Annotated in this window: 197 protein-coding genes and 4 pseudogenes (1 of these 201 cut by a window edge); 78 read left to right on the top strand and 123 right to left on the bottom strand. The window is 63.5% G+C overall.

Features of this window, described 5'->3' with window-relative positions:
• The 8 genes from GR158_RS10980 to urtE (GR158_RS10945) all read left to right on the top strand — a co-directional run.
• Positions 1-1,319, top strand: the 3' portion of a protein-coding gene (locus tag GR158_RS10980) for an amidase (RefSeq protein WP_160871120.1). The gene continues 229 nt to the left of window position 1, outside the view; 1,319 of the gene's 1,548 nt are visible here — the last part of the coding sequence; its start codon lies off the left edge, out of view; it ends in the stop codon at positions 1,317-1,319.
• A gap of 222 nt (positions 1,320-1,541) precedes the next feature.
• Positions 1,542-2,693 carry a transporter substrate-binding domain-containing protein gene (locus tag GR158_RS10975; protein WP_160871119.1) on the top strand — a complete coding sequence of 384 codons (1,152 nt, stop codon included), beginning with the start codon at positions 1,542-1,544 and terminating at the stop codon, positions 2,691-2,693.
• An 8-nt stretch (positions 2,694-2,701) separates the two neighbouring features.
• Complete coding sequence (locus GR158_RS10970) at positions 2,702-3,310, top strand: ANTAR domain-containing response regulator (protein ID WP_134651076.1); 609 nt, start codon at positions 2,702-2,704, stop codon at positions 3,308-3,310.
• A 248-nt stretch (positions 3,311-3,558) separates the two neighbouring features.
• Positions 3,559-4,806: a transporter substrate-binding domain-containing protein gene (locus tag GR158_RS10965; RefSeq protein WP_160871118.1), complete on the top strand. Its 1,248-nt coding sequence runs from the start codon at positions 3,559-3,561 to the stop codon at positions 4,804-4,806.
• A 67-nt stretch (positions 4,807-4,873) separates the two neighbouring features.
• Positions 4,874-5,767: an urea ABC transporter permease subunit UrtB gene (urtB, locus tag GR158_RS10960; RefSeq protein WP_160871117.1), complete on the top strand. Its 894-nt coding sequence runs from the start codon at positions 4,874-4,876 to the stop codon at positions 5,765-5,767.
• Between the two features lie 4 nt (positions 5,768-5,771).
• Positions 5,772-6,911, top strand: coding sequence for an urea ABC transporter permease subunit UrtC (urtC, locus tag GR158_RS10955; RefSeq protein WP_160871116.1), 1,140 nt, complete (start codon positions 5,772-5,774; stop codon positions 6,909-6,911).
• A gap of 1 nt (position 6,912) precedes the next feature.
• Positions 6,913-7,662 (top strand): urea ABC transporter ATP-binding protein UrtD, encoded by a 750-nt coding sequence (gene urtD / locus GR158_RS10950; protein WP_134651084.1) that lies wholly within the window; start codon positions 6,913-6,915, stop codon positions 7,660-7,662.
• A complete protein-coding gene (urtE, locus tag GR158_RS10945) occupies positions 7,662-8,357 on the top strand; it encodes an urea ABC transporter ATP-binding subunit UrtE (protein ID WP_134651087.1) in 696 nt (231 codons plus the stop codon). The genes urtD (GR158_RS10950) and urtE (GR158_RS10945) overlap by 1 nt, the downstream gene beginning before the upstream one ends.
• 110 nt (positions 8,358-8,467) lie before the next feature.
• On the opposite strand, the gene GR158_RS10940 is transcribed toward urtE (GR158_RS10945), so the two are convergent.
• The 5 genes from GR158_RS10940 to GR158_RS10920 are packed head-to-tail and all read right to left on the bottom strand — an operon-like array spanning position 8,468 to position 13,979.
• Positions 8,468-9,598, bottom strand: coding sequence for a substrate-binding domain-containing protein (locus tag GR158_RS10940; RefSeq protein ID WP_246665617.1), 1,131 nt, complete (start codon positions 9,596-9,598; stop codon positions 8,468-8,470).
• Between the two features lie 52 nt (positions 9,599-9,650).
• Positions 9,651-10,634: an ABC transporter permease gene (locus GR158_RS10935; RefSeq protein ID WP_160871115.1), complete on the bottom strand. Its 984-nt coding sequence runs from the start codon at positions 10,632-10,634 to the stop codon at positions 9,651-9,653.
• Complete coding sequence (locus GR158_RS10930) at positions 10,631-11,608, bottom strand: ABC transporter permease (protein WP_160871114.1); 978 nt, start codon at positions 11,606-11,608, stop codon at positions 10,631-10,633. The genes GR158_RS10935 and GR158_RS10930 overlap by 4 nt, the downstream gene beginning before the upstream one ends.
• Positions 11,605-13,122: a sugar ABC transporter ATP-binding protein gene (locus tag GR158_RS10925; RefSeq protein ID WP_160871113.1), complete on the bottom strand. Its 1,518-nt coding sequence runs from the start codon at positions 13,120-13,122 to the stop codon at positions 11,605-11,607. Before GR158_RS10925 ends, GR158_RS10930 begins: the two co-directional genes overlap by 4 nt.
• On the bottom strand, positions 13,119-13,979 hold the full coding sequence (locus GR158_RS10920) for a sugar phosphate isomerase/epimerase (protein ID WP_160871112.1): 861 nt from the start codon (positions 13,977-13,979) through the stop codon (positions 13,119-13,121). Before GR158_RS10920 ends, GR158_RS10925 begins: the two co-directional genes overlap by 4 nt.
• A 141-nt stretch (positions 13,980-14,120) precedes the next feature.
• On the opposite strand from GR158_RS10920, the gene GR158_RS10915 reads away from it, so the two are divergent.
• Positions 14,121-15,137 (top strand): helix-turn-helix domain-containing protein, encoded by a 1,017-nt coding sequence (locus tag GR158_RS10915; protein WP_134651097.1) that lies wholly within the window; start codon positions 14,121-14,123, stop codon positions 15,135-15,137.
• A gap of 12 nt (positions 15,138-15,149) precedes the next feature.
• On the opposite strand, the gene GR158_RS10910 is transcribed toward GR158_RS10915, so the two are convergent.
• Together GR158_RS10910 and GR158_RS10905 are read right to left on the bottom strand one after the other, a co-directional pair.
• Positions 15,150-15,785 carry an NrsF family protein gene (locus tag GR158_RS10910; protein ID WP_160871111.1) on the bottom strand — a complete coding sequence of 212 codons (636 nt, stop codon included), beginning with the start codon at positions 15,783-15,785 and terminating at the stop codon, positions 15,150-15,152.
• Position 15,786: 1 nt separating this feature from the next.
• Positions 15,787-16,341: a sigma-70 family RNA polymerase sigma factor gene (locus GR158_RS10905; protein WP_134651101.1), complete on the bottom strand. Its 555-nt coding sequence runs from the start codon at positions 16,339-16,341 to the stop codon at positions 15,787-15,789.
• Between the two features lie 201 nt (positions 16,342-16,542).
• On the opposite strand from GR158_RS10905, the gene GR158_RS10900 reads away from it, so the two are divergent.
• From GR158_RS10900 to GR158_RS10885, 4 genes are all read left to right on the top strand, one after another.
• Positions 16,543-16,824 (top strand): DUF2282 domain-containing protein, encoded by a 282-nt coding sequence (locus GR158_RS10900; protein WP_160871110.1) that lies wholly within the window; start codon positions 16,543-16,545, stop codon positions 16,822-16,824.
• Between the two features lie 62 nt (positions 16,825-16,886).
• The gene (locus tag GR158_RS10895; protein ID WP_160871109.1) at positions 16,887-17,741 is read left to right on the top strand and encodes a DUF692 family multinuclear iron-containing protein; all 855 of its coding nucleotides are present in this window, start codon (positions 16,887-16,889) and stop codon (positions 17,739-17,741) included.
• A gap of 2 nt (positions 17,742-17,743) precedes the next feature.
• A complete protein-coding gene (locus tag GR158_RS10890) occupies positions 17,744-18,496 on the top strand; it encodes a DUF2063 domain-containing protein (RefSeq protein WP_160871222.1) in 753 nt (250 codons plus the stop codon).
• 20 nt (positions 18,497-18,516) lie between these two features.
• Positions 18,517-18,984 carry a DoxX family protein gene (locus tag GR158_RS10885; RefSeq protein WP_202402240.1) on the top strand — a complete coding sequence of 156 codons (468 nt, stop codon included), beginning with the start codon at positions 18,517-18,519 and terminating at the stop codon, positions 18,982-18,984.
• Between the two features lie 46 nt (positions 18,985-19,030).
• Here the strand turns inward: GR158_RS10885 and GR158_RS10880 are convergent, their stop codons facing one another.
• From GR158_RS10880 to GR158_RS10845, 8 genes are all read right to left on the bottom strand, one after another.
• Complete coding sequence (locus GR158_RS10880; RefSeq protein WP_160871107.1) at positions 19,031-20,128, bottom strand: ABC transporter ATP-binding protein; 1,098 nt, start codon at positions 20,126-20,128, stop codon at positions 19,031-19,033.
• A 2-nt stretch (positions 20,129-20,130) separates the two neighbouring features.
• On the bottom strand, positions 20,131-21,174 hold the full coding sequence (locus tag GR158_RS10875; protein WP_134651111.1) for an NAD(P)-dependent alcohol dehydrogenase: 1,044 nt from the start codon (positions 21,172-21,174) through the stop codon (positions 20,131-20,133).
• Between the two features lie 17 nt (positions 21,175-21,191).
• A complete protein-coding gene (locus GR158_RS10870) occupies positions 21,192-22,004 on the bottom strand; it encodes a carbohydrate ABC transporter permease (protein WP_160871106.1) in 813 nt (270 codons plus the stop codon).
• On the bottom strand, positions 22,001-22,864 hold the full coding sequence (locus GR158_RS10865) for a carbohydrate ABC transporter permease (protein WP_160871105.1): 864 nt from the start codon (positions 22,862-22,864) through the stop codon (positions 22,001-22,003). Before GR158_RS10865 ends, GR158_RS10870 begins: the two co-directional genes overlap by 4 nt.
• 65 nt (positions 22,865-22,929) lie before the next feature.
• Positions 22,930-24,207, bottom strand: a complete 1,278-nt coding sequence (locus GR158_RS10860) for a sugar ABC transporter substrate-binding protein (protein WP_134651117.1) — start codon at positions 24,205-24,207, stop codon at positions 22,930-22,932.
• A 186-nt stretch (positions 24,208-24,393) separates the two neighbouring features.
• Positions 24,394-25,353, bottom strand: coding sequence for an AraC family transcriptional regulator (locus GR158_RS10855; RefSeq protein ID WP_160871221.1), 960 nt, complete (start codon positions 25,351-25,353; stop codon positions 24,394-24,396).
• Between the two features lie 95 nt (positions 25,354-25,448).
• Complete coding sequence (locus GR158_RS10850) at positions 25,449-26,147, bottom strand: SMC-Scp complex subunit ScpB (protein WP_160871104.1); 699 nt, start codon at positions 26,145-26,147, stop codon at positions 25,449-25,451.
• 2 nt (positions 26,148-26,149) lie between these two features.
• Positions 26,150-27,103: a DUF1403 family protein gene (locus GR158_RS10845; RefSeq protein WP_160871103.1), complete on the bottom strand. Its 954-nt coding sequence runs from the start codon at positions 27,101-27,103 to the stop codon at positions 26,150-26,152.
• 489 nt (positions 27,104-27,592) lie between these two features.
• Here GR158_RS10845 and GR158_RS10840 point away from each other — a divergent pair, with 489 nt between their 5' ends.
• The 3 genes from GR158_RS10840 (at position 27,593) to GR158_RS10830 (ending at position 32,682) form a co-directional block, all read left to right on the top strand.
• A complete protein-coding gene (locus GR158_RS10840; protein WP_202402239.1) occupies positions 27,593-30,055 on the top strand; it encodes a PAS domain-containing protein in 2,463 nt (820 codons plus the stop codon).
• An 87-nt stretch (positions 30,056-30,142) separates the two neighbouring features.
• Positions 30,143-31,396, top strand: a complete 1,254-nt coding sequence (locus GR158_RS10835; protein WP_160871102.1) for an MFS transporter — start codon at positions 30,143-30,145, stop codon at positions 31,394-31,396.
• An 8-nt stretch (positions 31,397-31,404) separates the two neighbouring features.
• Positions 31,405-32,682: an arsenic transporter gene (locus GR158_RS10830; protein ID WP_160871101.1), complete on the top strand. Its 1,278-nt coding sequence runs from the start codon at positions 31,405-31,407 to the stop codon at positions 32,680-32,682.
• A gap of 14 nt (positions 32,683-32,696) precedes the next feature.
• Here the strand turns inward: GR158_RS10830 and GR158_RS10825 are convergent, their stop codons facing one another.
• The 3 genes and pseudogenes from GR158_RS10825 to GR158_RS10815 all read right to left on the bottom strand — a co-directional run.
• Positions 32,697-35,240 carry an HWE histidine kinase domain-containing protein gene (locus tag GR158_RS10825; protein ID WP_371731637.1) on the bottom strand — a complete coding sequence of 848 codons (2,544 nt, stop codon included), beginning with the start codon at positions 35,238-35,240 and terminating at the stop codon, positions 32,697-32,699.
• A complete protein-coding gene (locus GR158_RS10820; RefSeq protein ID WP_210253300.1) occupies positions 35,224-35,811 on the bottom strand; it encodes a biliverdin-producing heme oxygenase in 588 nt (195 codons plus the stop codon). Before GR158_RS10820 ends, GR158_RS10825 begins: the two co-directional genes overlap by 17 nt.
• A gap of 167 nt (positions 35,812-35,978) precedes the next feature.
• Positions 35,979-36,529, bottom strand: a pseudogene (locus tag GR158_RS10815) (hybrid sensor histidine kinase/response regulator); the annotation flags it as partial.
• A 264-nt stretch (positions 36,530-36,793) separates the two neighbouring features.
• Between GR158_RS10815 and GR158_RS10810 the strand changes: the two are divergent.
• Positions 36,794-37,165: a response regulator gene (locus GR158_RS10810; RefSeq protein ID WP_134652646.1), complete on the top strand. Its 372-nt coding sequence runs from the start codon at positions 36,794-36,796 to the stop codon at positions 37,163-37,165.
• Between the two features lie 89 nt (positions 37,166-37,254).
• Here the strand turns inward: GR158_RS10810 and GR158_RS10805 are convergent, their stop codons facing one another.
• The 15 genes from GR158_RS10805 to GR158_RS10735 all read right to left on the bottom strand — a co-directional run bounded on the left by GR158_RS10805 (position 37,255) and on the right by GR158_RS10735 (position 52,971).
• Entirely contained in the window at positions 37,255-38,247 is a 993-nt protein-coding gene (locus tag GR158_RS10805) for a sensor histidine kinase (protein ID WP_246665615.1), read from the bottom strand.
• A gap of 10 nt (positions 38,248-38,257) precedes the next feature.
• Entirely contained in the window at positions 38,258-38,716 is a 459-nt protein-coding gene (locus tag GR158_RS10800; RefSeq protein WP_134652650.1) for a response regulator, read from the bottom strand.
• A gap of 3 nt (positions 38,717-38,719) precedes the next feature.
• Entirely contained in the window at positions 38,720-40,891 is a 2,172-nt protein-coding gene (locus GR158_RS10795) for an ATP-binding protein (RefSeq protein WP_160871097.1), read from the bottom strand.
• Positions 40,892-41,147: 256 nt separating this feature from the next.
• Positions 41,148-42,503: an amidase gene (locus tag GR158_RS10790; RefSeq protein WP_202402238.1), complete on the bottom strand. Its 1,356-nt coding sequence runs from the start codon at positions 42,501-42,503 to the stop codon at positions 41,148-41,150.
• A 2-nt stretch (positions 42,504-42,505) separates the two neighbouring features.
• Complete coding sequence (locus tag GR158_RS10785; protein WP_160871096.1) at positions 42,506-43,738, bottom strand: PotD/PotF family extracellular solute-binding protein; 1,233 nt, start codon at positions 43,736-43,738, stop codon at positions 42,506-42,508.
• An 8-nt stretch (positions 43,739-43,746) separates the two neighbouring features.
• Entirely contained in the window at positions 43,747-44,814 is a 1,068-nt protein-coding gene (locus tag GR158_RS10780) for a GTP-binding protein (protein WP_160871095.1), read from the bottom strand.
• Positions 44,807-45,139 carry a hypothetical protein gene (locus GR158_RS10775; protein ID WP_160871094.1) on the bottom strand — a complete coding sequence of 111 codons (333 nt, stop codon included), beginning with the start codon at positions 45,137-45,139 and terminating at the stop codon, positions 44,807-44,809. The genes GR158_RS10780 and GR158_RS10775 overlap by 8 nt, the downstream gene beginning before the upstream one ends.
• 56 nt (positions 45,140-45,195) lie before the next feature.
• Positions 45,196-46,077, bottom strand: coding sequence for a polysaccharide deacetylase (locus GR158_RS10770; RefSeq protein ID WP_134652662.1), 882 nt, complete (start codon positions 46,075-46,077; stop codon positions 45,196-45,198).
• A 37-nt stretch (positions 46,078-46,114) separates the two neighbouring features.
• A complete protein-coding gene (locus GR158_RS10765) occupies positions 46,115-47,209 on the bottom strand; it encodes an ABC transporter ATP-binding protein (RefSeq protein WP_160871093.1) in 1,095 nt (364 codons plus the stop codon).
• Positions 47,210-47,277: 68 nt separating this feature from the next.
• Positions 47,278-48,510 (bottom strand): PotD/PotF family extracellular solute-binding protein, encoded by a 1,233-nt coding sequence (locus tag GR158_RS10760; protein WP_160871092.1) that lies wholly within the window; start codon positions 48,508-48,510, stop codon positions 47,278-47,280.
• Between the two features lie 72 nt (positions 48,511-48,582).
• Positions 48,583-49,350: an SDR family NAD(P)-dependent oxidoreductase gene (locus tag GR158_RS10755; protein WP_160871091.1), complete on the bottom strand. Its 768-nt coding sequence runs from the start codon at positions 49,348-49,350 to the stop codon at positions 48,583-48,585.
• A gap of 14 nt (positions 49,351-49,364) precedes the next feature.
• Positions 49,365-50,099, bottom strand: a complete 735-nt coding sequence (locus GR158_RS10750) for an SDR family NAD(P)-dependent oxidoreductase (protein WP_160871090.1) — start codon at positions 50,097-50,099, stop codon at positions 49,365-49,367.
• A complete protein-coding gene (locus tag GR158_RS10745) occupies positions 50,099-50,944 on the bottom strand; it encodes an ABC transporter permease (RefSeq protein ID WP_160871089.1) in 846 nt (281 codons plus the stop codon). The genes GR158_RS10750 and GR158_RS10745 overlap by 1 nt, the downstream gene beginning before the upstream one ends.
• A gap of 2 nt (positions 50,945-50,946) precedes the next feature.
• Entirely contained in the window at positions 50,947-51,852 is a 906-nt protein-coding gene (locus GR158_RS10740; RefSeq protein ID WP_160871088.1) for an ABC transporter permease, read from the bottom strand.
• Positions 51,853-51,897: 45 nt separating this feature from the next.
• On the bottom strand, positions 51,898-52,971 hold the full coding sequence (locus GR158_RS10735) for an ABC transporter ATP-binding protein (protein ID WP_160871087.1): 1,074 nt from the start codon (positions 52,969-52,971) through the stop codon (positions 51,898-51,900).
• Positions 52,972-53,496: 525 nt separating this feature from the next.
• On the opposite strand from GR158_RS10735, the gene GR158_RS10730 reads away from it, so the two are divergent.
• Complete coding sequence (locus GR158_RS10730; RefSeq protein ID WP_160871218.1) at positions 53,497-54,504, top strand: GntR family transcriptional regulator; 1,008 nt, start codon at positions 53,497-53,499, stop codon at positions 54,502-54,504.
• Between the two features lie 60 nt (positions 54,505-54,564).
• Here GR158_RS10730 and GR158_RS10725 read toward each other — a convergent pair whose 3' ends face one another.
• The 5 genes from GR158_RS10725 to GR158_RS10705 are packed head-to-tail and all read right to left on the bottom strand — an operon-like array spanning position 54,565 to position 58,823.
• A complete protein-coding gene (locus GR158_RS10725; protein WP_160871086.1) occupies positions 54,565-55,536 on the bottom strand; it encodes a biotin-dependent carboxyltransferase family protein in 972 nt (323 codons plus the stop codon).
• Positions 55,526-56,401 (bottom strand): allophanate hydrolase subunit 1, encoded by an 876-nt coding sequence (locus tag GR158_RS10720; RefSeq protein ID WP_160871085.1) that lies wholly within the window; start codon positions 56,399-56,401, stop codon positions 55,526-55,528. The genes GR158_RS10725 and GR158_RS10720 overlap by 11 nt, the downstream gene beginning before the upstream one ends.
• Positions 56,401-57,786 carry an acetyl-CoA carboxylase biotin carboxylase subunit gene (locus GR158_RS10715; protein WP_160871084.1) on the bottom strand — a complete coding sequence of 462 codons (1,386 nt, stop codon included), beginning with the start codon at positions 57,784-57,786 and terminating at the stop codon, positions 56,401-56,403. The genes GR158_RS10720 and GR158_RS10715 overlap by 1 nt, the downstream gene beginning before the upstream one ends.
• Entirely contained in the window at positions 57,783-58,025 is a 243-nt protein-coding gene (locus GR158_RS10710; protein WP_160871083.1) for an acetyl-CoA carboxylase, read from the bottom strand. Before GR158_RS10710 ends, GR158_RS10715 begins: the two co-directional genes overlap by 4 nt.
• Before the next feature lie 21 nt (positions 58,026-58,046).
• A complete protein-coding gene (locus tag GR158_RS10705; protein ID WP_160871082.1) occupies positions 58,047-58,823 on the bottom strand; it encodes a 5-oxoprolinase subunit PxpA in 777 nt (258 codons plus the stop codon).
• A 254-nt stretch (positions 58,824-59,077) separates the two neighbouring features.
• On the opposite strand from GR158_RS10705, the gene GR158_RS10700 reads away from it, so the two are divergent.
• Positions 59,078-59,980 carry a LysR family transcriptional regulator gene (locus GR158_RS10700; RefSeq protein ID WP_160871081.1) on the top strand — a complete coding sequence of 301 codons (903 nt, stop codon included), beginning with the start codon at positions 59,078-59,080 and terminating at the stop codon, positions 59,978-59,980.
• A 101-nt stretch (positions 59,981-60,081) separates the two neighbouring features.
• Here GR158_RS10700 and GR158_RS10695 read toward each other — a convergent pair whose 3' ends face one another.
• The gene (locus GR158_RS10695) at positions 60,082-62,163 is read right to left on the bottom strand and encodes a hydantoinase/oxoprolinase family protein (RefSeq protein WP_160871080.1); all 2,082 of its coding nucleotides are present in this window, start codon (positions 62,161-62,163) and stop codon (positions 60,082-60,084) included.
• A gap of 11 nt (positions 62,164-62,174) precedes the next feature.
• Positions 62,175-63,935 (bottom strand): hydantoinase B/oxoprolinase family protein, encoded by a 1,761-nt coding sequence (locus GR158_RS10690; protein ID WP_134652338.1) that lies wholly within the window; start codon positions 63,933-63,935, stop codon positions 62,175-62,177.
• 241 nt (positions 63,936-64,176) lie between these two features.
• Between GR158_RS10690 and GR158_RS10685 the strand changes: the two genes are divergently transcribed.
• Entirely contained in the window at positions 64,177-65,142 is a 966-nt protein-coding gene (locus GR158_RS10685) for a helix-turn-helix domain-containing protein (protein ID WP_160871079.1), read from the top strand.
• A 29-nt stretch (positions 65,143-65,171) separates the two neighbouring features.
• Here GR158_RS10685 and GR158_RS10680 read toward each other — a convergent pair whose 3' ends face one another.
• Positions 65,172-66,086, bottom strand: coding sequence for a response regulator (locus GR158_RS10680; protein ID WP_160871078.1), 915 nt, complete (start codon positions 66,084-66,086; stop codon positions 65,172-65,174).
• Positions 66,079-69,453, bottom strand: a complete 3,375-nt coding sequence (locus tag GR158_RS10675) for an ATP-binding protein (RefSeq protein WP_160871077.1) — start codon at positions 69,451-69,453, stop codon at positions 66,079-66,081. The genes GR158_RS10680 and GR158_RS10675 overlap by 8 nt, the downstream gene beginning before the upstream one ends.
• 229 nt (positions 69,454-69,682) lie before the next feature.
• On the opposite strand from GR158_RS10675, the gene urtA reads away from it, so the two are divergent.
• The 13 genes from urtA to dhaL (GR158_RS10610) all read left to right on the top strand — a co-directional run bounded on the left by urtA (position 69,683) and on the right by dhaL (GR158_RS10610) (position 85,011).
• Positions 69,683-70,975, top strand: coding sequence for an urea ABC transporter substrate-binding protein (urtA, locus tag GR158_RS10670; protein WP_134652330.1), 1,293 nt, complete (start codon positions 69,683-69,685; stop codon positions 70,973-70,975).
• A gap of 259 nt (positions 70,976-71,234) precedes the next feature.
• Positions 71,235-72,866, top strand: a complete 1,632-nt coding sequence (urtB, locus tag GR158_RS10665; protein ID WP_160871076.1) for an urea ABC transporter permease subunit UrtB — start codon at positions 71,235-71,237, stop codon at positions 72,864-72,866.
• Complete coding sequence (gene urtC, locus GR158_RS10660; protein WP_160871075.1) at positions 72,863-74,023, top strand: urea ABC transporter permease subunit UrtC; 1,161 nt, start codon at positions 72,863-72,865, stop codon at positions 74,021-74,023. Before urtB (GR158_RS10665) ends, urtC (GR158_RS10660) begins: the two co-directional genes overlap by 4 nt.
• 5 nt (positions 74,024-74,028) lie before the next feature.
• The gene (gene urtD, locus GR158_RS10655) at positions 74,029-74,793 is read left to right on the top strand and encodes an urea ABC transporter ATP-binding protein UrtD (RefSeq protein WP_134652323.1); all 765 of its coding nucleotides are present in this window, start codon (positions 74,029-74,031) and stop codon (positions 74,791-74,793) included.
• Positions 74,794-75,079: 286 nt separating this feature from the next.
• Complete coding sequence (gene urtE, locus GR158_RS10650) at positions 75,080-75,775, top strand: urea ABC transporter ATP-binding subunit UrtE (protein ID WP_160871074.1); 696 nt, start codon at positions 75,080-75,082, stop codon at positions 75,773-75,775.
• A 222-nt stretch (positions 75,776-75,997) separates the two neighbouring features.
• Positions 75,998-77,476, top strand: a complete 1,479-nt coding sequence (locus tag GR158_RS10645; RefSeq protein WP_160871073.1) for a sugar ABC transporter ATP-binding protein — start codon at positions 75,998-76,000, stop codon at positions 77,474-77,476.
• Between the two features lie 46 nt (positions 77,477-77,522).
• Entirely contained in the window at positions 77,523-78,527 is a 1,005-nt protein-coding gene (locus GR158_RS10640) for an ABC transporter permease (RefSeq protein ID WP_134650191.1), read from the top strand.
• Between the two features lie 80 nt (positions 78,528-78,607).
• Positions 78,608-79,594 (top strand): substrate-binding domain-containing protein, encoded by a 987-nt coding sequence (locus tag GR158_RS10635; protein WP_134650190.1) that lies wholly within the window; start codon positions 78,608-78,610, stop codon positions 79,592-79,594.
• A 61-nt stretch (positions 79,595-79,655) separates the two neighbouring features.
• On the top strand, positions 79,656-80,429 hold the full coding sequence (locus GR158_RS10630) for an SDR family oxidoreductase (RefSeq protein ID WP_134650189.1): 774 nt from the start codon (positions 79,656-79,658) through the stop codon (positions 80,427-80,429).
• A gap of 11 nt (positions 80,430-80,440) precedes the next feature.
• Entirely contained in the window at positions 80,441-81,433 is a 993-nt protein-coding gene (locus GR158_RS10625) for a dihydroxyacetone kinase subunit DhaK (protein WP_160871072.1), read from the top strand.
• 12 nt (positions 81,434-81,445) lie between these two features.
• Positions 81,446-82,087: a dihydroxyacetone kinase subunit DhaL gene (gene dhaL, locus GR158_RS10620; protein WP_160871071.1), complete on the top strand. Its 642-nt coding sequence runs from the start codon at positions 81,446-81,448 to the stop codon at positions 82,085-82,087.
• Between the two features lie 139 nt (positions 82,088-82,226).
• On the top strand, positions 82,227-84,344 hold the full coding sequence (locus tag GR158_RS10615; RefSeq protein WP_160871070.1) for a bifunctional sugar-binding transcriptional regulator/dihydroxyacetone kinase subunit DhaK: 2,118 nt from the start codon (positions 82,227-82,229) through the stop codon (positions 84,342-84,344).
• Positions 84,345-84,372: 28 nt separating this feature from the next.
• Positions 84,373-85,011: a dihydroxyacetone kinase subunit DhaL gene (gene dhaL / locus GR158_RS10610; protein WP_160871069.1), complete on the top strand. Its 639-nt coding sequence runs from the start codon at positions 84,373-84,375 to the stop codon at positions 85,009-85,011.
• A gap of 230 nt (positions 85,012-85,241) precedes the next feature.
• On the opposite strand, the gene GR158_RS10605 is transcribed toward dhaL (GR158_RS10610), so the two are convergent.
• The 4 genes from GR158_RS10605 to GR158_RS10590 form a co-directional block, all read right to left on the bottom strand.
• Positions 85,242-86,066 carry a sugar phosphate isomerase/epimerase gene (locus tag GR158_RS10605; protein WP_134650183.1) on the bottom strand — a complete coding sequence of 275 codons (825 nt, stop codon included), beginning with the start codon at positions 86,064-86,066 and terminating at the stop codon, positions 85,242-85,244.
• Positions 86,067-86,119: 53 nt separating this feature from the next.
• Positions 86,120-86,878: an SDR family NAD(P)-dependent oxidoreductase gene (locus tag GR158_RS10600; RefSeq protein ID WP_160871068.1), complete on the bottom strand. Its 759-nt coding sequence runs from the start codon at positions 86,876-86,878 to the stop codon at positions 86,120-86,122.
• A 63-nt stretch (positions 86,879-86,941) separates the two neighbouring features.
• On the bottom strand, positions 86,942-87,988 hold the full coding sequence (locus GR158_RS10595) for a transketolase family protein (RefSeq protein WP_160871067.1): 1,047 nt from the start codon (positions 87,986-87,988) through the stop codon (positions 86,942-86,944).
• A 14-nt stretch (positions 87,989-88,002) separates the two neighbouring features.
• Entirely contained in the window at positions 88,003-88,857 is an 855-nt protein-coding gene (locus GR158_RS10590) for a transketolase (RefSeq protein ID WP_160871066.1), read from the bottom strand.
• A gap of 285 nt (positions 88,858-89,142) precedes the next feature.
• Between GR158_RS10590 and GR158_RS10585 the strand changes: the two genes are divergently transcribed.
• The 5 genes from GR158_RS10585 (at position 89,143) to GR158_RS10565 (ending at position 93,883) form a co-directional block, all read left to right on the top strand.
• Positions 89,143-90,117, top strand: coding sequence for a TRAP transporter substrate-binding protein (locus GR158_RS10585; RefSeq protein ID WP_160871065.1), 975 nt, complete (start codon positions 89,143-89,145; stop codon positions 90,115-90,117).
• On the top strand, positions 90,117-90,683 hold the full coding sequence (locus GR158_RS10580; protein WP_160871064.1) for a TRAP transporter small permease: 567 nt from the start codon (positions 90,117-90,119) through the stop codon (positions 90,681-90,683). The genes GR158_RS10585 and GR158_RS10580 overlap by 1 nt, the downstream gene beginning before the upstream one ends.
• Positions 90,680-91,939, top strand: coding sequence for a TRAP transporter large permease (locus GR158_RS10575; protein ID WP_160871063.1), 1,260 nt, complete (start codon positions 90,680-90,682; stop codon positions 91,937-91,939). Before GR158_RS10580 ends, GR158_RS10575 begins: the two co-directional genes overlap by 4 nt.
• A 7-nt stretch (positions 91,940-91,946) precedes the next feature.
• Positions 91,947-92,828 carry an NAD(P)-dependent oxidoreductase gene (locus tag GR158_RS10570; RefSeq protein WP_160871062.1) on the top strand — a complete coding sequence of 294 codons (882 nt, stop codon included), beginning with the start codon at positions 91,947-91,949 and terminating at the stop codon, positions 92,826-92,828.
• Positions 92,829-92,908: 80 nt separating this feature from the next.
• Positions 92,909-93,883: a LysR substrate-binding domain-containing protein gene (locus tag GR158_RS10565; protein ID WP_134650175.1), complete on the top strand. Its 975-nt coding sequence runs from the start codon at positions 92,909-92,911 to the stop codon at positions 93,881-93,883.
• Between the two features lie 46 nt (positions 93,884-93,929).
• Here the strand turns inward: GR158_RS10565 and GR158_RS10560 are convergent, their stop codons facing one another.
• The 6 genes from GR158_RS10560 to GR158_RS10535 form a co-directional block, all read right to left on the bottom strand.
• A complete protein-coding gene (locus GR158_RS10560) occupies positions 93,930-95,189 on the bottom strand; it encodes a TRAP transporter large permease (RefSeq protein ID WP_134650174.1) in 1,260 nt (419 codons plus the stop codon).
• A complete protein-coding gene (locus GR158_RS10555; RefSeq protein ID WP_160871061.1) occupies positions 95,186-95,752 on the bottom strand; it encodes a TRAP transporter small permease in 567 nt (188 codons plus the stop codon). Before GR158_RS10555 ends, GR158_RS10560 begins: the two co-directional genes overlap by 4 nt.
• Positions 95,752-96,729 carry a TRAP transporter substrate-binding protein gene (locus tag GR158_RS10550; protein WP_160871060.1) on the bottom strand — a complete coding sequence of 326 codons (978 nt, stop codon included), beginning with the start codon at positions 96,727-96,729 and terminating at the stop codon, positions 95,752-95,754. Before GR158_RS10550 ends, GR158_RS10555 begins: the two co-directional genes overlap by 1 nt.
• A gap of 302 nt (positions 96,730-97,031) precedes the next feature.
• A complete protein-coding gene (locus GR158_RS10545) occupies positions 97,032-97,691 on the bottom strand; it encodes a GntR family transcriptional regulator (protein ID WP_134650171.1) in 660 nt (219 codons plus the stop codon).
• Positions 97,692-97,721: 30 nt separating this feature from the next.
• Positions 97,722-98,831, bottom strand: coding sequence for an iron-containing alcohol dehydrogenase (locus GR158_RS10540; RefSeq protein WP_160871059.1), 1,110 nt, complete (start codon positions 98,829-98,831; stop codon positions 97,722-97,724).
• A gap of 6 nt (positions 98,832-98,837) precedes the next feature.
• A complete protein-coding gene (locus tag GR158_RS10535; RefSeq protein ID WP_160871058.1) occupies positions 98,838-100,256 on the bottom strand; it encodes an aldehyde dehydrogenase family protein in 1,419 nt (472 codons plus the stop codon).
• 193 nt (positions 100,257-100,449) lie between these two features.
• Between GR158_RS10535 and GR158_RS10530 the strand changes: the two genes are divergently transcribed.
• A complete protein-coding gene (locus GR158_RS10530) occupies positions 100,450-101,364 on the top strand; it encodes a hydroxymethylglutaryl-CoA lyase (protein WP_160871057.1) in 915 nt (304 codons plus the stop codon).
• Positions 101,365-101,375: 11 nt separating this feature from the next.
• Here the strand turns inward: GR158_RS10530 and GR158_RS10525 are convergent, their stop codons facing one another.
• The 7 genes from GR158_RS10525 to GR158_RS10495 form a co-directional block, all read right to left on the bottom strand.
• Positions 101,376-102,155 (bottom strand): SDR family oxidoreductase, encoded by a 780-nt coding sequence (locus tag GR158_RS10525; RefSeq protein ID WP_160871056.1) that lies wholly within the window; start codon positions 102,153-102,155, stop codon positions 101,376-101,378.
• Between the two features lie 9 nt (positions 102,156-102,164).
• A complete protein-coding gene (gene dgoD, locus GR158_RS10520; RefSeq protein WP_160871055.1) occupies positions 102,165-103,313 on the bottom strand; it encodes a galactonate dehydratase in 1,149 nt (382 codons plus the stop codon).
• 19 nt (positions 103,314-103,332) lie between these two features.
• Positions 103,333-104,970: a GMC family oxidoreductase gene (locus GR158_RS10515; RefSeq protein WP_160871054.1), complete on the bottom strand. Its 1,638-nt coding sequence runs from the start codon at positions 104,968-104,970 to the stop codon at positions 103,333-103,335.
• Positions 104,971-105,012: 42 nt separating this feature from the next.
• Entirely contained in the window at positions 105,013-105,909 is an 897-nt protein-coding gene (locus tag GR158_RS10510; RefSeq protein WP_160871053.1) for an aldose 1-epimerase, read from the bottom strand.
• Positions 105,910-105,917: 8 nt separating this feature from the next.
• The gene (locus tag GR158_RS10505; RefSeq protein ID WP_134650163.1) at positions 105,918-106,919 is read right to left on the bottom strand and encodes an ABC transporter permease; all 1,002 of its coding nucleotides are present in this window, start codon (positions 106,917-106,919) and stop codon (positions 105,918-105,920) included.
• 11 nt (positions 106,920-106,930) lie between these two features.
• On the bottom strand, positions 106,931-108,463 hold the full coding sequence (locus GR158_RS10500) for a sugar ABC transporter ATP-binding protein (protein ID WP_160871052.1): 1,533 nt from the start codon (positions 108,461-108,463) through the stop codon (positions 106,931-106,933).
• 114 nt (positions 108,464-108,577) lie between these two features.
• Positions 108,578-109,549 carry a substrate-binding domain-containing protein gene (locus tag GR158_RS10495; protein ID WP_160871051.1) on the bottom strand — a complete coding sequence of 324 codons (972 nt, stop codon included), beginning with the start codon at positions 109,547-109,549 and terminating at the stop codon, positions 108,578-108,580.
• Positions 109,550-109,817: 268 nt separating this feature from the next.
• Between GR158_RS10495 and GR158_RS10490 the strand changes: the two genes are divergently transcribed.
• From GR158_RS10490 to GR158_RS10455, 7 genes and pseudogenes are all read left to right on the top strand, one after another.
• The gene (locus GR158_RS10490; RefSeq protein ID WP_230640229.1) at positions 109,818-110,609 is read left to right on the top strand and encodes a FadR/GntR family transcriptional regulator; all 792 of its coding nucleotides are present in this window, start codon (positions 109,818-109,820) and stop codon (positions 110,607-110,609) included.
• A gap of 128 nt (positions 110,610-110,737) precedes the next feature.
• Positions 110,738-111,514, top strand: a complete 777-nt coding sequence (locus GR158_RS10485; protein WP_371731636.1) for a GntR family transcriptional regulator — start codon at positions 110,738-110,740, stop codon at positions 111,512-111,514.
• 52 nt (positions 111,515-111,566) lie between these two features.
• Positions 111,567-113,131 (top strand): annotated as a pseudogene (locus tag GR158_RS25605) (putative N-acetylmannosamine-6-phosphate 2-epimerase).
• A 19-nt stretch (positions 113,132-113,150) separates the two neighbouring features.
• Positions 113,151-114,479 carry an extracellular solute-binding protein gene (locus GR158_RS10470; protein WP_160871047.1) on the top strand — a complete coding sequence of 443 codons (1,329 nt, stop codon included), beginning with the start codon at positions 113,151-113,153 and terminating at the stop codon, positions 114,477-114,479.
• A gap of 100 nt (positions 114,480-114,579) precedes the next feature.
• Positions 114,580-115,467 carry a carbohydrate ABC transporter permease gene (locus GR158_RS10465; RefSeq protein ID WP_160871046.1) on the top strand — a complete coding sequence of 296 codons (888 nt, stop codon included), beginning with the start codon at positions 114,580-114,582 and terminating at the stop codon, positions 115,465-115,467.
• A complete protein-coding gene (locus tag GR158_RS10460; RefSeq protein WP_134650155.1) occupies positions 115,464-116,285 on the top strand; it encodes a carbohydrate ABC transporter permease in 822 nt (273 codons plus the stop codon). Before GR158_RS10465 ends, GR158_RS10460 begins: the two co-directional genes overlap by 4 nt.
• 23 nt (positions 116,286-116,308) lie before the next feature.
• Positions 116,309-117,373: an ABC transporter ATP-binding protein gene (locus GR158_RS10455; protein WP_160871045.1), complete on the top strand. Its 1,065-nt coding sequence runs from the start codon at positions 116,309-116,311 to the stop codon at positions 117,371-117,373.
• Between the two features lie 9 nt (positions 117,374-117,382).
• Here GR158_RS10455 and GR158_RS10450 read toward each other — a convergent pair whose 3' ends face one another.
• The 7 genes from GR158_RS10450 to GR158_RS10420 form a co-directional block, all read right to left on the bottom strand.
• On the bottom strand, positions 117,383-118,321 hold the full coding sequence (locus GR158_RS10450; protein WP_160871044.1) for a cyclase family protein: 939 nt from the start codon (positions 118,319-118,321) through the stop codon (positions 117,383-117,385).
• 10 nt (positions 118,322-118,331) lie between these two features.
• Positions 118,332-119,294: an ABC transporter permease gene (locus GR158_RS10445; protein WP_160871043.1), complete on the bottom strand. Its 963-nt coding sequence runs from the start codon at positions 119,292-119,294 to the stop codon at positions 118,332-118,334.
• 1 nt (position 119,295) lies between these two features.
• Complete coding sequence (locus GR158_RS10440) at positions 119,296-120,252, bottom strand: ABC transporter permease (RefSeq protein ID WP_160871042.1); 957 nt, start codon at positions 120,250-120,252, stop codon at positions 119,296-119,298.
• A 23-nt stretch (positions 120,253-120,275) separates the two neighbouring features.
• Positions 120,276-121,760 (bottom strand): sugar ABC transporter ATP-binding protein, encoded by a 1,485-nt coding sequence (locus tag GR158_RS10435; protein WP_160871041.1) that lies wholly within the window; start codon positions 121,758-121,760, stop codon positions 120,276-120,278.
• A 51-nt stretch (positions 121,761-121,811) separates the two neighbouring features.
• Entirely contained in the window at positions 121,812-122,864 is a 1,053-nt protein-coding gene (locus tag GR158_RS10430) for a sugar ABC transporter substrate-binding protein (protein WP_160871040.1), read from the bottom strand.
• Positions 122,865-122,976: 112 nt separating this feature from the next.
• Positions 122,977-123,858: a shikimate dehydrogenase gene (locus GR158_RS10425; RefSeq protein ID WP_160871039.1), complete on the bottom strand. Its 882-nt coding sequence runs from the start codon at positions 123,856-123,858 to the stop codon at positions 122,977-122,979.
• A 195-nt stretch (positions 123,859-124,053) separates the two neighbouring features.
• Positions 124,054-124,695 (bottom strand): TetR/AcrR family transcriptional regulator, encoded by a 642-nt coding sequence (locus tag GR158_RS10420; RefSeq protein WP_370340751.1) that lies wholly within the window; start codon positions 124,693-124,695, stop codon positions 124,054-124,056.
• A 228-nt stretch (positions 124,696-124,923) separates the two neighbouring features.
• On the opposite strand from GR158_RS10420, the gene GR158_RS10415 reads away from it, so the two are divergent.
• Positions 124,924-128,064 (top strand): CHAT domain-containing tetratricopeptide repeat protein, encoded by a 3,141-nt coding sequence (locus GR158_RS10415; RefSeq protein ID WP_160871038.1) that lies wholly within the window; start codon positions 124,924-124,926, stop codon positions 128,062-128,064.
• 22 nt (positions 128,065-128,086) lie between these two features.
• On the opposite strand, the gene GR158_RS10410 is transcribed toward GR158_RS10415, so the two are convergent.
• The 8 genes from GR158_RS10410 to GR158_RS10375 all read right to left on the bottom strand — a co-directional run bounded on the left by GR158_RS10410 (position 128,087) and on the right by GR158_RS10375 (position 135,934).
• A complete protein-coding gene (locus GR158_RS10410; protein WP_160871037.1) occupies positions 128,087-129,148 on the bottom strand; it encodes a DUF1963 domain-containing protein in 1,062 nt (353 codons plus the stop codon).
• Between the two features lie 184 nt (positions 129,149-129,332).
• Positions 129,333-130,526 (bottom strand): alpha-hydroxy acid oxidase, encoded by a 1,194-nt coding sequence (locus GR158_RS10405; RefSeq protein WP_160871036.1) that lies wholly within the window; start codon positions 130,524-130,526, stop codon positions 129,333-129,335.
• Between the two features lie 60 nt (positions 130,527-130,586).
• Positions 130,587-131,960: an FAD-binding oxidoreductase gene (locus GR158_RS10400; RefSeq protein WP_160871035.1), complete on the bottom strand. Its 1,374-nt coding sequence runs from the start codon at positions 131,958-131,960 to the stop codon at positions 130,587-130,589.
• On the bottom strand, positions 131,957-132,745 hold the full coding sequence (locus GR158_RS10395) for an HpcH/HpaI aldolase/citrate lyase family protein (RefSeq protein WP_160871034.1): 789 nt from the start codon (positions 132,743-132,745) through the stop codon (positions 131,957-131,959). Before GR158_RS10395 ends, GR158_RS10400 begins: the two co-directional genes overlap by 4 nt.
• A gap of 17 nt (positions 132,746-132,762) precedes the next feature.
• A complete protein-coding gene (locus GR158_RS10390) occupies positions 132,763-133,593 on the bottom strand; it encodes an ABC transporter permease (RefSeq protein ID WP_160871033.1) in 831 nt (276 codons plus the stop codon).
• Entirely contained in the window at positions 133,586-134,242 is a 657-nt protein-coding gene (locus GR158_RS10385; RefSeq protein WP_371731638.1) for an ABC transporter permease, read from the bottom strand. The genes GR158_RS10390 and GR158_RS10385 overlap by 8 nt, the downstream gene beginning before the upstream one ends.
• Before the next feature lie 128 nt (positions 134,243-134,370).
• The gene (locus GR158_RS10380; RefSeq protein ID WP_160871031.1) at positions 134,371-135,150 is read right to left on the bottom strand and encodes a transporter substrate-binding domain-containing protein; all 780 of its coding nucleotides are present in this window, start codon (positions 135,148-135,150) and stop codon (positions 134,371-134,373) included.
• Positions 135,151-135,172: 22 nt separating this feature from the next.
• On the bottom strand, positions 135,173-135,934 hold the full coding sequence (locus GR158_RS10375; RefSeq protein WP_305851971.1) for an ABC transporter ATP-binding protein: 762 nt from the start codon (positions 135,932-135,934) through the stop codon (positions 135,173-135,175).
• A 121-nt stretch (positions 135,935-136,055) separates the two neighbouring features.
• On the opposite strand from GR158_RS10375, the gene GR158_RS10370 reads away from it, so the two are divergent.
• Complete coding sequence (locus tag GR158_RS10370) at positions 136,056-136,967, top strand: LysR substrate-binding domain-containing protein (RefSeq protein WP_134650138.1); 912 nt, start codon at positions 136,056-136,058, stop codon at positions 136,965-136,967.
• A 12-nt stretch (positions 136,968-136,979) separates the two neighbouring features.
• Here GR158_RS10370 and GR158_RS10365 read toward each other — a convergent pair whose 3' ends face one another.
• The 8 genes from GR158_RS10365 to GR158_RS10330 all read right to left on the bottom strand — a co-directional run bounded on the left by GR158_RS10365 (position 136,980) and on the right by GR158_RS10330 (position 145,109).
• Positions 136,980-137,660: a DUF2161 domain-containing phosphodiesterase gene (locus GR158_RS10365; protein ID WP_160871030.1), complete on the bottom strand. Its 681-nt coding sequence runs from the start codon at positions 137,658-137,660 to the stop codon at positions 136,980-136,982.
• A gap of 99 nt (positions 137,661-137,759) precedes the next feature.
• Positions 137,760-139,310 (bottom strand): hydantoinase/oxoprolinase N-terminal domain-containing protein, encoded by a 1,551-nt coding sequence (locus GR158_RS10360; RefSeq protein WP_160871029.1) that lies wholly within the window; start codon positions 139,308-139,310, stop codon positions 137,760-137,762.
• Positions 139,307-140,389, bottom strand: a complete 1,083-nt coding sequence (locus tag GR158_RS10355; protein ID WP_160871028.1) for a DUF917 domain-containing protein — start codon at positions 140,387-140,389, stop codon at positions 139,307-139,309. Before GR158_RS10355 ends, GR158_RS10360 begins: the two co-directional genes overlap by 4 nt.
• 29 nt (positions 140,390-140,418) lie before the next feature.
• Positions 140,419-141,498 (bottom strand): ABC transporter ATP-binding protein, encoded by a 1,080-nt coding sequence (locus GR158_RS10350; protein ID WP_160871027.1) that lies wholly within the window; start codon positions 141,496-141,498, stop codon positions 140,419-140,421.
• On the bottom strand, positions 141,495-142,322 hold the full coding sequence (locus GR158_RS10345; RefSeq protein WP_160871026.1) for an ABC transporter permease: 828 nt from the start codon (positions 142,320-142,322) through the stop codon (positions 141,495-141,497). Before GR158_RS10345 ends, GR158_RS10350 begins: the two co-directional genes overlap by 4 nt.
• Positions 142,319-143,221: an ABC transporter permease gene (locus GR158_RS10340; protein ID WP_160871025.1), complete on the bottom strand. Its 903-nt coding sequence runs from the start codon at positions 143,219-143,221 to the stop codon at positions 142,319-142,321. The genes GR158_RS10345 and GR158_RS10340 overlap by 4 nt, the downstream gene beginning before the upstream one ends.
• The gene (locus GR158_RS10335) at positions 143,221-143,952 is read right to left on the bottom strand and encodes an aspartate/glutamate racemase family protein (RefSeq protein WP_160871024.1); all 732 of its coding nucleotides are present in this window, start codon (positions 143,950-143,952) and stop codon (positions 143,221-143,223) included. The genes GR158_RS10340 and GR158_RS10335 overlap by 1 nt, the downstream gene beginning before the upstream one ends.
• Positions 143,953-143,978: 26 nt before the next feature.
• Positions 143,979-145,109: a PotD/PotF family extracellular solute-binding protein gene (locus GR158_RS10330; protein ID WP_160871023.1), complete on the bottom strand. Its 1,131-nt coding sequence runs from the start codon at positions 145,107-145,109 to the stop codon at positions 143,979-143,981.
• 146 nt (positions 145,110-145,255) lie between these two features.
• Between GR158_RS10330 and GR158_RS25315 the strand changes: the two genes are divergently transcribed.
• From GR158_RS25315 to GR158_RS10315, 3 genes are all read left to right on the top strand, one after another.
• Positions 145,256-146,332, top strand: coding sequence for a LuxR C-terminal-related transcriptional regulator (locus GR158_RS25315; RefSeq protein ID WP_246665613.1), 1,077 nt, complete (start codon positions 145,256-145,258; stop codon positions 146,330-146,332).
• A 109-nt stretch (positions 146,333-146,441) separates the two neighbouring features.
• On the top strand, positions 146,442-147,764 hold the full coding sequence (locus GR158_RS10320) for an amidase (RefSeq protein ID WP_160871022.1): 1,323 nt from the start codon (positions 146,442-146,444) through the stop codon (positions 147,762-147,764).
• Positions 147,765-147,888: 124 nt separating this feature from the next.
• Positions 147,889-150,870: an autotransporter domain-containing protein gene (locus GR158_RS10315; RefSeq protein ID WP_160871021.1), complete on the top strand. Its 2,982-nt coding sequence runs from the start codon at positions 147,889-147,891 to the stop codon at positions 150,868-150,870.
• A 53-nt stretch (positions 150,871-150,923) separates the two neighbouring features.
• Here GR158_RS10315 and GR158_RS10310 read toward each other — a convergent pair whose 3' ends face one another.
• Positions 150,924-151,823, bottom strand: coding sequence for an SDR family oxidoreductase (locus GR158_RS10310; protein WP_160871020.1), 900 nt, complete (start codon positions 151,821-151,823; stop codon positions 150,924-150,926).
• Positions 151,824-151,918: 95 nt separating this feature from the next.
• Between GR158_RS10310 and GR158_RS10305 the strand changes: the two genes are divergently transcribed.
• On the top strand, positions 151,919-152,752 hold the full coding sequence (locus tag GR158_RS10305) for a helix-turn-helix transcriptional regulator (protein WP_160871019.1): 834 nt from the start codon (positions 151,919-151,921) through the stop codon (positions 152,750-152,752).
• On the opposite strand, the gene GR158_RS10300 is transcribed toward GR158_RS10305, so the two are convergent.
• The 7 genes from GR158_RS10300 to GR158_RS10270 all read right to left on the bottom strand — a co-directional run bounded on the left by GR158_RS10300 (position 152,749) and on the right by GR158_RS10270 (position 159,883).
• The gene (locus tag GR158_RS10300) at positions 152,749-154,104 is read right to left on the bottom strand and encodes an FGGY-family carbohydrate kinase (RefSeq protein ID WP_160871018.1); all 1,356 of its coding nucleotides are present in this window, start codon (positions 154,102-154,104) and stop codon (positions 152,749-152,751) included. The two genes, GR158_RS10305 and GR158_RS10300, sit on opposite strands and share 4 nt — an antisense overlap.
• 11 nt (positions 154,105-154,115) lie before the next feature.
• Positions 154,116-154,445, bottom strand: a complete 330-nt coding sequence (rhaM, locus tag GR158_RS10295; RefSeq protein ID WP_160871017.1) for an L-rhamnose mutarotase — start codon at positions 154,443-154,445, stop codon at positions 154,116-154,118.
• The gene (locus GR158_RS10290; protein WP_160871016.1) at positions 154,442-155,443 is read right to left on the bottom strand and encodes an ABC transporter permease; all 1,002 of its coding nucleotides are present in this window, start codon (positions 155,441-155,443) and stop codon (positions 154,442-154,444) included. Before GR158_RS10290 ends, rhaM begins: the two co-directional genes overlap by 4 nt.
• Positions 155,440-156,420 (bottom strand): ABC transporter permease, encoded by a 981-nt coding sequence (locus tag GR158_RS10285; RefSeq protein WP_160871015.1) that lies wholly within the window; start codon positions 156,418-156,420, stop codon positions 155,440-155,442. The genes GR158_RS10290 and GR158_RS10285 overlap by 4 nt, the downstream gene beginning before the upstream one ends.
• On the bottom strand, positions 156,417-157,931 hold the full coding sequence (locus tag GR158_RS10280; RefSeq protein ID WP_160871014.1) for a sugar ABC transporter ATP-binding protein: 1,515 nt from the start codon (positions 157,929-157,931) through the stop codon (positions 156,417-156,419). Before GR158_RS10280 ends, GR158_RS10285 begins: the two co-directional genes overlap by 4 nt.
• A gap of 123 nt (positions 157,932-158,054) precedes the next feature.
• On the bottom strand, positions 158,055-159,044 hold the full coding sequence (rhaS, locus tag GR158_RS10275; RefSeq protein ID WP_160871013.1) for a rhamnose ABC transporter substrate-binding protein: 990 nt from the start codon (positions 159,042-159,044) through the stop codon (positions 158,055-158,057).
• A gap of 35 nt (positions 159,045-159,079) precedes the next feature.
• A complete protein-coding gene (locus GR158_RS10270) occupies positions 159,080-159,883 on the bottom strand; it encodes a DeoR/GlpR family DNA-binding transcription regulator (protein ID WP_160871012.1) in 804 nt (267 codons plus the stop codon).
• Positions 159,884-160,061: 178 nt separating this feature from the next.
• On the opposite strand from GR158_RS10270, the gene GR158_RS10265 reads away from it, so the two are divergent.
• Together GR158_RS10265 and rhaI are read left to right on the top strand one after the other, a co-directional pair.
• The gene (locus GR158_RS10265) at positions 160,062-162,164 is read left to right on the top strand and encodes a bifunctional rhamnulose-1-phosphate aldolase/short-chain dehydrogenase (RefSeq protein ID WP_160871011.1); all 2,103 of its coding nucleotides are present in this window, start codon (positions 160,062-160,064) and stop codon (positions 162,162-162,164) included.
• Positions 162,165-162,186: 22 nt separating this feature from the next.
• Entirely contained in the window at positions 162,187-163,476 is a 1,290-nt protein-coding gene (gene rhaI / locus GR158_RS10260) for an L-rhamnose catabolism isomerase (RefSeq protein WP_160871010.1), read from the top strand.
• Positions 163,477-163,527: 51 nt separating this feature from the next.
• Here the strand turns inward: rhaI and GR158_RS10255 are convergent, their stop codons facing one another.
• The 6 genes from GR158_RS10255 to GR158_RS10230 form a co-directional block, all read right to left on the bottom strand.
• Positions 163,528-164,424, bottom strand: a complete 897-nt coding sequence (locus GR158_RS10255) for a sugar phosphate isomerase/epimerase (RefSeq protein ID WP_160871009.1) — start codon at positions 164,422-164,424, stop codon at positions 163,528-163,530.
• Between the two features lie 92 nt (positions 164,425-164,516).
• On the bottom strand, positions 164,517-165,455 hold the full coding sequence (locus GR158_RS10250; RefSeq protein ID WP_134650116.1) for an ABC transporter substrate-binding protein: 939 nt from the start codon (positions 165,453-165,455) through the stop codon (positions 164,517-164,519).
• A 68-nt stretch (positions 165,456-165,523) separates the two neighbouring features.
• Entirely contained in the window at positions 165,524-166,507 is a 984-nt protein-coding gene (locus GR158_RS10245) for a ribose ABC transporter permease (protein WP_134650115.1), read from the bottom strand.
• Between the two features lie 37 nt (positions 166,508-166,544).
• Positions 166,545-168,074, bottom strand: a complete 1,530-nt coding sequence (locus GR158_RS10240) for a sugar ABC transporter ATP-binding protein (protein WP_160871008.1) — start codon at positions 168,072-168,074, stop codon at positions 166,545-166,547.
• Positions 168,071-169,474, bottom strand: coding sequence for an FGGY-family carbohydrate kinase (locus GR158_RS10235; protein ID WP_160871007.1), 1,404 nt, complete (start codon positions 169,472-169,474; stop codon positions 168,071-168,073). The genes GR158_RS10240 and GR158_RS10235 overlap by 4 nt, the downstream gene beginning before the upstream one ends.
• Entirely contained in the window at positions 169,471-170,250 is a 780-nt protein-coding gene (locus GR158_RS10230; protein ID WP_160871006.1) for a DeoR/GlpR family DNA-binding transcription regulator, read from the bottom strand. Before GR158_RS10230 ends, GR158_RS10235 begins: the two co-directional genes overlap by 4 nt.
• Before the next feature lie 198 nt (positions 170,251-170,448).
• On the opposite strand from GR158_RS10230, the gene GR158_RS10225 reads away from it, so the two are divergent.
• The 5 genes from GR158_RS10225 (at position 170,449) to GR158_RS25120 (ending at position 175,020) form a co-directional block, all read left to right on the top strand.
• Positions 170,449-171,531 carry a class II aldolase/adducin family protein gene (locus GR158_RS10225; protein ID WP_160871005.1) on the top strand — a complete coding sequence of 361 codons (1,083 nt, stop codon included), beginning with the start codon at positions 170,449-170,451 and terminating at the stop codon, positions 171,529-171,531.
• Positions 171,528-172,805: an FGGY-family carbohydrate kinase gene (locus GR158_RS10220; protein WP_160871004.1), complete on the top strand. Its 1,278-nt coding sequence runs from the start codon at positions 171,528-171,530 to the stop codon at positions 172,803-172,805. Before GR158_RS10225 ends, GR158_RS10220 begins: the two co-directional genes overlap by 4 nt.
• Entirely contained in the window at positions 172,802-173,644 is an 843-nt protein-coding gene (locus GR158_RS10215; RefSeq protein WP_160871003.1) for a TIGR01459 family HAD-type hydrolase, read from the top strand. The genes GR158_RS10220 and GR158_RS10215 overlap by 4 nt, the downstream gene beginning before the upstream one ends.
• A 129-nt stretch (positions 173,645-173,773) precedes the next feature.
• Positions 173,774-174,442 (top strand): YoaK family protein, encoded by a 669-nt coding sequence (locus tag GR158_RS10210; protein ID WP_160871002.1) that lies wholly within the window; start codon positions 173,774-173,776, stop codon positions 174,440-174,442.
• A gap of 80 nt (positions 174,443-174,522) precedes the next feature.
• Positions 174,523-175,020, top strand: coding sequence for a hypothetical protein (locus tag GR158_RS25120; RefSeq protein WP_202402236.1), 498 nt, complete (start codon positions 174,523-174,525; stop codon positions 175,018-175,020).
• Between the two features lie 61 nt (positions 175,021-175,081).
• Here GR158_RS25120 and GR158_RS10205 read toward each other — a convergent pair whose 3' ends face one another.
• The 6 genes from GR158_RS10205 to GR158_RS10180 all read right to left on the bottom strand — a co-directional run bounded on the left by GR158_RS10205 (position 175,082) and on the right by GR158_RS10180 (position 181,314).
• Positions 175,082-177,262 carry a bifunctional diguanylate cyclase/phosphodiesterase gene (locus GR158_RS10205; RefSeq protein WP_160871001.1) on the bottom strand — a complete coding sequence of 727 codons (2,181 nt, stop codon included), beginning with the start codon at positions 177,260-177,262 and terminating at the stop codon, positions 175,082-175,084.
• A 245-nt stretch (positions 177,263-177,507) separates the two neighbouring features.
• Positions 177,508-178,509, bottom strand: coding sequence for a sensor histidine kinase (locus GR158_RS10200; protein ID WP_160871000.1), 1,002 nt, complete (start codon positions 178,507-178,509; stop codon positions 177,508-177,510).
• A gap of 85 nt (positions 178,510-178,594) precedes the next feature.
• Complete coding sequence (locus GR158_RS10195) at positions 178,595-179,236, bottom strand: amino acid ABC transporter permease (RefSeq protein ID WP_134650104.1); 642 nt, start codon at positions 179,234-179,236, stop codon at positions 178,595-178,597.
• An 11-nt stretch (positions 179,237-179,247) separates the two neighbouring features.
• Positions 179,248-179,916 (bottom strand): amino acid ABC transporter permease, encoded by a 669-nt coding sequence (locus GR158_RS10190; protein WP_160870999.1) that lies wholly within the window; start codon positions 179,914-179,916, stop codon positions 179,248-179,250.
• Between the two features lie 22 nt (positions 179,917-179,938).
• A complete protein-coding gene (gene aroQ / locus GR158_RS10185; RefSeq protein ID WP_134650102.1) occupies positions 179,939-180,382 on the bottom strand; it encodes a type II 3-dehydroquinate dehydratase in 444 nt (147 codons plus the stop codon).
• Between the two features lie 101 nt (positions 180,383-180,483).
• Positions 180,484-181,314, bottom strand: coding sequence for a transporter substrate-binding domain-containing protein (locus tag GR158_RS10180; RefSeq protein ID WP_134650101.1), 831 nt, complete (start codon positions 181,312-181,314; stop codon positions 180,484-180,486).
• Between the two features lie 416 nt (positions 181,315-181,730).
• Here GR158_RS10180 and GR158_RS10175 point away from each other — a divergent pair, with 416 nt between their 5' ends.
• The 3 genes and pseudogenes from GR158_RS10175 to GR158_RS10165 form a co-directional block, all read left to right on the top strand.
• The gene (locus tag GR158_RS10175; protein ID WP_134650100.1) at positions 181,731-182,405 is read left to right on the top strand and encodes a GntR family transcriptional regulator; all 675 of its coding nucleotides are present in this window, start codon (positions 181,731-181,733) and stop codon (positions 182,403-182,405) included.
• Between the two features lie 2 nt (positions 182,406-182,407).
• On the top strand, positions 182,408-183,109 hold the full coding sequence (locus GR158_RS10170) for a GntR family transcriptional regulator (protein WP_160870998.1): 702 nt from the start codon (positions 182,408-182,410) through the stop codon (positions 183,107-183,109).
• A 359-nt stretch (positions 183,110-183,468) separates the two neighbouring features.
• Positions 183,469-183,643: pseudogene (locus tag GR158_RS10165) on the top strand (DUF305 domain-containing protein); the annotation flags it as partial.
• Positions 183,644-183,778: 135 nt separating this feature from the next.
• Here the strand turns inward: GR158_RS10165 and treZ are convergent.
• Together treZ and GR158_RS10155 are read right to left on the bottom strand one after the other, a co-directional pair.
• Complete coding sequence (gene treZ, locus GR158_RS10160; protein WP_160870997.1) at positions 183,779-185,803, bottom strand: malto-oligosyltrehalose trehalohydrolase; 2,025 nt, start codon at positions 185,801-185,803, stop codon at positions 183,779-183,781.
• 200 nt (positions 185,804-186,003) lie between these two features.
• The gene (locus tag GR158_RS10155; RefSeq protein ID WP_160870996.1) at positions 186,004-186,705 is read right to left on the bottom strand and encodes a GntR family transcriptional regulator; all 702 of its coding nucleotides are present in this window, start codon (positions 186,703-186,705) and stop codon (positions 186,004-186,006) included.
• Positions 186,706-186,829: 124 nt separating this feature from the next.
• Here GR158_RS10155 and GR158_RS10150 point away from each other — a divergent pair, with 124 nt between their 5' ends.
• The 7 genes from GR158_RS10150 (at position 186,830) to GR158_RS10120 (ending at position 193,199) form a co-directional block, all read left to right on the top strand.
• On the top strand, positions 186,830-188,344 hold the full coding sequence (locus GR158_RS10150) for an aldehyde dehydrogenase family protein (RefSeq protein WP_160870995.1): 1,515 nt from the start codon (positions 186,830-186,832) through the stop codon (positions 188,342-188,344).
• 123 nt (positions 188,345-188,467) lie between these two features.
• Positions 188,468-189,418: a substrate-binding domain-containing protein gene (locus GR158_RS10145; protein WP_160870994.1), complete on the top strand. Its 951-nt coding sequence runs from the start codon at positions 188,468-188,470 to the stop codon at positions 189,416-189,418.
• Positions 189,419-189,486: 68 nt separating this feature from the next.
• The gene (locus GR158_RS10140) at positions 189,487-190,506 is read left to right on the top strand and encodes an ABC transporter permease (protein WP_134650094.1); all 1,020 of its coding nucleotides are present in this window, start codon (positions 189,487-189,489) and stop codon (positions 190,504-190,506) included.
• Complete coding sequence (locus GR158_RS10135) at positions 190,506-191,237, top strand: ATP-binding cassette domain-containing protein (RefSeq protein WP_160870993.1); 732 nt, start codon at positions 190,506-190,508, stop codon at positions 191,235-191,237. The genes GR158_RS10140 and GR158_RS10135 overlap by 1 nt, the downstream gene beginning before the upstream one ends.
• Positions 191,238-191,268: 31 nt before the next feature.
• Positions 191,269-192,111, top strand: coding sequence for a 5-dehydro-4-deoxy-D-glucuronate isomerase (kduI, locus tag GR158_RS10130; protein WP_160870992.1), 843 nt, complete (start codon positions 191,269-191,271; stop codon positions 192,109-192,111).
• The gene (gene kduD, locus GR158_RS10125) at positions 192,108-192,863 is read left to right on the top strand and encodes a 2-dehydro-3-deoxy-D-gluconate 5-dehydrogenase KduD (protein ID WP_160870991.1); all 756 of its coding nucleotides are present in this window, start codon (positions 192,108-192,110) and stop codon (positions 192,861-192,863) included. The genes kduI and kduD overlap by 4 nt, the downstream gene beginning before the upstream one ends.
• Before the next feature lie 9 nt (positions 192,864-192,872).
• The gene (locus GR158_RS10120; protein WP_160870990.1) at positions 192,873-193,199 is read left to right on the top strand and encodes a cupin domain-containing protein; all 327 of its coding nucleotides are present in this window, start codon (positions 192,873-192,875) and stop codon (positions 193,197-193,199) included.
• A gap of 51 nt (positions 193,200-193,250) precedes the next feature.
• Here the strand turns inward: GR158_RS10120 and GR158_RS10115 are convergent, their stop codons facing one another.
• Positions 193,251-194,075 carry an alpha/beta fold hydrolase gene (locus GR158_RS10115; RefSeq protein WP_160870989.1) on the bottom strand — a complete coding sequence of 275 codons (825 nt, stop codon included), beginning with the start codon at positions 194,073-194,075 and terminating at the stop codon, positions 193,251-193,253.
• Between the two features lie 104 nt (positions 194,076-194,179).
• Complete coding sequence (locus tag GR158_RS10110) at positions 194,180-195,868, bottom strand: GMC family oxidoreductase (protein WP_160870988.1); 1,689 nt, start codon at positions 195,866-195,868, stop codon at positions 194,180-194,182.
• Between the two features lie 160 nt (positions 195,869-196,028).
• Here GR158_RS10110 and GR158_RS10105 point away from each other — a divergent pair, with 160 nt between their 5' ends.
• The 3 genes from GR158_RS10105 (at position 196,029) to ggt (ending at position 199,525) form a co-directional block, all read left to right on the top strand.
• Positions 196,029-196,955, top strand: coding sequence for a LysR family transcriptional regulator (locus GR158_RS10105; RefSeq protein ID WP_160870987.1), 927 nt, complete (start codon positions 196,029-196,031; stop codon positions 196,953-196,955).
• A 216-nt stretch (positions 196,956-197,171) separates the two neighbouring features.
• Positions 197,172-197,846 (top strand): GntR family transcriptional regulator, encoded by a 675-nt coding sequence (locus tag GR158_RS10100; RefSeq protein WP_160870986.1) that lies wholly within the window; start codon positions 197,172-197,174, stop codon positions 197,844-197,846.
• A gap of 86 nt (positions 197,847-197,932) precedes the next feature.
• The gene (gene ggt / locus GR158_RS10095; RefSeq protein ID WP_160870985.1) at positions 197,933-199,525 is read left to right on the top strand and encodes a gamma-glutamyltransferase; all 1,593 of its coding nucleotides are present in this window, start codon (positions 197,933-197,935) and stop codon (positions 199,523-199,525) included.
• A gap of 94 nt (positions 199,526-199,619) precedes the next feature.
• Here ggt and GR158_RS10090 read toward each other — a convergent pair whose 3' ends face one another.
• Complete coding sequence (locus GR158_RS10090) at positions 199,620-200,558, bottom strand: AraC family transcriptional regulator (protein WP_134650084.1); 939 nt, start codon at positions 200,556-200,558, stop codon at positions 199,620-199,622.
• A gap of 107 nt (positions 200,559-200,665) precedes the next feature.
• Here GR158_RS10090 and GR158_RS10085 point away from each other — a divergent pair, with 107 nt between their 5' ends.
• A complete protein-coding gene (locus tag GR158_RS10085; protein ID WP_160870984.1) occupies positions 200,666-201,862 on the top strand; it encodes an MFS transporter in 1,197 nt (398 codons plus the stop codon).
• 105 nt (positions 201,863-201,967) lie between these two features.
• Here GR158_RS10085 and GR158_RS10080 read toward each other — a convergent pair whose 3' ends face one another.
• From GR158_RS10080 to alr, 3 genes are all read right to left on the bottom strand, one after another.
• Entirely contained in the window at positions 201,968-202,393 is a 426-nt protein-coding gene (locus tag GR158_RS10080; protein ID WP_134650082.1) for a hypothetical protein, read from the bottom strand.
• A 155-nt stretch (positions 202,394-202,548) separates the two neighbouring features.
• Complete coding sequence (locus tag GR158_RS10075; protein WP_160870983.1) at positions 202,549-203,799, bottom strand: D-amino acid dehydrogenase; 1,251 nt, start codon at positions 203,797-203,799, stop codon at positions 202,549-202,551.
• A gap of 26 nt (positions 203,800-203,825) precedes the next feature.
• Positions 203,826-204,950 (bottom strand): alanine racemase, encoded by a 1,125-nt coding sequence (alr, locus tag GR158_RS10070; protein ID WP_160870982.1) that lies wholly within the window; start codon positions 204,948-204,950, stop codon positions 203,826-203,828.
• A gap of 126 nt (positions 204,951-205,076) precedes the next feature.
• Here alr and GR158_RS10065 point away from each other — a divergent pair, with 126 nt between their 5' ends.
• A complete protein-coding gene (locus tag GR158_RS10065) occupies positions 205,077-205,541 on the top strand; it encodes an Lrp/AsnC family transcriptional regulator (protein ID WP_134650079.1) in 465 nt (154 codons plus the stop codon).
• A 46-nt stretch (positions 205,542-205,587) separates the two neighbouring features.
• Here GR158_RS10065 and GR158_RS10060 read toward each other — a convergent pair whose 3' ends face one another.
• A complete protein-coding gene (locus tag GR158_RS10060; protein ID WP_134650078.1) occupies positions 205,588-206,172 on the bottom strand; it encodes a tyrosine phosphatase family protein in 585 nt (194 codons plus the stop codon).
• A gap of 219 nt (positions 206,173-206,391) precedes the next feature.
• Between GR158_RS10060 and GR158_RS10055 the strand changes: the two genes are divergently transcribed.
• Complete coding sequence (locus GR158_RS10055; RefSeq protein WP_160870981.1) at positions 206,392-207,003, top strand: TerC family protein; 612 nt, start codon at positions 206,392-206,394, stop codon at positions 207,001-207,003.
• Positions 207,004-207,049: 46 nt separating this feature from the next.
• Here the strand turns inward: GR158_RS10055 and GR158_RS10050 are convergent, their stop codons facing one another.
• The 3 genes from GR158_RS10050 to GR158_RS10040 all read right to left on the bottom strand — a co-directional run bounded on the left by GR158_RS10050 (position 207,050) and on the right by GR158_RS10040 (position 212,401).
• The gene (locus GR158_RS10050) at positions 207,050-210,250 is read right to left on the bottom strand and encodes an efflux RND transporter permease subunit (protein WP_160870980.1); all 3,201 of its coding nucleotides are present in this window, start codon (positions 210,248-210,250) and stop codon (positions 207,050-207,052) included.
• Between the two features lie 121 nt (positions 210,251-210,371).
• On the bottom strand, positions 210,372-211,562 hold the full coding sequence (locus tag GR158_RS10045) for an efflux RND transporter periplasmic adaptor subunit (protein WP_134652516.1): 1,191 nt from the start codon (positions 211,560-211,562) through the stop codon (positions 210,372-210,374).
• Between the two features lie 47 nt (positions 211,563-211,609).
• A complete protein-coding gene (locus GR158_RS10040) occupies positions 211,610-212,401 on the bottom strand; it encodes an alpha/beta hydrolase fold domain-containing protein (RefSeq protein WP_160870979.1) in 792 nt (263 codons plus the stop codon).
• Between the two features lie 143 nt (positions 212,402-212,544).
• Between GR158_RS10040 and GR158_RS10035 the strand changes: the two genes are divergently transcribed.
• Positions 212,545-213,459, top strand: a complete 915-nt coding sequence (locus GR158_RS10035) for a LysR family transcriptional regulator (RefSeq protein ID WP_160870978.1) — start codon at positions 212,545-212,547, stop codon at positions 213,457-213,459.
• A gap of 25 nt (positions 213,460-213,484) precedes the next feature.
• On the opposite strand, the gene GR158_RS10030 is transcribed toward GR158_RS10035, so the two are convergent.
• From GR158_RS10030 to GR158_RS10015, 4 genes are all read right to left on the bottom strand, one after another.
• The gene (locus GR158_RS10030; RefSeq protein WP_160870977.1) at positions 213,485-213,931 is read right to left on the bottom strand and encodes a VOC family protein; all 447 of its coding nucleotides are present in this window, start codon (positions 213,929-213,931) and stop codon (positions 213,485-213,487) included.
• Positions 213,932-214,032: 101 nt separating this feature from the next.
• Entirely contained in the window at positions 214,033-215,397 is a 1,365-nt protein-coding gene (locus GR158_RS10025; RefSeq protein ID WP_160870976.1) for a virulence factor family protein, read from the bottom strand.
• The gene (gene mprF, locus GR158_RS10020) at positions 215,394-217,991 is read right to left on the bottom strand and encodes a bifunctional lysylphosphatidylglycerol flippase/synthetase MprF (protein ID WP_160870975.1); all 2,598 of its coding nucleotides are present in this window, start codon (positions 217,989-217,991) and stop codon (positions 215,394-215,396) included. The genes GR158_RS10025 and mprF overlap by 4 nt, the downstream gene beginning before the upstream one ends.
• A 974-nt stretch (positions 217,992-218,965) precedes the next feature.
• Positions 218,966-219,628, bottom strand: a complete 663-nt coding sequence (locus GR158_RS10015; protein ID WP_160870974.1) for a metal-binding protein ZinT — start codon at positions 219,626-219,628, stop codon at positions 218,966-218,968.
• Between the two features lie 229 nt (positions 219,629-219,857).
• On the opposite strand from GR158_RS10015, the gene GR158_RS10010 reads away from it, so the two are divergent.
• Positions 219,858-220,166, top strand: a complete 309-nt coding sequence (locus GR158_RS10010; protein ID WP_134652502.1) for a hypothetical protein — start codon at positions 219,858-219,860, stop codon at positions 220,164-220,166.
• Positions 220,167-220,326: 160 nt separating this feature from the next.
• Entirely contained in the window at positions 220,327-221,349 is a 1,023-nt protein-coding gene (locus GR158_RS10005) for an LLM class flavin-dependent oxidoreductase (RefSeq protein ID WP_160870973.1), read from the top strand.
• Positions 221,350-221,418: 69 nt separating this feature from the next.
• On the opposite strand, the gene repC is transcribed toward GR158_RS10005, so the two are convergent.
• From repC to GR158_RS09980, 5 genes and pseudogenes are all read right to left on the bottom strand, one after another.
• Entirely contained in the window at positions 221,419-222,630 is a 1,212-nt protein-coding gene (gene repC, locus GR158_RS10000) for a plasmid replication protein RepC (RefSeq protein WP_246665624.1), read from the bottom strand.
• Positions 222,631-222,939: 309 nt separating this feature from the next.
• Positions 222,940-224,025 carry a plasmid partitioning protein RepB gene (gene repB, locus GR158_RS09995; protein ID WP_160870971.1) on the bottom strand — a complete coding sequence of 362 codons (1,086 nt, stop codon included), beginning with the start codon at positions 224,023-224,025 and terminating at the stop codon, positions 222,940-222,942.
• Entirely contained in the window at positions 224,025-225,254 is a 1,230-nt protein-coding gene (repA, locus tag GR158_RS09990) for a plasmid partitioning protein RepA (protein ID WP_230640225.1), read from the bottom strand. The genes repB and repA overlap by 1 nt, the downstream gene beginning before the upstream one ends.
• Positions 225,255-226,575: 1,321 nt before the next feature.
• Entirely contained in the window at positions 226,576-228,408 is a 1,833-nt protein-coding gene (locus tag GR158_RS09985) for a methyl-accepting chemotaxis protein (protein WP_160870970.1), read from the bottom strand.
• A 1,146-nt stretch (positions 228,409-229,554) separates the two neighbouring features.
• Positions 229,555-230,469 (bottom strand): annotated as a pseudogene (locus tag GR158_RS09980) (integrase); the annotation flags it as partial.
• Between the last annotated feature and the right edge of the window lie 217 nt (positions 230,470-230,686).

Raw genomic sequence — 230,686 nt, 5'->3', positions numbered from 1 at the left:
AAGCGCTCGGGCCGCTGGCCGGCATCCCCGTCGTCATCAAGGATACGGTCGACATGGTGGGCTATCCGACCACGGCAGGCTGGCGCCTGCTCTATTCGGGCACCGGCGGCATCGATCTCTTCCCCGAGCGGGATGCCCCGGTGGCGGCCCGCATGAAGGCCGCGGGCGCCGTGATCCTCGGCAAGACGAATGTGCCGATCCTGAGCTGGACCGGCACCCACGCCAATGACAGCTGGGCGGGACCGACGATCAACGTCGCCATCGAGGACCGCGCGCCGGGCGGCTCCAGCGCGGGCACGGCAAGTGCTGTCGCCGCGCATATGTGCCTTGTCGGCCTTGCCGAGGAAACCGGCGGCTCGATCCAGAACCCCGCCTCCGCACAGGGTCTCGTCGGCATCAAGCCGACCATCGGCATGGTGCCGAATGCCGGCGTCGTTCCGCTTTCGAGCAATCGCGATGTCGTCGGGCCGATCGCCCGCACGGTCGCAGACGCCGCCCTCTGCCTCGACGCTATCGCCGGCTTCACCTGCGAGGACCCCAAGACGCTCGCATCCATCGGTCACATTCCGCCGGGCGGCTTTGCCGCCAATCTCTCGCGCGACGCCCTCAAGGGCAAGCGGATCGGCCTTTACGGTCCGGGTTGGCGCAAGGACAAGCTTTCCGACGAGACGGCGGCACTTTACCAGCGCGCCAAGGGCGAACTGGCCGCTGCCGGCGCCATCCTCGTCGACGATCCCTTTGCCGGCACGGATTTCAACACCCACCGGCAGATCACGCCCGGCACGCCGTTCTTCGACGGGCGCGGACTGGAATCCCTGCCCTACGACATCACCTGCTATCTGCGCCGCCTCGGTCCCGAGGCGGCTCTGAAGAGCTGGGAGGAGTTTGCCGCTGCGACGAGCGCGGAAAATCCGCTCGCCCCCGGTGCCATCCTCGGCTACCTCAACGAGCTGCCGGACTTCCTGGAAGCCGTGAAGGCGCCGGCCGTGCCGCCGGCCATGCCGGAATTCGCGGCCCTCAAGGAAACCTATCTCAGGCTGCTCGACACGGTGTTCGCGCACCACCAGCTCGACGCGCTCGCCTATCCGCAGATGCTTGGCGAACTGCCCGGCCTGCATTCCGGCGATGCGATCAAGGAAACCACGGTGGGTGAGCTCAACATTGCCGGCATTCCAGGCATCACCGTGCCCGCCGGATACTACGCTTCGGGCGCGCCGTTCGAACTCATCTTCCTCGCGCGGCAGTGGGATGACGCCAAGATCATCAACTTCGCCTACGCCTATGAGCAGGCCACGCTGCATCGCAAGCCGGCGGTCTGACCGCTGCGCTAAAGCCGGGCCGGCATGTCGTGCCGGCCCGGTTCGTCTCGAACGGTCGTGTGACGGCACGGCGACGCTCACTCTTATGCGCGGCGTGGCAATGTCGCCCTTGCCAGATTGCCGGCGGCCTGACATGATCCGGGCTATTGGTATTTCAGGATCCTTGAGCGGGGTGGCTCTCGACCGGCAACGGGCGGGAGCTTTTTTGTTTTGGCGGTAGGCATGCGGAATGATGATTGGCGCGTTGGCGTCCTTTTTTCGGAAACCGGGGTGACCGGCGCGGTGGAGCGCACACAGCGCGCCGCGACATTCCTCGCGATAAACGAGATCAATCGCGCCGGCGGGGTGCGGGGGCGGCCCATCGTGCCGATCGCCTACAACCCCGCGTCCATCCCCGCGAACTATCGTGACATGGCCTTGAAGCTCGTCGACCAGGACCGGGTCGACGTCGTCTTCGGCTGCCACATGTCCAGCACACGCAAGGCCGCACTGCCGGTGATCGAGGCGCGCGGCGCGCTTCTGTTCTATCCCACCCTCTACGAGGGCTTCGAATATTCGCGCAACTGCATCTATACGGGCGCGGCGCCGAACCAGAATTCCGTGCAGCTCGTCCAGTTCCTCACGCAGAACTACGGCAACCGGGTGTTTCTCGTCGGCTCGAACTATGTCTATCCCTATGAATCGAACCGCACCATCGCCGATCTCTTCCTGCGCGGCGGCGGCCAGGTGGTGGACGAGATGTATGTTCCGCTCGCCCTTGATGACGCCAGCATCGCAACGATCATCGAGCGCATCCGTCGCACGAAGCCCGACGTCATCTATTCCACGGTCGTGGGAGACGGCATCGTTCCCTTCTTCAAGGCCTTCAAAGCGGCGGGCTTCGATTCCAAACACATGCCCATCGCCAGCCAATCGACCAGCGAGGCCGACTTCCGGCAGCTGGCGCCCAGCGTCGCCGAGGGTCACGTCACCGCAGCGCCGTTCTTCTCCACGATCGACCGCCCCCAGGCGCGGGAATTCGTCGCAAGCTACCACAAGGCATTCGGTGACGACGTCCTTCCGACTGCACCGGCCGAGGCGGCCTATTTCCAGGTCCACCTCTTCGCCCAGGCCCTCGAACGGACAGGCAGCATGGCGCTCGGTGATCTGCTGCCGGCCCTTGCGGGCGTCGAATACGATGCACCGCAGGGGCTGGTGAAGATAGACGGCGCCACCAATCACACCCATTTGTGGCCGCGGGTGGCGAAGGTGAACGCAAACGGCGAATACGACATCGTCTACGATCCCTCCGTCCGCGTCGCGCCCGATCCGTTCATGCTGGAATACAGACCGGAGTCGGCGATGTCGGCGACCCGCGATGCCGTCGGTCTTTAGGAGGCAGGATGTCATTTGCGCTTCTACGAGATCTCCGGGACCTCAAGGTGCTCGTGCTCCATCCCAACAACGCCGAGGGCCAGTCGCTGACCGAGCATCTAAGGCGTATCGGCTGCACTCCCACCCAGATCTGGCCCGTTCCACCGGAGCTGCCCCTCGGCACCGACGTGGTCTTCCTGGCGATCGAGGACGACGCCCGTCCCGAGATCGAGCGGTTCATCAAGAACCAGCCCAAACCCGGCCCGACCATGCTGGCGATCGTCGGTTACGAGAACCCGTCGACACTCCAGATCGTGCTGGAGAGCGGAGCCCAGGCCGTGGTCGAGCGGCCGATAAAACCTTTCGGCCTGCTGACCAATCTCGCCATTGCCAGAAACCTCTGGCTGGAGCAGCAGCGCCTCCTCAAGGAGGCACGCAAGTACCGCAGGAAAGCCATGGGCGACCAGCAGCTCGCCCGCGCCAAGGCCATTCTCATGGCCCACAATGGGGCGACGGAAAACGAAGCATATCAAGATCTTAGGCGACAGGCGATGGAGCGCCGCGTTTCCATCGAGGAGGTGGCGAAGTCCATCGTTCTGTCCGAGGAGCACTTGCGCGCCTCTCCGAAACGTGCTTAGTTCGTCCCTGTCCTGAGGGACACAATATATCCATGGGTCCCCGTGCAACGTCATGGCCATTCATGGAAGCGGCACAGAGGAAAGTGCCAACGGCAAGGTAGCCCGCAGGTTCGAAAGAGCCTCGCGGGTTTTTTATTGTCGCCTGACAAGGTCGTCAGTCCCACCAAAGCGAAAATCAGCACCGGAATGCCGTTCTACGGCGTCCGGAGGCGTCGCGGCATGCAACGTTCATCAACAAGGGGAACACAATGTTGAACAGACGCAATTTCCTGAAGACCACAGCGGCCGCATCGGTCGTCCTTTCGGCGCCGACGCTCATCGGCCGCGCCTTTGCCGCCGACCCGATCCGCGTCGGCGCGCTCTATTCCCAGACCGGTGGTTTGTCGGTCGTCGAAAAGCTTCTTGCCAATGCAGTGCAGATGGCCGCAAGCGAGATCAACGCCACAGGCGGCGTGCTCGGCCGGCCAATCGAGGTCGTCGTGGAAGACGGCGCCTCCGATCCGAAGACCTTCAGCGAGAAGGCCTCGTCCCTCATCCTCAAGAACAAGATCGATACCGTGTTCGGCTGCCACACCTCGGCGAGCCGCAAGGCCGTCTTGCCGATCTTCGAGCGCCGCAACGCCACGCTGTTCTACCAGACCCACTACGAAGGCTTCGAGTGCTCGCGAAACGTGGTCTATTCCGGCGCGGTGCCCAACCAGCAGCTCGGCAAGTACATTCCCTGGATCGTGGAGACGCTCGGCAAGAAGAAGTTCTTCATCGTCGGCTCGAACTACGTCTATCCGCGCGAGATGGCGAAGGTCTCCAAGAAGCTCATCGAGGCCAGCGGCGCCGAATGGGTGGCGGACGAGTATCTGGAACTCGGCCATTCCGAATGGGCGGTCATGGTCAACAAGATCAAGGAATCGGGCGCCGACGTCGTGCTCTCCAACGTGGTCGGCGACAGCATCATCGCCTTCTATCGCGAGTTCAAGAACCAGGGTCTTTCCCATGAGACCATCCCGATCTGCGCGACGGTGACCTCGGAAATCGAGATCGCCGCGATGGGCGCGGAATATGCGGCCGGCAGCTACATGTCGGTGCCTTACTTCATGTCGATCGATACGCCTGCGAACCACACCTTCATCGACAATTTCCGCAAGTTCACCAACGATCCGAAGGCCGTTACCTATCACTCGCTCGAAGCGGCCTATTTCCAGGTCTTCCTCTGGAAACAGGCGGTCGAGAAGGCTGGCAATCTGGATCCGCAGGGTGTGCGCGACGCCATTCGCGGCCAGAGCTACGATGCGCCCGGCGGCAAGGTGACGATCGACGCCGACAACCTGCATTGCTGGATGACGCCGCGCATCGGCCAGTGGCAGGCCGACGGCCAGAGCAAGATCGTCCGCGAGGAGCCGGCCCCGGTGAAGCCGCTGCCCTATTCCGCTTATGGCGAGACCGAAGACAACCTGTTCTGCACCGCCAAGGGCCTCGATCAGGCAAAGCTCAAGGGCTAAGGCGGCGAACAGCGCCCGCCGGGTCCTTGCGGCCCGGCGGCTTTCGCTGACCGGAAGGAACAGCTCAATGTTTGATGTGATTTTCATTGGCCTCAGCCTCAGCTCGATCCTGCTGCTGGTGGCGCTGGGGCTTGCCATCACCTATGGCGCCATGGGCGTCATCAACATGGCGCATGGCGAAATGGTGATGATCGGCGCCTATGTCGCCGTGCTGTCGAGCATCTGGCTCGGCGCCAATTTCCTGCTCGCCATCCCCATCGCTTTCGTGGTGACCGCCCTGCTCGGGCTTCTCATCGAGCGCCTCGTGGTGCGTCGCCTCTATGGCCGCCTTCTCGATACGCTTCTGGCCACCTGGGGGATTTCCATCCTCATCCAGCAGGCCGTGCGTCTCGAATTCGGCCTCACCTTCTTCGGCATCCATATCGACGGGCTCGGCCCGGGTCTTCAGAACGTGACCGTGCCGGCCTATCTGCAGGGTACGGTCTCCGTCGCCGGGCTGGAATTCAACGGCTACCGCGCCTTCATCATCGGCGTGACGCTCGCGCTGACGGCGCTGACCTGGCTCATCCTCTACCGCACATCGGCCGGCGTGCAGGTGCGCGCGATCATCCGCAATCCGAAGATGGCCGCCGCCTGCGGCATCGACGTCAAGCGCGTCAACGCGCTGACCTTCGCCTTCGGTTCGGGGCTCGCAGGCGTTGCCGGCGTCATGATGTCGGGCTTCAAGACCGTGTTTCCCGATATGGGCGCGACCATGGTGGTCGATGGCTTCATGGTCGTCGTCACCGGCGGCGTCGGCAGTATTTTCGGCACGATCCTGTCCTCGGGCCTTCTCGGTGAGATCAATGCGCTCGTCGCAATCGGCACGAACGACATCATCGCGCGCGCGGTGGTTTTCGGGGTCGTGATCGGCGTGATCCTGTTCAGGCCCAACGGGCTCTTCTCATACAAAGGACGCTGACCCCATGGCGCTCGAACGCAAGATCCAGCTCGCGGCCTATGGACTGTTCATTGCCGCGCTCTTCCTCGCTCCGGCTTTCGGCGACGAGTTCTGGCTGAACCGCATCGCGAAATATCTCGTCTACGGCATGCTCGGGGTCGCCATCGCGCTGACATGGGGCTATGCCGGCATTCTCAACTTGGGACAGGGCCTGTTCTTCGGCATGGGGGCCTATATGCTCGCCATGTCGCTGAAGCTTTCCAGTCCCACAAGCCTGGCGCAGGGCTCGGACACGCCAGTGCCGGATTTCATGCTGTGGAACGCAGAGCCCGGAGCGCCGACGGACCTGTGCTGCATCAACAAGGGATCCTTCCTCTGGTTGCCCTTCCAGCACCAGTGGTTCGGCCTTGCCATGGGTATCGTCCTGCCGGTCGTCATCGCAGGCGTGCTCGGCGCCATCATCTTCCGCAAACGCATCTCCGGCGTCTTCGTGTCGATCATCACATTGGCGCTCGTGCTTCTCGTGCGGCTCGTCCTGGTCGACGCGCAACCCATAACCAACGGCTTCAACGGCCTGACGGACCTCGGCTGGCTGACGATCGGCGGCATCGAATTCGATCCCTACAGCCGGGCCACCTACTATCTTTGCGCGGCATCGCTTTCGCTCACCTTGATTGCAGCACGGCTGCTCGCCGACACACGGGCGAGCCTCATCCTCCAGGCGATCCGCGACGACCAGCTGCGCGCCCGCTACCTCGGCTTCGACGTGCCCGTCTACCAGACGTTCTTCTTCGTCGTGTCGGCGGCCATCGCCGGATATGCCGGCATGCTCTACGTGGTCGTCACCGAATTCGCCTCGCCGACCTTCATGGACCTCTCCTTCTCGGTGACGATGGTGGTGTGGGCGGCCGTCGGCGGGCGCTCGTCGCTGCTCGGCGCCTGCATCGGCGCCATCCTGATCAACATGATCGAAGCGCAAGTCAGCGAGACCGAGGCGCTTGTCGAAGCGTGGAAGGCGATTATCGGGCTCATCTTCGTGCTCGTCGTGCTCTTCATGCCGCGCGGCCTGGGCGGGCTCGCCCATTCGCTTGTCGCCCGCTTCCAACGGGATGAACAGCCTTCGGTCTCCGCGACCGCAGGCGCTGCACGATCGGAGACCGCGTGACATGAACCAGGCACTCGCACTCAACGGCCTGAGCGTTGCCTTTGGCGGCTTCAAGGCGATCAAGAATGTCAGCCTGAGCGTCGCGAGCGGCGAGCTCAGGGTCCTCCTCGGCGCCAATGGCGCGGGCAAGACCACGCTGATGGATCTCATCAGCGGCAAGATCCGCAGCACCGACGGCAGCGTGCGCGTCTTCGGCCATGACATCACGAACTGGCCGGAGCACCGCATCGCCCGAGCCGGGATCGGCCGAAAGTTCCAGATCCCGAGCGTGTTTCGCGATCTCACCGTCGAGCAGAACATTCAGGTGGCCTGCTGCAACAAGCATCCGTCTGTTTTCGCAAATCTTCGCTTCGGTGTTTCGGCCGAGCAGCGGCGCCGCATCGCCGAGATACTGGACCTGACAGGCCTGGTTGCGGTCGCGCGCAAGACGGCGGCGTTCCTCAGCCACGGGCAAACCCAATGGCTGGAGCTCGGCATGCTGATGGCGCAGGACCCGAAGGTCATTCTGCTCGATGAGCCGACGGCCGGCATGACCCATGCCGAGACGTCCAAGACCGCCGATATCATCAACCGCCTCAAGGGTCGCCACACCCTGCTCGTCGTCGAGCATGACATGGGGTTCGTGCGTGAAATCGCCCAGCACATTACCGTCCTGCATCTCGGCGAGGTGCTGGCGGAAGGCAGCGTGGCGGAGATCGAGACCGATGCGCGGGTGCGCGCGGCCTATCTCGGTTCGAAGGGAATATCCTGATGCTCTCGATCAAGAACCTGAACAGCTATTACGGCCGCAGTCATGTTCTGCAAGGCATATCGCTGGAAGTGCCCGCCGGCAGGATTACAAGCGTTCTCGGTCGAAACGGCACCGGCAAGACGACGTTCCTCAAGACCCTGATGGCACTGACGGACCGCAGCACCGGCGCCTTGGTGCTGGATGGCCAGGATATCTCATCTGCGCAGACCCACCAACGCGCGCGCGCCGGCATCGCCTATGTGCCGCAGGGCCGCGAGATCATTCCCGATTTCACCGTGCGGGAAAACATCCTCATGGGCTCGTTCGCACGTGCCGACCGCAAGCATGTCGTGCCTGAACTGGTCGGGGAGCTCTTTCCCTATCTGGTCGAGAATTTCGACCGTCAGGGCGGCCTCCTGTCGGGCGGGCAGCAGCAGCAGCTGGCCATTGCAAGGGCGCTCGCCACAGGCCCCAAGCTTCTGCTGCTCGACGAGCCCAACGAAGGCATCCAGCCCTCCATCGTCGAGGAAATCGAGCGTGCCATCGTGCGTCTCAACCGTGAACTCGGCATGACGGTGATCCTCGTGGAGCAGAACATCGCCTTTGCGCGCGAGGCCTCGGATCATTTCGCCATGATGGAAAAGGGCAGCATCGTCGCGCAAGGCCCGGTTTCCGCGCTGACGGATGACCTCGTGCATCGCCATATGACGGTTTAGTCCGTGCGGAAAGCAGGGAGGGCCGGAGACAGGGCGGGCCGAGAGAGCCGGCCCGCCGCTCCACGCGACGAGGGGGCGAAACCGCCCCCTCCCCTGGCTTTTCCGTTCCCTTACTTCTTGCCGCCCCAGCGCTCGGGATAGCCCGGCAAATCCTGGCAGCCGCACAGGCTGTAGTGCAGCGGCGGCATCCGCTCGTCGACATAGTCGGCCAGCACGTCCTGCGTGATCGCCGGCTGCGGAAGCACCCATTCCGGTCCGGGCACCTGCTTGCCGTCAAGCACATCCAGCGCGGCGATAACGGCCGTGCGCCACTGATAAGTCGGATAGGATGGACCGATAGCCGTCAGCTTGTCCGACTGCCACTTGCGCAGGAAGTCCTGCTGGTCCTCGCCGCTGATGACGGGATAGGGCAGGCCCGCATCCTCGAAGGCTTCCAGCGCAGCCGTCGCCGTATCCCCGGCATCCATCCACACCGCGTCGATCTTGACCCCGCGATTGATGTAGTCTTCCACGACGGACTTTGTCTTCGCCCGGTCGCTGCCGGTAAATTCAGAGCCGATCACGTTGATGCCGGCTTCGTCGAAGATGTTCTTCGCCGCCGAGTAGCGCGTCTCCAGCACGTCGACGCCGGGCATGATGCGCAACGCCAGCACGTTGTCGCCCTTCTTCAGCTTGCCGGCTATGAACTCGCCCGACGTAATCCCGAAGCCGTAGCCGCCGACCGGATGGATATAGGTGACCGGGCAGGACGTGTTGACGCCGCGGTCGAAGACGATGACCGGGAGCTTGCCGCAGGCCGCCTCGACAGCCGGGGTAAGCGCCGCCGTCGTGTTCGGCGACACGATCAGCGCATCACACTTGCCGCCGCTGACCAGCGCCTCGATATCGGAAATCTGCTTGTCGTCCTTGCCTTCCGCGTCCACGACGATCAGCTCCTTGAGGCGATCCTTGTGCAGGTCAGCCTCGGCATTGAGGTTGTTGAGGCCCACCACGCGCCATGGGTTGAAGACGCCGGCATTGGAGAAGCAGAGCGTGACCTGACCGTCCTTCTTGTACTTCACCGTATCGACCATTCCCTCGCCGAGATGCTGCGCCCAGGGCTGGCCTTCCGGGCCCTGAGGCGTCATCGCCAACTGCTCGCGCTGCTTCTTGAACTCGGCTGGATCGTTGAAATCCTGCGCCAGCGCCTGGCTGGCGAATGTGAGCGCCACCGTGGTCGCCATAAGTGTCCTGAATGTCATGTCTTCCTCCTCCAGAATGCCGGCTTTGCCGGCGGTTGATGTCGAGTTCCCCCTAGGCCCTCCGGCGGCCACGCCAGACGGTTGCGCCCACGGCGGCAATCAGGATCGCGCCCTGGATGCTGTCGCGCAGCGCCTGTGGCAGGCCAAGCAGATTGAGCAGGGTGAAAAGGGCAAAGAGGCTGAGGGCGCCGAACACCGCGCTCCACACCGAGCCCCGCCCGCCGAGCAGCTGCGCGCCGCCGATGACGCAGGCGGCAATGGCCTGCAGTTCCAGCCCCTCTCCGGCATTCACCGAAACGCCGGAGAAGCCGCCAAGCAGGATGCCCGCCGTCACCGCCGACACGGCCGAGACGACAAAAGCGAGGATGCGCGTGGCGGCGACCGGCGTGCCGGCCAGTTCCGCCGCGCGCGGGTTGTCGCCGACCACAAGAGCGCGCTTGCCATAGACCGTACCGTTCAGCCCCCACCAGGCGATCGCGACGAAGCCCAAGAGGACGATCACCGCCAGTGGAAGCGTGCCAACGAACGGCACGTCGCGCAGCACGAGCCGACCAAGATTGCGAAAGTTCTCGGGAAGGTCGCCGCGCGCCGCACCCCCCGACCAGGCAAGCGCCAGACCGTTGACGGACAGCATGGCACCGAGCGTCGCGATGATCGATGGCACCTTGAGAAAGGCGACGACGAGGCCGTTTACCAGACCGACGGCGATACCCATGACATAGAGTGCGCCGATCACGGCCCAGGTCGTCTCCGGATCACCGTTGATGAGGATCGATGCCGCCAGAACGACGAGCGTCGCGACGGCGCCCATGGACAGGTCGAAGCCGCCGGTCAGGATGACGTAAAGCTGGCCGCAGGCGAGAATGACGAGCGGTGCCGCGCGGCGCAGGAAGTTCATGAACAGCCCCGGCTCCAGATAGTTCGGCTGGAGGAAGGCGATGGCGGCATAGAGCACGACGAAGATCACGAGGCCGGCATTGAGCGCGATGCGCGCGGGGCGGCGGGGAAGCGCAGAGGCCTGCGGCGCGGTGGTCATGCGACATGCCCCTTCGTGCGGACGGCGTGGACGGCGACGGCTGCGATCACGATGGCGCCGCGCAGCACCTGTTTCAGGAAGGCATCGATGCCCAGCATGTTGAAGCCCGCATCGAGGCTGGCAAAGAGCAGCACGCCGGCAAGCGTGCCCGCCACCCCGCCCTTGCCGCCGGCCAGGATCGTGCCGCCGATGACCGTGACGGCGATGGATTCGAGATCGTAGATGCCGTCGCGGCCGATCCAGGGCGTGCCCGATTGCAGGCGCGCGGCAAGATAGAGCCCCGACGCACCGGCGAAGAGGCTAGCCACGACATGGGCGGACAGGATCACCTGCTCGGTGCGAATACCGGCAAGCCGCGCGCCGTCCGGATTGCCGCCGACGGCATAGATGCGCGCGCCGAACAGGGTGCGGTCCAGCACGAAGGCGGCGGCCAGCGACAGCGCGGCGAGAAGCACGAGCGAATAGGGCACCCCTAGTAGCCCACCATAGGCCAGGACCTGAAACTCGCGCGCAACCGCCCCCTGCAACATGCCGAAGGATGCCGCCAGAACGCCCTGGATGACGAGCCCCGTGCCGAGCGTGGCGATCAGCGGATTGATCCCGCCATATGCGACCAGCGCGCCGTTGATCAGGCCGACCATGAGGCAGAGACCAAGACAAAGCACGATGGCCGGCAGCATCATGGTCGGATCGCCCTGCATGACGTGCGAGGCGAGAACGGCGACGGCGCTGACGAGTGCCGCGACCGAAAGGTCGATCGAGCCGACGAGGATCACAAAGGTCTGCCCGATGGCCACCAGACCCAGCGCCACCATGCGCTGGAAGAGGCCGAGGATGCCCGATGCGCTCAACTGCGCGGTTTCGCCGGTCGACAGCGCGATGATGATGTAGAAGCCGAGAGACAAGCCCGCGAGCAGTACGGAGACCGGCAGGCGCGGCGCACGCGGCGTGATCCTGGTAATATCCGTCGTCATGGGCTTTCCTCCTTTTCCGGCGCACCGCTGGTGCCGAGCGCGAGGTGCATGACGTCCTCCTCCTGCGCGCCACGCGGTACTGTTCCAGCCATTCGGCCGCGATGCATGACGACGATGCGATCAGCGATGCCGATCAGCTCCGGCATATCTGAAGAGACGACGACGATGCCGCGTCCCAGATCGGCGAAGCGGCGCATGGTCTCGTAGATCGCAGCCTTGGCGGCGATGTCGATGCCGCGTGTCGGCTCCACGAAGACCAGCACGTCGGATTCCTGCGCCAGCCAGCGCGCGATGATCGCCTTCTGCTGGTTGCCGCCCGAGAGCGTGCCGATCTCCTGGCCGAAATCCGCCGCGCGCACATCCATGGCACGCAGTTTCTCGTCGATGGCATCGGGTGCCAGACGGCCATGTTCCGGCCGCGTGAAAAGCCCCGCGATGGCGCGCAGGGCAAGAAGCGCGTTGTCGCGCACGGACTGGCGCAGTGCCAGCCCCTCGCCCTTGCGGTCGCCCGGCAGATAGCCGATGCCTGCTGCCGTCGCCTGGCGGGGTGTTCGAAGCGCCAACGGCTGACCACGCAGGAACACCGTTCCGCTCGTTAACGGCGCGTCGCCGACCAGCGCCTGCGCCAGCGCCGCCTTGCCGGAATCCTCCAGTCCTGCCACGCCGACGATCTCGCCTGTGCGCACCTCGAAGGCGATGTCCCGCATGTAGGCATTCGCACCCTCCTCAACCGCAAGCAGCACAGGGCCGGGCGCGGACGATGGCGGGGCCGGGTAGAAATCCTTGAGGTCACGGCCGACCATCGCCCGCACGATCTCGCCGACCGGCGCCTCTCCGGTGCGTCGCGTCCAGATCCTGCGGCCGTCCTTCAGCACGGTGATGCGGTCGGCGATGGCCGTGACCTCGGGCATGCGATGGGAGATATAGACGATGGATACCCCCTCGCCGCGCAGGGTGCGCACGAGATTAAGAAGCGTGCGGCTGTCGCGCTCGTCGAGGGCCGCCGTCGGCTCGTCCATGACAAGGATGCGCGCGTCGAGAAGCAGCGCCTTGGCGATTTCGACAAGCTGCTGCACGGCGATGGACAACGAGGAGACGAGCGTTTGCGGATCGACATCCGCGCCAACGCGCGCAAGAAGCCCTGCCGCCCTGTCCCGCATGGCTGCCTTGTCGAGCATGCCGCGTTTGGCGATCTCGCGGCCCATGAAGATGTTTTCCGCCACCGTGCGGTGCGGCAGGAGGCTGAGCTCCTGGTGGATGATGGCGATGCCCGCCTCGGCCGCTTGCCGTGGATGCGTGAAATGCACCGCCCTGCCCGCTAGACGAATCTCGCCCGCATCCGGGCGGTAGCTGCCGCCAAGGATCTTCATCAGTGTGGATTTGCCCGCGCCATTCTCGCCGCAGATGGCATGGACCTCGCCCGGCAGGCACTCGAAATCCACCGCGTCGAGTGCACGCACGCCCGGAAAGGCCTTACTGATGCCGGTCATGGCGAGGGCGGGTTCGACCGTCATGCCAGCCGCTCTCCCGCCGCCGCCCATTCGCGCCTGACAAAGGCGACGCTTTCGGCAAAGAGGCTGTCGAGGTCATCGAAAAGATCGCGCCAGACGCGTGTGGCACCGGCAAGCTCCGGCAGGGCACGGCCAAAAGATTCCACCGTCAGCCAGCCATCGTAGCGGCAGCGGCGCAGCGCATCGAAATGCGCGGCGAAGGGCACATGGCCGGAGCCCGGGACGCCCCGATCGTTCTCCGAAACATGAAAATGGTTGATCTCATTATGGTAGCGCTCGTAGGTCGCCGGCGGATCCTTTTCCTCGATATTGGCGTGAAACGTGTCGAACATGTAGCCATAATTCGGGTGATTGACGGCGCGGTAGACGGCCGACGCCTGCGCAACGGTCGACATCATGTAGCATTCGAAACGGTTGACCGCTTCGGCCGAAATGCGAACACCCGCCGGTGCCGCATAGTCCGCCAATGCATGCATCGCCTCCACACAGCGATCGAATTCCTCCGGCGTCGGCCCAAACCCGGTGAAGACACCCACAGGGGAGTGCAGCGGGCCGGCGACAATCTCCCCACCCATGGCTGCGGTGCAGTCGACGATCCAGCGATGGTGATCGCGGGCTTTCGCCCGCACCGACGCGTCTGCGCTGATGGGGTTGGCCTCCGGCGTCGCGACGGCCGCGGCACCGGCGACGAGGCCGATATCGGCAAGAAGCCGGCCGACCGCCGCATAGTGCTGCTCTTTGCCGGAGAAGACGGGAACCTCTACGGCATCGTAGCCGAGCGCCTTCAGCCGCTCGAGCTGGCGCGCGTGCTGCATGCCGATATCCGCACCGATGACCAGCAGGTTGAATGCGACCTTCACTGACGTCCTCCCCTTCGCCGCGATGGCCCTCTCCTCAGGACCACCGTCAACGAGACCCACAATGACAGACTTGACTCGTGCAATCTTGCGGATGACAACAGTGGTAAATTTCTTAAGTCGTTTTGTGTTGGGAGGCGCGAAATGAACAGGCACACGGTGATTTCTCCGGCCGGCTACAGGCCCTCTGTTTTCCGCCAGCCAGACTCGGTCATGTATGCTGACAATTGCAAGGAACTGCAGGCCGCGGCGCGCCGCGGCGAGGTCGAACTGCATGCCTGGACGCGGGGAAATTATCCCGGCATTTCGCTGGATGGGCGACTGTCGGGCATCCGGACCGTCGGTTTCTGGGACGCGCGCCACAGCCAGACCTGGGGGCTCGGCCGGCATTGCAACGAAGGCTTCAAGATAGCCTACCTCGCGCGCGGCAGCCTCGATCTCGTCGTGGACGACACGCCCCATACGCTGAGCCAGGGGCAGTTCATCGTCATTCGCCCATGGCAGCTGCATTCGATCGGCAGCCCGAATGTCGGGCCGAGCCGGCTGCTCTGGATCATCCTCGATGCCGGCCTGCGCCGGCCGAGCGAGACACCGGACTGGCCGGACTGGCTTGTCTTTTCCCGCGCGGAGGCGACCCGTCTCGGCGAAATCCTGACGCAGAACAACCAGCCCGTCTGGGACGGCGGCCTCGAACTGTGCCGGGCCTTCGAGGCGATCCCCTCCATCCTTCTGGAACGCAGCCCCGAGGACGGCGAGACTCGCCTCAAGGTCGCGATCAATGCGATGATGCTGAGCCTCATCGATCGTATGAGCGAGCAGGTGCCGGCACTTGATCCCGACCTTTCCACCTCGCAGCACACGGTCGCGATTTTCCTGCGCCGTCTCGCGCATGCGCTGGACGAGGACTGGACGCTGGAAGGCATGGCGGAGGAATGCGGCCTGTCGCGCACCCGCTTTTCCGATTACTGCAAGAAGCTCACCAACATGGCGCCGCGCCAGTACCTCCAGCACCTGCGGCTGGAGCAAGCCTCACGCCTTCTGCGGGAGCCGCACAATACGAGCGTGACGGAAATCGCGCTCAGCTGCGGCTTCAATTCCAGTCAGTACTTCTCCAACGCCTTCAAGAAGCGCTACGGCCATGCCCCGAGCCACGCGCGCTAGGCGCCTGGCCGGTTACCAGCGCAGCAGCCTGCGGCCGAGAAGCGCCCCGACGGCGGTTACGGCCCCGATGGCGATCGTATACCAGGTCGCAAGGAAGAGCGGGCTGTCATCAGGGCAATGCCATGCATAGATGGCGGCGGCGATTGCACCGGCGGCAAGACCGGCCGCAGCCCCCGCAGATGTCGGGTTTTCCGGCGCGCCATTGCGTAAAATGAAAAGAAGTGCTGCAAGCGGCGCAAGCGACAGCAGCGGCACGAAGAACAGGCAGAACAGAGCATTGCCACCGAGCCAGTTGGCCCGCCAGGAAGCGACCGGCAGCGCCACAAGTTCGGTGAATACCGCTGCCGAAACGGCCATAACGGGCACGACAAGCAGCAAGGCCGGGAGCCGCGTTGCGGCCCCGGGCCGGCCGATGCGCGACACAAGCCGCGCGGCAAGTACGGCGAGCAGTACCGTGACCATGATCTTGAAGAACACCCGCGGCGTCTCGACGACGCTGGCCAGGTTGTGCCGCAGTCCGACGGTGGAAGTCAGCAGCAGAGCCGACAAGACGATGCCCACCCCCAGCGCAAGCATCATCCCGCGGCTGTAACGAAGCCGAACGGGCGCATCTTGCGCCATTAGGGTGATCAGATCGTCTGTCTTCATGTCATTCGCTCCGGTAAAGGGCGGCCAGCGACTTCAGCGCTCGGTGGAGAGCAACGCGCACCGCGACCTCACTCATTTTCAGCCGCGCCGCCGTTTCACGCACGCCCTTCCCTTCCAGAGAGATGGAGCGCACGATATCACGCTGCGGATCCTTCAGACGCGCCAGAACGCTTTCCGTGTCGAGCCGGTCGGCCGCATCGCTGGACACTTCCCCCGCCTCCAGAAAATCCGCGACATCCTCGATCGGAACATGCGCATGACGGCCGCGGCGGCGCAGGCTGTCGACAAGTTTGTTGCGCACGATCGTCGTCAGCCAAGGGCCGAGGGGCCGGGTCGTGTCCCAGGTGGCACGCTTCAGATGAACCGCCAGAAGGACTTCCTGCACCACGTCTTCCGCTTCGCTTGCCGGCGCGCCGTACTGGTCGCAGCGCCGCCGCGCCATGGCGCGCAGGTGCGGCGTCACTGCAATCAGGAAACGGTTATAGGCCTGCGCATCGCCGTTCATGGCAAGGCGCAGCCAGGCCGCCCATTCCTCTTCGCGCGCCGACTGTTTCACGTCTCATGGCCTACGCTGGCAAACACGCGATTGTTACCCGACCCGCAAAAGAAATGCGACCCGCCTCGTAAAAGGCGGCACACGGCACGATGAAACACCGTTGCACGAAAATTCGCTCTCGATCCTGTAACGCCGCCCCGGTGCTCAGCGTAGCCGTTCATGTTCAGTCAATGACGGCTGGGCCGAAAACGGAGATGAAGAATGAAGACCACGATCGCCACCCTCGCTCTTGCAGGATCGCTCGCGTCCGCACTTGCCGCCATCGCCACGCCAGCCGCCGCCGATGACGCCAAGGAGAAGTGCTACGGCATTGCGATGAAGGGCCAGAACGACTGCGCCGCCGGACCCGGAACCACCTGCGCGGGCACTTCCAGGGTCGACTATCAGCAGAACGCCTTCAAGCTGGTCCCGAAAGGCACCTGCGTTTCGATGAAGACCCCGACCGGCCACGGCATGCTGGAACAGGGCCCGGCTCCCGCCTGATCGCCGGATCGCCAACGGACGGCGTCATACGACGCCGTCACCTCCCGTCCGAAAGGTTTGCCATGATTGCGTCCTCCCTTCCCTCGCGCGTGGGCATCGGCTTCAAGCCGGAGCATTTCGCCGACATCCTCGCCGAGCCGCAGCCCGTCGGTTTTTTCGAAGTGCATGCGGAAAACTACATGGGTGACGGTGGGGTACCGCATGCCCAGCTTGCCCGGCTGCGTGAAGACTACGCGCTCTCCATCCACGGTGTCGGCCTTTCCATCGGCTCCATGCAGGCATTGGACCGCCCGCATCTTTCCCGCCTCAAAACGCTTTGCGACCGCTACCAGCCGGAAAGTTTTTCCGAGCACCTCGCCTGGTCCACGCATGACGGCGTCTTCCTCAACGACCTGCTGCCCTTGCCCTATACACGGGAGACGCTCGACCGTGTCTGCGATCATATCGACACGGTACAGGCGGTTCTCGGCCGCCGCATGCTTCTGGAAAATCCTGCGACCTACCTTCTTTTCGCCGAAAGCACGATCGAGGAGACGGCGTTTCTTGCGGAAATCGCGCGGCGAACCGGCTGCGGGCTGCTGCTCGACGTCAACAACGTCTTTGTCGCCGCAACCAACCACAATATCGACCCGCACGACTACATCGCCCGCTTCCCGCTGGAGGCCGTGTGCGAAATCCATCTCGGCGGCCATTCCGAGATCGTCGACGATCTCGGCGCCCCTCTGCTCGTCGACAGCCACGATACGCCAGTGAAGGACCCCGTCTGGGCGCTCTATCGGACGGTTCTTCAAAACACCGGCCCGATCGCAAGTTTGATCGAATGGGACAACGACGTGCCCGCCTGGCCGGTGTTGCGCGAGGAGGCGTCGGCCGCGCAGCGGCTGCTCGACGCGGCCGCACGCAAGAGGGTGGCTTGACCATGTCGCAAACCATGCAATCCGCTTTCGCCGCCGGGCTGTTCGACGCGCACCCGCCACCGCCGGGCCTGGCCGCCTGGAACAAGGCGACGCCTCAGAGGCGCTACGCCGTCTACAGCAACAATGTCGAGACAAGCCTGACCGGGGCGCTCGCCGCTCGCTTTCCGGCAGCCGAACGCATCGTGGGAGCGGATTTCTTCCGCGCCATGGCCGGCGCATTCATCAGGGCCTGCCCACCGCGCTCACCCGTGCTGCTTGCCTATGGCGACGCGTTCCCGGATTTTGCCGCGCGCTTCGAGCCGGCACGAGACGTCGTCTATCTGGCGGATGTGATGCGGCTGGAGTTCGCGCGTGGCCAGGCCTATCACGCGGCCGACGCATCACCGCTCGATCCCGGTAAGCTCGCCGGTATCGATCCGCGCCGGCTCGAGGAGCTGATCTTTGTTCCCCATCCATCCCTATCGATCCTGTCCTCGCTCCATCCGTTTCATACCATCTGGGCGATGAATACCGGCGAGCGGCCGCTCGCCGACTTGGAGCACTGGGATGGAGAGCACGTGCTTGTCGTTCGTCCACGCCTGATCGTCGACGTCATCCCGCTGCCGGGCGATTGCGCGAACTTCCTGCGCAGGCTTGCTGCCGGATCAATGCTCGGCGAAGCGGCAGCACTTGCCGGCGGCGAGGATTTCGATCTTTCGCATGCCCTTGCCATCCTGCTCCGTTCCGGGGCTTTCACGACATTCAGGGAGGGCTAAAGCCAATGAGAACCGACGCGATGACTGATCATGCAACAGGCGTCGCCCGCAGCCTTTCCGAAAGGGTGGTCGCGGCGCTCGAACGCATCCCGAACGGGTTGATCGCGCTGATCGCACGCCTCTCCATCGCAGCCGTCTTCTGGCAGTCGGGCCAGACGAAGGTCAATGGCTGGATGCTGTCCGACAATGCGCTCTACCTTTTCGAGAATGAATACAAGCTCCCCCTTATAGACCCTTGGCTTGCCGCTCATCTCGCAGCTCTGGCAGAGCATATATTTCCTCTTCTGCTGGTCGTCGGCCTGGCGAGCCGCCTGTCCGCGCTGGCGCTCCTCGGCATGACGCTGGTGATCGAGATCTTCGTCTATCCCGGGGCCTGGCCGACTCATGGCACCTGGGCGGCCTGCCTGCTTTTCATCGCAGCCCGGGGACCGGGTCCTTTGTCGCTGGATGCGCTGATCGCGGGTCAAACGAGGCGGCGGGGAAAGTGAGGGGGGCCTCATTCCTAGCCACCGCGTTTGAACGCCTGGGTCTGTCCTAGGCATTACGGCGCAGCACAGACAGGCCTGTCGCACGATCGAACGCGTGCAGGTTTTCGCCGCTGACGGAGAAAGAGACCGGGGCGTCGCGCGTCGGCCGGCTGCCGGCCGGGACGAGGGCGCCGATTTCCTTGCCGCCGACACGGAAGGAGATGAGCGCGCTGTCGCCGTGGAACTCGACGAGATCGGTGACGCCGGCAAGCGTGTTCTCGCCGCCGCGGGCATCCGCCGACGGCGACAGGGCCGAGGGCCGAACGCCGAGCGTCAGCGCCTGGCCTTCGGTGATCTCGAAGCGCTCGCGGCTGACGCGGAACCGTACGCCGTCACCATCCAGCAGCCATGTGCTGCCGTCCGCGCGCGCCGTGACGTCGAGGAAGTTCATGTTCGGCGTGCCGATGAAGCCGGCGACGAACAGGGTTCGGGGCCGCTCGTAGATCTCCGCCGGTGTGCCGACCTGCTCGATGGCGCCGCCTTTCATCAGCACGATGCGGTCGGCGAGCGTCATGGCCTCGAGCTGGTCGTGGGTCACGTAGATCGTGGTGGTCTTCAGGCTCTGATGCAGGCGCGCGATCTCGACGCGCATGTGGTTGCGCAGCTTGGCGTCAAGGTTGGAAAGCGGCTCGTCGAAGAGGAAGACGCGCGGCGTCTTGATCATCGCGCGGGCGATCGCCACGCGCTGCTGCTGGCCGCCCGACAGTTCCGTCGGCTTGCGGGAGAGATACGGCTCCAACCCGAGCGTACCGGCAACCGTCTTGATACGGCTTTCGATTTCCGCCTTGTCGACCTTCATGCGCTTCAAGCCGAAGGCGATGTTGTCGTGGATCGTCATGTGCGGGTAGAGCGCATAGTTCTGGAACACCATGGCGACCCCGCGGTCACGCGGCTCCAGGTCGTTGACCGTGCGCCCGGCAATCGAGACCGTGCCGCCGGAGATTTCCTCCAGCCCGGCGATCATGCGCAAAAGCGTGGATTTTCCGCAGCCGGACGGGCCGAGGAAGACCACGAATTCATGGTCGTCGATTTCGAGGTTGAAGTCTTTGATGACGTTGACGGCACCGTAGGCCTTGTCGACATGGGAACAGACGATATTGGCCATGCTCACCCCTCCTCCGCGACAAGGATCTGCAATTTCACATCGGTCGGCCGCGCCTCCACCGCCCGGTCGAAGGCGGCGATGCTGTCCTTGAAGGCATAGGTGCCGGTGATCAGCGGCTTAAGGTCGACCTTGCCGGACGCGATGAGCTCCAGCGCGCGGTCGAAGACATTGGCGTAGCGGAAAACCGTCTCGATGCGCACCTCGCGCGAGATGGCGCCGGCCACGTCGAAACGCACGGCATCCACCGGCAGGCCGACGAGCACCGCCGCGCCGCCCGGCCGCACCAGATTGAAGAGGCCTTCGAAGGCCTTCGCGCTGCCGCTCGCCTCGAACACCACGTCGGCGCCCCAGCCGCGGGTGGCCGTATCGACGGCGGCGGCGAAGGTGGTTTCCTTGAGGTTGACCGCTTCGATGCCGGGATAGGCGGCGGCGATGGCGAGCTTCTCGGCGGAAAAGTCCGAGATCAGCACCCGGCTGCACCCGCCGGCCAGTGCCGCCAGCGCCACCATGATCCCGATCGGCCCCGCGCCGATGACGGCCGCGACATCGCCCGGCACGATGCGGGCGCGCGTCGCAGCCTGCATACCGATGGCGAAGGGCTCGACCATCGCGCCCTCGGCGAAGGAAACGCTGTCGGGCAGGCGATAGGTGAAGGCGGCGGGATGCACCGCATAGGGCGCGAGAATGCCGTGCACGGGGGGTGTCGCCCAGAAACGGACGGCGGGATCGACATTGTAGAGGCCGAGCTTCGAGGCACGCGAGGAGAGATCGGGAATGCCGGGCTCCATGCACACCCGGTCGCCGACGGCGAGCGAGCGCACATTCTCGCCGACCTCGACGATGGTGCCCGCCGCCTCGTGACCGAGCACCATGGGCGCGCGCAGCACATAGGGGCCGATGGCGCCGTGGGTGTAGTAATGCACGTCGCTGCCGCAGACACCGACCGTGTGGATGGCGATCTTCACATCGTCGGGGCCGACGGTCTGCGGGAGGTCGATGTCGCGAAGGGCAAGCACGCCCTTTTCTTCGAGAACCAAGGCTTGCATGGCTATATGTCCTGTCATCAATTGCTCTTGCGCCGGAAGGCATTGTTGAGAAGGCCGCTCAGAATGCCGATGAGCAGGAGCGGCGGTATGGAAAGCAGAACCACCGAGGCATTGAGGATGCCCCAGGGCACGTCGCGACCGAGCTGCGTGAGTTCCGAGGCGACGATCGGCAGCGTCTTGGCATCCGAGGTCGTCAGCATCAGCGCGATCAGGAACTCGTTCCAGACAAGCACGAAGGCGAAGGCAACGGCGCCGATCAGCGAGCGCGAGGCAATGGGCAATGCGGTCAGGAAGAACACGGCATAGGGCCCGTAGCCATCGACCCTTGCCGCCTCCTCCACTTCCTTCGGCACGCGGGCGAAGGCCGGGACGCCGAGCCAGATGACGGTGGCGAGCGTCAGCAGGGTATAGGTGACGATCAGCGAGAGCCGCGTGTCGTAGAAGCCAAGATCGAGCCAGATCACCATGAGCGGGATCGCCACGGCGACCGGCGGCAGGAACCGCAGGGACAGCACGAAGAACTGGATGTCGGCGGACCAGCGGTTGGGGTAGCGGGCAATCGCATAGGCGGCCGGCAGGCCGAGCAGCGCTCCGATCAGGACGGAACCGCCGGCGGCGATCACCGAATTGACGAGGCCGGCCGCCACGCTGTCGCGCCCCAGCACATAGGCGAAGTTGTCGAGTGTCGGCGTGAAGATGAAGAGCGGCGTCGGCGTCACGATGTCGACGCGGTTCTTGAAGGCGTTGATCGCCGTCCAGACCATCGGGAATATGGCGGAGAAGGCCGCGAGATAAAGCACGGACTTGCCGAGGAAACGTGACAGGCTCATGGCTTCACCCTCTTCCAGATCACCGTGAAGATGACCGTCGTCGCGACCATCATCAGCACCGCCATGCTGGAGGCGTAGGAGATGCGGCCGGATTCGATGAAGCCTTGCGAGAAGGCGTACATATCCAGCGTTTCCGTCACGATGCCGGGCCCGCCGCGGGTCATGACATAGATGAGGTCGAACGCGCGCAGTGACTCGATCATCTTGATGAAGGTGAGCGAGATGAGCGGCGCCTTGAGCATGGGAAGTGCCACATAGAGATAGACTTCCCAGGGGCGCGCGTGATCGAGCCGGGCGGCCTCGAAGGGCTGCGGCGGCAGCGTTTCCAGAAGCTTCAGCACGATGACACCGAAGAACGGCCCCCATTGCCAGACATCGACGAGCGCCACCGTCATCAGCGCCGTTGCCGGGTTCGACAGCAGGTCGAGCGGCTGGCCGGTTATCGCCTTGTAGGGATAGGTGACGATGCCGTAGAGCGGATGGAAGGCGAACTTCCAGACGAAGGCGGCCGAAACGCGCGGCAGGATGACCGGTACGAGGAAGATCAGCGTCAGCACCGCCCGCTGGCGCGCCGAGGCGAATTCGAACATCAGGATGCCGAGCACGATGGCCACCAGCAACGTCAGCGTGACCGTGACCAGCTCCCAGGTCAGCGACACGCCGATGGCATTGATAAAGCGGCGATCCGAAAAGAGATCGATGTAATTGGCAAGGCCGACGAAGCTGCCGTCCGGGCGGCTGAGCTCGCGGTTGCGGAAGGAAATGTAGATCGCATAGGCCGTCGGCACGAAGGCAAGCACCGCCAGGATGAGCAGCGGCGGCGCGAGGAAGACGGCAGGCAGGCGGGTTCTCGATGTCATGGATTTTCCTCGTGATCGCGCGGCCGCCGTCTCGGGAGTGCGGTGGCGGCCGCGCTGCTCAAGGCTTACTGGCTGCGAGCGACGAGCTCCTTGGCGAAGCCTTCGAGTTCGTTCAGGCCGTCCTTGATGTCCGTGCGTGAACCGGCAATCAACTCTTCGAGAATGATGCCCCAGCGGTCGCCGAGATCAGGCCAGAGCGGGCTCTGCCAGAAGTTGACAGCCGTCACCTTGCCGGTGTCGGCAAGCGCCTGGCCGAGGTCAGGCCCGTAGAGCTTGGCGAAGGTGTCGCTGGTCATGATGCTGGTGCGGTTCAGTTCGCTGAACTGGTTGGCCTCCAGGCGGCGCTGCTCGTTCTCCTTGGATGTTGCCCAGGCGATGAACAGGCCCGCGCAGGCCTTCGATGCGTCATCCGCATTGGCCTTGGTACCGATCGCAAGACCATGGCCGTAGCCACCGCCGGTGAGCGGTGTCGGCGGCGGCAGGTAGCCGACCTTGCCGGCGACCTGCGACGACTTCGGATCGATCGCCATGCCGACAAGCGGGGTCGACTCCACCAGCATCGCGACCTGACCGGACGTGAAAGCGCCGACCGATTCATCCCAGCCGCCGGTCTGCGTGCCGGGTGCGGAATACTTGAAGAGTTCGAGATAGGTCTCGGTGGCCTTCACGGCCGCCTCGCTGTTGAACTTCGGCTCGTTGCCGTCGAACCACTCGCCACCGAAGCCCTTGAAATAAGGCATCCAGCGCCAGACATTGGCGCCCGAGCCGCGCTGACCGCGCAACGCGATGCCATAAATGCCCTTGTCCGGCTGATGCAGCTTCTTGACGGCTTCCTTCATCTCGTCGAGCGTCGTCGGTGGCTTGACGCCGGCAGCTTCCAGCAGGTCCTTGCGGTAGACAAGCAGGTCGCCGCCGCCGGTCAGCGGTGCGAACCAGACCTTGCCGTCATAGGTCGCGACCTTCTGGCGGCCGGGATCGAAGTCGGCATAATCATATTCGGCGGGATAATAATCCATCAGCGGCGCGACCCAGCCGGCAGACGCGAACAGCGCCACATTGGCCTCGTCGATGTAATAGACATTGTACTTGCCGATGGTCGACGCATCCGCCTTGGTCTTGGCGCGACGGTCGTTCTCGTTGAGATAGTCGATTTCGAAGGATGCGCCGCCGGAAAGCTTGGCGAACTCGTCCTTGTGGCTTTCCAGAAGCGTCAGGCCGTCGCGCGGCTGGGCCAGCACACGGATGGTACCGGAGCATTCCGCCGCCAGCGCGACCGATGAGACAGAGCTGGCGAGAAGGCATGCATAGGCGATGCTCGAAACGAGCGTTTTCACGGATGTCATGGGTGAACCTCCCTCAAGGTATCGTTGGTCGGCGCGGCACGACCTCCTCGTCGCCTGCGCCAATCGTCCAGCGAATGACTTCGCTAAAATGCATATTATGCCGGGAAATCGCGGAAACTAGCGTGTCTGTTGCAGTGAATCTGTACTTTAATGCGCAATTTCATGCTGCACTGCGAAAAAACAACACTATCCGCGCAAGGTTTCATCGGGGACAGGGACATCGCCCCGCAGGGAGCGGCGTTGCGGCGTGAGCCGGCGATAAGCGGACGGCGTCATGCGATGCTGGCGCAGGAAGGTACGGTTGAAATTGGAAATGTTCATGTAGCCGACCTCGAAACAGATATCGGTGATCGGCATGTCGGTTTCCGCCAAAAGCTTGCAGGCCTGCCAGATGCGCAGCTTGTTGACATGGTCCGTGAAGGTGTTGCCGGTGTTCTTCTTGAAGAAGCGGGAGAAGGCGCTTTCGCTCATGCCAGCGAGATCGGCGACATCAGACAGGCGGATATCTGTCGCGAAGTTGCGGTAGATGAAGACGAGCGCGCGCTGGAGAGCATCGAGGGTTTCGGCGTCGAGCTTTGGCGAATATTCGGGCGATGACAGCACCTCGTATTCCGTCGAGCCGGCAAGCAGATCGAGCAGCTGAAGGAAAAGCACGAGCCGCGCCAAGCCCTTCTGCGTGCCCATGCGCTCGACGAGATCGGCGCCGCGCCCCAGCGTCTCGCCGCTGAAGACGAGGCCTCTTTGAGCACGAGCAAAGAAATCCTCCAGCTGCGCGAATTCCGGCAGCATCCGGGTCGCCCCGCGGATGCGATCAGGATGGAATTGCAAGACGACGTCGCGTCCCTCGATTACCTCGCCGGGTGCGGTCATCGTCACCCAGTCATGCGGCAGGTCACTGCCGATAACGGTCAGATATGTCGCGGAGAACGCGCCGATATAATCGCCGACAAAGGCCACTCCGGTGCCCTTGCGAATGAGATGGATCTCGAATTCCGGATGAAAGTTCCAGACATTGCGCTCCCACGGATAATCGTCGATGCGCCAGAGAAAGCTCTCGTCGATGCCCGTGATGATGTGCTCGAAGGTCGGCGGGCTGGCCGAAAGCGGGCTGAACTTCGGCTCTTGTATACTCCTGCGCTCCCGCATGCTGGTGGGGCTGCTCAATCCGTGCTCCTGCATTGCCACGACATCACAGCGGGCATTTTGACCACAAAACCGCGGCCGGACAACCGCCCCAGCTGCTACGGCTCCTCGCCTTCGGCATCCGTCTCGACGCCGGCCTCCACCGCTTCCGTCTGCACAGCCTGCCGGCTGAGCAGACCCGCATCCTCGAGCGCCTCGATATCGGGCAGGTCGCGCAGCGTCTGCATGCCGAAGGCGGTCAGGAACTGCTTCGTCGTCACATAGGTATAGGGCGCGCCCGGTGTGGGGCTGCGCGGGCCGGAAGCAAGGAAGCCGGCATTGCGTAGGGACGCGATCGTGTCGCGGCTTATCTCCTTGCCGAAAACCCGCGACAGCTCGGCTCGGGTCACCGGCTGGAAATAGGCGATCGCCATCAGCACCATGGCCTCGAAGTCCGATAAGGCAGCGGATGCGCTGCGCGTCGGCGCCTGCGACGCCCGGACCGTCTCCGCGTAACGGGGACGCGTTCGATGCTGCCAACCGCCCGCGACCGACACGATCTCGTAGGGCCGGCCGCGCAGTTCCTCCTGCAGATCGTCGATCAGGAGATCGAGGCTGCAATCCTTGCCGACGACGCGCGACAGCGTCTCGCGGCCGACCGGCGAAGCCGCGGCGAACAGGACTGCCTCGATGCGCAGCATCCACTCGCGCCAGCGCAGCTCGGCGGGCAGGTCGGCAAGCTCCCGGTCGAGCGACTGCTGGTCCTGCGCCCTGGATTTGCGGCCACGCCGTGCCTTCGTGCCGTCAGGTGCGTCCATCGTCACAGCCCGTAAATCCGGAAGGATGCGCGCCCGGAAAGCTCCCGGACGGCGGCGAAACCTTCCAGTCGTTCGAACAGGCGGGTGGCGGCCCAGCGGGACAGGTTGCTGCCGGGCGCCGATGCCGGCACGGCGTCGTCATCGAGCAGCCTTGCGATAACAGGCGCGGCTCCCTTGGTGCGCACCTTCGGCGCGACGGCGAGAAGTGTTTCGGCGCGATGCGCGATTTCGCCGGCAGACCGCAGGGCGGTCGTGGCCCCCTCGGCAAGCGCGACGCAGACGGCGCCGGCAAAAGCGGGTTCGCCGGGTTGCACCCGCCCCCGGCCTGCCGGCGTGCGGAAAGCCGCTCCGTAGCGCTCCGCCATCAGGAGTGGCACCGCGGAAGGCCAGTCGAGCATGCGCGCAATGAGCAGGTCGGCCAGCGCCCAGGCCAGCATCTCGCCATCGGGCCGGTCACGCATGATCGCCGTCAGCAGTGCAACGGCCGCGAAGGGCGGCGCCCGGCCCGATTGCAGCGCTGCATCCGCGTGATCGACCGCCGCCAGCAGCCGCTCGTCCGAGGCGAGGCCAAACAGGTCGGCCAGTTCGCCGACGGCCTTGGAGGAAAAGCCGGGCTTTCGCGCCGCAATCCGCCGGAACGCGACAGACACGCGCCCGGCCGGACCTGGATCGTCGCCCGCCGATGTCAGGAGCACGGCATCGCGCAGCGCCGCTTCGTCTTCGTTGCGTCCCATCAGACGCACGGCGACCCCTGCGCATTTCAAGGCCTGCCGCGCGCGCCAGCAGCCGGCCCAGACGGGCGCTGAACGCACGAGGTCGTCGAGCGCTTTCAGGGCAACGCCGGCGGCGAAAGCGGCATCGCTCTCATTAGGTTCGCCCCCGCGCGAGCGGATCCAGCCCGGCAGCTGCGGTACCGGCGTGGCGGCCGGTCGAGGGGATGAAACGCGCGAATCCATGTCGGTAGCCTACATTCCGCGTGCGGTTCTTGCCAGACGGATCGTGCACAACCGCACATGAAATGCGGCGCGCGGGAACTCGAAGGCCCGTCGCCGCCTCCAGAACAAAAAGGGCGCTCGACCCTTTCGGGGAGCGCCCTTTGGACCCGGACAACTACGAACGCGCGACGAGGGGGTTATCGCTGCAGGCAGTCATCGATGACGGGTTGTGAGCGTTAGATGGGGAGCCTCGCGGAGATATCAAGTCCCCCGCGGCGTCGCTGACCGCGGCGGTGATTTCGGCGATATCGTCGGCAGCTTCGTGCAAGGTCGCGCGGCATCGTGCTGGTCTCACCGCGCCCGGATTTTCAGCGGCCGATGCGGTCTCATTCGCAACGACATCAGCCATTCTTTCGAAACAGATGTAACGGATCGGAAACTCTTGCATATGTGCTTTCCAAACCGGGATCGAAGCCCATATACGTCGAACAAAATATCCGAGATCACCTGATGACGATCCCCGTAGAGCCGACCAGTGAAATGAGCCGACATGTCCAGGCGCTCGATTGGGGCAGCCATGGCTTGGGCAACCCGTCCGAATGGCCATCGGAATTGCGGATGGCGGTCAATCTGTGCCTGAACACATCTCTGCCCACTGCCATCTACTGGGGCGACGAGTTGCGGCTCATCTATAACGATGCCTGGGCTCCCATCGCCGGGGAGAAGCACCCGTGGGCGCTGGGGCGGCCGGCCCGTGAGGTCTGGGCGGACATATGGCATGTGATCCAGCCGCAATTGGCGGCGGTCATGACGACCGGCAAGGGATTTTCCGTCGCCGACCAGATGCTGCCGATGCAGCGTGGCGGCCGCGTGCAGCAGACCCATTGGGACTACAGCTTTGCGCCGATCGTCGATGACAGGGATCGCGTTCTCGGCATCTTCAACCAGGGCAACGAGACGACGGCGCGCCTTTCCGCGGAGCGCGCGCTTCGCGCCAGCGAAGAGCGACTGGAGTTCGCGCTGGGCGCCTCCAACACGGTCGGGACCTGGGATTGGGACGTTCCGAACGACACGATCATCGCGGACGCGCGCTTTGCCAAACTCTATGGTGTTCCGCGGGAGAGAGCCGCCGCGGGCGCGCCGATCGCCGAATTTTTCGCTGGATTGCACCCCGACGACCTGCCAGCGGTCCGAGACGCCATCAACACGGCGATGAAGACCGGAAAAAACTTCTCGCAAGAGTACCGGCTGTTGCAGCCGGATGGTACGAGCCGATGGGTGATCGCCGAAGGAAGGCCGACGCTTGCCCCGGATGGAACCGTCCTGCGCTTTCCCGGCGTCAGCTTCGACATCACCGAGCGAAAGAAGACCGAGGCCGCCCTACGCGACAGCGAGGAGCGGTTTCGTGCCATCACCAACTCGATCGACCAGATGCTCTGGTCGACGCTGCCGGATGGCCATCACGACTATTACAATCAGCGTTGGTACGACTTCACCGGCGTTCCCGTCGGTTCGACGGATGGAGAAGGCTGGAACGGCATGTTCCATCCCGACGACCAGGAGCGCGCCTGGAACGTCTGGCGTCAATGCCTGACGACCGGCGAGCCCTATCACATCGAATACCGCCTCCGGCACAAATCAGGCGCTTACCGCTGGGTGCTCGGCCGCGCGCAGGCGGTGCGCGACAATGCGGGCAACATCACGCGCTGGTTCGGCTCCTGCACGGATATCCAGGACATCGTCGACGCGCGGGAAGTCCTTGCCCGTTCGCGCGAAGAGCTCGAAAAGGCGGTCGAGGAGCGGACCACCAAGCTGATGGAAGCCGAAGCCCAGCTTCGTCACGCGCAGAAGATGGAAGCCGTCGGACAACTGACCGGTGGAGTGGCGCATGACTTCAACAACATGCTTGCGGTTATCCTGGGCGCGATGAACCTTCTGGAACGGCGGCTCGCGCGCGGCGAAACCGATCTCAGCCGCTACATCGAGGCAGCCAAGGACGGCGCGAACCGGGCGGCCGCCCTCACCCAGCGCCTGCTGGCCTTCTCCCGCCGGCAACCGCTCCAGCCCGAGGTGATCGAGCCGAACCGCATGGTTTCGGGCATGACGGAGCTTCTGGCCCGCGCGCTTGGCGAACAGATCCAGGTGGAAACGGTGATGGCGGCCGGGCTGTGGAGGATCAACGCCGATCCGAGCCAGTTGGAAAATGCGATCCTCAATCTCGCCGTCAACGGCCGCGATGCGATGCCCCAGGGCGGCAAGCTCACGGTGGAAACCGCCAACACCTTCATCGCCGAGGATTATGCCAGAGAGCATTCCATGTCCGTCGGTCAATATGTCATGATCGCCGTGACGGACACCGGCGCGGGCATGACGAAAGACACGCTGGCCAAAGCGTTCGATCCGTTTTTCACGACCAAGGAAGTGGGCAAGGGATCCGGCCTCGGCCTCAGCCAGGTTTTCGGTTTCGTCAGGCAATCGGGCGGGCATGTCAGGATCTATTCGGAGCTCGGACACGGCACCAATGTGAAGATCTACCTGCCCCGTCATTACGGCACCGGCGAAACCAAGAACCTCGCGCCGCTCGGCAATGAGCCGGCGCGCGGCAGGCGTGACGAACTTGTTCTCGTGGTGGAGGATGACGAGCGCGTCCGCACCTTCTCGACCGAAGCGCTGCGCGAACTTGGCTATACCGTCGCGGAAGCCGCGAATGGACCTGCGGCCCTGGCGCTCCTCGATGCCGGATTGAAGCCGACCCTTTTGTTTACGGACGTCGTCATGCCGCAGATGAGCGGTCGCGAGCTTGCCGAAATCGCAGCCTCGAAGGTCGCCAATCTCAAGGTGCTTTATACGACCGGCTATACGCGCAATGCCGTGGTCCATAACGGCATCCTCGACCCTGGCACGCACCTGCTCCAGAAGCCATTCAGCCTCGACCAGCTTGCCGAGAAGATCCGCCACGTTTTGGATGGATAGCCATTTTCGGCGGCGTGGAACCTTTTTTCCTTCTGTCCATTTCAGGAGGCTTTTTCCACTCATCTCGCTTGATCGAGGCCGCCGCGCATGCAGTCCACGCCATCGACACCTGCCGGCCGGTCGCTCGTCGCGCTCGCCGTCCTGAACTTCTTTCTGGCCGATGCGCGGGACGGCCTGGGTCCGTTCCTGGATGGCTTTCTCGCCACCCGCGGCTGGTCTTCGATGACGCTTGGGTTCGTCGCAACGCTTGGCGGCGTACTCGGCATGATCGCAACACCGCTCTTCGGCGCATGGGTGGATGCGTCACGGCATAAGCGCGCCTTGATCATCCTTCCCGTGCTGCTCGTCACGGCTGCGGCCCTCTGGACGCTGGCCAGCCCGTCCAACGCGTCCGTCTTCGGCGGCCAGTCGGCGACCGCCATCGTCGGCGCGGTCATCGGCCCGGCCTTGATGGGACTGACGCTCGGTCTTGTCGGCGAACGCCGCTTCTCCGATCAGGTCGCGCGCAACGAGTTCTGGAACCATGCCGGAAACGTGGTCTCGCTGGCGGCGATCTATGTTGCAACCAGCTGTTACGGCGAGATGGGCGTCATCGTGATGATGATCGTGACCGCAGCGGCCACCATCGTCGCCGTCCTTGCCATCGATCCGTCCAAGGTAGACCATGCGGTGGCGCGCGGCCTCGCCCATGACGAAGGCGAGCCGGGACCATCAGGCTTTGCCGTGTTGGTGAGCCGTAAGGGGCTGATCCTTCTCGCGATCACGCTGATGATCTTTCACTTCGGCAACGCCCCCATCAGCCGTCTGATCGCCCAGGATTTTTCCATCCAGCTTGGCACCCCCTTCCGAACGACCGCCATCACCACCGGTGTCGCACAGCTTTCCATGATCGTCATGGCGGTGGCGGCCCCCCTGCTCATCCGCCGGTTCGGCCTGGCAAGCGTCTTTCTCCTGGCGCTTGCCGCACTACCCATCCGCGGGGCCCTTGCCGGCACGTTTTCGAGCTTTGCCTGGATCTACCCCGTGCAGATCCTCGACGGTGTGGGCGCAGGCCTCCTCGGCATTGCCACTCCCATCGCCGCGGAGCACATCCTGGCGGGAACCGGACGCTTTAACGTGGGCCTTGCCGCCGTCATGACGGTGCAGGGGATTGGCGCATCGCTCAGCAATGTGGTAGCGGGATGGCTGACCGATATCGGCGGTTACGGCTTGGCCTACTGGGTCCACGGCGCAGTGTCGATCTTGGCCTTCGTCGTGTTCTGTACCGCGCATCGCCTGATCGCGCCGGCACGGTCGGACGACGAGGGAGACCACCGCAACGCGATGACCGCGCCCTCCTGAGAACGTTTATGAGCACCTTTTCACTGACCTGGATTGTCGCGGGCCTTACGGTGACCGGCGTCGTCCTTCGTCCCTTCGCCTGGCCGGAGGCCGTCTGGGCGCTCGCCGGCGCCACGCTGCTCGTGGTTGTCGGCTCGCTTGCGCCATCCGCAGCGCTGGAGGCCGTAGGGCGAGGTACGGATGTCTACCTCTTCCTCATCGGCATGATGCTGCTGTCGGAGATCGCGCGCCGCGAGCGGCTGTTCGACTGGCTGGCCGCCTTCGCCACATCGCATGCCCGCGGCTCGCCGCGCCGGCTCTTCGTGCTGATATATGGATGCGGCATTCTGGTCACCGCGTTTCTCTCGAACGACGCCACCGCCGTCGTCCTCACACCCGCCGTCTACGCCGCGTGCAAGGCGGCAAAGGTGCGCGATCCCATGCCCTACCTGCTGATCTGCGCGTTCATCGCCAACGCCGCGAGTTTCGTGCTGCCCATTTCCAATCCGGCCAATCTCGTCGTCTTCGGCAACGGCACCATGCCCTCGCTGCTGCACTGGCTGAGCCTGTTTGCGCTTCCCTCCGTTGTCGCCATCCTCGTCACCTTCGCCGCACTCTGGTGGACACAGCGCAAGGCCCTGGCAGAAGACACCGTCTCCACCACGGTCGAAGTCGTTTCACTGACACGCCAGGCGCGGCTTGCCGGCCTGGCGCTTTGCGTCACCGCCGTTCTGCTTGTGGCGGTATCGGCGCTCGGCGGCGATCTCGGCCTGACAACGTTCCTCGCCGGCGCGGTGACGACCGCCCTGATCCTGATCGCCAATCGCGAGGGGCCCGGCGACATCCTCCGTGGCATTTCCTGGACCGCCCTTCTCCTCGTGGCCGGCCTCTTCGTCGTGGTCGAGGCGACGGAGGCCACCGGACTTCATACCCTGATCGGCGGCTGGATCGTGCAGAGCGCAGCGCAGAGCGTCTACGCCACAGCCTTCGCATCGGGCATTGCCGCGGCACTCTTCTCCAATCTTGCGAACAATCTTCCGGTCGGGCTTCTGGCGGCAAGCGCCCTTCACACGGCCGACATGCCACAACTCGTATCGGCGGCCACGATGATCGGCGTCGACCTCGGCCCCAACCTGTCCGTCACCGGATCGCTCGCCACCATCCTGTGGCTGGCGGCGCTGCGCCGGGAAGGGCTGCATATCGGCGCATGGCAATTCCTGAAAATCGGTGCAGTCGTTGCCACACCGGCCGTCATCCTGTCGCTCGCGACGCTCATTATCGTGGGGCCGCTCACATCCCTGCAGTAAGCCGAGGCGTGCCGCTATCGCTTTTGCAGGAGCGACGTCAGCGCCGAAACGATGGTGTTTCGGCTGTAGGGTTTGTGAACGATCGGGACACCCGCAAGCTCTTCCGGGAGCTGTGCATTTTCGCCGTAGCCGGTCGCGAAGACGAACGGGATGGATTTCCGCCGAAGCTCCTCGGCAACCGGGAAGGATGTGGTCTGGCCCAGATTGATGTCCAGGATGGCAAGGTCCGGCGCCTCGGTTTCGATCTGTGCCATTGCCTGCCGGACTGAACTCGTCGTCATCACTCTGGTCAGTCTCTCGTCCGCAAGCATAGCCTCCAGATCCAGTGCAATGAGGATCTGGTCTTCCAGGATCAGAACCGAAGGATCGGCCGCAGCCAACGTGTTTTCCGCTTGCGGCGCGCGCTCGACGGCCCGCTTCGCCGTTTCCACCTTGGACGCTGTCAGCTTCACATGCAGCGGGGGAATGCGGAATTCCGCAACGAGGCCCGACGGGTCGAACTTGATCAGGCTTTCGCCGCCAAGGTCATAGGGCACGCTGCGATCGATAAGGGCACTGCCAAAGCCGCTGCGCGAGGGAATGGTGACGACCGGTCCGCCTTGCTCCCGCCAACGGATTTCGCAGGTTCCCGTCGCCGTCATCTCCCACGTCACAGCGACAGTGCCGGTCGGCACCGAAAGGGCACCATACTTCGCCGCATTGGTGGCAAGTTCGTGAAAGACCAGCGCCATGACGGAAAAAGCGCGGCTGTCCAGCCAGATCGCCGGGCCTTCGAGGACGATCGTCGCCTCCTTGGCCCGGTAGGGCCGGAGTTCGGCATCGAGAAGCTCGGCGAGTATGCCGCCCCCATCGCCGCGTACGACCTGGTCATGTGCGATGGCCAATGCCTCGATCCGTCCTTGCAACGTCGCGACATATTGCTCCAGCGTATTCTTATGGTGCTGGGGACTCGTCACCAGAGACTTGATGACCGCCAGGATGTTCTTCACCCGGTGGCTCAGTTCCTCGTTCAACATGCGCTGGCGCACTTCCGACTTGCGCCGCTCCCCCGCCATAAGCTCGTTCTGCCGAAGAACGATTTCAACGATTGCGACGCGCACAATCTCGGCGATCTCGCGCTCGGATTCGGCCCAGGACTGCGCCTGTCCCTTCACCGTCTCCTTCCAGATCGCGAAGCTCTTGCGCGGCGTCAGACGATCGCCGAGCGGGCCTGCCTCGTAGGTCTTATCGGGATTGCCCGCCCAATTCAGCGTCTGGACGAGTTCCTTGCGGAAGAAGAACAGGCAGTCCGATCCCGTCTGCGACAGCGGAATGGCGAGCACACCGGACACGCGGTCGCCGTAGGCGCTCGCTTCGGGCATTCTCTGAGACAGGCTGTGGGTCGCCCAGATACGCCCCTCTCCCACCCGCTGCACGAAATCGAGAAGACCAGGCAACGCATCATCCGGTGGCGTGGCACCCGTGCCGGTCCACCGGCCATCGAACATGACGCCGGCGCCATCATTGGGCAGAAGCCGGGAAAACTCGTGCAGGCTCTGGCGCAGCAGGGCGCCGAGATCTTCATGATGGGAGGAAAGGATCAGAAAGCGATCGAGCGCCTCGCGCGTTCCCGCCACGGCGGCTACGCGCTGGCGCTCCTTGAGCGATTTGAGGTGCAGGGAGAAGAACTCACCGAACACCTCCATCGCGACACGCTGCGCCATCGGTAGAACGCGCGGCGCGTAGTGGTGGCACGCGATCAGTCCCCACAGCGAGCCGTCGAGCACGATCGAGATGGACATCGAGGCGGCAACGCCCATGTTACGCAGGTACTCGCAATGGATCGGCGATACGCTGCGCAGATGCGCGAAGCTGAGATCGAGTGGTTCACCGGACGCATCCAGCGCGGGCTCGATCGGCACGCGGCTGCCGCTGGAATCCGCAATCACCCGGATCGTGTTCTTGAGGTAGAGCGTTCGCGCCTGCTGCGGAATGTCGCTCGCGGGAAAGTACTGCCCGAGAAAGCTCTCCAGATCCGCACGCTTGGTTTCGCTCACCACCTTGCCCGAACCGTCTGGTTCGAAGCGGTAGACCATGACCCGGTCATATCCTGTCACGCCAGCGACGACGCGGCCCGCGCGCTGCACGAGCCGCTCCACCTCCGTGACATCGCTGATCCGGCCGATCATCTCGCGGGCGATGTGCAAGGGCTGGCCGACAGACGGTGCCAGCTCGAATTCGATGATGACCGCAGACTTGTAATGATGGATTGCGATATCGAAGACGCGTTCACCAAGTGCCACGTCCAGCATAAGCGCCGGCCGCGATGCCGAATTGGTGGCAGCTATGGCGTTGCGAAGATCGTGCAGCAACTGTTCGCCGAGCACCTCGGCAGCATCCCGGCCGACAAGGTTGCCGGGATATCCGATAATATCGGCGGCATTGGCGGACGCACGCTCGATCCGCGTCAGGCTTATATCGCACGCGATCAGGCATCCGTGCGGCTGGATGCTGCCGGGAATGTGGATCGGCTCACGATCGCAGGTACTCAGGTTTACAGCATCACTGGTAGACAACACGACCACTTTCAAAGCATCGCAAGGCAAGGGCAAAGACCTCATTGGCCGTCGCGGCCGCGCGGTCCATATCGAAATCGCCTGCGTCGTCCAACAATACTAGGAACGACTGCCACTGCGCTATATCATTTGACATAAGGGACAGATGTCTCGCCCCGTATCCGCCGGTCATGCCCAGATCGGCAGCACGCTGCCTTAGAACACGGGCGCCGAGGGTCGATCCCTCAAGCACATAAAGGGCGCCAAGCAAGGCACTTGGATCGCTGAGGTCGATCACCACCTTCATCGACCGGGCGACCTCCAGCCCCAGATCGTGCGCATCCTGAGCCAACGCTGCCGAGACCATGGTGGGCCGCCAACGCCACTGAGCGGGCCAGGCGACACCTGCCAGCTGGTCATCCATCGTGGCTCGGAATGTGCCGAGAACGCCGACATAGCGGCCATAGCTTTGCACGCTGTCAAACGCGCCAACGGCCGCGTCCAGCCGCTCGTGGCCATCGCGTGTCCGGTCTCTCAGTTCAAAGCGTCGTTCGCTGTAAGCCATGTGCCTCGGTCGTTCGAATTCAGGCGCCATGTCGCGTTCCATCGCGGCATGGCAGTGTTGGAATCGGATCTGGACAACTGACGGACGGCTACGCCGCCGCGCCGCCGATGAGGTCCTTAACACGGCGTGCGAGGGTTTCCGAGGAAAACGGTTTCGTCACCACCTGCATGCCGCGCTCCAGATGGCCGTGGTTCAAAGCCGCTTCGGCCTTTCTGTGGATCAAACCCGAAAGCTCGGCGAAACCCTCATCGACCGTGAAGCGGTCCGAAGGAACGTCCCAGAACCATGTGCCTATGATGGCACCCGCAGCCATCGCGAGCTGGACACGCTGTATGTTGTCGCGCGCACGGCTCTCGCTCTCGCGCAGGGCCGCCTCGGCAAGCTTGCGCGCGGTCACGTCACGGAACAGCACCGCGACCTGGCAGAGGCTTTCAGGCTCGATACGGGTTGCTGACACTTCGATGAAGCGGCCGACCGCCTTGAATTCCTGTTCGAAACGAACCGCCCGTCCGGTGCGCAGGACACCCCCATACAGCTCCAGCCAGATATCCGCATTGGCGGGCTCGATTTCACGGAGGCGCTTGCCGACGATATCGGGGATACCGGTGTGGCGCTCGTAGCCGGAATTGGCCTCCACATGCACATAGTCGCTCATGGGACCTTCCGGCCCGTCGATGAAGCCGATAATGCAGAAACCGTCGTCGATCGCCTCGAACAGCGCGCGGTATCGCGCCTGCGCGCGCAGCATGGCGCCCTCGGCCGTATCGGCTTCCGCCTCCGTCCCCAACGCGCGAAGACGAACGACCTCGCGTTCGAGTTCGTCTCGGGACAACGCTTTCAAATCCACTCAAAAATCCGCCTTCGGTGCAACGCTTGCATAACATAGGAGCCGGCCGCCAATTGCCAACGGTGCTCAGCTCCCACCGAAACAACTTTGCTGCCGATATTGAACAAGGCCGCCAAGGCTCTACTTACAGCGAGCGCTCGCTAACAGGAAATATCGGAATATCAAGTGAACAACGGATTTGAAAACAAGCGCGTCCTCATTCTGGAGGACGACCCGCTCCTGGCTCTCGACCTGGAGGACTTCTTCACCGACCTCGGTGCGAGGGTCGTCGGTCCCGTGTCCAGCGTCGAGCAGGCTTTGCGAGCGGTCTCCGAAGGCATCGACGCTGCCGTTCTGGATCTCAATTTGCGCGGGGTCTACTCCTATCCCGTCATCGAACAACTGGACAAGGCGGGCACACCGCTCGTCGTCTGCTCGGGCTATGCCGAACTTCCGGAAACGCAGGCGGATCTCAGCAATGTCGTGCTCCTGCCAAAGCCCTGCGACCTCAGCCTCCTGCATCGCCGCCTGTTGGAGCAGATCGACAAGGCATCCTAGAGCATTTCCGGTTCACCGGAAATGCTCTAGATTCCTGTTTTTACCGCATTATCCGACGCCGAAGCGACTTCGCTTCGGCTGGAAATGCTCTAGGTCACGGGAAGCGGAATGCTGATCTCCGCCGCAAAGCCCCGAGCATTGTAGTCGAGCCTTGCCTGACCCTCGAGTTCATATTCGATATTGGTCTTGATCAGCTGCGTGCCGAAGCCCTCGCCGCCAGGCGTCGCAACACTTGGCCCGCCGCTTTCGGACCATGTGAAGTGCAGCATAGCGCCTGAATTCGCGTCCTGCTGGACGAACCACTCGATCGCCACACGCCCCTGATCATTCGTCAGAGCCCCGAATTTCGCTGCGTTCGTGACGAGTTCGCTGACCACCATGCCGATCGAAAGCGCGGCCTTCGGATCGAGCCGAACGAGATCGTGACGGCCGAAATCAAAGCGTGACAGATCGGCGTTGTAGGGGCGTACCGCCCTGCGGAAGACGTTGAGAAGCTCGGTCTCATCCCAGTTGCCTTCGAAAAGAAGCTCGTGGGCATCTGCCATGGCGCGGACACGGGCAACAAGCTTCGCCTCGAACTCGGCGACGGTGGCGCAGTTTCGACCGGTACGGCGGATCAGCGACAATATGACGGCGAGGTTGTTCTTGACGCGGTGGCTGAGTTCACGGACCAGCAAATCCTTCTGCTGTTCGATCCGCTTGCGTGTGTCCCGTTCGCGCGCCTCGTTCAGCGCCCGCGTGACGGCCGCCGGCAGGCGCACCAGGCGTTGCTTGAGGACATAATCGGTCGCGCCCTTGCGGAAGGCTGCAATCGCCGCCTCTTCGCCAAGCACCCCGGACACGAAGATGAACGGCGCGCCGGGCGCGGCCGACAGCGCGACATCGAGCGCGGCCATGCCGTCAAAGTCCGGCAGGGAAAAATCGGAGAGAATGATATCGAAGCTCTCGCGCGCGAGCGCGGCCTCATACGCCGCCCGCGTCGCGACCCGGGTCAGGGTCACCGTCCCCTCCAGACTTTCCAGCTGGGCTTCGATCAGTTCGGCATCGACGGCACTGTCTTCCAGAAGAAGAATCTTGGGCATGCAATCCATATCAGCTCCCGCCACGTTGCCGGGACTTCGGCGGGGGCTCGTTGAGCAGCGCCCAGAACACGCCGAGGTCCTGGATCGCCTTGAAAAACTGGCTGAACTCGACCGGCTTCACGACAAAGGCGTTCACGCCGAGTTCGTAACTGTTGACGAGGTCCTGCTCTTCGCGAGAGGACGTCAGCATAACGATGGGAATGTGGCGCAGGTTCCGATCGCCCTTCACCTTGGCCAGCACCTCCAATCCGTCCACCTTGGGCAGCTTGAGGTCCAGCAGCACCACGGCAGGGTCGCCCGGTTCGCGCGTGGCGAATGCCCCGTCCTGGTTCAGGAAATCGAGCGCCTCGGCGCCGTCGCGCGCAATGATGATGTCGTTGGCGATCTGACACTTCTCCAGGGCCGTCAAGGTCAATTCGAGGTCTCGGGGATTGTCTTCCACCAGCAAGATGGGCCTCAGGTCGGACACGGATTACTCCTCAGGTGGTAGAACGGGCAGGAAAAAAGTGAAGCAGGCGCCGCCATCGACCGTACCCGTGGCATCAACGCTGCCGCCATGCCTTTCCACGATGCGTTTGACAAGTGCAAGACCGATACCGGTTCCCTCGAAATCCTCGCTGCGCTGAAGGCGCTGGAAGACACCGAAGAGCTTTGCCTTATAGGCCATGTCGAAGCCGACGCCATTGTCCTGCACCCGGTATAAAAGGCCGCCATCAACGGGCTCGCCCGATATGTCGATGCGCGCGGGCGCGCGCGGTCGGGTGTACTTCACGGCGTTTTCGATCATGTTGTGCCAGACCTGACGCAGCAGTGCGCCGTCGCCCCGTGTCATCGGCAGATCCCCGACCCGCCATTCGATAGCGCGGTCCTTGATATCTTCGGCCAGGCCCAGCCGCACTTCCTCGACGAGTTTGTTCATATCGACCTTGCCGCTCGCCAGCGTCGCCCGTCCGAGATGAGAGAATGTCAGGAGGTCATCGACCAGTTCGCCGGCAGCCAGCGCCGAGTCCGATATCATCTTGAGATAATGGCGCGAACGCTCGTCGAGATTTTTCTCGCGCTCGGTCAGGAGCTGTGAGAAACCGACGATGTGCCGGAACGGCGCGCGAAGATCATGGGAGATCGAATAGGAGAACGCCTCCAGCTCCTTGTTGGATTTCTGCAGGTCGGCCGCAAGCCGCGCCAATTGCTCGGCCTTCTTCAGGACGATCTCGACAATGGAGGCACGAAGATCATGTGCCGCGCCGATCTCCGCCTCATGCCAGGGCGCACTCCTGTCGCGTACACTCTCCCGCCATGCCTCGAAAGACTTGCGCGGATGGATCCGGCCGCTTTCGCGCACCACCTTGTGCGGATCGCCGCCCCAGGTGACGGTTCGGATGACCTCCGGCCGAAACCAGACGAGCCAATTGTCATCGCTTTCGGAAATGCGGCACGCGAGAATGCCGCAGGCGGTCTCCGTCACGCTCCTGTCGTCGAAACCGGCGGCAGCCAGGCAGTCCGTCGCATAGACATCGGATGCGATGCCGTTTTCGGACAGCCATTGCGTCAGCCGACGCACCGCCTCCTCGTCCGGCGCATCTCCCACCCGCGAGAAGCCGTTCTGCGAGAGGATCGCCGCACCGGACGCGCGTGTGAGGGCCAGCAGAGTGTCGGGCGCCTTCGCCAGCCCGTCGTCCCAGCGGTCTGCATCGGCCATGGATGCCAGGAGCTTCGTATGCAGCCGCCCGAGCTCGACGCCGACGGCCGCCGTTTGCGCACGCGAGGCAGCACCGATCTGCATCGCAAGGCTTTGAGCGACGAAATTGCAGGCGTCGCGCACCCGGACCGGAACGATATGCGGCTGGCGGCTATGGCAGGCGAGCAGGCCCCATAACCGGCCGTCGATCAGGATCGATATGGACATGGACGACAGCGTGCCCATGTTGCGCATATATTCGAGGTGGACGGGCGACACGCTGCGAATCTGCGTGAACGTCATGTCGACCGGCGCGCGACCCTGCTCCTCGTCCAGGGCGAGCAAGGGCACAGGCGTATAGTCGGCGTCCGGGATCAGGCGCAAGGGATTGAGACGATAGAGGTCGCGCGCCTGGGCGGGGATGTCGCCCGCCGGGAAGCGCAGATCCAGATAGGACGGCAGCGTACCGTTGCCCGCTTCCGCGACGACGTGGCCGCTCCAGTCCGCATCGAACCGGTAGACGAGCGCACGGTCGAAGTTCGAGAGCTGGACGACAAGCTGGGCTGCGGCCGAAAGCGCATCGCCCAGGTCGATGTTGCCGGCCATCTGCTGCGCGAATGCGGTCAGCCGTGCGAACGGATCGTCCATCGCTTCCGATGCGGCCCGCTCCAGCTCCACGATGACGCGGTCGTCATGAAGATGCACGGCGATATCGAGCGGATAGCCGGGCGCAACGAGGCGCGCCGGGGGAGATCCCGACGCCTTCCAAGCGGCAAGCTCGGGCGAAAGCACCGCGGCAATGCCGGCTGCATCCGTACCGGCGATGTCGGCGACATTCGCGGAAACCTGCAGAATGCGGAGATCAGCGGGATCGAGCACGAGCAGCGCGCCATGCGGCTGGACCGATCCGGGAACGTGGATGGGTTCGCGCGCGCAGCTATCGAGGTCAACATCGTTTGCGCGCATCAAATCCTCCGTCGGCAAAACGCAAACAACACCCGGATGCGCCTCACATCACCACCGGCCCGACGTCACGGGCGGCATCCAAGCCCTGACAGCCGCAAAGCCGTTCATTGCTCAATGTAAGGCCCGAAGCGTGTTTGGAAAGGCCAGAAGGGCACATCCCTCACGTAAGGGGAAGGCCCGGCCGCGGATTTTTACCCCGGATGGCACGAACGCGCTGAATCGGAAAGGCTTTTACCCGAAACCGGCGGCGCGATTGTCAGCCAAACAGGCTTTCCACGGCACCCGCCACCGCAAGGAGGGCATCGTCGCTATCCTTCGGGCCCGAGACAAGGAGGCCCACCGGCATGCCGGCCGCGCCCGTGCCGCATGGCAGGGAAACGCCGCAGACGTCGAGGAAATTTCCAACCAACGTGTTGCGCAACGTTTTGGCATTCGTCGCGAAGAACAAGTCTTCATCGTCGAGCAGGGGCTGAACCGCCGGCGCGACATGAGGAAGCGTCGGGCTGATGAGGAAATCGCCAGGGCCGAGGCGGGCCGTAAACGATGCGGTCAAGCTGTCCCGCGCTTCAAGCGTCGCGATATAGTCGGCGAGGGAAATCTTCTCACCCATGAGCGTGCGCTTGACGACGCGCGGGTCCATGTCAGCCGCCGCCGCGCCCGTGATGCGCTCGCGGTGAAGCACATAGGCCTCGGCGGTCACCAGCGCACCGTGCCTGGCCATCAGGTCGAAGATGGCGGCGAATTCCGGAAAGGCTTCGCGACGGACGCGGGCACCCGCCTTCGCCAGCCGTTCGACGGCCGCCTCGAAAGCCGCGACGACCTCTGGTTCCGCGCCGTCGAACATCACGGTCTCCGGGACGACGAAGGAGAGATCGGAAACCGCCACGCGCTTCACGACACCGGCGGCCGGCGCGCCGCGCATCGCCGCATCGATCCAGACCGCATCCTGCACGGTATGGCAGAGCGGCCCTAACGAATCCAGGCTCCTTGCCAGCGGAAAGACCCCATCCATCGCGTAGCGCCCGCGCGTCGCCTTGTAGCCGACGACGCCGTTGAAGGCGGCGGGAATGCGCACCGATCCGCCCGTATCCGTGCCGATGGAGACGGGCACAAGCCCGGCGGCGACCGCAACGCCGGAGCCGGACGACGAGCCGCCCGGAATACGGTGCTCACCCTGCGGCGAAGCCGGATTGCGCGGCGTGCCGAACGTCGGGTTGATGCCGAGGCCGGAGAAGGCAAACTCGCTCATGTTGACCCGTCCGACGCTCACCATGCCGGCATCGGCAAGCGCACGCACCACGGCCGCGTCCTGTCTGGCGGGCGCGCTGTCCTTCAGCACACGGGAGCCGGCGGTGGTCGGCAGGCCCTCGATGTCGAAAAGATCCTTCCAGGCGAGCGGCACGCCTTCGAGAACGCCGCGCGAACGGCCTTCCGCCAGCCGCTTGCGGGAGGCCGCTGCCTCCATTCGCGCGCGCTGGGCCAGCACCGTCGTGAAGATGGTCTGGTCCGGGTGGCCGGCAATGGCGGCGAGCGTTTCCTCCACGAGATCGACCGGGTCGAGCGCACCCGACTGGAGAAGCACCGAAAGCTGCGCGATCGAGCGAGGGGTCATGCTCAGATATCCTTGTCTGCGCGACCGACCAGCTGCATCCAGCGTCGGACGAGGTAGTTGTGTTCATCCATGGTGGTGTTCCACACGGCAATGCTGTTGGCACGCTGCCAGTAGGAACCGCCGCTGCGCACCGCGCCGCGCCTGATGCGGATGGTTCCATCAGGCCCGGGCAGGTCTTCGCGCGCCGGAAGCCCCTCGTACCAGTAGTCCCATTCCGCCGGCGTCATATAGCCGCGCGAGCGCTCCGGCGTCGAGATGTAATAGCCCTGCCGCGCGACCACGGCACCCGGCCAGCCGGAAATCCACCAGTTGAGATATTCATAGGCGACATCGAGCATGCGGCCGGACAGGTTGCGCGACAGGCAGAGACCGCCGTGCCAGGCGCGGTACCCTTCCGCGGGCGCCGCCTGCTCGACGGGCAGGCCCTGGCTGTTGAGAATGCCGATACCCGTCGACCACATGCTCTGGATATCGGTGTCGCCGTCGATCATCAGCCGGGCGGCGTCCTCGGCCGTACGCCAGAAGCTGCGGAAGAAGCCCGCCTTGCGACGCGCCTCCAGGATATCCACCAGTTGATCGATCTCCGCGACGGTCATGTTGCCGATGTCGCCGAAGGTCATCAGGCCGGCGGCCTGGGCTGCAAGTGCCGCATCGAAGATGCCGATGGCCGGCTCGTCGACCAAGGCGGCCCGGCCGCTCCAACGCTCGTCCAGAAGGGCGGCCCAGCTCGCCATGCCCGGCCGGTGCTCCACGGCATCGCTCCGATAGGCGAAACTGTCGAAATTGTGGGTCGTCGGCAGCATCGAGATGCGCGCTGTCGGCGCATCACCGAGCGCGAGGCTCGGCTGCACATAGAGCTTGCGCGCCGGAACATCGCCCAGCCCCATGCGGGCGCTGGGACCGATCTGGCCGGTCTTCGTCAGATCGTTGATTTCGTCCCACAGCGTTATGCGCGCCGTCTCGATGGGCTGGATGGCCCGCCAGTACCAGACGATATCGAGATTGTGGAAACACTGATCGTAGATATCGTAGCTGTCCGGCTCCTGCGCTGCCTTGTGCTGGGTCACGATAAAATCGTTGTTGTCGAAGCAGATGTCGATGCCGAGATCGGCCTCCGCCTTGAGCCGCAATTCCTCCAGGAGAGAGATTGCCGTTCCCAGCACGCGCAGCTTCGGGCGACCGGCGGTGTGGACGGCCGGAGCTGCTGGAACCGCTTTCGGGGAATGCTTGTTCATGAAGTGCTCTAGGCGTTCCGGATCTGCGCTGCGGCCTCTGGCTGTGGACGGGCATCGCTGTTCCCGGCAAGCGCGAAGGCGTTGAAGGACCGTTTCAACAGGTTCGCATCGAGACCGTCAACAATAAAGACGAGGCGCGAGACACGCTCCCCAAGAGGCCACGCATCGAGGTGCACCGGCGGGTGCACGAGATGCTGTACGCCGTGCACGGCGACGGGGCGGTCCTCGCCCACGAGGTCGAGGATGCCCTTCACCCGCAGCACACGTTCGCCATGCCGGTTGAGCAGCATGGTGAGCCAGATCCCGAAGCCGGTCCAGTCGATCGGCCTGTCGACGGTGATGACGAAGGAGGAGATGGCCGTATGCAGCGCCACGCCCTCGGCCGTCACCCGCAATGTCGGCGTATCGCAGTAGAAACCGCTCGGCGACTGGAGCTTTGTCGCGCGCTGGGCCACATCGTCACCGAAAAGCGCATCGGCATCCGGATCGTCGGTGCCGGCAATGATACGCTCGGCATCCGGGTTGAACTCCGTGAGGCGCGACAGGAGGCGGCTCAGGCCGGCCTTGTCCTCGCACAGATCGGCCTTGGTGATGACGAGCCGGTCGGCGATCGCCGCCTGCCGGGTTGACTCCACATACGTATCGAGCTGCGCCAAGCCGTTGACGGCATCCACTGTCGTGACGACGGTGCCGGCCCGGAAATGGTGACGCAGGACGGGATCGGATTTCAGCGTGGAAAGCACCGGAAAAGGGTCCGCCAGGCCGGTGCTTTCGATGATCACACGCGTGAAAGGCGGCACGAGGCCGCGCTCGCGCTTGGAATGGAGCTCGCGCAGCGCATCGGCAAGCTCGCCGCGCACCGTGCAGCACACGCAGCCCGATTGCAGCAGCACCATCGTGTCGTCGATACGCTCGACAAGATGATGGTCAAGGCCGATCTCGCCGAATTCGTTGATCAGAACGGCGGTATCGGCAAGCGCGGGATCGGCCAGCAGCCGCTTGAGCAGCGTCGTCTTGCCGGAACCGAGAAAACCGGTCAGCAGGTGGACGGGCGTGAAGGCGGGCATCTCAGCCATGGTTCGCCTCTTCCATGCGCGAAATCAGCTGCGGGTCGAGCGGATCGCACACCCGCCCGGAAAGCCGCTCCGCCGCCGGCCAGAGATGGCCGAGGTCCTCGATCATCTCGCTTTTGCCGGTGCGGGTCGCCAGCACAAATGCAGACCCCTGCCAGTCCGAGAGGCTCATGCCGAAGGCCGACAGCACGCTGTTTGCCGCCGAAACGCGCCGGACACGTTCGCGCCGGCGGTCGAGCCGCTCGACATTGCGCGTGAAGACGCCCGGCCGGGCGACTGCATCCGTCCAATGTTCGTTTCCGCCGATGACGCCGCACAGCGAACACATGACGCCGTTCCTTTCCGAACCGGGCAAGGGAGCGGGCAAACCCGCTCCCTCGACATTTACTTCTGGCGCGGGAAGCGCTTGGCGAAATCGTCCGCGATCTCGTTCATCGTGACGAACTTCACGCCCGGATGCTTGATCATATGGGCATAAAGACGTTCCAGCATCATCAATACCTGCGGGCGCCCGGCGACGTCAGGGTGAATGGTGATCGGGAAGACGGCATAGTCCATCTCACGATAGACCCAGTCGAACTGGTCACGCCACATCTGTTCGATATCGTGCGGATTCACGAAGCCGTGGCTGTTCGGCGACTTCTTGATGAACATCATCGGCGGCAGGTCATCGAGATACCAGGAGGCCGGGATTTCGATGAGGTCGGTCTCATGACCGCGCTTCAGGGGCACCATCCAGTCGGACGGCTTCCTGGAATAGTCGATCTTCGTCCAGCTGTCGCCGACACGCACATAATAGGGCGTGAAGTCGTTGTGCATCAGCGAATGGTCGTACTTGATACCGCGCTCGAGCAGCAGCTCGTTGGTGACGTTGGAGAACTCCCACCAGGGCGCGACATAGCCGGTCGGACGCTTGCCGGACAGCTTGGTGACGAGCTCGATGCACTTGTCGAGCACTTCCGTCTCCTGCTCGCGGGTCATCGCGATCGGGTTTTCATGGGTGTAGCCGTGGATACCGATCTCGTGGCCGGCATCGGCGACAGCCTGCATCTGCTCAGGGAAAGTCTCGATGGAGTGACCGGGGATGAACCAGGTCGTCTTGATGCCGAAGCGTTCGAAGAGCTTCAGAAGCCGTGGGCTGCCAACCTCGCCGGCAAACAGGCCGCGCGAGATATCGTCGGGCGAATCCTCGCCGCCATAGGAGCCGAGCCATCCGGCCACGGCATCGACGTCGATGCCGAAACTACAAAAAATCTCTTTTGCCATGGGGTATCTCCTTGGTTCCCTACGTGTTTTCGAGTTGTCAGTGGGCTGGAATGACCGTCGCTTCGGCGGGGTTCCAGCTCAAAAGGACGGGCGTGCCGGCCGGGAAGGTGCCCGGGCGGTACTTGTCGACATGGGCTTCCAGCGAGACGGATCGGCCATCGCCCAGCCGTGCCGTCAGATGCGCGATATGGCCGACCACCTCCGACCGTTCGATCCGGGCGTCGACGCGATTCTTGGCGGCCGGGGCCGTCCCCTCACCCGCGACATGGACCTCGATCGCTTCCGCCGGCACGACGAGGTTGACGCGGCCCTTGTGGGCAACGGTCCCGTTGGCCCGGCCGGACAGCGTGCCGATGCCGGTCGTGACCACGACGTCCTCGCCCTCGTTGCCAGCCACTTCGCCCGAAAGGACGGTGTTGCGGCCGATGAACTGCGCGACGAAGGGCGTGTTCGGCCGGGTGTAGAGCTGGTGGGGCGGGCTCACCTGCTCGACCCGACCCTGGTTCATCACCACGATGCGGTCGGACAGCGCCAGCGCCTCGGACTGCGCGTGGGTGACGAAAATGAACGTGACGCCGAGGCTCTTCTGCAAAAGTTTCAGCTCGTTCTGGATGGCCTTGCGCAGGTTCGCGTCGAGCGCGCCGAGCGGTTCGTCCAGCAACAGAATATCCGGTTCCACGACGAGGCCGCGTGCCAGCGCGATGCGTTGCCGCTGGCCGCCGGACAGCTTATCGGGCTTGCGGCTTGCAATGTCCTCAAGGCCCAGCGTCGCGAGGATGCGGTCGACCTTCGCATCACGCTCGGTCTTGGCGATGCCCTTCACATCGAGCCCATAACCCACATTCTGGCGCACGGTCATGTGGGGGAAGAGCGCATAGTTCTGGAAGATCATCGACGTCGGGCGGCGCTGCGGGGGAACGTCGTTCATGCGCTCGCCGCGGATCAGCATGTCGCCGGAGGATATGCCTTCGAAGCCGGCGATCATGCGCAATGTCGTCGTCTTGCCGCATCCCGACGGCCCAAGGAAGGCGATGAACTCGCCCTTGGTAACGGACAGGTTGAAGTCGATGACGGCGGGCGTTCCGTTATCATAGACCTTGCCGACGGATTTGAGTTCCAGGTCGAAAATCATGGGGGCATCTCGCGAATTGTCGGTCCGTGGACCGGGGCCATGCGCGCCCCGGTCCACACGTCTTGGGATCAAGCGTTGAGGAATTCGTCCCACTTCTGGATGAGGTGGTCGTATTCTTCCGGCCACTGGTGCCAGTAGGCGACGTTCTTGGCGCGCTCCTCAAGGGAGCCGCCGTCGCGCAGGTCGCCTTCCTTGATGCCGCGCTCTTCCGCGCCGACCCAGGGCTTGCCCTCATACCAGAAGGCGTATTTCTCCGGCGCCATGACATCCTTGATGTTGGTGGACGGCGAATAGTAGCCCTGCTCGGAAACCGTGATGCCCGGCTCGCCCGACAGCCAGTAATCGGCATAGGCGATGACGGCGTCCCGGTTGGTGGTGCCCGCGATCATCGACGGACCGATGGCCCAGCCGCGATAGCCTTCCTTCGGAACGGCGTACTTCGCCGGCTTGCCCTGTGCCTTGACGGCCATGACGGCCGGCTGCCATGCGTCGGAGACGACCATTTCGCCAGATGCCATGAGGTTGACGAGTTCGCCGAAATCGCCCCAGAGCGCGCGGAACTGGCCTTCCTTCTTCTTGGAAATGAGAAAGGCCGCGGCCTCGTCGATTTCGGCGGCGGTCGGGTTGCCCGGGTTCTTCACGTCGGACAGGCCGAGCGAGTTCATGGCCATGATGGCCTGGCCGAAAGCAATCAGCGGGTCGGTATTCAGGCCCGACTTGCCCTTCCACTTCGGATCGAAGATGCAGGCCCAGGTATTGGCCTCTTCTTCAGACACCACATCCGGATTGTAGCCGATGGAGTCGTAGTTGTAGACGGCCGGAACCATGTTGAGCACGGTCTGCGCCTCATCGGCCCAGATCTGGCCGACGATCTGCGCGGAACGGTCCCACTTGTCGCTAGCCGTGGTAAAGGTATCGCGGATATTGGCCCAGTTCTTCAGCGAAGCGGCCGGAATCGTCTCGACATTGTCGGTCATGACGATGGATGGCAGGCGCTCGGCGATGATCTCCCAGCAGTCATAATCCTTCGAGCCCGAAAGGATCTTGGTCTGCGCGTCGGGGAAGGTCGCTGCCGTGCCCGAGGTGCCGCCGACGCCCGATTCCTTCTTGAACTGCTCGAGAATGCGCTCCTGCACCGTGACGGAAAGACCGATGGTGCGCAGCTGCTGGCCGGCAAGATCGGCGGCCTGCGCAAATGCCATGCGCGAGGACAGGAACGGCGTGCCGCCGCCCATCGCAAGCGCCATCACTCCGGCCGAGCGCTTAAGGAGCGAGCGGCGATTTATTTCCGACTTGAACATATCTCTTCTCCAGTTTGTTTGTCGTTCCCTGGAGCCGTTTTGCGGCCCCTGTTCTCCGTCCTTTGCGGACGGCTAGTACCGGCCCACCAGCAGGCCACCATCCACGACCAGCACCTGCCCGGTCATGTATCTCGCATTGTCGGAGGCGAGGAATGCAGCGACATCGGCGATGTCCTCGCCCGTGCCGAGCCGTCCCATCGGAATGAATTCGGCCGCCTTTTCAGCACCCGTCGGCCCGAGCGAATTCTCCTCGGAGAGGAGCTGGGCGGTGCGGATGTAGCCCGGCGCGATGCCGTTCACGCGAACGCCGTCGCGCGCCATTTCAACCGCCAGACCGCGCACGAGGCCGACGACGCCCGATTTCGCGGCGGAATAATGCACGTGCTCGTCCCAACCATAGGCGACACCCATGATGGACGAGAGCGCGATGACCGCGCCGGAGCGTCTGCTGCGCATGCCGGGCGCGGCCGCGCGCACGAGCCGGAAGATGCCCTTCAGGTCGATATCGAAGGTCAGGTCCCATTTTTCGTCGGTGAGGTCGGCAAGCGGCGTGCGATGCGCAATGCCGGCATTGGCGACGATCACGTCGATGCGGCCATGCCGCGCCTCGATATCGGAAACCAGCGCATCCGTCGCGGCGGTGGAACGAACGTCGTAGCGATGGAATTCCGCCGAGCCGCCGGCCGCGACGATCGCCTCGGCGGTCTCGCGACCTTCCGTTTCGAGGATATCGGTGACGACGACGTGGTCGCCGAGCGCGCCGAAGGCTTTCGCGGTTGCCGCGCCAATGCCGATGCCGGCCCCGGTGACGATGACGATGCGGTTGTTTTCTGCAGGCATGGTTTTCTCCGGTATCAAAGCATCACGTCGCCGGAATTCGGTCCGAGCGTCTGTCCGACAAAAAGGCTGGCGGCGGGGGATGCGAGGAAGGCGACGGTCTCGGCCACCTCTTGCGGCTCGCCGAAGCGGCCAAGCGGCAGGCCGGCGCGTTTGGTGTCACGCCACTCCTCTGAAAGCTGCATGACCAACGGCGTGTTGATCGGCCCCGGCGCAACGGCATTCACGCGTACTCCACGAGCCGAAACCTCGCGGGCAAGCGCCTTGGTCATGCCGATGATCGCAGCCTTCGCACCCGAATAGTGCACCAGTTCGACGCCACCGATCTGGCCGAGCTGCGAGGCGACATTGACGATGACGCCTGCACCGGCCGCCAGCATCGCGGGCAGCACGGCCTTGGTCATCAGGAACGTGCCGCGCACATGGACCGCGAACATGCGATCGAAGTCGGCCACGTCGAGGTTTTCGAACAGCGCCTGATGCGCGATGCCGGCATTGTTGACCAAAAGCATGACGTCGCCATGCGCGGCGGACGCGGCGCGGTGAATGGCGGCCGCATCCGCTTCGCTCGACACATCGCCGGCCACGCCCACGGCCTTGCCGCCTGCGCCGCGGATTTCGTCTGCCACCGCCTCGGCACGGTCAAGCGAGAGGTCGTTGGCCGTCACGGCATAACCGTCTGCGGCGAGCTTCAGGGCGATGGCGCGGCCGATGCCGGAACCCGCACCGGTGACGAGAGCGACGCCACTCATCACGCCTCCTCCTGGATGGCCAAGCGCTTGGCGCGTCTGACGGACATGCCCATCAGCACGGCATAGGTGCCGAGCAGCGCGAAGGAGAACAGCGTGGTCAGCACGCCGAAGGCGAAGACGTTCGGATGCACTTCCACGGAGAAGGTGCCGTAGATGGCGAGCGGCAGCGTCAGGTCACGGCCCGAGGCGAACAGGGTGCGCGAGAACTCGTCATAGGACAGCGTGAAGGCAAACAGCATGGCCGACAGCACGCCGGGAAAGATCAGCGGGAAGGTGATCTTGCGGAAGGTCCGGGCCGGCGGAACGCCGAGCGACCACGCAGCTTCTTCCACACTCGGATCGAAGCGGTTGAAGATCGCCAGCATGACGAGGAAGGCGAAGGGGAACGTGTAGACCACATGCAGAACGAAGGCCGTGCCCCACCAGTGGCGGTCGATGCCGAGCGTGTTGGCGACCAGCGCCATGCCGAGGCCGACGAGCACGCCCGGAACCATCATGCCGAGCACGATGAGATAGAAGATCACACCCGAGCCGCGGAACTTCCTGCGGAACGCCTGGGCGGCGGTGACGCCGAGCACGGTGGAGACGATCATCGTCATGACGGCGAGCGCCAGCGAACGGAACAGCGCCTGGTCGATGGGCAGCGGCGCGATGCGCGAGGGCGGGGCCAGGCCGAAGAGGTGCTTGTACCAGTAGGTCGACCATTCGATGATCGGGAACTGCGGGCCGCCCTCCGGGCCCGTCTGGAACGACAGGATGGCAAGCACCGCGAGCGGGCCGTACAGGAACACGATGAACAGCGCGGTATAGACGCCGAGACCGAACTTGATGCCGGAAGCGTTCATGGTCAGAGCTCCTTCCTGAGATCGACGACGCGCAGCAGGGCGGCGACGACGGCGCCCATCAGGATCGTCAGCACCACGCCGGCGACGGCGGCGAAGGCCCATTTCAGCGACCCGACCTGGGTGACGATGATGTTGCCGAGCAGGTTCACCTTGCGGCCGGACAGCGCGGCGGATGTCGCGAACTCACCGAGCACCATGACGGAGACGAAGATGGCGCCCACCACCACGCCCGGCATGGAGAGCGGCAGGATGATGGTGCGGAAGATGCGCCAGAAGCCGGCGCCGAGATCCTGCGCGGCCTCGATGACCGAGGGATCGATGCGGCCCAGCATGAAGGCGATGGGACCGACCATGAAGACGCAGTAGATCTGCGTCATGCCGATGATGACGGAGAGTTCGGAGAACAGCAGCACCTCGATCGGCTGGGTGATCACGCCGATCTTCATGAGGATCATGTTGATCGCGCCCTCCTTGCCGAGCATCGGCCGCCAGGCCAGCACGCGGATGAGGAAGGAGGTCCAGAACGGAATGACGCAGAGCACGAGCAGCGCGGTCGACAGCGTCTTGTTCTTGACGAACAGCCCGACGAAGAGTGCGGCCGGATAGCCGACGAGCAACGTGGAAACGAGCACGATCAGCCAGATGCGCACCGTGGTCCACAACGCGCCGAGATAGGTATCCGACGTGAAGAAGGTGACCCAGCTCTTCAGCGTCAGCGTCGGCTCGATCTTGAACGTGGTCTGCGTCCAGAAGGAAACGTAGACCATCATCAGGATGGGCGCGACCAGGAAGAGCAACATCCACAGCGCACCAGGCGCCAGCAGCCAGAAGGTGCGATCGGGTTGTTTGCGGGTCGGACGCTCCGCCGTTTCGACGGGCGTGTCATGGCTTGTGGCGGCCATCGTCATCTCTCATTCTCCGGGTGGATGGGGGCAGGACCGGCGATGGCGGTCTCAAACGAACACAAGAGCATCCTCCCGCTTCCACACGAGGGCGTAGCGGCCCTTCTCCTCATAGGCCGCAGGCGCGGCATGGCTCAGATGCTGCTCCACCTCGAAGACGCGACCGTCATCGAGCGTGAAGAAGGAGTTGATCGCAGCGCCCGAATATTCGCTGGCGACGAAGCTCGCCTCGATGCGCACCTCGTCATCCGCGGTCGCCGCGTCCGTGGGGCGGATCGCGACGCGATCGTACCGGATGGCGTAGGCCGGCTTGCCCGACGTCTGCCGGATGCCGCCCAGCGCGAGTGCGCCGACGGGGCTGGCGAAAGCATCGCCGGACACCGCACCGGGAAAGATGTTGTAGCAATTGAGGAAGCGCGCCACGTCGGCCGAGGCCGGACGGGTGTAAAGCGTGCCGGCATCCGTCGATTGCGCGATGCGCCCCGCATCGAGCACCAGCACCGTGTCACCCATCGCAAGCGCCTCGGTCTCCGAGCCCGTGACATGCAAGAAGGTCACGCCGCAGCGCTCGCGGATGGTGCGAAGCTCGCCGCGCATGCGCATGCGCAGGTTGGCATCGAGCGCACCGAGCGGCTCGTCGAGCAGAACCATGCTCGGTTCGGTGACCAGCGTGCGCGCAAGCGCCACGCGCTGCTTCTGTCCGCCGGAAATCTGGGTGGTGGCGCGGTCTTCCAGACCCGACAACCCGACAAGGCCGATGATGTCGCGTACCCGGCCGGCGACGACTTTTGCATCCGTCACCGGATCAACGGCGCGGTTTGTCAGGCCGAAGGCGATGTTTTCGGCAACGCTCAGATGGGGAAAGAGCGCGAAATTCTGGAAGACGAAGCCGATGCCGCGCTCATGCGGCGGCACACCATCGACGCGGCGGCCGGAGAACAGGATTTCACCGCTGTCCGGCTGTTCGAAGCCGGCGATCACGCGCAGCAGCGTCGTCTTGCCGGAGCCGCTGGGGCCGAGCAGCGAGACATAGGTATCGTTCGCAAGCGATGCGTCGATACCGGCCAGTGCCGGAACACCCGAAAAGGCCTTGTGCACATTCTTCAGTTGAAGGACGGATGACACTCTGTTCCCACCAGTTTGAGCCGGGAATGTCCTTGCGCAATGCTCCGCACGCCGCCGGACGCGCGATGCATCCGAAGGAGCAAAAGCCATCGTTCACGCATCGTCAGATGCGCGGCGCAGCGATATTCCTGAACATTTCACTTCGTTCCGCTTACGGAGCCTCTTGCGGGCGCCTTGATTTCAAAACCATGCCATGAATGGTTTTTGTATTCAATAGACTTTTTATATTTTTCCGCTTGACCGCATCGAGCCCGAAAAATCGCGCTCGGAAAGCCAGGACGACGGCGTTTGCGTAGCCTTTACGGCTGCGCGCAGCGGCGGAAATACGCCTGTTGCGCACAATATTCACAAAACGGGAGGGAGAATCCGGCAGTCATGCGGCATCTGCCTCGCCCGCACTGCGCCGCCGCAACGGATTCTCCAATTTCAAACTTTGTATTCAATAATCATTTATGCCATCCTTTTCTTCCGATGGAGAATGCGGCACAGTGCGCCCGCTATGAACACCCAGCGATGACGGGACCCATGAAGGAAGAGCAGGCCGCCACAGGCAGCCAGAAGCGGTATGAAATCGCCGAGGAGGTGCTGCGCAGCAACATATCGGCCGGAACGCTGCCGCCCGGCCTCGTGCTGCTCGAAGGCCCCATCGCCGACATCCTCCAGACGTCGCGCGCGCCGGTTCAGCGTGCGCTTCAGACGCTGGAGGCCGATGGGTTGGTCCATCGCTTCGCCGGCCGCGGCTTCCTGGTGGGCCCGCCGGGCGGCGATATCGAGCCGATCCGCACCGATATCAAGGCGCTTGGCCTCGTCGTGCCCCGCCATGCGGACGAGGCATTGCAAAGCCGCTCGTCCTGGGAGCGCATCTACAATACGGTGGAGGCGGACGTCGCGGGCTGCGTGGTCTTCGGCCGCTATCGCATCGTCGAGATGGAACTCGCCAACCATTTCAATGTCAGCCGCACCGTCGTCCGCGACGTGCTCACGCGCTTGCGCGAGCGCGGGCTCGTGCGCAAGAACCAGAGTTCGCACTGGATCGCCGGCCCGCTCACCGCACAGACGGTGAAGGATCATTTCGTGCTTCGCACCATGCTGGAACCGCCGGCCATACGCCTCGGCGCACCCGCGGTGAACCGCGCGCGGCTGGAGGCGCTGCTGAAGCGCCTGCGGGCCGCGGAGGATAGCGCCGCCGGCGGCCTCGGCGACAGCGAGGCGATCCAGACCGAGTTCATCGAATGCTGCGTTCTGGCCGCGCCCAACGAGCGGCTGAGGGATCTCGTGCGCAACAATCTGCTGCCGGTGACGGCGACCGACCGGTTGCTGCGCCGTCTCGGCCTGCCCGGCGATCCCGCGATCATCACCGAGCTGCGGCTGGTGGCCGAGCTTCTGCTGCGCGGCGCGACGGAATCGGCGGTCTCCATGATGGCGACCCATCTGGAAGCCTCGCTCAACCGCACCATCGCGCAGATGAAGATCGTCGCGATCATTCCCGGGCCCGGCGTAACGGCGGCCTACCTGACGCCCGTTCTCGACTGATCCGCCTTGCGGCGAACCCTGTCGCGTCGGGAGTGCAGAGACCGCGCGCATCGCCCTCTCCTATGCCAGCGCTTCGCGCAGCCGGGCGAGCGCTGTCCGGCGCTCGCCGCGTGCCGCCAGTGCCTCTTCCATCGTCACCTTGACGAAGCGCGTCGGCGTGTGCGGCTGGAGCTGGCCGATCAGATCCATGTCCGCGGAAATGACCGTGCCGACCATGAAGTAGCCGCCGCCGGATACGGCATCCCGATGCAGGATGATCGGCTCCGTGCCGCCTGGGACCTGGATCGAGCCGTAGGGGTAGCAGCTGTCGACGATGTTGGACGGGTCCGAACCGGCGCCGAAGGGCTGTTCGCGCTCGACGAAGTCGAGCTTCCGGCCGCCCTTGAAACGATAACCCATGCGGTCCGCCTCGTTTGCCACCTTCCATTCGTCGGCGAAGAAGTTCTCCTGCGACTGCTCCGTCACGCGATGCCAGTAGAGGCCGGGCAGAACGCGCAGTTCCGCCGGCATGCCGGGCTTTCGTTGCATGGCTTCGGGAACGCTCTTTCCCTCGCTCGCAAGACGACCCGTGCCGACCGGCAGTTCGTCGCCGGCAGCCAGCGGACGACCCTTGAAGCCGCCGAGCGCGCCGATCGGATAGGTCGAACGGCTTCCAAGCGCCTCAGGCACATCGATGCCGCCCGAGACGGCGATGCAGATGCGTGCACCGGATTTCAGGAAATCGAAGGTCAGCGTCTGCCCCGCCTTGATCTTGAAGGCGCTCCATCCAGGCTGAGCCACGCCATCGACCTTGGCCGGCATGTCTGCGCCGGTGACGGCGACAAGCGCGTCCTCGGTGAATTCGAGCTTCGGGCCGATGAACACGGCTTCAAGCCCCGCCGCGCCCTCGTCATTGCCGACGAGCAGGTTGGCTGCGCGCATGGCATAGCGGTCCATTGCCCCGCCGACGGGGATGCCGAGGTGGAAGTAGCCGGGACGACCGAGATCCTGAACGGTGGTCGCAAGACCGTGGTGAAGAACCTTAATGGCCATGGAGCAAGCCCTCCAGCTTGGCGTTTGTGCCGTCGATATCCTTCTGGTAGTCGCGCAGGTCGAACGTCACCTCGCGGATCGGCGGGGCAAACCGCCCCTTGTCGACATCCTCCACCGCCTGGTCATAGGCGTCACGGTCAATCGGCTTGAACTTCACGATGTCGCCGGGGCGGAAGAACACCATGAAATCGCGCAGGTAGCTGGTCGTCTGCGTCGGATCGAAGATCGGCATGGGCGTGATGCCGAACATCTGGTAGCCGCCTGCACCGCGGACCGAATAGATGCAGCCGAAGCAGCCGCCATGGCCGACAGTGAGCCGCGGCGTATCCGTGCGCGGCCTGAGGTATTTCGGCACCTGTATCTGCCGCTGGCGCTCGACCATCTGATACATGAAGGGAAGGCCGGCGACGAAGCCAACCATGGAGACGAACCACGGCGAGCCCGAATGGGCGCCGACGAAATCGTCGACGGAGCCGTAGCCATTGATGCGGGCCGCATAGTCCAGGTCGGTTCCCATCGGGTCCTGGTGACGCTCGCGAAAACGCATCAGCGTCTCGTGTGTCCACGGGTCGTTGTAGAAGACGGGGATTTCGACGATGCGGGTCTCCAGCACGGGCTCGGCCTTGGCGGCTGCGCCCTCGATGGCCTTGACCTCCTTCAGGACATCGTCCGGATGGATGATGTCAGGGTCGAACTTGATCTGGAACGAGGCGTTGGCCGGGCAGATTTCCGTTACGCCCCTGATGGCGCTATCGCGCACGCCCCTGGCCATGGAAAGGCTCTTGAAGAAGGCTTCAAGCGACATTTCCTCACTGCATTCGACGAACAGGTGCTCGTCGCCTCCGAATGAATATCTGGTCGTCATCAGGCAACCTCCGCCGTCGCGCCGGTCTTTGCGGCGAATTCCGTTTCAAGCCATCGTTCGAGAAAGCGGGTATCGAACGCACCGCGCGCCACGCTCGCATCGCTGGCAAGCGCCAGGTGCAGGGGAATGGTGGTGGGAATGCCCTCGATGACGAGGCCGCTCAGCGCCTGCCTCAGACGCTCCAGGCAGGCTTCGCGCGTTTCGGCCCAGACGATGAGCTTGCCGACGAGCGAGTCGTAGAACGGCGGGATCGTGTAGCCCTCGTAGAGCATCGTATCGAAACGAATCCCCTCGCCCTCGGGCACGACGAGGCGCGAAATCGTGCCCGGCGCCGGCATGAACCCCTTGGCCGGGTCTTCCGCGTTGATCCTGCATTCGATGGCATGGCCGAATGCCTCGACATCCGCCTGGCTGATCGACAAGGGTGCGCCGCCGGCCACGCGGATCATCTCGGACACAAGATCGATGCCGGTGATCATTTCCGTCACCGGATGCTCGACCTGGATGCGCGTGTTGACCTCGATGAAGTAGAATTCGCGCGTCGTTTCGTCATAGAGATATTCGACGGTTCCGGCACCGCGATAGGCGACCTCGCACGCCAGCGCGACCGCACTGTCGCACAGCTTGGCCCGCACCTCGGCCGGAAGAAGGAAGGACGGCGCTTCTTCCCAGACCTTCTGGCGGCGGCGCTGCAACGAGCATTCCCGCTCGAAGCAATGAACGAAGTTCTGGCCGTCACCGAGGATCTGCACCTCGACATGCCGCGCCTTGGTGATGACCTTTTCGAGATAAAGCCCACCATCGCCGAAGGCGGCGAGCGCCTCGGCGGAGGCTTGCGGGAAGTGACGCTCGAGATCCGCCAGGTCGGCGGCGATGCGGATACCGCGACCGCCGCCGCCGGCGGCCGCCTTGATCATGATCGGGAAGCCGGTCTTCGCCGCCACGGCCCGTGCTTCCTCGATCGTGGCAAGGCGCCCTGCGCTGCCCGGCACCGTCGGAACGTCGGCCTTGGCGGCAACGGCGCGGGCGGCGACCTTGTCGCCCAGAAGGCGAATGGCATCGCCCTTCGGTCCGATGAAGATGAGGCCTGCTGCTTCCACGGCGTCGGCAAAGTCGGCGTTTTCGGACAGGAAACCGTAACCCGGATGCACGGCATCCACGCCTGCGGCCTTGGCCGCATTCACCACGGCCTCGATGTTCAGGTAGGATTTCTTCGGCGCCGGCGATCCGATGTCGATCGCTTCGTCGGCGAGCTTCACCGCGAGCATGTCGGCGTCGGCGGCGCTGTGGACCTGTACCGTGCGGATGCCGAGCGCCTTCGCCGCCTTGATGATGCGCACCGCGATCTCGCCGCGGTTGGCAACGAGGATCGAGCGGATGGTCATGCGTCCACCTCGGCGATGACCTGGCCCGCCATGACCGGCTCCTCGTTCTCGACGAGGAAGGTGATGTTCTTGCCATCGACGCCGGCAGGTACCTCCTGGAAGGTCTTCATGACTTCGATCAGGCCGATCGCGTCGCTCGCCGCAACGCTGTCGCCATCCGCCTTGAACGGCGGCACGTCCGGCGAAGACGCGCGGTAGAAGGTGCCCGGCAGGGGCGATCTGATCTCGATCTTGCTCATGTTTTTCTCCACTCCAGAAGGTCAGCGCCCGGCCGAGGCCGAAACCGGCGCAATACGTATACCTGCTCCCACCAGCGCATCACGCATCTGGCGCACGATGTCGAATGCGCCGAGCGTGTCGGAATGGAAACAGATGGATTCGAAGGCGATATCGATGTCGCGGCCCGTGACGGTCCTGACCTTGCCCTCCTCGCAGGCACGCAGAACCTTGCGCGCGATGGCGGCGGGATCGGGCCGGCCGGCATCGCGGGTGAACACGATGGAGCCGCTGTCGTCATAGTCACGATCGGCGTAGAATTCCCGAACAACGGGCTGGCCCGCTTCTGTCGCGGCGCGGAACGTCGCCGAAGCACCCATGCAGAAGATGTAGGCATTCGGTTCGACGGTGCGCATGTATTGCACGAAGCTCTGGGAGAGTTCCGGGTTGACCGCCATCTCCATGTAAAGCGCGCCGTGCGGTTTCACATGCTGGAGGCGCACGCCGTGGCGATGAGCGAATTCCTTGATGGCGCCGACCTGGTAGACAAGATCGTTCACAAGCTCCTTGGCGGTGCCGGCGATCTTGCGACGGCCAAATCCCTGAAGATCGTTGTAGCCGGGATGGGCGCCGATGCCGACACCATGTTCGGCCGCGAGCCGCACCGTCTCGTCCATCAGGTTGGGATCACCGGCATGGAACCCTGCCGCGATGTTCGCCGAGCTGATCAGCGGCATGAGGGAAGCGTCGTCCGTATCGCCGACGCGCCAGCGGCCGAAGGCCTCGCCCATGTCGCAATTGATATCGACCACCTCACGCACCGTCTCAACCTCACATGCATATCTGAACAGGGAAACGCTAGGCCCATTAGGACCATTTGAAAAATTCTATTTTTCCATATATGAATTCTGAAAATCAGAACTGATTGCCTTGTTTTGCTGCGCCGCAAAAACATTGATAAACAACGCTCTAACCTGTTTGTGCCTTGAACAGGGTGGTCCGATGCTCATTTCGACGCCGCCTGTTCTGATTTTTCGATACCCTCGCGCAGCAAAACAGAATGGGAAGGACAACCATGACGCTGAGCCTTCGACAGATCCGCTACTTCGTCGCGACCGCCGAACTCGGCCAGATTTCGCAAGCGGCGGTCGATCTCTCCATATCGCAGTCCGCGGTGACGACGGCGATCAAGGAACTGGAGCGCACGGTCGGCGTCAGCCTCTTCCTGCGCACGCCGCACGGCATGGACCTGACGCCCGCCGGACGGCAGTTTCTGTCGCATGCCTACGAAATCCTGAAGAAGGTCGACGAGGCGACGCATCTCAATGTCGTCAGCAACGAGATCGAAGGCACGCTGACGGTCGCGGCGACCTATACCGTCATCGGCTACTTCCTGCCGCTGCACATCGAGCGGCTGCGGCGGCTCTTTCCCCGGCTGGAGATCCAGCTCTTCGAGCTCAACCGGGAATCCATCGAGGAGGGGTTGCTGAGCAACCGATACGACATGTCGGTCCTGCTCACCTCCAACATCCTGAACCCGGCCCTGATCACGGAGAAGGTGCTGAGCTCGACGCGCAGGCTCTGGCTGCCGGCCCAGCATCCGCTGCTGCAGGCCGAAACGGTGGGGCTGAGGAACATCGCCGACGAGCCCTACATCATGCTGACCGTGGACGAGGCCGCGCATTCCGCCCTGAAATACTGGAGCGCCACGCCCTATCAGCCGCGCGTCATCCTGCGCACCTCCTCGGTGGAAGCCGTTCGCTCGCTGGTCGCCAACGGCCAGGGCGTCGCCATCCTTTCCGACATGGTGCACCGGCCCTGGTCGCTCGAGGGCCGGCGCATCGAGACGGTGAACATCAGCGACACCGTGCCCGCCATGGATGTGGGCCTCGCCTGGCGGCGAAACATGGAGCTGACGCCCCCCATGCTCGCCTTCCGTTCGTACTTCCAGCAGGCCTTCCACCTGCCGGAACGCTGAGCGGACAACCACAGGAAGCACGGCCGCCGGCGCCGACATGTTGCCTGCCATTCCGGTCTCCCTGTTGCGAGGCATCGCTCCACCCGGAGCGGAGCGGATTCTCATTTTGCGCGTGTCAGCAGATAACTGCCGCTCTCATGCAGCACGCTGGTCCAGCCGGGTTCGATGACGATGGTCGTCGTCACCTCCTCGATGATGGCAGGACCCTCGATGCGCGCGCCGGCGCCGAACTTCGCGCCATCGTAGACCGGCGTGGAGGTGACCTTCCCGGATTGCTCGAAGATCGCATCGCGGTGGCCCTTCAGCGCAGCTTCCGCATCGGCGCCAGTCGCCAGTTTCGGCGGGCGCACCTTCTCGATGCGGCCGTAGAGGGTGGATTCGATGTTCACCACCTCCACCGCGCTGTGCCGTTCGGCATAGGTGTAAAGCTCCTCGTGCCGGGCGTGGAAGGCGTCCTTGACCTTCTCGATGGTGTTCTCATCGATCGGGAAGGTGCCGATATCCACGGTGCATTCATGCACCTGGCCGACATAGCGCATGTCGAGCGAACGGCGGATCTCGATCGCATCCCCCGCGAAACCATCGGCCTCAAGATGCGCAACGCCCTTGGCCTCGATCTCCTTGAAGAGGCCATCGATGCGTGCGTAGCTCGCAGGGTTGTCGAGCCGCACGGGAGCCGGCGCCATGTAGTTGTACTTCACATCGGAGATGATCTGGCCGAAGGCGCAGAGACCGGACGCAAGCTTGGGCAGGATGATCGTGTCGATGCCCATGTCCCGCGCCAGCGCCGTGATATGGGCGGCCGTCGCGCCCCCTGCCCCCACGAGGACGAAATCGCGCGGGTCGTAGCCGCGCTCGACAGAAACGCGCCTGATGCCGTTGACCATGTTGTTGTTGACGATGGCGAACATGCCATAGGCCGCCTGCTCCGTGGAGATGCCCAGCGGTTCGGCGACCCTCGCCACCGCCGCCCGCGCTTTCTCCACATCGAGCGGTAGCTTGCCGCCGAGCAGACCCTCGGGGTTGAGATAGCCGAGCACGAGATTGGCGTCCGACGTCGTCGGCTCCGCTCCGCCCCGGCCATAGCAGGCCGGGCCAGGCTCGGAACCGGCCGATTGCGGGCCGACCTGAAGAAGGCCGAGCGGGTCCACCCAGCCGATCGACCCGCCACCGGCGCCGAGCGTCTCGACCTGGATCATCGGAACACCGATGCGATAACGCAGGAAATCGATGTTCTTGTTGAGGTTGGTCTGGCCGTTGCGGGTGAGCGTGATGTCGAAGGACGTGCCGCCCATATCGACGGTGATGACATTCTCGTGGCCGAACGGCGCACCGGCATAGAGCCCTGCCTGTGGCGCGGAGGCCGGGCCGGAATTGATGGCGTAGACGGAACGGTCGGTCATGACCTGCCCGATGGCGAGCCCCCCGTTCGACTGGAAGTAGCGCACCGGCTGCTTGGCGCCGAGCGAGCGGAAATAGGCATCGACCGCCGTGATGTAACGGCGCATGACCGGGGCGAGATAGGCGTTCGTGACCGCCGTCGACGTGCGGGTGTATTCGCGCACCTGCGGATAAAGTTCGCTGCCGACCGTCAGCACGGCATCCGGCATCATCTCGCGCACGATTTCGGCCGCGCGCCGCTCGTGCGAGGGGTCGAGCACCGACCAGACGAAGGAGATGGCGACGGTCTCGATGCCCTCCTTGAGAAAGAGCCGGCACGCCTCGCGCACATCCTCCTCGTGCAGCGGCGTGCGCACGGACCCGTCGGACAGCACACGTTCGCGAACGCCGCGGCGTAGATAGCGTGGAACGAGCATCGTGGCGGCGGGATAATCCGGGTCGTAGCGGAAGCCATCTTCCTTGTGGCCGTTGCGGATCTCGATGGAGTCCTCATGGCCCGCCGTGCAGATCAGGCCCGTACGGCCGCCGCGATGGGTGATCAGCGCATTGAGGCCGACCGTCGTGCCGTTGATGCACAGGTCGCAGTTGGCGATGATCTCCTCGATCGGCCGCTGGAGATCCGCGGCAATCAGGCCAAGACCGTTCTCGATGGCTTTTGTGGGGTCGGACGGTGTGGAGAGCGCCTTGAACAGCCTGACCTCACCGGTCGCGCGGTCCGCAATGACGAAATCGGTGAAGGTGCCGCCGGCATCGATGCCGAGACGGTAGGAATGCATGGTCATGTCTGTCTTCCTTAAACAGCGGCTCTGAGCCGGTCGGTCTCGGCCGTATCGACATCAAGGGTCTCGAGGCTCACGATGGCGACGCCGTAGTCGAGCCGCGCGCCTTCCAGGGAGACGAGGCCGTTGCGCACATCGGAAACGACCTTTTCCACCGGCCGCTCGAACGGGTTGCCGAAGCCTCCGCCGCCCGGATTGAGATTGGTGATCGTCTGGCCGGGCTTGATGGTCTCGATGATGTTCTTGCGCTCGACCTGAACCGCGCCGTCACGCCGCAATTCGACGCGGCCCACCTTGGTATCGACCATGGCCGAGGTCGCACCGGCGGCACCCATCGCCGGAATGCGCCGCCCCTCGCCGAAGCCGATGCACAGCATGTCGCCGTTAAGCGGCTCGACTTCCCAGGCCGTGCCGGAACCGCCGCGGAATTTGCCGGCACCGCCGGAATCCGTCATCAGCGAATAGCGGTGGATGACGATGGGATAGGAATATTCGAGCAGTTCCACATCGCCCGAGGTGAGCGCGCCGAAGCAGCATTCCGGGCCGACGGCATGCCAGCCGTCCTGCTTGGGCGTCGCGCCGCCGCCGGAAATGATGGTGGCCAGCACCATGGTCACGAACTCCTCGTTGGTGCGGGAATCGCGGCCGGCGATGTTGAGGCCGTTGGCATGCCCCCAGGAGGCCGAGACCCGCGATGGCACCGCCTTCTCGAAGGCGAGGCGCACGGCATCCGTCAGCGTCTCCATTGGCGTCGTTGTGCAGTTCATATGCGGCGCGGGCTCCTGTGCGTTGCACAGCGTGCCCTTCGGCCCGAAATCGAGACTGACGCAGCGATAGAGACCTTCATTGTAGGGTGGCGGCAGGGCCGCAAACATCATGAGGCCCAGATAGACGCCGGAATGGGAATTTCCCTCGTAGGAGTTGATGAAATAGGGAATCTGCGGCGGGCTATCGATGGCGATATGGCAAGCGTCGCCGTTGATCGTCACCGTCGCCTTGATCTCGAAATCGCCGAAGCCGTGGCCGGCATCCTCCAGGATGGCGATGCCTTCATAGGTTCCGTCAGGAACCGTGGCGATCAGCGCGCGCATGTGCTTGTCGGCCATGTCGAGAAGCGTATCGACGCAGGCATCCACCTGCTCCTTGCCGTATTTGTCGAGCATGGCAAGAAGGTTGCGCTCCCCCACTTGGCAGGCGCCGATCAGGGCGCGGAAGTCTCCTTCCTGATCGCGGCGGGCACGCATGTTGGTGAGGATCATGTTCAAAACATCGTGGCGCGGCTTTCCGCGATCCCAGATCTTCACCGGCGGAATGCGCAGGCATTCGGCGTAGATCTCCGTGGCATTCGGATTGTATCCCGCCGGCACCGGCCCGCCGATATCGGTGAGGTGGCCCTTGCAAACGGTCCAGTAGACGAGCTCGCCCTTGTAGAAGACCGGCTTGTACATGCAGGTATCGATGGCGTGGCTGCCGCCGAAGGCCGGATCGTTGTGCAGGATCAGGTCGCCCTCGTGGATGTCGTCGCCGAAGAAGGCGGCGACCGCCTTCATGGCGGGAATGAGCGAGCCGAGATGGATCGGAATGTCCTGCCCCTGCAGGATCATTTCCGGCCGGGCGTTGAACAGCGCCGTCGAATAATCGTGCGCCAGGTTGAAGACCGACGAACGGGCCGTTTTCTCCAGCGCGAGCGTCATCTCGCGCTGTGTCGTCTCGAGCATGCCGCGCACCACCGAAAGGGTGATCGGGTCCACCTTGGAAGTCTGGGTATGGAGCATCGTGTTCACGCTGATTGAAGGCGAGAACCGACGGCCTGGAAACCGTTCGAATAGCTGAAATGTCTGTTCCCTGGGCCGCCGGTGTCTGTCGCACCGTTGAAGCCGGGTTCAATCTAGGCAGAGTTTTCCGGCCCGGTCTTTGCAGGCGGCGAACAACGGTTTGCGCTTGAGCGCACAAGCTGCCATTTTCATTGCCTGGCAGACATCATGTGCATACCTTTCAACGAAGAGGGAAAGCCGCATGAAGACGAGCATCACCACAAGCGCGACACGCGCACCCGATCGCAGCCGTCACTGGCACGAGGCCATCGCCTCGGCCTACTTCCCGCTCGACCTGCGCTTTCGCGAAGCCGACCGCTTCTCCGGCGACCTGACGACATGGCAGTTCGGCGACGTCTCGATTTCGCGGCTGACCTGCGATGCCTTGCAGTATCTGCGCCTGCCGCACCATTTTCGCGCCGCAAGGGAAGAGGAATTCCTCGTTACGGTTCCGGCAAAGGCGGAGGTGTTCTTCTCCCAGTGCGGTCGCGAGGTGACGTGCCGGCCGGGTGGCTTCTTCCTGGAGCGCAGCAGCGAGCCCTACCAGTTCAGCCATTCGGAAGCGGCCGACATGTGGGTGCTCAAGGTCGAGGCCGACGCGCTTGGCGGGCGCATGCGCGCGCCGGACCGCTTCTGCACCCTGCAATTCGAGGCCGACAACGGCGCCGGCGGCCTTTTCACCGACATGCTGCACCTCCTGCCCGCCCGCTTCGACGGCATGACGCAGGAGGCGCGCACGACGGTCGGCCGCCAGCTTGTCGATTTGCTCGTGCTTGCGATCAAGGCGGATGACCGCGTGTTGACATCCGGCAACTCGACGGTGCGCAGCGCCCATCTCGCCCGCGTCGAGGCCTATGTGCGCGCCAATCTCCAGGATTTCCGCCTCGACCCGGAACGTATCGCCGGGGCCTGTGGAATCTCCACCCGCTACCTGCACGAGCTGTTCAGGGATACCGGCGACACGATCCGCAACTGGATCCGCATCCAGCGTCTTTCGGCTTGCCGCGAGGCGCTTGCGGATGCCGGCAACGTGCAGACCGCCGCCGAGATCGCCTATAGCTGGGGCTTCAGCGATCAGACCCAGTTCTCCCGCGCCTTCAAAGCCCAATTCGGCCTGCCACCGGGAGAATACCGCGCGATGGCGTCAAAGGGCCGGATGAACGCGTAGGACGCCCGCGCCAGCCGGGCCACCCGATCCTAGATCTCGTGCAGCACGTTGGCGGCCTTCACGGCGGCGGAGGCGCGGTTTTCGACGCCGAGCTTGACGTAGATCTGCTCCAGGTGCTTGGTCACTGTTCGGGCGCTGAGGCCGAGGATTTCGGCGATGTCACGGTTTGATTTGCCCTTTGCGATCCACAGCAAGACCTCGGATTCGCGGTGTGTCAGCGAGAAGTGCTGGCGCAGGATCTCATCGTCGGAAAGGCGGCTTTCAGCCGTGAGGCGAAAAAGGAATTCGTCCGCGTCGATCCTGCCGAGGAAGGAGAGTTGCAAGCTTGCCTGCCCGGGCTGGCGGATGGCGAAGGTGGTTTCGCGGGACGCGCCGCGCATCTTCATCCAGTCACGGATATGATCGGAGACGACGTCGAGACCCTCGTCGCTGCCCGTCGCGGCGTTGACCAGCCGGGTCGCCTGCGGGGTCGACCAGCGGATCTTGCCCTCACTGCTCACGGCCAAAAGGTGCCGCCCGGCTGCATCCAGCGCCACGCGGGCGCTCTGGGCGGAGCGGGCATTGGTGAGATGCACGCGGATGCGCGCCCGCAGCTCGTCGATATTGATCGGCTTGGTGAGATAATCGACGCCGCCGGATTCCAGCGCCCGCACCACATGCTCCGTCTCGGTGAGGCCGGTCATGAAGACAACGGGAACGGGGCTGATGGCAGGGTCGGCCTTCAGCCTGAGGCAGGTCTCGAAGCCATCCATGCCGGGCATGACGGCGTCGAGCAGGATAATGTTGGGCGTGATGCGGCTGACGATATTGAGCGCCGAAGCGCCCGACGTGGCGATCAGCACGGAGAAGCCGGATTGCTCCAGTGCTTCCGTCAGGAATCCCAGGGCCTCGGGGGAATCGTCGACGAGAAGGACGATGTCGCGGGGAATGGCTGTCTCAGTCACGGGCGGCGGCGTCCTTCCGATCCATGGTTTTCAGGAAGGCATCATAGCCGGCGAGGTCGAAAACCTGAACATAGGCGCGCACGGCTTCCGCGAAGGGCTGGTGTTCCGGCACGCCGGCGATTTCCGCGAGTTTCGCCTCGATGCCCCTGATATAGCCGATCTCGCCGAGACGGATCAGCTCGCGCACATGGTCTTCCTCCGGAATGACGATGCTGGTTTTCGAGCGATCGTCTATCGCCGCATCATCGTGATAGATCCAGTCGAGGCCCATATGCAGGGCGAGCTTGTCGGTGAGCTCTCGCAGGTTGAACGGTTTTGCCAGCATGTCGTTGTGGCCGGAACGGGCCGTCGTGCCATCGCCGATATTGGCCGAGAGCATGATAACAGGAGCCGGCTGGGCCCGCGCGCGCAGGCGTTCGACCAGCTCCCAGCCGTTCATGCCGGGCATGGAAATATCGACCAGGAAGAGATCGGGCTTCAGCCCCTCGACGAGCGACAGGCATTCCTCGCCGCTTGTTGCGGTGAGCACGGTGAAATCGAGCGGGCGCAGCACCTCTTCCATGAGATTGCGGTGGTCCGCATTGTCGTCGACGACGACAATGGTGCGGCGTGGGCCCCTGTAGCCCTTGATGCGCTGCACGGCATCCTTCGCAGCCACAGGGCGATCGACGGCCGACAGCATGAGGCGGACACGGAACTCCGTGCCCTTGCCCCATTCACTGGTGACGGAGATTTCCCCGCCGAGCGTCTGGGTCAGAAGGCGCGTGATGGTGAGGCCGAGACCGAGGCCGGGCATGCGGCCGTGCTCGGCGCCGCCGCGCTGGAACGGCTCGAAGATGCGCGACAGGTCCTTTTCCTGAATGCCCTGGCCGCTGTCGCTGACGGTGAAGGTCGCAACCTGGCTGCGATAGGCGACATCAAGGCGGATCGCACCCTGATCGGTGAACTTCAGCGCATTGGAGACGAGGTTGACGAGGATCTGGCGCAGCCGCTTGTCATCGGTGCGCACGTAGCGCGGAAGGTTTGCCGGGCGGCTGTGCTCGAAGGCGACGCCTTTGGCCTGCGCCTGCGGACGGAACATCTCCACGATCTGGTCGAGAAAATCAGGCAGATGGATTTCGTTGGAATAGACCTGAAGCTTGCCCGCCTCGATCTTGGAAATATCGAGCAGGCCGTCGATGAGGCCGGAAAGGTGATCGGCGCTGCGCTTGATGACGCGGATGGCGTTCTGGCGTTGCGGCGGGATGCTCTCGTCGCGCTCCAGCACCTGCGCATAGCCGAGCACGGCATTGAGCGGCGTGCGCAGCTCGTGGCTCAAGCCCACGACATAGCGGCTCTTGGCGCGGTTGGCCGCCTCGGCCGCCTCCTTTGCCTGCTGGAGGGCGGCGTCGGTCTTCTTGTGCGCGGCGATTTCCTTGAGGAGAAGCGTGGTCTGGCGGGAGGACTCCTCCTCCGCCACCACCCGGCTGTCATGGGCCAGCACATAGAACCAGCAGACCACGCCCGCGACCACCGCGAAGACGAAGAAGACGACAGCGATGGTGCGCTCCACCACGGCCGCTGTTTCCGGGGAGTGGGTTCCGACCTGGTGGGCGATCATGGCGAGGATGACGCCCATGCCCGCGATGGAAAGAACGGCGGCGATGCCGTAGCGGCCGAGCCTCGTGCCGAGAGCCCGCACCGCCGTCGCGGGCAATATGGTTTTCGCCACCCCGGCGATCTGCGCATTGAACCGCGCCTTCGGCTTGCACAGGTCGTGGCAGCGGCTGTCGAGCGAGCAGCAGAGCGAACAGATCGGCGCGGCATAGGCCGGGCACCAGGCCATGTCCTCGGGTTCGAAAGGGTGCTCGCAGATCGAGCAGGTGATCGAGTGCTCGAGCGCCCAGCTGCGGCGCGGCTTGCGGGCAAGGTAGTATTTTCCGCCCGTCGCCCAGGCGATCAGCGGCGAGGCAATGAAGGCCACGATGGCGGCGATATAGGGTGCGAGCGACGCCGCGATTTCGCCGAACGCGCCGAAATGGGCGGTCAGTGCGATGACGGCCGACAGCGTCATGGCACCGAGGCCGACCGGATTGATGTCGTAAAGATGCGCCCGCTTGAACTCGATCCCGGGCGGCGACAGTCCAAGCGGCTTGTTGAGGAAGAGGTCCGCCGAAATGGTGCAGAGCCACGCCATGGCGATGATGGAGAAGACGCCGAGCGTTTCCTCCAGCAGCCTGTAGATGCCGAGTTCCATCAGGAGCAGAGCGATCGCGACGTTGAAGACCAGCCAGACGACGCGGCCGGGATGGCTGTGGGTCAGGCGTGAGAAGAAGTTCGACCAGGCGAGCGACCCGGCATAGGCGTTCATCACGTTGATCTTCAGCTGCGACACCACCACGAAGGCGACCATCAGCAACAGCGCCGCCATGTCCCACGGCAGCATGTAGCCGAAGGCCGTGTAGTACATCTGCGCGGGATCGGCCGCCCGGGTAGAGGGCACGCCTGATGATAGCGCCAGCACGACGAGGAAGGAGCCCGCAATGAGCTTCGGCGCGCCGACGATGACCCAGCCGGAGCCCGCGAGGAAGACGGCGATGCGGTGATGCAGCTTGCGCTGCCCGTCCGGCGGCAGGAAGCGCAGGAAGTCCACCTGCTCGCCGATCTGCGCCATCAGCGCGAAGATGACGGCCGAAGCCGCACCGAACTCCACGAGGTTGAACGGCGCATAGGTGCCGGGCGGGCCGGAAGGATGATGCAGGCCGGAATAGGCGAGCCATTCACCCACCTTCTGCCAGTCCGCGAAGGCGATGAAGACGAAGGGCAGGATGTTGAGCACGATCCAGAACGGCTGGGTGACGAGCTGGAAGCGCGAGATGAGCTGCACACCGTGCGTGACGAGCGGGATCACCACGATGGACGATATGATATAGCCGATCCACAGCGGCAGGCCGAGCGCAAGCTCGAGCGCACCGGACATGATCGAGGCTTCGATGGCAAACAGGATGAAGGTGAAGCTCGCATAGATCAGCGAGGTCAAGGTCGAGCCGATATAGCCGAAGCTTGCGCCGCGCGTCAAAAGATCGATGTCGACGCCGTGGCGGATGGCATAGCGGCTGATCGGCAGGCCGACCACGAGGATCATCAGGCTGGCGACCAGCGTCGCCACGATGGCGTTGGTGGTGCCGTAGGACATGGTGATCGCCCCGCCGATCGCCTCCAGCGCCAGGAAGGAGATCGCACCGATGGCGGTCTGCGAGATGCGGTCGGATGAAAACCGGCGCGCGCTCTTGGCGGTGAAGCGCAGCGCATAGTCTTCCAGCGTCTGGTTGGCGACCCAGCGATTGTATTCGCGGCGGATCGGTATGATGCGCTGGCGTGCGGCCATCGTGTGCTGCTGTCCCCTGGGCCGTTTGTCGGCCGTCTGGCAATGTTCCTAACACAGATGCGCCGGCCCCGAAATTGGTGCGCCGCCGCAAAAGCTTCCCGCTTACCCCTGCCTTCTACGCAATATGACGTATGTGCAGCGCAGCATGCCTGTCGGATAGTCCCCGCAGCAACGGCCAAAAACAACCAATCCGCCCCGTTGCGGTCAAACGAACAGAGGGGTTCAGACCATGTCCATCAAGAGGCGCGCCACCGGCGCATTGCTCGCAGCCATTCTTTCCACCACGGCCTTCCACGGCGCATTCGCGGCCGACGACACCATCAAGGTCGGCATCCTGCATTCGCTTTCCGGCACCATGGCGATTTCCGAGACGACGCTCAAGGACGCCATGCTGATGCTTATCGATGAGCAGAACAAGAAGGGCGGCCTTCTGGGCAAGAAGCTCGAGGCCGTCGTGGTCGACCCGGCCTCCGACTGGCCGCTCTTTGCCGAAAAGGCCCGTGAACTCATCTCCGTCGACAAGGTATCGGCTGTCTTCGGTTGCTGGACCTCGGTGTCGCGCAAGTCCGTGCTTCCCGTCTTCGAAGAGCTGAATTCCATCCTCTTCTACCCCGTCCAGTACGAGGGCGAGGAAAGCCAGCGCAACGTGTTCTACACCGGTGCGGCACCGAACCAGCAGGCCATCCCCGCCGTCGATTACCTGATGGCGAACGAAGGCGTCGAGCGCTGGGTGCTTGCCGGCACCGACTACGTCTATCCGCGCACGACCAACAAGATCCTCGAAGCCTACCTGAAGTCAAAGGGTGTGGCCGCCGAGGACATCATGATCAACTACACGCCTTTCGGTCATTCCGACTGGCAGACGATCGTCTCCGACATCAAGAAGTTCGGTTCGGCCGGAAAGAAGACCGCCGTGGTCTCGACCATCAACGGCGACGCCAATGTTCCCTTCTACAAGGAACTCGGCAACCAGGGCGTCAAGGCGGAAGATATCCCTGTCGTCGCCTTCTCCGTGGGCGAGGAAGAACTCGCAGGCCTCGACACCGGCCCGCTCGTCGGCCACCTCGCGGCCTGGAACTACTTCCAGTCCGTCGACAACCCGGCGAATGCCGAGTTCATCAAGACGTGGCAGGCCTTCACGAAGAACGACAAGCGCGTCACCAACGACCCGATGGAAGCCCATTACATCGGCTTCAACATGTGGCTGAAGGCCGTCGAGAAGGCTGGCACCACCGATACGGATGCCGTGCTCGACGCGATGATCGGCGTTTCCGTGCCGAACCTTTCGGGCGGCTACTCCACCATGATGCCGAACCACCACATTACCAAGCCGGTTCTGATCGGCGAAATCCAGACCGACGGTCAGTTCGAGACCGTGTGGGAAACGCCCGGCCTCGTCGTGGGCGACGAATGGTCGGACTTCCTGCCCGACTCCAAGGACCTGATCGCCGATTGGCGCAAGCCCATGGAATGCGGCAACTTCAACGTCGCCACCGGCAAGTGCGGCGGCAAGGGTTCGTGACCTGAAAGGATGAGCGGGGCAGCGATACCCCCTCATCCGGCCCTTCGGGCCACCTTCTCCCCGCTGGGGAGAAGGCAAGGACGGCAAACGCTCTTTTTTTCTTCATTCGCCTCGCCGGAACCGCCAGCGTATCGGTTTCACCCCTTCTCCCCTCGGGGAGAAGGTGCCGGCAGGCGGATGAGGGGGCCTCTCGCCTTCCAACGAAATCATCATCCCGTCCCGTCGGGATGCTCCATCTTTCACTCACCGAGGACGTGACATGCACGCGCGGCTCATCCATCGCTTCCTGCAATGCCTGCTCGTCGCGTTCTGCCTGACGGTGACGCTGCTTGCGACCGATCTGAGGGCGGCCGACGATCTTCGCACCATGGTCAACGCACTGGGCGGTGGCAACTTCCAGCAGAACCAGAAACAGGTGGAAGCACTGGCGAAGACCGGCGATCCCAGGATCGTCCCGGCGCTGGAAGCGCTCTCGGAGGGCGATCTCTACCAGCGCAAGGCCGATGGCACGGTCTTCATCGTCAAGCCGGCCGGTTCCAATTTCACGCTGATCGACGCCGTCACCGGCGATGCGGCCGGCGAAGAGGCGAAGGCCGCACTGGAAAAGATCAAGGTCAACAACGGCCTGCGTCGCACCATCCGCGCGGCGCTCGGCGGCCTGACGCTGATGAGCCCCGATACGGGCGTGCGTTTCCAGGCGGCAAACACCATTTTGCGCACCCCCTCGGCCGACGCGCTCGACGGCCTCGATGCCGCGCTCGCCGCCGAGACGGACGGCACAGTCCGCGCCGTGCTCGAAAAGGCCCGCGCTGCGTCCGTACTCGTTTCCGACCGACCGGTGGACGAGAAGAAGGCGGCGGTCGCGACGGTGGTCGAGACCGGCGGGCGCGACTCGCTCTCGCTGCTCTCCGCAGCACTGGCCACGGCCGACGAGAGCCTTCGCCCCGATATCGAGGCCGGCATCACGAAGATCGAGGACCGGCAGGCACTGTGGGCCGCCGGGCAGAACGTCTGGTACGGCCTGTCGCTCGGTTCCGTCCTGCTCCTGGCGGCCATAGGTCTTGCCATCACCTTCGGCGTGATGGGCATCATCAACATGGCGCATGGCGAGATGGTGATGCTCGGCGCCTACACCACCTTTGTGGTCCAGCAGATCATCCGCACGTCCTTCCCAGGCCTGTTCGACTGGTCGCTGGCCATCGCGCTGCCGCTCGCCTTTCTTGTCACCGGCGTGGTCGGCCTCGCCATCGAGCGCGGCATCATCCGCTTCCTTTATGGCCGGCCGCTCGAAACGCTGCTCGCGACCTGGGGCGTATCGCTCATCCTCCAGCAAGCCGTGCGCTCGATCTTCGGGCCGACCAACCAGGAAGTCGGCAATCCGTCCTGGATGTCCGGCGCGTTCGATCTCGGCGGCATGACGATCACCTGGAACCGCATGTGGATCATCGTCTTCTCGCTTGCCGTGTTCGCCTTTCTCCTTTTCCTGCTCAAGAGGACGCCGATGGGCCTGCAGATGCGCGCCGTTACGCAGAACCGCCGCATGGCCTCTTCCATGGGCATCAGGACGCCCTGGGTGGATGCCCTCACCTTCGCGCTCGGCTCCGGCATCGCCGGCATTGCCGGGGTCGCGCTCAGCCAGATCGACAATGTCTCGCCCAATCTCGGACAGGGCTACATCATCGACAGTTTCATGGTCGTGGTGTTCGGTGGCGTGGGTAACCTGTGGGGAACGCTTGTCGGCGCCTTCACGCTCGGCATCCTCAACAAGTTCCTCGAGCCCTATGCGGGCGCAGTGCTCGGCAAGATCCTCGTGCTCGTGCTGATCATCCTCTTCATCCAGAAGCGGCCACGCGGGCTCTTCGCACTCAAGGGAAGGGCGGTGGAAGCATGATCACCTCATTTGTCCTCAAGGCGCTCGACCGCAACATCGTCTGGGTCACGGCACTGCTGCTGGTGATCGCGGCCCTTGTTCCCGCGCTCAACCTCATGACGGCGCCGGACCACCCGCTGCACATTCCCACCTATATCGTCTCGCTGTTCGGCAAGTACCTTACCTATGCGCTGCTGGCGCTGGCGCTCGATCTGGTCTGGGGTTTCTGCGGCATCCTTTCGCTCGGCCACGCCGCCTTCTTCGCGCTCGGCGGTTATGCGATGGGCATGTATCTGATGCGCCAGATCGGCGCGCGCGGCTCCTACGGCAATCCGCTGCTGCCGGATTTCATGGTGTTCCTCAACTGGAAAGAGCTGCCCTGGTTCTGGTACGGCTTCGACATGTTCTGGTTCGCAGCCCTGATGGCGGTGCTGGTGCCGGGCCTGCTTGCCTTCGTCTTCGGATGGTTCGCCTTCCGCTCGCGCGTCAATGGCGTCTATCTCTCCATCATCACCCAGGCGATGACCTTCGCCCTGCTGCTTGCCTTCTTCCGCAACGACATGGGCTTCGGCGGCAACAACGGCCTCACCGACTTCAAGGATATTCTCGGCTTCAACATCCAGTCGAACGGCACGCGCTCGGCGCTCTTTGCCGCCTCGGCCATCGCACTGGCCCTCTCGCTGGTCATCACATCCGGCATCGTGCGCTCGAAATACGGCAAGGTCCTCATCGGCGTGCGCGATGCGGAAAGCCGCACCCGTTTCCTCGGCTATCGTGTGGAGCACATGAAGCTCTTCGCCTTCACGGTCTCGGCCATGATGGCAGGCGTCGCCGGCGCGCTCTATGTGCCACAGGTCGGCATCATCAATCCGGGCGAGTTCGAGCCGGCCAATTCCATCGAGGTCGTCATCTGGACGGCGGTCGGGGGACGCGGCACGCTGATCGGCCCCATCGTCGGCGCGATCCTCGTCAATGGCGGCAAGAGCATCTTCACGGCCGCCTTCCCGGAATTCTGGCTCTTCGCTCTCGGCGGCCTGTTCGTTGTCGTCACACTGTTCCTGCCCAGGGGCATCGTCGGCACCGCGCGGCAGGTCATCGAGCGGCGGCGCGAATACCGCAAGGTCCGCCAGGCCGAGGCGGCACGCGCCCTTGCAGCAGAACCCCAGGCGGCGGAGTAACGGCCATGAACACGCTCGCAAGCAATGCGAAGCCCACCAGTATCCTCTATCTCGACGGCGTCTCCGTTTCTTTCGATGGCTTCAAGGCGCTGAATTCGCTCTCCTTCGTCATCGAGCCCGGCGAACTGCGCGCCATCATCGGCCCGAACGGCGCGGGCAAGACGACCATGATGGACATCATCACCGGCAAGACGCGACCGGACTCGGGCGAGGTCTTCTTCAAGGGCACGGTCGATCTCACCCAGAAGGACGAGGCGGAGATCGCCCAGCTCGGCATCGGCCGCAAGTTCCAGAAGCCGACGGTGTTCGAAAGCCATACGGTCTGGGACAATCTGGAACTGGCGCTCAACCGCAAGCGCGGCGTCTTCTCGACGCTGTTCTATCGCCTGACGGCCGAGGACAAGGAGCGCATCGAGGAAATCCTCTCCACCGTGCGTCTCACCAACCGCAAGGACGACTATGCCGCCAATCTCAGCCATGGACAGAAGCAATGGCTGGAGATCGGCATGCTCTTGGCGCAGGAGCCGGAACTGCTTCTGGTCGACGAGCCCGTCGCCGGCATGACGGACGCGGAGACGACGGAAACGGCGCTCCTTTTGAAGGAGATCGCCAAGACCCGCTCGGTGGTGGTGGTCGAGCACGACATGGGTTTCATCCGCGATCTCGGCGTGAAGGTGACATGCCTGGCCGAAGGCTCCGTCCTGGCCGAAGGCTCCATCGATTTCGTCAGCGCCGATCCGAAGGTGATCGAGAACTATCTGGGGAGATGAGGGTGTATTCGGTATTTTCGTCGTTGGAATTCGCCGCAGCGATACCCCCCTCCGCCCTGCCGGGCATCTCCCCTCTTGAGGGCAAGGGCAAGCCCCTCTGGAATGCAATCATCGCCACGATCCCCTTCTCCCCGGGGGGAGAAGGTGCCGGCAGGCGGATGAGGGGGAGGTCTGAGGCGGAAATGATTGACATGATCCAATCGTGCCGCCCCCTCATCCGACCCTTCGGGCCACCTTCTCCCCGTGGGGGAGAAGGGAGTGCGGCATCGTCCTGCGGAGATTTCCCATGCTGAACGTCGAAAAAGTCAACCTCCACTATGGCGCGGCGCAGGCGCTGCGCGGGGTCTCGCTGACCGCGGAGATGGGCAAGATCACCTGCGTGCTCGGGCGAAACGGCGTGGGAAAGTCAAGCCTGTTGCGCGCCATCACCGGCCAGCATCCGCTTTCGGGCGGCTCCATCGGGTTCAACGACGTCAAGCTCGACGGCATGGCGCCCTATAATCGTGCCAAGCAGGGCATCGGCTATGTGCCGCAGGGCCGCGAAATCTTTCCGCTGCTGACCGTGAAGGAGAATCTCGAATCCGGCTATGCCCCGTTGAAGCGCTCCGAGCGATTCATCCCCAACGAGATCTTCAGCCTCTTCCCGGTGCTGCACACCATGCTCGGCCGGCGCGGCGGGGATCTCTCCGGCGGCCAGCAACAGCAACTCGCCATCGGCCGGGCGCTGGTGACACGGCCCAAGATCCTCGTTCTCGACGAACCGACGGAGGGCATCCAGCCCTCCATCATCAAGGATATCGGCCGGGCGATCCGCTACCTGCGCGACTCGACGGGCATGGCGATCCTGCTGGTCGAGCAATATCTCGATTTCTGCCGCGAACTCGCCGATCACGTCTACATCATGGATCGCGGTGAGATCGTGCACGAGGGCGCGGCCGAGACGCTCGATACGCAAGAGGCGCGACAGCACCTCACGGTCTGACGCGGACCTTCAATCCACAGGCACGACATCCCCGAACCCGCCGCTGCTTCAGCGGCGGGTCGTTTGTGTTCACGGCTTTCCTGCGCACATCGTCATCGCACGCTTTACAAATGACAGACACTGTTAGAAATTTGTCAGAACCATCGTTGACATTTGTCGACGGCCGATCTTATTTTGTAAAACGCGATGGGAGAGCATCGTGCGAAATGCCGGGAGGAATGCATGCAGCCACTTCTGAAAGTGGAAGGACTGAGAAAGTCCTTCGGCGGCGTTGCCGCGCTTCGTGACGGCCGGTTCGAACTTGAAGCCGGCTCGGTGCACGCGCTGTGCGGCGGCAACGGCGCCGGCAAGTCGACCTTCCTCTCCATTCTCATGGGCATCCACAAGCGTGATGGCGGCACGATCCTGCATCGCGGCAATCCGGTGGAATTCGCCAACCCCGCAGAAGCGCTGCGCTCCGGCATTGCCATCATCGAGCAGGAGTTGAGCCCGGTCCCGCACATGACGGTGGCGGAAAACATCTACCTTGGCCGCGAGCCGTCCGCCCGCTTCGGCGGAATCGATTTCAAGACCATGAACCGCAATGCGCAAGCGCTGCTCGATCGGCTCGAATTCAGTATCTTAGCCACGCAATACATGATGAACCTCTCGGTGGCGCAGATGCAGCTCGTGGAGATCGCCAAGGCGCTGAGCCACGAGGCGGATGTCATCTTCATGGACGAGCCGACCTCGGCCATCGGCGAGAAGGAGGCCCAGCACCTTTTCTCCGCCATCAAGCGCCTGAAGGCCGAAGGCAAGGGCATCGTCTACGTCTCGCACCGCCTCTCGGAAATCTTCCAGATCGCCGACAGCTACACCGTCTTTCGCGACGGCGGCTTCGTCGGCGCAGGCAAGCTTGCCGATATCGACCGGCCCGGCCTCATCCGAATGATCGTCGGCCGCGAACTGGGCGAGGAATATATCAAGACCAATACGCCGACCGATGTTTCAGGCCTGGAAGTGTCCGGCCTGTCGGCCCCCGGCAAGATCGAGGACATCTCGTTCACGGCGCGCAAGGGCGAGATCTTCGGCATCTACGGCCTGATGGGCTCCGGCCGCACGGAAATCTTCAACTGCCTGTTCGGCATGGACAATCCGTCGGCCGGCGACATCCGCATCGAAGGCAAGGCCGTCACCATTCGCCAGCCGTCCGACGCCATGGCCGAAGGTATCGCCTTCGTGACCGAGGATCGCAAGGTCACGGGCCTCAACCTCTCCGACAGCGTGCGCAACAATATCTGCCTCGCCAGCCTGCCGGAAATGAGCCCGGCCTTCGTGATGCGCAGGAGCGAGGAACAGGCGGCCAGCGCCGACATGATCGACCGCTTCGCCATCAAGGCGGCGCGCGACACGATGCCCGTCTCAGGCCTATCGGGTGGCAACCAGCAGAAGGTCGTGCTCGGCAAGTGGTTTTTGCGCCAGCCGCGCGTGCTGCTGCTGGATGAGCCGACCCGCGGCGTGGATGTCGGCGCCAAGCGCGAAATCTACCGCATCATCTGCGATTTCGCCGCCGCAGGCGGCACGGTCGTGATGATCTCGTCCGAAATCGACGAAATCCTGGGCATGTCCGACCGCATTCTCGTGATGCGCGCGGGCCGGTCGGCCGGCATCCGCAACAGGCAGGAAACGGACGCCCAGACGCTCGTGCATCTGTCGACCTGACCCGTGCCAAGGCCCGAACAAAAACCGCGTGACAAGAGGTAAGACCGTGTCCAGCATCGAAAACAAGCCCGCCGGAAACTGGCTGAACTCCGATCGCCGCAGGCTGATCGTGCAGGAATACGGCATCTTTCTCGCCTTCCTGCTGCTTGTGGCTATCCTCTCCGTCTCGAACGAGTTCTTCCTGACGCCCGGCAACATTTCCAACGTGCTGCTCCAGACGTCGATCAACGGCATCCTCGCCATCGGCATGACCTTCGTCATCCTGACGCGCGGCATCGACCTTTCGGTCGGCTCCGTCGTGGCGCTGGCCGGCATGGTCAGCGCGAGTTTCGTGACAAGCTCGGCAACCGCCGGCATCGCCGGGGCACCTTATCCGATGGCTTTGGCGCTGGCTGCCGGCATCCTGGTCGGCGTCGCCTGCGGCGCGGTGGTCGGCCTCATCGTCTCGCGCTTCTCCGTTCCCGCCTTCGTGGCGACGCTCGGCATGCTGTCGGCGGCGCGCGGCGCCACGCTGATCTATGGCGGCGGCCGGCCGGTGCCAGGCCTGAGTGCCGAATTCCGCTGGATCGGCACGGGCAATATCCTCGGCATTCCCATGCCGGTCATCCTGCTGGCGCTGGTCTTCGGCATTTCCTGGTGGGTGCTGACGCGCACGCGCTTCGGCCGCTACATCTACGCTGTCGGCGGCAATCCGCATGCGGCCAAGACCTCGGGCCTCAATGTCAGCCGCATCCGCTTCATGGTCTATGTCATTTCGGGGGCGCTGTCGGGCCTTGCCGGCATGATCCTCTCGGCTCGCACGGGTTCGGCCCTTCCACAGGCCGGCATCGCCTATGAACTCGATGCCATCGCGGCTGTCGTCATCGGCGGCACCAGCCTTTCGGGAGGCGTGGGCCGGGTGACGGGCACACTGATCGGCGCGCTCATCATCGGCGTCATGAACAACGGCCTCGATCTGATGGGCATCCAATCCTACTACCAGCAGGTCCTCAAGGGCGCCCTCATCGTCGGCGCCGTGATGCTCGACCAGAAGCGAAATCAGGGCCTCTAGCCCCCCAAAACCGGGCCCGGTGCCCGTGCACGGAACGGTACGCCGGAGGGCGGCCGCAATTCTCAAAGGAGGAGAATGACATGAAGAAACTGATGATCGCACTCGCCTCGGCGACGGTGCTGCTCGCCTCGTCCGCTTTCGCTCAGGAGAAGCTGAAGATCGGCGCGGCGCCTTACGGCCTGAACGCTGAATTCATGCAGATCTGGTCGGCGGCGCTGGAGCAGCATCCGGCCGTCAAGAGCGGCGAAGTCGAACTGACCGTCTTCGACGGTCGCTACGACGCACTGGTCCAGCAGGAACAGTTCAACACGATGATCACGCAGAAGTTCAACGCGATCATCTTCGTGCCGATCGACATCGAGGCCGGCGCCACCGCCGTACAGGCCGCGCATGACGCCGGCATTCCGGTGGTCGGCTCCAACACCCGCGTGAACTCCGACCTTCTCGCCTCCTATGTCGGCTCCGACGACACGATCTCGGGCTACATGGAAGCCAAGGCCGTGCTCGACAAGATCGGCTGCAAGGGCAATGTCGTGATTCTGGAAGGCCCCATCGGCCAGTCGGCGCAGATCTCGCGCCTGGAAGGCAACAAGAAGGCGCTTGCCGAGTGCCCGGACGTGAAGGTGCTGGAGCAACAGACCGCCAACTGGTCGCGCGCCGAAGCCCAGACGCTGATGGAGAACTGGCTGACCTCGCATTCCGGCCAGATCAACGGCGTCATCGGCCAGAACGACGAGATGGCGCTCGGCGCAATCGAGGCGATCAAGTCGGCCGGCCTGAAGACGGACGACTTCGCCATTGCCGGTATCGACGGCATCACCGATGCGCTGACGGCCGTCAAGGAAGGCACGATGACCTCGATCCTCCAGGACGCCCGCGCACAGGCACAGGGCGCGCTCGACCTGGCCATCTTCCACGCCAGGAAGGGCGACTACAAGCCGGAATCCGATATCTGGGCACAGTATCCGGACATGCCGTTCAACGACGGCAAGGACAAGGAATACAATGTTCCGTGGACGCCGGTCACGGCCGAGAACGTCGACAAGCTCCTGGAAATGCGCAAGTAAATTGATCCGCGGGGCGGCCTGGTCGCCGCCCCGCCCTCCAAATCTCTCGAAGGCTGAACCGATGACCGACACACCTCCCAAGATCGATCTCAACTTCCCGCTCGACGGTAAGGTCGCGCTGGTCACCGGCGGCGCATCCGGCATCGGCTCCGCCATCGCGTCTGCCTTCGCCGCCAAGGGTGCGAAGGTCGCCGTGCTCGACATCAATGCCGATGTCGCACAGAAGAAAGCGGAAGAGCTGGGCGGCGCGGCGAAGGCCTTCGTCTGCGATGTCTCCAACCCTGCCTCCGTCGAGAAGGCCGTTTCCGACGTGGTCGCGGCCTTCGGCAGCATCGATATCGCGGTCAACAGCGCGGGCATCGTGGCGCTCGCGCCCGCCGAAGACCTGACGCTTGCCCAGTGGGACCGGACGATCGACATCAATCTCAAGGGCTCCTTCCTGGTCACCCAGGCGGTGGGCCGCGCCATGATCGCGGCCGGCAAGGGTGGCAAGATCGTCAACCTCGCCTCGCAGGCCGGCACGGTCGCCATCGAGGAGCATGTCGCCTATTGTGCCTCCAAGTTCGGCGTGATCGGGATGTCCAAGACCTTCGCCGCCGAATGGGGCAAGCACTCCATCACCGTCAACACGATTTCCCCCACCATCGTCCTCACCGAGCTCGGCAAGCAGGCCTGGGCCGGCGAGAAGGGCGAGAACGCCAAGAAGCGCATACCGAACGGCCGTTTCGCCTTCCCCGAGGAGATCGCCGCCGCCGCCGTGTTCCTGGCCTCGCCGGGCGCCGACATGATCAATGGCGCCGATCTCCTGATCGACGGCGGCTACACCATTCTGTAAGAGGATTTGCCATGCAGCGTTTCATCAACGACCCGGATCTGGTGGTCGAGGACACCGTCAAAGGCTTCGTGAAAGCCCATTCCGATATCGTTCGCCTTGCAGACAACCCGCGCGTCGTGGTGGCGAAGGATGCCCCCGTTGCCGGCAAGGTCGGCGTTGTCACGGGCGGCGGTTCGGGCCACGAGCCGGCCTTCATCGGCTATACCGGCAAGAACATGCTGGATGCCGTCGCCGTCGGCGAACTCTTCTCGTCGCCGACCGCCAAGAGCTTCCATGACGCCATCCGCGAAGCCGATGCGGGCAAGGGCGTCGTCGTGCTCTACGGCAACTATGCAGGCGACAACATGAACGTGAAGATGGCGATGAAGCTCGCCGCCAAGGACGGGATCGAGGTCGCGACCGTCGTCGCCAACGACGACGTCTGCTCCGCCCCGCCTGAGGAGCGCGAAAAGCGCCGCGGCGTGGCCGGCGAGATCTTCATGTGGAAGATGGGCGGCGCGAAGGCCGCGACCGGCGCAAGCCTCGAAGAGGTCCGCGCCACCGCGCAGAAAGCCATCGACAATTGCCGTTCGATCGGCGTCGGCCTCGGCCCCTGTACCCTGCCCGCCGTCGGCCATCCGAATTTCCAGATCGAACCGGGCACGATGGAGGTCGGGATCGGCCACCACGGCGAACCAGGCGTGCGCGTCGAAAAGCTCAAGACGGCCGAAGAGGTCGCAAGGGACATGGTGAAGATCGTGCTCGACGATCACAACCTGCCCTCGGGCACCGAGGTGGCCGTGCTGGTCTCCGGCCTCGGCGCCACGCCGCTGAACGAGCTCTATATCCTAAACGACACGATCGAGAGCGAGATTTCCGCCCGCGGGCTGAAGATCCGCAAGACCTGGATCGGCAACTATTTCACTTCGCTGGAAATGGTCGGCGCGACGCTGACCGTCATGGCGCTCGACGATGAACTGAAGACGCTGCTCGATGTCGAGGCGCGTTGCACGATCATCCTGTAACGGAGGACGCCCATGCAGACTTTCGACAATGCCTCTTCCGGCGCCATCGTGCTGTCGATGGCCGAGCGGATCATCGAGAACCGCGCCTATCTCAGTGAAATCGACGGCAAGATCGGCGATGGCGACCACGGCGTGAACATGGCCAAGGGTTTCGGCATGGCGGCCGAGCGCCTGAAAGGCACGGACGCCTCGCTTTCCAGTTCGCTGGATACGCTCGGCACGGTGCTGATGACGGAGATCGGCGGCTCCATGGGCCCGCTCTACGGCGTCATGTTCACGGAATTCGCCGAAACGATCGAGGGGGTGGAGAAAATCGACGCAGCCACCTACAGCAAGATGCTGCATGCGGGCCTCGCCGGCATCCAGTCCATCGGCTCGGCCAAGGTGGGGGACAAGACGCTGCTCGACACGCTCGTGCCCGCGGTGGAAGCCTTCGACACGGCAACGGCCGAGGGCAAACCGTTCGGCGCCGCGCTGGAGAACCTCGTCGCCGCCGCGGAAAAAGGCCGCGATTCGACGATCGACCTGGTGGCGAAGATCGGCCGCGCCAGCCGGTTGGGCGAACGGTCGCGCGGCGTCCTGGATGCCGGTGCGACATCCTGCGCCATCCTGCTCAAGGAATTGTCCGACGGCGCCCGCGCCCGTCTCGCCTGATAGCCGGCACTGAGGTTCCTCCCGGGATGCGCGGCCTGTCCTCCATGGCGGGTCGCGCACCGCTTTTTTGCCGAAGCATGTTGCAAACCGGCGGCGTTGCTTTCATCTTCGCCGCCATAACGGGGGACCGGCGAAACCGATGGCATTGAAGACTTCCGCGCCGCGCAAGGGTGTGGCCGGCCGCGCGAATGGCGCGGACGGTCTCGACACCATTCCCCTGCGCTATGGCGACGACCCCTACGTCTGGGCCTGCTGGCTCTATTACGAAGACGGCATGACGCAGGGCGAGATCGCCGAGGCGATGGGCGTGTCGCGCGCGACCGTCAACAGCTACCTCGCCGAGGCCCGCGAAAAGGGCATCGTCAACATTTCCATCGAGCCCGCGCGTCTCGCCTCACTCACCATCGCGCAGGAATTGAAACGCCATTTCGGTCTGGCCGACTGCCTCGTCGTGCCCAATGACGACGATACGCGCCCGCTGATCGGCAGGCTCGGCGCGGCCGGTGCTCAGGCGCTTTCCAAGATGATCAAGTCCGGCGACACGCTCGCCGTCGCCTGGGGCCGCACGATCCTGTCGGTCGGCGAGCATTTGCAGACGGGCCCGTTGCAGGACGTGACCGTCGTGCAGGCGACCGGTGGCACGACCGCAAGCTTCGCCTACACGCCCGAACTTACTGCCGCCGCAGTTGCCCGCGCCATCTCCGCGCGCTGCGTCAACATTACCGCACCGGCCATCGTCGGCTCCGCGCAGATGCACGACATGCTTCTGGCCGAACCGCTGATCCGCGAACAGTTCGAAACGCTGGCGCGCGCCAACCGCGTCGTCTTCGGCATCGCATCGCTGCGTCCCAACTCGACCATCCACACCAGCGGTTTCTTCGAAACCGTGCCCTTGCAGCACTACCTCGCCAAAGGCGCCGCAGGCGTGTTGGCAGGCCGCTTCATCGATGAGCGCGGCCGCCCCGTCGCGGGCCCGCTGGACGACCGAACCATCGGCATCTCGCTCGACATGCTGCGCGACATTCCCACCCGTATCGCCATTGCCGGCGGTTTCGACAAGGTTCCCGCGCTGCTGGCCGCGCTGCGCGGCGGTTATGTCAACGTGCTGGTGACGGATGCGGCAACCGGCGCTGGCATCCTGCGCGCCGACGGCGTCACCAGCCTCGACGGAAAGCTCTCGCAGCGGCAGAGAAGCGTGCCGGTCGCCAACAGCTACCGCACCCACGTCAAGAAATTCCTCAACAATCCCAACGATGTCGTCGAGGAAATGCTGGACGGACTGATCGCCGCGCACAGGCCTTACATTGAGACCGTAGGCACATCCCGCCGGGCGCTCGTCGCGCGCAACGGCCCGCGTCCGGGAAAGGTCGGCCTCGTCATCGGCGGCGGCACGGGGCACGAGCCCTGCTTCGTCGGTTATGTCGGCAAGGGGCTGGCGGATGCGGTTGCGCTCGGCAATATCTTCTCCTCGCCGCCACCCGATCCGATCGTCAAATGCGCGGTCGCGGCTTCCGGCGGCGCGGGCGTGCTTTTCGTCTACGGCAACTATGCCGGCGACGTGATGAATTTCGAGATGGCCGCCGAGCTTGCGGAAGAACAGGGCATACCGATCCGCACGGTGCTGACGACCGACGACATCGCCTCGTCGCCCGTCGAGGACAAGGAGGGACGCCGCGGCGTGGCCGGCAACTTCTTCGTCTTCAAGATCGCCGGCGCAGCCTGCGACCGCGGCCTGACGCTCGACGAATGCGAGGCAATCACCCGCAAGGCGAACGACCGTACCTATACGGTGGGCGTGGCGCTTGAATCCTGCTCGATGCCGCAGACACGTCGGCACAATTTCGAGATCGGCCCTGACGACATGGAGCTCGGCATGGGCATCCATGGCGAGCCCGGCGTGTCGCGCGAGCGGCTGCGCACCGCCGACGAGATCGTCGATGCGATCATGGACAACATCTTCAAGGAGATGAAGGCGGAGGCGGGCGACAAGGTGGCGGTTCTCGTCAACTCCTTCGGCGCCACGCCGCTGATGGAGCTGTACATCCTCTATCGCCGGGTGGAGCAGCGGCTCGCCGCCAAGAATATCGAGATCGAGGCCAATTGGGTCGGGCACTACTGCACCTCGCTGGACATGGTGGGCGCCTCCATCTCGATCCTGCATCTCGACCGCCAGTTGACTGAGCTTTTGTACCATCCGTGCCGGACGGCGATCCTGACGATCAATGCGCATGAAACGAACGGGGCAGCGCGCGGCTGAGGCCGTTTTGCCCAATGGGGAGGAAGACATGTCGGAAACTGCGGCGCGGACGCTCGCCCGGATGTTCGAACGGATGTCCGAGGTGATCGAGGCGGAGAAGGATCATCTCTCCGAACTCGACGGCGCCATCGGCGATGGCGACCACGGCATTACCATGTCCATCGGCTTCAAGGCGGTGACGACGGCGCTGGCGGGCATGAACCTCGAAACGGCCAGTCCCTCCGACGTGATGTCGACGGCAGCGAGCGGCTTTCTCGACGCCGTCGGCGCTTCCACCGGCCCGCTCTATGCAACCGGTTTCCGCCGCGCCGCACAGGCCCTTTCAGGCCGCGACACGCTCGACCTGCCAGCCTGCCGCGACATGCTGACGGCCATTTCCGAGGGGATCCGCGACCGCGGCAAGGCGCAGCGCGGCGACAAGACCATGCTCGATGTCTGGCTGCCGGCCGCCGAAGCCGCGACGGTCGCGGTCGCCAACAACCTGTCGCGGCCGGCATTCTGGGAAGCCGTGAAGACCGCTGCGGAAAATGGCGCAGCCGCCACCGCAACGATGATCGCGACCAAGGGCCGCGCCGCACGCCTGCGCGAGCGCTCGCTCGGCCATGCCGATCCCGGCGCCGTCTCCGCAGCAGCCCTCATCAAGGCAATGGCCAGCCTGCAACCCTGACGCGGCGAGCGCCGGGCCGGCGTCGCCCTCTCGCCGGCAGGTCAGGCACATCTCAGGTTTCCCGCATCGCCGCGAGAATGAGCGCGGCGGACGCAGCGCCCGCGTCGATATGCCCGAGCGACCCCGCGCCCAGTTTCGCCAAACGGCCCCTGCGGCTCTCGAATGTCACGGTCTCGTTCCTGCCGGACGAACGTCGTCCCCGGCGGCCACGTTTTTCCGTCCAAACGGCTCTAGACGTTATGGTCGCCCGGCACCAGCTGCTTGGCGGCGGCAACGGTGCGGCCAAGCCAGGTATGTTCCATTTGCCGCGTGGCCTCCATGTCGTCGGACTGCGGCAGCCAATGTTCGAGGATGACGCTCATGTCGTCGGGGCAATGGGCGAGCGTTGCCAGGATTTCCTCGATTTCGGCCCTGCCCTCCGACAAGGGCGTGCCATGGATGCGGAAACCGACGCCATAGGGATCAGGCGTGATTTCGTAATCCTTGAGATGCAGGTTGATCGTGTAGGGCGCCAGCATCCTTACCGTGGTCATCGGCCATTCGCCGGCGCAGATGGAATTGGCGACGTCGAGGCAGACGCCGAGCGCATCGTCGGCGACGGCATCGAGAAGCTTGACCATGCGCGGCGATGGATAGTTGAAGTGGTTTTCAATGGCGAAACGCAAACCGGCGCGCTTGCCGTCGGGCAAGAGGTCCCGGATTTGCGCAGCAAGCTCCGGCACGGGGATCTGCGCATCCTCGGCATCGAGCGCCACCCGCAGGATTTTCGAACCGATGCGCTCGCCGATGGGAATGTATCGGGCGAGTTCTTCCGCATCAAAGGACTGCGTGCCGAGTTCCAGCGCCATGCCATAGCTGTCAGCGCGTGCCCTGAGAGCAAGGTGTTCTTCCGCCGTCAGCCGGTCCAGCGGCAGGTTATCGGCATATTGCACGAGCGACAGGCCGTGCTGATGGGCGATCTCCAACACCTCCATCGCCGTCATCGGCTGCGCCGGATGCAGGTTCTTGATCCCGATCGACCAACGGAAGGCGTAGCTTCCCAATCCCAGTTTCATGCCTTCTTCCTCGGATGCAGGGCCGGCACGTCGAAACGCGCCGGCTGGCAGGATCAATGAATGAGCGAGCCGCCGTTCACATCGACTTCGGAGCCCGTGACATAGGCCGAGAGATCTGAGGCGAGGAACAGCGCGCAGCCCGCGACGTCGTCCGCCGTGCCGGCGCGGCCCATCGGGATGCCGAGCTTGATCTCTTCCAGCTTTTCCGGCGTCAGCATGCCGCCGGTGATGTCAGTGGCGATGAAGCCTGGGCAGATCGCATTGACGCGGACATTGTCCGGCGCCAGTTCACGCGCCATCGCCTTGGTCAGGCCCAGCACGCCTGCCTTGGCCGCGGAGTAGTGCGGACCGCCGAAAATGCCGCCGCCGCGCTGCGCGGAGACCGACGACAGGTTGACTATCTTGCCTTCCTTGCGTGAACGCATGTGCGGAATGACCGCCTGGCTGCAGTAAAGCGTGCCGCGCAGGTTCACGTCTAGGACAGCATCGTAGTTCTTCGGCGCGATGTCCATGATCTTCAGCGGCTGGGTGATGCCGGCATTGTTGACGAGGATATCAATCCGGCCCCACTTGGCGGCCAACGCGTCGAATACTTTCTTAACGCCTTCGAGATCGGTGACGTTACATGCCATGCCGATATGCTGCGGGCCGAGATCGGCGGCAGCCTCTTTCGCCGCCCCCTCGTCGAGGTCGAGGATCGCGACGGTCGCGCCGTGTTCGGCGAAGAGCTTCGCCGTCGCCTTGCCGAGACCGCGCTTGGATGCCGCGCCGGTGACGACGGCGAATTTGCCCTGAAGCAGAGCAGTGGCCATGAGGTTTCTCCCTGGGTAGCCGCGCCCGGCCTTCTGCCGGGGCGCAATTCGTTGAAATGAAGGTCAGAGCCAGCCGCGGATCTGCGTGATCATGGCGGCGGTCGAGATGCCGTAGCGATCATGCAGGGTCGGAAGCGCACCGGCATCGAGGAACTGGTCCGGGAGGCCGATCATGCGGAAGGCCGGTGTCACACCATGCGTCAGCAGCGTCGATGCGACCGCCTCGCCGAGACCGCCGACCTTCGTGTGGTTTTCCGCCGCGACGACGAGACGTCCACCCTTGCCGGCTTCCGCGAGGATCGTCTCGGTGTCCAGCGGCTTGATCGTCGGGCAATGCAGCACGGCGGCGGATATGCCCTGCGCTTCCAGTTCGACGGCCGCATCAAGCGCGCGCATCGTCATGAAGCCGGAAGCGATGACGAGCACGTCCTTGCCGTCTCGCAGTAGCTTGGCCTTGCCGAGCTCGAACTTGTAGTCCGGGCAATGCTGGCGGATGACGGACGGTACCTTGCCGCGCGGCAGGCGCATATAGACCGGCCCTTCATGCGCCGTAATGGCGGGAACCGCTTCCATCACATCGATGGCATCGCACGGATCGACGATCGTCAGGTTGGGCAGGCCGCGGAAGATCGCGAGGTCTTCGGTCGCCTGGTGGCTGGGCCCGTAGCCGGTCGTCAGGCCCGGCAGGGCGCAGACGATCTTTACCGGCAGATACTCCTCGGCGATGGCCATGGCGATGAAATCATAGGCGCGGCGCGAGGCGAAGACGGCATAGGTGGTGGCGAAGGGTATGAAGCCCTCACGCGCCATGCCGGCAGCGGCCGAAATCATCACCTGCTCGGCCATGCCCATCTGGTAGAACCGTTCGGGAAAAGCCTGGGCGAAGATATGGAGGTCGGTATATTTCGAAAGATCGGCGGTGAGGCCGACGATGCGGTCGTTCTTCTTCGCTTCCTCTACCAGGGCGTGGCCGAAGGGGGCGGAAACCGTCTCGTAGCCTTCGGCGGCCAGGGAGGCGATCATTGCCGACGTGCGTCCGCCTTCGCCGGGCTTCGGCGGCGTGCGGGCTTCCCATTTGCGGTGCGGGTCGTATTTATGCGTGGCGTTCATAGCGTGATCCTCCCTCATTCCGGCCGGTTCGCGTCGAGAACGGCGAGCGCCTTCTGCCACTCGTCCGCCTCGACCCGCACGAAATGCGTGATCTCGCGCTGTTCGAGAAAAGGCACGCCCTTGCACATGATCGTGTCGCAGATGATGACGCGGGGTTTGGCTTCCTTGAGGTCTCGCGCCGCATCGAAAGCCGCGACGAGCGCAGCGATGTCGTTGCCATCCACACGCTGGACATGCCAGCCGAAGGAGGCCCACTTGTCGCCGAGCGGCTCGGAGCACAGCATGTCCGTCGACTTTCCGTCGGCCTGCTGGTCGTTGAAATCGACGATGCAGACGAGATTGTCCAGCTTGTGATGGGCCGCCGACATGGCGGCTTCCCAGGTGGAGCCCTCGCCGAGTTCGCCGTCGGACATCAGGTTATACACGAAGGCCGGGTTTTGCTTGGCTTTGAGGCCGAGCGCCATGCCGACACCGATGCCCAGTCCCTGGCCGAGCGATCCGCCGGTGATCTCCATGCCGGGCGTATAGGCTGCCATGCCGGACATCGGCAGGCGGCTGTCATCGGTCCCGTAGGTTTCCAATTCCTGCTCCGGCAGGATGCCGGCCTCGATCAGCGCCGAATAGAGGGCGATCGCGTAGTGGCCGATGGACAGCAGAAAGCGATCGCGGCCTTCCCATTCGGGTTCATTCGGCCGATAGGCGAGCGCGTGGAAATAGGAGACGGAGAGAACGTCGGCAATGCCGAGCGCCTGCCCGACATAGCCCTGCCCCTGCACCTCGCCCATGCGGATGGCCTTGCGGCGGATTTCCCAAGCGCGACGCGCAAGGCTCATGTTCGACAGCGTCGCCGCCGTGGCCTGAATGGTCATGCTTCCTCCCGTGTCGTCCGACGCAATCACGGCGCCAACGACTGACACTACTGCCGCGGAAAAAAACGACCTTCAATTAAGTTATTCGAACAAGTTGTTTAGAAAAACTTAGATGACGCTTTCGTTCAGATGAGCGAGGTTCATGGAAGCGGGCGAGGAGGACGTTCCGCTGCATGATCCGGCTGATCGCCGCCGCCACTGTGACGGCAGATCAACAATCGCAGATCACGCAGTGTCGGAGGCTTCCCTTTCGCGTAGACAACCCACGCCCTAGGGAGGAGCGACATGAAATTTCGCCATCTATTGACCGCCGTTGCCTTTGCGTTGTGCGCCAGCACGGCCAATGCCCAGACGTTCCAGCTGTCTCACAATGCAGGCGCGGGCAATCCAAAGGATGCTGCCTCGCTGAAGTTCTCCGAGATCGTCAAGGAAAAGTCGGGCGGTCGCCTTCAGGTCGACGTCGGCGGTGCCGCACAGTTCGGCGACGACGCCGAGACCATCACCAACATGCGCCTCGGCACCATTGCGTTCTCGGCGAATTCTCAGGGCACCACCTCAGCCGTTGTGCCTGAGATCGCGCTACTGGGGCTGCCGTTCCTCTTCCAGAATCTCGAGCAGGCCGAAGCCGTGATGGACGGCCCTGTCGGCGACAAGATCGCCGCGGCGGCCGAAAAGCAGGGCCTGGTCGTTCTGGGTTGGTGGAACAACGGCATTCGCGAAGTGTCCAACTCCAAGAAGCCGATCGTGGCGCCGGATGACCTGAAGGGTATGAAGATCCGCACGCCGCCGGATCCGATGACCATCGACATTTTCGAAGCGCTTGGCGCGTCACCGACTCCCATGGCCTTCTCAGAGCTTTACATCGCGCTCCAGCAGGGCGTGGTTGACGGTCAGGAGAACCCGCTGATCAACATCTATTCGTCGAAACTGCATGAAGTTCAGCCTTTCATCTCGATGACAAACCACAAGTACGAGGCGACCCCCTTTCTGGCGTCGAAGATCGTCTTTGACGGTCTCTCCGCCGAAGACCAGGAAATCGTCCGCGCGGCCGCGAAGGAAGCTGGAGAACTGAACCGAAAGATGGTGCGCGACCAGTCGACCGAACTGCGCACCACGCTTGAGGCCGCTAGCATCAAGTTCAACGAGGTCGATCCCGCACCGTTCGTCGCGGCCACGCAGCCGGTCTACGAAAAGTGGCGCGCCCAGTACCCGGAACTCGTCGACGAACTCATCGCAGCGGCCAAGGAAGCCGCCAAGTGATGACGGCGGCTCCTGTTCGGGCAACCGATGGCAAGGCGGGTTCTCCCGCCTTGCGCTTTGCGAATCTGATCGGCGAGGTCCTCGACCGGATTGCGATCCTCATTGCCGTCTCCGCGGTCGTCGTCATCTTCCTTGCGCTGATGGCGGAAGTCGTCGTGCGCTATTTCACCTCTGCCGGCCTCGGCTGGCCAAACGAAGTGCCCAGCTTGCTCTTTCCGTGGCTCATCATGGGCGGCATCGTCGTGGGCGCGCAGCGCGGAGCCCACATCGCGGCCGAAGCACTGCGCTCCATGCTTGACGCGGCGAAGCTGGGCCTTCTGCTGATGGGCATCAACCTGCTCGTGGCCATTTCGTTCGCCTATCTCGCCTGGCTTTCGCTGCAGGTCATCCAGATCACGAGGGTCCAGGTCTTCCCCATGACCGGATTTGGTCAGGCCTGGGCGTACAGTTCTCTTCTCTTCGGTTTCGGCGGCATCGCGCTGGCGGCCGTCGTCAATCTCATTCGGGTGGCCTATGCAGCGGATCCGCGCCTCGTCCACCAGACGGAAACGGAGCATATGACATGACCGCCGTCATGACCGGCATTTTCGCCGTCCTTCTGGCCCTGTCCGTGCCCGTCGGCTATGCCCTGATCATCGCCGCCGGTACGGCCATTCTCTTCAACGGCGGAACGCCGACAGTGCTTGCCGTCGTCAAGCTGTTCCAGCCGACCCAGAGCTTCCCTCTGCTGGCCATTCCCTTCTTCATCCTCTCCGGCTCGCTGATGATGTCGGGTACGCTCGGCCAGAAGCTCGTGCAATTCGCCGCCGCTCTCGTCGGCCGCTTCCATGGCGGCATGGGCCAGGTCACCGTCGTCGGCTCCACCATATTTGGCGGCGTCTCCGGGTCCGCTGTGGCGGAAGCCTCCGCCCTCGGTTCCATGCTCATCCCGTGGCAGAAGCGCGAAGGTTATCCGGCCGGCTTTGCCGCCGCCGTCACAGCCTCGTCCTCGACGATCGCGGGCCTCATTCCGCCGTCGATCCCGCTCATCCTCTATTCCACCGTCTCCAACGCCTCCATCGCGGCACTGTTCTCGGCCGCCGTCCTGCCCGGCCTGATGCTCGCCGCCGGCATGATGGTGGTCTGCTACCTGTCCGGCCGTATCCGTAATTTTCCACGGCTTACCGACCAGACACATCTGCGCTCCATTGGCAAATCGATCCTTTCTGCCCTGCCCGCGCTCCTGATGCCGTTCTTCATCGTCGTGCTGCTGCGCGCCGGCATCGCCACGCCGACCGAGGTCAGCGTCATCGCGGTGTTCTATGCACTGGTCGTCAGCGTCATCATCTACCGCGACCTGACCTGGGCGCGCCTGCACGAGGCACTGGTGGGAACCGTGATTACCACCGGCATCGTCATGCTGGTCATCACCGCTTCGAGCCTGGTCGGACACGTTCTCATCACCGAGCGGGTTCCCACCATCGTGGCGCAGTGGGCGCAAGACACGCTGGTCAATGCCATTCTGATCATCCTCATGATGAACATCATCATGCTGGTGGTCGGCATGTTCCTCGACCTGCCTGCAGCGATCCTGTTGCTGGGGCCGACCTTCGTGGCCATCGGACACGCCATCGGCATGGATCCGATCCAGCTCGGCGTGATGGTATGCATCAACCTGTCGATCGGCCTCTTCACTCCGCCCATCGGCACCACGCTGTTCATCGGCGCGGCCATAGCACGCGTTCCGATCGGCGCTGTCGTCAAGGAGCTCTGGCCTTTCTATCTGGTCGCGTTCATCGTGCTGATATTGATGTCATACGTTCCAGCACTCACAATCTATTGAGGATAGCATGAGCAAGACCATCGCCTTTGTCGGGCTAGGCTCCATGGGCCTGCCCATGGCCACCAACCTGGTCAAGGCCGGGTACTCTGTCCATGGCTTTGATACGCGACCGCAGGCCATGGACGCGCTCGCAGCGGCCGGCGGGATGCGCCCCGAAAGCCTCGCATCGGCCTGCCAGCACGCCGATGCGCTGATTCTGATGGTGGTCAATGCCGCGCAGGCGCGGACCGTGCTGATCGAGGCCGGGGCGCTCGCCGCACTTCCCGCGGGCGCGCATGTCTGTCTGATGGCGACCTGCCCGCCGGACGAGGTCACGGCACTGGAAAAAGAGATCCGGGCAAACGGCAAGCGGCTTGTCGACTGCCCGGTCTCCGGCGGTGTCGTCGGCGCGAAGGCGGCGACGCTGACCATCATGGTGGGTGCGCCGCAGGACGACTTCGACGCCGCCGCTCCGATCCTTCGCGCCATGGGCGACAAGCTCTACCATTGCGGCCCGAAGGTCGGGCAGGGTGCGGTGGTCAAGGCAATCAACCAGCTTCTCTGCGGCGTACACCTCGCCGCGGCCGGGGAGGCGCTGGCGCTGGGCGAAAAGGCTGGCGTCGACGTCGCCACGCTCCTGGAGATCGTCTCCGGCTCGGCGGCCTCAAGCTGGATGCTGAAGGACCGCGGCCCGCGCATGCTGATGGAAACCCCGCCCGTAACGAGCGCGGTCGATATCTTCGTCAAGGATCTCGGCATCGCGCTTTCCGCCGGGCGTTCGGCCGGCATGGGGCTGCCGCTTGCCGCCGCCGCTCACCAGATGTTCCTTGCCGAAAGCGGCAGCGGCAATGGTCTTGCCGATGACAGCAAGGTCATCGCCGCCTATCGCCGTCTCAACGGCGTCTCTTGACATCCACGGCACGCCGCAGCCCATTGGCGGGCGACGCGCCGGATTGACTCCGGCGCGTCGCATATCATGCGGAGACCGGCGTGGCCATCAATCCCAATCTGAATTCACTTGCCTATTTCGAGGCCGTCGCCCGCACGGGGCGCGTGTCACTGGCCGCTGCCGAACTCGGTGTGTCCGCCGCCGCCGTCAGCCAGCAGCTCAAGCAGCTCGAGGAGCAGTGGGGTGTGCGCCTGTTTCGCCGCAAGGACCGACGCCTGAGCCTGACGCTCGACGGCGAGACGCTTTTCCAGGCGACGACCAATGCATTCCGCATGATCCGGGGCGCCCGGGCCGTGGTCCTGCGCCAGCGCAACAACCGGCAGCTGACGGTGCGTTCCAGCCCCAGCTTTGCCGTCCGCTGGCTGACGCCGCGCCTCAAGCATTTCCTCGACGCCAATCCCGACTGGGGTATTCGCGTCGATGCCACGCCCGATTTCTCCGACTTCGAAACGGAGGCGATCGATCTCGACATGCGATACGGCGCAGGCGCCTGGGAGGGCCTGCATACCGAGTGCATCATCAACGATTTCTTCCTGCCGATGTGCAGCCCGGCCTATCGCGAGCGGCTGGCGGCCGACGATACGGATCCGGCCGGTCTTCTCGCCCATGCACGGCTGATCCATTCGGTGAAGACGCTCTATCAATGGGACGCCTGGCTGCTGGTGCATGGCATCGACCCGCCGATGGAGCAGGCACCGCTGCGCTTCGACCGGTCGTCAATGGCCATCCAGCTTGCCCGCGACGGCGCGGGCGTGGTGCTCGATTCCGCCACCCTCGCCCAGGGAGATCTCGAGCGCGGCACGCTCGTCCCGCTCTCGACCGCCTTCGATGTCGTGGAGTTTCCCGCCTACTGGATCGCCTGCCCGCCCCGCCACGTCAACAGGCGCAATGTGCGGCTGTTCTCCGACTGGATCCGTGAGCAGGGCCGGAGCTTCGATCACCAGGCGCGCGGCCTTCTCGAGGGGCTCGGCTGCCGGATCCGCTTCGCCAGCGATGGCGAGCCCGTCCTGCGCTAGCATTTCCGGCCGCGCCCGGGGGGACGCGGCCGACAGACATCCATCCTCAATAGATGGTCAGGGCCGGGACGTAGGAAATGAGGCCAAGGGCAAGGGCTGCAACGAGGTAGAAGGGCCAGAGCTCGCGCACGACGGCGCCGATGGGGACGCGTGCTATGGCCGCGCCGATGAACAGCGTGGTGCCGATGGGCGGAGTGAATAGGCCGATCGACAGGTTGATGCAGATCATGATACCGAGCTGGATCGGATCCAGGCCGATCGTCTGGCCGATGGCCACGAAGGTCGGGCCCAGCAGCAGAATCGCTGCAGGCAGGTCGAGGAACATGCCCACCACCAGCATGATGATGTTCATCATGAGGATGATCAGGATCATCGTGCCCAGCGTCTGCTGCGCCCATTGTGCCACGATGGTGGGAACTCGCTCCGTGATCAGCACGTGGCCGACGAGGCTGGAAGCGGTGATGACCAGCATGACGATGCCTGTCGTGACGACGGTCCCGATCAGCGCGGCGTAGATGCTCTTGAGGGTCAGGTCACGGTAGACGACGGCGCTGACGACGAGTGCATAGAACACCGCGATGACGCTGACCTCGGTCGGCGTCGCGATGCCGGCGCGCAGAAGAAGCACGATGAAGAGTGGCATGGCGAGCGCGGGCAGAGCCGAGACGAACAGCCTGCCGAAGGGCGGGAACTGCGAGCGGTCGGTGAGCCGCGGAAAATTACGGATACGGCCGGACAGGTAGCAGACCAGCATCATCCCGGCGGCGAGCATCAGGCCGGGCAGGATGCCTGCGGTGAACAGGGCCGCAATCGAGACATTGGCGACCGTCGAATAGAGGATGAGCGGGATCGACGGCGGGATGAGGCCGGCGATCGTGGCCGAGGATGCGGTCACAGCGGCGGCAAAGCCGGCCGGATAGCCTTCACGTTTCTGCCACGGGATGAGCATGGAGCCGAGGGCGGAAGCTTCCGCCACTGCCGAGCCGGAAACGCCGCCAAAGATGGTGGAGCCGACGACGGTGACCTGTCCCATGCCGCCATGGAAGCGACCGACGAGGGCGGCGGCGAGCTGGACGAGCTTCTGGCCGAGCGTGCCGGACATCATCAGCGAGCCGGCAAGGATGAAGAAAGGAATGGCCAGCAGCGGGAAGCTCTGGGTCGGCTGGAACAGCTTGACGACGGCAAGCACCGTGGGCGTTCCACCATGCCACAGGATGGCGCCGCCCGAGGCGATGATGAGGGCGTATCCGACCGGCATGGAAAGCGCCAGCAGGACCGCGAAAACGGCGAGCATGATCGCAGTCATGGCGCGTGCTCCGGATCGGTTTGGTTCAGGGACTGCGGGTCCTGCGCAAAGGCGACCCGCACGATGTTGACGAGCGAGGCGAGCGCGATACCGCCGAAGCCGAAGAGCAGGGCCGAATAGGCCCAGGCCTGTCCCAGCCCGGTCATCGGGAAGACCTGCGCCTTGGTGATGGCGATGACCTGCAGCGAAAGCCACGCGAGATAGCAGAACGCGACGGCGACCATCGCATGCAACAGCATGAGGAGCTTGCGCAGCTGTTCGGTGCTGAGGAAGCTGCGGATGGCTTCGGCGGCGATATGGCTGCCGCGCTGCGCGCCGATGACGATACCGCCCATGATGAGCCATGGGAAGAGCAGGTTGGGCACCTCGTTGGGCCAGCCGAGGCCCGCGGAGGTGAAGTAGCGCACGACAACCTCGGCCATCAGCGCCAGGAAGATGACGACGATGGAGCCGACGGAAATCGCGATGGCGAGGTAGTCGATGACGAGGCCTGCCATGTTGGAGACGCGCAAGGCGGACGGACCCGCCTTGACGTCATAGAGGGGGGAGTTGGCCAGCCCCATTATTGCGCCGCCGCCTGCCTTGCCGCCGCGACCAGCTCGTCGACAAGTTCCGGATATTGCGCACGCCACTTCTCGTAGACCGGCTGTGTCGCGGAAATGAACGGTGCAGGGTCCACATCGTTGAACGTCACGCCTGCCTCCTGCAGCTTGGCATAAAGTTCCTCGCTCTGCTCGCGAACCATCTTGCGGTTCAGCTCGCCTGCCTCGACGGCGGCCTTGCGAATGATGTCCTGATCCTCAGGCGAAAGCGAATCGAAGACGATCTTCGAAGCGAGGAACGGCGTGGATTCGAATTTGTGGTTGGTGCGGCTGATATAGGGCTGAACCTCGTAGAGCTTCGAGGAGTAGATGTTGATCAGCGGGTTTTCCTGACCGTCGACCACCTTCTGCTGGAGCGCGATGTAGAGTTCGGAGAAGGCCATGGGGGTGGGCGACGCGCCGAGCGCCTCGAAGATGTCGATGGTCATCGGATCCGGCGGCGTGCGGATCTTCAGACCGGCGAGATCGCCCGGAGCCAGGATGGGCTTGCTGGAGTTCGACGTTTCGCGAATGCCGTTGTTCCACCACGCTAGAACCAGGATGCCCTGCTTTTCGGCCGCCGCGGCGATCTTGTCGCCGACCGGGCCATCCATCACGGTTTCGGCCTGCTCGAGGCTCTGGAACAGGAAGGGCAGACCGAGAAGCCCGATCTCGGGAACCGCGCCCGATGTCGCGCCCTGCGCGTTCGCCGAGAATGCGATGGTCCCCAGGCGGATGTTGGTGATGCTCTCTGCGTCGTCACCAAACTGCGAACTGGTACCGACATCGACGGTTATGCGCCCGTCGGTGCGCTCCTTGACGAGTTCCGCGAACTTGAGGGACGCGGTGTCCTTGGGATTGCCCACGGCCGCACTGTGCGAGATCTGAAACTGCTGGGCGGCTGCGGAACTGGCGCACAATGAAACGACCAGAGCAGTGACGAGATTGCGAACTTTCATGACTATCCTCCACTTGTTGTCACGAACCGATAGATGGTGTTTTCGGGCTCCCCTCCCGAAGGTCGACCTGTCAGCGGCAACAGTGGGTCATGCACACCTGCATCACAGGTGTCGCTGCCATGAAACCGATTTGCCCGGTCGAACGGACATCCCCTCAGGGGTGCCGATCAGGTGGTTCGACGAACGACGCCGAACCGGTTTGTCTGGCCGAACGGCCGGCGGATATTGCTGCCTGCGGCGCACCGCGCGATGCACCATTCCGGCTGCCCGACTGTCTTCCTCATACGCCCCCCGACCCGTCTCTACATCTGAAGCAGCAGCTTCTTAAGGATCTCGCGCACCAGATGGCGGTGATCCTGGCAAAGCTTGCGTGCCTTCTCGCTGTTACCGGCCGCGATGGCCGCGATGATCAACCGGTGCTCCCGGACGGAATTCGCCCGGTCGACATAAATCGGGCTGACAAAGGACAGCACCGATTTCATCTGGTCGCGGACCGAATAATAGCTGCTGGCGATCAGCGCGTTTTCGGACATGTCGAAGATGATCTGGTGGAATTGCCCGTCCAACTCCGCCCATATCCGCGCCTGGTCGCGGTCCAGGTTCTCCTCCATCCTGTCGACCAGCGGCGTCAGACGCCCTTCCAGTTCCTGTCCATCGACGTCGCCGGCGGCGACACGTTCGGCCAGCAAATATCCCGCCATGCCATCGAGCGCCTCGACCAGTTCGTACCCCTTGATGAGGTCCTGGATCGTGAAATGGCGCACAAACGTCCCCGAGCGCGGAATGACCTCGACCAGCCCGTCGGCTTCCAGCCGCTTGATCGCGTCGCGTACCGGCGTGATGCTCATTTCGAATTCACTGGCGATGCGGTGAATGTCGAGGGGAGCCGACGGACGCAGACCACCATTGATGATCCTGTCCCGCAGCGTTTCATACGCCTTGTCGGAATAGTTTCGCGTCATCGTCTTCCCTCTGGACACCGTAGGGCCTCGTCACATGAGTTCGCTATATACCCTCGCTATATCCTGCGCCGAAAGCGGAACATAGTTGTTCACCAGCAATCGCTGCTGTGTTTCGATCACCTTGTCGGCGTACCGGCCCGCGTCACCGGCGGTCATGCCGTATTCGCCAAGCCGCCGTGTCGGCACCACTGCGGCAAGAAGCGCATCGAGCGCATCGAAGGGATTGCCGCCATCGCTTACGCCCACGACATCCTCGATCAGGCGCGCGATATCGGCGATCTTTCCGTCCGGGGCCTTCTCATAATAGATCTTGAAGACCGGCGGCAGGAAAAGCCGTGTCGCCTCGCCGTGCGGCACGTGATGCGCGCTGCCGAAATGCATCGCGATCGCGTGAACGCCGCCGGCCAGCACGTTTGCCAATGCGATGCCCGCCATGTTGCTGGCGGTCAGATATGCCTTGGCGTCCTGCTGGATGACATCGCGACCATGTTGCACGATGCGCATGTAGCCCTGCAGGATCGCGCGTATGGCCGCCATGCAGAACATGTCCGTATAGGCGCTGGCGCGCGGCGCGAGATAGATTTCCAAGGCGTGCACGAGCGCGTCGGCCGAGGATGTCGCAAAGACATGATAGGGAATCTTCGACAGGAGCTCGTCGATCAGGACGGCGTGGTCTGCAAAACCCGCGTCGAAACCCTTGCCGATCTTGCTGCCGATGGACGGAAAATCGAAGACCGAAACGCAGGTAACTTCGCAACCCGTACCGCACGTCGTCGGGATCAGGAGAAGGCCCGCCTTGCGGCCTGGCTGCACACCGGCCGCGAAAAGGCCAGCCACGGTCTTATCCGAATCCAGCGCCAGCACCTTCGCACAATCGAGGATGGAGCCGCCGCCGATGGCGATGAGACGCTCGAACCCGAGCTTGCGGATAGCACGAAGCATTTCGTCTACTGCGACATCCGTCGGCTCGCCGCCACAGAAGTCGTCATAGAACAAGGTTTGCGCCGGCGTATCCTTCATGAAGGCGTCATGCAGGACGCGTTGCGTGAAGATCAGATCCCGTTCCGTGACGGTATGGGCTTCGGTGAAGGCGGCGAAGGTGTCGTAGCCATGGAGCTGTGGGCGAACAGCGAACTTCATCGTCGTTCAGGCTCCCGCTGCGATACGCACGGCGGCGATCTTCCCGAGCAGGGGGCCGTAGATAGCCTGGTCGTCAGGCGCCGATCGGTCAAGCGGTTCGGCGATGCGCGTCGTGTTGTAATAGTGCCTCTGGGTGACGTTCTCGGATACGGAGTTCCCGCCCCAGCTGCCGCAGCCGAGCGAGAAGGTCTTCGCCAGGCCGTTGGACCAGCTGCCCGAATTCGCAACACCGTGCGACTGGCGCACGATGACCCGCGAGGTCTTCGTTTCGAGGCCGAGCTTCAAGATGCGCTCGGGATCATTGGAATGAATGCCACAGGAATGGCCGGCACCCGAATAGCCGGTGATGGCGTTGACCAGCGCGATGGCGTCGTCGAAGGCGTCGTATTTGTAGCAGGTGAGGACAAGGCTAAGCTTTTCGCCGGAGAACGGATAGTCGGCACCGGCGCCCTGCTCTTCCACCACGATGAACTTGCGGTCCGCCGGTACGTCGATACCGGCAAGCCCCGCGATTTCGCCGACCGGACGGGCAACGACCTTGCGAGAGACGTGGCCGTTTTCCCAGAGCACGGTCTGGAGCCTGGCCTTTTCTTCGGCCGTTGCGATATAGGCCCCCTCCTTTTCGAGCGCGCGCAGGAAGCCCTCGTAGACGGACGCCTGGACGATGATAGAGTTCTCCGCCGAGCAGCCCGAGGCGTTGTCACCGGTCTTGCCGATCCTGATCTTGGATGCGGTTTCCGCCAGATCGATCGTCTCGTCGATGATCACGGCGGCGTTGCCGACGCCGACGCCATAGGCCGGCTTGCCGGACGAGTAGGCCGCCGCCACCATATCGCCCGAGCCCGTCGCCATGGTGACGTCGCACTGAGCCATGAGTTCGGCCGCGAGCGCCTTGGACGGCGCGGCGATGCACTGGACCAGGTCTTCCGGAGCATTGAGCGCGCGAAGAATCTGGCGGATGATATCCACCACGAAGATGGTCGTCTTCTTGCTCGCCGGATGCGGCGCGCAGATCACGGCGTTGCGGGCGCGAATACCCAGAACGGACTTGAAGATCGGCGTCGCCTCGCAATTGGTGCTCGGCACGAGCGCCGCAATGACCCCATAGGGCTTGGCTATGGTGGTGATGCCGTTTTCCTCGTCGCGCTCGATGATGCCGACGGTCTTTTCCGCGCGGATATCGTGGAAGATCGCCGGCATCTTGTGGGTAAGCTTGGCACGCTTGCTTTCGACAAGGCCCATCTTCGTTTCATCATAGGCCATCTCGGCGATCATCGTTGCCAGTTCGGGGCGCGACAGGTGATAGACGATGGCACCGGCGATCAGGTCGACCTGCTCCTGGCTGTAGCCGTTCAGGATGGCCTGCGCCCTGCGCGCCCGGTCGACAAGGTCTTTGATGTGAATGTGGTCTGCGGACTGAGACATTGTTCCTCCAGGCCGCGGTCACGGCCACATGCTCCATGCTGTGATGCATCAGATAAGGCATCACAGGATCTATACGACGCTCTACGCGAAGCCGCAATCAAAATATTTTCTCTGATGCATCAGTTTAGATTTTTATTGATACCTTTGATGCAGCGTGCTAGGCGGCATGGCGATTGAAACCAGAGGTGCGGACATGTCAGCGAAAACGGATCGGGTGGAGATCAATGAAGTCGTCCTGCGGGACGGCTTCCAGAATGAGCCGGATTTCGTTCCGACAGAGGAAAAAATCCGCCTTGCCGACGGCCTGTCGCGCACAGGTATCCGGCGCCTGGAAGTTTCCTCCTTTGTCTCGCCCAAAGCGATCCCGAACCTGCGCGACGCGGCCGATGTGCTGCGGGGCATAAAGCGCGTACCGGGCGTACGATACACTGCGCTCGTGCCGAATGTGCGCGGCGCCGAGCGCGCGCTGCAAAGCGTCGTGGACGAGGTGAACCTCGTCATGTCGATCGGAGAGCGCCACAATCTCGCGAATATGCGGATGACCTGCGACCAGTCGCTGGCCCAGTTCCGGGAGATCATGACCGTGATTGCCGGCAGCGGCATCTTTGTGAACGGCACGATCGCCACGACCTTCGGCTGCCCCTTTGAGGGCCGCCAACCGGTGGAGCGGGTGCTGTGGGCCATCGACACCTACCGCGAGATGGGCATCGAGGGCATCACCATCGCCGATACGATTGGCGTCGCCAATCCTCGCCAGGTCGGCGAGCTCACGACGACCATCTTCCGGCATCACCCCGACCTGCCGTTGACGCTGCACCTGCACAACACGAGGGATTTGGGGCTTGCCAACGCGCTTGCCGCCTATGATGCCGGCATCCGCAGCTTCGATTCCGCATTGGGCGGCATCGGCGGCTGCCCCTATGCGCCTGGCGCGACGGGCAATGTGTGTACTGAGGATCTCGTGCACATGTTCCACAATTGCGGCATCGACACGGGGGGCGACCTTCCGGCGCTGATCGGGCTTTCAGGCGGGCTTCCCGCCCTGCTCGGCCACGCCACGCCGGGCTACGTCGTGAAGGCAGGCACCAGCGATCGCGTCTACGCCTAGACGCGCGGCTCTCATACCGGATGATGCAGCACGGTCAATCCACCGTCCGCGGTCAGGCAGGTGGCATTGATGAAGGGGCACTCGTCCGAGACGAGGAAGAGCGCGGCCATGGCAATCTCTTCCGGTGTCGCGATCCGGCCGCCGGGATGGAGCTTCATCGTCTCGGCCTCGGCCGCGACGGGATCGGGAAAGCTGTTCCAGTAGTCGATGACCTTCTGCGTGCGTACATAGCCGGGCGCGAGCGCATTCACCCGCACGCCCTGCCCCGCATATTCCAGGCCGAGCGCTTTCGTCATGCCGAGAAGGGCATGCTTGGCGACGGGATAGGGGAATGTATGCGGAATGATCGTGAAGGCGTGCGTCGAGGCAATGTTGAGAATGACGCCGCCGCCCTGTCCGATCATGCCCGGCAGCACGGCCCTGCTGCAGTTCCATGCCCCCTTGAGATTGATGTCGAAGCAGCGCTGCCAGTCCGCATCGCTCATCTTCAACGGTTCTGAAAAGACGTTGACGCCGGCATTGTTGACCAGGGTATTCGGTTGCCCGATCTCCTTGTCCGCCGTTGCGACCGCCAGCTCCATCGCCTCCGCATCGGTGATATCAGCCGCCATGATCCCGATCCGGCGAGCCTCGGCTCCAAGCCTTGCGGCTTCCTGGGCCAGGAGGTCTCCGTCGCGGTCGATCAGGAAAAGGGCGGCACCTTCGGCAAGGAACGCCTCGGCCATGGCGAGGCCGATGCCCTGTGCGGCGCCGGTGATGACGATGCGCTTGTCTTCAAGACGTCCGGCCATAAACTTCTCCTACCACTCGGCGACGCTGCCATCGGCATGACGCCAGACGGGGTTGCGCCAGCGGTGCCCTTCCTTTGCCCGCTCGATGACGTAGGCCTCGTCCACCTCGATGCCAAGGCCCGGCCCTTGCGGAATCGACACGAAACCGTCGGCATACTGGAACACCTCCTTGTTGGAGATATAGTCCAGAATGTCGTTGCCCTTGTTGTAGTGGATGCCGAGACTCTGCTCCTGAATAAAGGCATTGTAGGAGACGGCATCGATCTGCAGGCAGGCGGCGAGCGCGATCGGCCCCAGCGGGCAATGGGGCGCCAGTGCCACGTCATAGGCTTCGGCCATCGCCGCGATCTTGCGGCATTCCGTGATGCCGCCGGCATGGGAAAGGTCGGGCTGGAGGATATCGACATAGCCGTCGGCCAGTACGGATTTGAAATCCCAGCGCGAGTAGAGCCGTTCGCCAAGCGCGATCGGCGTCGAGCAGTGGTTGGCGATCTCCTTCAGCGCTTCGCGGTTTTCCGAAAGCACCGGCTCCTCGATGAACATCAGCCTGAACGGTTCGAGTTCCTTGGCCAGAACCTTGGCCATGGGGCGGTGTACGCGGCCGTGGAAATCGGCACCGATACCGATATGCGGGCCAACCGCGTCACGCACCGTGCCGATGGTCGCGACGATCGCATCGATCTTGTCGTTGCTGTCGACGATCTGCATTTCTTCCGCGCCATTCAACTTGAGGGCCTTGAACCCGCTGGCCACGATATCGCGCGCGTTCCTGGCGACATCCGCGGGGCGGTCGCCGCCGATCCAGCTGTAAACCTTGATCCGATCGCGCACCTGTCCCCCGAGCAGGGCGTGGACCGGCTGGCCATAGGCCTTGCCCTTGATGTCCCAGAGCGCCTGGTCGATGCCCGCAAGCGCCGACATGTGAATGGCGCCGCCGCGATAGAAGCCGCCGCGATACATGACCTGCCAGTGATCTTCGATCATCAGCGGGTCCTTGCCGATCAGGTAGTCGGCCAGCTCGTGCACCGCCGCCTCCACCGTCAGCGCCCGGCCTTCCACGACCGGCTCGCCCCAGCCGACGATGCCCTCATCCGTCTCGATCTTGAGGAACAGCCAGCGCGGCGGGACGATGTAGGTGGTCAGCTTGGTGATCTTCATAGGATCGCCCTCCGGTGCTCTAGGCTGCGCGTTCGAGGATGAGGTCCGCGGCCTTGGCGGCAGCGCCCAGCACCGCCGCATTGGTATTGCCGCTCACGATGGTGGGCATCATCGATGCGTCGATGACGCGAAGCCTCGCGGCGCCGCGCACGGTCAGCCGCGGCGTGAGAACCGCCATCTCGTCACCGTCATGACCCATGCGGCAGGTGCCGACGGGGTGGTATCCGGTCTTGACCGTACGCCGGCAATGTTCGGCGATGGCTTCATCACTGGTCACGTCCGCACCGGGAAAAATCTCTCGCTCGATCAGCTCACGCATCGGAGACGCATCCAGAACCGTACGGGCGAACCGGAAGCTCTTGACCGTCAGGCGCAGGTCATCGGGATGGTTGAAGATGCCGGTGCTGACCACGGGATTGCGCAGAGGATCAGCGGAAGTCAGCGTCACGCTGCCACGCGCCTTCGGCCGAAGCAGAAGCGAATTGATGGTGACGCCGTGGCCCGGATCGGTCCCCATCACGTCGCGGTCGAGATAGACCGTCGGCACGCAGAACATCTGGATGGTCGGCTCGGCATTGTTGCCGTCGGGATCGTAGAATGCGCAGGTCTCGACGCCCGTTGTGGTCACCGGGCCGGACTTGAACAGCAGATACTGCAGGCCGGCCTTGATCATCGGCCAACCGCGATCCTGACCGTAGTAACCGAAAGCACCCTTGGTCGTCGCCACGACCGGGCACTCGTAATGGTCCTGAAGGTTCTGGCCGACCCCCGGCAGGGCGATCTCGGTGCGAATGCCGTGGCGCGCCAGCTCCGCTTCGGGGCCGATGCCCGACAGCATGAGGAGTTTCGGTGTCTGGTAGGCGCCCGCGGCGAGGATGACCTCGATGCCCGCCTCGGCGCGTCGCGTTACACCGCGCTGGATATATTCGACGCCGGTCGCCGCGTCGTTCTGCAAGAGAAGTTTCGTCACCGTCGCTTCGGTTTCGATGGTCAGCAGAGGGTCGTCCATGACAGGTGCCAGAAAGGCGTCGACGGCACTGCACCGCCGGCGGGTCTGCCAGTCGATGGTATGCTGCATCATGCCGACGCCGAATTGCCCGGCCCCGTTGAAATCCGGGTTCCAGGGGATGCCCATGGTTTGCAGCGTCTTGATATAGGCGCGGGTCATCTGGCTGGTGTGGCCGAGATCGGAAATCTTGAGCGGCCCGCCGACGCCGTGGAATTCGCCGGCCAGGTGATCGTTATCCTCCTGCGCCTTGAAATAGGGCAGCATGTCCCGGTAGGACCAGGCGCCGTCGTTTTCCGCGCCCGGCGCGGTGATTGAGTTATTCCATCTATCATAGTCGGCCGCCTGCCCGCGCATGTAGACCATCGCATTCACCGTGCTGCCACCGCCGAGAACCTTGCCCTGCGGCACGATCGGACCACGACCGCCCAGCTGCGGCTGCGGTTCGGTCTGGTGCATGGCGAGATAGGTGTCCTTGGCCAGAAACTTCATGTAGCCGGCCGGAAAGTGCATGATGGGATTGGCCTTGCGCGGACCGCGCTCGAGCAGGAGCACGCGGGCGCGAGCCTCCTTCACAAGCCGTGCGGCGACGACACAGGCCGCGCTGCCGCCCCCGACGATGATGTAATCGTAGCTTGTCTCTTGCGGCATCGCGCCATCTCCTGCCGGTCTTCGGCAAATCGTCGTTTCGTTTCAGGCCAGCCTGGTCGGCGTCAGGCGCACGCTGCCGGACAATGTCTCTCCCGGGCGGAGCACTTTAAGGTCGCCGAGCCCCGGCATGTTCTGGCCGTCGGCAAGATGTGACATCGGCTCGAAGCAGAAATAGTCGCGCTGGAAGGCCGGATCGAAACCGGTATCGGACACGAAGACGAAAGCATGGCGAAACAGCGGATCGGCGCTGAGCGACAGCTGCGTCGCGCGCTCCGGCCAGTCTATACGTGCCTCGCCCGACCAGTCTTCGAAACCGTTGTTTACCCAGCGATGCGGCAGGGAACGCGGCGAGCGGAAATCGACATCTTCCGGGATATCCACGGCCTCGCCGGGCAGCCAGCCTTCTACCTCCGTCCAGTACCGGGTGGCGGGCGCCAGCAATGTCGTTTCCGGCGTCATCGGGAAGTACGGGTGCCAACCGAGCCCGAAGGGCAGCGCCGCATCGCCGCGGTTCGTCACCGACAAGCCGAGCACGAAGGCCCCATCGTTTACGGCGAAGCGCTGCTGCGCCTCATACCGATATGGCGTACCCTTGCCGCTCAGATGCGCGAAGGAGAGCGTAACCGCATCCGCGCCGTGCTGCAGAACCGACCAGTCGGCCTGCCAGCCTTCACCATGCAGATAATGCGGGTCCCAATCGGTGTTCGGCTGAAAGCGGTAGTCCCGTCCTTCGAAGCGGAAAGCATTGCCGCGCACCCGGTTGCCGAAGGGAACGAGCGGGTAGCAGCCGGAAGCAAGCGCGTCGGCATCATCCCCGGGTGCTGGCCGCAACAGGGGAACCGATGCCCCATCCCTGTGCCACCACAGCCCGAGCACGAGGCCGCCGGCCGTGGCGATGCGCGCCGAGAGATCGCCCTTGCCGATATCGATTATCGCCATGGCGCGCCTCAGCCCTTGTTGCGCGCCGCGCCGCGCTTGATCGCCTGAATATTGGCGAGAACGGCAACGACGATGATGAGACCGCGTACGACCTGCTGGAAAAACGGATTGATGCCGAGCAGGACGAGGCCGTTGCCGATGAGCGTGATCACCAGCACGCCGAGCAACGTACCAAGCATGGAGCCGCGGCCGCCCGATAACGCGGTGCCACCGACCACAACCGCCGCGATCACGTCGAACTCGAGCCCGCTCGCCGCCGTCGCGTTGCCCGAGCCGAGGCGGGACAGGAGGAGGATGCCGGACACGGCGGCCATGGCGCCGGCGATCGCGAAAAGCTGGACCCGGATGCGCGCGACATTGATGCCCGACAGGAACGCCGCCTGCGGATTGCCGCCGATGGCGTAGACCGAACGGCCGAATGCGGTCTTGCGGCTGACGAAGGCAAAGACGGCGAAAAGGATGAGCATGATGATCGCGGCCGGCGGTACGCCAAGCACGGGGCGATCGAGCATGTCGACGATATCGTTGCGACCGATCGACACCGGAAGTGCATCCGTCATGAACAGCGCCGTGCCACGCAGCGCACTCCACAGCCCGAGCGTGCCGACGAATGACGGAACGTCGAAATAGGCGCGCAAGATGCCGGCAATCGAGCCGAGGGCCGCGCCGATGATGATGGCGAGCACGAAGGCAAGCGGCGTCGGGACGCCCCATTGCAGAAGATAGGCGAGCGCGACCGAGATGAAGGCCACCATCGGGCCGACGCTGACATCGATCTCGCCGGAAATGATGATCAGCGTCGCCGCCCATGCCGCGATGCCGATCGTCGCGGCGTCACGCAGGATGTTGATCTGGTTGTTGAAGCTCATGAAGCCGTTGGCTGTCGTCGTGAACACCACGTAAAGCACAACGATAGCGACGAAGAGGCTGATTTCGTTCATGTGCTGTGAGAAGCCACGGCGACGCGGCGCTCCACTCGGCACGGTTCGAACGGCCTGGTCGTTGGACATTCTGGTCTCCATCAATGACCGGCGATGCAGGCCGCCATCACGGCATCCTGATCGATATTGGGGGATGTAAATTCTTCCATCAGCCTGCCTTCGCGCAGCACGAGCACGCGGTCGCAGACGAGTGGCAGTTCCTCGATTTCGCTGGAGACGAAGATGACGCTGCGGCCCTCCGCGGCAAGCTGCCGTATGATGGCGTAGATTTGCGCCTTCGCCTCGACATCGACGCCGCGGGTCGGCTCGTCCAGCAGCAGCACGCGGCTGCCGGCATGAACCCAGCGGCCGATGACGACCTTCTGCTGGTTACCGCCTGACAGCGTGCCGATCGGCGTATCCGTCGCCGCCGTCTTCACGTGAAGCCGCGCGATGACCTCCCGGGTCGCCTCGGCGATCCGCCGCGCCGAGAGGATGCCGCGCCGGCTGACCGCTGCAAAATCCGTCGCCACGGTGTTTTCGTCGACACCGAGGAGTGGCACGATGCCCTCCTCCTTGCGGCTTTCCGGCGTGTAGCCGAAGCCGCGGTTAAGCATGGCCCGATATCCAGGGCGCCGGATATCGGTACCGTCGACGCAGATTGTTCCGCTGTCATAGGCGCGGACGCCCATGATGGCCTGAAGCAGCTCCGTGCGGCCGGCGCCAAGCAGGCCTGCAATGCCCAGAACCTCTCCCTGGCGCAGTTGGAACGAGACACAAGCGAGCTTTGGCGCCAGGGCAAGACCGGAGATATCGAGGACCACCTTGTCGCGCGCTTTCGTCTCGACAGCCGCCGCCTGGGCCGCCTCGGAGCCGAGCATGAGGCGGACGATCTCACGCGTATCGGCACCGGCGACATCGACCGTGTCGATGATGCGGCCATCGCGCATGACGGTCGCGGAGCGGGCAATCTGGCGAATCTCGTTCATGCGGTGGCTGATATAGATGACTGCGATCCCGTCCGCGGCAATACGCTTGACGGCCGCCATCACCTTCTCGGCTTCCGCCGCAGCAAGCGAGCTCGTGGGCTCATCCAGGATCACGAGTTTCGGCTTGCCGAGCAGCACGCGGGCGATCTCGACGAGCTGGCGCTCCGCCGGGCTTAGGCCGGCGACGGGATCGGACGGCGGCATGTCGAGGCCGAGCCTTTGCATGGCATCCCGTGCCTCAGCCTCCATGCCGGTATAATCGAGAATGCCGGCACGCCGCGGCCAACGGCCGAGAAAGAGGTTTTCGGCAATCGACATGCCGGGAACGAGGCTGAGTTCCTGATAGACGACGCGGACGCCGCGGACAAAAGCCTCCTGCGCGCGCGCAGAACCGCTTCCGCTCAACGCGACGCCGTCGATGCTGACGGTGCCGCTGTCGGGCACCTCGGCGCCGGTCAGCATGCGGATCAGCGTGGATTTGCCGGCCCCGTTCTTGCCAAGCAGCGCGCGCACCTCGCCGGGAGCGACCCGGAAGGAGGCATTGTCGAGCGCCAGAACGCCGGGATAGCGTTTCGTACAACCCTCGAGCGCGGCTATGGCGCCGCCGACCCGGTCGTTTTGACGCGCATTTGCGGATTGGATCATGACGGGCCCGCCTGAAGTCCTTGGATTAAAACGAATGCTCCAGCCCGGCCGGAACCGTGGAGGATCCCCGCCGGGCTGGTCGCGACGGCCGCAAAGGGCCGTCGCCCCGGAAGATCACGGAATGCCGTCGGCGTGCGCCTCAAGCCAGCCCTTGCCGTCTTCCGCACTCTTATAGAGGTCGATGTCGTAGGCGACCTTGATATCGGCCGGCGGTTTGCCGTCGATGGAATTGATTGCCTGCGTCAGCGCGAGCTTACCGAGGCCCTGGCCCGAGATGTCGACAACCGCCTTGATGACGCTGAAGTCGGCGAGCTCCTGAGCAATTTCCGTCGTCATGTCGCCGCCGAAGACCACGGTCTTGCCGACGCGGCCCTGGCTCTTGACGGCGCGCGCCGCACCAAGGGTTGCGCCGCCCGCCTCACCGAAGAAAGCATCGAGATCCGGATGCGACGAGAGCATGGTGCTGGCCACCGATACCGCCTTGTCGAGGGTAGCACCCTCCTGGTTATCGACGATCTTGGCGTTCGGCACCTTGGCGAACAGCGCCTCCTCGAAACCCTTGCGGCGGGTGACACACACTTCGACGAACTCGCAGTTGAGCACCGCGATGGTCGGCGCGTCCTTCTTCTCCGCGAGGAAATAGTCGGCGGCCGCGTCGCCCAGCTTGTGGCCGAACTGATAAGGGTCACCCACCGCATAGGCGGAGACATAGTCCTTCATGTCGTTTTCGCTAAGGCAGGTATTGTAGCAGACGACCGGAATGCCAGCGTCATGGGCGCGGCGGATCGCGCGGAACGAACCGTCGGCGGAGACCGGCGAGACGATGATGGCCTGCACGCCTGCGGAAATCAGCGAGTCGATGAAGGACGATTCCTTGCTGACATCGCCTTGCGCATTGGTTTCGATGACCTCGAGCTTGCGGCCGGCATCCTTAGCGCCATCCTGGATGCCCTTTCGTACGCCGGCATAGAAGCCCTGCGCGTCCATATAGATGGCGCCGACCTTGAGATCCTTGTCCTGCGCGAACGCGGTGGATGCAGCAAGAGCGGCAAGGGTCGCCAGCGCGGCTTTGGCGATGAATTTCATATGATCCTCCCACAAAACGATGGTGTGCGCCGATGGTCCGCCGTTGGCGAGCCGTCGCGATGCCATCGCACTCTAAACTTCATCATATTAATGTCAATATAAATACGATTTATTTTTTTATAAGTGCCCTGCACGCGCTTCTTCACTGGATACGGCGCGGAAAACACGTTAGAAGCGGCAGAATAAATAATATTTAGTGTAGCCGGCGGTCCTGCGTGACCTTCCTCAAAGGCACCGAAGCTGCATGCGGGCGCATAGGAGAAGCAGTGTGGCGGCAACACCCGTGGCACGGAACCTGACGCAGAACGGAGATCCGATTGCCGAGCGGGGCAAGCGCAGTGTCCGCGAAGCGCTTTTACGGCAGATCGTCGAGAAGATCGTTTCTGGAGAGATGGCGGAAGGCTCGACCCTGCCGAATGAGGCCGAGCTCACGGAGCAGTTCGGCGTCAGTCGCACCAGCCTGCGCGAGGCCATGCAATATATGTCGGCCCTTGGCATGGTGCGGTCCCGCACCCGCGCTGGAACGACCGTGCTGCCGCGGGAGAACTGGAACTATCTGGATCCGCTCCTTCTCGACGTCATGTTGAGCATCGGTGCGGACGAAACGTTCTACACGTCCCTGATCGACGCGCGCCAGCTGCTCGAGCCCGCAGCAGCGGCACAGGCAGCGGCCAATGCGAGCGCCCGCGAACTGTCGCAGATCGCCAAGGCCTTCGAGGACATGGTGGAGGCCAATTCGCGCGACAACGAGGAATGGAGCCGCGCCGACCTCGATTTTCACACCGCCATCATCAATGCCAGCGGCAACTGGGTCTACCGCCAGTTCGCCACTGCCATCCGCGCCGCCCTGCTCGCGAGCTTTCGTCTCACCAACCGCGCGAGCCAATCGCACGAGCAGGCGATCCTCAAGCACCAGGACGTTCTGGAAGCCATCCGCATGCGCCGACCAGACGCGGCACGTCACGCCATGGAACAATTGATCGGCGTGGCAAGAAGCGAGATCACCGACGCGCTCAGAAAATCGCGCGGCCGTGAATGGCCGTCGAAGGATGAGACGTAGATCGCCATCAGACGAAAGTGATCCTCGTCAGGCGGGTCACTTTGCCAAATGCCGGCCCAGCTAGGCCCGCAGCACGCGAAATCTGTTGCACAAAATCAATACCAGTTTAACATCAGAAAAATATTCTGGTGAGGAATCGCCTTGAAGGCGCGCTTTTCATGACCGACCGGCCGATCCTGGACTTCCTCGCGCACGAGCTTGCGGCTGCCAGCCGTGAACCGCTCTATCGGCAGCTGGAAACCGCCCTCAAGCAGGCGATTGCATCCGCACAGATCAAGCGCGGCGGGGTCATTCCGAGCGAGCGCGTGCTGAGCCAGGAACTGGGCCTCTCGCGCGTCACCGTGCGGAAGGCCATCGAAGGGCTCGTATCGGACGGCGTGCTCGACCGGCGCCATGGCGCGAAAACCGTCGTGTCTTCCCGGCTGGAAAAATCGCTCGCGACAATGACCAGCTTTTCCGAGGATATGCGCTCACGCGGTCTGGAGCCGGGATGCACATGGATTTCACGCGAAATTTCAAGGCCTTCGCCGGCTGAAATGATGGCGTTGGGCATTTCCGGAAGCGAGAAGGTGGTGCGGCTGCGCCGCCTGCGGACAGCCGACGGACAGCCGATCGCCATCGAGATGGCGACCCTGCCCGCGCGCTTCGTGCCCGAGCCGCAGGCCATTGGCAACTCGCTCTACGAATATCTGGAGGCCGCTGGCGCCCTGCCCGTGCGCGCATTGCAACGCATGCAGGCAAAGCCCGGCACCGACGAGGAGCGACGACTGCTCGCGGCGCCTGACGACGCCTCCCTCCTCATCATGGAGCGCCGCTGCTTCCTGGCGGACGGCCAGATCGTGGAATTCACGCAGACCAAGTATCGCGGCGACGTCTACGATTTCGTGATCGAACTGATGCGATAATACCAGTATAATTCCTGTTGCCATCTGGTCTTGCTTTGCTACCATTCCAGCGATGACAGGAGACAGTTTCGTGCCGCTTGATTTCAAATCCCTCGACAAGGGTCTGATCGTATCCTGCCAGCCCGTGAAGGGTGGCGCCATGGACAGGGCCGAGATGGTCGTCGGCTTCGCACTGGCCGCCCTCGATGGGGGCGCTGCGGCCTTGCGCATCGAATCGGCAGAATATGTAGCCGCCGTACGCGCCGCCACGAACCGGCCGATCATCGGCCTTGTGAAGCGTGACCTCAGTGACAGCCCCGTCCGCATTACCCCATGGATCGAGGACGTCGACGCTTTGGCCAATGCCGGCGCCGACATCATCGCCTACGATGCGACACAGCGCCAGCGCCCGGTCCCGACCCGTACGCTCATTGAACGCATTCAGGCTCACGGCCGGGTCGCCATGGCAGACTGCTCGATCCTGGCGGATGCCGAGCAGGCGCTCTCGGAGGGCGCCGACATCGTTGGGTCCACGCTTGCCGGCTATACCGGCCCGGTCGAACCGACCGAACCCGATCTCACCCTCGTTGCGGCCATGCGCCGCCTGACGCCGCATGTCGTTGCGGAAGGCAACATCCGCACGCCCGCGCAGGCCCAGCAGGCCTTGCTCGCCGGCGCCTCCATGGTCGTCGTCGGCTCGGCCATCACCCGGCCGGAATTTGTCACCGCCTGGTTCCGCTCGGCGCTCGATGACACGCTCGCCGGACAGGAGGCCTGATCCCGGTGGCCCGCTCCGACACGATCCTTGCGCTCGATATCGGCGGCACCAAGATGCTCGCGGCACTGGTGCGCGGGAATATCGTGAGCGAAACCCACACCATGGCCACCCCGCACAACGGCGACCCGGAGGCCTGGCTTTCGGCGCTCTTTGAAGCAATCGGCAGCTGGCAGGAGCGTTACGATACCGTGGGCGTGGCCGTCACCGGCATCATCGACGAGGGGTGCTGGTCACCGCTCAACCGACGGACCCTCGACATTCCCGACCGCTTTCCGCTCATCGAGACCGTCGCACGGCTTTCCGGTGCCCGAAGCGTGCTGGCCGCAAATGATGCACAGGCCGCCGCCTGGGGTGAATATGCCTTCGGTGCGGGGCAGGGTCACGACCTCGTCTTCCTCACCATCTCCACCGGGGTCGGCGGCGGCATCGTCGTCAACGGCCGCCTCCTCGGCGGGCTTGCAGGTCATTTCGGCCAGTTCCGCAGCGTCGGCGAGGAAGGCCGCGCGCTGGAGGACAAGATTTCCGGCCACTGGATTGCCGCCGAAGCCGCGCCGCACCGGCCGGGCGCGACCGCGCGCGATGTCTTCGAGGCTGCTGCAGCCGGTCATGGCTGGGCGCAAGCCATCATCGAGACCTCAGCGCGCCAGACCGCGCTTCTGTGCGGCAATATCCAGCTCGCGCTCGACCCCGCCCGCATCGTCATCGGCGGCGGCATCGGCCTTGCACCCGGCTATCTCGAATCCGTCCGTCGGGCCCTGGGAGGCCTGCCGCCACGGCTCACCCCGCAGCTTCACCCCGCCGCACTCGCCGAAAAGGCAGGCGTCGTGGGCATCGCGGATCTCGCAAGACGTCAGAATTAACCTGAGGGAGAACCAGAATATGACCTTTGCCAGACTGAAGAAGGGCGGCCTGATCGCCGCTGCGATCGCCACCCTGCTGGCCGGCCCCGCCTTTGCGAAAGTGACCGTGCTCGGCTGGCCGGGCGGCCCGGAAGAAGCCGCACTGCGCGCGGCCGCCGATACCTACAATGCCAAGCCCGACGTGAGCGACGACAACAAGGTCGAGCTCTTGTTCTTCAACCGCGACGGCTTCTGGGACAAGCTGCAGGCCGACCTTGCCGCCGGCTCCACCGCGTTCGACGTGAACCTGCTCGCCACCTACTCCATCGGCCGCTACGCGCCGTTCATGGAGCCGGTCGAATTGTCCGGTGAGGCCAAGGACGTCTATGGCGACCAGGTTCTCACCACCATGCAGTACGAGGGCAAGCAGTTCGGCGTGCCGACCGATCTCTCGCTGCATTTCATGTATTACCGCAAGGATCTGATCGACGCGCTGCTGAAGGACGACGCCGCCAAGGCGAAATACGCGGAGATCGCAGAAAAGCACCTCGGCAAGAAGCTTGAGCCCAAAAACCCCGACGAATGGACGTGGGATGATTATGCCGCGACCGCGCTCTATTTCACGCAGGCCGTGAACCCCGACAGCCCGACGCGCTACGGCACCGTGCTCCAGCTCAAGAACCTGCTCTTCAACATGATGGTGTTCCAGTCCCTGCCGCGCGCCTATGGCGGCAACTGGATGGACGACGCGGGCAAGATCACGGTGGATTCGGAGGCCTACCGCGAGGGCCTCGAAACCTACAAGATGCTCTATGATGCAGGTGCTACGCCGCGCGACTCGCTCTCCTACGAATTCGCCGAAGCGAACGCGGCCTATGCCTCCGGCCAGGTCGCGGCCATGGTGCAGTGGAATGCGGCCGCCTCCGAGCTGATGTCGAAGGAGAAATCGCCTGTTGTCGGCGAGGTCACGGAGGCGATCGCACCGCCCGCCGGCCCCGAAGGCCGCTTCACCCATATCCATGGCCTCGGTTTCGGCCTCAACAAGAACGCCGCCAACAAGGAAGGCGCGAAGGCCTTCATCACTTGGCTGTCCTCGAAGGAAGCAGCGCTCGTCTATGCCAGGAACAGCGGCGCACCGGCGCTGACGCCCGATGTCGTCAAGGACGTCGCTGCCGAACGGCCGGACCTCGTCAAGCTCGGCGAGTTCGCCGGCAAGTACGGCTATGTCATGAATGGCGGCACCTCGGCCAAGGCGCTCTCGGTCTATGAGCTCCAGGCCAAGGAGTTCACCGGCTACTGGTCGGGTCAGCAGTCGCTGGATGACGCCCTGAAGAACACCGAAAAAGGCATGGCCGAACTGCTCAAGTGAGGCCATTGCCGGCGACCGCCCCTGGTGGCCGCCGGCTCCCTCGCGGCGATGGCGATGACGCCCTCGCCGCGTTCCGGAAAGACCGAGCCAGGATCGATCGATGACAACGAAGACGCATCGCAGCCCCGTATCCGAATTCCGCCTGCTGACGATGCCGCTGGTCGTGTTCCTGCTCGTCTTCCTGGGCTTTCCGGCCATCGTCAACCTTGTCTATTCGGTCTCCTCGGTCAGCTTCGAGACGTTGCGCAGCCCTGAGATCACCGGTTTCGGCAACTTCGCCGACGTGTGGCGTGATGACGCCTTCTGGCGGGCGAGCTGGTTTTCCTTCCGCTTCGGCCTGCTCACCGCGATACTGGAATGTGCACTCGGCCTGTTCCTTGCCATCTTCCTCGCGCCGCTCATCGAACGACGCAGCTGGCTGATGGCGATCCTCATGCTGCCGCTGATGGTGGCGCCCGCGCTTGTCGGCCTCATGTACCGGCTGGTGCTGCACGAATTCGCCGGACCGGTGCCCTATTACCTTTGGGCGTGGTTCGGGGCGAGCCTCTCCTTCCTGGGCCCCGGCTCGGCCTTCTGGACGCTGGTGACCGTCGAGACGCTGCAGTGGACACCCTTCGCATTCCTGCTGTTCTACATGGCTTATCAGGCGATCCCCCGCGAGATCGTCGAAGCTTCCGCGATGGATGGTGCGCGCTACCGTCACCGGCTCTGGTACATCGAGCTGCCGCTGATGATGCCGACCATCGTGGTGGCCCTGCTCATCCGCTTCATCGACGGCTTCCGTGTCTTCGACAATGTCTATGTGCTGACCGGGAGCGGCCCCGGCGGGTCCACCGCCTCGCTGTCGATCTACATCTACGAGGCCTTCTTCAAGCAGGGCGCCATCGGCAAGGCGGTCGCCGCCTCCGTCGTCCTGTTCATCGCCTCCTTTGTCGTGCTTTACGGCCTCAACGCCATCGCCGCCCGCCGCAAGGGAGCCGCCCGATGATCAATATCCTGCGCTGGATCGTCTTTGCCATCGCCGCCGTCGCGATGAACTTCCCGATCATCGTGACCCTCGTCACCTCCTTCAAGAGCCCACGCGAGCTGACCGCCAATCCGGGTCTTTGGGTCCAGGCGCCGACGCTCGAGAATTATGCAGCGGTCTTCACCGTCTCGGATCGGCTGAACATCTTCCTCTATCTCGTCAACAGCCTTGCCGTCGCCGCTCTCGGCACGCTGCTGGCCGTGGGGCTCGCACTTCCCGCAGCCTATGCCATCGCGCGTGGCAAGGTCGGTGAACGCACGTTGCTACCGCTCATCGTCAACTTGCGCGCCGTGCCGCTCGTGATCTTCGCCATTCCGCTCTACATGATGTTCCAATGGCTCTCGCTGCTCGATACGCGGCTCGGCCTCGGCCTCATCCTCACCATCGTGAACCTGCCGCTCGCCCTCGTGATCCTCGTGAACGCGATCAGGGATCTGCCGGGCGAACTCGACGAGGCTGCCTTGATGGACGGGGCAACGCGCACGCAGATCCTCTTGCGGGTTATCGCCCCGCTCTGCCGTCCGGCCATCGTCACAGGCCTGATCTTCGGCTTCATCACCGCCTGGAACGAGTTTCTCTTCGGCCTGATGCTGACGACGTCCAAGGCCGTGCCCATCACCGTCGGCGCCTCGTTCTTCTTCGCCGCCAGCGGCGGCGGCGTGCAGTGGGGCGTCGCCTCGGCCGTGATGATCGTGGGCGCCCTGCCGCCCATGCTGCTCGGCCTTCTCATGTATCGCCAGATCAGCGGTTCGATGACGGCGGGCGCCGTCAAGGGCTGAAACAGGTTTCCCCGGAGGTTCAAATGGGTACGATTCTGCTGGAAAAGGCCGGAAAACGTTATGGCGGCGTGGAGATCATTCGTGATCTCGACCTTGCCATCGCCGACGGGGAATTCGTCGTCATCGTCGGCCCGTCGGGCTGCGGCAAGTCCACGCTGCTGCGCATGATCGCGGGGATCGAGGAAACGACCTCCGGCAGGATCGTGATCGACGGCCGCGACGTGACGAAGGCGCCGCCGGTGGAGCGCGAACTGGCCATGGTGTTCCAGTCCTACGCGCTCTATCCGCACATGACGGTGCGCCAGAACATGGGCTTCGGCCTCAAGCTCGCCAAGCTGCCCGCCGCCGCCATCCGGTCCAAGGTGGACGAGGCGGCCGAAGCACTGAAGCTCACGCCCCTGCTCGACCGCTATCCCAGGCAGCTTTCCGGCGGCCAGCGCCAGCGCGTGGCGATCGGTCGTGCCATCGTGCGCCAGCCGACCGCCTTTCTCTTCGACGAACCGCTCTCCAACCTCGACGCCGCCCTGCGCGTCGATATGCGGCTGGAGATCGCAAGGCTCCACCGGACGTTGGGCGCGACCATGATCTATGTCACCCACGACCAGGTGGAAGCAATGACGCTCGCCGACCGAATCGTCGTGCTGAAGGACGGACGCATCATGCAGCACGGCAGCCCGCACGAACTTTACGAGCGGCCGGCCAATCTGTTCGTCGCGCAGTTCATCGGCAGTCCCAAGATGAACGTGCTCGACTGCATGCCCGCTGGCGACGGCACGCTCGACCTTGCCGGCCAAGGCCGGATCGACCTTGCTTTTTCCGGCGCGCCGACCCGCCTTGGCGCACGCCCGGAACATCTCCGGCTCGTTTCACCCGAAGCCGGTCACTGCCGCGGTACGATCGAGGTTGCCGAGTATCTCGGCGCAAGCACCAGCGTCTTCGTGCGCAACGACCGGCTCGGACTGGTCAATATCAACGCACCCGCGGACACGCCCGTGCGCATCGGCGAGACCGTCGGCATCGCCATCGATGCCGGCCGCGCGTCCCTCTTCGGGGCGGACGGCGTCAGCCTTGAACGACGTGCGGGTTAGGCGGACGCGCTACAGGATCGCGAAGGGCGTTCCGGGAGAGCCGGTTGCGCCCTCGATGGCCAGTGGCGCGAACCCGTAGACGAACTCATAGCGCCCGGTCTCGGCGATCGGGTCGAGGTTCATGCCCTCGTGCAGGTAGATCCCGTGCCGCATGATGAGATGCTGGTGGCACGGAAGCACGATATCAGGGTCGACGGGTGGCACCACGTCGATCGCAAAATTGTCCGCGCCGACGATAACCGGCTGAAGCGCAGACAGGTATTCCGCGGCCTCGAGCCCGAGACCAGGTTCGCCATCGTACCATGTTTCAGCCTCGGAGAAGAAGCGCGAGCCATGACCGGTGCGGATCAGCACCACATCGCCAGGCGACAGCCAGTCGTCCGGGTTCATATCCTGCCGGACGAGACATTGGCGCAGATGGTCCGGTGTAATCACGAAGCCGTTTTCAAGCGGTCGTCCGAAAAGCCCCTGCACATCGAGGAGCACTGCGCGGGTGAAGAAAATCGGCGCCTTCTCGATGCCGAGCTTCTTCAGGCCGTAAGGCGACCAGATCTCCGAGAGCTTGTTGCCGTTATAGACCAGAGTGTCGCAGTGGCCGCACGGATAGGTCACCTGATGGCCGAGATGGCCGAGGGCATCCATGTGGGTGCCGATCTGGCCGATTTCCGTGCAGATGAAATCATCGTTCCACACGGTGCGGCTGATCGCACCTTCCGGCCCCCCGGTCGGGCCGCCCGGCATTTTAAGCCCGAACGTGCGGCCGGGTGAAAGCGGCATGCCGACGCGGTAGGGAAAGCCGAGGGAGATGGTCTCGCCGGTGCGGATCAGGTCGCGTGCCTGCAGCACCTTGTGCGGTCCCAGCAGGTTGCCGGCACCGCGTTCGTCTTCGGGGCCCCAGCGCGAGGGAAACCATTCGGTTCCGAGGGCAGGATTGATCTTGTCCGTCATCGTCTCGGCCTCATGCTGTTAGGGCGCGTGCCATGCGCCTGCGCCGGGTCACGTAACCGATAGCAGCTTCGGCAATGATCACGAAGATGAGCAGCGCGCCCGTAGCAAGGCTCTGCATCCAGAAGGGTGCGCCGAGCGCGGCGATGCCGCTCACGAGAAAGCGGATCGTGAAAAGGCCGATCAGCACGCCCAGAATGCTGCCGCGCCCACCGGCAAGCGCGATGCCGCCGATAAGGCAGGCGGTGACCGCTTCAAGCAGGACAGCTTCGAAACCAAGCGGGCTGGCGCTGCCGGTACGGAAGGAAAGCAGCGAACCCGCAAGGCCGGCAAGTGCGGCGGAAATGGAGAAGGCCACGACGATGGGGCGACGGATCGAGACGCCGGCCGCGCGGGCCTCGCCCCTGCCGCCGCCGATTGCGAAAATCTCGCGCCCCCACAGCGTGCGCCGGCTGAAAAAGTCGACCAGCAGCACCAGGACCAGAAGTGTCGCCGAGGGGATGGAAAAGACGAAGAACTTCGCCGACAGGAAATCCGTCTCGGCAATGTTTTCGAATGGGATGAGAACGGTCTTCTCGTTCGAGACGACGAGGGTGAGGCCGCGCAAAGCGATCAGCGTGCCGATCGTGAAGACCATCGAGCTGATGTTGAGCTTGTAGATGCAATACCCCTGAAGCGCGCCGAGCAGGCCGCAGAACAGGACCACGATCACAAGCGCCGGCACCATGCCGTAAGGAAAAAGCTGGATCGACAGGATGCCGGCAAAGGCCGCCATCGAACCCACGGAGAGATCCATCTCGCCTGCGATCATCGTCAGTCCCACGCCGATGGCGATGATGCCGGCGAGGACTGCACTGTCGAGAAGGGCCGCGATACCGGGTTGCGAGTAATAGCTCGGAATGCGCGCCGCGAGGATGAGGTAGACCGCGATCATGAGCCCCAGGCGGGCGAGGTTGCTTTTCGTTTCCGACGTCATCTCAGCGTCCCCGTCCCTGAAGAATGTGGAAAAGGCTGATGGAGGCGATCACCAGCAGGCCGACGATCGTCATGCGAACGCCGGCACTCAAGCCATGCAGCAACATGAAGTTCTGCAGGAGCGCGATCAGCACGGCGCCGAGCGCGGCCTGGAGCGGCGTTCCCTTGCCGCCGCGAAGCGCGATGCCACCCACCAGCACCGCGGCGATATAGTCGAAGTCGTATCCCATGAAGAGATCCGCCTTGGCCTGCGAGAATTGGGATACCGTCATGATCGCCATGACCGCCACGCCGATCGACAGTGCGGCACAGGCGATGGCGGTGACGAGGCCGACGCGCAGACCGCTTGCCACCGCGGCCTTGGGGTTTGCCCCGCAGAGCACGATTTCACGACCGATCTTGAAGTGACGGATGATGAACCAGCTCAAAATCGCGGCGATGATGAAGGCCCAGCTCTGCGTGGGGATGCCGAGCGGCCGGGCGGTGCCGAGCCAGAGCGCCGCTTCGCTTTCGATGCGCAGGATGGAGTTGCCACTGAAAAGCGCCGCCAGTCCGCGAAAGACGGTTCCGAAGGCAAGCGTCGTGATGATCGGGTTGCCGATCAGCGAAATCGCCACGCTCTGCGCGAGCCCGCAAAGCACGGCAATGCCCAGTGTCAGGAAAAGGCCAGCCGAAAAGCCAAGGGCGGCCGTCAGAAGCGCGAAGAGCACAGCAAGCAGCGCACCGAGCGCACTCGCCGACAGGGCGAACAGATTGCCTGATATCGTGATGTAGCTCATGCCGATCGCGACGATGCCCGTAAGGGAGGCCGCACGGATGACCACGAAGATATTGTCCACCCGCGCGAAACCCGGCGTCGTCACGCTCGCGACAACGAGCAGAACGAGGATGGCGATGAGCCCGTAGGCCGTCTTGGGAAGGGTGACTTTCGCGCGGTGCGACACGTCCTGGCTTGTCATGGCGGTTCTCATGCTTGTGCCCGTCAGGCAGCTTCGCTGGCGCGCGTCACGTCGCGCGTGAGGCTTTCGGCGGTGACGTCGTCCGCATCGCAGATGCGCACCAGTTCGCCGTGGAAGAACGAGGCGATCCGGTCGGCGAGACCAAGAACCTCCTGCGTGTCGGACGAGGCGAAGATGATCGACAGGCCCTCATCCGCGAGCTTGCGCAGATGGCTGTAGATCTCCGATCGCGCGCCCACATCCACGCCGCGCGTCGGCTCCTCGACGAGCAGGATCTTCGGGTCGAGCCCGATCCATTTGCCGAGCGCGACCTTCTGCTGGTTGCCCCCACTGAGATTGCCCGCGAGACGGCCAAGAAAGCGCTCGCCAAGGCCGAACTGCCGCGCGATCCGCGTCACGTGCTCGCCTTCCAGCGCCGGCGACAGGAGGCCGAAGCGGCTGACGGCCGAAAGCGCGGGTGCGGAGAGGTTTTCCGGAACGGAGCGCACGGCGAAAATGCCATCACGCTTTCGGTCGTCGGAGCAATAAAGCACCTTGCGCGCGATACTGCCCGCAATGCCGGAGGGCGCATAGGCGCCGCCCTCAAGCGTCACCGAACCGGACTGAATGGGCGTGACGCCGGCCAGCATTCTGAGAACGGCGCCGGCACCGCTTCCGACCTGTCCTGCAAGCGCGAGGATTTCACCCTTGCGCAGCGACAGCGAAACGGGCGCCTTGAGGCCGCTTGCCCGGCATGCATCGAGGCGGAGGATTTCCTCTCCGGCATGAGCGGCGCGTGGCGGAAACATCTGGCCGAGCTGACGGCCGAGCATGGCTTCGATGAGGTCGCCGATGGACAGTCCCGCGGTTTCGACGGCGGGAAAGCTCTTTCCGTTGCGCAGCACCGTGACCTTCTGGGTAAGGTCGAAGACCTCAGGCATGCGGTGGGTGACATAGATGATGGCACAACCCTCGGCGGCCAGGGTGCGGACAGCCGCCTTGACGCGCACGATTTCCGTCTCGGAGAGGGCTGCCGTCGGCTCGTCCAGAATGGCGATGCGCGCCTTGCGCGACAGGAGGCGCGCGATTTCGACGAGCTGGCGCTCGGCCACCGAATGCTCTTCAGCCAGCGACAGCGGATCGATATGGTCGAGACCAACCCGTTCCAGATAGGGCCTCGCCCGGCGCGCCAGCGAGGCGGCGGAGCGAAAGAAGCCGAGGGTTTCGTCACCCAGGAACACGTTCTCGGCAACGCTAAGGCTCTCGACGATGGAAAGCTCCTGCGCCACATAGCCGATGCCGGCCGCCTGGGCATGGCCCGGCGAGCGGATCGAGACCGTCGCGCCATCGATGGAAATCGTGCCGCTGTCGGCAGGCTCGATGCCGGCGAGTATCTTCACGAGCGTGCTCTTGCCCGCGCCGTTCTCGCCCATCAGCGCCATGACCTCGCCCGCCTCGACGGCAAGGTCCACGTCCTCGAGCACCCGCGTCGGGCCGTAGCTCTTCACAATCCCGCTCATCCTGAGCATTGCGTTCTCCTCCCGGAAAGCGCCGCGTCACGCGACGCGGCGCTGTCTGCATCAGAAATTGCAGAGCTGGTCTGCCGTCTTGCCCCAGAGCTTCGCCGCATCATAGGCGGCCTGACTGTTGGCGACGGCAGGGTTGGGCAGGAAGTTGTACTTGTAAAGCGGATCGGCGTCGGAGGGCGGCGCATCCGGCGTGCCTTCCAGGTAGCTTTCGCCATCCACGACCTTGCCCTGCACGACGAACTTGCCGAGCGCCTGCATGGCCATCCAGCCTTCCCAGTAACCGGACTGGATTGCCGTGCCGGCGATCTCGCCGCTCTTCACATGTTTGGAATCGCCATGGCAGGTTCCGCCGACGATGAAGATGTCCTTGCCCGGCGTCAGGCCGTTCTCGCGTGCGGCCTGCGCGGCAGCACCGGCAAGCGAGTCGTTCTGGGTGTAGAGCCAGGTCAGTTCGCCCTTGTGGGCCGGGATGATCTGCGCGGCAACCTTGTAGCCCTCATCCTCCAGGAAGCCGGCCGTTGGCACGACGTCGATCACGTCGAGCTTGCCTTTCACAGCGTCCTCGAAACCGGTCGCGCGGTCATCGCCAGCCGACACGCCGGCCGGGAAGCGGATGATCGCGCCCTTGTCGCATTTCGCGTCGGCCTTGGCACAGGCGTCCAGCAGGATCTCGGCCGCGGTCTTGCCGCTCAGGAAGTCGTTGGCGCCGGCATAGGCCGTCCAGTAGGCTTCCGTACCCTTGATGGGGTATTGGTTGGAGACGATGACCGGCGCGCCGGACTGCGAGAGCGCGCGCAGCGAGCCGACGCCGGCGGCATTTTCGAAGGGCCACCAGATATAGCCTGCGACCGTCTCGCCCGAGGCGAGCTGCTGCTGCACCTGGCTGTCCTGTTCGGACTGGTTGAAGTTGTTCTCGATCACCTTGATATCGTAGCCGAGTTCCGCGGCCTTTTCCTTGGCGCCGAGCTGGAACTGGCCGATATAGGGGTTCGTGCTGGACGGCACGAACACCACGACGGTGCCCTTGCTTTCGGCATAGGCCGCCGTCGCCATCAGGCCGGCGAGCATGGAAGCCGCCAGCGTCATCGATACACGCAATTTCATAGTACCCTCCCTCGGCATAAGCCGTAGCGACCGCCTCGCGGCCTTTCCTCATCCACCTTCCCGTCGCGACCGACGGAAAGTCATGTCTCCACGGGTTTCCCAACCCGTGAATTCAGATTCCCCCGCCCTCGCCAAGCGACCCGAAATGCCGGATCATCCGCTCGACATCGGGGGCAATGCCCGTGAACAGCTCGAAAGCGCCAACGGCCTGGTAGACCGCCATGCCGCCGCCGTTGACGACGCGGCATCCACGCTGCGCGGCGGCCTGAAGCAGCGCGGTCTCCAGCGGGAAATACACCACTTCGGCGACCCAGTGCCGTTGCTCGAGAAGATCGGGGTCGACCGGCAGGCCGGGATGGCCCACCATGCCGGTCGGCGTCGCATGGGCAAGGCCATCGGCCTGCCGCAAGGCCTGCGCCATGTCTTCGCCCGCTTCGAACCGGCAGGCGGCATGATGCGGCGCAAGCTGCGCCACCAGCCGTGCGGTGCGCTGCGGATCGATATCGAAAACCCGGATCGTCTGCGCACCAAGTGTGGCGAGCGCATGGGCCACGGCGACACCGGCGCCGCCCGCACCGATCAGCACGACGTTGCCGACGTGAGCCTGAGGCAACCCCCGGCGAAATCCGGACGCAAAGCCCCACCAGTCGGTATTGTGGCCGATGCGGCGACCGTCGCGGAACACGATCGTGTTGATCGCGCCGAGCGCCTCGGCATGCTCCGAGAGTTCATCGACCTCGTGCGTCGCGGCCTGCTTGCAGGGATGCGTGATGTTCAGCCCGGCGAAACCATCCTCCTGCGCCTGGCGAATGAGCCCGGGCAGCGCATCCGCGCCCACGCCCAGCACATCGAGATCAATGAGATCGTATCGGCATTCGATGCCGTTGCAGCGCGCTTCCTCGACATGCATGGCAGGGGTGCGCGACCGTTGGATGCCGCTTCCGATCAGGCCCGCATGAACCGTCCGGACCGCCGTTTGCGTTTGTGAAACCACTCTCCACCCCTATGCCATTTCCCGGGCATGCCGCCATGCCCCCACCTCATGGCTCCATGAAATGTACGAACTGGTTAGTGAAGTCAATCGGCAGATCGGGCTTTCCCGATGCGGAGACAGAGAAAAATCGACATGGAGGAATGGCGCGCTTCCCGGCCTGCACGCCTGCGTCGACCTGCGGAAAATTGCGCTTCGTCAGGATTGCAGATAAGCAAGGATCATGTCCGCGACCATCTCCCGATGACGCGCCTTGATCTCGTCATCCATGAGGTCGCGGCCGAAGATGGCGCCGAACGTATGGCGGTTCGAAACGCGGAAGAAACACTGGGCGCTGATCATCTGGTGCAGGTCGACCGGGTCGATTTTGCGGGTGAAGGTTCCCGCCTCCTCGCCGCGCTTCAGGATATCCGCAATCAGGCCGATAACCCCCGAATTGGCCACGCGCAGCACATCGGAACGCTTGAGATGTTCGGCGCGATGGATGTTCTCGATGCTGACGAGCTGAACGAAATCCGGATTGGCATCGTCATGGTCGAAGGTGTTGGTAATGAGGCTGCGCATGGCCAGATCGGGTGCGAGATGGTTCAGGTTCAGCCCGTTCTCGCGCGAGCGGATCTTGATGTAGGCCCGTTCGAGCACAGCGAGATAGAGCCCTTCCTTGCTGCCGAAATAGTAATAGAGCATGCGCTTGGAGGTGCGCGTCTTCTCCGCGATGGCATCCACCCGCGCGCCGGAAAAGCCGGCATCGACGAATTCCCGCGTTGCAACCTCCAGGATGTTCTCTCGGGTTGCATCGGGATCGTTTTTTCGCGAAGGGCGGAGCTGGGCCAAAGCCAATACCTGTATCCTCGTTTGCTGGTGACGGCGAACGGATGGATATCGTCACATCCGTCGGCGGGTCAACCGCAGGGCAGAAAAGATCATGCGCGCGGGCTGACGATAGCGAAAGCAAGCATGTTCAGGCTTGAATTTGAAATAAAGCCTGTATGTTGACCGTCTTGGATATGGCAGGCGCACTCAAGCCATGCCGCAAGCCGTTCGATATCGATGCCAGATCGTGGGTTCATGCTGCTCTTTTCCAAATCCCTCCGTATCGCCGCCACCGCCCTGATCCTGATGCTTTCGTCCGCGCAGGGCTTCGCGCAGGCGCCCACGCAGGAAGCGATCAAGCGGTCCGACCAGATTGCCCCGGAGATGAAGGCGCTTTCCGCCCAAGGCGATCATGAAGGCGCACGCCGCATTGCCGAAGAGGCGAGCGCGCGCTTCAAGGCCGAAGGCGAAGCATGGCTTTCGGCAAGCTACATGGTATCGGCGGCCGACTACGCCATGCGCATGGGGGACGCCGCCCGGGTGGATGGCGAATACTATCCGCGCATGCGCGAACTGCTTGCGACGCTCGATCCCGTCGAGGAGACGCGCGCCAACCTCCTGATCGAGCTGCTGATGGACGCCAAGGGCCGGCTTTCGGACCGTGCCGGGCAGGATGAACTGGTCGCGTTCTACGAGAAGCGCATCCGCAAGGCGCATGGCGAAAACAGCGAGCAGGATATCGACGCGCGGGTGCGCGCGGCCTACAGCCTGCTCGAAAGCGGCCGCCTCGATGATGGCCGCAAGCATCTTCGCGCGGCCCTTGCGGCCTCGGCGAAAACCAAACTCCATGCCGTAACGCTGAAGCATTATACGCAGGCCGCGCGCAGCTTCCATGCGAGCGGCCTCAATGAGGATGCCGCCGCGCTCTTCCGCGAGGCCGAGGGCACCGCCGCCATCCAGGCCGAGGTGAAGGAGCTGGCGGATTTCTATCTCGCCTATGCGGAATTCCGCACCGCCGTGCCGGACAGCCAGCAGCATTTCGTGCCGCTCTATTCGATGGCGACCAATCTCTATGCCCGCTTCTACGGCACCGAATCCGAACAACTGATCCACGCGAACGACAAGCTCGCAAGCGCATTGTCGGGCGTCGGCCAGTACGGTACCGCGATCGACCTCGAAAAGCGAAATTATGAGATCGCCGAAAAATCGCTCGGCAGCGACAACACCATCACATGGCGTATCGCCAACAATCTGGCCGATATGTTGCGCGGGCTGGGTTCACCCTCCCGCGCGCTCGAATACGATCTCAAGGTTCTGGAGAACCGCACCCGCCATTACGGCCAGAACCATTTCAACACCCTGGTGAGCGCAAACAACACCGCGCAGAACTATCTCGATCTCGGTGATTATGCCACGGCACGCCACTATTTTTCGCTGTGCCTCGATATTTCCAAGGCGCTCGGCGATGCCGGCAATATCGCCGGCATGGAGGCCTGGATCGCCTATACGGACCTCCTGTCCGGCGCGGCGCCGATGGATGCCGCGGCTGTCAGCCGCATGGAGGCACTCGTCACCGATTCCAACTATCCCGGCATCCTGAGCATCAAGGCCGCCTATCTGCTGGCGGATCATTTTGCCAGGAAGGGCGACCACGCGCGCCAGATCAAGCATCTGCAGCAGGCCTACAGCATTGCCGCGGGCGAAATGAGCACAGGCCATCCGCTGGCCTTTGCGGGGCGCATCGCCATCGCCAAGGCCAAGGCCGAGACGGACCCTGCGACGGCGGCACAGGAATTCGCGGGCATCGACCAGGACATGCTGCGCTGGGTGCATCTGCAGGTCTCGGTTGCCGGCGGGCGCGACGTCGGCGAGACGGTGCGCGCCATGGCGGACGATATGCTCTACCACTATGCCCGTTTTGCCGAACGCGACCCGTCTGCCGTACCGGCCTTTGCGGATGCCGCCCGGCGCTGGCCGTCGCTGGCGACGCCCGATGCCGACAATGTGCTGAAGCTCACGCGCATGATCGACACATGGGATACCGAAACCGCCCGCTTGCTCGACCGCATCTCGCGCCTTTCGCGCATTGCCCGCGAAATCTTCGCCGCCGATGTCGAGCAGGACCTCGCCTATGCCTATTTGACGGACACCAAGGCGATGGAGCGCGAATTAAACCAGCGCCTCGTCAAACGCTACCACGTCGACCGCCAGGCGATCCTGAACCAGTCGCTGCCGACGCCGGCAGAGCTGGTCGGCAAGGATCAGGCTTTCGTCCAATATTTCACGACGCGCAAGTGGCGCGCCGATCGCGACGCCGCCGACCCGATCGAGGACACGCAACTCTATGCCATCGTCTGGCGCAGCGGCAAAGCGCCCGTCATGCGCGCGCTCGGGGATCCCCGCGCGGTGCTGGGGAACGACAGCGACGCCGTCGCCGCACTTGAAAGCCGCAGTGGCAACGACGAAAACAGGGGCTTGCTCGTCGAAGCGCATCAGCGCGCCTTCGCGCGGCTGCACGAGCGGCTTATCGGGCCGATCGAGAAGGAACTGGTGGGTGCGAAGACGCTCTTCATCGTGCCGGACGGGCGCCTGTTCGCCCTGCCGTTCTCCCTGCTGGAAGCGGCCGACGGCACGTTGCTGGAGGAGCGCTTCACCCTGCGGCTGCTTACGGAACCGGAGGCGCTTTACCGAGCCGTCGCGGACGCCCGCATGCCGAAGGACGGACGCGCCGTCCTGGCTGGCGGCATCGACTATGAAAAGGGCGACGAGGCGGGCGCGACACCTCTGCCCGGCACGCTGCGCGAAGTGGAGGCCATCCGCGGTATCCTCGACGGTCCGGGCATGAAGGTCGAAACGCTCACGGGGGCTGCGGCGAGCGAAACGGCGTTGCGCGAGCGGATGACCGGAGCAAAGATCGCGCACCTGGCGACGCATGGTGCTTATGGCAGCCCGAAGAACGGCGGCACCAGCAACGTCGATACGCTCTGGCAGAGCGAGGTCATCCTTGCGCATTCGGGCGACACCCGCACCATGCGCCGTGATGAGAAGGACGGGCGGCTCTATGCATTCGAGCTGATGGCGTGGGACCTGTCCGGTCTCGATCTGCTCGTGCTGTCGGCTTGCGAGACGGCGCTCGGTGACGAGGCCTTCGTGGGCGGTGTGCGCGGACTGCCCACCGCGGCAAGCCTTGCCGGCGCCAAGCGCGCCCTCCTGACGCTGTGGCCCGTTGCCGACGATGGAACCGCCGATTTCATGGTCCGCTACTATGGATACCTGAAGGATGGGCAAACCTATGCGGAGGCGCTGCGCAACACCCGCCACGATGCCATCGCGGGAAAGATCCCGACGGCGAAGGACCCGCTCGTGTGGGCAGCCTTCGTGCTGTTCGAGAACTGACGGCGCGAGCGCGCGCCGCTCGCTATGTCTGCTGATAGACGGCGATAACCTTGTCGAAGCGGCGATTGTCCAGGTCGTCACGCCGGATCACGAAGAAGACCGTTCCCTCTACGAACGGTGCCTGCATCCAGTCGGCGAGATCGATCTGCAGGAGAAGGGTCCACTCCCGCGCCTTCTCGAATATGGCCGCGCGGTGCTTGCTCCACTCCTCGCGCGACAGATGCTGCTTGCCGAATTCGCTCACCACCACGGCGTCCAGGCGCGGATCGTCCTGCTCGGGCATGGGGCTGCCGAGCAATTGCTGGCGACGCCAGCCTTCCTCAGGATACTGGTCGTGGTTGGCCTGAAGCGCTTCCTCATAGGCGGCGAGCATATCCTCGCTCTCCTCGCCGGCCGGCTCCCCGCGGGCGGCACGGGCAAGATCGCCAAGCCTGTCGAATTCGAGCGCGGCGGGATCGGGTAGCCGGTAGGTCGCCTCCAGCGACACAGCCCGTGCCGGCGCGCCATAGTTCGTGCCCTGCTCCCCGGACGGTGTTTCGCCCGGCGTTCCGAATTCCGCCTGCAGCGCTCGCGCCTCTTCCAGCGCCTTTGCCTGGGCAGCAGCAAGATCGTCCGGGACGGGAAGCACCGCGAGCCGATCGATCGGCGTCCGATCCCAGATGACCTTCGCCGCGCGCATGCCGGTATCCCACGGGCCAACGGCAATGTCGTAGAAGAACAGCAAGCGGCCCTCGGCGGGCAAAGGCGCCGCGACCGTACCGAGCTTTGCGGCCTCGGCGAGATCGATCTGCGCCATGAAGGCATAGGGCAGATCCTTCGCCATATGGTCCCGCATCTCCTGTGCCGCATCCTCATTGCCGCGCTTTGCGATTTCCTCTGGATCACCGGGCTTCTGTGGCCGCGGCCATTCGAAATCGGCCGCTGCATGCGGCGTGCCGCCAAGCTGGCTTCCGCCGATGACGATCCGGCCGGCCGAGGGATGCAGCACGATGGCCGGCACCAGGGCCTCCACTATAATCTCGATCCGCGGCTTGTCGAACCATGTGAGCAGCGCCTCGCCGGCAGCTTGCGGACTATCGAACATGAAACCTCCGTATGAGCTTTGAACCTGGCCGGGAAATGGACCGCCAAGCGCGACGGACAATGGTGGCGAGCGTTTTTTCGCCTGTTTCGGACAGGAGGTCTATCCAAAAAGCGCACGCTTTGCCGGCTTCGCCAGGCCAGCGGTTGGCATCGATCACGTCCGCGGTTTCGGTTGGGCTCTCATCTCATTCTCCCCGCGGGTAGCGTCTGGCCTGGTCCATAGCATCGTGCATGAACGTCGTGAGATCGTCATGCGCAAGGTCGAGGCAGCCGAGCTGCCGCATCAGGCCGGAAAGCTCGTCAGTGAAGATTTCCATCGCCCGGTCCACGCCGCCCTGGCCGAAGCCGGCCGCGCCATAGAGGAAGGGCCGGCCGGCGAAGACGTAGTCGACGCCGCAGCACAGGAGCGCGAGCACGTCGGACCCGCGGCGCACACCGCCGTCGAACATGACGGGGAAGTCCGCGCCAACCGCTTCGCGGATGGCCGGAAGGCAATCGATGGAGTTGATCGCGCGGTCGAACTGCCGTCCTCCGTGATTCGACACGATGATGGCATCAGCGCCGGCTTCGCGCGCCATATGCGCGTCCTCGGGATGCAGGATGCCCTTGATGACGAGGGCGCGCGGCCAAAGCTGGCGGAACTGCCGCAGATGGTCCCAGGTCTGCAAGGCATAGCCGTGCTCGAGGGAGAATTTCGCCACATCGAGCCCCGAAGCGCCCTTGGGAAGATAAGGCGCCCAGTTCTCCATGACGGGCAGGCCGCCCGCCAGCAGATAACGCAGCGTCCAGGCCGGATGGAGCAGGCCATCGAGGATCGCCTTCGGCGTGAACTTCGGCGGGATATCGATATTGTTGCGGATGTCGCGCTCCCGCTTGGCGGCGACCGGGATGTCGACGGTCATGACAAGCGCGCCGCATCCGCAATCCTCCGCCCGGCGGATCATGTCGCGATTGATGGCGTCATCGGCAGTCGTGTAGATCTGGTACCAGAGGTTTTCCCCCGCGACAGGCGCGGCCGCCTCCATCGAGGACACGCTGACGCCGGACATGATGTAGGGAACGTCGAAACGCTTCGCGGTCTCGGCGAAGAAAAGCTCCGCCTGCGGGCGGAACAGTCCGGAATAGCCCATCGGCGCGATGCCCAACGGCCCTGCGAAGCGGCGGCCCAGCACGGTCTTCGAAATCGAGCAGGTGGCGACGTCGCGCAGGTAACGCGGCATGAAGCGGAACCGGTCGAAGGCGGCCCGGTTGTCGGAAAGCCCGCGCTCGTCGCCCGCACCGCCGGCAATCCAGTCATACAGCATCCGGGGCAGGTAGCGCTGCGCCGCCTGCTCCAGATCATCGGTGTTCACGATCTTGTCGAGCGACGATCCGGCCATTGTTCTTCCATGCAGTTCGTTTGGGGAGCCCACTGGTGCGGTGTGCCACACCGTGAGACGTCAGATAACCTTGCCCGGGTTGAGGATGCCCTTTGGATCGAGCGCGCCTTTCAGAAGGCGCATGGTGGCGAGCTCGGCGGGCGTTCGGGAGTAATGCAGGTAATCGCGCTTGGCAACGCCGATACCGTGCTCGGCGGAAATCGATCCGCCGTAACCCGCGATGAGGGCATAGACAAGCGCGCGGACCTTGCCCTTGCCCTGAGGCGTCGGCAGGCCTGTCGTGACATGCAGGTTGCCGTCACCCAGATGACCGAGGACATGCAGCCCGAGATTATCCGGCACCTCTTCATCGAGGCGGCGCTGCACCTCATTGACGAAGGCCTCCATGCTGGCAACGGGAAGGGAGACGTCGAAATCGATCATCGTCTTGAAGAGCAGCATCTCGGCTTCGAAGTCTTCGCGGATCTTCCACAGTTCGGAGCGCTGGCGCGACGAGGTCGCGATCACCGCATCGGCGATGAGGCCGGTTTCCAGCGCCTGGCCGACCACCCGCTCGAAAAGCGCGGCATCCTCCTCGGGATCGAACCCTTCGGATTCGCACAGGATGTAATACGGATATCGGCCTTCGATCGGCGAGCGGCCGCCGAGAAGCGCGTCGACATTGGAATGGAAGAATTCGGCCCACATGATTTCGAACGACGACAGCGTGCCGTGCAGATCGCGACGCATCAGGCCGAGCGTCTCGGCGACCGCGTCGAAGCTCTCGAAGGCGAGCAGCGCGGTGTTGACCGACCGCGGCGCCGGATGCAGCCTGAGCACGGCCCGTGTGATGACGCCAAGCGTGCCCTCGGATCCGATGAAGAGGTGCTTCAGGTCGTAGCCGGTATTGTCCTTTGTATAGGGCGTCAGGTGGCTCAGCACAGTCCCATCGGCAAGCACGCATTCGAGCCCCAGGACCTGATCGCGCGCAACGCCATACCGCAGGGCCTGAAACCCTCCGGCATTGGTGGCAAGCGCGCCCCCGATCATTGCGCTTCCCCGCGCGCCGAAATCGAGACCGAAACGCAGGCCTTCGGCCGCGCAGCGCTGCTGGACAGCCTCGACGATCGCACCGGCGCCGACCTCGATCGTCATGCCCTTCCGGTCGGGCGCGCCGATATGGTTGAGGCGTTCGAGCGAGATCAGCAGGGTCTCGCTGTTAGATTGAGTCGCCCCGACAAGGTTGGTGCGCCCGCCCTCGAAGATCACCGCCTGCGAATGCTTGTGGCAGAGCGCCAGAATCGCGGAAAGCTCAACCGTGTCGGCAGGTTTTACAAGGCCGAGCGCCTGCGTCGGGGTGTTGATCCAGAAATCCTGTGGCCGGTCACGTAGCGTCGTTGCGTCGATGACATTGCGCGCGCCGACGATTTGTCGTGTATCCTCAAGATCGATCATGTGCCCTGCCCTGTCGAAAACGCTGCCAAATCCCTGACCAGCCCGCGGCTCGACGCCTGGATGAACCCCATGTCCGAGCCGATGGTGAAGAGGCAATAGCCCATCTCGATCAGTTCCGGAATGGCCGAGATCGCCGACACGTCGATGGCCGCCAGCTTTCCCGCGCGTTTTACGGCATCGGCCGTGCGCTGCAGCACCTCACGCATCTCGCCGTCGAACCGGCCAATCGGCAGGCCGAGGGACGACGCGAGGTCGGCGGGTCCGACGAACAATACGTCGAACCCCTCGACGGCCAGAATGTCCTCAAGGTTGGCGAGACCCTCGGCGCTTTCCAACTGCAGGATCAGGGTCGTGGCGTCATTGGCTTCGGCAAGATAGGTCTCGAAAGCCTCGTAGTAACCGGACGCCCGCCATGGGCCGATGCCTCGCATGCCAGCCGGCGCATATTTGCCGGCGGCAACGATGGCGCGGGCTTCCGCGGCGGTCTCGATCATCGGCACCATGAGGCCCGATACGCCAGCATCAAGCGCAGCCTTGATATCGGCTGCCGACTTCGAGCGCGGCCGAAAGATGGTGGGTGTGCCATGCAGTTCGGCAGACGGCAGAAGGCTTGCCAGATCCTGCACGCCGATGGGCGAGTGCTCGCCATCCAGAAGCAGGAAGCCGAACTGCGACCGCGCCATCAGTTCGATGACCGTGGGATGGGGAATGCCGACCCATGCGCCGAAAATGGGTTGGTCGTTGCGAAGTCGCGCTTTCAGGCTCTTGGCCAGAGTGAGTGGCATTGGCTTGCCCTTTGAAATCAGGATTTTGACAAAGCGGTGTTGTCCTGGCCCTGTCCGGAGAGCCGGGCAAAAACCTTGGTGATGACCACCGCCATGAGAATGTAGATGGCGGAAATGAGAAGAAGAGGCTCGTAGGTCAGGTATGTCTGCTGACGCACCTGGGCTGCCACCGAATAAACGTCGATGACCGTGATCGTCGCCACCAGCGGCGTCGCCTTGAGCTGGAGGATCGTCTCGCCGGCAAGCGTCGGCATTGCGCGCTTGAAGGCCTGCGGCAGCCAGATGCGGCGAAACATCAGCAAACCGGACATGCCGTAGGCCCTGGCCGCATCGAGTTGGCCTTTCGGCACGCCCTTGAACGCCCCGCGAAAGACTTCACCCTCATACGCGGCATAGGAAAGGGTGAGGCCCAGGAATGCATAGGGCCACGCTTGCCGCAGGATCGGCCAGAGTGCGGAGTCCCGGATCCAGGGAAACTGCGGGAACAGCGATCCAAGGCCATAATAGAGCAGCCAGAGCTGAAGGAGCAGTGGCGTTCCGCGAATGACGGTGCAGAAGGCGCGCGCGGGCAGGGCAAGCCATTTCGGGCCGACGACCTGTACGAGGCCGATGGGAATTGCCAGCAGCATGCCGAGCGAACTGGTGACGACCACCAGAAGCACGGTCATGCCCAGGCCGCGCAGCAACAAGGGATAATAGGTTTCGAGCCAGTCCCAGCGCATTTGCAGCGCCGCATAGGTGCCGAAGAGAATGGCAGCGATAACGGGCGTCAGCGTTCCGGCATCCAGCCACCGGCGCCGTGTGCCGGCCCGCGCTTCACGGGCGGTCGCATCCAGCGCGCTAGACATGGGCCATGCCCCTTGTTGCCCGCGCCTCCAGACGGCGCGAGAGCAGATTGGAGATCATCGTGGCGAGCAGATACATGCAGCCCGCCGCGAAGAAGAAGGTAAAATAGGCCTTAGTGGTGCCGGCCGCCTGACGGGTGACTTGCGTCAGTTCGCCAAATCCGAGCACTGCGAGCAGCGCCGTGTCCTTCATCGCGATCAGCCAGAGGTTGGAAAGTCCCGGCAGCGCGAAGGGCAGCATCGCAGGAAGCGTGATACGACGAAGGGCCAGCCAGGACGACATGCCGTAGGCTTGTGCCGCTTCGATCTGGCCGCGCGGCACCGAAAGAATGGCGCCGCGGATGACCTCGGTGGAGTAGGCGCCCTGGACGACGCCCAGCACGACAATGCCGGCAATCGCGCCGTTGAAATCGATCTTCGCCTGGCCCAAGGCCGTCAGAACACCGTTGATCAGATCGGCGCCGGCGAAATAGACGACGAGGATCAGCACCAGCTCGGGCACCGAGCGGACGATCGTTGTGTAGAGGTCGAGGGCCTGGCGCGTCACCGCCCCGCCGGAGAGCTTGCCCAGCGCGCCGGCTATGCCGATCAAGAGCCCGAGGCCGAAGGCGCCGAGCGCGATGGTGAGGGAGCGTGCCAGGCCGACGAGCATGGCGCTTCCCCACCCTCCCGTCGTCAGCAGCGCGATGCTGCCGGCGGCGGGAGACCAGATCATGTCGAACAGTTCTTTAATCGTCGTTCTCCAGCAACGTCGGTGAAAACGCGAACCGGCCCTTGGCCTCAGTCGCCGCCGTAGATGTCGAAGTCGAAGTACTTCTTGGTGATGGCGTCATAGGTGCCGTTCTTGCGAATGGCCGCGATGGCGTCATTGACCTTCGCCTTGAGCGCATCATCACCCTTGCGCAGGCCGACGCCATAACCCTCTCCGAGCGTCGACGGATCGCGCTTGAGAACCCCCTTGGATTCGCAGCATTCCGCGCCGGACGCCGACTTGAGGAACTCGTTCATGGCGACCACGCCGTCGATCGCGACATCGATGCGGCCGGCGGCGAGATCCTGATAGACCTCGTCCTGCGTGTTGTAGCCCCTGATCTCCGATGCGTTCGCACCGAAATTCTTTTCGGCATAGGCCTGCTGGCCAGTCGAGACCTGCACGCCGATGATCTTGCCGTCCATGCTCTCGGGCGTCGTGTCGACGGTGGCCGACTTGGCCGCGACGACGACTGTCGGGACCTCGTAGTACTTGTTGGAAAAATCGATGACCTTGCGGCGCTCGTCGTTGATGCGCATCGAGTTCATGATCATGTCGATCTTGCCGCCCAGCAGCGCTGGAATGATACCCTCCCAGGCGACCGGAGCGCGCTCGCAATCGAGCTTGGCCTCGGCGCAGACGGCATCGATGATCTCGACTTCCCAGCCCGTCCAGTTGCCGTTCGCATCCGCGACCCAGAAGGGCGGGTAGGCTTCCGGCGCAAAGCCGACGCGCGTCTTTTCGGCATGCGCCGTGCTACTCATGGCAAGCAGGGCGCCGGCCATCATTCCGAGCACATATTTTTTCATGTCATTCCCCTTTTTTGGACTGTTAATGGAAGCTGCCCAGAAACCGGGCGAGGCGCTCGGATTTGGGATTGCCGAAGACCTCCGCCGGTGGTCCGGCTTCCTCGACGAGGCCGCCATGCAGGAACAGGACCTGGTTGGAAACGTCGCGCGCGAAGGACATTTCGTGGGTAACGAGGATCATCGTCCTGCCTTCCTCGGCAAGCTCGCGGATGACCCTCAGCACCTCGCCGACGAGTTCGGGATCGAGCGCGGAGGTCGGCTCATCGAACAGCATGGCAAGCGGCTGCACCGCCAAGGCCCGGGCAATGGCGCCGCGCTGCTGCTGGCCGCCCGAGAGAAAGGCCGGATAGACATCGCGCTTGTCGTAGAGGCCGACGCGTTCAAGCAGCCGCAGCCCCTCGTCGACCGCCTGCTTGCGGTCCACGCCCAGCACGTGAACCGGCGCCTCGATGACGTTTTCAAGGAGCGTCATGTGGTTCCACAAATTGAAGCTCTGGAACACCATGGCAAGCCGCGCGCGGATGCGGCGCATCTGCGCCTTCGACGCCGGCTCCCTGTTGCCGTGGCCATCGGGTTTGAAGGCGATCGCCTCGCCATCGACCCGGATCTCGCCACCGGTCGGATGCTCCAGACAGTTGAGACAGCGAAGAAAGGTCGACTTGCCCGATCCGCTTCCACCGATCAGCGAAATCACATCGCCCTTGTTGGCCGTCAGGCTGACGCCGCGCAGGACTTCGAGGTTGCCGAACGTCTTGCGAATACCGTCCGCGTGAAGCATTTCCATCTTCAACCCTCTCCCGGCCAGCTGGATATCCTGCAAACAGGATTTGACTGTCGAATAGAGCTAGTCCAAAGAAGACGGGCTGTGACTAGCAAAAAAACTCACATTTGGATGAATTCAGCTCATGCGAGACATGCGTCGCTTCATCCCTTCGGGGAACCTGCTCTACGTGTTCGACGCCGCCGCACGGCTGCAGAGTTTCACGAAAGCTTCAGAGGAACTGAACGTCACGCCGGCGGCCATCAGCCATGCGATACGACAGCTCGAAACGGGACTGGGCGCTTCACTTTTTCACCGCAAGCACCGCCAGTTGCAGCTGACGGATGACGGCGAAAAGCTTTTTCGGTCGGTGGAAAGCGGGCTCGACCAGATCGAACGCACGGCGATCGAGATCCATTCGACGGCGGCGTCCGACATCAAGGTCTATGCCTCGATCACCGTGGGCACCTACTGGCTTTTGCCGAGGATATCGACCTATCCCAGCCACGATGCGCGCATCGAGATGCAGCTCTACAATTCCGACAAGAAACTCGATCTGCCGGCGGACGGCGTGTCGATGGCGATCACCAATGGACGGGTGGACTGGCAGGGCTATGAGGTCCTGCCCTTCACGGCGGAAACGATGTTTCCGGTCTGCAGCCCCGGTTATCTCGAAAAGCACGGGCCTCTGTCATCGCTTGCGGATCTGCCGGCCCATAATCTCCTCCATCTCGATAGCCATTATCACGAAGGCGCGACATGGCGGGAATTCCTTGGCCATTACGGCCTGAACTACACGCTGCCGGGCGGCGTCTCGACATTCAACAACTACATCCTGGTGGTTCATGCCGTGCTGTCAGGCGTGGGGATCGGCCTCGGGTGGCAGCATTCGGTCGGCGACCTCGTCGCCAGCGGCGCCCTGGTGCGCCCGCTGAAGGAAGCCCAGACCACCACGAACGATTTCTTCCTCGTCTACCGCAAGGGACGCCCCCTGACGCCGCGCGCCGCGGGCGTGCGCGACTGGCTCCTCGGACTAGGGTCGCTCAAGGCGTCCTAGCGCGGTGGGCTTTCATGTGGGATTGTCTGTCGTTGAGGCAATGCTGTCCCGCGGCCATCGCTGAAGGGCCTCCCGGCCCGCTTCGGTGAGGCCGTAGACGCCGCGGTCGAGCCGTTCGAACCAGCCATAGACATTGGACAGCAGGATCTTTCCGGCATCCGGCGTGCCCGCCCTGACGTCGCGCACCCGCATCGGGCCGGATGCCAGGGCCGTGGCGCAATCGAGCGCCTGCTGGCGGTAGGCCGTCATCAGCGGCGTGCGCGTGCTCCCACCCAGCGCCGGGTCGCCGCGTCGTTTCTGATGTTCGCGCATGAGCCTGGAGCGACGCTTCGGGTTGGTCCGCGGCATCGGCGACACGGAGCCGACGATGATACTGACCTCGCCGGTGTCCGAAAGGCCGAGCATGCCGATGCCAAGCCGGCGGCAGAGATCGCGATAGCGCTTGTCCGCCTCGCGGCCCCTGCCCTTGGCCGAGACCCGCGCCGCGATCCAGACCTCGTCCGCCGCGGCCGCGCGATCGACGGCCTGAAGGATGAGCTCCAGATTGAAGCTCATCTTCAGCTCGCAGACCACGACAACAGGCGGATCGCCCTCGCTCAAACCGACAAGGTCGCATCCCCCGATTTCGCCCTTGACGGTATAACCTGCCTTTTCGAGAAAGCCTTTGACCGGCAGATAAAGCGACGTTTCCATGGGCCCGCGGAATTCATTGGGAATCGGGCCATATCTACATCGATCCGCCCGCATGCGACAGCCACTATCGTCACTGTCGAGGCCGGTTGTCCGGGCCCCTTAGACGCGCGAACCCGATAGAGCCAGATCGCCGACGACTTTCACGCGCACCCGCAGCGGATTGCCCGGAATGTAGGACAACGGCACGTCTTCGACATCGAGCAGCTCGATGCTCTCAGGATTTGCGCCCGCCGTCGCCGCGCGGGCGTCGGCGATCTCGCGGGCCTCGTTGATGGCTTCCTCGCGGGAGACACCGTAGAAAACCTGATCGCACTCCCCGCTCACCTGCGCCATCGCGGCACCGATAGCATTGGCGACGCCGGCGTGCTCCACCTTGATGATCCTCGCGACACCAGGCAGGCTGTCCGGCACCAGCGCGGCACCACCGCCAACAGCGATGACGGGAATATCGGCCGCGCTCGTCTTCATGCGGTCGACGAGATCGGCGAGACGGCTCCGGATCCACGCTTCGACATGAGCGGCAAGGTGGTCCGATACGTCTGCGACCAGGTCCGCATTGCCGAACGCCATGCGTCCGATGCGGACAGCAATGTCCGTCAGGGTCAGCGTATCGCCGCCCCGCACGCGCGCCTTCTCGGAAATGCGGTAACCGACGCTGGTGGGCCCGATCTTTCGCGTCTCGGGATCGATGATCGTGCCACCGCCGAGCGCGACCGCGATCACGTCCGGCATGCGGAAGAACGTGGCCACGCCCCCGATATCCACCCGTGAATTGGCCTCCCGGGGGAAGCCGCCCACGAGCATGCCGGCATCGGTGGTCGTGCCGCCGACATCGAGCACGATCGCCTCGTCCAGCCCTGAGAGCATCCGCGCGCCGCGCATGCTGTTCGTCGGGCCTGAGGCAAAGCAGAGCACGGGATAACGCGCCGCATGCGCGGCCTCCATCACCGTGCCGTCGTTCTGCGTGAGGTAGAGCGGCGCCGTCAGGCCGCTGTCGGCGATGGCCGCCTCGAACGCCGCGACCGTCTGGCGGGCGAGCGCATGCAGCGCGCTGTTGAGGATGGTGGCGTTCTCCCGCTCGATCAGCCCGATACGTCCCAGCTCGCTCGACAGCGTGACCGTCACGTCGGGAGCGACATCCGCCAGGATGGCGGCGGCCTCTTCCTCGCAAGCCGCCGTCAGCGGTGAGAAGACAGCGGTGATCGCTGCGGCGCCGACGCCGCTGTCGCGGATCTCCTGCGCGATCTTTCGCATGTGCTCGCGGTCGAACTCGACGATCTTGCGGCCGTCGAATTCGTGTCCGCCGCGGATCAGGAAGACCGGTCCCTCCACGGCGACACGCAGGTCCTCCGGCCATGCCTGCATCGGCACGATGCTGTGGGCGGCCGGCAGGCCGATGCGGATGACGGCAACCCTCGACAGGCCGCGCCGCTCGATCACCGCATTGGTGAAATGCGTGGTGCCGATCATGATGGCATCGACGCCTGCGCCCTTCCCGTCGCGACCTTCCAGAATATGGTTCAGCGCCGCCTTGATACCGCTTGTCACATCGGCAGTGGTGGCGGTCTTGATCGACCGGAGAATGCGCTCGCCTTCCAACAGGACGGCATCCGTGTTGGTGCCGCCGACATCGATGCCGATCCGTTTCATGGCGCCGTCTCCGTGAAGGGCTGATAGTCGAAGTCGAAACCGAAGGCGCGCGGGCCGACCACGGCGAGGCCTTCCGGGCTGGTCATGATAGCATCGGCCGGCAGGGCGACCACTTTCACCCGCTGCCCGTAGCGCAGAACCTCGGTGCCGACGGCTTCTGCGCTTTCCTCGTCAAGGACCGTGATGAGGTCTGGAACGCAGGCGACGCGCACGCCATCGAGCCATGCCGCGGAGAATTCGTTCTGGAAGTCTATCTCCAGCTGGCGGCCTTCGAACAGGCCGTTGCCGCTCACGACGGCCCGCCCGCGCACGAACCCATCCGTCGTGCGCCTGGACACGTCGTGCACCTTGCCTGAGAAGAGGAGTTTGCCCTTCTCCACATCGAGCACGGCCTCGACCGGATCGGTGCCCGACCGCTTCGCCACCAGAACGGCATTGCCGATGCCGAGTGCGCGGCCGATGGAATTGAGAATGGCGTGGTCCTTGATTTCCCGGCCCGTGCGCGGCGCCGCACACGTGCCGGCGATCGAGCCGAGTTCGACGACGATCTTGCGGCCGATCCGCTCGATGCGGGTGGCGTTTTCCGCTTCCGGGATCAGCACGGCATTGTCTCGCACGTCGGCGATGGCAAAGGGTGCGACCGGGAGGCCGCGGATGGCGAAGCTTGCCATCTGCGCCTCGGGGAACGCCCGGCCCATCGTATCGGCATCGACGACCGGCAGGCCAAGTTCCATCGCAACGAGCAAGGCAAAGAAGGCGTTCTCACCACCGATCTCGATGGACATGATGGCATCGAAGGGTTTGCCGCAATGGGCTTCCATCAGGCGAACGGCCTTGCAGATCGCCACGGGCTCAGGCAGCCGTTCCTTCGTGACGAGCGGCGCGCCCATGATGCAGACGACCGCGACACGCGCATCGTCGGCCAGCTCCTGCGGATCGAGGATCGTCACCCGCTTGCCGCGCCGGTAGTCTGCTTCCGCGCACATCAGCTCCAGATGGGGATGGTTGCCGCCACCGGTTCCCAGGACACCGGCACCGATCGCCAGCGCCTCCAGTTCGTCGAATTCGAGTTCACGCATTCTTTGGTCCATTCGTGGGGGCGGTAAGATCAGCGGGCGACCAGCCAGGACAGCGACCCGTCCCAGTGAAACAGCACAGTCGACCCGCGTTCGGGCGGCGGCTTGAGGCCCTGTTCGTGCGCGACGAACAGCGAGCCGTCGGCTAGACGCCCGACAATCTGCTGCACGGCGCCGGAAAACAGCACTTCCGTCACCATAGCCTCGATGGCCGGACCCGGCACCTGGCCGCCGAGTGCCGACGTGGCAACGCATTCGGGACGCACGACCAGCGAGACCTTGTCGCCGATGGCGCGGTCCTTCACGGCGTCCGACGCGATGCCGCTCAGGGGCAGCCCACGGAAAAGCAGGGCACCAGCCGGCCCGACTTCGGCATCGATCAGGTTGGCGCCGCCGACGAAATCCGCAACGAAGCGCGTGGCCGGCCGGCGATAAAGGGTCTCGGGATCGGCGAACTGCTCGACGCTGCCCGCGTTCATGACGGCGATACGGTCGGAAAGCGTCAGCGCCTCTTCCTGGTCATGGGTGACGGCGACAAAGGTCAGCCCGAGCTCACGGTGGATCTTCTTCAGCTCGGCCTGCATCTGCTTGCGCAGTTTCATGTCCAGCGCGCCAAGCGGCTCATCGAGCAGCAAGACGGATGGCCGCACCACGAGCGCGCGCCCCAGCGCCACGCGCTGCGCCTGGCCACCCGAAATCTCGCTGACGCGCCGCCCGCCGTAGCCGCTCAGGTTGATCAGCGCGAGCATCTCATCGACGCGGCGTGCGATTTCCGCACGTTCGACCTTGCGCATCCGCAGGCCGAAGGCGATGTTTTCGGCGATCGTGCGGTGCGGGAACAGCGCATAGTCCTGGAAGACCATCGCGGTATCGCGCTTGTAGGGCGCAAGCCCCACCACCGACTTTCCACCGATCCGCACATCGCCCGTCGTCGGCTCGGCAAAACCGCTGATCATGCGCAGCAGCGTGGATTTCCCGCAGCCGCTCGGGCCCAGAATGGTCACGAACTCGCCGTCGCGCACGTCCATGGACACGCCGCGGATTGCGGTGGTCTCGCCATAGGACTTGGTGATGGCGTCGATCTCGACGGCCGGAGGCTTGGTATTGGTCATGAGGTCTGTACTTTGCTGGTGAGACGCGTCTGACGGATGACCCAGAGCTGTGAAACGAGGCTGATGGCGAGCGTCACCAGAATGATGACCGAGGAGAGCGCGTAGACCTTCGGCGAAATCACCTGCCGTAGCGAGGTCCAGATGGTGATCGGCAGCGTTTCGGTGAAGCCGGCGACGAACCAGGCCACGACGAATTCCCCGAAGGCATCGGTGAAGGCAAGCATGAACACCGATATCAGGGCCGGTCGCACCAGAGGCAGGATGACCTCGCGGAACACGACCAGTTCGCTTGCGCCAAGGTTCATCGCGGCCTCGATATAGCTGCGCCGGAAACCGAGGAAGCGGGAATAGAGGATAAGCGTCGCGTAGCTCGATGTGATCGTGGTGTGGGCGAGAATGATCGCCGGCTCGCCCACGAGATCAGGGGCCGAGCGCAGCAGGATGACCAGACCGAGCCCCAGCACGAGTTGCGGCAGGACGACCGGCCCCAGAACCATGGCCATGACGAGAGATTTGAAGCGGATCGGAAGCCACGCCAGCACCATGGCGGCCGGCATGGCCAGCAGCGTCGAGAGAATGGCCGAGACGACGGCCAGCCTCAGGCTGGTCAGGAGCGATCCTGTCAGCTTCTGGTCCCGCAGGGCTTCGACGAACCATCCCGTCGTCAGCGTGTCGAGCGGCAGGCCGGGGATCGGCTTGGCATCGAAGGCGAAGAGCACGATGACGGCGATCGGAAGATACAGGAACAGGTAGATCAGCACCGCATAGAGGCTGAGCAGCGCGAAGCCGCCCCTCTCCTGCAACGACGTGGAACGTGCGCTCATAGCTTTTCCCCGCTTGCCTTGCGGAACCATTTCATCGACACGGCCAGCAGCGCGAAGACGATGACCAGCATGACGATCGAGATGGCCGCACCCGCGGGCCAGTCGAGCCGGCGCTGGAACTGGTCCTGGATGACCTGCGACATCATCAATTGCTTGCCGCCGCCAAGCAGCGCCGGCGTCACGAACTCGCCGAGACCGAAGATGAAGCAGAACACCGCGCCGACGATCAGCCCGGGCAGCGACAGAGGAAACGTCACTTCCCAGAAGGCGCGCATCGGCCCGGCGTTCAGGTCCTTCGCGGCCGCGATCCAGTTGTCCTCGATGGCATCGATCGAGGCATAGAGCGGCAGCACGTAAAGCGGCAGATAGGCATAGACGAGGCCGATGGACGTCGCGACCGGCGAATAGAGCAGGAAGCCGAGCGGCTGGTCGATCAGCCCGATCGACAGCAGCGACTGGTTGATGACGCCGTTCTCGCCGAGCAGAAGCCGCCAGGCCGCAACGCGCATGACGATGCTGATCCAGAACGGCGCGATGACCGCGATCAGCAGCAGACCCTTGAGCCGCCCGGCTTTCTTGGCGATGAAATACGCGATCGGATAGGCCAGCACTGCACAGGCAATCGTCACGAAAGCCGCTGTCTGCACGGACAGAAGGAGCGCACGCCACATCGCGCCGTTGGTGAAGACCGCGATATAGTTGGCGAAAGTGAAATCCGGCACCATGCGGTAGCTGCGTGTGCGCCAGAAACTGATCACCAAAAGCAGGATGACGGGGACGACGAAGAAGACGAACTGCCAGAGCATGAGCGGCGCAATGCCCGCAGCTGCAAACCGTCGCCGGCGCTTCTCGGCCGATCCGGCACCGGCCTGCATCATCGTCCGACCCGCGCTTGCCATCACGCGAACTCGTATTCGCGACGATCGAAGGCCGGGCGCGGATAAGCCATCTTGGAATGGCTCAAGCCGGTCGCGACCATGGCACGAGCGAAATGGAGCGCAACCTTGCCCGGATCGATAACCGGGATATAGGCGCCGAAATGCGCCTTGAGGGCGTCTTCGATGGTGATCGCCATATCGAAGCCGGTGCCTGTGCAGCCCATGACGAAGGCCTCGGCGCCGTCACGCTCGACGCTGTCGATGCATTCCGCCACGATGTGGGCGACATGGCTTTCGTTGAGATCCATGACGCTCGCATCCGCCGAGCGCACCGAGGCGAGGTTCGACGACAGGCCGTAATGGGAAACCGTGCGGCGGATCAACGAGAAGAACGGCTTCTCCGTGATCACCACGGTAAAGCGCGTCGAGAGCATGGCGGCCATGTGCAGCGCCGCCTCGCCCTCCCCGACGACCGGAATGGACACCAGTTCGCGCGCGCCGACGAGGCCAGGATCGGTGAAACAGGCGATGGTGCAGGCGTCGACGCCATCGGCCTCGGCCTCTTGCGCCAGCTTCATCACCTCGGGCGCGGCCAGCGTCGAATCGAAGCCGCATTCGATGGAGTTGGTGCCGCGCCTGAGCGGCACGGCCGAGATTGTCACCCCGTCGCCTGCGAAGGATCGATACTCCTTCTCGGCCTTCCCAACCAGTTCGTCGCTATCGAGAACCGGGACGATCACACGGATATGCATGGCAAATTCCCTTATGCGCCGTCTGTTCAGCCGGCCTTGAATGTCTGCCAGGCATCGGCCCAGGCCATGTCGTCGACGGGCGCCTGGCTCATCGTGCATTTGGAAACCCATTCCTCCATCATGTCGAGGCCAAGCGCCTTGACCTGATCGGCGGTGAGCAGATCCTTGACCTTGGAATTGGTGACCGCGAACTTGTCGGCCCCCCATGCCATCTGTTTCATGGCCTTGGCGCTCGTCATGTAGTCGATATAGGCCAGGGCAGACGCAAGGTGCTCCGTGCCGCGCACGATCTGAAGCGTTTCCATCCACATCGCGCCGCCCTGCTTGGGAATGGCGAGATCGACATTGCCGCCGGACAGGCGGGCCGTCGTGCGCACGTTGTCGCTCGACGAACCCCAGACCATCCAGGCCTCGCGGTTGGCCAGGTCTGTCTTGACCGTACCCATGTCGCTCTGCAGGGCACGCATGTTCGGACGGAAGGCGATCATCTTGTCGAGGATCTTCTGCAGATCGTCGCCGGTCGCGGTTTCCGGCGTCTCCATGCCCAGCCATTTGCCGGTCATCCAGAGATAGAGTTCCGGCCAGTCGATGATCTCCACCCGGCCCTTCAGCGAAGGATCCCATGCAAGCTCTGCGTCGAGTGCGGCTTCCGCGGAGATCTTGTCGGGCCAGTAGACGAAGCCGTTCACGCCGAAACGGGTCGGGATGGCGTAAACCTGACCGTCATACATGGTCTCGGGCCGATTGCGGAACATCGGCATGGTCTCTTCGATCGAGGCAAGCTTGGCCGTCTCGATGGGCAGGGTCAGGCCCGCTTCCGCGAACTTCGAGGTCCAGACAGCGTCCGGGTTGATGACGTCGAACTTAACCGTGCCGGCCTGTACGAGGCTGAGCTGGGCACCGTTGCTCTCGGCTTCCTTGACGTTGAGCTCGACGCCGGTGAGCTCGGTGAAGCCCTTCATCAATTCGGGATCATTGTAGCCGGACCATGCCAGCACGTTGAGCGGGCCCGTCAGCTTCTGCTCGTTCGCGAAAGCGGGCCTGGTCAGGTCGACCTGCGAGGCGATGGTCGCGAACAGTGCGGCATTGGCACCGTGACGCAGGAGCTCCCGGCGCGAGAGGTTGAACGGCTTTGCGCGCTTGCTGTCATCGATCATCTGGACATTCCCCTGAGCTGGCGCCTTTTGGCGACCTTAATTGATTAGAAATCGCGCACTCACAATAGACAATTGCCCATTCCGGTATCCATAGTGACCGCAGTCACCGCCCGTCGCCCGGGTGGCGTGCCTGTGCAGGAGCCGGCATGAAAATTGCGTCGATGGATGAAACACCGCTGAAAGACCCGTTCATGTCCAAGAGCATGCCCCTATCGACAGCGTCCGGCCTGCCCCAGGGTTTCGGCGCATTGATGGCCGCCGCGCTTCGCAATCTCGGTCATCCCAACTTCTACGAAAGCATGGTCGAATTCGTGCGGCAGATGATCCCGTGCGACCTCTGGATCATCGCCCGTTACGATGCGCTGAGCAAACCGCTGATCGTCTCCGAAAACGGCATGAACGTGAACGCCAAGGCGCTGTATTCCGACAGGATGTGGCAGCGCGATCCGCTCTCCAAGAGAACGGACCAGGCCGATGCGCGGGTGTTCAGCCTGGGCCAACTGCGCAGCAACGGTACCCTCGACAGGGTCTATGCCCGCTATGTCGATTCCACGCTCGGCATCGAGGATGAGCTGGCTTTGCTCTTTCCGATCAGCGACGGAAGCTTTCTCGCTCTTTGCCTCGACCGGCAGGGCAATCTCTTCTCGCAGGAGGAACTGGCGCTGGCGCGCGAGTTGCAGACCATGCTGGTGGAGATGCACAACCAGCATATCCTGCGTGCGATCGATCGTCAGGTTTCGCTGTTCCTGCATCACAACACCAGCGGCAAGCCCGAAGTCATGATCATGAACGCCAACAACACGGTGCTCTACCAGTCGGATACCTGGTCGCTCGCCGCCGCCCAGGCCTTCGACCGGGAGCCCCAGCCGGCGGAAATCGGTTCCGTCCGCATCGCCGAAACGTCCGGCCGCGATGGCTGGTCGCTGACACGGCTGAATGACGACTGCCCAGACGCGATCCTGGCCGGCGCCGAGGTCTATCTGCTCCGACGCAATAGCTTCGGGCTCGACGAGCGCCTCTCCCATTTCGCGCGCGTTCATCAGCTGACCCAGCGGCAACAGGAAATTCTCGCCCTTTCCTTGAAGGGATATTCCAACGCCGCGATCGCCGCGCAGCTCAACATCACCACCGGCGGTGTCAAGAACCACAAGCTCAGGCTTTACGAGAAGCTGGACATCACCACCGAACGCGAGCTGATCTCGGCCGTGCTCTCCCATCTGTGACCCCGCATCCGCGGTATCATGTGGCCGCTGGTGACTGCGGGCATCATTGCCTATCGATGTCTGCCATGCCGATCTGCGCGTCGAACGCAATCATCGGAAGCGACGCGCGATGACCATCGACACAGCATTCCTCTCGGTCGGCGAACTGGCGGCCGGCTACAGGTCCGGCGCCTTCACGCCGCTCGATGCCTGCCGCCAGGCGCAGGACCGGCTTGCCCGCTTGGAACCTGATCTCAACGCCTTCATCGAGCCGATGACCACGGAGGTTCTCGACCAGGCGAAGCGGTTGATGGAGGAGCTGCGGCAGGGGCGGGACCGCGGGCCGCTGCATGGCATCCCGGTCGCAATCAAGGACATCATCGACGTCGCCGATGTCAGGACGACCTTTGCCACAAAGGCCGTGCCGCCGCGGCATGCCGCGCGCGATGCCGAATGCGTGGCGCGCCTGCGCGCGGCCGGTGCGATCCTCTTCGGCAAGACCAACCTCTTGGAATTCGCCGCCGGCGTGGCGCATCCTGCTTTCGGCCAGACGAACAATCCGCACGATCCAAACCGCACGGCCGGCGGATCGAGCGGTGGATCGGCGGCGGCCGTTGCCGCCGGCATCGTGCCCCTGGCGCTTGGGACGGATACCGGCGGCTCCGTCCGGGCTCCTGCCGCCTATTGCGGCGTCATCGGCTTCAAGCCGAGCTTTGCGGCCTTATCTCTGGACGGCGTCTATCCGCTTTCTCCCTCTCTCGATCACCTCGGCCTGTTTGCCCGAAGCAGCGCCGACGCAAGCATCGCCCTTTCCGTCCTCAACCCCGGCGTGGCCCCCGCCCGCCCGAGTCCGAAGCCGTTGCGCCTCGGGATCGTTGGGAACCAATGGAACCATCGCGCCGTGCAGGCCGATGTGCGCGCCGCCCTTGATGCGGCACGCCTGTCGCTCGAGCGGGCCGGCGTGGCGCTGACAGAAATCCAGCTTCCCGATCCTGCCGAGATGGCGACCGCCCTGCTTGATATCCTGATGCCGGAAGCGGCCGTCATCCACAGGACGACGATGGCCAAGAGGGCGGACGGCTTTGCGCCGGGAACACGCGATCTCCTTGAGACCGGAATGACGGTACCGGCAACGCGCTATATCGAAGCCATCGAAAAACAGCGCCGCTGGTTCGGCGCATTCGAAAGCGTGATGGCCGATCTCGATGCCGTGATCGCCCCGACCGTGCCATTCACGGCGCCAGACACGGACCCTGCCCTCTCGACGGAAGGGGATGACGAGATCATCTCGCTGACGCACGCCAACCTGACGGGCGCTCCCAGCGTTTCCTTGCCTGTGCGCAACCAAGGCGCCATGCCCGTAGGGCTTATGGTGACTGCCGCACGCAATCGCGACAGCGATCTGCTGTCGATCTGCGAGACCATCGAAGGAATCCTCTCGCACACGGCCTGAAACGGCGATCGACGGACCCGGCGGCGCTTCCTGGCCATGACTTTTACCGCTCGTTAACCATGATTGCTTAGGGATTGTTATCTATCCGCCGATGGATGGCGGCGCTACAAGCATCGGCGGCCCCATGAAACGTCAACCGCTCCAGGCCTATTCCCGACGTATCGGCTTGTTCACGGCACTGGCATCCGTCGCCCTGGTCACGCCGTCCCACGCCCAGTCGGTCTGGTCCGGCAGCACGAACAACGAGTTCAGCACCGGATCGAACTGGACCCCGTCCCCGCCAGGCGAGAACGACACGGCCGAGGTCGATACCGGCTCGCCCCAGGTCACCGACAGTGCCACGGTCGGAAAGCTCGACATCGATGGCGGCAATGTCACGATCAGCAACACCGGCAGCCTGACCGTCAAGAACGACACGACGATCCAGTCCGGCAGCCTCGGCATCAATGCCGATGGCGTGATGAATTCGAATGTCGAGCTCAATGACGGCAGCCTGTTCATTGACGGCACTCTCAATGGGAAGCTGACCCTCAACAAGGGCAACGTCTCCGTCAACGGCGCGCTCGGCAGCGCCGCCGTCGGCGACACGACGGCGCTGACCAACAACGGCACGGTCGGCGATGTCTCGGTGTCCTCGGGCGGCACCTTCACCAACAACAATGGCGCATCCGCCGGCACGCTGACGAATGCGGGAACCGCGAGCAATGCCGGCACGCTCGACGCACTGAACAACACGGCCGGCACGTTCACGAACGATGGCGAGATCACCGGAAACGTCAGGGCGACCGGCGGGACGGTGACGAACAATTTCGTGATTACCGATGCCGATGTCGCCGCCGCCGCGATCTTCATCAACAACTCCAATGGTATCGCTGGGAATGTGCGCAACGCCGGCACTGCGTCGAATGCGGGCAGCATCGCCTCCCTCCGAAACGATGCGGGCTCCTTCACCAACAACAACGACGGCGAGGTCACGGGCGGAACGACCGTGACCGGCGGCGGCGTGACCAACAACGGAACGCTCGACGATGTCGTCGTGGGTTCGGGCGGCGTCTTCACCAATGCCAGCAATGCAACGGCGAGCGCGGTCACCAATGCCGGCAATGCGTCCAACGCCGGAACCATCGCCTCCCTGACCAACACGGCGGGAAGCTTCACCAACAACACCGACGGCGAGATTACCGGACAGACCAGGATCACCGGCGGAACGGTGACCAACAACTTCATCATCACCGATGCCGACGTCGCGGCGGCCGCTGCCTTCGTCAACAATACGAATGCACAGGCCGGCGCCATCAGGAATTCCGGCAGCGTCACGAATGCCGGAACGATCGCCTCCGTCCGCAACGATGCCGGCACCTTCACCAACAACAGCGGCGGGGAAGTGACGGGCACGACATCCGTGAACGGCGGCACGGTCATCAACAATGCCACGCTGGCGGACGTCAATATCGCCGCCCAAGGCACCTTCACCAACAACAACAGCGGCAGGACAGGCGCCGTCGTCAATGCGGGCATCGCCTCCAACGACGGCATCGTCGCCGGGCTCGCCAACAGCGGCGGCACATTCACGAATACGGGCGAAATCGCCGGGGCGGTCCAAATCACCGGCGGCGCGCTCGTCAACCATGGCACGGTGGACGGCACGATCGATGTTTTCGATGGCGGCCTGCTGTCCGGCACCGGAATTGTGGGCGGCATTACGGTGAATTCAGGCGGCGTGCTCTCGCCAGGACCCGGAATAGCCACGCTGACCGTCGACGGAGACCTGCGGTTTGGCACAGGCTCGTTCTACGATGTCGATATCACCGGCGCGGGCAGCGCCGACAGGGTGGACGTTGCCGGCGCCCTCACCATCGATGGCGGCACGGTGCGTTTGAACAATGCCGGCGGCACCTACGGTCTGACGACCCGCTACACAATCCTGACGGCGGACAGCGTCACGGGTCGTTTCGGCACCATCGAGAGCGATTTCGCCTTCCTTTCGCCGACACTCGTCTACAGCGCAAAGCAGGTGAACGTCGATCTCGACCGCAACGATGTCCGCTTCTCCGACGTTGCGCAGACCGGCAACGACCGCGCCACGGCAGCGGCCGTCGAAGCGCTGGGCGCTTCGAACCCGCTCTTCCTCTCCGTGCTGCCACTCGATGTCACGACCGCTGCGAACGCCTTTGCGCAGTTGAACGGCGAGGTGCACGCCTCCCTGCAAAGCCAGCTCCTATTGGAAAGCCGCTTTCCCCGCGAGGCGGTGCTCGATCGCGCGGGTTTCCTGATCAGCGACCGGCACATGCCGGATGATGGCGTTTCCTTCTGGAGCTCAGGCGCGCTTGCGGAAAACCACTTTTCGGCCGACGGCAATGCCAGAGGCGTGGACAGCCGGTTCACAGGCGGCATCGTCGGAGGCGATCTGGCTGTCGCCGACGACTGGCGTCTGGGCGGTCTCGTCGGTTATAGCCGTCTCTCCGTGCAGCCACAGGCGGATGCCGACACCTATCATGTCGGCGTCTACGCCGCCGGCTCGGTCGGGTCTGTCAACCTCACGGGAGGGGCAATTTACAGCCGCAACGCGATATCAACCCGACGCACGATCGCATTCAGCAATTTCGAAGATCGCGTCGAAGCCGATTATGACAGCGATAGCCTGCAGGCCTTCGCCGAGATGTCCGCCGATATGGACCTGTCGGCTGTCAGGCTCCAGCCCTTCGCCAACCTCGCCTATGTCAATCTCGATACCGATGCTTTCGGCGAAACGGGCGGGGCGGCCGCATTGACAGCCGGCAGCGGCTCAAGCGATCTGGTCATATCCACCATCGGTGCGCGCTTTTCGGCGGACCTGCCGGCCTACGACATTCCGGTAACCCTGACAGGAACGCTCGGCTGGCAGCATGCGGCCGGCGATCTGTCGCCACCCGCGACCCTTGCCTTTTCCGGCGGGTCACCTTTCATCCTGAAAGGCGTGTCCCTGCCCCGCGACGCCGCCGTCGTGAAAGCCGGCGTTACCGCAAGGCTCTCGAAATCGGCTCGCCTTACGCTCAGCTATTCAGGCGCGTTCGCCAATGGCCTGCATTCCCACACCGCCCAGGCAAACCTGCTCGTGAACTTCTAGTTTGCGATGGCATCGCCTCAATGCGGAGGTTTCGTCGAGGCAAGCCAGCGGGTTCACGCATCGAGCATGGAAAAGTTCATCGCCCGGAGGTCATCAAGCAGACCAGGCCCCGTCGGAACCCAGCCGAGTTTCTGCCGGGTCAGCACGCTGGTGGCGCTGATGTCAGCCACGGCGAAGAGGCTGAGCCAGCCGAAATGGCGTTCGGCCTCGTCCGGCGACAGCGAAACCACGGGAAGTCCGAGGCCGGCCGCAATCACGCCGACGATATCGCGCATGGCAATGCCCTCTTCCGCGACGGCATTGTAGCGGGCGCCGCGCTCGGCGCGCGCCAGTGCCAGGACATAGAGCGTCGCCACATCGCTTACATGTGCGGCCGCCCAGCGATTGGCGCCCTCGCCGACATAAGCGGCGACACCCTTTTCGCGCGCCGTCGCGATATAGGGCGAGATGAGGCCCTGCTTGACCGTGTCATGCACCTGCGGAAGCCGAACGACACCGATATTGACGCCGGCTTCCAGTTGCTCCTGGCCCGCCAGTTCCGAGGCGATGCGCGGATTGCGGTGGTGCGCGTCGAACACGTCCTCGCGCGCGGGCTCTCCGTTGCCGGGATTGCCGAGCCCGACGCCCGACGTGATGAGCATGGGCCGGTCCGAGCCCTTGAGCGCGGATCCAAGCGCCGTGATGACCCGACGATCCTTTTCGCAATTGGCCACGAAGTTCGTAAAATCGTGATCGAACGCCGTGTGGATGACGGCATCGGCGTTCTCCGCTCCACGCGCGAGGCGCGCCGGATCGTCCAGCGTTGCGATATGGGCGGAAGCGCCGGCGCGCGCAAGCTCGTTTGCTCCGGCATCGGAGCGCGTGAGGCCTATGACCTCATGACCCCCGGCCAGCAATTCACTGAGGATCCGGGAGCCGATGAACCCGGTGGCACCTGTCAGAAAAACACGCATGAAACATCTCCTGCATTGACGCGCACCGGGATCTCATGAAAAATTGTCCTGTTAAAGTAGTGACTTTATCCTAGTATAATGAGCAACAGGATCGCATGAGCGGCACCGCCAACGACAATGCGCTGGGGACCTTCCTGCGCGACCGACGCATGCGGCTTGATCCGGCGACCTTCGGCTTCCAGCCCGGGCGGCGGCGCACACCGGGCCTGCGCCGCGAAGAAGTCGCCCAGCGCGCCAATATCAGCCCGACATGGTACACCTGGCTGGAGCAGGGACGCGGCGGGGGCCCGTCCTCCCATGTGCTCGACCGTATCGCCGCGGGGCTCATGCTGACCGAGCCGGAACGCGATCACCTTCATGTTCTGGCATTCGGCCATCCCCCCGAGCCGCACTATCGCCAGCACGACGGCATCACGCCCCGGCTGCAACGCGTGCTGGACGCCATGCCCTTCAGCCCCGCCATCATCCGGACGGCAACATGGGACGTGGTGGCGTGGAACAAGGCGGCCGCGATCATCCTGACGGACTATGCCAAGCTGCCGCCGGACCAGCGCAACATCTTGCGCATGATCTTTTCAGACGAGCGGGTGCGCGCTGCGCAGGACGACTGGCGCAACGTCGCCCGTTATGTCGTCGGGGCCTTTCGTGCGGACGCCGCACGCGCCGGCGCGGGGATGGAAATCCGGCAGTTGGTCGATGAACTCTCCGCCAACAGTCCGGAATTCAAGGCAATGTGGGACGACAATGAAATTGCGGGCGCGCGCGAAGGCATCAAGCGCCTTCATCACCCTCACCTCGGATCAATCGAGCTGGAATTCTCGAGCTTTGCGGTCGAGGGCCGGCCGGACCTCAACATGATGGTCTACAATCCGGCCAATGCAGAGATCATGGCGCGGTTTCGCGCGCTGATCGCCGATCCTTCAGCCTAGAGCCGCGCCTGCCACGCGCTGGCATAGCGACGCAACGCAGCCTCGTGTCGCGGGCGTGGATTTGCCCTGTCCGTGGAGGGAGGTCGGCCGTCCGCATCCAGCAAGGCAGCGCCAACGCTGGTTCCGGTGCCGGCTACGGCTTCCACAGGCCGGCCGGTCGAGGCGGCCAGCATGTCGAGATAGGCCGCGTTTTGGGCGAACGGACCTTCGACCAGAACCGGGCCTTGCGCCCCGACGATCTCGAGCCCCGTCGCCGTCATCAGCGCGAGGTAGAAGGAGACCACGACGAACCGTTCCGCCGGCGCCAATGTCGCCGCGTCCACCGTCCATTCCGCCTTGCGCCCCTGAAACGGGCCGGACTGATTTTCGACCGCCGGCAGAAGCATGACACCACGCGCCAGAACGGCATCGACATCCGCGGCCGCATGGGCATTGCGGGCGTCGCCGATCAGGCGCTCGAATTCCCGACCGCCCATGAAGCGGGCGGAGGGAACGGCGTCACCGTGGGCGTTGACATTGACGAGTGTATCGCGCGCCGGGTCGAGTGTAACCTTGGCGCCTCCCATGGCCATCGAGATGACCCATGTCCCCGTCGAGACGACGGCAAAGGGTTCGTCGCGGGCAACGAGATGGGCATAGAGCGAGGCATTGGAATCGTGAATACCGCAGATGACAGGTGTCGCGGGCGCGAGCCCTGTCGCCGAAGCGATCTGAGGCAAGACCGGACCCAGCCGGTCGGACGCGCGCACCACCGGCGCCATCAACACCGCCCAGCCCTCACGTTCGACCAGCGTGGAATATCGTCCGGCCTCCGGATCCCAGAGATCGGTATGGCAACCAAGCGACGTCACCTCGTTGACCGCGACACCGCTCAGGCGGAAGGCCCAGTATTGCGGATAGGTCAGAATCGTTCGCGTCCGCTCCAGCAATCCCGGAACTGTCCTGAACAGCCAGAAGAGCTGGGCGCCGAGATTCAGGCCAAGCGGCAGGCGCGGCGAACCCGTCTCGGCAAACGGCGGGCGGGCGGCATCATATTCCGCGGCAAGGCCGTCAGGACCGTCGAATTCGTAGTCCAGCGCAGGCGCGGCAAGCTTGCCCTCGTCATCGAGAAGCACCGCCGAGGCGCCATGGGTTGTCATGGAAATGGCATCGACGCCGAACTGCGCCTGGAAGCGTCTCAGCGCGTCCAGAATGAAATCCCAAAGGCCCTCGATGTCATAATGCGGATAGGGCGGGCCCTTCAGCACCGCGTTCGGCCTGCGCATGACCGCGACTTCCGTCAGGCTCTCGCGTGCGACCAGCGCGACTTTCGCGTTGGTCTTGCCGATGTCGATGACGGCGATGTGGCGCATCGGGTTTCGGCTCATTCCATGTGGAAGACGGGCACGAGATCGATGGCGATCGGCTCGTTTCGGTCGTTCGTCGCCATGATGTCTGCCATGTGCGCCCACCATTTCTGCATGAGCGCCGTCTGCGGCAGCGCGGCCATCGTGTGATCCTTTCGCCGCCACAGCACGCCGAACAGCACATTGGTCTCCTCATCGAGAAAGATCGAGTAATCGGAGACGCCTGCGGCGTGCAGAAGACCCACGAGCTCCGGCCATATCGCATCGTGCCGGCGCTTGTACTCGTCCTTCATCCCGGAATTGAGCAGCATCTTGAAGGCGTGTTTCTCGAGACCGGCATGGCTCATCGGCGGCGGTTCCTGACCTTGCGGAAGACGATCGGCAGGGCGATGACGAAGATGAGCAGCAGGCCGATGAAGATCGACATCACGATGCCCGGAACGTTGAGGAGGCCAAGGCCGAAGGTGACGAGGCCCATGATGAGCGCGGCCAGAACCACGCCCTGGATCGTTCCCGCGCCGCCGAGAATGGAGACGCCGCCGAGCACGACCATGGTCACCGCTTCAAGCTCCCAGCCGGCCGCGATGGAGGGACGGGTGGAATCGAGCCGGGAGGTCAAAAGTACCGCCGCAATGCCAGACATGAGACCGGTCAGCAGGAAGAGGATGAATTTCACCCGCTCGACCCGGATGCCTGAAAAGCGGGCGGCCACGTCGTTGTTGCCGATGGCGAAGACCTGCCGGCCGAAATTCGTGCGGTGCAGGAGCACGTAGTAGAAGAGCGCGAAGAGGACGAAGAGCGCGAACTCGAAGGAGAAGACCCAGAAGACATAGCCCTGGCCGAAATAGGCGAAGCTCGCCGGATAGCCTTTGAAGGCCTGGTCGCCGAGCACGATGTAGGAAATGCCGCGAAAAAAGCTCATCGTGCCGATCGTCACGACGATGGACGGCAGGCCGAGCCCGGTCACCAGGAACCCGTTGAACGCACCGCAGACGATCCCGGTCGCAATCCCGATCAGCACCAGCTCGGGCGTGCCCGCGCCGTATTGCAGCGCCAGGCCCATCATGGTCGAGGCGAGCGCGATGATCGAGGCCACCGAGAGATCGATTTCGCCGGAGATGATCAGCAGCGCCATGGCGAGCGCAATCAGCGCCTTTTCCGTGAAGTTGAAGGTCGCGTCCGAGAGCGCCCACGGCGACAGGAAATAGGGGGAGGCGAACGAATTGACGACGAAAAGCACGATGCCGACCACCAGCAGCAGGCTCGGCCAGGAGAAGACCGCCGAGCGCAGCGGCGTGCCGAGCCGGTCGGGAATGCGGCGGGTTTCGGTGGATGGCACGCTCATGCGGCAGCCTCCGCGGTTCTGAGTATGAGGCGCTGGCTGCGCTTGGCGCCGCGCCCGTTGAGAACGACGGCAAGGATGATCGCCGCGCCCGAGATCGCCATCTGCCAGAAGGGCGAGATATTGATGACCGGCAAGGCACCGTTGATGACGCCGAGGAAGAGTGCGCCAAGCACCGCGCCCGCCACGGTGCCGACGCCGCCGGAAATCGAGATGCCGCCGATGACGCAGGCCGCGACCACGGTCAATTCGTAACCGCGCGCCACTTCGACCGAGCCGATGACATAGCGCGAAACCCAGAGATAGCCGCAGAAGCCGGACAGAAGGCCGGAGATACAGAAGGCAAGGAAGGTCGTGCGACCGACGTCGATGCCGGCATAGACCGCCGCCGTGGGATTGACGCCGACCGCATAGAAGGATCGGCCGAGCGCCGTGCGCGACATGAGGACCACAAAGGCGAGTATGATGGCGACCGCATACCAGACGAGCAGTGGCAGCCCCAAGACCTCGATGCGCGTGAAGGCCACGAAGGAGGGCGAAAACGCATCCGCATTCACCCATTGTCCGCCGGCGATCAGGAAGATGACGCCGCGATAGATGGTGAGCGAGCCGAGCGTCACGACGATGGCGGGAATACCGAGCCCCCAGATGAACACGCCGTTGAGCGCCCCGAGCAGCAGGCCGCTGAAAGCAGCCACCGCCATCAGCATCGGCACGGGAATGCCGGGAGCGGCCTGGTTGATCAGCGCCACGATCATGCCGGAAAGGGCAAGGTTGGACGCCATGGACAGGTCGATCGAGCGGGTGAGGATCACCACCATCTGGCCGAGCGCAAGGATCATGAGGATGGATGAATCCTCGACGATGCCGGAAAGGCGCGATGGCGACGCGAAGCCCGGCGCGCGCAGGTTGGCGGCGAAGACCAGCGCTGCGATAAGCACCGCCAGCCAGAATTCCCGCACTTTGACCATCGCGCTCATGCGGCCTCCCCGATGCCTGCGGCCGCCCTGACCAGCATCTCCGGTTTCAGGGTGGCATTGTTTTCGAATTCACCGACGATGCGGCCCTCGCGCATGACCACGATGCGGTCGCTCATCCCCATGATCTCGGGGAGTTCGGAGGAGACCATGATCACGGCGAGCCCCTGCGAGGCGAGCTCCGACATGAACTCGTGGACCGCCGCCTTCGAGCCGATATCGATGCCCTTGGTCGGCTCATCGAGGATGATGACGCGCGGCTTTGTCGCCAGCCACTTGGCGATCACCACTTTCTGCTGGTTGCCGCCAGAGAGGTTGCCGACATTCTGGTCGAGTGCGGCAGCACGCAGGTCCAGCCGCTCGGTATATTCGCGCGCCAGCTTGAACTCCTCCGCCAGCCGCAGGAAACCGTGCCGCGAGGTCTTTCTGAGCGAAGCGAGCGTCACGTTCTGGAAGATCGGCAGGCCGGTGACTGCGCCCTGCTTGCCGCGATCTTCCGGAACATAGACGATGCCCCTGTCGACAGCCTGGGCGGGCGAGCGGATGACGGCCACCTCGCCATCGATACGCACCGCGCCCTTGGACGGTTTCGTGATGCCGAACAGCGATTGCATGACTTCGCTTCGACCCGCGCCGACAAGGCCGTAGAAGCCGAGGATTTCTCCAGCCCGAAGCGAAAAGCCGATATCGGCGAACTCGGTCGGATGGCAATAGCCGACGACCTTGAGCACCTCGTCGCCGGGCGTCACCTCTTTCTTCGGAAACACCTGATCGACCGAGCGGCCGACCATCATGCGCACGATCTCCTGCTGCGAGGTGTCCTTCAACAGCCCCTCGCCCACCATCTCGCCATCGCGGAAGACCGTGTAGCGGTCGGCGATACGGTAGATCTCGTCGAACTTGTGGGAGATGAACAGGATCGCCTTGCCCTGCCGTTTCAAGAGCTCGACCAGTTCGAAGAGGTCCTGGATTTCCTTGTAGGACAAGGCGGCCGTCGGTTCGTCCATGATGACGACCTCGGCATTGACCGAAAGCGCACGCGCCACCGCCACCAGATGCTTGTTGGCGATGGACAAATCCTTCAGCTTCGTGTCGGACGCGATATGGCCGGCGCCGATTTCCGCAAGCAGCGTCCTGGCGCGCGCATTCATTCCCCGCCAGTCGATCAGGCCGAACGCGCCGCGGGGCGCATGGCCGAGGAAGATGTTTTCCGCCACCGACAGCTCGTCGAAGAGAACCGTTTCCTGGTGGATCGCGGTGATGCCGGCCTGGAAAGCGGCATGCGGCGACGACAGCACGACGGGCTTGCCGGAAACCCGGATCTCACCCTCGTCCGGCTGGTAGATGCCGGTCATGGTCTTGACCAGCGTCGACTTGCCGGCACCGTTCTCGCCGATCAGCGCGGTGACCTCCCCCGGATAGAGGCGCAGCCCCACCTTGTGGAGCGCACGCACGCCGGGAAAGGATTTGGAGATCCCCGACAGCTCGACCTTCGGCTCTTTTGGGATAGTCATCGGCTTCAGGACCCGACCTGTCTTCGAAGAAAGGAGTGTGCGACAACGCTGCCGGAAATCGCCGCCGGCGCGCAGGAGGAGCGCGGCGGAGACCATTGCTCCGCCGCGTCGCCTTTCAAGGCTTCAGTAGATCTTCGAGAATTTCTCGATATTCGACTTGTCGAACTGGTAGGGCGCGGCCATGGCCGCGGCATTTGTCTCATCGAGCGTGATCGAGCCGACCTTGCCCATGGAGAAGGTCGCGCCCGGCTCTGCCTTCTTGCCCTTGACGAGCTGGTCGGAGAGGTAGACGGCCGAATAGCCGAGGTCGATGGGGTTCCACAGCGCCACGCCTTCCGACGCGCCGTTATCGATGAACTTCTTGAACTCGGAAGGAAGCGCCAGGCCGGTCACGTTGATCTTGCCGATCAGCTTCTGATCGGTGACGACCTGTGCGGCCGCCACGACGCCGACCGTCGTCGGCGCGATGATAGCCTTGAGATCCGGATAGGACGAGATCAGGCCCTTGGCTTCGTTTGTGGATTTCACGGAGTCATCGTCGCCATAGACCACGGCGGCGAGCTTGATCTTCGGGAACTTGGTCGGCAGCACTTCCTTGGCGGCCTCGATCCAGGCGTTCTGGTTGGTCGCGGTGGACGACGCCGACAGGATCGCCACTTCACCGCCTTCAGGCAGGTGATCGGCGGCAAGCTTGATGATGGTCTCGCCGATCAGCTTCGTATCGGACGGGTTGAGATGCAGCATACGGCCATCCTTGGCGACGCCGGAATCCCAGGAGATGACCTTGATGCCGCGATCCATCGCCTTCTTGAGGACCGGAACGAGCGCGTCGGGATCGTTGGCCGAGATGGCGATCGCGTCGACCTGCTGGGCGATCAGCGAATTGATGATTTCGATCTGGCCTTCGGCCGTGGCCGAGGTGGGGCCGGTATAGATGACCTCGATGTCGCCGATTTCCTTGGCGGCCTCCTCCGCTCCCTTGGCGGCGGCATCAAAGAAGCCGTTGCCGAGCGACTTGACGACGAGCGCGATGCGCTCGGCAGCGGACGCGGGCCCCGCCATCAGGGCGGCGGCGATGGCCGTGGAAATTGCAAGCTTGTGCAGAAATTTCATGGTGGTTCCTCCCGTTGAAGTTTCCCCGACGGCGCTCACGCGACGATCGAGGCCTGATCCCTTGCTGTTTTATCCACGATGATCAGCCCGACACCTGCCTCCTCCAGCATCTGTCGGTCCTCGTCGCGAATTCCGTCATCGGTGATAACGGTAGTCACACGGTCCAGCGGGCAGAGCACAAGGCTGGACCGCTTGCCGAATTTCGATGAATCGGCGAGCACGACGAGTTCGTCGGCCTGGCCCATGAGCTTCTGCTCGGCCTGGATCAGCAGCGGATCGGCCTCCATGAGACCGAGCTTGCCGAGGCCCTGCGCGCCCATGAACATGCGCCGGGCGTAGAAATTGCGCGTCACATCGTTCTCGAAAGGGCTGAGGATGATGTTCTGCTCGCGATAGATGACGCCGCCGGACAGCATGATCGTGTTCTTGGAATGCTTCAGCAGGTGCTCGGCGATCGGAAAGGAGTTTGTGAAGATCTGCATGCGGCGCGCTGCCAGAAGATGCACCATCTGGAACGTCGTCGTGCCGCCGTTGATGATGATCGGGTCGCCGTCGACGCACAGTTCCACCGCCTTCAGCGCGATCGCGCGCTTCTGAGCGATATTGATCGTTTCATTGACGGAGAACGGCCGGCCGGCAAGACCTGGGAACTGCGGCGGATTGATCGCCTCGGCACCACCGCGCACCCTGCGCAGCTTCTTCTGCACATGCAGCGTCGCAATGTCCCGCCGGATCGTCGCTTCAGACGATTCCGTCAGTTCAACCATTTCGCCCACGGTCACGACAGGCTTTTCCTGGACCGCGGACAAAATGATGCGATGGCGCTCTTTCTCGTGCATGAAATCCTCCTTGCCTGAACTTTCCACTGAACGCGAAACTTGTCAATCATATTCAATCATAAATAATCATATCGCAGTGCAATATGATCGATTTTGATTGAATGCGATTGACTTGAAAACATTTCTGCCGCATCGATAGCGCAAAAGCCAAATATGCGCATCGCGCCGGGAGGAAGAGATGTCGACACAAGAGGCCGGTTCGCGGCTGACGAACCTGTGGGATAAGGCCCATGCGGCCGGCATGAGCGAGCCGGAGCTGCTTCTCTACCGCTCCAACCTTCTCGGATCCGACAAGCGCGTCACCAATTACGGCGGCGGGAACACCTCCGCGAAGGTCATGCAGAAGGACCCGCTCACCGGCGAAACGGTCGAGGTCCTCTGGGTGAAAGGCTCGGGCGGCGACGTCGGGACGATCAGGATGGACGGCTTCGCCACGCTCTATATGGACAAGCTGCGCGCGTTGAAGGGCCTTTATCGCGGCGTGGACTTCGAAGACGAGATGGTCGGCTACCTGCCCCATTGCACGTTCAATCTCAACGCCCGCGCCGCCTCCATCGATACGCCGCTGCATGCCTATGTGCCGAAAAAGCATGTCGACCACATGCATCCTGACGCCATCATCGCCATAGCGGCGTCCGCCAATTCGAAGGCGCTGACCCAGCAGATTTTCGGCGGCGAGATCGGCTGGCTGCCCTGGAAGCGTCCGGGCTTCGAACTCGGCCTCCGGCTGGAGACATTCTGCCTCGAAAACCCCGGCGCAAAGGGCGTGGTTCTTGAAAGCCACGGCCTCTTCACCTGGGCCGACGACGCCGAATCCTGCTACGGGCTCACCATCGACGTCATCAACCGGGCAATCGCCTGGTTCGAGACGGAAACGGCCGGCAAGGCGATTTTCGGCGGCGAAAAGCACAAGGCGCTTGCCCCTAGAGAACGCCGTGCCGTCGCCGCGCGTTTGATGCCGGCGATCCGCGGCATGGTTTCGGAAGAGGCCCATATGGTCGGGCATTTCGACGACAGCGACGCCGTGCTGCAATTCGTCTGCGGCAAGGATATGGAGGCGCTCGCCGCGCTCGGCACCTCCTGCCCCGACCATTTCCTGCGGACGAAAATCCGCCCGCTGGTCGTCGATTTCGATCCTGCGAAGCCGGATGTCGCGGCAACGCTGGAAAGCCTGAAGCCGGCTGTGGAAGGCTACCGGAAGGACTATGCCGCCTATTACGACCGTTGCAAACATGCCGACAGCCCGGCGCTGCGCGACCCCAACGCCATCGTCTATCTCGTGCCGGGCGTCGGCATGATCACGTTCGCCAAGGACAAGGCGACGGCGCGCATTTCCGGCGAATTCTACACCAACGCCATCAATGTCATGCGTGGCGCCTCGACCGTCTCGACCTATGTCGGCCTGCCCGAGCAGGAAGCCTTCGACATAGAATACTGGCTGCTTGAGGAAGCGAAATTGCAGCGCATGCCGAAGCCGAAGTCGCTCGCCGGCCGCATCGCCATCGTCACCGGCGGCGCCGGCGGTATCGGCTCGGCGACCGCCGCCCGGCTGCTTTCCGAAGGCGCATGCGTCGTGCTTGCCGATATCGACGAGACCGCCCTTGCCTCGGCCGCCGACAATCTTGCGGGCCGCCACGGCCGGGATGTCGTGCGCACCGTGCAAATGAACGTGACCGACGAAGCCGCCGTGATCGCTGCCTATGCGGAGATCGCGGTCGAATTCGGCGGTATCGACATCGTCGTTTCCAACGCCGGCATCGCCTCGTCCGCCCCGGTGGAGGAAACGTCGCTGGAACTCTGGAACCGGAACCTCGCCATTCTCTCCACCGGCTACTTCCTCGTCGCCCGTGAGGCATTCAAGGTGTTGCGCCAGCAGGCGATCGGTGGGTCGGTGATCTTCATCGCCTCCAAGAACGGCCTTGCCGCCTCTCCCAACGCATCGGCCTATTGCACGGCCAAGGCATCCGAAATCCATCTCGCACGCTGCCTGGCACTGGAAGGGGCGGATGCCGGCATCCGCGTCAACGTGGTCAATCCGGATGCCGTGCTGCGCGGCTCCAAGATCTGGTCCGGCGAATGGCTCGACCAGCGCGCCTCGACCTACAAGACGGACAAGGAGGGGCTGGAGGAAATGTACCGCCAGCGCTCCATGCTGAAGCGTTCCGTGCTGCCGGAGGACGTTGCGGAAGCGACCTACTTCTTCGCCTCGGAGGCCTCGTCCAAATCGACGGGCAACATCATCAACGTGGACGCCGGCAACGTCCAGGCGTTCACGCGCTGAGACCGGCCGCTCTGGGAGGACGATGATGACGGGAATCGAAAAGAGCGTCGTGGACGCACATAATGACGGGGCGGCGGCGGCGCTGAAGGCAGACTACGCCGCGCTCGGCGAGCATCTCAACCGCCGCGGCATCGATATCGATGCGATCAAGGCGAAGGTGGCGCACTATGGCGTTGCCGTCCCCTCATGGGGGGTGGGAACCGGCGGCACGCGTTTTGCGCGTTTTCCGGGCGCCGGCGAACCGCGCGACATCTTCGACAAAATGGACGACTGCGCCGTCATCCACCGGCTCACCGGCGCGACACCCTCGGTCTCGCTGCACATCCCGTGGGACAAGGCCGATCCGGCCGCGCTGAAGGCCAAGGCCGAAGAAACGGGTCTTACGTTCGATGCCATGAATTCCAACACGTTCCAGGACCAGGCGGACCAGACGCATTCCTACAAGTTCGGCTCGCTGTCGCATGCCAGCGCCGCGACGCGCCAGCAAGCCGCCGAGCACAACATCGAATGTATCGAAATCGGCAAGGCCATCGGTTCGAAGGCGTTAACGGTGTGGGTCGGCGACGGCTCCAACTTTCCCGGCCAGACGAATTTCACAAGGCAGTTCGAGCGCTACCTCGACGCGATGCGGACAGTCTACAAGGCGCTGCCCGACGACTGGCGGATCTTCACCGAGCACAAGATGTACGAGCCGGCCTTCTACTCGACCGTCGTGCAGGACTGGGGCACCAACTACATGATCGCCGAAGCGCTCGGGCCGAAGGCTTACTGCCTCGTCGACCTCGGTCACCATGCGCCCAACGTCAATATCGAGATGATCGTCGCGCGCCTGATCCAGGCGAAGAAGCTTGGCGGCTTCCACTTCAACGATTCGAAGTATGGTGACGACGACCTCGATACGGGTTCGATCGATCCCTATCGCCTCTTCCTCGTCTTCAACGAACTGGTCGACGCCGAGATCCGCGGCGCGGAAGGCTTCCGTCCCGCCCATATGCTCGACCAGTCGCACAACGTCACGGACCCGATCGAAAGCCTGATGGTTTCGGCCATGGAAGTGCAACGCGCCTATGCCACCGCCCTTCTCGTCGACCGAAAGGCGCTGGAGGGGTTTCAGGAAGACAACGATGCCCTGATGGCGACGACCACGCTGAAAAAAGCGTTCCGCACCGATGTCGAGCCGATCCTGGCGATGGCGCGGTTCGAGAAGGGCGCAGCGATCGATCCGGTCACCGTTTTCCGCGCCTCCGGTTATCGCGCCAAGGTCGCCACGCTACGCCCGGCAATATCCGGCGCGGGCGGCGGCATCGTCTGATGCAAGGTGCCAGCGGCCTGCACGCGCAAGCCACCGGCATTGTCTGCTCCGTCAGGCCGGAAGGTGCGCCTGGCGGACCAGCGCGTCCTTGAGCCGGGCCGTATCGAGGCCCAGTTCGATGAAGCGATGGGCGTGGCGGGCGAGCGCGACATTATCGTCCCACAGGTTGCGCCAGATCGCGGTCTTCAGCGACAGGTCCTTGTCGACGATGGTCGTCGAGAAGGATTCGAACGTCACATAGTCATCCCAGCCGATGGCCACCAGCGCATCGAAGATCGCGGCGAAATCGATCGTGCCCGTTCCAAGATAGCCACGGTGGCTTTCACCGATATGGATGTAGCCGATCTTGTCGGCGGCGTGACGGATCGCGAGGCCGACATCCGCCTCTTCGATGTTCATGTGGAACGTATCGAGGTGCAGCAGCACGTTCGATGCACCGGTATCGCGGATATAAGCCATGCCCTGCGCTGCGGTGTTGAGCATGTTGCTCTCGAAGCGGTTGACGATCTCCAGATTGAGGGTCACGCCGGCCGCCTTGGCGCGCTCTGCGACCTTGGTCAGCGCCGCGACACTGGTATCCCAGCTCTTGCGTGTGAGCGCGTGTTCCTGCTTGCCATGGGCGGAGCTCAGGATGCCGGCGAGCTTCGTGCCGCCGAGATCGCGCACCAGCGCCACCGCCCTGTCGAGAATATCGGTGCCGTTGGCGACGACGGAGGCATCATCGCTGGAAATGTCGCCTTCCGGCGGCAGGCCCATGCTGATTGCCACGTCGAGCTCGAGCTCCCGCAACCGGCTGGCGAGCCAGTTCACATCGACCTGCCTGGGATCGAGATAGGAAAACTCGATGAGCTTGTAGCCGAGCCTGTGCGTGTTCTCGAGCGCCTTTTCGAGCTCGTTACGCGAAGAGCCTGCGCTCCAGACGAAGGAGTGAACACCGATTTTCGACATGATCCCGGCTGCTTTCTGAAAGGAAGGAATGAAACACGGTCGGCCGGACACGCCGCTTTCGCAAGACGCGCCCGGCCGTCGGGGAGGAAGGCTTAGCGGGCTGCGGTCCAGCCCTTGTAATCCTTGACGTTGTCGGCCGTGATGAGCTGCGGATCGAGCAGCACGACGGGTTCGGCCGGCTTCTTGCCGTTCAGAACCTCGACGCCGAGCTTCAGCGCCTCACCGGCCATGACATAGGGATCCTGCGAGGCGGATGCCTTGATCATCGAATTGCCGCTGGCAAGCGCCTTCTCGATATCCGGCGCGCCATCGACCGCGGTGAAGAAGAACTCGCTGCGGTTCAGCTGCTTGGCGGCAAGTTCGGCGCCGATCGCGGTCGGGTCGTTGATCGCGAAGACGGCATCGATCTTGTCGAAGCGGGTGAGCAGGCCCTGCATCACGGCAAGGCCGCCATCGCGCGAGCCCTGACCGTTCTGGTCGTCGGAGAGGATCTTGATATCGGCATGCTTGCCGAGCGCTTCCTTGCAGCCCTGCACGCGCTCGAGGATCGACGAGGAGGCCGGGCCGTTGATGATGACCACGTCGCCCTTGTTGCCAAGCTTCTCGGCGATGTAGTTGCAGGCCTCTTCGCCGGCCTTGACGTTGTTGGTCATGACGGTGACGTCGGCGCCGGGAGCGGAAACGTCGAACGCCGCGACGACGACGCCGGCAGCCTGGGCCTTCTTGACGGCAGGCGCGATCGCCTTCGCGTCGACGGCGTTCAGCATGATGATGTCGACGCCGGCGGCGATGAAGCTGTCGATCTGCGAAACCTGCTTGTTGAGGTCATAGTCGGCCGAAACCGAGGTGACTTCGACATTCGGGTTGATTTCCTTGGCGCGGTCCTCGATGCCTTTGATCGTGGCGACGAAGAACGGGTTGCCGAGCAGGCCGACCGAGATACCGATCTTATTGAGGTCCTTGGCGGCGGCAGGCATGGCGAGTGCGGCAACCATGGCGGTGCCGACGAGCAACTTGGACATAAGACGCATGTTTTCCTCCTTTGGTGGCGCTTGTCGCGCCGTTGTCTCCGGTTGTGACCGGTTCTTTCAGCCGGACCTCACGTCCGGCTAAGCCCTTTGAGCCTGTAGCGATCAAGGCCGACGGCGACGATGATGACCAAGCCCTTGATGATGTATTGCCAGATGTCCGAGACCCCCACGAGAATAAGGCCGTTGGAGAGCACGGCGATGATGAGCGCCCCGATCAACGTGCCCCAGATCGAGCCGACGCCGCCGACGAAACTGGTGCCCCCGAGAATGACGGCCGCGATGGCATCGAGTTCATAGGCCTGGCCGAGTTGCAGGCCGTTGGCCGCATAGAGGCGGGCAGCCGACATGGCACCGCCAAGGCCGGAAAGCAGGCCGGACATGGAATAGACGAAGAGCAGCACCAGCGGCACCTTGATGCCGGTCAGACGCGCGGCCTCGGAGTTGCCGCCGACGGCATAGATCCAGGTGCCCAGCACGGTTCGCTTCAGGATGAACCAGGAGACGATGATCGTGGCGATGGCGATGATGGCGAGCCAGGGAACACCGAACAGCGAGCCGTTGCCGATGAAGTCGAACGGCAGGTCCGGGTTGAACACGGTCGTGTCGCTGCCGAGCAGGCGTGCCACGCCGCGGATGGCGGTGAGCGAGCCGAGCGTCACGATGAAGGGCGGCAGCTTCAGCCAGGCGATGATGGCGCCGTTGAGGAAACCGCAGGCAAGGCCGGCAGCGATTGCCGCGGGAACGCCGAGCATGCCGAGGTCAGGCACGAGCGAGACGATGACGGCGATCATGGCCGAGGCCGCGAGGATGGACCCGACCGAGAGGTCGATGCCGCCGGTCAGGATGACGAAGGTCATGCCGGCAGCCAGCACCGTGTTGATCGATGCCTGCTGCATGACGATCGACAGGTTGTTGACGGAAAGGAACCGGCCGCTCAGCACATGAAAGCCGATGGCCAGCAGCACGAGCACCGGCAGCATGCCAAGCGCCGTCAGCGTCGAGCGGAACTTCAGCTTGTCCATCCGGGTCTGTTCGGTTTCGCCTGCAGTCATGATGTCCGTTCCCGTCTTCGTCTGTCTGGTTTCTGCTTCAGGCCGCGGTGCCGGTCGTACCGGTGGCAAATGCCATGATCGCTTCCTGCTCGATCGGCTGGTTCACCTCGCCGGCAATGCGCCCTTCCCGCATGACGAGCACACGGTCGGCGATGCCCAGGATCTCCGGCAGGTCGCTGGAGATGACGACGATGGCGATGCCGTTCTGGGCGAGTTCGTCGATGATGCGGTAGATCTCGGATTTCGCGCCGACATCCACGCCGCGCGTCGGTTCGTCGAGGATGATGGCCCTCGGCCTGGTTTCCAGCAGGCGGGCAAGCAGCGCCTTCTGCTGGTTGCCGCCAGACAGCGCGCCGACATTGATCTGCGTGCCGGCAGTGCGGATGGAAAGTGACTTCACCGCCTGCGCTGCGCGCTCCCTGGCCCGCGCAAAATCCAGAACGCCTCCGGCCTTCGCATCCGCCGCGATGACGCCGATATTGATGTTGTCGCTGATCGACATGTCGAGAAACAGGCCGAGCGCCTTGCGGTCCTCTGTGAGATAGGCGATGCCCGCGTCCAACGCGTCGCGCGGCGATGTGACCGAAATCGGTTTGCCGTTCAGCATCACGTCGCCTGTGGCCCGACGATCGGCACCGTAGACCAACCGCGCCAGTTCGGTGCGCCCGGATCCGACAAGGCCGGCAATGCCAAGCACTTCGCCCGCGCGCACCTCGAAGGAGCAGTCGTGCACCTTGACGCCGTCGCCGATGTTCCTGACGGCGAGCACCGCCGCCCGTTCGCCCGTAACCTGACGGTGCTCCTTCTTGTAGAAGGAGGACAGATCGCGGCCGACCATCATCGAGACCAGCTTGCTGGCGGAAAGATCGGCGCGGTCCAGCGTTCCGACATAGGCGCCGTCGCGCAGCACACTCACCCGGTCGGAGAGCTGGTAGATCTCCTCCATGCGGTGGCTGATATAGATGATGGCAATGCCATCGGCCTTGAGCCGCGCGATGACATCGAACAGCTTTTCCGTTTCCCGGCTGGTGAGCGAGGTGGTCGGCTCATCCATGACGATGATGCGGGCATTGGTCGTCAGCGCCCGTGCGATCTCCACCATCTGCCGCTCGCCGAGCGACAGCTCCGCGACACGGCGGGAGGCATCGAAATCGATGCCGAGCTGCTTGAGGATGGGATCGGCGCGACGGCGCATCTCCGCACGGTCGGCCAGGCCGAAGCGCGACGGCTCGTTGCCGAGGAACATGTTCTGCGCGACGGTCAGGTTCGGCGCGAGTGAAAGCTCCTGGTAGATGACGGCAATGCCATAGGCCTTTGCCTTCAGCGGATCGCCGAGCGTCGCCGGCACGCCCTCAATCAGCACCGAGCCGCCGGGATCGGCCGTGTAGGCGCCCGACAGGATCTTCATCAGCGTCGATTTACCCGCCCCGTTCTCGCCCATCAGCGCGTGAACCTCGCCGGCACGAACCGTCAGGCTCACCTGCGACAGCGCCTTCGAGGCTCCGAAGGTCTTGCTGATGTCGCGCATCTCCAGAAGCGGACGTTGTTCGTTGACCGTCGCCGTCATGCGCGCTTCTCCTCTCGCGAAACCGCCTCAGCCGATGCCATCGCATCCACATGGTTCCGCCATTGCCGGCGATATTCATCAAGACCGGGAATGGATGCCGGTTCGGCCACGGCGCAATCGTTGACGAAGGGATTGTCACCGATGGCATCGAAGACGAGCGCCGCTGCGCCGAAGGCGCTGCCTTCCGGGTTGGCGCTCGTGTGCACCGTCTGCCCCGGCCGAAGGGCGGCAAGCACGGACGCATAAAGCCCCGTCTTCACCAGGCCGCCATCGATGACGATGGCATTTTCAGACCCGATGAGATCGAGCGACAGGTCGGTCATCAGCGCCACATAGAGCATCGCGACGGCTGCGCGCTCCTCGCCCGCGACGGCCGGGCCGACAAAGCGGCCCTCGTGTCCCGGCATCGGCCCGCCCGGCGCGAAGGACGGCAGAGCGAACGCCTTTGCGGCGATGACCCTGGCAACGGCTTCGGCCGAGACAGGTTTCGTCCAGCCGCCGCTGGCGACATCGTACTCCCGGCCGCCCATGAAGCGGATGGTCGCGACCGGCTGGTGATCGACCGTGACATTGGCCAGCATGTCCCTGTCGGCATCGAGCCTTTCCAGCGGACTTGCGGGATTGAAGATGATCACCCAGGTACCGGTCGAGACCAGGGTGAAATCCGTGAAACCGAGCGAGCGGTAGAAGTAGAGCGCCGCGTTGCTGTCATGCACGCCGTTATGGACGGCGATCTCCACGCTGCGCCCGTCGTCGCGCGTCACCTTGTGGGTGCCGACGACCTCACCGGCTTTTGCGAATTCCGGCATCCGGCTGCGCCAGCCCATGCGGTCGACGAGACTGCTGAAATCATCCCGCAGCGGCGCCCACAGGTTGGAATGGCAACCGAGATAGGAGACTTCCGAGACGGGACGGCCGGAGAATTTCCAGGTCCAGAATTGCGGATAGGCGAGAATGGCTTCCGCCTTTGCGATCAGGTCCCCATCGCGTTCGTTCAGCCAGAGCAGGTGTCGCCCATAGTTGAAGCCCAAGGGCAGCGGTGGCGAGAACGTCTCCTGGAAGTCCGGCGCCATTGCATCGATGCGCGCGGCGATCTCTGCGGGCGGCTCCTGCTCATAGTCCAGTATGGGGTGGACGAGCGACCCGCCGGCAACGAGCGCGAAGGTGCAGCCGTGACCGGAAAACGTCATGCGGTCGACACCGTGCGCTGCGACGGCCCGGGCCAGTTCAGCCGTCATCCAGCCGAACAGCGCCGCGTCATCCAGCACGCGCAGATCCCCTTCGTCACGCCAGACGGGGCGTGTTCGCGCCTCGTCGATGACCCGTCCCTCCGACGAGACGACGAACAGCTTGGAATTGGTCTTGCCGAGATCGAAGACGGCGATGGGGGACCCGCTCAATTCACGCCTCCCGTCTTTGCGATCTGGATCGTGACGCCCGCATCTTCCAGTATCTTGGCCGCCGCGTCCGTCAGGCCGTCATCCGTGATGATCGTGCCGATGCGCGACAGAGGCAGAGCCACGTTTCGCGGCTGGATCGAGAATTTGCGGCTGTCGGCAAGAAGCACGATCTCGTCCGCGCAGGCCGCCAGTTCACCGATCACCTTGACGAGCAGCGGATGGGATTCGAGCAGCCCCTTGCTGCTGATGCCCTGCGTGCCGACGAAGAAACGCGATGCGAAAAAGCTCGGGGAGCCCCCCGACGGATCATGGATGATACCAGGCTCGCGGTAGAGCTCGCCGCCGGCCACGGAAAGCTGGCAGGTGCCATGCTCGCCCAGGTAAGCGGCGAGCGGCATCGAATTGGTCCAGACGCGCAGATTGCGCCGCGCAAGCAGTGTGCCCAGCTGATAGCAGGTCGAACCTGCATGAATGATGAGGGAATCGCCGTCGCGCACCAGATCCGCTGCGGCTGCGGCGATGGCGCGCTTTGCCTCGACCGCGATATCGCGGTTCTCGTCATAGGGCCTGGCCGAGAGCCGGCCGCTATCGCCCGCCTCGCTGGCGGAAATACCGCCATAGACCTTCCGGGCCCGGCCCAGTTCGTGGAGCTTGTCGATATCGCGGCGGATGGTGGCGGGAGAGGCGCCGAGGCGTTCCTGAAGGTCGCGCACGGATGCGAACGGCGTCTCGCGCAAAAGCTCAATGATGGCCTTGTGGCGTTGCGTGTCGTTCACGAATGCTCCTCCCGGCGTCTCCAGCGCCGATGAACGAAGATAATCATACTAATCCAAAACGATCAAGCATCATGACGTATTTTCTTCACAGTTGACGATGTGCGATCATAGCAATACCATCAGCCAAAAAGTTTGATCACCTTTCATCGCGATCTGCGGTGAGCGGTGGCGCAGGGTCGTCTAGAGGAGGAGGCTGGCATGGCTTCGGGCAATCGGTCGGACGGTGATCCGGCCTTCGACGCGTTTCTCGCGCTTTCAAGGGACATCGGCAGCGACATCCTGAAGACCCAGGGCGCCGGCGGGAATACCTCGTTCAAGCGCGACGGCGTGATGTGGGTCAAGGCTTCGGGGACATGGCTTGCCCATGCCGGCGAACGCGACATCATGGTGCCGGTGACGGCAGCACCCCTGGTGACGGCGCTGCGGGCCGGCGAGCCGAGCGCGGAGAAGGCAACCGACTTCATCGTCACCGAGCTGAATGCCTCCGGTCTGCGCCCATCGATCGAGACCAGCTTTCACGCGGCCCTTCCCCAGGCCGTCGTCGCGCATTATCACTGCGTCAATGCCATCGCGCTCTCGGTCCTCACCGACCGGGACGTCGTGATTGCCAAACTGATGGCGAAGCTCCCCGACCTGCGCTGGGCGACCATACCCTATCACCGCCCCGGCACGCCGCTCGCGCTGGAAATCGACCGCGTCGCCGCGACGCGGCCGGACGTGCTGGTCCTCTACAATCACGGCATCATCATCACCGGCGAGACCGTCGAAGAGGTGCGCGAGCGCATCGCGCGCGTCACCGAAGCGCTCTCCGTCGCCGTCCGCGCGGAGGCGACAGCCGACACCGCCGCCTTGCGGGCGTTGGCGGAAGGCTCCGATTTCCATGTGGCTGACGATGCCGAGAGCCACAAGACGGCGCTCAACCCGGCCAATGTGGCGTTTGCGGCGGGCGGTTCACTTTACCCGGATCATGTCATCTTCCTGGGTACGGAAATCGGCGTGCTTTCCCCCGGCGAAACGGTGAATGCCTATGTCGACGCGCGGCGCGCGCGCGATCTTTCCATCCCGAAGATGCTGCTCGCGCCAGGGCTTGGCGTGCTGCTCTCGAACGAACTCACCGCAGGTGGCCGCGTCATGGCGCGCTGCCTTGCCGAAGTCGTTTCCCGCATACCGGATGGTGCGTCCGTGGCCTATCTCAGCGCCGATGAGGAGCATGAACTGACCCATTGGGAGGCCGAGCAGTACCGCCAGGCACTCGACCGCAAGGCGAGCCGGCAGGCATGAGCACCGGCACACAGCCCGCTATCGCGCTTGGCATCGACCTCGGCACGTCGGGCGTGCGCGCCGCGCTGCTTTCGAAAGACGGAGAACCGGTCGATATCGCGGCGTGCCCCTTCCCCGATGCCGCGGCCGCACGCCTGCCCTCGACCTGGTGGAACGGCGTCACGTCATGTCTTACGGAACTCGCCTCCCGCAACACCTTCTCGTCCCTTGAGGGGGTCGCCGTCGACGGGACGTCCGGGACCGTGCTTGGCGTGGACGAAGCCGGCGTTCCGGTGGGCGAGGTGCTGATGTACAACGACCCATGCCCCGATCGCGCCATCGTCGAGCGCATCGCCGCGGTGGCACCTTCGGATAGTCCCGCACGCGGTGCCACGTCGGCGCTGGCACGCGCAATCTACCTCTCACGCAGGCCGGGCGTGCACACCATCCTGCACCAGGCCGACTGGATCCTGATGCAGCTTGGCCTTGCCGCCGCAACCAGCGACGAGAACAATGCGCTGAAGACCGGATACGATCTCGACGCCGAGCGCTGGCCCGACTGGCTGGAAGCATGCGGCATGGACATAGCCCTGCTGCCGTCCGTCGCACGGGCCGGCGCGCCGCTCTCGACGGTGACGGCGCATGGGCGCGCACTCGGTTTGCCGCCGCAATGCCGCTATCATGCGGGCACGACAGACGGCTGCGCCTCGTTCCTGGCGACCGGCGCCGCGGCTATCGGCGACGGCGTGACCGCGCTTGGATCCACACTGGTGGTGAAGCTCGCCTGCGCACGACCGATCAGTGCTGCCAATTATGGTATCTATTCCCACCGCATCCTCGACTTCTGGCTTGCGGGCGGCGCGTCGAATTCCGGCGGCACCGTCATCCGCACGTTCTTCGACGGCGAACAGTTGAAATCGATGACGCCCAAATTGCGCCCGGATGTGCCGACAGGCCTGTCCTACTATCCTCTGCCGGCGCCCGGCGAGCGCTTCCCCATCAACGATCCCGCCTACCCGCCGCGACTTGAGCCGCGCCCGGTCGACGACCTCCTGTTCTTCCAGGCAATCCTCGAGGGCATTACCGCAATCGAGAAATCCGGCTACGACCGGCTGGCGGAGCTGGGCGGCCCCAAGGTGCTTTCCGTGCGCACGGTCGGCGGGGGCGCTGTCAACGAGGCCTGGACGCGGATGCGGGAAACGGCGCTCGGCGTGCCCTTCCTTGCAGCGCGCTCGGCGGAAGCATCCGTCGGCACCGCCTCGCTTGTGCTTGCCGGAAAGGAGCGCTGGCCTTGAGCATTGCGCCGCACACCACGCTTGCCGCCCTGGCGGATCGTTACGATGCCTTCTTCGTCGACCAGTTCGGCGTGCTGCGCGACGACGACGGCGCCTATCCGGGCGCCAACGCCGCCCTGCTTCGCCTGAAGGCCCTGGGCAAAACAATCGTGATCCTGTCGAATTCTGGCCGCAGCGGCGCCTATAATGGCGACCGCCTGGTCAAACTTGGCTTCGATCGTTCCGGCTTCGACCACTTCCTCACCTCCGGCGACGTCGCCCACCACATTCTGGCTGAGGAGAACGCCGGAAAGGCGCGGATCACGCGGTGCCTGACGATTTCAAGCGGCGGCGACCGCAATCTCGCCGAGCGTCTCGGTTTCGAAAGCGTCGAGGACGCAGCGCTTGCGGATATCGTGATCATCTCGGGAAGCGAAGCGGAGCGCATTCCGCTGTCGGCCTATCGTGACCGGCTGAGGCCCGCGGCGGAGCGCGGCATCCCCTGCTACTGCACCAACCCCGACCGGCATAAGCTCGTGAAAGGCGGCGGGACCGCCCCGGGTGCCGGCAGCATCGCCCTTGCCTATGAGGCGCTCGGCGGCCCGGTTCGCTGGTTCGGCAAGCCCCATCCCGCAATATACCGGCAGGCGCAATCCCTGCTTGGCAACATGGAAGCCGACCGCATCGTCTGCGTCGGCGACAGCATCGAGCACGATATCGCCGGCGCCGCCGGCGCGGGACTGGCGTCGTGCCTCGTGCGAACCGGCATCCTCGCGTCCACGCCCGACAGCGCCCTTGCCCCGATCTGCGAAACGCACGGCGCGCGCCCCGACTTCGTGATGGCGCGTTTCACGATCTGAGCGCCGCTCTTCGCTTGCCGCAGGCCTGCTTGAGCGCTACGCACGTCCTGTTATCCTGCCATCACATCGGGCCAGACGGGGACGCGAATTGCAATGCTCATTCATGAAGGCGACACGCGGACACCGGCCGTGGATCTGCTGCTGGCAACCATTCTTGCCTTCGTCGCGGGCGGCGTAAACAGCGTCGGCTTTCTGGCTTACGGCTACTTTTCCGCCAACATGACTGGCAACGTGTCCCTCGTGTCAGAGCTTCTGTCCGATTGGAAGCTGCGCGCTGCGGCTGCGTTTTTCACCATCGTCCTGATGTTCATTACGGGCGCCTTCCTGGCCTCCCTGTTCATTCAGATGGGCAAGCGCCACCGGCTCAAGACGGTTTACGCCCTGACCCTGGGTTTCGAGGGCGCCATCCTGATGCTCGTCGGGATCTACGTCTCGGCACTGCCCGACACCGTAAACGGCTTCACCATCGTCAGCCTGCTTGCGCTATCCATGGGCATCCAGAACGCGGCCTCCACGCGCATATCGGGCGCCCGGGTGCGGACGACACATGTGTCGGGACTTGCAACCGATATCGGCGTCGGCCTCGCGCTGTTGTGGGGTGCGAAGGGAGATGTCCAGCGCGAGGAGATCGCCACGCGCCTTCGGCTTCACGCGGCGACGATTCTGGCCTTCGCTGTCGGCGGGGTCGCCGGCGCGCTGATGTATACCAGCTTCCAGGGGCTCGCATTCTGCCTCCTTGCCGCCTTGCTGTTCGCGTTGTGCGCGATCTACTCGAGCGGCATTGTCGCGGCTGACTGAATGGCGATCACAAATGCGTTTGCCATGTGTGAAGGCCATGGTAGGCAGGCCGCACCTGAGAGTAGAGCCGGATGGTAGCCATGACAGTTTCGTTTTATGCCGACTATATTGCGGAGTTGCGCACGCTTTTTGCGGAACTGAACAACGAGAGCGACCTCTTCCAGACCTTCGATGTGCATATCGAACTGATCGCCGCCGGAAGCCTTGTGGTCTATGAAACGAAGCGGCGAAAAGGCCAGACCGACACCCTCTTTTACGGCCGCCCGGCTGAGGCGACATCCAACCGCCAGATTTCGCGGGAAACAGCGTCGGCCGCGATCACGCACTTCCTCTCGCTCGGTCAATTCATCGCCTTGACCGGCCAGACACGGCAGCCCCTCGAAATGCAGTATCCGCACTGTGCCGTCAATTTTTCCTATCGCAAGAAAGGGCAGCCAGCCGGACGTTCCATGTTGATGGTGTTCGTGGGCTTCAATGACGATGCGGACGCATCCGCTTATGCCGCTTCCGCCAACGATCCGGCGGCCTTCGTTTCCGCACGGCCATATCGCACGTCAAAGGCCTATGAATGGACGTGAGCGGGGCTCGCCGGGCGAACTCTGCTTCGATATCCCATATGCCTTCCAGGCGTAGGGACGCTCAGGCGCGAATGCCCGATACCTTTTGATCGCCCGCGGCAAGCGTGATGGCGGTCGAGCGTGGCAGAGGTTTCGACAACAGGAAACCCTGCAGATGGTCACAGCCGAAATCCTGCAATGCGCTTCGCTGCTCGTCTGTTTCCACGCCCTCTGCCGTCACCAGCAGCCCCTTCGCTTTCGCCATGCTGATCATGGCGGAGACAACGGCCCTGCTGGCGCCTTGATGCATCTCGCCGATGAACGATTTGTCGATCTTTATGCGGTCGACCTCGATGCGTTGTATGCGGGAGAACGTCGAGTAACCGGTTCCGAAATCGTCGATCGCAAACCGGACGCCAGCCGAGCGCAGGGTCGATATCGTCGTTTCCAGCTCGCTCTTCTCCGGCGCCATGGCACTTTCCGTCAATTCGATTTCCAGCCTGTTCGGCTGGACCTGCCATCTGGCGAGGATGCCGAGAACGCGCAGGGCATAACCGGGCGAGGCTAGCTCGAGAGCCGACGCATTGACCGCGATGTGAATACCGGGAACTTCCGCAAGCATCCGGCACGCATCCTCAAGAACGAGCGCGCTGATCTCGTGGATCAGGCCGCTTTCCTCGGCAAGGGGGATGAACTGGTCAGGGCTGACATAACCCAATGTCGGATGCTTCCACCGTGCAAGCGCCTCAAGCGAACTCAAGGCACCGGTGTCGGCTGCATAAACGGGCTGGTAGAACGTTTCCAGCTGCGAATGGGTTTGAAGGGCCAGGCGCAGGTCCGCTTCCAATGCCCTTCGATTGCTCAGCAGCTCATCCATGTGGCTGCCGAAGATGGCGTGCGTATTTCTGCCCGCCGCTTTGGCGTGATACAGGGCTATGTCCGCTTTTCGGGTCAGCTCGATGGGGTCGCAAGGCCCCGTTGTCACGGCGGCGCCGACGCTGGCGCCGATCGCGATCTGGACGGTGTCGATTTCAAACGGCGCCCTGACCGCGGCCACGATGTTCCTGGCGATCTCGTCTACGTTATGCGCGTCGGCATCGCTCAGGAGTATGTTGAATTCGTCACCGCCGACACGCGCGATCAGCGACTTCGGCAACAGGTCCCGCATGCGAGCCGCTGCCATCATGATCAGCCTGTCGCCAACGGGATGGCCAAAGGTGTCATTGACCGTCTTGAACCGATCGAGATCGACAAAGAGAATGCAGTGGCGCTGATCCGCGGCCGCGTTGGCCAGCGTGGATGCGAGCCTGATTGCAAAGAAGTTCCTGTTGGCCAGTCCCGTCAGGGCGTCGTGCGATGCCTGATGTTCCAGTTCCGCGCGGCTTGCGGCCAGACGGACCGAGCGGCGGAACAGGGCATGACCGGCAAGGCTCGCGCCTGTAAAAAGGGTCACGAATGCCAGCACGAGAGCGGGAGCGGTGGCGCGAAGAACGTAGTTTCCGGGTTGAAAGGGCTCCCAGCGAAAGAACCCCACAGGCGCGCCGTCGCGCGATGTCACCGGAATAAAGGTGGCGTTTCGTTCGCTCGGCTCATCTCGCGTGAAGCGAAGGTTGGTGAACGCGTATTCCTGACCGATATCCGCCGGCAGGTCTCCATCCAGAAACCGGATGGCGACGTGAAGGAATTCAGCGCCGGGCGCCTGCACGACGTTTCCCGTGTCCGATATAAGCGGCTTGATGCTGACGATCGCGGACCGGTTCCCGATGCGCGCCAGATCCGACTCCCCGATTGAAAGGACCTTAGCGCTCGTGCCCTGCGTATCGCCGCGCGCGAGACGGGCCTGCAGTTTGGTCGCAAGCGGAAGGTAGGCGTCGCGGAACTGCTGCGCGTCAGGCGAACCTTCGCGATCTTCAATGAACTGATAAACGAGCGATAAATCAGGCGACAGCAGCAGGGATGCATCATGGCCAAAATAGGTGTGCATCCAGGATCCGAGGTTGGCGTCGATCCAGGCCATGTCGCCACGTTGGCTTTTGCCCACGGCGTCGTCCCAGACTGTGACGCTTTCCTGATCATGGGCAATCGCCGACTGTAGCTTCGTCACCGCACGCGTGATGAAACCCCGCTGGCGCGATGAAGCCGCCTCGTCCGCCTTGCCCGCCGCCCAGGTCAGTGTCAGGAACAGGATGCCGCAGATTGCGAGCGACGCGCTGGCCGGCAAGATCCATTTCAACAGAGATGAAGACTGGAACTTTAGGGTCATCGCCAGGTCCTGATTGTCTCTGGGATATTAGAGCAATCGAACTTAAGCCGATGGCAAGGAATGCGGTTAAGCAGCGGTTAAAACCGAAGCTTGGGTCGTAGCTGCTTACAGTTCAGCGCGCCGCCTGAGCCATATGGTGATCTGCGGCTGCAGCAACGCCGCCCGGCGGTGGTAAGAGCTCTCGGGCCGGACGGCGTCGTCACTGATTTTTCCTCAGGCAGATGCGTGCGAGGCGTCCTTCCGCTTCAGGTTGAAAGATGGCTCTCCTTCATGCGGAGTGTCACGACAACGCCGCCATCGACCCAGTTGTAATTGATCGATCCACCGAGCTGCCCCGAGATCGTTCGCTGCAAGAGCTTGCTTCCGTAGCCTTCCATCGATTGTGGCGAGCGAGCATCCGCACCGCCATGCTCGCTCCAGACGATCTCGACATCGTCCTCGACGAGCGCGCCGGAGATATCGAGCAATCCCTTGTCATTCGACAATGCGCCGTATTTCAGCGAATTCGTTGCGAGCTCATGGATGACGAGCGCAAGGCTCGTGGCGGACTTTTCTCCCAAGCCCATGCGCGGAACGGCCACCCGGATGCGGCCGGCAAATGCGCCCACGTCGTCGTAGGGCGCCAACAGCACCGTGAAGAGGTCGCCCAGCAAGGCTGCTTCTCCCTGACCATCCGGCAGGGGGCGCACCAGTTCGTGGGCGCGCCCGAGCGCCGTCAGCCGCTGTGTCAGCTGCTTGGCCATCTCCTCCTTCGTGTCGGTCGACCGCGACGTGATATTCGTGAGGCCTGCTGCCAGCGCAAGCAGGTTCTTGACGCGATGGCTCATCTCGCCGGCAAGAAGCTCATGGCCCTCCTCGGCCTGCTTGCGTCCTGTGACATCGAGGAAGATGCCCGTCATTTTCTGGGTTGCGGCATCGCCCTCGTTGCCCTCGCCGCGGGCGGAAATCCATCGGACGTCGGAAGCGTTCGTCAGAATGCGAAAGTCGATTTCGAACGGGCCATCAACCGCCCGGGTCGCGACGAACGCCGCCCTCACGCGGTCCCGGTCGGCGGGATGGACCTTGGCGGAAAGATGTTCGAAGGTCAGGTCCGTCTCGTGAGAGATATCCCAGAGTTCGTACGCCTTGGCATCCATGACGAATGTGTCGTCATCGACGATCCAGGTCCACAGCGCCACTCCTGCCGACTTGATAGCACGCCTGAGTTCCTCAGCGCTCCACTCAGGCTGCGACTTGGCTTGGCTCATTGATCATCTCTTCCATTAGACGCGAAAACTGGCCTCGCCCCAAAATTAGCGGGTTGGTGCGCGTTATCAATGGCTGAGGGCCGGTCTAGCGGCTGGCGGTCAGGAACTTGCGCTCGAGATGGGCGCCATAGATCGTCAGCGGGCAGCACATCAGGAAGTAAAGCGCTCCGACGATGCCGAAGACGGTCAATGGCTGGAAGATCTGGTTCGAGATGATGTTGCCGGCACGGGTGAGTTCAGTGAAGCCGACGATTGAGGCGAGCGACGTTCCCTTGATGAGCTGCACCAGGAAGCCGATCGTGGCCGGCAGCGAAATCCGTATCGCCTGGGGAAGCACGACGTCCTTCATACGCGAGACATAACCGAGGCCAAGCGCCTTTGCCGCCTCCGTCTGCCCGCGCGGGACGGCCTCGATCGAGCCGCGCCAGATTTCTCCCAGGAAGGCGCTGGCGTGAAGCGTCAGGCCGACGGAGACCGCAGCCCACGCATCCATCTGGATACCAATCAGGGCAAGGCCGTAATACACCACGAAAAGCTGCATCAGGAGCGGCGTGCCCTGGAAAACTGCAATGTACCCGGCCGTCAGACGCTCGACGATGGCGACGCCGGACGTGCGCAGCAAGGCCACCATCAGCCCGGCAACACAGCCGCACACGAAGGCGACCGCAGACAGCGCAACCGTCCATTTCAGGCCTGTCAGAAGAAAGAGGAATTCTTCGCGTCCCATTCGTTTTCCTCCTATCTGAGTGGATAGCTGAAGTAGCGGGCGGAGAAGAACGCGAAGATGCGCATCATCACCCAGGAAATGACGAGATAGAACGCCGTCACGGTGAAATAGACCTCGAAGCTGCGGAAGCTGTCGGACTCGATCCGCTGCGATACCGATGTCAGTTCGTAAGCCGAGATGGCGGACGCGATGCTCGTCGTCAGCGTCAGCAGGATGAACTGGCTCGTCAGCGAGGGATAGATCGTCCTCAGCGCGGGCTTGAGGATGATCAGGCGGAAGACCTGGGCCTTGTGCAGCCCGAGCGCCAGTCCCGCCTCCGTCTGCCCTTTCGAAATCGATTGCACCCCGCCCCGGATGATCTCGATGGCATAGGCGCCGCCGTTGATGCCGAGCGCGATGATGGCGGTCGGCGTCGGATCGAGCCGGATACCCGCCAGCGGCAGCGCGAAGTAGATGAAGAAGATCTGCACCAGGAACGGCGTGTTGCGGATCAGTTCGACGAAGCCGATCACCAGCCAACGCAGCGGTTTGAACTGTGACTGTCGCAGAATGACGCCGCCGATCCCGATGACGATCGCCAAGAACATGCCGCAGATGGCCAGCGTGAATGTCCCGAGGCAGGCCCAGAGAAGGTTGGGAAGGCCGTCGAGGACCGGGGTGAAATCAAGCGTGTAATTCATGACATCTCCTGCGGCGCACCCTTCAGGACGGCGTTGCCAGACCTGCCATGGCCTCGATGGCCAACTCGTATCCGGCCGCCCCGAAACCGAGCATGACCCCGGTCGCGGTGCGGGAAATCAGGGAATTGTGATAGATGCTCTCGCGCGCATGCACATTGGATATGTGCAGTTCGATCTTCGGGCCGTCGAAAGTCTTCAAGGCGTCAAGAAGAGCGATGGATGTGAATGTATAGGCCGCCGGATTGATGATGATGCCGCACGCATCCTTGCGCGCCTGATGGACGAATTCCACCAGTTCACCCTCAAAATTCGTCTGGCGGAAATCGACCGCAAAACCGAGGGAGGCGGCTTTCGCGTCGCATCTGGCCTTGATGTCCCGCAGGGTCGTGGTGCCATAGATGGAAGGCTCCCGCTCACCCAGAAGGTTGAGATTGGGGCCGTTAAGGACAAAGATCGTCTTGGTCATGGACATACTCCAGGCAGCATCGGCGCACGGATGAACGGCGCCGATGCCTGCACCTTGACCGGTGCCGCCTCGCGAATTCAGGCTTTACGAAGAGCGGAAGCTCAGTTCGCGGTGAACGGAATGCCTTCGAGGCTGGTCGGAAATTCCGGCACCGGAACCTTCATCCACTTGTCGTAGATCGTCTTCAGCTCGCCATTGGCCTTGATCTTGTCGATGAACGCGTTCACTGCGGCATTCAGCTCTTTCTCGCCCAGGCGCGTGCATGCGCCATTGTACAGCTTCTGGAATTCCAGCTTGTTTTCGAACTTGCCGGGAACGGCCTTCTCGACACGGTCAAGATAGAAGATGTTGCCGCCAAGCGCGTCGGTCTGGCCGGAGATCAGCGCCTGGACACTCGCCGCGTCGCCGTCATAACGCCGGATGGTGGCGGTGGACGGCGCATTCTTCGTCACTTGCGTGTCCTGAGCCGCTCCCTTTGCGACGCTGATGGTCAAGCCGGCCATATCCTCGTTCGACTTGATGGATTTGTCCTTGGGGCCGATCAGGACGATGGCGTTCGCGTTGTATGGCTGGCTGAACTGCACGGCCTTGGCGCGATCCGGCAGCATGGCCATCGTCGCGAACAGGATGTCGACACGCCCGGAGGTCAATGCGGGAATACGATTGTTCACCTCGAGCGGAACGAATTCCACCTCGACGCCGAGCTCCTTGGCGAACAGGGCGCCCATATCCGCATCGAAACCATCCTGTTTGCCGGCGCTGGTGACGAAGCCCCATGGCGGGTTATCGCCCTGAATGCCGACGACCAACTTGCCCCTTGCCTTGATTTCCTCGGGCGTGATCGCCGAAGCGGGTTGCGAAAATGATACCGCGGCGACAATTGCCGCAGCGCCCAGCAGGGCATGGCGCCGGTTCAACTTGAACTCAAACATAGGTTCTCCTCCTCTGATAGCGCAAAAGGCCGTCCAGCTCTCCTCCAGCTGGCACTACAGCAAAGCTGACATAAGGCTATTTTCAAATCAACTGAGTTTTTACAAAATCTCCGATAAAACATGTTTCAGCGTTTGCTTGTAAAATTGCGATATGAACCTTCTCGTCACGAAGGAAAGGAACAGGAACACCAATGGCAATGGGGTGAGTCCGGGGCACGTGTCTCCAAGATGCAGTTGATCAAGCTCGATATGGCAGAATGGAGGTCTTGAACGACATCTCAACCTGTCAATGGTCACCCCAAGCCGGGACCACATGTGAGACAGACAGACGTCGGCCTCACCCGACTGCTTTCAGACAGGTTTCAATCACTCGACAGAATATGTATGAGGAATTAGAAAATCTCCGAGATGCGTCCATGTACTCTGACCTAGCGACCGAAACCATTGCCGAAAGCAGCTACAAGCGCATTCGGGCCGATATCATTTTCGGACGCCTTGCTCCCGGCCAGAAGCTGAAGCTTGAAAAGCTCAAGGAAGCTTACGACACGAGCGTCAGCACGCTGAGGGAGATCCTGAGCCGCCTTGCCTCGGAAGGATTGGTCGTTGCCGAAGGCCAGCGCGGCTTTCACGTGGCGCCGATGTCGTCAACCGACCTGAAGGAGATTGCCGCTCTGCGCCTGCTGCTGGAAACGCACGCGCTGGAGCAATCCTTCGACCGGGGCGACGTCGACTGGGAGGCCCGGCTCGCCTCGGCCCATCACAAGCTGGCGCGCATGGAAGAAGTCATGGCAAGCGGAGACACCAGCCAGACGGAAGCCTGGAAGCGTTACGACTGGGAGTTCCATCAGGCGCTCATTTCGGCCTGCGGGTCGAGACTGCTGATGGAAACCCATGCCGCCGTCTTCGATAAATATCTCCGTTACCAGATGGTCGCCCTCTCCTATCGCGGCAAGATCGCCGAGGACGAGCACAGGCAGCTCCTCGACGCCGCCCTCAAGCGCGACCAGGAGACGGGGAAGAAGATCCTCGGCCTGCACATTCAGGGCGGCGTGGAACATGCATTGGCGGGGAAGTCGCCCCTTCGGGATTGATCATGCGGGAAGAACGCTCAGGCGAACATGAACGGACAAACGACAGCGAAACCGTCAGCGATGCGGTCTTCCGGCGGTTGCGACATGATATCATCATGGGAATCCTGTTGCCCGGCTCGAAGATCAAGCTTGAAAAGGCGCGCGAGCGATACTCGATCAGCATTTCCTCACTGCGCGAAATCCTTTCCAGGTTATCGGCAGAAAACCTCGTGCTTGCGGAAGGGCAGCGTGGTTTCGAGGTCAGCCCCGTGTCCAGGCAGGAACTGACGGAGCTGGCCGACCTGCGCACCGTGTTGGAATGCCATGCCATCGGTCTTTCCTTCGCCGCCGGCGATCTGGAATGGGAAGGCTCGATCGTTGCGGCCCACCATCGGCTGGCCGCCGTGGAGCGCAGGCTTCTTGCGGGAGATGTCGCCCGAACCATCGACTGGGTCCGATGCGATTGGGAATTCCACCGGGCGATCGTTGCCGCAAGCAATTCGGCGACACTTCTGCAGAGCCTGTCGTCCGTGTTCGACCGATTTCTTCGGTATCATATGCTCGCCGGAAGTTTCCGGGGTAAAGCGGTCGTCGATGATCACAAGTTGCTGTTCGAACGCGCGCTCGCACGCGATGCCGATGGCGCAAAAGAGATCATAACAAGCCACGTGCAGAAGGGTATCGACCACATAATGAAGGACCCGAAGTTCCTTTCAGGCCGGTGAGTTTCGCGCGTTGAGTTCCTGGGGCAGGAGCGACAAGCCCAGTAGCCCGGTGCGCAACTGCATGGTGCCGCCGATCACCGCATCAGCACAGTCTCCAGCCACTCTCAAATCGACAGCAGTCTGGAACAGTTTACCGTGTTCGTGGTTGGCGAAGGCCGGTCCTGAAGTCCCGGCCGGCAAGCCGGCGCTCTCCTTGTGAACCGCCGGCTCCAGTGAGCGGCTGCTCGTTTTATTCGTGCTCCCAGCGAGCAGCCGCTCAAGGCCACCCGTTTGGTTGCGATGAGGCCCCATGGAAATGCCACCCGCGCAAGGTTCCGGTTGAGTGGCCTCGGCCCACAACAGGAAGCCATACGGTGAAACGCGAGCGACAGTTCATCGCCTCGATGATCCCGCACCATTCGGGCGCTATCCTCATGTGCAGAAACGCCGCGCTGAGCGATCCTGAATTAATGACACTGTGCGAGGATCACCCGCGGCCAGCGAGCGGAAATCGACAAGATGAATGCCATCGGCACGCGCCTCGGTGCCAACTGAGGAAGCCGATATGATACCCCCGAAGGAAATGGGCGATGTACTGCGGATCGACGCCTATGTTTCCGACGACATGCCCGGAGGCTCCGGACGCGATGAGGTCCCGCGCAGCGAGAAGGCGACGCGTTCAACCTATCGCTATCGGTCGTCGGGAGCGCTGATCGGCGCTGATCGTTCACCGGCTCCGGCGATCTCCAACCGGCACCCGTTGGAAATCTGGCTCTGCCATGCGACGAGCCGTTCGCGATCCGGCATTGCCCGCCGCTCGGCCACCACAGGTGCGAACCACAGCACGGTATCGGCGCCGAGCGTCCAGCGCCCTTGAAGGTCGACCGGGCGTATTCCGCCGCCGCCGTAGACAAGGTTCTCGCTTGACCAGACGAGTGCCCATTGCATGCCCTCCGGGGGAGCGTGCAACGGATCCGCTATGCTGTCGACCGCGATATCCGGCCCCAGATTGACCACCATAAGGCGTTCGTCTTTCGGATCGCGCGCAAAATGTCGGAGCAGGAACGCAGAGGGTTCGAGAACGCTGCCATCCACGCGGCCACATGTGCCCTGCGCGAGAACATAGGATTGGCGACGCAACGCGATCAGGTCCCTGTGAAGCGCGACGATGTGGGTATTCGTCTTGTATTGCGACCAGTCGAGCTTCGAGCGCTCGAATGTCGCGCGGTCGGCCGGCGCTGGCATCCAGCGGGCGAACGCATCATCGCTCAGGCTGGGAAACTGCTTGAGGAACTCGATCCGGCCCTCACGAACCGTCTCGGCAAGACCGCCGGCCTGGTCTGCGAAATAGAAGAATGGGCTGGAGGCCCCGAACTCCTGTCCCTGGAACAGCAGAGGCGTCTGCGGTCCCAGAAGCAGGAGCGCGGTGATCGCTCTCACTCTCGCGGGCGAGGCCAGCCTGTCCATACGGCAGCCGCTTCCGGAATTTGCGATCTGATCGTGGTTCTGCAGGAAGTGGACGAAGGTCTCCGGCGCGAGGTCAAGGCCGGGCTGCCCGCGCGGCGCATCCTGCCAGTCGTAGCGCTGCCCCTGGAACAGATAGCCGTATTTCGCAGAGGACACGAACTCCTGCGCCCTGCCGCGGTGGTCATGGTAATAGGCCTCGCTTCTGCCCGTCAGCGCGACCATTGCAGAATGATGGAAGTCATCGTTCCAGAGCGCATCCAGTCCATAACCGGACCGGCCATGCGGTCGCACGAGGCGCGTATCTTGTGGCTCGTTTTCGGCAACGAGATAGATCGACCTGCTCCTTGCCGCCGCACGCGCCTCCCGCGCGACAAGAGCCATGATGTGCTCATCGCTTGCGTCGTTCAGCGCCTGTGTCGCGTCGAGCCGCAGCCCGTCAAAATGATATTCATCGATCCAGTAAGCGGCATTTTTCGCGAAGAACGCGCGCACGCCGGCACTGTTCTCGCCGTCGAAATTAACCGAGCAACCCCACTCATTCCAGTAGCGTTCGGTAAAGTAATCCGGTGAGAAGGCCTTGAACCGCCCGCCGGCGCCGAGGTGGTTATAGACGACGTCGAGGATCACGCCCAATTCGAGCCTGTGCGCCGTATCGATGAAGGACCGGAGCTCATCGGGTGTGCCATAGAGCCGGGTGGGGGCATAGGGCAGAACCCCGTCGTAGCCCCAACCGAAGGCTCCGTAGAATTCGTTCAGCGGCATGACCTCGATGCAGGTGATACCGATGTCCTTGAGGATGCCGAGGCGCTCTGTGGCGGCCGCATAGGTGCCCTCCTGCGTGAAGGTCCCGATATGCATCTCGTAGAGAACCTGGCCTCGAGCCTTGAGGCCCCGCCATCCATCGTCCGTCCACGCGAACCGTTGCGGATCCACGACCGCCGAATATCCGTCGGGCCCTTCGGGCTGATAGCGGGAAGCCGGGTCGGCCACCGGTTCCGCCTCGCTTCCAAGACGCAGCCGATAGAGCGTGCCGGGACCTATCCCGTCGAGATCGATGCGAAAATACCCGCCCGGCTCGGCACGCATCGCATGCATGCGCCCGTCGGCCAGAAGAACGCTGACGCTATCCTGCGCGGGCGCCCAGACACGGAAGGATACGCCAGCACCCAGACACTCGGCTCCGACCGGATAACGCCGTTCCGGCCGTGGAGAAAAATTGCTGGTAGGGACATCGTCTGACGCGGGCATGGATCGTTCCAAGACCAGGATTGCGGCGCACGGATCGAAATATCAGCGCCGTCTGATACAAACCGCGGCTTCTCGCCTTTGTTCCCTCGTTCAATCCTGGACGGACACCCGGTATCGCGCCCGCATCGCTGACGCCGTCACATAGACGCCAGCGCGGCGAGCTGCTTCGCCATGTCCTGACCGCAGTCCAGCCGGGCCGCTCACTCGAAGAGATCGGGATTGTCGGCCTCGATCTGCGGCAGGTCGGCGAGGATGCCATTAAGATGACCGCGCATGGCGGCCTCGGCCGCATCGGCGTTGCGCGTGTCGATGGCGTTTATGATCGCCTCGTGCTCGGCAATCAGCCGGACCATGGAATCGGGATGGCGGAGCTGAAGATTGCAGACCCTGTCCATATGCGCCTTGATGTCGGATATGGCGCTCCAGGCAAGGCCGCAACCGGCGCCCTCGGCGATCGCGATGTGGAATTGCTCATCCTCGCGGCGGAAGGCATTGTGATCGTGCGCCGCCATTGCGGCCTTCTGGCGGTCGAGGATCGTATCGATCTTGCGGCGGGTCCAGCTGTCGAAGGCCTCGCTTGCGCGGCGGGCGACGGCGGTCTCTATCGCTTCTCTCACGAATCGTGCCTCCATCATCTTACGCGCCGAAATCCGTACGACGACCGTGCCGCGATTGGGGCGGATATCCACCAGCTTCGATTTGCCAAGCGCGATCAGTGCCTCGCGCACGGGCTGACGTGAAACACCCATGCGTGTGGCGATTTCCTGTTCGGACAGGCGCATGCCGGGGGTGAGTTCAAGCTGGATGATGGATTCGCGCAGATCTCGTTCCACCTGCGCTGCGGCGGTTTCACCGGTGTCGATCTTCAGGGATTCAAGGTTCACGTCTTTTCCCGCCGTCATGCGTTGACATCCATTTTGGGCCACCATACAGTACCATACAATTCATGCGCAACAGAAATCCGGTGGCCTTAGAACCGGATCAACAGGGAGGGGCTGGCGCGCTGCCGCCGGCCGGAAGACGATATTGCTGTCCAATTTCATAGCACCCGATTCCCGTGACCCGCGGCTGAACAGTAAAGCCCGCTATCAGATGCTTGTCGATGGCAAGTCCGTCGATGCGGCATCCGGCAAGACGATCGAACGCGTGAGCCCGGGCCACGCAGGCGCAGTCGTCGGTGTCTGGCCGGAAGCCTCGGCGGATGACGTGCGGCTGGCGGTTGCCGCCGCACGCCGCGCCTTCGATACCGGCCCGTGGCCGCGCATGTCGGGCGCCGAGCGCTCGCGCCTGATGTTCAAGGTGGCGGACCTCATCCTTGCGCATCAGGAAGAACTGGCGCTGACCGAGAGCCTGGAGGTCGGCAAGCCGATCAATCAGGCACGCGGCGAAATCGGCTTCTGCGCCGACCTCTGGTCGTATGCCGCAGGTCAGGCGCGGGCGCTGGAAGGCCAGAGCCACAACAATATCGGCGATGACCGTCTTGGCCTTGTGCTGCGCGAACCGGTCGGCGTCGTCGGCATCATCACACCGTGGAATTTCCCCTTCATCATTGCTTCCGAGCGCGTGCCGTGGGCGATTGGCGCAGGTTGCACGGTGGTGCTGAAACCATCGGAATTCACCTCCGGCACATCGATCCGCATGGCGGAACTGGCGCGCGAGGCCGGCATCCCGGACGGCGTGTTCAACGTCGTCACCGGCTACGGCGATCCAGCCGGCCAGGTGCTGGCGGAAGACCCTGATATCGACATGGTGGCCTTCACCGGTTCCGTGCGTGTCGGCACCAAACTCGGCGAGATCGCGGCGCGCAGTGTCAAGCGCGTCGGGCTGGAACTCGGCGGCAAGGGGCCCCAGATCGTCTTTGCCGATGCGGACCTCGAAGCCGCCGCCGACGGCATCGCATACGGCGTTTATCACAATGCCGGCCAGTGCTGCATTTCCGGCAGCCGTCTGCTGGTCGAGGAAAGCGTCCGCGACGCGCTGATGGAACACCTGCTCGAGATCTCGCGCAAGGTCACCTTCGGCGATCCGCTGAACGAGCGCACCAAGATCGGTGCGATGATATCGGAGGCCCATGCGCAGAAGGTGCATTCCTATGTCGAGGCCGGCGTCGCCTCCGGCGCGAAACTTCTGCTCGGTGGCGAACGGGTCGGCAGGGAGGCCGGTCTCTATTACGCACCGACGGTTTTCGCCGGGGTTACGCCGGACATGTCGATTGCCCGCGAGGAAATTTTCGGGCCGGTGCTTTCGACGCTGACCTTCAAGACGGCGGATGAGGCCGTGGCGATGGCAAACGCCACCGAATTCGGCCTGTCGGCCTCCGTCTGGTCCACCAATCTCGAAAACGCGCTGCAAAGCATCCGCCGTATCCGCGCCGGCCGCTGCTGGATCAACAGCGTCATCGACGGCACACCGGAAATGCCGATCGGCGGCTACAAGAAGAGCGGCCTCGGGCGCGAGCTCGGCCGCTACGGCTTCGACGAATATTCGCAGTTCAAGGGCGTGCATGTCACGCTCGGGCGCCCGGCGCCCTGGTTCGGTTAGCAGGGCCGCATCCTGCGGTCATGAGGAGGAAAACCTCGGCTGGCGGAATCTTTGGTCGGAGCCCGCCAGCCGAGACTTGGGTCTTTTGGACCCGTATTGCACATCCAAAGGGAGGATACGCAAATGAAGTTGACCAGGTTGAAAGCCGCGGCAATGGCCGCCAGCGTTGCCACCATGATGGCATCGACGGCGCTCGCCGCAGACGTCAAGGCCACGATGATCATCTACCTCGATCCAAGTGTCCAGTTCTTTAATCCCGTGGTGAAGGGTGCACAAGACGCCGCCAGCCAGTTCGGCGTCGATCTCGACGTGCAATATGCCAACAACGATCCGGTGCGCCAGAACGACCTGATCGAAAGCGCAACCGCCAGCGGCGTCGATGGAATCGCGGTGGCGATCTCCTCTTCCGACGCGTTTGACGAAAGCATCTGCGCAGCCACAAAGGCCGGAATCATCGTGATCGGCTTCAACAACGATGACCTCGATGGCGCCAAGGGCAATTGCCGGCAGGCCTATGTCGGCATGGATGAGTTCGCTTCGGGCTACGAGCTCGGCAATCGCATGATCAAGGAGTTCGGCCTGAAGTCCGGCGACGTCGTCTTCAACCCGCGCGAAATCCCGGAGGCAAGTTTCGCCGTGGCGCGTGGCGGCGGCATCGAGAAGGCGATGACGGAGGCCGGCATCAAGGTCGAGACGGTGCGTGCCGGTCTCGACCCGGCCGAAGCGCAGAACATCATCGCGCAGTTCCTGATCGCCAATCCGAACGTGAAGGCGCTGTTCGGCACGGGCTCGGTCACCTCGACGGTCGGTGCGGGCGCCATCAAGGATGCCGGCGTCAACATCCCGTTCGGCGGCTTCGATCTCGCCGTCGAGATCGTCAATGCAGTCGAATCCGGTGCGATGTTCGCGACCATGGACCAGCAGCCCTACCTTCAGGGCTACTATCCGATCGCCCAGATCGCGCTTGCCAAGAAGTATGGCCTGACGCCGACGGACGTCGACACCGGACAGGGCGCCTTCCTCGACAAGTCGCGCATCAGCTCGGTCAAGCCGCTCATCGGCAGCTACCGCTAACCGGATGTTGCGGGAGCCTGTCGAAGACCCCGGCCGGCTCCCAACGCCCCAAAATCGAGTGCCAGACCGTGACACCTATCCTTGCTGACAACGCCGTGCACCGTTCGCGCACGCAAAGGCAATCCGTTCTCAAGCAGATCATGGCGATGCCCGCCGGAGCGATCTTCCTCGTCTTCATGACGTTGCAGATCGTCTGTATCGCCGGTGCGCTGCTTTATCCGAACGAGTTTCGCTATCTTTCACCGCAGAACCTGACGATCCTCATGAAGGCAATCCCCGTGCTCGGCTGCCTGGCGCTCGGCGCCGGCGTGCTGATGATCGCGGGTGAATTCGACTTGTCCATCGGCTCCGTCTACACCTTTACCGCCGTGCTTATGGCGAGCTTGGTCGGGGCCGGCGTCAGCGCCTTTCTTGCCGCCCCGCTCGGCATCGTCACCGGCCTGCTGATCGGGCTGCTCAACGGCCAGATCACGATCCGCTTCGGATTGCCGTCCTTCATCGTGACGCTCGGCGGCCTGCTGTTCTGGCGCGGCGCGGTGCTTCTCTACAATGGTGCGGTGCAGGTGCGTTTCGATCCCGAGCCGGTCTTCACCAGCCTGTTTTCCGGCACGCTGTTCGGCATCAATGCCGCCTTCATCTGGATCGTGCTGTTGGTGGTCGGCTTTCATTTTCTGCTGCATCGCCACCGCTTCGGCAACCACGTGTTCGCGACGGGCGGCAATCGCGCTGCGGCCGAGGCCATCGGCATCAATACCAGGCGCGTGAAACTGATTGCCTTTGCCGTCGCCGGCGGCATGGCAGCCATGGCCGGCATCCTCGCCACCGCACGCGTCGGCAGCGTCCAGCCGGGCCAAGGTGCCGGTCTCGAACTCCAGGCGATTGCCGCCTGCGTTATCGGCGGGCTTTCGCTGCGCGGCGGTCGTGGCTCGATCATCGGCATCTTTCTTGGTGTGCTGCTCATTCACACCATCACGGATGTTCTGCTTCTCCTGCGGGCGCCCGGCTTCTATCTCGACATGTTCATCGCGACGCTGATCGTGCTGGCCGCCATCTTCAATCATCTCATCGAGCGGCGAGGCGTGGCGTGATGTCCAATCTTCTCGAACTGCACAACATTTCCAAGAGTTTTGGTGCCCTGACGGCGCTGCGTAACCTCAGCTTCCACATTGGCGAGGGCGAGGTGGTCGGGCTGCTCGGCGACAACGGCGCGGGCAAGTCGACGACGGTCAATCTGATTTCCGGCATCCACAAGCCGACCGAGGGCTATCTCAGCGTGGACGGCAAAAAGACGCTCTTCACCTGCCGGTCCGATTCCGCGGATGCCGGCATCGAGACGATCTACCAGCACACCGCCCTCGTCGACAGTCTCTCGATCACCCGCAATATCTTCATGGGCCGCGAACTCACCGACCGTTTCGGTCTTCTCCGGCAGTCCGAAATGCGGGAAATCGCCATGGAGGTCCTGCAGAACGCCGTGCATATCTCGGGCATCGACAGCCCGGACACCCTGGTCGGCAATCTCTCCGGCGGCCAGAAGCAGGCGGTCGCCATCGCGCGTGCCGTGCACTTCAAGAAGCGCATCCTGCTGCTTGACGAGCCAACCTCCGCACTCTCCGTGCGCGAAACCGAGGCGCTGTTGAACCAGGTGTTGAAGCTCAAGGCCGAGAACGTTTCGAGCGTCCTTGTGACGCACAATATCTACCACGCCTACCAGGTCTGTGACCGGTTCGTGATCATGAGCCACGGCACCAAGGTCTTCGATGTCGACAAGGCCGACACGACGATCAACCAGCTCACCGAATATGTCGTGCTCAACTGATGTTCATTCCCGAAAGAAAGAGGCAGACGCCGTGACACTCTCCGTATCCACTCGCCAGGTCGTCGGGCCTGAAGACGCCGCAAGGCGCAACACCCAGGGTCTGCGCGATGGCTTCATCATCGAGTCGATGTTCCATCCGGGCCGGATCAATCTCACCTATAGCCATCTCGACCGTATGATCGTCGGGGGCGTGGTGCCAGCCGGTGGCACGCTCACAATCGACCGTGTCGCCGAGACCGGCACGGATCAGTTTCTCGAACGCCGCGAGGCCGCGATCCTCAATATCGGTGGCGCGGGAACGATCAGCGTCGGCGGAAAGGACTACGCGCTCGGCTTTCAGGAAGCCATCTATGTCGGAAAGGGCTCGGGCGCGCTTAGCTTTGCGAGCGATAACGAGGCCGAGCCGGCGCTGTTCTATGTCCTGAGCGCGCCGGCCCACCGCGTCTGCCCGACCGTGCATATCACCCGCGACATGGCGAAGAAGGTGCATCTGGGTTCGGCGGAGGAATGCAACCACCGCACCATCAACCAGTATGTTCATCCCGATGTCTGCGAAAGCTGCCAGCTGGTGGTCGGGCTCACGACATTCGAGCCTGGTTCGGTGTGGAACACCATGCCGGCGCATGTGCACGACCGGCGCATGGAGGTCTATCTCTATTTCGGCATGCAGGAGGCAACGCGCATTTTCCATTTCATGGGCGAACCGGGCGAAACGCGCCATGTCGTTCTGAAGAACCACGAAGCGGTGCTATCGCCCGGCTGGTCGATCCATTCGGGCGCGGGAACCGGACGCTACGCCTTCATCTGGGCGATGGCCGGCGATAACATCAGCTTCACCGACATGGACAAGGTACCGATGGAAGCCCTGCGATGAACCCGTTCGATCTCTCCGGCCGATGGGCCATTGTCACCGGTGCGAATACCGGCATCGGGCAGGCCATCTCCATCGGGCTGGCGAAGGCCGGTGCGGATATCGTCGGTGTCGGCCGCTCCGCCATGACGGACACGGAAGCGGCGGTGAAGGCAGCAGGACGGACATTTGTCGCCGTATCGGCCGATCTTTCGCAGATCGGCAGTGCTGCAAGCGTCATGGCCGCCGCGCTGCAAGCCGGCGCGGCGCCGGATATTCTGGTCAACAATGCCGGCATCATCCGGCGTGCCGACTCGCTCGACTTTACCGAGGAGGACTGGGACACGGTCCTCGACACCAATCTCAAGTCCGTCTTCTTTCTTTGCCAGGCGTTTGCAAAGGCGGCGCTTGCCGCCGAACGCAAGGCCAAAATCATCAATATCGCCTCGATGCTGTCCTTTCAGGGCGGCATTCGCGTGCCGTCTTACACCGCGGCGAAGAGTGGTCTCGCCGGAATCACCAAGCTTCTAGCGAACGAATGGGCCGCGCGCGGCATCAACGTGAACGCCATCGCGCCCGGTTATGTCGAGACCAACAACACGGCGGCGCTGCGCGCGGATGCCGATCGCAACGCCGATATCCTGAAGCGGATACCGGCCGGCCGATGGGCGCGGCCGGAAGACATGGTGGGCGCCGCAGTCTTTCTTGCGAGTGCCGCATCCGATTACGTCCATGGAACCATCCTGCCGGTCGATGGCGGCTGGCTTGCCCGATGAGAGGCTGAAATGTCCTTCTATTCCCTGCCCCAGCATACGACCTGGACCGAAGTCGCACCTGGAAATCGCCGCGCGGTCTTGAGCGAGCGTCCGGAAATGATGCTCGTCGCCTTCAGCTTCGAGGCAGGTGCGATCGGCGCGCCGCATTCCCACCCGCATACGCAGGTCAGCTATGTCGCCGAGGGCACGTTCGACGTCACGGTCGACGGCGCCACGGCGCGGCTAGGCGCGGGAAGCAGCTTCATCGTCGCTCCGAACCTCGTTCACGGCGTCGTCGCGCTGACGAAAGGCCTGCTGATCGACACATTCACACCGCGACGAGACGATTTCCTGTAACGCCGGCGGGCCGCCGCGATACCGAGGTTTGGATCACGGCAGCCCGTCAGGTCACGGCTTGCCGAGGAACTCGATCAGATCACGATTGAGGCGATCCGGCGCGGTCGCGAAGAGACCGTGCGGTTCGCCTTCGTACTCAATCAGTTGCGCCCCGGAAATACCCTTCGCGGCAGCGCGCCCGGCGGGATCGATCGGTACAGTCTTGTCCGACGTGCCGTGAATAATGAGCGTCGGGACTGTGAAGGACTTGAGATCCGGCCGGAAGTCCGTGCGCCCGAATGCATCGATGCAGTCGATCGTGGCCTTGGGGCTCGCCATCACGGCGAGGATGAACGACCAGTCCAGAACGCCTTGGCTGACGGGTTTGCTGACAAGGCCGACACCGTAGAATGTCTTGGCAAAGCTCTGGAGGAAGGCAAAGCGGTCTTCCCGCACCTGCTTCTTCATGTCGGCGAAAACACTGGAGTCGACACCGTCAGGGTTGGTGGAGTCCTTGAGAAGGTAAGGCACGACGGAGGCAATCAAAACGGCCTTGGAAACGCGACCTGCGCCATGACGCGTCAGATACCGGGCGATCTCCCCGCCCCCCATGGAAAAGCCGACCAGATGCGCCTTGTCGATGTCGAGGCCCTCCAGGGCGGCGCCGAGATCGTCAGCGAAGACGTCATAGTTGTACGTGTCCGCCGGATGTCCGGACTGGCCGAAGCCGCGGCGATCATAGGTGATGACACGGTAGCCGGCCTCGAGAAGTGCCAGAGACTGGTACTCGAACATATCGCCTGTCAGCGGCCAGCCATGGATCAGCACCACGGGATGGCCCGATCCGATATCCTTCACATGAAGCTGCGTGCCGTCCTTTGCCTCGATATAAGCCATTCCTGAATCCTCGGTTTCGTGGAATGACCAAACGAAGGCAGCCGGGCGATCGTTCCCAGTGACGCGAATCGCGGGATCGATGTCATAGCGGTCCTCGGCTGTTTCTACGCGCGTGCATCCGCGACGATCCAGCCGGCCGCCTTTTCGGCGATCATCAGCGTCGGCGCGTTGGTATTGCCGCTGGTGATCTTCGGCATGATGCCTGCATCGACGACCCGCAGGCCCTCGATACCGCGCACTTTCAGCCGGCTGTCCACCACCGCCATCGGATCGTCGTCGCTGCCCATCTTCGTCGTTCCGACGGGATGGAAAATGGTGTTGGCGATATCGCCCGCGAGGCGCGCCAGTTCCTCGTCGCTCTGGAACTGCACGCCGGGCTTCCATTCCTGCGGCTTATATTTCGCGAGCGCCGGCTGCGACACGATCTTGCGCACCTGCCGCAGGCTCTCGGCGGCAATTTTGCGATCGTCTTCCGTGCTGAGATAGTTCGGCGCAATGGCCGGGGCATCCGACGCCCTGTCGGAACGAATGCGCACGCTTCCGACGCTGGTCGGGTTGAGATTGCACACACTCGCGGTGAAGGCGGGTACGTCGTGCAAAGGCTCGCCGAAGGCGTCGAGGCTGAGCGGCTGGACGTGATATTCCAGGTTGGCGTGGGCCTGGCTGTCGTCCGACCGCGTGAAGGCGCCGAGCTGCGAGGGAGACATACTCATGGGACCGCTGCGCTTCAACGCATATTCGAGCCCGATCATCGCTTTGCCGAAAAGGCTGTTGGCGAGAGTGTTGAGCGTCCTGGCATTGCCGACCTTGAAGACCGCGCGGATCTGCAGATGGTCCTGAAGGTTTTCTCCGACACCCGGCAGATCGTGCACAACCGGGACGCCATGACGCTTCAGTAGCCCGGCCGGACCGATACCCGACAGTTGCAGGATTTGCGGCGAGCCGATCGCGCCGGCGGAAAGAATGACTTCCCGGCGCGCCCGGACCTCCACGCGCTGCCCCTGGCGCTGGACCACGGCACCGGCGCATCGCGTGCCGCCGGATGCCCCGGTCTCAAGGACCAGCCGTTCGACATGGGCTTGTGTCCAGATCGTCAGGTTCGGACGGTTGCGCGCCGGGCGCAGGAAAGCTTTCGACGTGTTCCAGCGCCACCCGGAGCGCTGGTTGACCTCGAAATAGCCGACGCCTTCATTGTCGCCGCTGTTGAAATCGTCCGAGCGTGGAATGCCCGCCTCGACTGCGGCCTCGGCGAAAGATTCCAGGATATCCCATTTGAGCCGCTGCTTCTCGATCCGCCATTCGCCACCATGGCCGTGCATGTCGGAAAAACGGCTGTTGTCGCCAGTCTTCGGGTCCGCGCCTTTGTCCAGCCGGTAATGGTCTTCATGCGCCTTGAAATCGGGCAGGCAATTCTGCCAGGACCAGGCATCATCACCCGTCATCGCCGCCCAACCGTCGAAGTCGCGTGCCTGACCGCGCATATAGATCATGCCGTTGATCGAGGAGCAGCCACCGAGCGTCTTGCCACGCGGATAGCGCAGCGATCGCCCGTTCAGGCCGGCATCCGGCTCGGTTTTATAAAGCCAGTCGGTCCGCGGATTGCCGATGCAATAGAGATAGCCGACCGGGATGTGGATCCACGGATAGTCGTCCTTGCGGCCGGCTTCCAACAGCAGAACGCGCAGCGCGGGATCGCGGCTGAGGCGGTTGGCAAGCAGGCAGCCGGCGGAGCCGCCGCCGACGATGATATAATCGAACGCATGATCGGACGGCGGGGACGGTGCGCGTGTCATCGGGCCACCCGCCCGTTCCGGCGGACCGGCCTATGGACACAATATTCGCTGGCACCTTCAATCATTTCAGCCGTCTCCTCGTTTCCACATCAGGAAATTGCGGAGAAATGAAACGAAAATCCAATGACAAATCACATGATGCATTATAAGTAAAACTAATATGCTTCATACCGTCGATCTGAAAACATTGAGGGCATTCGTGACCGTCGCACGGGCCGGAAACGTCACGCGCGCCGCCGAGGAACTGTACGTCACCCAGCCTGCCGTGACGCTGCAGTTGAAACGCCTCGCTAGGGAGACCGGGCTCACCTTGTTCCGGCGGACGTCGACCGGATTGGAAATGACGCAGGAAGGCGCCCTGCTTGCCGCCAAGGCGGAGCAGGTCCTCGCGGCACTCACGGACTTCGGGCAGACGGCCGGACATTTGGCGACCCGTGTGCGCGGAAAGCTCAGGATCGGCACGATCATCGACCCGGAATTTACCCGCCTGGGTGCGTTTCTGAACGCGCTGATCGAGAGCGGACCGGGTATCGAGACGACGCTACGGCATGGCATGAGCGGAGATGTGGCGGAAGGCTTGCGGCGGAACGAGCTGGACGCCGGTTTCTATCTTGGCGATCCCAGAGATCACGACCCATCATCAGACATGTCGGCAGAGGGTGCTGCATCCTTGTTTCACGCACGCGAACTGGCTCAACTGACCTATCGCGTCGTCGCGCCACCATCCCTTGCCGGCTTCGTAAGGGAGGCTGACTGGACGCAACTGGCATCCCTCCCCTGGATCGGAACGCCGCAAGCTTCCGTGCACAGCCGCTTACTGACGCGCCTGTTCACCAATCTCGGCCTTCGGCAAAACATCGTCGCCGAAGTCGACCAGGAGGCATCGATGGTTGCCATGGTGCGGACCGGGATCGGTTTGAGCCTTTGTCGAGAATCGATTGCCCTTCATGAACAACAATCCCATGGCCTCGTGATCGCTGAAAACGTCAGAATCTCGACGAAACTGAGCTTCCTTTGCCTGGAGGCCCGCACGAAAGACCCCGCGATATCGGCCGCATTGGACGCAATCCGGCGGGTGTGGGGCTGACCGCGACGGCGCTTGGGCAGCAATTTCCGACATTCGCTTCCCGCTGGAAGGGAGCTTCCGGCGAACGGCGCGCATGTAAACCCCCGCGTGATCCGCGTCGACGCCCTACGGCGGCGTTACCGGCGGGATGAATCGCCAAGCTTCCACGCGACCATCTTGACGACATTTCGGTGCGGTGATTGGATAAGTGGATACAAAAATCCATGATGTGTTTCCATGACCTTCCTGAGCGCCTCTTTAGAGCAGAGCCCGTCCACAGCCGAAGAAGAAGCTTATCTCTACCTCCAGAGGGGCCTCAGGCTTTGCCGCTACAAGCCCGGTGATCGCCTGATACCCGAGGAAATCGCGGCTGAGATTGGCATGAGCCGCATGCCCGTGCGCGAAGCTTTCCGACGCCTGGCTGCGGAAGGGCTAGTGACGCTTCGCCCGAACCGTGGATGCATTGTCACGGGTCTGACGCTCGACGAGATCTACGAGACGTTCGAAATCAGGTCCGTTCTCGAGGGCTTGGCGGTGCGTCTGGCAGTGCCGAAAATGGACGCCGACGCCTTTCTCGATCTGGAACGGCTTTTGGATCGCATGGAACGCGCCGGCCAGACGGGCAGCAGCGACTGGGTCGTCCGGCACCAGGAGTTCCATGCACTCATCTACACGCTAAGCGGTCGGCCAAACCTGATCCGAAAGATCAACGCGCTGCATGTCGTGATCGAGCCCTATATGCGCTTCTGGTTCGACTATGTCGACAAGCCGCTGTCGGCGCGCGAGGAACATGAGCGCTTGATCCGTGCCTTGGCGACGGGCGATGCGGTTCATGCAGATCAGATCATGCAGGAGCACATTCTCGGCACGGCGCCCTTGCTGGCCGAATTTGCAAGTCCCGTCCGGCGCTGAGCGTCGTGCGTCTACATGTACGAAGGTGGTGAAACATCCGGCAAGGTGAAACGCGACGCCCCTGCCAACGAGGAGATAACGTAAGAATGCGCAACTTCGAGAAGCCGACACGCTCGGTTGCCGTCGCCCGCCATGCGATGGCGGCGACATCGCACCCCTCCGCAACGCTCGTCGCGCTGCAGATCCTGGCGGCCGGGGGCAATGCGATGGATGCGGCGATTGCGGCATCTGCCGTGCAATGCGTCGTCGAGCCGGGCTCGACCGGCATCGGCGGCGATTGCTTCGTGCTATACGCAGCCGGCGGCTCCGACAAGGTCGTCGCCTATAACGGCTCCGGCCGCACGCCAGCGGCGTTGACGCTCGACTGGTTCACCGAACGCGGACTTGCCGAAGTGCCGCGGCACTCGCCCTCGGCGGTGACCGTTCCAGGCGCCATCGATGCATGGACGAGGCTGCATGTCGATCACGGCCGCATGCCCTTCGCCGACGTCCTGGCGCCGGCCATCCGCTTTGCCGAGGAAGGCTATGCGATCAGCCCGCGGGTTCATCACGACTGGCTGCTGGAGGAGGAACTGCTCTCCTCGGAGCCGACCGCGGCGCGCATCTTTCTGCCGAAGGGGCGAGCACCCGGGATCGGCGAGGTACACCATCAGCCGGAACTTGCCGCGACGTTGAAGCGCATCGCGGCCGAGGGGCGTGACGGTTTCTACACGGGGGCGGTTGCGGAAGACATCGTGTCCTATCTGCGTTCTCTCGGCGGGCTGCACACGCTGGAGGATTTCGCCGCTGCGCAGGGCGACTATGTGACGCCCGTCACAACGGATTTTCGAGGCCATACCATCCACGAATGCCCGCCGAACGGCCAGGGCATCATCGCGCTGCTGATCCTCAACGTCCTCTCGCGCTTCGACGCCAAGGGCGATCCGCAGTCGCCCGACAGGCTCCATCTGGAAATCGAGGCGACACGGCTTGCCTATGCGGCGCGCGACGCCTGGATTGCGGACCCGGAGAAAGCGCACGTGCCTGTCGAGGAGCTGCTGTCGGACGCCCTCGCCGACCGGCTCGCCGGCATGATCGACCTGAAGCGCGCGATGACGGACCTGCCGGCCTTCGACATGCCACTGCACCGTGACACGGTCTATATTTCCGTGGTGGACCGCGACCGCAATGCCGTCAGCTTCATCAACTCGGTCTTCGACAGCTTCGGCACCGGCCTTGTCGCGCCGCGGTCCGGTGTGGTGCTGCACAATCGTGGTCAGAGTTTCTCCCTGAAGCCAGGCCATCCCAATGTGGTGGCGCCTGGCAAGAGGCCGCTGCACACCATCATCCCCGGCATGGTCACGCGCGGCGGCCGGGTGGAAATGCCCTTCGGCGTCATGGGCGGCTACTATCAGGCGATGGGCCACGCCCATCTCATCTCCAAGGTCTTCGACTATGGCATGGACCTGCAGGAGGCGATCGACCTTCCGCGTCTCATTCCAAAGTCCGAAGGCACGCTCGTTGAAGCCGAACACACGCTGCCGGCGGCCACCGCAAGCGAACTCGAACGACGCGGCTTCTCGCTCGTTCCGGCCGAAGGACCGATCGGCGGGGCACAGGCAATCCGCATCGATTGGGAGAACGGCACGCTGATCGGCGGCTCGGAATCGCGCAAGGACGGCATCGCGCTGGGTCTGTAGGAACGCCGTACCGAAGGCAGGATTCCGTGGTTCAGTCTATGCCTTTTGCAGGGAGCTGAAGACGTCCTACGGAGCCGCCGCGCCAGACGTGGTTTCAGCGCAGGACGGCATCGCCCATGGCAGGCTTGCTGCGATAATGGCTGGGTGGCGCTCCCATCATCTTGCGGAAGGCGCGGCTGAAGGAGGCCTCGGAATCGTAACCCAGACGATTGGCGACGGAGGCGACGCGCTGCCCCTCCTTCAGCCATTGATGCGCCTGATGCATGCGCATGCTTGCGATGTAACGCGCCGGCGTCTCGCCCACCACATCGACGAAACGCTGGGCAAAGCCGGAGCGCGACGCACCCATGAGTTTTGCCAGCTCGGCAATCGTCCAGCCGCGAGCCGGCTCCAGATGGATGGCGGCAAGGACACGGCCGATGTCCGGATTGCGCACCGCGGCCAGCCAACCCGTCGCTGTGCCGCAGCCATGTTCGACCCAGGTGCGGATGATCGTTGCCGTCAACACGTCGGCCAACCGCGCCAGAATGCCGCCGGAGCCGACGCGGTTCATCTCAACCTCTCGCATCATGGCGTCGAGAAGCGGTGGGATGGACGGCTCGCTCGACGAGAGGTCGCTGGTGCGCATGACCGAAGGCATAAGCTGCAGGAGCGGATGCATCCGGTCCACATTGAAGCGCATGACGGCAAAGAACAGGAGATTGTTCTTGTCGCTGCACGGACATTGCAGATCGATGATGCCGTCGCAAAGCTGGCGTTTCGGCAGGTCGTTGACAGGGACCGGCGGAACGCCCGGCTTGCTGGCCAGCACATGGGCATCGCCCTTCGGCAACAGGACCGCATCGCCGGCTGCAAGTTCCATCCACTCGCCATCCGGTGTCTGGAGATAGGCGGAGCCAGCGGCAAGAAAATGAAACCGGGCAGGTTCCTGCGACGGATAGGCCGTTGCCCAAGGCGCCGAAGGCTGGCATCGGCCGTATTCCACACCGTCCAGGCGCAGGCCGCGCAAAATTTCGCTCAAGGCATCACTCAAGGCACACTCCGCAATTTGGAGAAACGGCATAGTTTTATGGATTTCTTAGCATAGAAACTCCGATCCGTCACGCCTACCTTTTTGCCACCTTCATTGGAGATGGAAAAATGGATTTTGTATCAACGCCCTCGCACACGAGCGGTGACGAGCGGGCGGCCCGTTGGGGAGCCGTGCTGTCCCTGTCGCTTGGCGTCTTCGGCCTGGTGACGGCGGAATTCCTGCCGGCGAGCCTTCTGACGCCGATGTCGGCGGACCTCGGTGTCAGCATCGGTGCGGCCGGACAATCCGTCACCACGACGGCCGTCGTCGGCGCATTTGCGGGACCGGCGATCGTCATCGGCACGGGGCGCTTCGACAGGCGCACCGTTCTGCTGGCGCTGACCGGCCTGCTCGTCATATCGAGCCTGATCGCAGGCTTTGCCTCCAGCCTGTTTGTCCTGCTGGTCGCGCGCGTCCTGCTGGGGATCGCACTCGGCGGCTTCTGGGCCATGTCACTGGCACTCGCCATGCGGCTCGTGCCCGACCGGCTGATGCCGCGCGCCATGGCGATCGTGATGTCCGGCGTATCGCTGGCCACCGTCTGCGCGGCACCGCTCGGCGCCTGGATCGGCGCCACCCTCGGCTGGCGGTATGCCTTTCTTCTGGCAGCCGCGGTCGGGGTCGTTACCTTCATCGCGCAGTTGCTGACCGTGCCGCCGCTGCCGCCGAAGGGGACGACGAGCCTCGGCACGATCCTGCGCGTCATCAGGCGGCCCGCCGTGCGGCTCGGGCTTGCCACCATCCTGCTGGTCGTTACCGGACACTTTGCCGGCTTCACCTACATCCGCCCCTACCTCGAACTCGTGCCGCACTTCGGCGTCGAAATGATCACCGCCATCCTGCTTGCCTTCGGCATTGGCGGCTTCTTCGGCAACATTGCCGGCGGCTTCATCGCCGAGCGCAGCACACGTCTGTCGATCACGCTTGCGGCAAGCGGCGTCGCGGTGACAGCGCTGATACTTGCCTTGTTCGGCGTATCACCGGTCATCGCTGCCGTCGCTACGGCGGCCTGGGGTTTCGCATTCGGCGCCCTGCCGGTCAGCGTCCAGTCCTTCATCAGCCGTGCTGCCGGTGACGAGGCGGAAGGCGCTGGTGCGGCAACCCTGACGACCTTCCAGATCGCCATCTCGACGGGGGCGATCCTCGGCGGCCTGATCGTCGAACTGCAAGGCCCTGCCGGCGTGTTTCTCTTCTCGGCACTCGCCGCGCTGCTCGGCGCCTCGCTGGTCACCGTCTCTCGCAAGATGCTGGTTCAGGTCGGCTGAAACAACAAACGATATCCAGCTTCCGAGCCCGGCTCTTGAAAAGGCGCCGGGTTCGGATTGGCATTCGATGAGCGTGGTTCAGACGATCACGGCCCCTGCCCGTCTTCACACCGCCGAGGCGTAAACGGCGCGAAGAAGGCTATCCCCATACCGCGCAAAGCACAGCTGGGCCCAATCGCCGATCAGCCGTTCTTCGGGTGTGACAGCGCGTCGGTACTCGACCGTCCTTACGACGCCCCCATCGTCTGCCTTGACGTCCGCAAGGGTCTTCTTCGGAGTTGCGTCGGAGAAATAAAGATACATGTACGCGAACACGATGAGGTGCCGCTTGCCCAGCGCGTTTGCGCGCCCGTCTATTGTCTTTACGGCGCGTTGCACGGCGTCGAAATCGGCAATCCTGACCGCGCGCTCAAGACGAACGAAGCCCAAAAAGAGGTGTTTGTTCTCAATCGCAACCCGCCCGTCCGGCGTCCGATCAACGCCATGGCTAATCAGCTTTCGCTTCACGAATATGTAGATCGAGCCCTGCATCCCGCATGCTTACACCGCAAGAACGCGCGTCGCCAGCATCACTCGCCTCGATCCGCCCGCCGTCATGGCGGGCAGCGCGCGTATGCGGTTCATCTTGGGTTCGTGGATCGACGCCGCCACCCGCGCCGGAAAGTGTGATGGCGGCGTCGGCACCGTCAGGCGTAGCGCGCGACGGCGAGGTCGGTGGCGTCGATCTCCGGCTTTTTGCCGGAGACGAGATCGGCGATCACACGGGCCGAGCCGGAGCTCATCGTCCATCCGAGCGTGCCGTGGCCCGTGTTGAGGTAGAGGCCAGCGACCTTCGTCGGGCCGATGACGGGCGTGCCATCGGGGGTCATCGGGCGCAAACCCGACCAGAAGCTCGCCTTGGAAACGTCTCCGCCGGGGAAGAGATCGGTGACGGAATGCTGCAGCGTCAGGCGGCGCGGCTCACCGAGATCGTTGGTATAGCCGGAGATTTCCGCCATGCCGCCCACACGGATGCGGTCGCCGAGCCGCGTGATGGCGATCTTGTAGGTCTCGTCCATTACGGTTGAGGCCGGCGCGCGCGTCTCGTCGGTGATCGGGATGGTCAGCGAATAGCCCTTGACCGGATAGACCGGCAGGCGGATGCCGTGCGGGCGCACGAGCAGGGGAGAGAAGCTGCCGAGCGCCACGACAACCGCATCGGCCTCGATGCGGCCATGCGCGGTAACGACGCCGGTCACGCGTCCCGCCTCCACATCGAGCCCGCGGATGATGCTGCCATAGTTGAAGCGAACGCCGAGTGCGGCGGCCTTGGCAGCAAGAGCATTGGCGAACTTGAAGCAGTCACCGGTCTCGTCCTTCGGTGTCAGCAGTCCGCCCACGATCTTTTCGCGGACGTGCCCGAGCGCCGGCTCGACGCGGATGCAGCCTGCGGAGTCGAGCACCTCATAGGGAATGCCATCGGCAGCGAGCGCCTTGACGTCCTTCGCCGACGCGTCGAGCTGGGCTTGCGTGCGGAAGAGCTGCAGCGTGCCCTGCATGCGCTCGTCATAGGAGATGCCCGTCTCCTCGCGCAGTGCGGCAAGCGCGACGCGGCTGTAATCGGCAAGGCGCAGCATGCGGCTCTTGTTGAGCGCGTAGCGAGCGGACGTGCAGTTGCGCAGCATCTGCGCCATCCAGGACAGCATGGCCATGTCGACCTTGGGGCGCAGGATAAGCGGTGCATGCTGCATGAACAGCCATTTCATCGCCTTCATCGGGATGCCCGGCGCGGCCCAGGGCGAGCAGTAGCCGAAGGAGACCTCGCCGGCATTGGCGAAACTGGTCTCGAGCGCCGGGCCGGGCTGGCGGTCGACGACCGTCACGTCGTGACCGGCGCGCGCAAGCTGGTAGGCGGATGTGACACCGACGATGCCGGCGCCGAGAACGATGACTTTCATGATGCCCTCGAAGGAAAGAGACGGTGTCAGCGATAGATGCGCTGGTAGCGGTTTCCGAGACCGGTCAGGATCTCGTAGGAAATGGTGCCGGCGTCGCGGGCCACACCCTCCAGCGTCTGGTTGGGGCCGAGCAGTTCGACACGGCTGCCGAGTGTGAGGCGGCCCTGCGGCAGTGCGGAGATGTCGATGGTGATGCTGTCCATCGAGACGCGCCCCACGATGGGCAGCCGGATCCCGTCGCAATAGACGGCGCCGCGGCCCGAGAGACTGCGCGGCAGGCCATCCGCATAACCGGCGGCGATGGTGGCAAGACGCGTCTCGCCCGTCACGACATGGGTGCCGCTGTAGCCGACGCGCGCGCCGGCCTGCACCGTGCGGGTCTGCACCACCGATATGTCGAGGCTGACGACGGGCTCCATCGGGTTCGCCCGGCCGGAAACGGGCGCACCGCCGTAAAGCGCGATACCGGGGCGGGCGAGCACGCCGTGATAGGGCTGGCCCAGGAAGATGCCGCCGGAATTGGCAAAGCACAGGTCGAATTGCGGGAAGGCGGCGGCGGCGGCCTGCATCTCGGCAAGCTGGCTGGCATTCTGCGCGCTCTCGGCGTCGTCGGCGCTGGCAAGATGGCTCATCACGAACAGCACGGCGATCCCCGCTTCGGCTTTCACCAGAGCCGCGAGCGCTTCGCGCTCCTCCGGCGGCACGCCGAGGCGCGACATGCCGGTGTCGAACTGGAGGACGGCGGGAAGGATGCGGCCCGCAGCCTTCGCCGCGTCAGCCCATCGCCGCCACTGCTCGAGCGAGTTGATGACAGGCACGATGCCGTGGCGCGCGCAGGCGCTTTCATTGCCGGGCAAGAGGCCGTTCAGGACGAAGATGCGCGCATCATCTGCCAGCAGAGGACGCAGCCGCAACGCCTCGACGAACTGGGCGACGAAGAAGTGGCGGCAGCCTTCCGCATAGAGCCGCGGCGCGACCCGGTCGGCGCCGAGCCCATATGCATCGGCCTTGACCACCGCCGCCGCGCGCGCCGGGGCGACGTCGCCCGCAAGCCGCGCGTAATTGCGGGCAAGCGCGGCCAGATCGATGGTGAGATAGCCGGAGGCGCCGTCGATCTCCGCGCTGATGTCTCGTGATGTCATGCCGTCCATACCCGTCCCCCGAGCTTTTTTCGAAGCCTAGTGAAACGATCGCAGAATTTCCGGTCGATCTGCGCTTGAATGTTGCGTGCGTGCATGATTGTTGGAAGGAACGGTGACTTTTCGGAACAATCTGCCATGGCCGCTCTTGATACGATCGATCGCAATATCCTGCGGCTTCTCCGGCTCGATGCCCGCATGAGCAACGCGGCACTCGCTGCCGAGGTCGGGCTGTCGCCCTCCGCCTGCCTGCGGCGCATCCGGCTGATGGAAAAGGCCGGCGTCATCAGGGGCTACACGGCGCTTGTCGATACCGGAAACGCCGAGGCGACCATCGCCGTCATCATCAATATCACGCTGGAGCGCCAGACGGAGGATCATCTGGATCGCTTCGAGGCAGCGGTGCGCCGCCACCCGGAAATCCGCGAATGTTTCCTGATGACGGGTGGTTCGGACTATCTCCTGCGCGTCGAGGTGGCCAATGCCGGCGACTTCGAGCGCATTCACAAGGAAATCCTGTCTGCGCTGCCCGGTGTTCAGCGCATTCATTCCAGCTTCTCGATCCGCAATGTGCTGGCCACGCGCCCACGGGGCCGGCGCTGAGGCATTTCCGGCCGAAGCGGGATCGCCTCGACTCATGGCGAGATGATCAGTCCGTGAGCGCCATGCGCAACTCTGCCTCCCGGCCGAGCATGGTCATCCATTCCGTATATTTCGGCTGGACGCGAAGCTGCCTTCCGTAGTGACGGCGCAGGGCGGCTGTCAGATCGCCGCCACGGCCGAGCTGCTCGTCGGCAAAGCTGATCATCTGCGAATTCGGCCAGGCCTGCGGCCGGATCTCGACGAGCCGCCGGAACAGGTCCTCCGCTTCCTCATCCGGGTTCGCTTGCGCCATCAGGGTCAGCATGGCGGCCGTGGAGCGCGATATGCCCATATGGCAATGAACGAGGAGGTGGCTCTGCGCATCCTGTTCCTGCCGGGCGAGGAAATCGCTGCCGAAAGCGAGCACAGCCGCGACGTGATCGGGGTGTGGCATCACCCGGTCGGGTATCGCGGATATGATGTCGTGGAAGCGCAGCGTCGTGCGATGATGCTGCGCATAGCTCGCAAAAGCTTCAAGCTCCGGCAGATCGGGGTCGACGATGGACAGGACATGGGTGACGGCACGGTCGCGCTGCCCGGGCAGTTCATCGATGCCGCACACCGTCAGCACGGGTGAAAAGATCATGTCCATAGCCGTATCCTCGCAAATTCCTGCCGTGACCGACAAAGCGTCGGAGGACGATAGATAGTCAAATGCGGGCTGCGCGACAACGGAGCGTTTTGCCGATGAACGGCAATCTGCATGTCGCGGCCACGACCATCTTGCAAAATGCCGGTCCGGGGCGCACTGATCCGTCTTGCCCGGGCAGGGATGGCCCGGTGGCGAACCGCGACATTTGAGGTATGACGCATGGAAATTCTGACGGCTGCCGGGCTGACGGCGCTTTTGCAGGTGATTGCAATCGATCTCGTGCTGGCGGGGGACAACGCCGTGGTGATCGGTCTGGCGGCGGCGGGGCTTGATCCCGCCCAGCGCAAGAAGGCCATTCTCGTCGGCATCATCGCAGCGACGGTGCTGCGCATCATCTTCGCCACCGTGGCGGTGCATCTTCTGGCCATCATCGGCCTGCTTCTGGCCGGCGGGCTTCTTCTCCTGTGGGTCTGCTGGAAGATGTGGCGCGAACTGCGCAGCGGCCACACGGATGCCGAAGGCCTGCCGGCCGAAGGCGCGCCGAAGAAGACGTTCTTTCAGGCGGCGACGCAGATCGTCGTTGCGGATGTCTCGATGTCGCTGGACAATGTGCTGGCCGTCGCGGGTGCGGCCCGTGAACATCCAAGCGTTCTGATCGTCGGCCTTGCGCTCTCCATCGCGCTGATGGGCATTGCCGCCAACTTCATCGCCCGCCTGCTCAACAAGCACCGCTGGATCGCCTATGTCGGCCTGGCCATCATCCTCTATGTCTCGCTCGACATGATCTATCGCGGCGCGATCGAGGTGCTGCCCTACGTTCCGATCGACTGAGGCGGACGCAAAAAGGCCGGGATGAACCCGGCCTTTTCGTTTGCGCTCAGTGCTGGACCGCGGGCGTTCCTTCCGGTTCGTCCCCGGACATGGTCGATCGTCCGTGCTGGACAAGCGGGCGATTGCCCGCGATCCGGCGCAGCAGCACGTAGAAGACCGGCGTCATGAAGATGCCGAAGAAGGTGACGCCGATCATGCCGCAGAACACGGCAAGGCCCATGGCGGCGCGCATCTCCGCGCCCGCGCCGGTCGACAGGACCAGCGGCACGACACCCATGATGAAGGCCATGGACGTCATGAGGATCGGGCGAAGGCGAAGGCGGCTCGCCTCGATGGCCGCCTGCACCGGGGTTCGGCCCTCGAATTCCAGCTCGCGGGCGAATTCCACGATGAGGATGGCGTTCTTCGCCGATAGCCCCACCAGCACGACAAGGCCGATCTGGGTGAAGACGTTGTTGTCGCCGCCCGTGTACCAGACCCCGGCAAGCGCCGCGAGTACGCCCATCGGCACGATCATGATGATGGCGATCGGCAATGTCAGGCTCTCATACTGCGCTGCGAGCACGAGATAAACGAGCAGCAGCGCCAGCGGGAAGACGACAATGCTCGAATTGCCGGCCAGGATCTGCTGGTAGGTCAGGTCCGTCCATTCGAAGTCGATGCCCGCGGGAAGCGTTTCCGCCGCGATCTTCTCGATGGCAGCCTGCGCCTGGCCGGAGGAGAAGCCCGGTGCGGGTCCGCCGTTGATGTCGGCGGCGAGGAAGCCGTTGTACCGCGTCGTGCGTTCGGGCCCCGTCGTCGCGTCCACCTTCAGGAGGGCCGACAGCGGGATCATCTCGCCCGACTGCGACCGCACCTTCAACTGGCCGATATCTTCCGGCTTGGCGCGAAAGGCGGAATCCGCCTGTACACGTACGCTGTAGGTCCGGCCGAAGGCGTTGAAGTCGTTGACATAGAGCGAGCCGAGATAGATCTGCAGCGTCTCGAACACATCCGTCACCCGCACGCCGAGCTGCTGGGCCTTGGCCCGGTCGAGATCGGCATAGAGCTGCGGCACGTTGATCTGGAAGCTGGAGAACAGGCCCGCCAGTTCCGGCGTCTGGTATGCCTTGCCGAGGAAGGCCTGCGTCGCTTCGTTCAGGGCCGCATAGCCGAGACCTGCGCGGTCCTCGATCTGCAGCTTGAAGCCGCCCGTCGTGCCGAGACCGTTGACCGGCGGCGGCGGGAACATGGCGATGAAGGCGTCCTGGATGCCGGCGAATTTCTGGTTCAGCTGCATGGCGATGGCGCCGCCGGAAAGATCCGGCGTCTTGCGCTTGTCGAAATCATCGAGAACCGCAAACACGATGCCGGAGTTCGAGCCGATGGTGAAGCCGTTGATCGACAGGCCCGGGAAGGCGATGGCATGCGCCACGCCCGGCTGCTCCAGCGCAATCGCGCTCATTCTCTTGATGACGTCTTCCGTGCGGTCGAGCGTCGCGCCGTCGGGCAACTGGGCGAAGCCGACGAGATACTGCTTGTCCTGCGCCGGCACGAAGCCGCCGGGCACGGCGTTGAACACGGTGTAGGTCGCGCCGACAAGCGCGAGATAGACCAGCATGACCAGTGACTTGCGGTTCACCAGCGCGCCGACGCCGCGGCCATAGCCGTTGCCGGCCGCACCGAATGCCCGGTTGAAGCCACGGAAGAACCAGCCGAACAGGCCGTCCATCACACGGGTCAGCCAATCCTTGGGCGCATGGTGATCCTTCAGGAGCAGCGCGGCAAGAGCGGGTGACAGCGTCAGCGAGTTGATGGCCGAGATGACCGTGGAGATGGCAATGGTGAGCGCGAACTGGCGGTAGAACTGGCCGGACAGGCCGCTGATGAACGCCAGCGGCACGAAGACGGCAACGAGCACCAGCGCAATCGCGATGATCGGGCCGGATACCTCGCGCATCGCCCGGTAGGTGGCGTCGCGCGGGCTCAGGCCGTTTTCGATGTTGCGCTCGACATTCTCGACGACGACGATCGCGTCGTCCACCACGATGCCGATCGCGAGAACCAGGCCGAACAGCGTCAGCGCGTTCACCGAAAAACCGAAGGCATACATGACGGCGAAGGTGCCGATGATCGAGACGGGTACGGCGAGCAGCGGGATGATCGAGGCGCGCCAGGTCTGGAGGAAGAGAATGACGACGAGCACGACGAGCGCGATGGCCTCCAGCAGCGTATCCACGACCTTGTCGATGGAGGCGCGCACGAATTCCGTCGTGTCGTAGACGATCTCGTACTTCACACCGTCGGGCATGGCGAGCTGGAGCTGGTCCATCGTGGCACGCACGCTGTCGGCGATTTCGATGGCGTTGGACCCCGGCGCCTGAAGCACGGCGACGGCGACGGCCGGCTGCCCGTCGAGCAGCGAGCGCAACGTATAGTCGGCGGCACCGAGTTCGACGCGCGCGACATCCCTCAGGCGGGTGATCTGTCCCTCAGGCCCGGCCTTGACGATGATGTTGCCGAATTCCTCCGGGGTGCGCAGGCGGCCCTGGGCATTGACGTTGAGCTGGAGGTTGACGTCATTTGGCGTCGGGGAAGCGCCGATGATGCCGGCGGCCGCCTGCACATTCTGTTCGCGGATGGCGTTGCTGATATCGCTCGCAGCCAGCGCATGCTCGGCGGCCTTCTGCGGATCGATCCACACGCGCATCGCATAGTCGCCGGCGCCGAAGACCTGCACCTGCCCGACGCCCTCGATGCGCGCGAGCCGGTCCTTGATGTTCAGCGTGGCGTAGTTGCGCAGATAGGTCACATCATAGCGGTCGGTCGTCGAGACGAGGTTCACCACCATGATGAAGTCGGGCGAGCTCTTGACCGTGGTCACGCCGAGCGACCGGACCTCCGCGGGCAGGCGCGGCTCGGCCTGCGAAACGCGGTTCTGGACGAGCTGCTGGGCCTTGTCGGGATCGGTGCCGAGCTTGAAGGTGACCGTCAGCGTCAGCACGCCATCCGACGTCGCCTGGCTGTTCATGTACAGCATGTCCTCCACACCGTTGATCTGCTCTTCAAGCGGCGTGGCGACGGTTTCGGCGATGACGACGGGGTTTGCGCCCGGATAGACGGCGCGCACCACGATCGATGGCGGAACGACTTCCGGATACTCGGAAATCGGCAGGGCGCGCATGCCGATCAGGCCTGCGACCACGATGAGGATCGATAGAACCCCGGCAAAGACCGGGCGATCCACGAAGAAACGGGAGATGTTCATTTTGCACCCTCTCCAGGATGAATTCGGACGAACAAGCCTACCCGGCGGGCAAGGCACCGCCGGCGGACATGGATTTGCATGCAACCAAGGCGGGGCCTTTACGTCGCCCCGCCGGCCGCCGTTACTTCACGGCGGCGACGTTTTCCTGCACCTGCGGGTCGACCACGACACCGGGGCGCACGCGCTGCAGGCCGTTGACGACCACCTTGTCGCCATTGGAAAGGCCGCTTTCGACGATACGCTCGTTGCCCGACAGGCTGCCGAGCACGACCGGCCGGTAGGCGACCTTGTTTTCCTTGTCGACGACGAAGACGAACTTCTTGTCCTGGTCGGTTCCGACGGCCTTCTCGCTGACGAGGATCTTGCTCTCGGCCTTCGGCTCGCCCATGCGGATGCGCACGAACTGGCCGGGGATCAGCCGGTTGCCCGGATTGTCGAAGACGGCGCGCACGGCGATCGTGCCGCTGGCCGCGTCCACCTCGTTGCCGATGAGCTGGAGCTTGCCGTGAATGGGCGTGCCCTCATCGGCGAGCGTGCCGACCTCTACCGGGATCTGCTCGATCGGCGGCAATGCGCCTTCGGAGGCAGGCAGGGCGGCGAGCGCGGCCGAGACCGTTTCCTCGCTGACATTGAAGCTGGCATAGATCGGATCGACGGAGACGAGCGTCGTCAGGGCCGGGGAGGCCGAGCCGCCCGCCACGAGGTTGCCCGTGGTGATCTCCACCTTGCCGACGCGACCGGCGACCGGGGCGCGCACATTCGTGTAGCTGAGTTCCAGCTCAGCGGCATCGAGCGTGGCGCGCGCGGTGGTCAGCGCCGCTTCTGCCTCTGCCACCGCGTTCAGGCGCTGGTCGATGTCGCTTTGCGAGATGCTGTTGCTCTGGGCGAGGCGTTCACCGCGATCAAGCTGGGTCTTGGCAAGCTTCACCCGGGCCTCGGCGGACGCGAACTGGCCCTTTGCCTGCGTCACCGCGGTCTGGAAGGGTTGTGGATCGATGGTGAAGAGCAGGTCGCCGGCCTTCACCAGCGCCCCCTCGCGGAAGTGAACCGACTGGATGGCGCCCGAAACGCGCGAGCGAACCTGCACGCGATCGATGGCCTCCAGGCGGCCGGAGAATTCCTGCCATGTCACCACGTCGCGGTTCTCGACCACGGTAACGGTGACCGGTACAGCGGGAACCTCCGCGGCGGCGGTCGCCTCGGCCTTGGCGGCGGTGGCGGGAAGTTGGAAGATCAGGGCTGCGGCAGAAGCAGACACAGCCAGTCCCAGGCCGGCGCCCGTGAGGGCCCAGCGTTTGCGCTTCGATATCATTGTTTTCTCCAGTGCGGCTTGGGTCCGCGTTATATTTTCAATTCAAATCAGGCAGTGCTTATCGTGTGAACGAAACCGGCAAACTGGTCGGCGACGACGCCTGCCCAGTGCTCGGCCCCATTGGGTGTCCCGCTATAGATCGTTGGCCAGCCTGTTCCCGCGGGAAGGACATGCTGCTGTACTTTGACATCGGCCGCACGCAGGCTTGCGGCATAGCCCAGGCCCTCGTCGAGAAGCGGATCGTCTTCGGACGATATGATGAGCGCCGGTGCAAGGCCCGACAGGCGCGAGCACATGGACGGCGCGGCATAGGGATGGCAGACGCCGCCGCTGAGATAGTGGTTCCAGCCGTCGGTCCAGCGATCGTGCATGCCGATGGTGTCCGCCTTGCGGAAGGACGGCGTGGCCATGAAGGGATCGAGCAGCGGCGACAGCAGAACCTGGCCGTCCAGTTCGTCGGCGAAGTGGTCGCGCGCCTTCAGCGCAACGCCGGCCGCGACGTTGCCGCCGGCTTCCTCGCCGCCGATCAGGAGAAGCGACTTGCGGTCGCCGAGGCCCGCGCGCTTCTTGGCCAGATAGGAGAAGATGGAAAAGCCGGCTTCGAGCGGCCTGGGGAAGACGCCACCCTCGTTATAGTTCGGCACGGCGACGATGGCGCCCGTGCCGGCAATGCATTCGGCGAGCGGGCAATGGGTGAGGCCTGACTGCGTGAACGCACCGCCGTGGAAATACAACAGGACCGGTGCACCCCTGGCGTAGTCGGCTCCCTGATAGACGCGCACCGACACGGGGCCGGAGGCCACCTTGTCGAACGTCATATCCTTGATTTCCACCGGCATCGATTTTGTCCTGCAGCCCCGTTTGAAATAGGAGGGGCCCTCACCATTTATATCGTTAGTCATTGCACCCAGATAAGTGTGGTAAAATCGATTTCACTGTTCGATAACTCGAACAATCATAGCTTCCATAGCGGGAATGTTCCATGGATCAGCTTTCTGCGATGCGCGTTTTCCTTCGCGTCGTCGAGATGGGAAATTTCACCCGGGCGGCGGACGCCATGGGCATGCCCAAGGCCACCGTCAGCAATCTCATTCATAATCTGGAAGCGCATCTTCAAACCAAGTTGCTGAACCGCACGACCCGGCGCGTCATGGTGACCACGGATGGTGCGCTCTACTACGAACGGGCCAACCAGATCATCACCGAGATCGATGAACTGGACGGCAGCCTTTCGCATTCCCGCACCAATCCAAGCGGCCGGCTGCGCGTGGAAATGTCCGGCGCCTTCGCGGATCTGGTCGTCATTCCGGCATTGAAGGATTTTCACGAGGCCTACCCCGATATCAGCATCGACCTGGGGGTCGGCGACCGGCCGGTGGATTATCTCGCGGAGAATGTCGACTGCGCGCTCAGGGCCGGCGCGCCGGGCAACACGTCGCTCATCGCGCGGCGGGTCGGCGAGGTCGACCTGCTCGCCTGCGCGGCACCGGACTACATCGCGGCCTTCGGCACGCCGCAGCATCCGTCGGAGCTTGAGACGGACCATCGCCTGGTGAACTACTTTTTCGCGCAGAACAACCGCATCATGCCCTTCGTGCTGACGCGGGGCGAGGAAAAGATGGAGATCAACGGCCGCTACACCGTATCGACCAACGACGCCCGCAGCTATTCCGCAGCCGCGCTTTCGGGATTGGGCATTGCCCTCCTCGCCCGCTTCATGGCGCGCGGGGCACTGGAAGACGGCCGGCTGGTTCCTGTGCTGACCGATTGGCAGGTCGAGCGCCTTCAGCTCTACATCGTCTATCCGCCCAACCGGCACCTGAGTAACAAGGTCCGGGTCTTCGTGGACTGGCTCGTGCGGCTCCTGGCGCGTTCGCAGCTGGCCCCGCCCGATTGAGCCTTTCGGTCGCCGCCGCGCGACCCTAACCCTGCCGCGGTTTCCAATCGGCAGACGGAATCGTATTGATCATCCACGGCACGCCGAACTTGTCGGTCAGGGAGCCAAACCCCGGGGACCAGAAGGTTTCTTCAAAAGGCATGCCCGGCCGTCCGCCGTCACAAAGCGCGTCATACCAGCGTTTCGCCTCGGCCTTGTCCGTTGTATGCAGGGTGACGTCGAAGCCGTTCTTGGGCTTGCCCACATTCGGCGCCCAGGCAACGTCCATGTCCGCGCCCATCAATGCCTGATCGCCGACTTGAAGCCAGCAATGCATCAGCCAGTCCTTGTACTTTTCGTCGCTGATGGGCATGTCCGGCGGCGCGGCACTATAGGGCATGGCAGCCGTGATGGTACCGCCGAGAACGTCGGCATAGAACTCGAAGGCTTCCCGGCACTGGCCCTGGAAACTCAGGCTGGTCACGATCTTCATGACGCTATCCCTCCTCCCTGGAGTGAGGCGTCACTATCCTCCCGATCGACATGGAGGTCAACCTGACGGCATCCCGGCACGCTCGCGGACACGGGGGAAGCCTATTGCGCGCCAGCCGCCAGCCGCTTCTTCAGCCCGTCGATGATGCGGCCGGCAAGGGCCTCGTAGTCACCGTCGAAATGGTGGCCGCCCTCGATCGAGATGGCTTCCACGCCCGAAGCCTTCAGTGTCGGGCACGGATCGTCGTCCTCCTCGCTGCCGTAGATGCATTGCACCATCTTCGGATCGATCTTGGCGATGTCCTTGACGGGATCGCCGCCTGCGCCCTCCCCGGCCACGCCGAGCCAGCCTGTCACCGATATCTCGTAGTCCACCTGGTGCGACAGCGCCATCAGCGTCACCTGCGGCACCCGCTTTCGGTCGTCGGCGGAGAGCAGGTTGTAGGTCGCCGGCAGCACATCGGCACCGAAGGAATAGCCGACGAGCAGCACATGCTTGACGTCCCATTCCTTGCTGAAGGCATCGACGATGCGCGAAAGATCGTCCGCCGTTTCCTGCGGCTTTCGCTCCGACCAGAAGTAGCGCAGCGAATCCACGCCGACGACGGGAATACCGCGCTCTTGCAGCGCGCCAGCCACCTGCTTGTCGATGTCGCGCCATCCGCCGTCGCCGGAATAGACCACAGCCATGGTGTCATAGGCCGGCGTCGCCTTCAGAACGCTGAGCGGCAAGCCAAGGGGCGTCTCGGTACCACCGGCCGCGTCGACGCGGTCGGCCAGAGCCTGAGAAAGCGCATCGGCGGCGCTCGCCGTCTCGTCACGCACCTCGATATCGGGATGCGCCGCCTGCAGCGTCGCCACATGGTCGCGGCCGGCCTGCGGGGCATCGGCGGTGAACAGCACCGTCACCGGCGCCGGCAGCGGCCCGTCCGTCAGGCCATAGAGCGTGCGGTCGCCGGCCTTTGTCTTGCTGGCCGGGGTGCAGAGCACCTTGTCCAGCGCGATGCCGGCTTCCGGATCGACGGCGATCGCCTGGTCGAGCGTGGCGGCGGGGCTCTGGGCGATCATGGCGAGCGCCAGGGCACCCCCCTCCCCAATGCCGGCGACAATGGGCGGATTGTACTGCGTCGCCCCGCCGGCGCGCTGCATCTGGTGGGCGAGCGCTTCCACGTCGGAGATCATGTAGACGCAGTCGCCGGTATCGGCCGAAAGCGTCTTGAGATAGGCCGGCAGGTCGATGCCGACGACGGCCGCCCCCTTGGCGGCCAGGTCCGCGGCCTGCTTGTCTTCCTGCGCGCCCCAGCCGTCCTTGCCGGAGATCAGGAACACGCTCGCCTCCGGCGCGCCATCGGGCATGGTGATATGATCGCCGGGGATCATGCCCGTATCGAAGTCCTGCGCCATGGCTGCGCATGGCAGGAGGCCGGCGAGCAGCGCGGCGGCCGTAAGACGGGATAGAACCTTCATTTCGAGATTACTCCTTTGACGCCGCCGCCGATCAGAAAGGTCACGTCCATCAGGGCCAGCACTGCCCCGGTACCGTTGGAGACCGCAAGATAGCGCGGTTCCCAGCGGGGATGAAACTTCGATTTGAAAGCCCGCAGGCCCTTGAAATTGTAGAACCGCTCGCCGTGTTCGAAGAGCGCGCCCCCGACGCGGTCCCAAACCGGTGCCGCCTCGCGCCGCGCCATGCCCGACAACGGCGCCATGCCGAGGTTGAACCGGGCATATTTTTCGTTGCGCAGATAGTCGAGAATGCTGGCGAAAAGGAAGTCCATCGTACCCTTTGGGGCGTCGGGCGCAAAGCGCATCAAATCGACCGTCGCCTCGGCTTTCGTATCCGTCACCATGAGCGTGGCGAAGGCCACGATGCGCTCGGCAAGCCGCACGACGGCAACGGGCTGGGACAGCACGTAATCGTCGGCGAAGGCCCCCAGCGAGAAGGTCTTTTCCTTGGCGTTGTGATGGTCCAGCCATCCATCCGAGACGGTACGAAGATCGTCCAGGATCGAGGCGACCTCGCCCGGCGGGACGACGCTGAACGTCAGGCCATCGCGCAGGCCCCGGTTATAGGACTGGCGCAGATTGGCGAAACGGCTGCCCTTGAGCTCGAACTCCGCGAGGTCGATGGTGGCGAGCTCGCCGAGCTTGAAAGCCCGCAGGCCGACATCCGCGCAGGCACCGAGCAAGGCCGGCGAAATCTGGTAGAAGGCGGCGCGTCCCCCGCCTGCCCGCGCCGCGCCGACGAATTGCCAGACGAGTTCGGGGAACTCCTCTTCGGCACCGATGGGATCGGCGAGCGCAATCCAGGAGCGGCCATGGATGCCGTACATGATATAGGAACGTCCCGAGGGCGAGAACATCAGCCGCTTGTCGCCCATGCGCACCAGATTGGCATCCGCCACATCCTGCTGCATCGTCACGGCGACGGCCTGGTTCAATTCCTCCGGCGTCGGCCCTTCCGTTCGGTAATGCGCAGGCCGGAGCAGACTGGACAGCGCCAGCGTCGACGCGGCGATGGCAAGGCCGAGCAGCGCACGCAATCCGCGTGGCGCCTCTTCCGAGAATTCGAACTGCCACCACAGGTCATGCGCATAGTTCGTGTCGCGATAGACGAAGAGCAGGATGAAGGTGGCCGTCACGATGATGACGGCGATGGCCATCAGCCAGGATGGACCAAGCGCCTGGCGCAGCAGCGAACTGTGCCGGTCGAAGGCGCGCGCATTGGCAAGCAGCGCGACAATGAACAGCGCCAGGAGTGCCGCCTCGAACACGGCGATGGCCTTCAGGAAGGCGAAGGCGAAGGCGATAGCGGCGCCTGCGAGCGCCACCCACCACGCGCCGTCGAGCCGCTGGCCGAGCCCGCGCGCGGCCACGATCAGAAGCAGGCCGATCAGGCTCGAGAGGAAATGCGCGCCTTCGACGATCGGCAACGGCAGGTAGCCCGACAGGAAGTCCAGATCGGTGTCGGGCGTCGGCACCACGCTCGAGAAGATCAGCATCGCACCGAGCAGCAGCGACAGCGTGGCGATCAGCGCAGGGGCTAGCTTTCCGGCAAGCTGGGCCGCCTCGGCGACGCCGGGCCGCAGCGCCAGCTGGCGCATTTCGGTCAGGAGCAGGAGAAGCGTGGCCAAAAGCAGCGGCAGCACATAGTAGATCAGCCGGTAGAGCACGAGACTACCGAGCAGTTGATCGATGCCGATGGCGTTGGACAGGCCCGCCATGATGACGGCTTCGAAGACCCCCAGCCCGGCGGGAACATGGCTGAGTACGCCGAAACCGATCGCGACTGCATAGATCGCGAGGAAGGTCGGCCAGCCGACATGGGTTTCGGGCAGGAGCACATAGAGCACGGAGGCCGCGGCGGCGATATCGAGTGCGGAGACGAGGAACTGGCGCGATGCAGTGCCGCTATCGGGCAGGCGAAGCCGAAAGCCCTTCATGGTGAGCACCCGGCCGTTGCGGCCGATATAGAAGACGGCGGCAAGCCCGGCCACCACCGCGCCGGCGATGACACGCAACCAGAGCGCATCGACGCCGATGATGCCGGCAACGCGCGGCGCCACGGCAAGCGTGGCAAGGGCGCTGACGCCAAGCAGCCCGAGGCCGAAGGACAGCGTGACGAAGGCGATGATGCGGGCGATCTCGCCCGGCGTGAGCCCGAGCCTGGAATAGGCGCGGAAGCGGATCGCCCCGCCGCTGAGCGGGCCGAACCCTACGGTATTGCCGACTGCATAGGCCATGAAGGCGGTGACGGCGACGGAGGGGAACGGCGCCTTGCGCCCCACATGGTCCAGCGCGTTGACGTCGTAGAGGATGAGCGCAAAGAAGCTGAGGCCGGTGAACAGCGCCGCAAGCGCGATGGCGCTCCATGAGGTCGCCGAAAGCGCGGCGAGCACCTCGTCGTAGCGGACCTCCGCGGTCAGGTGGTACAGCGCGAACGCGACGAGCGCGAAAACGAAAAGGCTGGCCGCGCCGAGAATATAAAGTCTGTATGTAAGGAACAGCACAACGAGCCGGGACGACGTGTCCTCGGAAACCACACCTGTTTTATCCGACATGCTCAAGCCCGCGCTAATGTTACGGCGCCGCATCCTAGCCGCGTCTGTGGCAAATATCGGGCTGATTTTTCGCAATCGTGCGACAATGCCGGAGCAACGCGGCCTGTGCATGGCTGCATTGCACAATAAATGTTTTCCATCTGGTCAAAAAAGGGGCATAGTGCACCCAGCTGATGCATATGGCGGCTTTTTTCCTCCCAGTGCCGCCGCAGCAGCTGTTCCCCTCTGGAGGTTTTTTGAACCTTCACACTTCATGGGCCGCGCAACTCGCCGGCCCATTTTTTTTGACCTGATAGTCCCTGCCCTCGACGGCGGCATATTCAGGGCCCGGCGGGAAAGCCGGCAGCCGGCCTAGGCGGGCAAGATCATCCAGCGGTTTCAAGGCAATGCCGGGCGCGAAGGGCGCCAGACGCGACCGGCCCGCCGCGCGCACTATCCAGCGGGCAGGCAGCCCGCAAATGTTGTCACGGAAACGGCTGAACCGACGGGCAAATCGTTGTCCGCCAGCTCAAGCCATATGTGCGGATTTTGCGGTTTTTCCTCCAATAACCGCACGGCATGTCGGCGACAGACAATGTCCGATAATCTCGCATCATCGTCATTATACTCTCTAAGAATAGAAATGCGCCGCAATTGCCACGTCGCCCCCGCCACCGCCGAAGGGCGGCGGCCCTGCCCAAGGATTCCATTGCCATGATGGATGCGATCGACAAGGTCCCGTTAGGGAAAAAAGCGGCCGCCCCTTGTTCCGCCATAGATGGCCCCGGGCGCGTTTTGTGAGTTTGCCACGTGGTGGGGGCAGTCTTTGCGAGAAATCCGCTGTAGGGCGGCGGCCAGCCATGATTTTGCCCGGGAGCCGCCCCGCTCAACCCGCTCCTGACGCAATCCAACCTGAGTAGCTCGATCGAGCTGGATACCGCGTCAGGCGGCGCGGTATCCCAAGACAAAGTCCCGGCAGGCAGGCCGCGCTCGGCTCAATGGGCGAGCATTTCCTCGAGGATCTGCTTGCCGTCGAGATTGGCCGGATAGTAGGTCGGCCAGTTCGTCAGTTCCTTCAGCACCACAGCGCGGTCGTCGCCCCAGTAGAGATGGTAGTGGCCGGCCTTTTCAGGGGCGATGATGTGGTCGCTGAACTGGATGAAGGCGGGTGCTGCCTCGTCCCCCGCCACCTTCTTGAAAATGAAGCGAACGCCGCGATTGCCCTTCTTGTAGGTCAGGATCTCGTGGCCATCGGTTTCATAATCGCCGCTGACGGCCGTCTCGCCGCGGAAGAAGGTAACCTTCGACCCGGCAATCAGGATGCGATCGACATCGGTCTTGTAGCCGACGTCGTAATAGGCCCGGTAATCGGCCGCACTCTTGTCGCCATGCTTGGCCTTGTCCGCCATCACGGGGTCGAGTGTTCCGTCGACGAGATAGGGATAGACGGACTGCCAGTCGCCTTCCCAGTCCGAAAGCGGACGTGCCTTTACCTGGTCATCCGCGAAATAACCCTCATGGACCTTCTTCTGCGCCTCGTCGGCATGGCTGTGGCTGTGTTTATGCTCCGATGCGGCATGGGCACTGACCAGCCCCGTAAGCCCGAGCGCCGTGGATATCGCCGCCACATAGCTGAGTTTTTTCAACACCTTGGTCATTGCCTTTTCCTTCCATTGTCTATTCCGGCGCTAACGTCCGAATCGAAACGTAATAACGTAACGCATCTCGATTAACTCGGCTCGAAGACGCTTTCAAGCGCAAAACGCCTCGAATTTTCACCCGTCCGCCACCAGCACGCATCAGGCTGGCGCTAGCTTGGTCGGGATAAATGCGTGCAGGCTGCGGTTGTGCGGCAGCTTCCGGTTGGTGCGTGAAGAGAGAAACGAGATGAGCGAGATCCAGAACAAGGCTGTTGCCCTTGCCACGCAGAACGAAGGCGACCTCGCATCGCAATCAGCCGCCGGACGGGCCCTTCCCTATCTCGAGAGCGCGCTCAACCTGTATTTCGCTCTGGGCGGCGATCAGGCGCAGGCCGTGGTTCTTGCCGGAGCTGAGCGGTCGCAAACACGCTGCGTGGACGTCTCCGTGGCCGATGTGATGGTGGAAATCGCCGTCGCCAGCCATCTGAGCGATATCGACATGATCCAGGCCACCTATAATCGCCTCGACCTCGAGCTGCTGCCCCGCGACAGGTAGGCAAACCCCGTCCGACCGGCGTATCTGGCGGCAACGAACGCCATTCGCCTCAACCGGTGAACGCACCGTTCTCACTGCCGGCCTTTTCAAGCGGGCGGCGAGCCTCCATCTTGCGCATCAACTTCCCATAAACGGACGCATGGTTTCGAGGCGGACTTACATGAAGAAAATCGGCTTTCTTTCCTTCGGTCACTGGACCCCTTCCCCGCAGTCGCAGACCCGGTCTGCGGGCGACACGTTGCTGCAATCGATCGATCTGGCGGTTGCGGCGGAGGAGCTGGGCGCCGACGGCGTCTATTACCGGGTGCATCACTTCGCGCGGCAGCTCGCCTCGCCCTTTCCGCTGCTGGCAGCCGTCGGTGCGCGGACCAAGAGCATCGAGATCGGCACGGCCGTCATCGATATGCGCTACGAAAACCCGCTCTACATGGCGGAAGACGCCGGCGCGGCCGATCTCATTTCGCAGGGTCGGCTTCAGCTTGGCATCAGCCGCGGCTCGCCTGAGCAGGTCATCGATGGCTGGCGCCATTTCGGTTATGCGCCGGCGGAGGGCATGAACGATGCCGATATGGGTCGCCAGCACACGGAAGTCTTCCTGGAGGTGCTGAAGGGCGAAGGCTTTGCCCAGGCCAATCCGCGCCCGATGTTTCCCAACCCGCCGGGCCTGCTGCGGCTTGAACCGCACTCGGAAGGCTTGCGTGAGCGCATCTGGTGGGGCGCCGGCTCCGATGCCACCGCCGTGTGGGCCGCCAAGCTCGGCATGAACCTGCAAAGCTCCACGCTCAAGAACGACGAAACCGGTGAACCCTTCCATGTCCAGCAGGCCAAGCAGATCCGGGCCTATCGCGAGGCCTGGAAGGAGGCCGGCCACACACGCACGCCACGCGTTTCGGTCAGCCGCAGCATCTTCGCCCTGGTCGATGACCGGGATCGCGCCTATTTCGGCCGCGGCGGCAAGGAAGAGGATTCCGTTGGTTTCATCGACGACAAGACGCGGGCGATCTTCGGGCGATCCTATGCCGACGAGCCTGACAGGCTGATCGCACAGCTTGCCGCCGACGAAGGCATTCAGGAGGCCGATACGCTGCTTCTGACCGTGCCGAACCAGCTCGGTGTGGATTACAACGCGCATGTCATCGAATCCATCCTGAAACATGTCGCTCCGGCGCTTGGTTGGCGCTGACACTGCATCGGGCGGGGGCAAATACCGCCATCCGCCCGGTCGTCCGGAGGTTTTTCCCGCGTCCGTCCATCATGCCCGTGACCGTTCCAGCGCCTGAAGCATCGGATAGATGCTGAAGGCCGCACGCTGGGCCTTTTCCGTCAGGTTTCGCAGATAGCCTCCGGGCGAGCGGACGGCCTCGCCCCGTTCCAGCAGCACCGTGATCACCACGGCCGCCGTCTGTTCACCCATCGCCGCTTTCGCCTTGCGCCACGCATCGGGCGTGATGCCGAGCATCGACCGTGCGAGGTCCGCAGCGGCGAAGAAATCGTTCCATGACCGGATGCCATCCTTCGTGTAATCGGCAATCTGCGGGCAAATCCGCATCAATCTGTCGAGACTGATCGCCATCTTCTGCTCCGGTACCGCCAAATTTGAGACCGTAACGCTGCCATCAGTGTTTTCCTGGCCGTTCAGTTCAAATGAGTGATCTGTCTTTGTATTCTGAATATGCTGCTCATTTTGAAGCTCATTGCCGCTCATTTCTCGTTCGGAAAGGCTTGAAAGATAAGCGTTTTCCACTTCAGCACGCAGGGTGATCAGTTTATCGCGCCGCCATGCCAGGAGATCGCGTCGCATGCGGCGGCCGAGGCCGGTGGTCATCGTTGCCAATCGGGCCTTGAAATCGAGCCAGTCGCCCGCCCTGCCCTCTTCCAATGCGCAGGCGATGATCTTGGTGATATCGCGCTGGTGCAGCGTCACCTCGCTCCGCAGCGCCCTGATTGCTCTTTCCTCGGCGCGTGCTGCTTCTGCCGCTTCCAGTATCTCTGTGGCCCGGAGCGCGAGCGGCGCAAGGTCGAAACCGAAGGCGTCCTCTATCACGCCGTTGTCGTCGCGCCGGCAGAAGCGCTTTCCGTTGGCGCTGTCGCGGCGGAAGATCATGCCGGCCTCGACCAGTGCTGCCAGGTGGCGTCGGATCGTCGCCGGCGAAATGCCGCGCGTGCGCACCGACAGTTCGCGATTTGACGGGAAGACAATGATCGGTGCCGAACCGTCGAGCTCCCGTGTGGTGGTAAAGGAGACGAGGGCTTCAAGCACGCTGATTGCGCGATCTCCGATGCCATAGGCCGCGCGTGCCTCGGTCAGGGCGCGCATCAGCTGCCACTTGTCGGCCCGGCCGGTATCGTTGCCGCCCTTGCCAGCCCGCAGTTTTTCCTGCCGGCCGGCCGTCTCGCGCTGTCTCTGGAACTGGCGCGCAGTTATCCGTCCGCCGCCAAAAGGCGTCGTTGCAATATGCTCCATCATTCGGGTCCCCTTTTCCGAGGCAAGGAGGTCCCGTCGACGCCATCCATCCGTCCTGTCGCATGATCGAGCGGGGATTCCGCTCCTGAGACAGGCCATTTGGCAGACGAAGTTTCACATTCGCACGACGCTGGCGTCGCACGACTCTTGACTTTGACTGTAGGAAGTGATTCTCTCGAATTGCTACATAGAAGAGGGCTTCCGAAATGGTGACGTTTTGGGGGCCTTTTTTCTTGTCTCTGCGCTTCCTTTCGCTGGTTTCTCAGGCGTTCTCCAACCGCTTACGCGGCCGAATCACAATAATATCCGTCAGGTCTTTCCCGCCTTCGCGTCTTTGCGCGCGGCTAGAAAGTCTGCGTAATCGTCCTTCATGCGTGCTGTGAAGGCCTCGATGAAGGCGGGATCGACTTCCGGGGCAAAGGCAATGCGCACGGCCTTGCCCTTTCGTTCGACATGGGCGAGTACGCCGCCGTCGGGACGGATAATCGCCTCGGTCGCTGGCGCCGCCTTGGGCGCGCGCCGCATCAGCCGGTCGAACAGCATCTGAAAACGCTCATCGCTCGTCGCCGACCGGAAACGCTCGGAATGGACCTCGTCCTCCGATTTCTCGATCTCCGCGCCATTGCCGTTCTCGAAAAGCGCGCCAAGCGCCATCCAGCGCTCACGGCCGGCCTTCGGCGCCGGACCGATCTCGCGCACGAAGCGGAAGGGCACGGCGTCTGCGACCTGGAGCAGGCGTGACAGCTCGCTCTTCTGCACCGCCAAGGCATCGCAGACGAGCTTGCGCTCGAAACCGCGCCGAACGAGCGTATGCGCAAACAGCGCGCGCTCGATGAAGCTCAGGTTACGGCGTTCGGCATTTTCCTTGCCCTGTGCCAGAACAAGTTCGTCGTCGCTCAGCGTCTTGACGATCGCCTTTACGGGCTGGCCGAGGCGGCGAGCGGCGCGCAGGCGGCGGTGACCATAGGCTACCTGATATCGGTCGCCTTCGCCTGTGTCGGCGCTTCCGGCGGGTGAGGGCCGCACCAGGATCGGAACCTGCTGTCCGCTCTCGCGGATGCTGTCGACGAGTGCGAGGAAATCCGGATCGTCACGCTCCTCGTCGCTCAGGCGGTCGTTGACGAAGGAGACGTCGATCTTGTCGGTATCGAGTGAAACGATGCGTTCGCCGTCCTGCAGCGCCTGTCGAAGCGCCCGTGCCTCCTCCGCCTCGCGGGTAATCGAGGTCAGCGAGAGGCCCATCGCCTTGACGGCACCGGATGACGTCCGCACGGGGGCGGCGGCCGGCTCGTTTGCCGTCGGCGCGGCTTTCGTTTCGGGTGCCGCCTCTCCGGCCGGCAGGATATCGCCGCCGAACAGCGCCTTGATGGAGTTCTTTCGATCGCGGCCGGCCATCACGTGCGTCCCCATGCGGTATGAATAAGCTGTTCAATCTCGTTGTTGACGGCGTCCAGCGCGTCCATCGCGCGGTCGTAGGTGCCGCGCGAGAAGTTCTCGCGGCCGACTTCGTAGAGCGTCTGCTTCGTCAGGCCGGCATCCGAGACGGCGGTGGATTTCAGCATCGGTGCCGTCAGAACGCGGCTGCCGAACAGCGAGCGAAGGAAGCCCGCGATCTGCGCCTGTGGCGCGTCATGCGGCTCGTAGCGTGTCACGAGGTAGCGCAGGAAATCGAAATTGAGCTGCCCACCCGCCTCACGCACCACACCGAGCAGATCCGCCGTCATGAAGAGGAACTGGCTCATCGAGGCGACATCCAGCATCTGCGGATGCACCGTCACGATGACGGACGTCGAGGCGCAGAGTGCAGACAGCGTCAGATAACCGAGCTGCGGCGGGCAATCGATGACGACGACGTCATAGTTGTCGGCCACCGTGGCAAGGGCCGCCTGGACGCGTGTGAAGAAGAAGCCATGCGCGTCGCCGGGGCGACGCTCGGCGAGCGCGCGGGGCGTAGCATGCTCGAACTCCTGGAGTTCGAGATTGCCGGGGACCAGGTCCAGATTATGGAAGTAGGTCTTGCGGATGATGGCCGAAAGCGGTCGCGCCTCGTCATCGTAGCGGATTGCACCATAGATCGTGTCGTTGCCAACCAGATCAAGTTCCGGCTGGTAGCCGAAGAGTGCGGAAAGCGAAGCCTGCGGATCGAGATCGATGGCCAGCACGCGATGGCCGGTCATGGCCAGGTGCTGGGCGAGGTGGACGGCCGATGTCGTCTTGCCCGAGCCGCCCTTGAAGTTGGTCACGGAGATGATCTGGAGATGCTCGCCGCGCGCCTCGTCACGCCATTTCAGATAGGAGCGGGCCTTGGCGATATTGCCCTTGGCGCGTGCCTGCTCGGCGAGGTGATGGCGAAGCGCATCGATATCGGAGAGCGAATACATGCGACGGCCACCGGGACCGGTGGCGAGTTCCGGTCCTTCTCCCGCCAGCGAAATCTGCCGAAGATAACCGTCGGACACGCCGATCAGCCGCGCGGCTTCTCCCGAGGTGAAGCTGCGCAAGGACTTTCGCGACGTCGGCGAGAACAACCGGTCGCGCATCGACTGGAGCTGCGTGGAGAGTGCCTGCGCATCTTCTGCAATGGTTTCGTCCGCCGGGCGAAGCGGCTCTTTATGTTCTTCCATGGCGGTATCCGAAGGCAAGGCCATCAAAGTCTCCGATTGTTATCCGGTCGAACCAGCGCCTCATGCGCAACCGACCGTGATGCTATTATCGTCCGATTCTCGGCACCGTGGATATGCGGCAGCCTGAAAATCTACAGATACGTCTAGCAGTTACGGCGAACTAACAATCCTTCGCCTTATTCCGTAGGAACGGTGGGCCAAGCTCTGAGTCGCGTCAAGCCTTTACGAGAAAGAAAAACGGCGGTTGACGAGGATGGAAATGCTGGAAAATGAATCGTTTGCGGGGATTTTTGGCGACGGGGGTTGGCGTGAGTTGACAGCTGTCAACGAGTGACCGAGGAGCACGTGAGCCGTTCGGCGTGGACCTGTTCAGAACGGTCGATGGAGTCGGCTCGTCGCCTGGCCGCTTCCGCGCATGAACTAGAGCCACCACAAGAGACATATTCCGACGCGACCCTATGCGCACCGTGGTCCGTCTCTTTTGCTATGGCAATCTTCTGACCGAGACGTGCTCGCTCGTGAGCAAGGAAACTCGGCTCGGGCGTCGCGTGTGACGCGACGAGCTTCCGCCAGTGTAAACAAGTGCCACCCCGAGATGTGGTTGACGAGCGGCCTGTTGACAGCTGTCAACAGGGATAGTGACCTCATCGGAGCGTGCCGGTGGCTATGTCGTACCAGTCATCCATCTGCCAGCTATGTAGCGGGCTCGTTGCCTCAACCTTCGCCGCAAATTGGTCGTGCCGCGAAAGCGGTCGCATTGTGGATGACCCAAGCGTGCCAACCACCGAATATCTCGGCGCGCAGCGGCGACATGCCTGGACCGGTCGAGCCACGACCCAGCCGGACATCGCCACGGGACCTCGTCGCGATGGCGCTCGAATTTCCGGACTGGGCTGCGATCTGGTTCAAGTGGGTGTTAGACGGCATCGACTTGGGTCGGCTCGATATCTGCGGCGAGCTGGTTCTCGCGTCCCACGCCCTTGCTCATCGACAGGTTCTCAACATTTCAGCAAGCGCTGGGGGGAGGGTAGGGGCGGCGGCGGGCACTCTCGTCAAATCGCCTTTGACGATGTCTTCGTTGAACTCTAGGCGAGTGCGAATGATCGTGAGCGCGACCGCTCGCTGTTTCCGTTATCCAGCCTCAGGGGCCTTGCGGCGCGTCTGCGGGCTTTTGCGAAAGGGTCTGCCGATTGGCAAACAGGTCCCGCAGGACGGTCGGGTCGGGCGCAGGCGCAGAGATCGAAACGTCTTTTTGCCGTTGGAGGGTTTGCCTCAAAGATACCGCGCCGCTTGGCGCGATATCCACTCGATTGCAGAAAGACTATGCGGCTCGCATCGCCCGAAGGCCATGCTCCGAGCCCTTTGAGCCACCAAGATTGAATTGCGCCAGGACTTGGTTGAGCGCAGCGGCTTCCCGGGCAAGGCCATGGCTGGCCGCCGTCGACTGCTCGACCATCGCCGCGTTCTGCTGCGTGCCCTGGTCCATCACGTTCACGGCGGTGTTGATCTCCTGAAGGCCGGTCGCCTGTTCCCGGGACGATTCCACGATGGCGTTCACGTGCAGGCTTATCTCCCGGACTTCCGCCACGATCGTCTCGAGCGAAACGCCGGTCTGCTTGACGAGCTCGACGCCGGTTTGAACCTGCGAGCCCGACGCCGCGATCAACGCCTTGATCTCCTTGGCGGCGTTCGCCGAGCGCTGTGCAAGTTCCCGAACCTCCTGCGCGACCACCGCAAAGCCTTTCCCCGCCTCGCCGGCGCGCGCCGCTTCCACGCCCGCATTCAATGCCAAGAGATTGGTCTGGAACGCGATTTCATCGATGACGGAGATGATGTTGCCCATCTCAGCCGCAGATTTCTCAATCGCCATCATCGCTTCGACAGCATTCTGCATCAAGGCACCAGACTGTTCCGCGCCTGTTCGTGCCTTCGATACGAGGCGGCCTGCATCATCCGCACGCTTGGCCGAATCCTTGACCGTCGTAGTGATCTGCTCCAGAGCTGCTGCGGTTTCCTCGACGGAGGCGGCCTGTTGTTCGGTACGTCTTGAAAGATCGTCGGCCGCCGCGCGGATCTCATTCGCACCGGCGTCGATCCCTTCCGCATTCTGCCCGACCGAGCGAAGCACGGAGTGAAGCTTCTCCACGGAACTGTTGAAGTTCGAGCGCAGTTCGTCGAGCGTGCCGGTAAAGGGCGTCAGGATGCGGTGGGAGACGTTGCCATTGGCGAGAGCTTCCAACCCGTCGCGCAGCGAATCGACGGCAAACTTGGTGTTGGCGGCGTCGGCGGCCTTCTGTTTTTCCCGCTCCAGTCTCTCATGTTCCGAAAGCGCTCGATCGGCGTCGCTCTGCTTTTCCAGGCGATCCTTTTCGATGGCGTTATCCCGGAAGACGGAGACGGCCGAAGCCATGCTTCCGAGCTCGTCCCGGCGGTCGACACCGGGCACAGCCTCATCCACCTGCCCGGAGGCAAGCGACATCATCCTGAGGCGAAGCCGCTCGATCGGATTGGAAATCTCGCGCTTCGTGACGATCACGGCGAGAAGCAGCAGGGACGAAAAAACAGCGGCCAGTGCCAGAAGGGTATACAGGATCGTGTTGTTGGTTTTCTCGGAAAGGACTGCGGCCTTCTCCTTGAGCCTGTCGCTCGTATTGTTGATCCATGCGCGCATCGCCTTGATCGTCTCGGCAGCCTTTTCATCGGCCTGGACGAGAAGGGCTTTGGCTTCCTCGTTACGGTCGGCGGATCCCGCAGCGACGGCTTTATCCGTGATCTCGATGACACTGTTGGATTGCGCCTGGAGAGACGCCAGCGCCTCGCGGTCTGCCGGCATCAACGTCCTCGCGTTATCGATCAGATCGTTGAGCCGCAACTTGCTGGCCGCGTAGTCGCCCTCCGCTCGTTTCATGCCTTCGGTTCCGGCGTCATAGAGAAACACTTGATAGGCGTCATAAACGATGGAAACGAGACGCTGGCTGGCAATGGCCATGTCTATCTCGGCGTTCCCGTCATTGCTGACGAAATCCGAATACTCGGTGTCCGCAGACTTGAATTTTCCCGAGACATAGAGCGTTCCGCCGATGCCGATAAGACAGGCGGGAAGGACGAGGGACAGGACCTTTGTTCTGATCCGCAGGTTTTGCAAGAGCGACATAGTATTTTCCGTAGAGGGAGTGGAACAAACGCTAAGACAGGGGGTGAACATGATCGTTCGCGTTATGGACCGAATACAATCGGCGCGCCTCTACCCCGGGATCTGCCACTTAATACTTTAGAAGAAAGCTTAAGGTCTTGTTAAGCTTATTGTGAGTTGCGTTCGCTGCGCGTTCTGGCGCAAAAATACAACCTTTATTCTGCGTTACATCGAATTTCCCTGGAATCGCGGCATTTAAAAGTTGTGTTCACTTCGCTCAGTTCGCCCCGAAGGTATGGGGCCTACGGAAAAGCAAACGCCGAGTGCGTGGTGAGACAAGTCCAGGCGGTCATGGGGAAACTGGCTTCCGGCGAACCTCGGCCGATCTCCACCTCCCGCCACGCGGTATCGCTGCGAAGCGTCGCAAGCGTCCCCTTGTCGGAGATCTTCATCTGCGAGCATGCTGCCGTGCCAGCCGATGAGCGACCGCGGCGCGCGATTTGTAGATCACGCAGGGCACTGCGCTCCAACGTCTTGGGCAGGGCGTTCAGATTTTAAGACAGGTCCGCCGTCTTCTGGTGCGGCGGGGCGGTTTGCGAGAAGTGGATGACGGCCAGTAGGGGCGTCGCGCGGCTGACCGGCTTGGGCATGGCACTCGGAACGTAAACAGTGCGGCCGTTCGATGGTCGGAGCCGTATTGGACCGAGGCGTTACGCGCCCTGATGATGCCGCCTCGCTGTTCGCAACCAAACCAGCAAGGCATAGTCCCGGCAATCAAAAAGTAAAAACGCCGAATTTTTCGACCCTCACAGATGGCCGTACAGAGGATTTCTCGCATGAGAATGACCCGTGACATGGAAAACGCAAAAAACGCGTCCTGGGCCATCTGTGGCCGAAAGAGAGGTGGTTGGCTTTTTCCGCCTAACGGCCAATCGATCTCCTCTCCAGTATGGAATGCAGATCCTCAGGCAGGGTCTTTCTTCGGGGCAGCGGGGTTAAGGGGGCTATTGCGGGAAAGCGGCGGCGATGGTGGCCATCGAGCGATCCTTACAGCCACAAGGCCGTTTGTATATGTCGCCAAGGGCCATGTCCGCTGCTCATCGGGCGGACACCGCGTTGGGCTTGCCGTCGCGCTTCAGGTATTCGGTTCCTTCGTCGATTTCAGACGGCTGAGGCGGGTCCGGCGCGCAAGGAGTGCCCGGCGAACTTCGCGCCACGCTCGGTTTCGGACAGGTCACCCCGCACGCCGGCGGCCAGAGCCGTCTTCTTGACCAGGCGGGCTACCTCCTGGTCGTTCAACCGGTCCGGTCCGACGTCCTTGCCCCGGCCGGTCACGCGACGGAAAAGCGGCCCTCTCGCCAGCCTGGCGAACCGGATCCATGCATTCACGGCGGCAACAGGGCAGCTAGCCTCCGACGAGCCGCGGCCGATCTCCACCTCGCGCCAGCCGGTCTTGCCGCGCAGCGTAACAAGCATGCCCTTGTCAGAGATCTCGACCCAGCCGCGGCCGTCTTGCGTTTGGTCGCGACCGAGATCGAGCCCCGTGATTTCCGAGCGCCGCAGGCCGCCAGCAAAGCCGATGAGCAGCATGGCGCGGTCGCGCAGGCCGCGGAGCGTGCCGCGCTCCAGCGTCTCGATCATGGCGACCAACTCGCCGGGCAGGACCGCCTCCTTCTGGCGCGGCGGAGCGGCTCGGGTGTTGCGGATGTCGGCCATGACACTGGCAATCGCCGGGTCGCTGCGGTCAAGCGGCAGACCTGCCTGGGAGTAACTCGAGGAGAGCGCTGAGAGCCGCCGCTCGATCGTCGAGACCGTGTTGGGCTTGCCGCCCCGCGCACCGGCACCGTTGCTGCTGCCGGAGGCACAAGCTCTTATGTAGAGCGCGACAACGGCGGGATCGGGCGGCATGAGCGGAAGACCCTGCCGCCGGCACCACGAGGAAAAATGCTTCCAGTCGGCAGCATAGGCGCGTCGTGTATTGGCGGAACTCGCCGCCTCTGCACGACCGACAACCGCGCTGTGAGGCGGTGCTGAACTGTCCTCGGGATGATTTTCGACGCTTTGTTCAACGATAGGGGGCATTGCTCTATTAAGGAGCATAATGACGAGAATGCAAGATTATCGGACGTCTTTATTAGGCGATACCCCGTGCGGTTACTGGGGAGAAGAACCGGCTTAAGCGCACATAAATCTTGGAATTTTCGTATCAGATCCTGCGTATAGGAGGCCCAAGGGCGATGTCACGTTGTTTCATCAATGATGAAGCAAGGTGTGTGTCTGAGAAATCAAGCACTCGCGC

Origin of the sequence: Shinella sp. AETb1-6 (assembly GCF_009826875.1) — a bacterium.
Lineage (GTDB): Bacteria > Pseudomonadota > Alphaproteobacteria > Rhizobiales > Rhizobiaceae > Shinella > Shinella sumterensis.
The sequence above is the reverse complement of the archived record's forward strand: the minus strand, read 5'-3'. Positions and strand labels throughout refer to the sequence as shown.

Excerpts from the sequence above, each read along its gene's own strand:
- GR158_RS10975 (WP_160871119.1), top strand. The coding sequence starts at position 1,542 with ATGCGGAATGATGATTGGCGCGTTGGCGTCCTTTTTTCGGAAACCGGG.
- GR158_RS10970 (WP_134651076.1), top strand. The coding sequence starts at position 2,702 with ATGTCATTTGCGCTTCTACGAGATCTCCGGGACCTCAAGGTGCTCGTG.
- GR158_RS10965 (WP_160871118.1), top strand. The coding sequence starts at position 3,559 with ATGTTGAACAGACGCAATTTCCTGAAGACCACAGCGGCCGCATCGGTC.
- urtB (WP_160871117.1), top strand. The coding sequence starts at position 4,874 with ATGTTTGATGTGATTTTCATTGGCCTCAGCCTCAGCTCGATCCTGCTG.
- urtC (WP_160871116.1), top strand. The coding sequence starts at position 5,772 with ATGGCGCTCGAACGCAAGATCCAGCTCGCGGCCTATGGACTGTTCATT.
- urtD (WP_134651084.1), top strand. The coding sequence starts at position 6,913 with ATGAACCAGGCACTCGCACTCAACGGCCTGAGCGTTGCCTTTGGCGGC.
- urtE (WP_134651087.1), top strand. The coding sequence starts at position 7,662 with ATGCTCTCGATCAAGAACCTGAACAGCTATTACGGCCGCAGTCATGTT.
- GR158_RS10940 (WP_246665617.1), bottom strand. The coding sequence starts at position 9,598 with ATGACATTCAGGACACTTATGGCGACCACGGTGGCGCTCACATTCGCC.
- GR158_RS10935 (WP_160871115.1), bottom strand. The coding sequence starts at position 10,634 with ATGACCACCGCGCCGCAGGCCTCTGCGCTTCCCCGCCGCCCCGCGCGC.
- GR158_RS10930 (WP_160871114.1), bottom strand. The coding sequence starts at position 11,608 with ATGACGACGGATATTACCAGGATCACGCCGCGTGCGCCGCGCCTGCCG.
- GR158_RS10925 (WP_160871113.1), bottom strand. The coding sequence starts at position 13,122 with ATGACGGTCGAACCCGCCCTCGCCATGACCGGCATCAGTAAGGCCTTT.
- GR158_RS10915 (WP_134651097.1), top strand. The coding sequence starts at position 14,121 with ATGAACAGGCACACGGTGATTTCTCCGGCCGGCTACAGGCCCTCTGTT.
- GR158_RS10910 (WP_160871111.1), bottom strand. The coding sequence starts at position 15,785 with ATGAAGACAGACGATCTGATCACCCTAATGGCGCAAGATGCGCCCGTT.
- GR158_RS10900 (WP_160871110.1), top strand. The coding sequence starts at position 16,543 with ATGAAGACCACGATCGCCACCCTCGCTCTTGCAGGATCGCTCGCGTCC.
- GR158_RS10895 (WP_160871109.1), top strand. The coding sequence starts at position 16,887 with ATGATTGCGTCCTCCCTTCCCTCGCGCGTGGGCATCGGCTTCAAGCCG.
- GR158_RS10890 (WP_160871222.1), top strand. The coding sequence starts at position 17,744 with ATGTCGCAAACCATGCAATCCGCTTTCGCCGCCGGGCTGTTCGACGCG.
- GR158_RS10885 (WP_202402240.1), top strand. The coding sequence starts at position 18,517 with ATGACTGATCATGCAACAGGCGTCGCCCGCAGCCTTTCCGAAAGGGTG.
- GR158_RS10880 (WP_160871107.1), bottom strand. The coding sequence starts at position 20,128 with ATGGCCAATATCGTCTGTTCCCATGTCGACAAGGCCTACGGTGCCGTC.
- GR158_RS10875 (WP_134651111.1), bottom strand. The coding sequence starts at position 21,174 with ATGCAAGCCTTGGTTCTCGAAGAAAAGGGCGTGCTTGCCCTTCGCGAC.
- GR158_RS10870 (WP_160871106.1), bottom strand. The coding sequence starts at position 22,004 with ATGAGCCTGTCACGTTTCCTCGGCAAGTCCGTGCTTTATCTCGCGGCC.
- GR158_RS10865 (WP_160871105.1), bottom strand. The coding sequence starts at position 22,864 with ATGACATCGAGAACCCGCCTGCCTGCCGTCTTCCTCGCGCCGCCGCTG.
- GR158_RS10860 (WP_134651117.1), bottom strand. The coding sequence starts at position 24,207 with ATGACATCCGTGAAAACGCTCGTTTCGAGCATCGCCTATGCATGCCTT.
- GR158_RS10855 (WP_160871221.1), bottom strand. The coding sequence starts at position 25,353 with ATGCGGGAGCGCAGGAGTATACAAGAGCCGAAGTTCAGCCCGCTTTCG.
- GR158_RS10850 (WP_160871104.1), bottom strand. The coding sequence starts at position 26,147 with ATGGACGCACCTGACGGCACGAAGGCACGGCGTGGCCGCAAATCCAGG.
- GR158_RS10845 (WP_160871103.1), bottom strand. The coding sequence starts at position 27,103 with ATGGATTCGCGCGTTTCATCCCCTCGACCGGCCGCCACGCCGGTACCG.
- GR158_RS10840 (WP_202402239.1), top strand. The coding sequence starts at position 27,593 with ATGACGATCCCCGTAGAGCCGACCAGTGAAATGAGCCGACATGTCCAG.
- GR158_RS10835 (WP_160871102.1), top strand. The coding sequence starts at position 30,143 with ATGCAGTCCACGCCATCGACACCTGCCGGCCGGTCGCTCGTCGCGCTC.
- GR158_RS10830 (WP_160871101.1), top strand. The coding sequence starts at position 31,405 with ATGAGCACCTTTTCACTGACCTGGATTGTCGCGGGCCTTACGGTGACC.
- GR158_RS10820 (WP_210253300.1), bottom strand. The coding sequence starts at position 35,811 with ATGGCGCCTGAATTCGAACGACCGAGGCACATGGCTTACAGCGAACGA.
- GR158_RS10805 (WP_246665615.1), bottom strand. The coding sequence starts at position 38,247 with ATGCCCAAGATTCTTCTTCTGGAAGACAGTGCCGTCGATGCCGAACTG.
- GR158_RS10795 (WP_160871097.1), bottom strand. The coding sequence starts at position 40,891 with ATGCGCGCAAACGATGTTGACCTCGATAGCTGCGCGCGCGAACCCATC.
- GR158_RS10790 (WP_202402238.1), bottom strand. The coding sequence starts at position 42,503 with ATGACCCCTCGCTCGATCGCGCAGCTTTCGGTGCTTCTCCAGTCGGGT.
- GR158_RS10785 (WP_160871096.1), bottom strand. The coding sequence starts at position 43,738 with ATGAACAAGCATTCCCCGAAAGCGGTTCCAGCAGCTCCGGCCGTCCAC.
- GR158_RS10780 (WP_160871095.1), bottom strand. The coding sequence starts at position 44,814 with ATGGCTGAGATGCCCGCCTTCACGCCCGTCCACCTGCTGACCGGTTTT.
- GR158_RS10775 (WP_160871094.1), bottom strand. The coding sequence starts at position 45,139 with ATGTGTTCGCTGTGCGGCGTCATCGGCGGAAACGAACATTGGACGGAT.
- GR158_RS10770 (WP_134652662.1), bottom strand. The coding sequence starts at position 46,077 with ATGGCAAAAGAGATTTTTTGTAGTTTCGGCATCGACGTCGATGCCGTG.
- GR158_RS10765 (WP_160871093.1), bottom strand. The coding sequence starts at position 47,209 with ATGATTTTCGACCTGGAACTCAAATCCGTCGGCAAGGTCTATGATAAC.
- GR158_RS10760 (WP_160871092.1), bottom strand. The coding sequence starts at position 48,510 with ATGTTCAAGTCGGAAATAAATCGCCGCTCGCTCCTTAAGCGCTCGGCC.
- GR158_RS10755 (WP_160871091.1), bottom strand. The coding sequence starts at position 49,350 with ATGCCTGCAGAAAACAACCGCATCGTCATCGTCACCGGGGCCGGCATC.
- GR158_RS10750 (WP_160871090.1), bottom strand. The coding sequence starts at position 50,099 with ATGAGTGGCGTCGCTCTCGTCACCGGTGCGGGTTCCGGCATCGGCCGC.
- GR158_RS10745 (WP_160871089.1), bottom strand. The coding sequence starts at position 50,944 with ATGAACGCTTCCGGCATCAAGTTCGGTCTCGGCGTCTATACCGCGCTG.
- GR158_RS10740 (WP_160871088.1), bottom strand. The coding sequence starts at position 51,852 with ATGACGATGGCCGCCACAAGCCATGACACGCCCGTCGAAACGGCGGAG.
- GR158_RS10730 (WP_160871218.1), top strand. The coding sequence starts at position 53,497 with ATGAAGGAAGAGCAGGCCGCCACAGGCAGCCAGAAGCGGTATGAAATC.
- GR158_RS10725 (WP_160871086.1), bottom strand. The coding sequence starts at position 55,536 with ATGGCCATTAAGGTTCTTCACCACGGTCTTGCGACCACCGTTCAGGAT.
- GR158_RS10720 (WP_160871085.1), bottom strand. The coding sequence starts at position 56,401 with ATGACGACCAGATATTCATTCGGAGGCGACGAGCACCTGTTCGTCGAA.
- GR158_RS10715 (WP_160871084.1), bottom strand. The coding sequence starts at position 57,786 with ATGACCATCCGCTCGATCCTCGTTGCCAACCGCGGCGAGATCGCGGTG.
- GR158_RS10710 (WP_160871083.1), bottom strand. The coding sequence starts at position 58,025 with ATGAGCAAGATCGAGATCAGATCGCCCCTGCCGGGCACCTTCTACCGC.
- GR158_RS10700 (WP_160871081.1), top strand. The coding sequence starts at position 59,078 with ATGACGCTGAGCCTTCGACAGATCCGCTACTTCGTCGCGACCGCCGAA.
- GR158_RS10695 (WP_160871080.1), bottom strand. The coding sequence starts at position 62,163 with ATGACCATGCATTCCTACCGTCTCGGCATCGATGCCGGCGGCACCTTC.
- GR158_RS10690 (WP_134652338.1), bottom strand. The coding sequence starts at position 63,935 with ATGCTCCATACCCAGACTTCCAAGGTGGACCCGATCACCCTTTCGGTG.
- GR158_RS10685 (WP_160871079.1), top strand. The coding sequence starts at position 64,177 with ATGAAGACGAGCATCACCACAAGCGCGACACGCGCACCCGATCGCAGC.
- GR158_RS10675 (WP_160871077.1), bottom strand. The coding sequence starts at position 69,453 with ATGGCCGCACGCCAGCGCATCATACCGATCCGCCGCGAATACAATCGC.
- urtA (WP_134652330.1), top strand. The coding sequence starts at position 69,683 with ATGTCCATCAAGAGGCGCGCCACCGGCGCATTGCTCGCAGCCATTCTT.
- urtB (WP_160871076.1), top strand. The coding sequence starts at position 71,235 with ATGCACGCGCGGCTCATCCATCGCTTCCTGCAATGCCTGCTCGTCGCG.
- urtC (WP_160871075.1), top strand. The coding sequence starts at position 72,863 with ATGATCACCTCATTTGTCCTCAAGGCGCTCGACCGCAACATCGTCTGG.
- urtD (WP_134652323.1), top strand. The coding sequence starts at position 74,029 with ATGAACACGCTCGCAAGCAATGCGAAGCCCACCAGTATCCTCTATCTC.
- urtE (WP_160871074.1), top strand. The coding sequence starts at position 75,080 with ATGCTGAACGTCGAAAAAGTCAACCTCCACTATGGCGCGGCGCAGGCG.
- GR158_RS10645 (WP_160871073.1), top strand. The coding sequence starts at position 75,998 with ATGCAGCCACTTCTGAAAGTGGAAGGACTGAGAAAGTCCTTCGGCGGC.
- GR158_RS10635 (WP_134650190.1), top strand. The coding sequence starts at position 78,608 with ATGAAGAAACTGATGATCGCACTCGCCTCGGCGACGGTGCTGCTCGCC.
- GR158_RS10630 (WP_134650189.1), top strand. The coding sequence starts at position 79,656 with ATGACCGACACACCTCCCAAGATCGATCTCAACTTCCCGCTCGACGGT.
- GR158_RS10625 (WP_160871072.1), top strand. The coding sequence starts at position 80,441 with ATGCAGCGTTTCATCAACGACCCGGATCTGGTGGTCGAGGACACCGTC.
- dhaL (WP_160871071.1), top strand. The coding sequence starts at position 81,446 with ATGCAGACTTTCGACAATGCCTCTTCCGGCGCCATCGTGCTGTCGATG.
- GR158_RS10615 (WP_160871070.1), top strand. The coding sequence starts at position 82,227 with ATGGCATTGAAGACTTCCGCGCCGCGCAAGGGTGTGGCCGGCCGCGCG.
- dhaL (WP_160871069.1), top strand. The coding sequence starts at position 84,373 with ATGTCGGAAACTGCGGCGCGGACGCTCGCCCGGATGTTCGAACGGATG.
- GR158_RS10605 (WP_134650183.1), bottom strand. The coding sequence starts at position 86,066 with ATGAAACTGGGATTGGGAAGCTACGCCTTCCGTTGGTCGATCGGGATC.
- GR158_RS10600 (WP_160871068.1), bottom strand. The coding sequence starts at position 86,878 with ATGGCCACTGCTCTGCTTCAGGGCAAATTCGCCGTCGTCACCGGCGCG.
- GR158_RS10595 (WP_160871067.1), bottom strand. The coding sequence starts at position 87,988 with ATGAACGCCACGCATAAATACGACCCGCACCGCAAATGGGAAGCCCGC.
- GR158_RS10590 (WP_160871066.1), bottom strand. The coding sequence starts at position 88,857 with ATGACCATTCAGGCCACGGCGGCGACGCTGTCGAACATGAGCCTTGCG.
- GR158_RS10585 (WP_160871065.1), top strand. The coding sequence starts at position 89,143 with ATGAAATTTCGCCATCTATTGACCGCCGTTGCCTTTGCGTTGTGCGCC.
- GR158_RS10580 (WP_160871064.1), top strand. The coding sequence starts at position 90,117 with ATGACGGCGGCTCCTGTTCGGGCAACCGATGGCAAGGCGGGTTCTCCC.
- GR158_RS10575 (WP_160871063.1), top strand. The coding sequence starts at position 90,680 with ATGACCGCCGTCATGACCGGCATTTTCGCCGTCCTTCTGGCCCTGTCC.
- GR158_RS10570 (WP_160871062.1), top strand. The coding sequence starts at position 91,947 with ATGAGCAAGACCATCGCCTTTGTCGGGCTAGGCTCCATGGGCCTGCCC.
- GR158_RS10560 (WP_134650174.1), bottom strand. The coding sequence starts at position 95,189 with ATGACTGCGATCATGCTCGCCGTTTTCGCGGTCCTGCTGGCGCTTTCC.
- GR158_RS10555 (WP_160871061.1), bottom strand. The coding sequence starts at position 95,752 with ATGGGGCTGGCCAACTCCCCCCTCTATGACGTCAAGGCGGGTCCGTCC.
- GR158_RS10550 (WP_160871060.1), bottom strand. The coding sequence starts at position 96,729 with ATGAAAGTTCGCAATCTCGTCACTGCTCTGGTCGTTTCATTGTGCGCC.
- GR158_RS10545 (WP_134650171.1), bottom strand. The coding sequence starts at position 97,691 with ATGACGCGAAACTATTCCGACAAGGCGTATGAAACGCTGCGGGACAGG.
- GR158_RS10540 (WP_160871059.1), bottom strand. The coding sequence starts at position 98,831 with ATGAAGTTCGCTGTTCGCCCACAGCTCCATGGCTACGACACCTTCGCC.
- GR158_RS10535 (WP_160871058.1), bottom strand. The coding sequence starts at position 100,256 with ATGTCTCAGTCCGCAGACCACATTCACATCAAAGACCTTGTCGACCGG.
- GR158_RS10530 (WP_160871057.1), top strand. The coding sequence starts at position 100,450 with ATGTCAGCGAAAACGGATCGGGTGGAGATCAATGAAGTCGTCCTGCGG.
- GR158_RS10525 (WP_160871056.1), bottom strand. The coding sequence starts at position 102,155 with ATGGCCGGACGTCTTGAAGACAAGCGCATCGTCATCACCGGCGCCGCA.
- dgoD (WP_160871055.1), bottom strand. The coding sequence starts at position 103,313 with ATGAAGATCACCAAGCTGACCACCTACATCGTCCCGCCGCGCTGGCTG.
- GR158_RS10515 (WP_160871054.1), bottom strand. The coding sequence starts at position 104,970 with ATGCCGCAAGAGACAAGCTACGATTACATCATCGTCGGGGGCGGCAGC.
- GR158_RS10510 (WP_160871053.1), bottom strand. The coding sequence starts at position 105,909 with ATGGCGATAATCGATATCGGCAAGGGCGATCTCTCGGCGCGCATCGCC.
- GR158_RS10505 (WP_134650163.1), bottom strand. The coding sequence starts at position 106,919 with ATGTCCAACGACCAGGCCGTTCGAACCGTGCCGAGTGGAGCGCCGCGT.
- GR158_RS10500 (WP_160871052.1), bottom strand. The coding sequence starts at position 108,463 with ATGATCCAATCCGCAAATGCGCGTCAAAACGACCGGGTCGGCGGCGCC.
- GR158_RS10495 (WP_160871051.1), bottom strand. The coding sequence starts at position 109,549 with ATGAAATTCATCGCCAAAGCCGCGCTGGCGACCCTTGCCGCTCTTGCT.
- GR158_RS10470 (WP_160871047.1), top strand. The coding sequence starts at position 113,151 with ATGACCTTTGCCAGACTGAAGAAGGGCGGCCTGATCGCCGCTGCGATC.
- GR158_RS10465 (WP_160871046.1), top strand. The coding sequence starts at position 114,580 with ATGACAACGAAGACGCATCGCAGCCCCGTATCCGAATTCCGCCTGCTG.
- GR158_RS10460 (WP_134650155.1), top strand. The coding sequence starts at position 115,464 with ATGATCAATATCCTGCGCTGGATCGTCTTTGCCATCGCCGCCGTCGCG.
- GR158_RS10455 (WP_160871045.1), top strand. The coding sequence starts at position 116,309 with ATGGGTACGATTCTGCTGGAAAAGGCCGGAAAACGTTATGGCGGCGTG.
- GR158_RS10450 (WP_160871044.1), bottom strand. The coding sequence starts at position 118,321 with ATGACGGACAAGATCAATCCTGCCCTCGGAACCGAATGGTTTCCCTCG.
- GR158_RS10445 (WP_160871043.1), bottom strand. The coding sequence starts at position 119,294 with ATGACGTCGGAAACGAAAAGCAACCTCGCCCGCCTGGGGCTCATGATC.
- GR158_RS10440 (WP_160871042.1), bottom strand. The coding sequence starts at position 120,252 with ATGACAAGCCAGGACGTGTCGCACCGCGCGAAAGTCACCCTTCCCAAG.
- GR158_RS10435 (WP_160871041.1), bottom strand. The coding sequence starts at position 121,760 with ATGCTCAGGATGAGCGGGATTGTGAAGAGCTACGGCCCGACGCGGGTG.
- GR158_RS10430 (WP_160871040.1), bottom strand. The coding sequence starts at position 122,864 with ATGAAATTGCGTGTATCGATGACGCTGGCGGCTTCCATGCTCGCCGGC.
- GR158_RS10415 (WP_160871038.1), top strand. The coding sequence starts at position 124,924 with ATGCTGCTCTTTTCCAAATCCCTCCGTATCGCCGCCACCGCCCTGATC.
- GR158_RS10410 (WP_160871037.1), bottom strand. The coding sequence starts at position 129,148 with ATGTTCGATAGTCCGCAAGCTGCCGGCGAGGCGCTGCTCACATGGTTC.
- GR158_RS10405 (WP_160871036.1), bottom strand. The coding sequence starts at position 130,526 with ATGGCCGGATCGTCGCTCGACAAGATCGTGAACACCGATGATCTGGAG.
- GR158_RS10400 (WP_160871035.1), bottom strand. The coding sequence starts at position 131,960 with ATGATCGATCTTGAGGATACACGACAAATCGTCGGCGCGCGCAATGTC.
- GR158_RS10395 (WP_160871034.1), bottom strand. The coding sequence starts at position 132,745 with ATGCCACTCACTCTGGCCAAGAGCCTGAAAGCGCGACTTCGCAACGAC.
- GR158_RS10390 (WP_160871033.1), bottom strand. The coding sequence starts at position 133,593 with ATGTCTAGCGCGCTGGATGCGACCGCCCGTGAAGCGCGGGCCGGCACA.
- GR158_RS10385 (WP_371731638.1), bottom strand. The coding sequence starts at position 134,242 with ATGCTCGTCGGCCTGGCACGCTCCCTCACCATCGCGCTCGGCGCCTTC.
- GR158_RS10380 (WP_160871031.1), bottom strand. The coding sequence starts at position 135,150 with ATGAAAAAATATGTGCTCGGAATGATGGCCGGCGCCCTGCTTGCCATG.
- GR158_RS10375 (WP_305851971.1), bottom strand. The coding sequence starts at position 135,934 with ATGGAAATGCTTCACGCGGACGGTATTCGCAAGACGTTCGGCAACCTC.
- GR158_RS10370 (WP_134650138.1), top strand. The coding sequence starts at position 136,056 with ATGCGAGACATGCGTCGCTTCATCCCTTCGGGGAACCTGCTCTACGTG.
- GR158_RS10365 (WP_160871030.1), bottom strand. The coding sequence starts at position 137,660 with ATGGAAACGTCGCTTTATCTGCCGGTCAAAGGCTTTCTCGAAAAGGCA.
- GR158_RS10360 (WP_160871029.1), bottom strand. The coding sequence starts at position 139,310 with ATGAAACGGATCGGCATCGATGTCGGCGGCACCAACACGGATGCCGTC.
- GR158_RS10355 (WP_160871028.1), bottom strand. The coding sequence starts at position 140,389 with ATGCGTGAACTCGAATTCGACGAACTGGAGGCGCTGGCGATCGGTGCC.
- GR158_RS10350 (WP_160871027.1), bottom strand. The coding sequence starts at position 141,498 with ATGACCAATACCAAGCCTCCGGCCGTCGAGATCGACGCCATCACCAAG.
- GR158_RS10345 (WP_160871026.1), bottom strand. The coding sequence starts at position 142,322 with ATGAGCGCACGTTCCACGTCGTTGCAGGAGAGGGGCGGCTTCGCGCTG.
- GR158_RS10340 (WP_160871025.1), bottom strand. The coding sequence starts at position 143,221 with ATGGCAAGCGCGGGTCGGACGATGATGCAGGCCGGTGCCGGATCGGCC.
- GR158_RS10335 (WP_160871024.1), bottom strand. The coding sequence starts at position 143,952 with ATGCATATCCGTGTGATCGTCCCGGTTCTCGATAGCGACGAACTGGTT.
- GR158_RS10330 (WP_160871023.1), bottom strand. The coding sequence starts at position 145,109 with ATGATCGATGACAGCAAGCGCGCAAAGCCGTTCAACCTCTCGCGCCGG.
- GR158_RS25315 (WP_246665613.1), top strand. The coding sequence starts at position 145,256 with ATGAAAATTGCGTCGATGGATGAAACACCGCTGAAAGACCCGTTCATG.
- GR158_RS10320 (WP_160871022.1), top strand. The coding sequence starts at position 146,442 with ATGACCATCGACACAGCATTCCTCTCGGTCGGCGAACTGGCGGCCGGC.
- GR158_RS10315 (WP_160871021.1), top strand. The coding sequence starts at position 147,889 with ATGAAACGTCAACCGCTCCAGGCCTATTCCCGACGTATCGGCTTGTTC.
- GR158_RS10310 (WP_160871020.1), bottom strand. The coding sequence starts at position 151,823 with ATGCGTGTTTTTCTGACAGGTGCCACCGGGTTCATCGGCTCCCGGATC.
- GR158_RS10305 (WP_160871019.1), top strand. The coding sequence starts at position 151,919 with ATGAGCGGCACCGCCAACGACAATGCGCTGGGGACCTTCCTGCGCGAC.
- GR158_RS10300 (WP_160871018.1), bottom strand. The coding sequence starts at position 154,104 with ATGCGCCACATCGCCGTCATCGACATCGGCAAGACCAACGCGAAAGTC.
- rhaM (WP_160871017.1), bottom strand. The coding sequence starts at position 154,445 with ATGAGCCATGCCGGTCTCGAGAAACACGCCTTCAAGATGCTGCTCAAT.
- GR158_RS10290 (WP_160871016.1), bottom strand. The coding sequence starts at position 155,443 with ATGAGCGTGCCATCCACCGAAACCCGCCGCATTCCCGACCGGCTCGGC.
- GR158_RS10285 (WP_160871015.1), bottom strand. The coding sequence starts at position 156,420 with ATGAGCGCGATGGTCAAAGTGCGGGAATTCTGGCTGGCGGTGCTTATC.
- GR158_RS10280 (WP_160871014.1), bottom strand. The coding sequence starts at position 157,931 with ATGACTATCCCAAAAGAGCCGAAGGTCGAGCTGTCGGGGATCTCCAAA.
- rhaS (WP_160871013.1), bottom strand. The coding sequence starts at position 159,044 with ATGAAATTTCTGCACAAGCTTGCAATTTCCACGGCCATCGCCGCCGCC.
- GR158_RS10270 (WP_160871012.1), bottom strand. The coding sequence starts at position 159,883 with ATGCACGAGAAAGAGCGCCATCGCATCATTTTGTCCGCGGTCCAGGAA.
- GR158_RS10265 (WP_160871011.1), top strand. The coding sequence starts at position 160,062 with ATGTCGACACAAGAGGCCGGTTCGCGGCTGACGAACCTGTGGGATAAG.
- rhaI (WP_160871010.1), top strand. The coding sequence starts at position 162,187 with ATGATGACGGGAATCGAAAAGAGCGTCGTGGACGCACATAATGACGGG.
- GR158_RS10255 (WP_160871009.1), bottom strand. The coding sequence starts at position 164,424 with ATGTCGAAAATCGGTGTTCACTCCTTCGTCTGGAGCGCAGGCTCTTCG.
- GR158_RS10250 (WP_134650116.1), bottom strand. The coding sequence starts at position 165,455 with ATGCGTCTTATGTCCAAGTTGCTCGTCGGCACCGCCATGGTTGCCGCA.
- GR158_RS10245 (WP_134650115.1), bottom strand. The coding sequence starts at position 166,507 with ATGACTGCAGGCGAAACCGAACAGACCCGGATGGACAAGCTGAAGTTC.
- GR158_RS10240 (WP_160871008.1), bottom strand. The coding sequence starts at position 168,074 with ATGACGGCGACGGTCAACGAACAACGTCCGCTTCTGGAGATGCGCGAC.
- GR158_RS10225 (WP_160871005.1), top strand. The coding sequence starts at position 170,449 with ATGGCTTCGGGCAATCGGTCGGACGGTGATCCGGCCTTCGACGCGTTT.
- GR158_RS10220 (WP_160871004.1), top strand. The coding sequence starts at position 171,528 with ATGAGCACCGGCACACAGCCCGCTATCGCGCTTGGCATCGACCTCGGC.
- GR158_RS25120 (WP_202402236.1), top strand. The coding sequence starts at position 174,523 with ATGACAGTTTCGTTTTATGCCGACTATATTGCGGAGTTGCGCACGCTT.
- GR158_RS10205 (WP_160871001.1), bottom strand. The coding sequence starts at position 177,262 with ATGACCCTAAAGTTCCAGTCTTCATCTCTGTTGAAATGGATCTTGCCG.
- GR158_RS10200 (WP_160871000.1), bottom strand. The coding sequence starts at position 178,509 with ATGAGCCAAGCCAAGTCGCAGCCTGAGTGGAGCGCTGAGGAACTCAGG.
- GR158_RS10195 (WP_134650104.1), bottom strand. The coding sequence starts at position 179,236 with ATGGGACGCGAAGAATTCCTCTTTCTTCTGACAGGCCTGAAATGGACG.
- GR158_RS10190 (WP_160870999.1), bottom strand. The coding sequence starts at position 179,916 with ATGAATTACACGCTTGATTTCACCCCGGTCCTCGACGGCCTTCCCAAC.
- aroQ (WP_134650102.1), bottom strand. The coding sequence starts at position 180,382 with ATGACCAAGACGATCTTTGTCCTTAACGGCCCCAATCTCAACCTTCTG.
- GR158_RS10180 (WP_134650101.1), bottom strand. The coding sequence starts at position 181,314 with ATGTTTGAGTTCAAGTTGAACCGGCGCCATGCCCTGCTGGGCGCTGCG.
- GR158_RS10175 (WP_134650100.1), top strand. The coding sequence starts at position 181,731 with ATGTACTCTGACCTAGCGACCGAAACCATTGCCGAAAGCAGCTACAAG.
- GR158_RS10170 (WP_160870998.1), top strand. The coding sequence starts at position 182,408 with ATGCGGGAAGAACGCTCAGGCGAACATGAACGGACAAACGACAGCGAA.
- treZ (WP_160870997.1), bottom strand. The coding sequence starts at position 185,803 with ATGCCCGCGTCAGACGATGTCCCTACCAGCAATTTTTCTCCACGGCCG.
- GR158_RS10155 (WP_160870996.1), bottom strand. The coding sequence starts at position 186,705 with ATGACGGCGGGAAAAGACGTGAACCTTGAATCCCTGAAGATCGACACC.
- GR158_RS10145 (WP_160870994.1), top strand. The coding sequence starts at position 188,468 with ATGAAGTTGACCAGGTTGAAAGCCGCGGCAATGGCCGCCAGCGTTGCC.
- GR158_RS10135 (WP_160870993.1), top strand. The coding sequence starts at position 190,506 with ATGTCCAATCTTCTCGAACTGCACAACATTTCCAAGAGTTTTGGTGCC.
- kduD (WP_160870991.1), top strand. The coding sequence starts at position 192,108 with ATGAACCCGTTCGATCTCTCCGGCCGATGGGCCATTGTCACCGGTGCG.
- GR158_RS10120 (WP_160870990.1), top strand. The coding sequence starts at position 192,873 with ATGTCCTTCTATTCCCTGCCCCAGCATACGACCTGGACCGAAGTCGCA.
- GR158_RS10115 (WP_160870989.1), bottom strand. The coding sequence starts at position 194,075 with ATGGCTTATATCGAGGCAAAGGACGGCACGCAGCTTCATGTGAAGGAT.
- GR158_RS10110 (WP_160870988.1), bottom strand. The coding sequence starts at position 195,868 with ATGACACGCGCACCGTCCCCGCCGTCCGATCATGCGTTCGATTATATC.
- GR158_RS10105 (WP_160870987.1), top strand. The coding sequence starts at position 196,029 with ATGCTTCATACCGTCGATCTGAAAACATTGAGGGCATTCGTGACCGTC.
- GR158_RS10100 (WP_160870986.1), top strand. The coding sequence starts at position 197,172 with ATGACCTTCCTGAGCGCCTCTTTAGAGCAGAGCCCGTCCACAGCCGAA.
- ggt (WP_160870985.1), top strand. The coding sequence starts at position 197,933 with ATGCGCAACTTCGAGAAGCCGACACGCTCGGTTGCCGTCGCCCGCCAT.
- GR158_RS10085 (WP_160870984.1), top strand. The coding sequence starts at position 200,666 with ATGGATTTTGTATCAACGCCCTCGCACACGAGCGGTGACGAGCGGGCG.
- GR158_RS10080 (WP_134650082.1), bottom strand. The coding sequence starts at position 202,393 with ATGCAGGGCTCGATCTACATATTCGTGAAGCGAAAGCTGATTAGCCAT.
- GR158_RS10075 (WP_160870983.1), bottom strand. The coding sequence starts at position 203,799 with ATGAAAGTCATCGTTCTCGGCGCCGGCATCGTCGGTGTCACATCCGCC.
- alr (WP_160870982.1), bottom strand. The coding sequence starts at position 204,950 with ATGGACGGCATGACATCACGAGACATCAGCGCGGAGATCGACGGCGCC.
- GR158_RS10065 (WP_134650079.1), top strand. The coding sequence starts at position 205,077 with ATGGCCGCTCTTGATACGATCGATCGCAATATCCTGCGGCTTCTCCGG.
- GR158_RS10060 (WP_134650078.1), bottom strand. The coding sequence starts at position 206,172 with ATGGACATGATCTTTTCACCCGTGCTGACGGTGTGCGGCATCGATGAA.
- GR158_RS10055 (WP_160870981.1), top strand. The coding sequence starts at position 206,392 with ATGGAAATTCTGACGGCTGCCGGGCTGACGGCGCTTTTGCAGGTGATT.
- GR158_RS10050 (WP_160870980.1), bottom strand. The coding sequence starts at position 210,250 with ATGAACATCTCCCGTTTCTTCGTGGATCGCCCGGTCTTTGCCGGGGTT.
- GR158_RS10045 (WP_134652516.1), bottom strand. The coding sequence starts at position 211,562 with ATGATATCGAAGCGCAAACGCTGGGCCCTCACGGGCGCCGGCCTGGGA.
- GR158_RS10040 (WP_160870979.1), bottom strand. The coding sequence starts at position 212,401 with ATGCCGGTGGAAATCAAGGATATGACGTTCGACAAGGTGGCCTCCGGC.
- GR158_RS10035 (WP_160870978.1), top strand. The coding sequence starts at position 212,545 with ATGGATCAGCTTTCTGCGATGCGCGTTTTCCTTCGCGTCGTCGAGATG.
- GR158_RS10030 (WP_160870977.1), bottom strand. The coding sequence starts at position 213,931 with ATGAAGATCGTGACCAGCCTGAGTTTCCAGGGCCAGTGCCGGGAAGCC.
- GR158_RS10025 (WP_160870976.1), bottom strand. The coding sequence starts at position 215,397 with ATGAAGGTTCTATCCCGTCTTACGGCCGCCGCGCTGCTCGCCGGCCTC.
- mprF (WP_160870975.1), bottom strand. The coding sequence starts at position 217,991 with ATGTCGGATAAAACAGGTGTGGTTTCCGAGGACACGTCGTCCCGGCTC.
- GR158_RS10015 (WP_160870974.1), bottom strand. The coding sequence starts at position 219,628 with ATGACCAAGGTGTTGAAAAAACTCAGCTATGTGGCGGCGATATCCACG.
- GR158_RS10010 (WP_134652502.1), top strand. The coding sequence starts at position 219,858 with ATGAGCGAGATCCAGAACAAGGCTGTTGCCCTTGCCACGCAGAACGAA.
- GR158_RS10005 (WP_160870973.1), top strand. The coding sequence starts at position 220,327 with ATGAAGAAAATCGGCTTTCTTTCCTTCGGTCACTGGACCCCTTCCCCG.
- repC (WP_246665624.1), bottom strand. The coding sequence starts at position 222,630 with ATGGAGCATATTGCAACGACGCCTTTTGGCGGCGGACGGATAACTGCG.
- repB (WP_160870971.1), bottom strand. The coding sequence starts at position 224,025 with ATGGCCGGCCGCGATCGAAAGAACTCCATCAAGGCGCTGTTCGGCGGC.
- repA (WP_230640225.1), bottom strand. The coding sequence starts at position 225,254 with ATGGAAGAACATAAAGAGCCGCTTCGCCCGGCGGACGAAACCATTGCA.
- GR158_RS09985 (WP_160870970.1), bottom strand. The coding sequence starts at position 228,408 with ATGTCGCTCTTGCAAAACCTGCGGATCAGAACAAAGGTCCTGTCCCTC.